The sequence below is a fragment of the Paraburkholderia phenoliruptrix genome, assembly GCF_019511605.1.
GTDB lineage: Bacteria > Pseudomonadota > Gammaproteobacteria > Burkholderiales > Burkholderiaceae > Paraburkholderia > Paraburkholderia phenoliruptrix_A.
Genome location: NZ_JAEUAV010000007.1, coordinates 1 through 228,773, shown reverse-complemented (window position 1 = coordinate 228,773; position 228,773 = coordinate 1). Strand labels below are relative to the sequence as shown.

Here is a 228,773-nt window from a genome sequence, read left to right as displayed (position 1 = left end):
ATGGGCGAACTCATTGCCGCGCGGGTGGCGTGGTGGGTGGCGTACTCGGCGGCGTGGTCGGCGGCGTGGTCGGCGGCGTGGTCGGCGGCGTGGTCGGCGGCGTGGTCGGCGGCGTGGTCGGCGGCGTGGTTCGGAGCGTCCTGGATGGCGCGGCTGCGGTTGTGCTGTCCGGCCCCGGTGCCGCCGTGGCCAACGGAGCGGACCGGCGGCCGCTGCCCTCCTCGAACTGGATCAGCAGGATAAGCAGCGCGAGCATGGGCAGGTTCTTCGAAAGCGGCCCATACGGATGCAGCCAGAATTCGGGCAAGCGCCAGCTGATGAGCGCCGTGTAAAGCACGATCAGCGCGATCTGCAAACCCCAGAGGCGCGCGCGCGACCCGAGGCGGCGCGGCCACGCGAGCGACAGCACGCCGAACACGAGGTCCACGAACGCCGCGCCATACAGCAGCAAGGGCCCGAGAGCCGCCGGAGCCCCCACCCGCGCCAGCAGATCCAGACTCGACGCGCGCGGATACAGCCCCGCGGACACAATCGCGGTCCAGATCCACACCGCGGCAATCGACGCGCGCAACAGCGGCAACAGCCACATCAGCTTCGCCCGCGTGCCGAAGCCTTCACTGTCGACAGGCATTTCCCGCAGCGCGCGCGGCGCCCTGCCGAGGAGCCGCTCGAAGCGATCGGTCGGCGCGACGTTGCCGCGTTCGAGCATCGCGAGCGCGTCGGCGCTCATCAGCGAGCCCGGCAGCAGCGCGCCGAGCCGGGTCGCGAGCCGCACGAGCGGCATAGGCACCGGCAGGAAGCCGCCGCGCGGAGCGCCGGCTACGCTCCGCAACACGGCCAGATATTCCTTGAGGGTCATCGGCTCCCTGCCGACGGCGGCGACGCGCCGCGGCAGCGCAGCCTCCGTGCCGGGCGCATCGTGGACCGGCGCAGCGAGCGCGCCTGCCACGATCAGCGCGACGACATCGTCGATATGAACCGGCTGAATGCGCTGTGCGCCCGCGCCCGGCAACGGCACCAGCGGCAACGTCGCCCACGCGGCGAAAAAGCGCGTGCTGCGGCCCTCGGGCGCAAACACGAGCGACGGCTGCACGATCAGCGACGAAACGGGCAGCGCGAGCAACGCCTCGTCGGCGGCCAGCTTGCTTCGGTGATAGGGGCTTTGCGCGGCGGCGTCCGCGCCGAGCGCGGAAATCTGCACGATGCGCCGCACGCCGGCGGCGACAGCGGCCTTGAACAGCGTGACCGGCGCATCGGTATGCAAGCGCCGGAATTCGTGGCCGGTCGCGTCGCTGAAAATGCCCACGGCATTGATCACGACGTCGACGCCCGCAAGCAGCGGCACCACGCTTGCTGCATCGCGAAGGCCCGCGAAGTCCAAGGCAACCAGCCGGCAGCCGGGCAAGCGCTTGCGGGCGGCGGCCGGATCGCGCACGCCGCACACCACCGAATGGCCGGCCGCCACCAGCGCGTCTGCCACTCGCGCTCCGATCATGCCGGTAGCACCTGCAAGGAAAATGACCATGGCTCTGGACGTTCGACCTTTAGAAGACATCGTGCTGCCCGGCCTCGTTGCCGGCGTGCTCTCCACGCTTGCGCTCGGCGCCTGCGCGCGGCTCGTCGGCAAGCGCGCGGCCGCGCCCGTGAGCGCCGTGAGCCACTGGGTGTGGCCGCAAGAAGTGAACCAGACTGCCCGTCCGCGCCCCCGCCACCTCGTCACCGGGTTGGCGATTCATCACCTGATGTCGGTCGGGTGGGCGGCCGTCAACGCCTATACGCTCGCGGCCATCGAGGAGTCCGTCGAGCCGTGCCGCGCCTCGCGCGCCGCACACGGCAGGCGCTTTGCACTCGCGAGCGCGTTGACGGCCGTCGCCGCCTTCAGCGACTACGTGATCGTGCCGAAGCGCTTCACGCCGGGCTTCGAGTTCCATCTGCGGGTGCCGCACATCGCGGCGGTCTATGTGGCATTCGGCGCCGGGCTGGTGGCGCCCTTCGTCGTGGAAGACCTGTGCGGGCCGCGCCGGCGATAGACGCGCGGCACGCTGCATGCTGACCTGTGTCGAACCGGCTTCGACGAACCAGCAAGCCGACGAACCAGCCGTGGAGGTGCAGCATGTCAGATTCCGATTCGAAGAACGGCGGGCATATCGAGCAGCAACCGGTGCCCGGCCATACCGAGAACATTCGCACCGACGGCTCGAACGAGCGCGCGAACGAGCGGCGCCTCGAAGACGCCGCGCCGACCGCCGGCCCGGACACGAAACCGGGCACACCGCCCGGCACGCAAAGCGAAGCCGACCGCACCCGCTCGCCGGACTGAGCCAGGGCTCGCAGCCTTCCGGCTTTTGTTCCATACACATCGACAAGGAGTTCACCATGACCAGCGAATCCGCCCGCCCGACGCCGCCGCGCCAGAACCCGAACGACCCGACCGCCGGCGACCGCACCCTTTCCGACGAACAGAAGCAGTCTGCGAAGAACGAGCCGGCGCCACCGGTACCTGGCCGCGGCGAAAGCCTGCCGGACCCGAAGGAAGTCGGCGAAGCCGGTTGATCCGCCACGACACCGCCTTGGACCCTATCTGATAAGGAGTACCGCGATGGCAAGCAAGCAACCGGCCGCATCCGCGGCGCTACGGGCCACTTTCAGGCTGTTCGCGAACGGCGAGCGCGTTCTTGCGCAAAACGTCGACGGCAAGCTGATCGACATCGGCGCGCTGGAAACGAAAGCCGGCCGTCACACGGTGCGGCTCGATGTCGATCCGCTCGAGCTGCAACCGTCGCATTCGGTGGAAGCCGCGCTGCGCGCCGTCTCTTCGCAACTCAGCTTCGATTACCTGGACGGGCTGTTCACGAGCGAAGGCCCGGTCGACTTTCACGGCGACCTGTTCGCTTTGCCGCATGTCGAATGGCAGCTCGACGAACCGTTGCCGCGCGAGCTCACCGACGGCAAGCCGCCGCACATCTTCTAGCACGCGTGCTTGACGCACCAGGTCGGGCCTCGTCGGGGGCCCGACGCCGCTCGGGCCAGGGCCCGCACCGTTGGCGCTATCATTGATGCTTTTCCGCCTTTCCGAGCGCATCGCGCCACCCGCATGGCCTCCCACGACTACCTGAAAAAAACCCTCACCGCGCGCGTCTACGACGTGGCGCGCGAGACCGAGCTCGAACGCGCGCCGCATCTGTCGGCGCGGCTGCGCAATCCGGTGTATCTGAAGCGCGAGGACAACCAGCCCGTGTTCTCGTTCAAGCTGCGCGGCGCGTACAACAAGATGGCGCACATGCCCGCCGACGCGCTCGCGCGCGGCGTGATTACCGCGTCGGCGGGCAATCATGCGCAGGGCGTGGCGCTCTCGGCGGCACGTATGGGCGTGAAGGCGATCATCGTGGTGCCGGTCACCACGCCGCAGGTGAAGGTCGACGCAGTACGCGCCCACGGCGGCCCGACCGTCGAGGTCGTGCAGTTCGGCGAGTCGTACAGCGACGCTTACGGCCACGCGGTGAAGCTGCAGGAAGAGCGCGGCCTGACTTTCGTGCATCCGTTCGACGACCCGTATGTAATCGCCGGCCAGGGCACCGTGGCCATGGAAATTCTCAGCCAGCATCAGGGCCCGATTCACGCGATCTTCGTGCCGATCGGCGGCGGCGGACTCGCGGCGGGCGTCGCGGCATATGTGAAAGCGGTGCGCCCCGAGATCAAGGTGATCGGCGTGCAGACCGACGATTCGTGTGCGATGGCCGCATCGCTGAAGGCGGGCGAGCGCGTCACGCTCAACGAGGTGGGCCTCTTCTCCGACGGCACCGCGGTAAAGCTCGTCGGCGAAGAAACCTTCCGGCTGTGCAGCGAATATCTCGACGACGTGCTGCTCGTGAATACCGACGCGCTATGCGCCGCGATCAAGGACGTCTTCCAGGACACGCGCAGCGTGCTGGAACCGGCGGGGTCGCTGGCGGTCGCCGGTGCAAAGCAGTACGCGGAGCGCGAAGGCATCGAGAACCAGACGCTGATTGCGGTTACGTCCGGCGCGAACATGAACTTCGACCGCATGCGCTTTGTCGCCGAACGCGCGGAAGTGGGCGAAGCGCGCGAAGCGGTGTTCGCAGTGACGATTCCCGAGGAGCGCGGCAGCTTCAAACGCTTTTGCGAGCTGGTCGGCACGCGCAGCGTGACCGAGTTCAACTACCGGATCGCGCAGGCCGAGTCCGCGCATATTTTCGTGGGCGTGCAGATCAGGAACCGCAGCGAGTCCGCGCAGATCGCAGGCGCATTCGAGGCGCATGGTTTTGCGACGGTCGACCTGACGTTCGACGAGCTCTCCAAGCAGCACATCCGCTACATGGTGGGCGGGCGCTCGCCGCTCGCGCACGACGAGCGCCTGTTCCGCTTCGAGTTTCCCGAGCGGCCGGGCGCGCTGATGAAGTTTCTGTCGTCGATGGCGCCCGACTGGAACATCAGTCTGTTCCATTACCGCAACCAGGGCGCGGATTACAGCTCGATTCTCGTCGGCATCCAGGTGCCGCAAACGGACAACGCGGAGTTCGACCGCTTCCTCGCGACGCTCGGCTATCCGCATTGGGAAGAGACGCAGAATCCGGTGTATCGGTTGTTCCTCGGCTAAAGCGGCCCCAACTACTGCAACTACTGTAACTACTGCAACGAAAACCCGACACCGCAGATGGCTCTTTCGCTTGTCGACAAACTGGTGGTAGCGATCTCGTCGCGCGCACTCTTCGACTTCGAAGAAGAGAACCGCGTGTACGAGGAAGGCGATCTTCAGGCTTACGAAGCATTGCAGCGCGCGCGGCTGAACGTGCCTGCGAAACCAGGCGTCGCCTTTCCGCTCATCCGCAAGCTGCTGGCCCTGAATGCGGGCGGGCATCGCGTGGAAGTGGTGATCCTGTCGCGCAGCGATCCGATCAGCGGATTGCGCGCGTTTCATTCGTGCCGCGAGCACGGACTCACGATCGAGCGCGGCGTGTTCACGCGCGGGCGTGCGCCGTTCGCCTATCTGAAGCCGTTGAACGCGTCGCTGTTTCTCTCCGCGAATCAGGACGACGTGCGCGACGCGCTTGCCGCCGGCTTTCCCGCCGCACGCGTGTTGCCGGAATCGGCGAAAATGGCGAGCAAGTACCCCGACGAAATCCGCATTGCTTTCGACGGCGACGCCGTGCTGTTTTCCGACGAAGCCGAGCGCGTGTTTCAGAAAGACGGCTTGCGGGCCTTCGTCGGCCACGAGATGCACAACAAGGATCTGCCGCTTGCCGACGGACCGCTGAAGCCTTTGCTCGAAGCGCTCCATCGGCTGCAAAAGCTCGCGGATCAAGCCGCGCCGATGCATATTCGTACGGCATTGGTGACGGCGCGTTCGGCGCCCGCGCACGAGCGCGCGATCCGAACCCTGATGGCCTGGAACATTGAAATCGACGAAGCGATGTTTCTGGGCGGCCTCGATAAAAGCGCATTCCTGCGCGAGTTCGAGCCGGACTTTTTCTTCGACGACCAAATTGGCCATTGCGAATCGGCCCGCGTCGTGACGGCGACCGGACACGTGCTGAGTGGCATCGTGAATGCATCATGACACCCGAACAATCTCCGCTGGGTAAGGCCTCCACTTACACCGAACAGTACGACGCGTCGCTGCTCTTTCCGATTGCACGCAGCAACGCGCGCGAGGCGATCGGCATTAGCGCGCAGTTGCCGTTCTTCGGCACCGACATCTGGAACGCGTATGAGCTGTCGTGGCTCAATGCGCGCGGCAAGCCGCAGATTGCGGTCGCTACGTTCTTCGTGCCCGCGGACTCGCCGAACATCGTCGAGTCAAAGTCGTTCAAGCTCTATCTCGGCTCGTTCGCGCAGACCGCGTTCGAGTCGATCGAAGCGGTGCGCGACACGATCAGGCGCGACGTGTCGGCATCGTGCGGCTCGACGGTCTCTGTTTATCTGACCGCCCCGCAGGACTTCGGCAAACTGCAGATGGAAGAATTCGAAGGCACGCCGCTCGACCGGCTGGATCTGGACGCCGACGTCTACACGCCCGACGCGTCGTTGCTGAAAGCTGCTCTGGACGAAGCACCCGTGGAAGAAACGGTGTTCTCGAATCTGCTGAAATCGAATTGCCCGGTGACGGGGCAGCCGGATTGGGGCAGCGTGCAGATTCACTATGTCGGCCCGCAGATCGATCACGCGGGGCTGTTGCGCTACATCATCTCGTATCGCAACCACACCGGTTTTCACGAGCAATGCGTCGAGAAGATTTTTATCGACGTGCTGAAGGCGTGCCGCCCGGTCAAGCTCGCAGTGTATGCGCGCTACACGCGGCGCGGCGGGCTCGACATCAACCCGTTCCGTACTAACTACAACCTGCCGATGCCCGACAACATGCGGCTTGCGCGACAGTAAGCGTTGCAGCTATCGCCGCGCACATCGGCTCATGTGCCGCGGCGAACCCTCCCCCTGGCGTCTCAGGCCGCGGGCTTTTTATAGGCCACGCAATCCACTTCGACCTTGCAGTCGATTACCATCGACGAAACGACGCACGCGCGCGCCGGCGGATTGTCGCCGAAGTATTCGCGGAACACCTTGTTGAACGACGCGAAGTCGCGTGGATCGTCGAGCCACACGCCGCAACGCACCACGTGCTCCGCGCCGTAGCCGGCTTCCTTCAGAATGGCGAACACGTTCTGAATGGCCTTATGCGATTGTTCGACGATGCCGCCGTTGATCACCTCGCCGTTTTCCATCGGCGTCTGTCCCGACACAAAAAGCCACCCGTCGGCTTCCACCGCACGCGCAAACGGCATGTGCTGACCGCCCGTTCCCTTTCCGCCTTCAACGCCATATCGCTTCATCGTTACACTCCTTGAAATTGAACGCGCGCGGACATCGCGCCGCGCGCCTTGATAGACCAGACTGCCAGGCCTCTCCGCCCGGTTAATCAGAATGCGCCGTGCACGTCGCCTTGCGACGCCGCACCGCGCGCCACGAAGCGTCCGGCGCGCTCGCCCGTCACTTCGCCGTTGCGGTAGGACAGCACGCCGTTCACCCATACCGCGTCAATGCCGTCGGCCGCCTGTTGCGGTTGTTCGAACGTCGCGGCGTCGCGCACTTTCGCCGGGTCGAACAGCAGGAGGTCGGCGTGATAGCCGACATGCACTTCGCCGCGCTGGGCAAGGCCGAAGCGTCGCGCGGACAGGCTCGTCATCTTGCGCACGGCTTCCTCGAGCGGCAGCAAGCCGGCATCGCGCGCATAGTGGCCAAGCACGCGCGGAAATGCGCCCCACAAACGCGGATGCGGCAACGGATCGTTCGGCAGGCCGTCGGAGCCGACCATCGTCGCCGGATGCGAGAGGATGCGCCGCACGTCTTCCTCTGACATGTTGTGATACACCGCGCCCGCCGGCTGCAGGCGCTTGCCCGCTTCCTGCTGCGTGACGCCCCATTCGGCGGCAATTTCCTTGACGAGCTTGCCTGCCATTTCCGGATGCGGCTCGGACCACGTGATCGTAATGTCGATGTCGCCCGTGACCTGCTTCAGGTCGAGCGTCGACGAACTGCGGTTGTACGGATAGCAGTCGCAACCTACAGGCTGCATGCGCCGCGCGCCCTCGAGCGACTTCAGCACTTCGGCGCTACGCCCCCAGTTCGACGGCCCCGCGCACTTGAGATGCGAGATGACGACCGGCACGCGTGCATGACGGCCCACACGATACGCTTCGTCCATGGCGTCGAGAATCGCGTCGAATTCGGTGCGCATGTGCGTGGTGTAGAGCGCGCCCGCGGCGGCGAGCGGTTCGGCGAGCGCCATCACCTCTTCGGTAGGCGCGGCGAAGGCCGAGCCGTAGGCGAGTCCCGAACTCAGCCCTAGCGCGCCGTTGGCGAGCGCCTCTTCGAGCTGCGCGCGCATGCCTTCTATTTCCTCGCGCGTGGCCGCGCGGTCGAGCCGATCCATCTGATTGTTGCGCAACGCCGTATGCCCGATCAACGCGCCGACGTTCACAGCCGGGCGCGCGGCGTTGACTGCTTTCACGTAGTCCGCGAAAGTCGGGTACTGGAACGCGTCGCGCTCGCCGAGCAGATTCATCGGATCGGGCGGATCGCCCTTTAGCGCAACCGGCGACGCGCTAATGCCGCAATTGCCGACAATCACCGTCGTCACGCCTTGCGTGATCTTCGGCAGCATTTGCGGCGAGCGGATCACGTGGGTGTCGTCGTGCGTGTGAACGTCGATGAAACCCGGCGCGAGCGCACGGCCCTCGGCCTCGATCACGTCCTCTGCGAGCCAGTTCGACAGGTTGCCGATGGCGACGATGCGTCCGTCGCGGATCGCCACATCGCGCTCGACAGGCGGCGCGCCGGTGCCGTCATACAGTTGCGCGCCGACGATCAGCGTGTCGGCGGCTTCGGGATGCGAGTGCATGAATCAGTCTCCTATCAGTCCCCTAAGGGTTGTCGGTCGCCGCCGCCACGGTGCGTGTCGAGCGCGTGCTTCATGCGGCGCAGCAGTTCGCGGCTCTCGTCACCCTGACTGACGGCAAGTTCGGTGACGAGCACGTCGAGCGCCATCATCATCGCGTATCGCGACGACGAGGGCTTGTAAATGAAGTCGGTCTCGAAGGCGACAATCGGGATCACCCAATCCGCGAGCCTCGCGAGCGGCGACGCGGGCGCGGTCAGCGCGATTACCGTCGCGCCGTAGCTGCGCGCAATCTTGCAGTTCTCGACCATCTCCGGCACGCGGCCCGTGGTGGACAGCGCGATCAGCACTGTGTCGCGCGACACCGTGCTTGCGACCATGCGTTGCAACAGGCCGTCCTGATACGTGGCGACGGGCCGGCCCAGGCGCACGAGGCGAAAACGCATTTCGTCAGCCAGTGCGGTTGAACCGCCGCCCATGCCGAACACATAGATCATGCGCGCGCCGCGCAGCGCCGCGGCCGCTTGCGCAAGCGGCGCCTGGCGCAGCAGTTGATGGTTGTGCGCAAGCGCCGTCTGCAATTCGTCGAAGACGCGCGTCGCAATGGGCTCAGGTGCGTCGCCTGGCGTGCCCGGCTGCAAGAACCGCTGGCCCACCGCCGCGGCCTGTGCGAGCCGCAGCTTCAATTCGCGCACGTCGCGGCAACCCACCGCTTTGGCAAATCGCGTGACCGTGGCGACGCTCACCTGCGCCTGCTCTGCCAGCGCGCCGATGCTGGCGCGCGAGGCGCCGGTCAGGTTTTCGAGAATCAGCGCGGCCACCTTGCGCTCGGCCGAGCGCAATTCCGGCGCACACTCTGCAATGCGTGCGACGATGTCGAAGGTGAGCGGTTCGGCGCTGGAATTCATGCTGCTCGTGCCCGGCGGGCTCCTGTCAAAGCTCTGGTACTAAATAACATTTCTTCGCTCATCGTACTTTCGGTAACATGGTAAAGTCAACTTCGCAGCAATTTAACTGGACGATGGAGCAGGAGACATGAAAGTTACAAACTATCAGGGCGCAACGATTGATCCTTATAGCAAGGGCTTGGGCATGGTTCCGGGCGCGAGCATCCAGCTCACCGACGCGGCGCGTCTGGAGTGGAATCTGTTGAATGAAGACGTGAGCCTGCCCGCCGCCGTCCTTTATGCGGATCGTGTGGAACACAACCTGAAGTGGATGCAGGCTTTCGTCGCCGAATACGGAGTCAAGCTCGCACCGCACGGCAAGACCACCATGGCGCCGCAGTTGTTCCGCCGTCAGTTGGAAACCGGCGCATGGGGCATTACGCTCGCGACCGCGCACCAGGTGCGCGCGGCCTATCACGGCGGCGTCTCGCGCGTGTTGATGGCCAATCAACTGGTGGGTCGCCGCAACATGATGATGATCGCCGAGTTGCTCAGCGATCCGGATTTCGAGTTCTTCTGCCTGGTTGATTCAGTCGAGGGCGTCGAGCAATTGGGGCGCTTTTTCACGTCGGTGAAAAAGCCGTTGCAGGTGCTGCTCGAACTGGGTGTGCCCGGCGGGCGGACCGGCGTGCGCGATGAAGCGCAACGCCATGCTGTACTCGAAGCGATTGGGCGCTATCCCGGCGTGCTGAAGCTCGCGGGCGTCGAGCTATATGAAGGCGTGCTCAAGGAAGAGCATGACGTGCGGGAGTTCCTGCAAAGCGCGGTGGCGGTCACGCGCACGCTCATCGACCAGGGGCGCTTCGAGCGCACACCGGCAATTCTGTCCGGCGCAGGCTCGGCATGGTACGACGTGGTCGCGGAGGAATTCGTAAAGGCGTCGGAAACCGGCAAGGTCGAGGTGGTACTGCGTCCCGGCTGCTATCTGACGCACGACGTAGGTATTTATCGCAAGGCGCAGACGGACATCTTCGCGCGCAATCCGGTCGCGAAGAAAATGGGCGAAGGGCTTTTGCCCGCGCTGCAATTGTGGGCCTATGTGCAGTCGATTCCCGAGCCTGATCGCGCGATCATCGGTCTCGGCAAGCGCGACTCTGCGTTCGACGCGGGACTGCCGGAGCCGGCGCGCCATTATCGACCGGGCCGGGACGGAGAAGGCCACGAGGCGCCGCGCGAGATTGCCGCGAGTGAAGGGTGGGAGATTTTCGGCTTGATGGATCAGCACGCGTATATGCGGATTCCGGCAGGCGCGGACCTGAAGGTAGGCGACATGATCGCGTTCGACATCTCGCACCCGTGCCTGACATTCGACAAATGGCGTCAGGTGCTGGTGGTCGATCCGGCTTATCGCGTGACCGAGGTGATCGAAACGTACTTCTGATTCTCGCCGCGCGCGCTCGAGCGCTTATGCCTTGGCCCGACCGCCATGCGTCGCCGTGCGGGCGCTCAGCGCCCGGCGCGTGAATCTTCAGCGGAAGTCCCAACAGGTGTGTCTTCGGCATTCGCCGCGGCCACCACTTCGCCGATTCTTGCCTCCAGCATTTTCAGCGCTGCCGACAACGCGCTCAGCGCGTCGTCCGGCAGCGCGGCCATCGTGTCGTGCAAAAAGGCATTGCGACGCGGCAGGCTCGCTTCGGTCGCGGACAAGCCTGCTTCGGTCAGGCGCACATTGGTCACGCGGTTATCACGCGAGTCCATGCTGCGCGCAATCCAGCCTAATCCTTCGAGGGCTTTCAACTGGCGCGTCAACGCGCCGGGGTCGACGCGCAGTTGCTCGACAAGCCGCTTCTGCGACGACTCGCCTGCCTGCTCGTGCAGCGCGAGCATGATGCGCCAGCGCGGCAGCGGGTGACCGACCTGGGCCTCGAATGCCGACATGAACGCCCGGTATGTGCGGCCGAATTGCTGCATGACTGCGACGCGGTCCTGTTCTTCCATGATGGTTCTGTGACGCTAAAAACGAAAATCAGTCCGCGTGGATCACGGGTTCGAGCTTGCGCTGAAGCTTGATCGGCGGAACACGGCGACTTTGCCATACCGACACGACAGCAATAATGGCCGCCATCGCAAGGCCGAAGTGGATCGCCGCGACAAGCGTCTCGCGCGCGGTCTCCAGAAGCATTGCGCCATTATGGCCGGCGTGAGCCAACTGGCCGAGCAGGCTGGCTTGTGCTTCATGGTTGATGAGAATCTGCGGATCGCTCAGATCGCCGAACCATTGCGAGGCGCCGTCTCCCTCCAGCGCGCTGCGCACGCCGCTCGCGTACATATGGCTGACCAGCGTTCCGGTGAGCGCCGTGCCGATCATGCCTCCGATCATCCGCAGCGACTGTAGCAGCGCCGTGGCAATGCCGAGATGCTCGCGGCCGGCCGTCTGCTGCGCGAAGATGGTGAGGTTCGGCATGACGAAGCCGAGGCCAAGACCGCCTAGCACCATGAACGACATGAGCAGCCAATGCGGCATGGAACGCGTGGCGATCACTGCCCCGACGCATGCGAGCGCGAGCAGCGTGAAGCCGACGTACAGCATCAGGTTAGGATTACGCACCCGCGAAACCACGCGGCCGTTCGCGATACTGCCGATCGTAATGAACACGACGAGCGGCGTAATGACCACGCCCGCTTCCTTCGGCGACATACCAAAGCCGCCCTGGAACAGCAACGGCGCATAAAAGAGCAGCGAGAACATCGTGAAGCCGCCGAGCACCGCCAGCGTGAACAGTGCGGCGAGGCTGCGGTTGCGGAACATGTCGACCGGAAGGATTGCCGTAGGGCAACGCTTTTCCCATTGCCACAGCGCATACGCCGATGCAACGCTCAGCACGAGCAACGCGCACGCGCCCCATGACAGCCCATGCTTGGGCAGCAATTCGACGAACAACTGCAGTGAGCCAAGCGCCACCGCGATCAGCGCGGCGCCAGGCCAGTCGAGCCTCATCTTGCCTTTGTGCTCGACATGGCGCAGATGCGGCAGGAAGCGCCACACAAAGAACAGCGACAGCATGCCGACCGGCAGATTCACATAGAAAACAGAACGCCAGCCGTAGTACTGGGTCAGAAACCCGCCCAGCGACGGCCCGACCGCGTTGGCAATGCCGAAGGCCGAACTCATCAGCACCTGCCAGCGCAGACGCACGACCGAGTCCGGGAAAAGGTCAGGAATGCACGCGAACGCAGTGCCGACCAGCATGCCGCCGCCAATGCCCTGCAGTCCGCGCGCGAGGACCAGAAACAGCATGTTGTCGGCAACGCCGCACAGCACGGAGGCGCCCGTGAACACGACGATAGACGCGATCACGAACGGCTTGCGGCCGTAGTAGTCGCCAAGACGCCCGAAGATCGGCACGGTAATCACCGAGGTCAGCAGATACGACGTGGCGACCCACGCGTACAACTCGAAGCCCTTCAGCTCGGCGACGATGGTGGGCAGCGCGGTGCCGACTACTGTCTGGTCCAGCGCGACCAGCATGGTGACGAAGGAGATGCCGAGCATCGCCAGCAGCGATTCCCGGAACGGCAAAACTTGCCCACTCGAATGATGGGCGGCGGTATGGACAGCCATTTTTGATGGAGCAACAGTTGACTCGTCAAACGATTGGGGAATCATACCACGGGCGGACGTTCTAAGCAGGAGTTCGGGTGGGCCCGCCAAGGGCCGGATCGAACGTGGAAAGCACGTCAGATAACGCCAGGGAGGCACATGGAGCCGGGTTCGCTTGCAACGCAATTGTTGTCGGAAGAAGATCTGGGCGCGCTGCGCCGCGCGAAACACGAACTGGAAAGCCCCGCGCTGGCTATGAAACTCGCGAGCATCGTCGGCGCGCCGTTGGAGAAACTGATTTCGCGCATGCCGGCGTTCGCAAACGAGAAGGTCACCGACGCGACGGAACTGGCGCTGCGCAAGTGCCTGTCGATTGCGCTGCGCACGCTGGGGCGGCGCGACGGCGTCGCGGCGTCGCTCACGCCCGACAAGCCGAGCAATCTTCTGCACAAGTTTGCAGTGGCTACCACCGGCGCGGCCGGCGGCGCGTTCGGCCTGTTTGCACTGCCCGTCGAGTTGCCGGTTACGACAACGCTCATGTTCCGCTCGATCTGCGACATTGCGCGCAGCGAGGGCGAGGATCTCAAGTCGATCGACACGCAACTGCAATGTCTGACGGTGCTGGGCATGGGCGGCACGTCGAGCGCAGACGACGACGCCGACTTCGGCTACTTCATTATGCGCGGCGCGCTGGCGCAGGCGGTGTCGAAAGCATCGTCAGAAGTCGCGACGAAGGGATTCACCACCCACGGCTCGGCCGCCTTGCTGCGCCTCGTCAATACGATTGCCGCACGCTTTTCGGTGCAGGTCAGCGAGCAGATCGCCGCCAAGTCCATCCCCGCGATTGGGGCGGTGCTCGGCGCGATGGTCAACACGGTGTTCATCGACCATTTCCAGCAGGTCGCGCACGGGCATTTCACCGTGCGGCGGCTTGAGCGGCAGTACGGCGAGCACGCGGTGAAGGCCGCGTATCAGACCATCGACGTCACGCTCGACGCCTGAGCGGCATGCGCGCCGCGACTCGTTGCGTGCCGGACGAACTCGGCCGCGCGGTCGAGCGCGCGATTCGCCTCGGGGATGAACGGCGCGAAGATCGGCCAGACGTGCGGCATCTTGCTCCACACCTCCAGTTCGCAATCCACGCCCGCCGCGCGCGCGTGAGCGGCCACGCGCCGTGAGTCGTCGAGTAGAACTTCGGTGCTGCCTGCCATCATGAAAAGCGGCGGCAAGCCGCGCAGATCCGCGTACACCGGCGACGCATACGGATGCGTCGCGGGCATGTCGCCGAGATAGACCTTGGCGGCTCTTGCGATTGCCGGGCCGCTGAACATGGGGTCGGCGCCGTCGTTATCGACAATGCTGGCTCCGCTTGCCGCGAGGTCCGTCCACGGCGAGAACAGCAGCCCGCCCGCCGGCAACGGGTCGCCTGCATCGCGCAGCGCGACGAGCGTCGAAAGCGCAAGGCCGCCGCCGGCCGAATCGCCCGCAATCACAATCGACAGGGGCGGCACGCCTTCAGCGATCAACTGACGATACGCGGCGGTTGCGTCGTCCAGGGCGGCGGGGAAGCGGTGCTCGGGCGCAAGGCGGTAGTCGAGCGAAAAGACGGGAGCGTTGGCGCGCGTGGCGAGGCCGAACACAATCGAGCGATGGGTGCGCGGCGAACAGAAGTAATAGCCGCCGCCATGGCAGTACAACACCAGGGCTGGCGTGCCGCTGGCCGGCTCGCCGCCTGTACGCTCGAGCCACTCGCCACGCAACGATTTGCCGCCGGCGCCGTCCAGTTCCCGCAGGCGCCAGCCGCGCGGCACCTCGGGCGACCAGACGCGCTTCTCCGTCAATGCGCGCGCATGGCTTACGTCGATGTGCGGCTTCAGGGTTTGAGGGCGAAACCGTCTACGCAAAAACCAGCACGCAAGTGCGCTTTGCCAGCTCATCGGGGCATGCTCCTTCGGAAACGTCCCCTCATGGTACTTGCGTTGGCCACTGCGCCAATCGACGGCGGCCTCTATTCTTCCCGGTACGCCCCGGCCGCCGACAATTCGTTTCTGGGACCATCAAGTGCCATTCGCGTCGCGCGCCGGCGTGACGGCTATTGCCGCTCGTTGCGCGTGACGGTTAGTTGGCCGGCAAGACTTGCCCGCGAATCTCGCCCATCGGATTTTGGGCGGTGTGAATATTGAAGTACCACTGCCCCGCCATCAGGTCGGTCACCTGCTGCTCGTTGAGAGCGGCCGAGCCTTTCATCGGACTCGCGAGCGCATTCTTCTCGATGGGAACCTGCACTTTCGCGTTTTGCCCCACTGGCGCTGGACCATGAAAATGCGCGGCCGTGACCGGACCGCTCAGCCCCTCGTAGCTCACCGTCCATTGCAGCGATTTCGTCGACGTGTCGAACGTCGCGCTCAGCGCGCCATGCCCGTGACTCACACGGGGCGGCACTTCGCTGGAAGGTTCGAGGTCGGCCTTCAGCGCCACAGTGTCAGCAAACGCGACACCTGACATTGCCGCCCACAGAGCCACAGCCAGATTGAGTTTTTTTAGCGTGATCATGGTCTTCTCCGACTAGTTGCGCCTCGGCGCCGACACGTCGGCCGGCCGCGAAGCCATCACATACTAGTGCAAATCCTCGCCGGATGTCGGTGCTGGGCGTCGCGCGGGTCCGCGGACTGTCGACGCGCGGGTCACTGTGCGCGATGCGCGTTGCATGGAGTTCGATGCTCACTCAATGCGCTGCTCGCGCGCTCACTGCAATTTTTTGAACAGTTATTTGCAGATTATGTAGTGAATCATCGGCGCGATCCCGAGTATGCTTTGGGCTCGCGAGAAGTGACTCCTTCATCGAGGGATGTCTCCAAATCTTTAACGCGGCTTCGGCCGCGTTTTTTTTCGCCTGCGTTTTTCGTCGTGTGGTCAACGAGTGTCAGCGCGAAATCGCAGGCGGCGCTTTTCCGCGAATGCGATCGCCCGCCAACACCAACGCGCGCTCAGGCGAGCAACGCGGCTTGTTGCTCGATGCCGTCGAGCATTGCACTGCATCGCTCGATCAATTCCAGTCCATCGCGGCGCGCGCGTTCCGGCGCCCTGAGTATGCCGCGGCGATACTCTTGGAGCGCGCTGATGAGAGGCGGGTATTGCAGCACGCTCGCGGCGCCCACCACTCGATGAAGCCATTCGCGCACGCGGACCATGTCCGCGTTTTCGAGCAACGGAGCGAGCGACTGAATGTCCTCGCGCACGGACGAAACGAACGAATCGAGCAAAGCCTTGACCGTCGATTCGCTGCCCCACAATTGCGTCATATGACCCAGGTCGACAGGGACAAACGGCTCCGCCGCCGTCGCCGATCCGGCAGTTTCCGACACATCGGAAATCTCCGCGGATGCAGACTGCCAGCCGCTGTCAGTGCCGAACCAGCGGCTCAGATACTCACGCAGCGTGGCGAGCCGGGTCGGTTTGACAAGGCTCTCGTCCATGCCGGCTTCGCGGCACTGGCGGAGGTCTTCCGGCGCAGTGTTGGCAGTAATGCCGAGAATCGGCAGACGATGCGACCCGCCCTGCTCACGCTCTCTTTCGCGAACGCGACGCGTCAATTCATAGCCGGACAGGTTCGGCATGTGGCAGTCGGTAATCAGGCATCCATAACTGGTGTGCTCGAGCGCGGCCAGCGCTTCTGCGCCATCGTTTGCGACGTCGCACGCGAAACCGAGCAGTGCCAGTTGATGGCGAATCAGCTCCTGATTCACCGGATGATCTTCCGCGACGAGAATCAGACGGCCGCTCGCCATGGCCCGCTCGCGGTCGGGCGGCGTGGTAATGCCTTCTGGCACGCGGGCCGCTCCACCCGAAGACGGCGGCGCCGACTGAAGGCCCGTCATGGCCGCCGCACATGCCGCGCTCAGGCCCCGCCACGAAATTGGGTTGACGCTCAGGCGCACGTTGTCTTTGAGAACGCGATAGCCGGTCGGCTTTGCCTTTTCCGTCAGCGATATCACGCGCAGCTTGCGCTTGACGTTCGCGGGCAACGCAACGTCCTCGCTGACAAACAGCAGATCGACTCCGCTCAGGGCAGCGGTGCAGCGCAATTGGGCTGCGTCGGCGGGAACACGGCGCAGATCCAGCCCGAGCGCCTGGCCGAAGTGCACCAGCGCCTGGCCGACTCGCGCGTCGTTAGTTGCAACGAGACCGCGCTTGTCGCGCAGACCGCTCACCGAATAACCTGGCGTCTCGACTGGCAAGCCAAGCCGCACTGTCATGCGGGTGCCGCGGCCCAATTCACTGTCCAGCGTCAGCGAGCCGTTCATCAATTCGATCAGCTTGCGGCAAATGGTTAAACCGAGCCCGGTACCGCCGAAGCGGCGGGTAGTGGACGACTCCGCCTGCACGAACGGCTCGAACAGCTTGGCCTGAACATCGGCCGCGATGCCAATACCGGTGTCTTCGACGACCATCTCGACGGTCTGCTGGGCGTCCGTCTGCTCGACGACCGATACGCTGACTTCCACCTTGCCTTCAGGCGTGAACTTGATCGCGTTGCCAAGCAGGTTAAACAGCACTTGGCGCAAGCGGACACTGTCTCCACGCAGCGTAGCGGCCACGTCAGGCGCAATGTCCACGCGAACTTTCAGACCCTTCTCGTGCGCGCGCCCGGCGAGCAGGCCGACGGCGTTGTCGACCAGTTCGCGCAGGTCGATAGGCTCGGCTTCAATGGTCAAGCGCCCCGCCTCGATCTTCGAGTAATCGAGCAGGTCGTCGAGGATTTGCAGAAGCGCGCCGGCCGACTCGTGAATCATGCCGAGCATTTCGCCCTGGTCCGCATTGAGCGGCGTGCGCTCCAGCACTTCGACGAGCCCGAGTACGCCGTTCATTGGCGTGCGGATTTCGTGGCTCATCATGGCAAAAAAGTCGTCTTTGGCGCGCGAAGCAGCCTCTGCCACGTCGCGCGCGCGAGCAAGCTCCTCGGCACGCGCATGTTCGATGCTCGCGTCTACCCAGTAGCCGCTCCACACGACGCTTCCGTCGGCTTCGCGGCGCGGGACCAGTTCCGCACGGGTCCACTTGAGCGCCTGCTCGGGACCCATGCGAAACTCGATCAGGAGCGGGGTTTCGAGACGCGCCGAACGCTCGAGTTCGGCAATCACGAACGAGCGGTCTTCACTGCAGATGCGCTCGAAGTCGGCGTGATCGCGGCAGGCCGGCCTTATCTGGCCCGCGCCGAGCAGCAACTGCGGCGCGCCGCCAATGTAGGGGAACGAGTAGACGCCCTCGGGCGTGCGGCGCAACTGGAACACCACGGCCGGCAACGAACGCGTGACGTCGAATAGTCGCCGTTCCGTGTCGCGCGCGCGCATCTCTGCGCGCCGGATGTCGGTGATGTCCACCATCGTGCCCAGCGAACAGACGGGCTGACCGTCATTGCCGCGGCAGATGCTCGTCCAGAACAGGCCGTGTCGCAAGTCCCCCGGGGCGCGCTCGAACTGAAGCTCGACCTGCGCCATGTCGCCGCCTTCCAGCAAGTCGCGCCGCATGTTGTCGAGCACCTTGCTGTTGGCCTCGCCCCACGTCTGCACTTCCATCGTGGTGCGTCCGAGCACTGCCTCGCGGCTATGTCCGCACGCTTGCTCATAGGCACCGTTGACGGCGATGTAGCGGCCTTGCAGATCTTGCGCGACGAGCGGATAGGGAACCATCTTCATCATGGTTTCCTGGAAGTTAAGTTGCAGCGCCAATTCGCGTTCGGTCTTCTTGCGACGCCTGACCTCGCGCTGCAGAAGCAGATACGCGCGCAACGTGACAAGCAGCGCCACGCCGACGCCGATGAGCACCGGCAGCAGCCGCACGGCGGAAACGCTCCACGTACCCGTTCCCACCGCATTGCCGGTCACCCAATTCAGCCGGATACGCTGCTTTTCGGCCGGCGGCATGGCGAGCAACGCACGGTCGATCAGCCCGGCGAGCGGAGCCAGGTCGGCACGCACGGCAAAGTCGAGCGCGTCCGATTCGCCCACGGTGCCGAGAATCTTGAGCACGCCTGCGTATTGCCGCTTGAGCACCACGTCCACCGCGGCGACGTTTTCCACCACCACGTCCGCTTCGCCGGAAGCGACCATGCGCAGCGCCTCGTCGAGGCTTGGGGCGACGGCCACGTGGTCCGCGGGGATGCGCTGGAACGCGAGCGGATCGACACCCGCAACATGCGACGACACCACGACGCGCCGCGCGGCGAAATCGCTGAGCGAACGTGCGGCAGGCTCATCGTCGCGGCCGACCATCACTAGAGGATAGCTTTCATAGGCACGCGTATGTTGGGCCTTCGCGAGGCGCGGGTCAGCGCTCGAGCCTGTGGTGAGAATCGCGAGCTGGCCGCGCTGGAATGCTTCGATCGTGCTCGGCCAGTCGGGTTGCCGCGCACGATGGAACACCACGCCAAGCGTGCGGCTCAGGTATGCGAGGTAGTCGGCGGTGATACCGGCAGGCTGCCCTGAACTGTCGATGTAGCTGAAAGGCGGCCAGCTACTGTCGAAGCCAACCTCCAACGGCGGCAGCGAACGTAGCCAGAGCTGTTCCTGTTCCGTCAACTCCAGACGCGGGGTAACTGGTTCGGGCTTTGCGCCGAAATTGCCGGAAAGCCAGCGAACGCGGATTGCCGTCTCGTCGGTCTGCGTCATGGATGCCAGCGCGCGATCCAGACTGTCGCGCAACGCTACCCGACTGCGCGGCACGCCGAAGCGCAGTTCCGCGCTTCGGCCCCTTTCCTCGAAAGCGACGCGCAGGCTACGGAACTCTTCAGTCGCGAGTGCATATTGGACGGCCGGCGTAAATCCCATGTAGACGTCCGAATCGCCGTGGGCCACGGCGGCGAGTGCGGCATGTGTCGACGTGAACGCACTGATCCGGGCACGCGGAAAGCGCTCGCGCAACGAGCGCTCGAGCGCAAAGCCTTTCTCGACGGATATGGATGCCGCCGCAACCTGCGCGGGGCCTTCGTACGATTCGCCGTCTCTGCGGACCACCGCCGAGGTCGACGCACGGAAATACGGCGCTGTGAAGCTAATGCAGCGCTCACGCTCCGGTGTGCGCGCGACGCTCAGCAGCAGGTCTATTTCCCCCGCGCAGGCGGCGGCGAGCAGTTGCGGCATGTCCGGAAACGCCTTGGCTTCGAGCACAACGTCCGGGCCGACGAGCGCGCGCAGATAGTCGACGCTCAGTCCTCTGAGCTGGCCGTCCTGTAGCGCGTCGAACGGCAGCCAGTTGTCCACGAGTACGCCGACAACGATCTTTTGCGGGAATGCCGTTGGGCTCCGCCACGATGCAGATCCACCGAACGGCTCGGCGACGGCCGTCAACTGCGCAGCGGCGAACAGCGCTAGCGCAACGAGCCACATCGACACGCGCCGAAACGCGCGCGCCGTCGCGGCGCTTTTGACGCGCATGCAGATGAGATGAAGCGCCATGGTGCGGGTCAGGCGGCTTCACTGCGCCCATCGGCAAGCGCGGCGGCGGACTGATCCGACGTGCCGCCGAGGAACGAAAACAGAAAGCCCGCGACCACTCCGCCGGACATGGGCGCCGCCCAGAATAGCCACAACTGGTCGAGTGCCCAATCGCCGACGAAGAGCGCCTGCGCCGTGGAACGCGCCGGATTGACGGAACCGTTGGTAACTGGAATAGACACCAGATAAATGAGCGTCAGACATCCGCCGACGACTATTGGCCCGCCCGGCTCCGCTCTCAATCGCGAGGCCGCCACAAGGCTCACCATAACGAACGCAAACGACAGAACGAATTCGATTACGAGCGCGGAGTGAAGTTTGTAGTCCGAAGGAGAATGATCGCCAAAACCGTTAGCTGCGAATTCGCTTGCGCCCAGCTCAAAGCCGGGGCGGCCGTTCGCCACATAGACGAGTAGTGCCGCGGCCGCGACGGCACCGAGAATCTGCGCGGCGATGTAGGGCAGAAGATCTTTGACAGGAAACCGGTGCGCGGCTGTGAAACCGACCGTGACGGCCGGGTTGAAATGCGCACCTGACGTTTCGCCGAACCAGTAGCTGGCCGTGGCGAGCGCAAGACCGAACGCAAGCGAGACCTCCAGTATGCCGTATCCCTGCTGGGCGGAACCGGTGTTCAACACGATGCTGCCGCAGCCGATAAACACAAGCCATGCGGTACCCACGCTTTCGACCAACAACCGCTTCCCTAGCACCGCCATGCCGCCCTCCTGTCGCTATGCGAGGCAAACGACACCGCGTGATTCCGCAGGACACCGCCTCAGGTTCCCGGCTTTGGACGGTTCGGCCTCCAGAAAAGACTGCATCTATGAGGTCAACCTTCGCAAAAGCCCAAGCTAATTCGCAACTATGGAGCGACAAGGCTTTTCAACCAATCAGAAGACTCCTAATTTCGGGACCGCAAGATGTCGGTATAAGGGGCGGCACGACCAGCGTCGCTATGTCAAACCGATCTGGCGCGCGTACTCAATGAGATCGTCGTCGGTATCGAGGCCCAGCTTCCGCATGGCGGAACGTTTCTGAGTGCTGATCGTTTTGCCGCTGCGCTGCAGCCGATCAGCGATTTCATGTACCGCCAGACCATGCGCGTATAGCTGGAAAATTTCCCATTCGCGCGCGCTCAGAATGCCGTCGCGCAATTGCGGCACTGCCTGCGCGCCTTTCATTGCGATGCGCACGTGCTCTGACAGATAGACGTCTGCCGCCATGGCCGCCTCGATCGCGTCGATCAGCGCTGCTGCCGTGTCGCGTTTGTCGACTATGGCGCTCACGCCTAGACGCAGCAGACCCGACAGCATGGGCGCCCGGCCGATCATGGTGAGTACGACGACAGGCGGATGTGCGCGGCCGCGCAACACGCGGCGCAGAAACGAAACTGCGTTGTCACCGCCGTCGAGCCCCGGCATGCCGATATCGGTGACGATCACATCGCACTCGCAGACCTCGAGCAATTGGGCAAGGCCGTGCGTGTCGCAGGCCTGCCCGACAACCTCGATGTCCGGTCGGGCGCGCAACAGTCTTGTCACGCCGACACGGACGCAGTCGTGGTCGTCCGCCACCATTACGCGGATTTTGTTTGCCATTGTTTTGTTGTGTTATCGATTGGCCTGCCCAGTACAGAAGTACTTCCCCGGACAATGCCAATGCATTTTTATCTTCGCCACGCGGCCCGCGGGCGACCTCTCTCACGTACCCGTACGCCAACGGCCTTCAGTGCGCGCCTCGGATACCACGCCGTGCTCCACGGCGAAACGGAACAGCTCGGCGTCGCTATTGAGCGCAAGCTTGCGCATGGCAGTGCACTTCTGAGCGCTGATCGTCTTTACGCTGCGCCCCAGCCGGCTCGCAATTTCGGTGACGCCAAGCCCTGACGCATATTGAGTGAACACTTCCAGCTCGCGCCGCGACAATACGGAGCGCACGAAGTCAAGCCGCTGCATAGCGGTCGCCTCCGCAATCACCGCGCGCACGGCCGGGCCGAGATAGCATTCGCCCGCGAGCGCCGTCACGACCGCCACGTGGATCAGATCGATGCGGTCGCGCTTGCTGATGAGCGCCTGCACGCCCAGGGAGATCACGCTTTGCAGCGCTGTGGCCTCGGTTTCCATGGTCAGAACGACGAGAGCCACGTTCGGATAACGCTGGCGGAACTGCCGCACCGCTTCGATTCCATTGCCATCCGCGCCGCCTGGCATGTATAGATCCATGACTACCAGGTCGCAACCGGTTCGCTCGACTTCGGCAAACAGTTCGGTCGCGTCGCCTGCGCGACCGACCACCTCGACGTTCGGGTAGCCGCTCATCAAATTTTCGATTGCCAACAGCACGAGCGGATGATCGTCTGCGATGATCGCCCGGACCGGCGTGCTTACTTCAGCGGTGTCGCCCATCGTCTGCCTCTTTTCCATATCCTGACTACCCTTCACCATCCCGCGGGCGACTGGCCCTGCTCGATCTTTGAACATTCCGGCGGGATTAAACATAAGAGCGATCCGAAACAGCCTGCGTCATCCATCCGATTATTGCTTAGATATCCGATACATATATGAGAATCGCAGTGAATCTAGACGGATGAGAATAAACCATGACCGTTAGTAAAGCCAAGCGTTTTGGACGCATCGTGAATTTGCCGAATAACAGTGCGGCGATGGCACCTTGAAGCAGCGGCAATTTCCGCAATGAATCCGTTTGCAGCAAACATTCTGACGATTGGCTACCGCAGGCTTGTCAGAAGCAGTGCAAGCGGTCGATCGAAGCAGACGCTCGCACGGCCTTGCGAGCGTCCGCGAAAGCACGCCGCCGACGCATCGGACGATGCCGGCAGCCTGGCCGATCAACTGCGGCAATTCGCACGTCGGCTCGGCCGTGCATGGCAAGTAGGCAGTGCGGCACGATGCGGGCGGATGAAGCGGTGCCGGTTTGCTTGGGACCGGCACCCCGGCGATAAGAGAGGATCACTCGAACCCTCGCTCGGAATACGCGCGCCCAATGTGAGAATATTTATTCCGGAAAATGAACAGATTGAGACATTCGACACACATTCCGTCGGCAACGATTTTCGATGCGAGCGAAGGGCGCGGCCAACAAATTACCGTCGGGCACATGGCAAAATCGAAACCGCTCGCCATCCTGAAGTACGGCCCGTCGACGATAAAAGAGCGGAATATCCAAATTGAATAATTCGGGAGAATTTCGCGCGATGAGATTAGCGCGGCGAACCGCCTGCCATTAATGCCGGCAGGCGTGGCATTCGCGACATACAGACAAGAGTCACGCAGGCCGGCGACACGTCGACGCAGTCAGCCCGGTTGACGCCCGTCAACCCGCATCGCAGGTGTGACTCACGCGCGGGCGTTCCGCACCTGGCGGTTGAGGGAAAACCGGCAGTGCGATGAGCGCGCTGACGCTGGCCACCGCCCACACCAATGGCCATGAGCCGAGCGATAGCAGCGGCGGGATGGCAAGCGGCGTCAAAAAAAGCGTGAGGAAAACACAGGTATTGCCGATTGCCAGCGCAGTGCCCGCGCGCTTCGTGCCCGCGAGCGTCGCGAGTTCGGTGAATGCCACGCCGTGCCATGCTGACGCGCTAACGCCGCCGAGCACGGTCATCGACGCGAGCAGCCACGTGATTGTCGTGACCGCGGCGTGCTGCATTCCGGAGACTGCGGTCGCAAGCGCGAGCGCGGCGAACAGCACCGCCGTCAGCAGGCTGCAGCCGCGCATGTAGGCGCGCCGATTGCCGCGCCGGTCGGTCCACCTGCCGCTCCATACCCGCGCAATGCCGGCGCCGATCTGCACTGCGGCCATTGCGATGCTGATCAGCAACACATTGGCGTGGCCGAAGTCATGCAGGAACACAGTGCCAAAGGTCACGACCGCAAGCTGCGGCACGCACAGCGCGCCGGCTGCAAGCGCGACGCGCCAGATTCCCATCTCGCGCAGCGGCGAGCGCGTGCGCGCGTGGCGTTCGCGTGCCGCATCAGGGACGCGCGCAGCATGCGCGCCGCTCACCACCTTCTCAGCACTCATCCTGCGCGGCGCGGGAGGCCCCTCGCCTTCAACGCCCACGCGCGTCTCGCGAGGCTCACTTTGCGTAGGCTCATGCAGCCATTGCCAGGCAAACGCCGCCGTAATCGCACAAGCCAGCGCCAGCACCGCATACACACTCACGAAGCCAAACCTGGCCGCCAGCACGGGCAACAGCAGCGCGCCAAGTCCGCCGCCCGCGGGCACCGCCGTTTGACGAATGCTCATCGCCAGCCCGCGCTCTCCTTCCTGAAACCATGCCATCACCGCGCGACCACTCGAGCCGTTGACACTGCCACCGAGCAGCCCGACGAGCAGCAAACCGAGCGCAAGCGTCGCGACGTGAGGCACATACGAGCAGAACGGCGCGGCAAAGGCTGCGAGGCCGGCGAGCGCTGCTGCCGTCGAAAGAAGCCCCAACAGCAACACGCGACGGTCTCCCCAACGGTCCGTCAGCAGCCCCCACGGCAGTTCGCTCACCGCAATGCCCAGACCGAGCATGCCGAGCACGAAGCCCAAGCCGTCGTTGCCAAGGTGATAGCCGGAGCGCAGATACACAGCGGTCATCGGAATGCCCGAGAACGCCGCTGAAAAGCTCGCGTTCGCCGCGAAGCCCACGCCCAGCACTTTCCACCTGTGGCTCGCCGGGCGGCTGCGTGCCATCAGGCGGCTTGCCGTTAATCCATTTTCCATGCTTTCCTCCGCGATGATTTCGGGGGTATGCTACGGCGGCCACTTTCATCGGAAAAGCCGGAAGTTTAGATAGCAGCCATCGGACTAACCGAAACATGAGCCAACGCGGATTCGACCTCGCGCAGTTGCGGACCTTTGTCGCCGTCGCCGATTCCGGCAGCGTTTCGGCAGGGGCGGAACGCGTGTTTCTATCGCAGTCGTCGGTGAGTGAGCAGTTGAAGAAGCTCGAAGAGCGCGCCGGCCAGCCGCTCTTCGTGCGCAGCAAGCAGGGCGTGAGCGCCACGCCCGCCGGCAGCCGTCTGCTCGAACACGCGCGACGCATCATCGCGATGAACGAAGCGGCGTTCGAAGACCTGCAAGGCCGCTTGCTCGACGGCGAGTTGCGCATTGCCGTCACGGACTACTACCGCCCCCACGACGTGGCCCGCATCCTCAAGACGTTTTCGGAGCAGCATCCGCGGCTCAAGCTGCATGTCACCGTATTGCCGAGTGCGGTGATCGACAGCCAGGCCGGCGACGACGCGTCGTTCGACATCGGCCTGTCGTTGCGGCTCGTTGCCGGTAAGCCGAATGCACCGGCCGCGCGCGGCAGCGTGCAGGGCACCGTGGTGCGGCGCGAGAAGCTCTTGTGGGTGAGCGCCGCCGACGCGAGCCCACGGCCGACCGCCCCCTATCAGCTTGTGCTGTTGCCCGCGAGTTGCCAGTTGCAGCGCTTTGTCGTCAAGCTGCTCGACGAAAACAAGGTGCCCTATGTGGTATCGCACTCCGCCTCGGGCGTGGCCGGGTTGCAACTTGCGCTGAAGGCCGGGCTAGGCATTTCGTGTCTGAATGAGTCGTCCATTGGTGCGGGCGTGGCGGCGTGCCCACCCGGCATCGGCTTGCCTTCGTTGCCGGCCGTCGAATTTCATCTATTGCCTGGCCGCATTGGCGAGAGCGAACAGGTGAGCAATGCGCGCACAGCGTTGACGCGCCTATTCAGTTGAGTACATCAAAAGATCACATTCGCAGGCCAATGCTTATTGGCATGCCTCGTTAATCGAGATGTTGAAAGCACGTTGAACCGCATCTATGATGGTCAGAGACGAATCAACGAACCCATGCAACCTGCCTCCGGACCATTATGCAATCCGGCATCGATCAGGCCGTGCAACTGCTGCCGCGCCGCAGCGCATTCACGAGCGCGCTTGATCTCGATCAAGCAATTGCTTTGCCATGGCGAATCAGCTTTTGCCATCCAGAATAAGCTTCCGTTTGCTATCCGACACTGTCAGTCTGAAGCTGCCGTCATAGAGAAAGTCGAGAAAGCGGTAAAGCAGCTTGTGCGTGGCATATCACGTCTGGAACACGATCCAGCCTGATATGCAGCTGAAGCAGAACCTATAAAAGAACGTTCCCCAGCGAGGCCCGACGTGCATCGTAGAGCTTTGGGATTTGCCGTTGTGTTCGTGCTTCACATATTGTGGAGCGGCACCGCGCTCGCGGCCGGTGCCGTGGCGGCAGCCATGCCTTCGGCCATGGACGAACGCGTGCGCGCCTGTACCTCGTGCCACGGCGTGCAAGGTCAAGGCTTGAACAACGATTATTTTCCACGCATCGCGGGCAAGCCCGCCGAGTATCTGTTCAATCAGCTAACCGCATTTCGCGACGGCGGCCGCACCTATCCGCCAATGGGTTATCTGGTCGCCTTTCTGCCGGACGAGTACCTGCGCAAGATCAGCCAGTATTTCGCTGACCTTCAGCCGCCCTATCCGAATGCCGATCAATCCGACGTCACGCCGGCCGTGCTTGCCGCGGGTCAGCGGCTCGTGCAGCAGGGCGACCCGGCGCGCAAGATTCCCGCGTGTATCGCGTGTCACGGCGAGCGCATGACCGGTCAGCAGCCGGGCATTCCTGGCCTGCTCGGTCTGCATGCCAGTTATATCGCCGGGCAGATGGGCACATGGCGCTCGGGCACCCGCCATGCGCTCGCGCCGGACTGCATGCGCTCGATTGCCGTGAAGCTCACCGACAAGGACATCACCGCCGTCTCCACGTGGCTTGCGCGGCAACCGCGTCCATCCGACCCGCGGCCCGCGCCGGAATCGGCGAAGCGCTTGCCTCTCGCATGCGGGAGCCAACCGCAATGAAATCGCTACTTCGTTCTACCCGCCTGCTGACGCGTCGCCGCTTGCCTTTGTTGGTCGCTGTCGCGCTCGTGACCGGTAGCGCACTGCTCGCCCGCATGCATGCCCCATCGCCGCTGCTGGTCGCCGAAGCACGTGCAGCCGAGAAAGTGCAGCCGGTTAAATCCAGCGCTTCCACCGACACCCGCCCGGACATCGTCAAACGCGGCGAGTATCTTGCGCGCGCGGGCGACTGCGTCGCATGTCACACTGCGCCGCGCGGCAAGCTGTTCGCGGGCGGCCTCGCGATGGAAACGCCGTTCGGCACGCTCTATTCGCCGAACATCACGCCGGACGCGCAATACGGCATCGGCACATGGAGCGAGGAGGCCTTCTTCCGCATGATGCGCACCGGCATCACGCCCGAGGACAACCTGCTCTATCCCGCAATGCCGATCGCGCAGTACACCAAGGTCACACGTGAGGACTCGGACGCGATCTTCGCCTACCTCAAATCCGTCGAACCGGTGCGGGAGGCGAATCGCAAGCACACGCTGCGTTTTCCGTACAACCAGCGCAAATTGCTGTACGGCTGGCGCACGCTGTATTTCCGCGAGGGCGAATTCAAGCCAGATCCGACCCGCTCGGTCGAATGGAACCGCGGGGCCTATCTCGTCGAAGGGCTCGGGCACTGCACGATGTGCCACACGAAGATCAACATGTTGGGCGGCTCGTCGCAAAGCGAGCAGTTTGCCGGCGGGCTGATTCCGGTGCAAAACTGGTACGCGCCCTCGCTCACGTCCGACAAGGACGGCGGCCTCGGCGACTGGAGCATCAAGGACATCGTCGATCTGCTGCAAGCGGGGATTTCGGACCGCGGCGCCGTCTATGGCCCGATGGCCGAGGTCACGTATCACAGCCTGCAATACATGACCGACGAAGACGTCAGGGCAATGGCCGAGTATCTGAAAACGCTGCCTGACAACAGCGGCCGCAAGACCGGCCCGAGTGCAGCCACCGACACCAACCTGTTCGCGCTCGGCGAAAAGATCTACGGCGACAAGTGCGCGCTGTGTCACGGCGCGAAGGGCGAGGGCCAGTTGCAGCACTATCCGCCGCTCGCAGGCAACCAGTCGATAGAAATGGACTCCGCGGTCAACCCGATCCGCATCGTGCTGAACGGCGGCTTCCCGCCCGGCACGAAGCGCAATCCGGAGCCCTATGGCATGCCGCCTTTTGCGCAGGAACTGAACGACACCGAGGCTGCCGCCGTCGTCACCTACATCCGCACCGCGTGGGGCAATCACGGCAAGCCCGTGACCGCGCACGAGGTCAACGAACTGCGTAACGCACCGCTGCATTAACGACACGGCGGCCGCTACCCCCGCTGCATCGGAACCTGGAGAAGCCTTGAAATGGAAGCGAACGAAACGCGCCGCGCGCGTCCGTCCACGGAAGAAGAGCTCGAGCGCGTGGTGGCCGCCGGTCCGCACGGCGCGGTTGCCGTGGCGGGCGTCGCCACGCTGATCGTCATGGCGATCTGGTTTGCCTTCTATTTCCTCGTGTTCCTGCCGCGCGGCGTCGTGCACTGATCATGTCCACTCATTCCCCCGAATCCCAACACCCGCCAGGCAGCGGCCACGCAGTCGCCGCCCGCGCCGAACGCCGCTGGGCGATCTTCGTGAGCGCGCTGATCCTGCTGATGCTCGCCGTGATCGTGTTCTCCGGATTGCACTGGGCGATGATGCCGCCGTCACGCGTGGAAACCATCGACCCGTCGCGGCTGCAACTCTCGGGCGAATTCGTCGAAGACAATCTCGGCAGCGCCGTCGAGCCGGACGGCTCGGTGGTGGTGCGTTTCATCGCGCAGCAGTATTCATTCACGCCACAGTGTCTGCTCGTACCGGCTGACACGCCCATCACGATTCGCGCGACGAGCGCGGACGTCGTGCACGGCCTGCTGATTACGGACACCAACATCAACACCATGGTCGTGCCCGGCTACGTCGCCACGCTCGACACGCGCTTCGACGCGCCCGGCGACCACACCATGCCCTGCCACGAGTTCTGCGGCTTCGGTCATCAGGCCATGTGGGCACACGTGAAGGTGATCGACAAGGCGGCCTTCTTCGAACAGGCACGACAATCACGGAGGCTGAGCTGTGTTTCACGCTAAGCGACTCGTTCTCGCACATTTCTGGCTCGCCTTTATCGCGTTCATCATCGCGCTCTTTCTCGGCGCGTGGCAGATGCTGGTGCGCAGCCCCCTCGCCCCGTGGATCGGCGACCCCGAGCTCTACTACCGCTCCGTGACCGCGCACGGCTCGGTCATGGCATACGTGCTGCCGACTCTGGTGTCGATGGGCTTTGGCTACGCAATCGTCGAGCTCGCACTCGGTCAGCGCCTTGCCGGACTGAAATGGGCGTGGGCCGCGTTCATCATGCTGACGGTCGGCGCGGTGATGGCAATGGTGCCCGTGGCGCTCGGCAAGGCCTCGGTGCTCTACACCTTCTATCCGCCGATGATCGGTAGTCCGTTCTATTATCTCGGCGTCGTGCTGGTCGTGGTCGGCTCGTGGATATGGGTCGCGCTGATGCACGTGAACCTGCGCATCTGGAGGCGCGCGAACCCGGGCAAGCCCGTGCCGCTCGCGATGTTCGCCAATGTCGCCGGCGCCTATCTGTGGGCGTGGACCGCCGTTGGCGCGGCGCTCGAAATCCTGTTGCAGATCCTGCCGGTCGCGTTCGGCCTGAAGAATACGATCGACGCCGGCCTGTCGCGCGTGCTGTTCTCGTGGACGCTGCACGCCATCGTCTACTTCTGGCTGATTCCCGCCTATATCGCTTACTACACGCTCGTGCCGCGCGCAATCGGCGGACGGCTTTACAGCGATTCGATGGCGCGCGTCTCGTTCATTCTGTTTCTCGTGTTCGCAATGCCGATCGGCATTCACCATCTGTTTGCAGACCCGCAAGTCGGCTCGGGCTTCAAATTCCTGCACGCGGTTTTCACCGGCATGGTTTCCGTGCCCACCCTGCTGACCGTGTTCACGATCTGCGCGTCGGTGGAGATTGCTGGACGGCTGCGCGGCGGCAAAGGGGCGTTCGGCTGGCTCACAGCCTTGCCCTGGCAAAACCCGATGATGCTCGTGGTTGCGTTCTCGTTCGTCATGCTCGGGCTCGGCGGCGCAGGCGGCCTGATCAACATGAGCTATCAGCTGAACACCACGGTGCACAACACGCAGTGGGTCACGGGGCACTTCCATCTGATCTTCGGCGGTGCGATCGTGATCATGTACTTCGCGATTGCCTATGAACTGTGGCCGCAACTGACGGGCCGCGCCATCGTTTCGCTGAAGCTCGTGCGCACCCAGTTGTGGCTGTGGTTCGTTGGCATGCTCGTGGTCACGCTGCCGTGGCATTACGTCGGCCTGCTCGGCGCGCCGCGTCGCATGGCCTACTACGACTACCAGATGCCGGGCCTCGAAGCGCAGGCGTTCTGGGTCGGCATGTCGGCGGTGGGCGGCCTCATACTCGTCGTTTCGGGCGCGCTCTTCATCTACATTCTGGCGAAGTCGCAATTCGGACCTGCGGTTGCGCAACAGGGTTTCCGGTTTGCGAGCCCCGTGCATCCGGTGGAACGCGTGCCGGCCGCACTCAACACCTTCGGCTTGTGGGTGGCGCTGATGATTGGCCTGACCGTCGTCAACTACAGCGTGCCGATCTTCCAATTGCTGAAACTGCCGCAGACTTCGGTGCCGGCGGTCGTCGTTGGAGCACAGCGATGAATCAGGAACGCGTCTTCAGCTTGCGCAACCCTTGGTTCACGGTGAGCGTGGGCGGCACGGTCGCCATTGCCGTCGTTTCCATCCTGATCGGCTTTGTCTGGCTGCCTTCCGCCAACAGCGCCTTCGCCAACCGCGGCTTGTGGGCAACCATCTGCGGCGCGGCGGGCGTGCCGTCGAGCTGGTATAGCGGCGCCAACATCAGCGGCCCGGCGCCGAGCGACGTGGTCGTGCTGCCGCCGCTGCGTCGCGTGCGAGCCGATGCGATTTCAATCGGCCGTGGCGCAACCATCGCCACGCAGAATTGCTCGATGTGCCACGGTGTGGTCGGCAACGTTCAGATTACCGCGCCGGCATTGGCCGGCCAATACGCGGACGTGGTCTACAAGGAGTTGCGCGATTACCAGCAAGGCGTGCGGCAGAACGCGATCATGCAGCCTATTGTCGCCGCGCGCAGCGACCAGGACCTGCACGATCTCGCGGCTTACTATGCGTCGCTGCCGCGAAGTCCGGCGGCGGAAGTTGCGCCTACCGGCAGCACGCCCGATGCGACCGCCGTGCGCCTCGCGATGCAGGGCGATCCGCAGCGCAATATCGCGCCGTGCGCCGCATGTCACGGACAACTCGACCGCAAGGGTTCTGCACCGTGGCTCGGCGGGCAGTCATCCGTCTATCTTGCGGCGCAAATGCGGGCGTTTGCTTCAGGTGCGCGTCACAACGACATCAATGAGCAGATGCGCAATGTCACGCGGAAGATGACGTCCGCAGAGATCGACAGCCTCGCGAAGTATTACGCAGCCATGCAGTAGAGAGCCGAGCGGCGCGGCTGGCCATAATGGCCGGTGCAGCGCGTTCGGCGCGCATTGGCTGATGAGGGCGCCTTCAAGCGATGGGGGCAGCGCGGCGACGTGTGACATGACAGGCGCTCACGGCACCACGCCTATGCGCCCGTCCCGCGCCGTGAGCTAGGCGCCGGTGGCTATCTACTGCGACCTTTGTGCCGTGACCTATATGCCGCGACTTCTGTGCAGCGACCTTTGTGCCGTGACCTCTGTGCGGGCACTTTTGTGCGGGGACCTACGAGCCACCACCTACGTGCCGTGACCTCCTTGCCGTACCTCTGTGCCGTCACCTTTGTGCCGTCACCTCTGTGCCGCGACCTTTGTGCGGGGACCCAATTGCGGGCACTTTTGTGCGCGGGCCTACGAGCCACGAGCCACGTGCCGCGACCGACCGGCCGTGACCTGGCGCCCCGGCCTACGCGCCGTGCCTTTTGCGCGACCGATCCTCGCAGCCAAAACACCCGGGACACCCAAACCTCAAGCCGCAGCCCACTCATCCGCCGGGTTCGTCACCGACGGCTCGCCAGCCCCCTGAACGCTGCGATCGCGCAAGCCCGCAAGACCATGCGGCGCCGACGAACCGCCGTCAGTCCTGAACACCGCCACCGCCGCGCTCAGCCTTCGCGCCTGCTCCTCCAGTGAGCTCGCGGCCGCCGCCGCTTGCTCGACGAGCGCGGCGTTCTGCTGCGTGACTTCATCCATTTGTGCGACAGCGAGATTCACCTGATCGATGCCGGTGCTCTGCTCGTTTGCCGCCGCTGCAATCTCGCCCATGATCGAACTGACGCGCGAAATGGCCTGCACGATCTCGGTCATCGTCGAGCCGGAGCGTTCGACCAGTTGCGAGCCGTTTTCCACCCGCGCGGTCGATGCCTCGATCAGCGCCTTGATTTCCTTCGCGGCCGCAGCGCTTCGCTGTGCCAACGAACGCACTTCGCTCGCGACGACCGCAAAACCGCGGCCCTGTTCTCCGGCGCGCGCCGCCTCGACCGCCGCGTTCAGCGCCAGAATGTTGGTCTGAAAAGCGATCCCCTCGATCACGCCGACAATGTCGGCGATGCGCCGCGAGTCGTCGACGATCTCGTGCATCGTCCCCACCACTTTCTCCGTCAGCTCGCCGCCCTGCGCGGCCAGTGTCGACGCGCCCTGCGCCAGCAAGCTCGCCTCTTTGGCGTTGTCCGCAGTCTGCTTGACTGTCGACGTGAGCTCCTCGATGCTCGCGGCCGTCTGTTCGAGCGACGCGGCCTGTTCCTCGGTACGCTGCGACAGATCCGTATTGCCGGCGGCGATCTCGCTCACGCCGCTATCGATAGATTCCGTGCCTTGACGCACCGAGCTGACTGTCGCGATCAGCGACTCCTGCATCTTGCGTAGCGCGGCGGCGAGACGTCCCATTTCGTTATTGCTCGTGACGACAATGCGGCCTGTCAGGTCGCCATTGGCGATGCGCTGGAACTGCGCGATGGTCGCATCGACAGGACTCACGATTGCGCGCACCAGCACGGCGCGGCCGATCAGCGAGCCGACCAGCGAAACGACGATGCCGATAGCGACCGTCACGCAGATCGCGTAAAACAGGTCTTGCGCGCTCTGATAGCGCTGCGCGCCGTGGTCGAGCTGCAGCTGTTCGAGCGCGAGCATCGCCTTTTCGTACGCGCTGTATAGCGAGGGCAGCTTGTGCGCCTGCAGTTGCTGGAACGTGGGACGGTCGCCCGCCTTCAGCGCGGCCAGCGCCGGCTCGACGCCCTCGTGCAGGAACGTGTCACGCTTCGTCTGCATGTCTTTGATGAGGCGCTGCTCGTCCTCGTCGGCACTCGCGCGGCTCACATAGTGGGCAAGCCGCTCGTCGGAGCCCTTCTGATATTGAGCGAAACGCTTGAGCACCGCATTGGCGCCGTCCTCATCGTTCAGGTCGACCAGCGACGCGTAAGTGGCCAGCGCGAGGCGCAGCCGCAACAACTGGCCGGCGCTGCCCTCGAGATCCGCGACGGCGGGAGTATCGACCGTGTACATCTGCTGCAGCGACGCGTTGCTCGAGCGCAGCGACAGCAGCCCGGCCGCAGCGCCTAGCAGCAGCGCAACGGCAAAGAACGCGATCATCAAGGTAAGGCAACTGCGAATCGACAGATTTTTCAGCATCGGGCTAGTCTCCATATGGGCTGCCTGACCGAATACTCAGTGAATGTGCCCCGGCCACGCATGCTGCGCCCAAGCCCCTTTCGGCATGGTTCGCAACTTTTTGTCAAAATTTAAGCGAATGCCACACATAGGGACTACGGCCGTTTATCTGAAAACTTTATGGTGGAGCCGCAAGCGTTTGCGTCACATCAAATGACGACGGCAGCGAACGGCGCCCCGAGCGTGGCGAAGGCGTAGTTGCCTCGTGCCCGCGCGAGCGCGGCGGCAAACGACGCGAGCATCAATAGGAGCATTTCTATGTCGGAAATAGGCTCGGCTCTAGTGGTCTTCGTTCTGCTGCTCGCGGCCACGGGTTTCGGCGTCTGGGTGCGGCCCTTGTTGCCAGAGGAACACAAGGCGCACGAAACGGTGCAGCTCGTGCAACTGGTAATCGGCATGCTGGTGACGTTCGCGGCGCTGGTGCTCGGTCTGATGACGGCGTCGGCAAAATCCAGCTTCGACACGGCGGCCAACGATCTGCGCACTTATGCAGCCGACATCATCGAACTGGATATGACGTTGCGGGAATACGGCGGCGATACGGACACGGCGCGCAAACTGTTGCGCGTCTACACGGCGGCGGCAATTGCCTCGACATGGCCGCAAGAGCCGGCTCCGGCCGGCGATTATCCGAGAAACATCGGCACGACCGTCAACTCGCAGAAGCTGGAAAACGTGCGGCTGGGTGAACTGCTGACGTCCGTGGGCCAGCAATTGCGGCAGTTGCGCGCGCATGACCCGCTGCAGCAGCGCGCGCTCGACGACGGTCTCACGCAGTTTCGCCGCGTGGTGGACGCGCGCTGGAAGATCATCGAGGAAGCGCACAGCTCGATTTCTCAGCCCTTCTTCAAGACACTGACGTTCTGGCTTTGCGTGATTTTTCTGAGCTTCGGGCTGATCGCGCCGCGCAATGCGCTGGCCCTGGTGACCATTTCGCTTGGCGCAGTGTCGATTGCGTCAGCGATTTACGTGATCGTGGATCTGGACACGCCACTCACCGGCCCGATCATGATTTCGAGTTCGCCGATGCGGGACGCGTTGGTGCATCTGGAGCGGTAGGGCGGCCAAGCCGGCATGAAAAAACCCCGCGGCATGCGCGGGGTTTTTCTGGGGGCTGTCGCGAGGGTGGGCTTAAAACGGAATATCGTCATCCATCTCATCAAACCCACCGCCTGCCGGCGCGCTGGGACGGCTGGAACCGCCACCGCCACCACTGCCGCCACGCGACCCACCGCCCGACATCGCGCGGCCGCCACCGCCGCCGGTACGCTCGGACGGCTCGCCGCGGCTGTAGCCGCCTTCGTCGCCGCCGCCCATCGAGCCGCCGCGGCCACCAAGCATTTGCATCTGTTCAGCGACGATTTCGGTCGAATAACGGTCCGTGCCGTCCTGCGCTTGCCACTTGCGAGTGCGGATGCGGCCTTCCAGATACACCGACGAGCCTTTCTTCAGATATTCGGACACGATTTCCGCGAGGCGGCCGAAGAACGACACGCGATGCCATTCTGTGGCCTCCTTCATCTCGCCGGACGCCTTGTCCTTGTACCGATCCGTCGTGGCAAGGCGAATGTTCGCCACTGCGTCGCCGCTCGGAAGATAACGGACTTCCGGATCGGCTCCGAGATTGCCGACGAGAATGACCTTGTTCACGGATGCCATGAGTTTCTCCTGTTGATTCCATTGCGGGCGGCACGGCGATTCGCGGTTCCCGTCTCGTGGCCTGCAAGCCCGGGACTGGAAGCGCGCCTCTGCCCGCCGCCGGGTGAGTTCTGGGTGATGCCGGGATATGCCCCGAGCGCGGTTCGCGATGCGGGTACGCCGGTCGCACCGCGAAAACCACGAAAAAGCCTGTTATGCCTTGCGCGGCGGCTGTTTCATCTTTGCGGCGATTATAAGCCAGCATAAGACGAGCCCCGAGCAGGTGAAAAATACCGCGCTTTGTCCGTCAACTTTCAGCAGCCAGCCGCCGATCATGCCGCCGAGCGCCAGACCGATGGACTGCGTGGTGTTGTACACGCCGGCCGCCGCGCCCTTGCGATTGCCCGGCGCCAGCTTCGAGACCAGCGAAGGCTGCGACGCCTCGAGAATATTGAAGCCGAGAAAGTACACAAAAAGGATGGCCGCCACACTCAGAATCGTATGCGGAGCGACGCCCAATAACAACTGTCCGAACAGGATAAGAGCAATGGCGGAAAGCAGCACCGTCTTCATCTGTCCGCGCTTTTCGGCGGCGATGATCGCGGGCACCATCATCACGAACGAAAGCCCCATGACGGGCAGATAGACCTTCCAGTGCGACGCCACCGGCAGGCCGCCCGCTTCCAGAATGCGCGGCACGACGAGGAAGAGCGCCGTTTGCGTGGCATGCAGCACGAGCACCCCGAAGTTCAGGCGCAGCAACTCCACGTTGTGCAGCACTTCGGCGAACGGCGCGCGCACGTGCACGGGCTTCGGCGCATCCGGCACGACCCACAGTACGACGCCCACCGCCAGAATCGAAAACACGCCGACGAGCGTGAACAGGCCGCTCATGCCGACCCAATGAAAAACGATCGGCGCGCCGACGATAGCAACCGCGAACGAAATGCCGATGCTGCCGCCGACCATCGCCATTGCCTTGGTGCGGTGCTCCTCGGCGGTCAGGTCGGCGATGAATGCGATGACCGCGGACGACACGGCGCCCATGCCCTGGATCACCCGGCCCACGATGATCCACGTCATGTCGTGCGCGCCCGCCGCGACAAAGCTGCCGAGCGCGAAAATCAGCAGCCCCGTCGCAATGACCGGCTTGCGGCCCACCTTGTCGGAAATCCAGCCGTAAAAAATGTAAAGCATCGACTGCGTGACACCGTATGCGCCGAGCGCAATGCCGACCAGCAGTACGTTTTCGCCGCCGGGAATCGTCTTCGCGTAGATGGAGAACACCGGCATGATCATGAAGAGACCGAGCATGCGCAGCGCGAAGATGGCGGCGAGCGACACGGTCGCGCGCAATTCAGGCGCGCTCATGCGTGAAGATGTGGCGGACGGATTGGACATCGGAAGCGTTCTTTGAATGAGCGGGTGGCGCAGCGCGCACGCCACGACCGGACGGCTTTGCACGTGAAGGCCGTGCGGCACGCGGCGCGGCCTTGCGGCTGCCGGACGACACCCCCGGCGCTGCCGTTCGTTAGTTGCTTGTGCCTCGCGGCGTGAGCAATTGCCCTTGCCTCGTGCGCCGCGCCTTGTACCGACGGAAAACGGCCCCAGTTAGGTCTTTTGCCGCAGCGCTGAACCGCGGACTTACAGCATGCCTGAGGTCCTCTTTGGGCCGTCAGGAAGCCGTAACGGCGGCCTTGAAAAGTCGTTATAGTAGCAGGTTTAGCCTCTTCCTCTTTCCGCAGTTCATGGAATAAATCCGTGGAACAAATCCGTATTCGTGGGGCTCGCACCCACAACCTGAAGAACGTCAATCTCGACCTACCACGTCATCAGCTCGTCGTTATTACCGGTCTTTCCGGCTCGGGGAAATCGTCGCTCGCGTTCGACACGCTGTATGCGGAAGGACAGCGGCGCTATGTAGAAAGCCTTTCGGCCTACGCGCGGCAATTCCTTCAGCTGATGGAAAAGCCCGACGTGGATCTGATCGAGGGCCTGTCGCCTGCCATCTCGATCGAGCAGAAGGCCACCTCGCACAATCCGCGCTCCACGGTGGGCACGGTCACCGAAATTCACGACTACCTGCGGCTATTGTTCGCACGCGTCGGCACGCCCTATTGCCCGGACCATGAAATCCCGCTGGAAGCGCAAAGTGTGTCGCAAATGGTCGACGCGGCGCTCGCGCTGCCGGAAGAAACCAAGCTGATGATCCTCGCGCCCGTGGTCGCGGACCGCAAGGGCGAGCACGTCGAGTTGTTCGAGGAAATGCAGGCGCAGGGCTTCATCCGTTTCCGGGTGCGCTCGGGCGGCGGCACGGCCAACGAAGGCGCCGCGAAGATCTATGAAGTGGACTCGCTGCCGAAGCTGAAGAAAAACGACAAGCACACCATCGACGTCGTGGTGGATCGCCTGAAGGTTCGGCCCGACATGAAACAGCGTCTCGCCGAGTCGTTCGAAACCGCGCTGCGTCTTGCAGACGGCCGGGCCATCGCGCTCGAAATGGACACCGACAAGGAGCATCTGTTCAGCTCGAAGTTCGCCTGCCCGATCTGTTCGTATTCGCTGCAGGAACTCGAGCCGCGGCTCTTCTCGTTCAACAATCCAATGGGCGCCTGCCCGGAATGCGACGGCCTTGGCCAGATCACCTTCTTCGATCCGAAGCGGGTGGTCGCGCATCCGTCGCTGTCGCTGGCGGCGGGCGCGGTGAAAGGCTGGGACCGGCGCAACCAGTTCTACTTCCAGATGCTGCAAAGCCTCGCGGCATTCTACGATTTCGACATCGACACGGCTGTAGAAGACCTGCAGGAGAAAGTCCGCAAGATCCTGCTGTTCGGCTCGGGCAAGCAGGAGATTCCGTTCTCGTACATCAACGAGCGCGGGCGCGCGTCGGTCCGCGAGCATGTGTTCGAAGGCATCATTCCCAACCTGGAGCGGCGTTACCGCGAGACGGATTCAGCCGCGGTGCGCGAGGAGCTCGCCAAGTACCAGAACAACCAGCCCTGCCCGGCTTGCGCGGGCACGCGGCTGCGCCGCGAGGCGCGCTTCGTGCGCATCGGCGCAGACGGCGACGCGCGCGGCATCTACGAAATCAGCGGCTGGCCGTTGCGCGACGCGCTCGGCTATTTCCAGACCCTGCGCCTGGAAGGCTCGAAGCGCGAAATCGCCGACAAGGTGGTGAAGGAAATCGTCGCGCGGCTGATGTTCCTGAACAACGTCGGGCTCGATTATCTGTCGCTCGAGCGCAGCGCCGAAACGCTGTCGGGCGGCGAGGCACAGCGCATCCGCCTCGCGTCGCAGATCGGCTCGGGCCTTACTGGCGTGATGTACGTGCTCGACGAGCCGTCCATCGGGCTGCATCAGCGCGACAACGACCGGCTGATCGCTACGCTCAAGCACCTGCGCGACCTCGGCAACTCGGTGATCGTCGTCGAACACGACGAAGACATGATCCGCATGGCCGACTACGTGGTCGACATGGGTCCGGGCGCCGGCGAGCACGGCGGCATGGTGATCGCAGAGGGCACGCCGAAAGAGGTGGAACGCAATGCGGCGTCCATGACGGGGCAGTACATGTCGGGCGCGCGCACCATCGAGTATCCGGACGAGCGCAGGGACCCGGACGAGCGACGGCTGCGCATCGTCGAGGCGCACGGCAACAATCTGCGCCATGTCACGCTCGATCTGCCGGTGGGCCTGCTTACCTGCGTGACCGGCGTGTCCGGTTCGGGCAAGTCCACGCTCATCAACGACACGCTTTACCAGGCGGTCGGGCATCATCTTTACGGGTCGTCCACGGAGCCGGCGCCTTACGAGTCGATCGAGGGGCTCGAGCATTTCGACAAGGTCATCAACGTCGACCAGTCGCCGATCGGCCGCACGCCGCGCTCGAATCCCGCCACCTACACAGGGCTCTTCACGCCGATCCGCGAGCTGTTCGCAGGCGTGCCCGCCGCCAAGGAGCGCGGTTACGACCCGGGTCGTTTCTCGTTCAACGTGAAGGGCGGACGCTGCGAGTCCTGCCAGGGCGACGGCGTGCTGAAGGTAGAGATGCACTTCCTGCCGGACGTGTACGTGCCGTGCGACGTCTGCCACGGCAAGCGCTACAACCGCGAAACGCTGGACGTGCAGTACAAAGGCAAGAACATCAGCGAAGTGCTCGACATGACGGTCGAGCATGCGTACGAGTTCTTCAAGCCGGTGCCGGTCGTCGCACGCAAGCTGAAAACCTTGCTCGACGTGGGCCTCGGCTATATCCGGCTCGGCCAGTCGGCGACCACCCTGTCGGGCGGCGAGGCGCAGCGCGTCAAACTATCTTTGGAACTGAGCAAGCGCGATACGGGTCGCACACTATACATTCTCGACGAGCCCACCACCGGGTTGCACTTTCATGACATTGCGCTGCTGCTCGAAGTTATTCATCGGTTACGCGACCAGGGTAATACCGTCGTGATCATCGAGCATAATCTCGATGTAATCAAAACCGCCGACTGGGTGATCGACATGGGTCCGGAAGGCGGCGCGGGCGGCGGCCAGATCATTGCCCAAGGCACGCCTGAGCAGATCGCGAAGTCCAAAGCAAGTTTTACCGGTAAATATCTGGCGCCTTTGCTGAAACGCGCGGCCAGCAAAAAGTAACGCTGCATAACACGGGTTGGAGACGGATAAGCCATGGCCAAGCGGAATCAGGCGAGCGAAAACGGGCAAGTGCAGGACTTGCGCCCACGCCCGGTCAGGCTGACCAGCAACATGAGCCTGCCGAAACTCTCGGCGGTCGAGATCGGCAGTTATGTGCTGATGCTGCTGGGCATGTGGGCGGTGATCCAGCTACGGTTGCTGGGTGCGCTGCTCGCCGGGCTGCTGGTGTTCCAGCTCGTGCATACCATCGCGCCGCGCATTGAGCGTCATATGTCGAGCGGGCGGGCACGCTGGCTGGCGGTGGTGTTTCTTGCCACGGTGATCGTGGGCGCCCTTACCGGCCTCACGCTCGGCATTATCGAGCACTTCGAGAACGACGTGCCGAGCGTGCAGAAGCTGCTCGACCAGGCCATGCAGCTGATCGACCAGGCGCGTGGCCGCATTCCGCAGTTCATCGCGAGCACTCTGCCGGTGGACACCGAGCAGATGAAAACCAAGGCCGCCGAACTGATGCAGACGCATGCGAACATGCTTCAGCAAAGCGGCAAGACGGCTGCGCGCGCGTTCACGCATATTCTGATCGGCATGATCATCGGCGCGATTATCGCGGTCAGCGCGCAAAAGCAGATGCAGCGGCTGCCGCTCTCCACGGCGTTCGTCACGCGTGTGACCCGTTTCGCCGACGCGTTCCGCCGCATCGTGTTTGCGCAGGTGAAAATCTCAGCGATCAACGCCGTGTTCACCGGCATCTTCCTGCTTGTCGTGCTGCCGATTTTCCACGACCAGTTGCCGCTCTCCAAAACGCTGGTGCTGATCACGTTCATCGTCGGCCTGCTGCCCGTCATCGGCAATCTGATCTCGAACACGATTATCGTGGCGGTGGCGCTTTCGGTGAGCTTCCCGGCCGCGGTCATGTCGCTCGCGTTCCTGATTCTGATTCACAAGCTCGAGTATTTCCTGAATGCGCGCATTGTCGGCGGGCAGATCGAGGCGCGCGCGTGGGAGTTGCTCGTGGCCATGCTGGTCATGGAAGCCGCATTCGGTTTGCCTGGTGTGATCGCCGCGCCCATCTTCTATGCGTATATCAAACGCGAGCTGATCTACCTTCGGCTGGTCTGAGTCTGCGATACACGCAGGCTTGCCCGGCAAATAAAAAACGGCACCGCGGTGCCGTTTTTTTTTGCTCAGAAGTCGATGCGAGCGTTCAGCGACAAAGTGCGCGGATCGCCCGGCGTCACGTAGTCCGCGTACTGGTATTCCCAGTAACGGCGGTTGAGCAGGTTGTCGATCGCAGCGCGGAAGGTCACGTCGTAGCCCGCAATACGCGTCGCGTAGCTCGCGCCCAGATTCACCAGCATATAGCCCGGCGCGTTCAGGTTCGCAGAAGGCCGCACGTTGGTATTGCCGGTGAACTTGGCGTCCGCGCCAATGCGCAGCCCCGGCACGTACGGCACAGAGTAAGTCGCATGGCCGGCCACCACGAACTGCGGCGCGCCCGCCACGCGATTGCCGTTATTGGCCGCGCCCCGTTCGTATTTCGTATTGATCCACATGAGGTCGCCGCCCACGTTCCAGTGGCTGCCGAGACGCACGTCGCCGCCCATTTCGATACCCTGGAAGATCGACTCGCCGTCCTGCGTATAAACGTTCGCACTGTTGGCGTAAGCCGCGCCGCGCTCGATCCGGAACAGCGCGGCCGTCGCGCTCCAGCGGGAATGCTCGGTCTTGATGCCCACTTCGTACTGCTTGCTGCGCAACGGCTTGAGCAGTTCGCCGCGATTCGCATAGGTGTCGCCGACCACCGTGCCTGCCTCCAGCGACTCCACGTAGCTCGTGTACAAGGTCGTGGTCGGCGCGAGCTTGAACATGACCGCGACGGTCGGCGTGACCACGCCGTTCTGGCTGTACGTCGACGTGGTCGCGCCGGTGGTCGAGTAGCCGTGCTGCTCGTAGTTCGTGTAGCGCACGCCGCCGAGCACCGACCAGCGCTGGGTCAACTGGATCGTGTCGCTCGCGAACAGCGCCTTTTGCGTGATGTCGCTGTCGCGGTACGTGTAGTAGTTCGACGCGCTGTAGAACGTATTGGTGTTGGGCTGGTAGATGTTGCCCGTGCCGATCTGACCGAAGAAGCTGTTCGCCCCGTAGTCGTTCGTCTGGCGCTGATAGGCGGCGCCCAGCACGAGTTGGTGCACCAGCGGCCCCGTCTTTACGCGCCCTTCCGCCGACACCTGCCACAAGCTCAGCTGATGCCCTTCCTTGCCGGCAAAACGGCTGTCGGTGTAATCTCCCGCGCCGTTCAGCAGGTAATAGGTGCTCTCGTTGCGATCGCGCGAGCTCTTGCTGTAGCTGTAGCTTGCGTTGAGCGTCCAGTCTTCGCCGAGGTTGTACTGAAGCCCCGCCGTGTAAAGCTGGAGGTTCGTGTTCAGGTGCTGGTCCGGGCCGGAAAGGTCGCCGGTTCCGCCGCTCAGGGTATGCGGCAAGCTGGTGCCGGTGTATTGCGCCGTCGAAATCGAGCCGGTAATGCCGGTGGAATGGCGCTCCTGGTATAACGCGCCGAACGTCGCTTTGAGGTCGCGTGTGAGGCGCGCGTCGAGCGCAACCGACACCGAATCGCGCCGCACGTTGCCGTCGTTATACGTCTTGCCTTCCTCATGCGTCGCATTCAGACGGTAGCCGAACATGCCGTTGGGCCCGACGCGGCCACCCAGGTCCGCGTGCTCGGTCCATACGCCGTCCGTGTAATAACCGACATCGACACTGCGCACAGGGGTCGTCGACACCGGCGGCTTTTTCGTGACGTAATTGACCACGCCGCCGGGCGCGCCGAAGCCGTACATGAAGCCAGTCAGCCCCTTGAGCAACTCGACCTTTTCGAGCTGCTCGTAGGGCATCGTCACGCCGTAGCTGTTAAACGGCATGCCGTCGATCTTGAACCCCGACTGCCAGTCGAGCTGCATGCCGCGCACGGTGAGATACGTGGCCCACGCGTTGTATGCGTTGCCGTTGTCGGACACCGAGGCGTCGGTGGCGAACACGTCGCCGAGTTTTGACGGCTGGCGATCCTGCAACTCCTCGCTCGTCACGACCGTGGTCGAGAACGGGGTATCGAGTTGCGAGCGGCTGCCGAGTGCGCCGCTGCCTACGTCCTCTTTCAGATGCTGCGCTGTGTCCTGCGCGGCGGTGACCTTAACTGTGGGCAGCGCCTTGTCGTCGCCGTCCGCCGGGGCCGAGGCCGCGGCTGGCGCCGCCGGCACCTGCTGCGCCAACGCGCCCTGAGTGGCGGTCAGCGCCAGACAGGCCGCCCAGTTCAATCGGCGCATCCTGCGTGTTTTACGTGGACGCGTTACCCCGCTGTGCTTGTTCATTGTTGTTCCATCTCGCTGATTCTTACCAAATGAGAATCATTCCCATTTCTACGGGACGCGATGATGCCAAAAAATTATGCGAATTGTAAGCTTGGACCTGCGACATTTTGTCGCACCAATCACGAGTCGCCCGGTGGATGCACGAGGAAGGGTGAGCCTTGAGGGGCCGCTGCCGCGGTCCCCGGTCCATAGCGCAAACCTTTCGAGGAACTTGCTGCCTGCAACGCGCTTCGCATAAGATGCGAACAATTCCTATTTCCATCCAAGCGCTCGCAGTGATACATCGTCCGCAGTCCAGTTTCCTCCCGCCGGCCCGCTCATGAGGGGTCAGCTCGTTCGCCTGCATCGCTGGTTCGGCGTGGCCACGGCACTGTTTCTGTTCGTCGCGGGACTCACCGGCGCGATCATCGCGTGGGATCACGAACTCGACGCCGCGCTCAACCCGTCGTTCTTCAAGGCGCGCACGGCCGGACCTGCGTTGTCGGGGCTCGAACTGGCCCGGCGTGTCGAAGCCGCCGATCCGCGCGTGCAAGTAACGTATTTGCCGCTCGCCGCGGAGCCCGGCCACACGCTCCAGATGATGGTGCTGCCGCGCACGAACCCGGCGACGCGCGAACCCTACAAGCTCGACTTCAACCAGATCGCGGTCGACCCGGCCACCGGCGAGGTGCAAGGACGCCGCGAATGGGGCGCCTTTTCCCTCTCGCGAATCAACCTTCTTCCGTTCGTCTACAAGCTGCACTACACGCTGCATTTGCCTTTTACGGGCGGCGTCGACCTGGGCGTATGGCTGATGGGCGTGGTCGGCATCATCTGGCTGTTCGATAGCGTGATTGCGTTGTGGCTGTCGTTTCCGAGCGTGAAGTCGTGGCGCAAGTCGTTCGCGTTCCGCTTCGGACGCGGCGGCTACGCGCTCACCTTCGACTTGCACCGCTCGGGCGGCGTATGGATCTGGGGTCTGCTGCTAATGGTGGCTCTCACTTCGGTGTCGATGAACCTCGCCGCGCCGGTCGTGCGTCCCATCGTCTCGATGTTTTCGACGCTCACGCCGGACCCGATCAACAACCCGCAGATCGCCCGTGCACCGCAACCGGGCGATGGTGTGCTCAGTCGCGAACGCATCGTGCAGATCGCCGAAGAAGCGGGCAAGGCGCAGCACATCGCCGCGCCGCCGGGTGGCATCTATTACGCAGAGTTCGTGCATGCGTACGGTGTCGGCTTCTTCCAGACCGGCAACGATCACGGCGACATGGGCCTCGGCAACCCGTGGATGTACTGGGACGCGGCCACGGGCAAGCTCCTCGGCAAACAGATTCCAGGCAGGGGCACGGCCGGCGACATCTTCATGCAGGTTCAGTATCCGCTGCACTCCGGACGCATTCTCGGTATCGGGGGGCGCATCCTGATCAGCGCGGTGGGCATTGCAGTCGCCGTGCTGAGCGCGACGGGACTGCTGATCTGGCTAAAGAAGCTGAACGCGCGGCGCCGCGCGGCGCACAAGGCAGACGAAGCGCAGAAGGCGCCGGTGACTCGTGAGCCCGGCAGAACGCCGGCGCGGCCACGGGAAGAGATAGCGGCGGAATGAGCCAATACGGCGGCAACCGGAGAGCTACGTCGGGATGAACTAACGCGTCGGCAGCGGGAGAAAACGCGCGGAATGAGCTAACGCGTCGGCAGCGGGCGAGATCGCGCGGAATTAGTCAACGCGGCGGCAGCAGAAAAGATCGCGGCTGAATGAACGTGCGCGGCGGCAGCGCCGCCGCGCAACCGCCGCAAAAACCGCCGCCGGCTTCTAGCGGAACACCACCGTCTTGCTGCCGTTCAATACCACGCGATGCTCGACGTGCCACTTCACCGCACGCGCGAGCGTCACACATTCGACGTCGCGGCCAATTGCCGTCAACTGCTCCGGCGTCATGCTGTGGTCCACCCGCTCCACTTCCTGCTCGATGATCGGACCTTCGTCCAGATCGGTCGTCACATAGTGCGCCGTTGCGCCGATCAGCTTCACACCGCGGTCGAACGCCTGGTAATACGGCTTCGCGCCCTTGAAGCTCGGCAGGAACGAGTGGTGAATATTGATTGCGCGGCCTGCAAGCGCTTCGCACAGCTTCGGCGACAGAATCTGCATATAGCGCGCGAGCACGACGAGATCGGCCTGATGTTCGTCGATCACTTCCAGCACGCGCGCTTCCTGCGCGGCCTTTGCTTCCGGCGTGCCGCCGAGTAGCGGGAAATGATGGAACGGAATGTCGTAGCTCGCGGCGAGCTGATAAAACTCTTTGTGGTTCGAGATGATCGCCGGAATCTCAATGTTCAGCTGACCCGTGCGGTAGCGAAACAGCAGGTCATTTAGACAATGGCCGATCTTCGAAACCATGATCACGACGCGCGGCTTTACCGATGCATCGTGCAACTCCCAGCTCATGCCGAACTGCTCGGCGAGCGTCGCGAAGGACGCACGCAGCGCCTCCAGCCCCGGATCGCCGCCCACCTGCTGGAAATGCACGCGCATGAAGAACTCGCCGGTGCGGCTGTCGCCGAACTGCGCGGAGTCGAGAATATTGCTGCCGCGCTCGAATAGAAAACCCGACACGGCGTGAACAATGCCGGGCCGGTCGGCGCACGACAGTTTGAGAATAAAGCTGTGATCGGTCGACATGACCTGGGTGACTCCCTTCTTCAATGCGTGGTTTGTTCGTGTTGCTGCATGGTGCGCGGCTTGGGCGTTACAGCGCGCGTACCGCCGGCAGCGGCGGCGCGAACAGGGTTTCTATGCCCGCGCACGCTTCTTCGTCTATCCAGCGGCGGCGCAGCAGGCAGTCGAGCGTAGCGAGACTCGCGTCGACGGTCATCGCCCCTTCTTCGATCCAGCGCGCCACTTCGTCAATGCGCGCAAGGCGATGCTCGCCCACTTCGCCGTCCTGATTGCGCGGCACGAAGTCGGCCGGCAACACGAGGTCGTAGATGAAAATCTGCTCGGCCTGGGTGCCCTCCGGCAACGATTGCAGCACATGCGCGGTGCGGCCCGCGACGGCGCGCACGGCGATCTCTTCGGGAATGCCGGCTTCTTCCCAGCACTCCTTGACGATCGTCGTCTCCACGCTGAAGCCCCAGCCGATCCCGCCCGCCACCACATTGTCGAGCATGCCCGGATCGGTCGCCTTGGTTTCGCTGCGGCGCGCGATCCATAAGCGCGGCGCTCCGCCGGGCGCGCCGCCATGTGCGTATTCTACGACGCCGTTCAGGTGCACCGCGTAGGTCATCGTGCCGAAGAAGCGCGACGCCGCGCGCTCGATGTACGCGAGCGGCCGCGCGTCGAACGCGTTGCGGATCGCGTAGGTCTCGTTGCGCCAGCCGGGAATGCGCCCCTGCCCCGCGAGCGCGCCGATCACGGAAGCGAGCGCCGCGCTGCGAAGATCGACGGTATTGAAGGCAGGCGCGAGCGTGACGCGCGTGCCGTTGATTTCGAACACGTCGGGCCAGCGCTCGAGCAGATGCACGTCGCCCGAGCGAATCCAGCCGACCTGTTCGGCGTCGATCCAGAACGGCAGATGCGCGCCAACGTCGAAGCGGCGCGCGGCAGTAAGGCAAGGCAAACTCATTCGATACTCCAGACTTTCGGCAAACGCGCGGCACTCAGCGCACGGAAAAACCACTCGCCGTTCAATCGCGCAACGCGACACGAATGCCGAGCGCGATGAAAGTGGCACCGGCAAGACGGTCGAGCCACACGCCCACGCGCGGGCGACGCCTCAACCATGCGCCGATCATCCCCGCACAGACGCCGAACAGCGAAAACACCACCAGCGTCTGCAACATGAAGAGCGCACCGAGCTCGAGCATCTGCACGGTGACGCTTTGCGCACCATCGGTCTGCACGAATTGCGGCAGAAACACGACGAAAAAAAGCGTCACTTTCGGATTGAGCAGATTGCCGAACACGCTTTGGCGAAACACGCTGAGCAACGGTTGGGGCGCGCGTTCGTGAGCGGTCGCGAGGCCCTGGCTGCGCAGCGCCTTGATGCCGATCCAGATCAGATAGGCGGCGCCGGCAAGCTTGATCGCGTGAAACGCCAGCGGCGATGAGCGCAGCAGCGCGGCCACGCCGAGCGCAGCGAGTGTCGTGTGAAACGTGATGCCCGCCGCAAAGCCAAGCGCCGCGACGAGGCCCGCCGCGCGGCCCTGCGAGATGCCGCGCGCCAGCACTTGCAGATTGTCTGGACCCGGCGCCATCGTGATGGCAATTGATGTAGCGAGAAACAACGCGAAGTTGGGCACGATTGCTATCTACCTTTCTTTATGCCGGAAGCTGCCGCCACGGTGGACCCGAAGCAGACCTCAAGTGCACGCGAGGCGCACTCCGAGCAAACCTCAGCGGATGAGCAGCCCGCCGCACCGGCCGCGACGCCCTGCGCTCAGTGGCCTGCGAAGCTCGTCACCGTGTACAGCGGCAAACCGCCGCCCGCGAGCAGCTTCGAGCCGCCGAGTTCGGGCAGGTCGATAATCGCCGCGCCCTCCACCACGACCGCGCCGAGCCGCTCCAGCAGAATCTTGCCGGCCATCATCGTGCCGCCGGTCGCGATCAGGTCGTCCATGATCACTACGCGGTCGCCCGGCTTGCACGCGTCCTCGTGAATCTCGACGGTGGCGGTGCCATACTCGAGTTCATACGACTGCGACGCGCGCTTGTACGGCAGTTTGCCCTGCTTGCGGATCGGAATGAAACCGAGGTTCAGTTCATAGGCGAGAATCGGCCCGATGATGAACCCGCGTGCGTCGAGCCCGGCAACGTAGTCGAGCTGCGCGTCGATATACCGCTGCACGAACAGGTCGATCAGCACACGCAGCGACTTCGGTTCGCGCAGAAGCGGCGTGATGTCGCGAAACTGCACGCCCGGCTGCGGCCAGTCGGCAACGGTGCGAATGTGACTCTTGATGTAGTCGGCCGCGTCGAGCGGCGCGCTCGCCAGCGCGTTTGACATGATGTCTCCGGATGGACCCCGCGAGGTCCCATGAAAAGCTGAATCAGCGGCGCCCGGGCAAACCGTGCCGCACCTTGACTAGGCCGCGGCGGCACCCGCGCGACGATGTTTCGAAAGCCTCTCCTCGGCTTGCGCCAGTTGCTCGGGCAAGCCGCGCAGCACGACGATGTCGCTCGCGCGGAGCTTGGTCGACGGGTCGGGCTCCACGCCGCGAATGCCGTGCCGGCGAATCGCCGTCACTTCCACGCCGAGTTCGTAAAGGCCCAGATCGGCGAGCGTGCGGCCGACCGCGTCGGCACTCTCGTCGACCGGAACCGATTGTAGCCGCACCTGTTCGTGGCCGTCGTCGTCGTCCATGTCGTCCGCGCCGTGGAAATAGCCGCGCAGCAGCGCATAGCGCTCGTCGCGCATTTCCTCCACCCGGCGCACCACGCGGCGCATCGGCACGCCCATCACCACGAGCGTGTGGGACGCGAGCATCAGGCTGCCTTCGACGATTTCCGGAATCACCTCGGTCGCGCCCGCGGCAAGCAGTTTCTCGAGATCGGCGTCGTCGACGGTACGAACGATGACCGGCAAAGTAGGCTCGAGTTCGTGAATGTTGTGCAACACGCGCAGCGCCGACGGCGTATTCGCATAGGTGATGGCGATCGCCGCTGCGCGGTGAATGCCGGCTGCGAGCAGCGACTCGCGCCGCCCCGCGTCGCCGAACACCACGGACTCGCCCGCGGCCGCTGCCGCCTGTACACGGTCCGGGTCGAGGTCGAGCGCGACATACGACAGGCCTTCGTTCTCCAGCATGCGCGCAAGATTCTGACCCGAGCGGCCATAGCCGCAAATGATCACGTGGCCGCTTTGTTTCAGGCTCTGGGTCGCGATGCGCGTCATCTGCAGGGACTGCATCATCCATTCGGTCGACGACAGGCGCAGCACGATGCGATCGGCGTTCTGGATCAGGAACGGCGCGGCGAGCATCGACAGCAGCATCGCCGCGAGAATCGCCTGCAACAGCGTGGCATCGACAAGATGCTTGTCGAGAATCAGATTCAGCAGCACGAAACCGAACTCGCCGGCTTGCGCGAGGCCAATGCCGGTGCGCATCGCGACGCCCGGCGACGCGCCGAACAGGCGCGAGAGCCCGGTGATCATCACCACCTTCAGCAAGGTCGGCCCGATCAGGAAGCCAAGCACGACGAACGGATGCTGCCAGATCACGAGCGGGTTCAGCAGCATGCCCGTGGTGATGAAGAAGAGCCCGAGCAGCACGTCGCGAAACGGCTTGATGTCTTCTTCCACCTGATGGCGATACGGCGTCTCCGCGATCAGCATGCCGGCGATGAACGCGCCCAGTGCGAGCGAAAGTCCGAACTTGTCCGTGATGAAGGCTGCGCCGAGCGTGACGAGCAGCAGATTGAGAATGAACAGTTCCTGCGAACGGCGCCGCGCGACCACGTTGAACCAGCGCGTCATGAAACGCTGCCCGACGATCAGCAGCAGCGACAGCGCGACGACGATCTTGATCGCCGCGACGCCGAGCGAGCTCACGAGGTCCTTCGAATCTCCGCCCAGCGCCGAAATGATGATCAGAAGCGGCACGACTGCGAGGTCCTGGAACAGCAGCACGCCGAAGATATTGCGGCCGTGCTCGGTCTCGATCTCGAGGCGCTCCGCAAGCATCTTGCTGACAATCGCCGTGGACGACATGGCCAGCGCGCCGCCCAGCGCGATGCTCGCCTGCCACTTGATATGCACCCAGCGCTCGAACATGAAGCCGAGCGACACCGCGACCACTATGGTGCCTAGCACTTGCAGAAGGCCGAGCCCGAACACGAGGCGGCGCATGGAGCGCAGCTTCGCGAGCGAAAACTCGAGGCCGATGGAAAACATCAGAAACACGACGCCGAATTCCGCGAGGTTCTGCGCGCCAACGGAATCGGGCACGAGGCCGAGCGCATTCGGGCCGACAACAATGCCGACGCTCAGATAACCGAGCATCGGCGGAAGATTCAGAAAGCGAAAAATCACCACGCCCGCTACTGATGCCAGCAGCAGGAAGAGCGTCATTTCCAGCGGGGAAATCATCGGCAAAAACGCATGGGTGAAGCGTCCTCGTTCGTCAGCGGAACCGTGCACGCGAGAGGCCGTGCGACAAGGTTGAGGGGCCGTTACAGGGGGCGATAAAGAAGGCGATGAAGGCAGCCGCGATGCACAGCAGGCCCGGCGCGGCGAACAGGCGCCTTTGCTATACTTCGCGAATGATAGCGAAAATCAATGGCGACCGGGCACTTGCGCTCGCTCGCGACGTGCTCGACATTGAAGCGGACGCCGTGCGCGCGCTTCGCGACCAGCTCGACGGCGCCTTCGTCGGGGCGGTGGACTTCATCCTGGGTTGCCGTGGGCGCGTGGTCGTTTCCGGCATCGGCAAATCGGGGCATGTGGCGCGCAAGCTCGCGGCCACGCTCGCGAGTACGGGCACACCGGCCTTTTTCGTGCATCCCGCAGAAGCAAGCCACGGCGACCTCGGCATGGTGACCGCCGACGACGTCTTCCTCGCGCTATCCAATTCCGGTGAGACCGAGGAACTCGTGGCCATCCTGCCGCTCATCAAACGGCTTGGCGCGAAGCTGATTGCAATGACCGGACGCCCGTCGTCGAGTCTCGCGAAACTCGCGGACGTCCATCTGAATTCGGGCGTCGCCAAAGAAGCTTGCCCGATGAATCTTGCGCCCACCGCGAGCACCACTGCGGCACTCGCGCTCGGCGACGCGCTTGCGGTCGCGGTGCTCGACGCGCGCGGTTTTGGCCGCGACGATTTCGCGCGCTCGCATCCGGGCGGCGCGCTCGGCCGGCGTCTGCTCACCTATGTCAGCGACGTCATGCGCACCGGCGACCAGGTGCCTAAGGTCATGCCCGAGGCCACCGTGCGTGACGCGCTCTTCCAGTTGACGGCCAAGCGCATGGGCATGACCGCGATTGTCGATAGCGAAGACCGCGTGAAAGGCATTTTCACCGACGGCGACTTGCGCCGCGTGCTGGAGCGCGACGGCGATTTTCGCGCGCTGTCCATCGCCGCCGTGATGACCGCCGACCCGCGCACCATCGGTCCGGACCATCTCGCGGTCGAAGCAGTGGAACTGATGGAGCGCCACCGCATCAATCAGATGCTGGTCGTCGACGAAGCGGGCAAGCTGATCGGCGCGCTCAACATGCACGACCTGTTTTCAAAGAAGGTGATCTGATGGCCGTCGCGCCCCCTACCGCTACCGAACGCGCAAGCCGCGTGAAGCTGATGATTTTCGACGTCGACGGCGTGCTCACCGACGGCGGCCTGCTCTTCACGGCGGAAGGCGACACGATGAAAGGCTTCAATTCAATGGACGGCCACGGCATGAAGCTGTTGCGCCAGGCCGGCATTGAAACCGCCATCATCACCGGCCGCAAATCGGGCATCGTCGCGGCGCGCGCGAAGGAAATGCACATTACGCACGTGTATCAGGGCATTGAGAACAAGCCGCAAGCGTTTGCGGAACTGCTCGAAGCCACCGGCATGAGCGCCGAACAATGCGGTTATATGGGCGACGACTGGGTCGACCTCGGCGTGATGCTGAAGGTGGGCTTTGCGGCCGCTCCGGCCAATTCGCATCCTGAAGTGATCGCGCGCGCGCACTGGGTGAGCGAGGCGCGCGGCGGCCACGGCGCAGCGCGCGAACTGTGCGACATCCTGCTGCGCGCCCAGCACAAGTACGAGGCGCTGCTCGCGGCCGCCTGTAGCGGCGAACAGCGGGGCCTCGTCGGATGAATAACCAGTTTCGCTTCACATCGCTGATTCCGCTCGTCGCTATGGCGGCCCTCGCGGGCATCACATGGTGGCTGCTGCAAGCCACGCTGCCGCGCCAGGGCGACCGCCCGCTGCGTCCCAAAGAGCACACGCCGGACTACTTCGCCGACAAGTTCTCGGTTTCGGAACTCGATCAGTCGGGCGCAACGCAGTATCGCCTGACCGCGCAGTCGCTGATTCATTATGAAGACGACGAACTCAGCGACCTCGTGAAACCCGCGATGCGCGCGTTCCAGCCAGGCAAGCCGATAGTCACCGCGACCGGCGACACCGGCCGGGTGAATGGCGACGCGTCCATCGTCGACCTGTACGGCAACGCCCGTATCGTGCGCTCGGCCGGCAACGGCGACCCGCAGATGCAGGCCGACTCCGAGCATTTCCGCGTGCTCGTGAACGACGATGTGATCGAGACGGAAAAGCCGGTTAAACTTCAGCGCGGCGTGTCCGTGATGACAGCCAGCGGCATGAATTACAACAACGTCACCCGGGTCATGCAGCTCTTCGGCAACGTGAAAGGCGCGATCGCCGCGTCCGACGGCGGCGGCAGCTCGCCCAGACAACCCGGGTAATCCCATTCCAGGCGTGACTGCATGAACGAATCGTTCCCCCGTTTTGATACCGGCCGCTCGCGCACCCTGTCCGCGTGCCGCGCCGCACTCGCTGCGCTGCTGGTCGCGTTGCCGCTTGCCGGCTTCGCGCCGCTCGCGCACGCGGACCGCGCCGACAAGGACAAGCCGCTCAATATCGAAGCGGACAACATGACTTACGACGACCTCAAACAGGTCAACATTTTCACCGGCCATGTGGTCGCCACCAAGGGCACGATCATGATCAAGGCCGACCGTGTCGAAGTCACCCAGGACCCGCAGGGCTATCAGTACGCGACCGGCACCTCGAGCGGCGGCAACCTGTCGTATTTCCGCCAGAAGCGCGAAGGTCTCGACGAATACATCGAAGGCACGGCCGTTCGTATCGACTACGACGGCAAGCAGGACCTGACCACGCTCACCACGAATGCTACGGTCAAGCGCCTGCAGGGCCTTTCTACGGTGATGGATCAGGTGCACGGCAGCGTCATCACCTATGACGGCCAGAAAGACTTCTACACCGCGAAGGCAGGCAAGGACGTCGCCGGCCCGGGCAATCCCACCGGTCGCGTGCGCGCCATGCTGTCGCCGCGCAACGGCGGCGCCGCGCCGCTGAACGGCGCGTCGGCCACGCTCGCGCCGTCCACCTCTATTCAGGGAGCGCCGAATCAGTGAGTACCTCAGCGTCCCTTCCCAATCGCAAGCCGGCGGGCACGAGCAGTTCGCTGGTCGTACGTAATCTGAAGAAGCGCTACGGGTCGCGCACGGTCGTCAAAGACGTTTCTCTCGATGTGAAAAGCGGCGAGGTGGTGGGTCTGCTCGGCCCGAACGGCGCGGGCAAGACCACGTCGTTCTACATGATCGTCGGACTCGTGCCGCTCGACGCCGGCGACATCGACCTGGACGGCAAGTCCATCAGCCTGTTGCCCATCCACAAGCGCGCTTCGCTCGGGCTTTCATATCTGCCGCAGGAAGCGTCGGTGTTCCGCAAGCTTTCCGTCGAGGAAAACATTCGCGCCGTGCTGCAACTACAGCACGAGGAAAACGGCAAGCGCCTGTCCAAAGACGCCATCACGAGCCGTACGGAAGCGCTGCTCGACGAACTGCAAATCGCGCATTTGCGTGAAAATCCGGCGCTTTCGCTGTCGGGCGGCGAGCGTCGCCGGGTGGAAATCGCGCGGGCGCTCGCCACCAACCCGAGCTTCATTCTGCTCGACGAACCGTTCGCGGGCGTCGACCCGATCGCGGTGCTCGAGATCCAGAAAATCGTCAAATTTCTGAAGCAGCGCAATATTGGCGTGCTAATCACCGATCACAACGTGCGAGAAACGCTCGGCATCTGCGATCACGCATACATCATCAGCGACGGCAGCGTGCTCGCGGCCGGCGCGCCGAGCGAAATCATCGAAAACGAAAGCGTGCGGCGCGTCTATCTGGGCGAGCATTTCCGCATGTAAGCGCAGTCGGGAAACGGCGGCGCCGCACGCGCTGCCGCCGTTTTGCACTCGTTGTCCTCGGCGTTGTTCCAGGCGTTCTGCTGGGCGTTCTGCTGGGCGTTCTCGCGCCGGGCGGGCTCGCGCCCTGGCGCCATCAAAAGCGGACGCATGTGTAATTGCGAATTCGCAAGGTATCGCGGTCGTGGCAAACTCTCTACAATGAATCTGAACTTGCCATGAAAGCCAGCCTCCAACTCCGCCTATCGCAGCATCTTGCGTTGACCCCGCAACTGCAGCAGTCCATCCGGCTGCTTCAGCTGTCCACGCTCGAACTGCAGCAGGAAGTGGCAACGGCGATCTCGCAGAATCCGCTGCTCGAAAACGAGGACGACTGGATTGCGAGCCCGCTTCGCGTGGCCGCCGACGGCTCGCTGATCGCGCAGGCACCCGGCTCGGCCACGCCGCCCGATCAGATGGGCGGCAACGGCTCGTCGTCGTCCTCTAGCAGCAGCGAGCGCTCGGAGAGCGGCGAGCCGCAAAGCGTGGACGAGTACAACGGCCTCGCGGGCGACGGCAACGGCGACGCGTCACAGTGGAACCTCGACGACTACGGCCGCTCCGGCAACGCCTCCGACGACGACGACCTGCCGCCGCTGCAAATTCACGAATCGAGTACTTCGCTGCGCGATCACCTGATGGCGCAATTGCGCGTGACTCAGGCCGGTCAGCGCGACCGCGCGCTGGTCACCTTTCTGATCGAATCGCTCGACGACGACGGCTACCTTGCCGCCACGCTCGAAGAAGTGCTTGCCGACCTGCCGCAAGAGCTAGAAGTGGATCTCGACGAACTGAACGCGGCACTCGCGCTGCTGCACAGCTTCGACCCGGCGGGCGTCGGCGCGCGCTCGGCGTCCGAATGCCTGAAGCTGCAATTGCTGCGGCTCGAGCCAACGCCCACGCGGGCATTGGCGCTCGACATCGTTGCCCATTATCTGGAACTGCTGGCCGCGCGCGATTTCACGCGGCTGCGCAAGCATTTGAAAGCCAGCGACGACGACCTGCGCGCCGCGCACGCACTGATCCGCTCACTGGAGCCGTTTCCGGGCGCCGCATACGGCAAGGCCGAGGCGGACTACGTGGTGCCGGACATCATGGTGCGCAAAACCGCCCAGGGCTGGCAGGCCGAACTGAATCCCGAGGTCGTGCCGAAGCTGCGCATCAACCACCTGTACGCCAACATTCTGCGCAATAACCGGGGCGATCCGGGCAGCGGTTCGTTGCGCCAGCAACTGCAAGAGGCGCGCTGGCTGATCAAGAATATCCAGCAGCGTTTCGAAACAATCCTGCGGGTCGCGCAGGCCATTGTCGAGCGTCAAAAGAGCTTTTTTGTGCACGGCGAAATTGCCATGCGCCCCTTGGTTTTGCGGGAAATTGCTGATACGCTGGGCCTACACGAGTCAACTGTCTCGCGTGTGACAACCGGTAAGTACATGCTCACCCCGTTCGGGACGCTTGAGTTCAAATACTTCTTCGGTTCGCATGTTTCGACGGATACGGGCGGCGCGGCGTCTTCAACGGCCATTCGCGCGCTCATCAAGCAACTGATAGGAGCGGAAAACGCAAAAACGCCTCTCTCAGACAGCCGCATAGCCGAACTGCTGGCGGAACAGGGCTTCGTGGTCGCACGGCGCACCGTGGCGAAATATCGCGAAGCGCTCAGAATCCCGGCAGTCAACCTGCGCAAGTCTCTGTAGCCCGTCGCCTTCCGTGGCGGGCATTTACCGGCCGCTCCGCAAGTTGGCGGACAGGCCGGCCGATGCGACCTGCCAGAAGTCAGTCACCGGGGGGCGACTCAGGCAAGCCGACAGATCGACCGGACCTTCGTCATCGTGCGGACCAAGCGGCCACTAGCTTGGAGAAGCACTATGAATCTGCAGATCAGTGGACACCACCTCGAAGTTACGCCTGCGTTGCGCGAATACGTGATCTCCAAATTGGATAGGGTGCTAAGACATTTCGATCAGGTCATCGACGGCAGTGTGGTCCTCTCGGTCGACAACCACAAGGAAAAGGAAAAGCGGCAAAAGGTTGAAATCAACCTGCATCTGAAGGGCAAGGACATTTTTGTCGAGAGCTGCGACAGCGACCTCTACGCTGCGATCGATCTGATGATCGACAAGCTCGACCGGCAAGTGATACGCCACAAGGATCGCCTGCAAGGCCATCAGCACGAAGCGATCAAGTATCAACCGGCGCCGCAACTGGACGTGCCGCCGCAGTAAGCGAATTCAGAAGCACTGCTTCAATCCGCTCGCCCAAAACCGCCCTGACCGGGCGGTTTTTCGTTGCGGCTTCGAGTGCCGATCCACGTTTGCGAAACCTGAAGAAAGAACCTATTGCGCATTGATGGCGCGCCGCACCATACGCCGTCGCCCTGTTCTATAATGTTCCGGTTACCATCGGGGTCTAGCTCGCACAAAGGCAGTCTGCCGGAGTCCTGTGCTTTCGGACTCCGACGTACGTCGCCGCGAGCATCAAACGAATGGAACGCCAATCAAACGCCCCAGCGAGGAGAACCCAGGCCACGTTTTCGCCTGTCAACATGAATCGTTTAGCCAAATTTCTTCCCCTCGAGAACGTCGTCGTCGGACTATCGGTCACCAGCAAAAAGCGCGTGTTCGAGCAAGCGGGCCTCATCTTCGAGAACCAGAACGGCATCGCCCGCAGCACGGTCACAGACAATCTGTTTGCGCGCGAGCGCCTCGGATCCACGGGGCTGGGCGAAGGCGTCGCGATTCCGCACGGCCGGATCAAAGGCCTCAAGCAACCGCTCGCCGCGTTTGTCCGCCTCGCCGAACCCATTCCCTTCGAATCGCCCGACGGTCAGCCGGTCTCGCTGCTCATCTTCCTGCTCGTGCCGGAACAGGCCACGCAGCAGCACCTCGAAATTCTTTCGGAAATCGCGCAACTGCTGTCCGATCGTGAGGCACGCGAGCGCCTGCATACGGAAGAAGACCGCGAATCATTGCATCGCCTGCTCACTCAGTGGCAACCTTGATGCAGCGGCGGTTATCCGCACGCCGCCTGCCTGCACGGCCAACCGGGCGCGTGCGGGTATAGCCAGGCCCGGCTCACGGCCCGCATCAGCGCGGCCGGCGCTGTGTCCGGCAAGCGGCCAACACTGGAGTCACTGACTCATGGATACGTCCAGCATCAACGCCCAGAGCATTTTCGACGATAACGCCGCCACGCTGAAACTAAGCTGGCTGACAGGGCATGAAGGCTGGGAACGCGGCTTTTCTTCGGAATCGGTCGCCAATGCCACGTCGAGCGCCGACCTCGTCGGCCACTTGAACCTGATCCACCCCAACCGGATCCAGGTGCTCGGCGACGCCGAAATCGACTACTACAAACGCCAGACCGACGAAGACCGCTCGCGCCACATGGCCGAACTGATCGCGTTGGAACCGCCGTTCCTGGTGGTGGCGGGCGGCGTTGCCGCGCCGCCGGAACTGGTACTGCGCTGCACGCGCTCGTCCACACCGCTCTTCACGACGCCTATGTCGGCGGCCGCGGTGATCGACAGCCTGCGCCTTTACATGTCGCGCATTCTCGCGCCGCGCGCCACGCTGCACGGCGTGTTCATGGACATCCTCGGCATGGGCGTACTGCTCACCGGCGACTCGGGCCTCGGCAAAAGCGAGCTCGGCCTCGAACTGATCAGCCGCGGCCACGGCCTCGTGGCCGACGACGCCGTGGACTTCGTGCGCCTCGGCCCCGACTTCGTCGAAGGGCGCTGCCCGCCGCTTCTGCAAAATCTGCTGGAAGTACGCGGCCTCGGCCTGCTCGACATCAAGACGATTTTCGGTGAAACCGCCGTGCGCCGAAAAATGAAGCTGAAGCTGATCGTGCAACTGGTGCGCCGCCCCGACGGCGAGTTCCAGCGGCTGCCGCTGGAGAGCCAGACCGTCGACGTTCTGGGGCTGCCCATCAGCAAGGTAACAATTCAGGTGGCGGCGGGCCGCAACCTCGCCGTGCTGGTCGAAGCGGCTGTGCGCAACACGATCCTGCAATTGCGCGGCATCGACACGCTGCGCGATTTCATGGATCGCCAGCGTCTTGCCATGCAAGATCCGGATAGCCAGTTTCCCGGCAAACTGATCTGAGCCGAGCGCGGCGTTCATGCGCTTTCATGCGGCACTCGCAGCCCTCGCCCGCGGCCTGCCGCGGGTACGCGCGAGAGGCTCAGATGCTATGATGAAACGGACCGATTTCACGACTCCATGCGCATAATCCTCATCACTGGCATATCCGGCTCAGGCAAGTCCGTCGCGTTGAACGCGCTCGAGGACGCGGGCTATTACTGCGTCGACAATTTACCGCCGCGCTTCTTGCCCGAGCTTGCGTCATATCTTGCCGAAGACGGGCACGACCGCCTCGCGGTGGCAATCGACGCCCGTTCGAGCGCGTCGCTCGACGACATGCCGGCCATGATCCGCGACCTGTCGCGCGCGCACGACGTGCGTGTGCTGTTCCTTAACGCGAGCACGCAGTCGCTGATTCAGCGCTTTTCCGAAACGCGCCGCCGCCATCCGCTGTCAGGCTCCACTGCTCACGATGCCGATGTCGGCCTGCTCACGTCGCTTGCCGAGGCGATTGAACGGGAACGCGAGCTCGTTGCGGGCCTGGCCGAGTTCGGCCATCAGATCGACACGAGCAATCTGCGCGCAAACGTGCTGCGTCAATGGGTCAAGCGCTTTATCGAGCAGGAGCATGCAGGGCTCGTGCTGATGTTCGAGTCGTTCGGCTTCAAACGCGGCGTGCCGCTCGACGCCGATTTTGTGTTCGACGTCCGCACGCTGCCGAACCCATACTACGATCATGAATTGCGCCCGCTTACGGGCCTCGACAAACCGGTAATCGATTTTCTCGACGCCCTGCCGGTCGTGCATGAAATGATCGACGACATTCAGAAGTTTCTCGCTAAATGGCTGCCGCATTTCCGCGACGACAATCGTAGTTACCTGACGGTCGCGATTGGTTGCACGGGTGGTCAGCACCGCTCGGTGTTTATTGCGGAGACGCTCGCCGCGCGTCTCGCCAATGCAGCGAATATAATCGTGCGGCACCGCGACGCACCGGTCGAGGCCGGCGCGTCATCGAAGTTAGTGGCTTAACCGGCCGCATCGCGCGGCCTCAACTCGAAGCGTTGCGCCATGTCCTCTACTTCTACTGTGCTCGCCGATGTGCCGCTGTTCCCACTGCACACGGTTCTGTTTCCCGACGGAATCCTGCCGCTGAAGATTTTCGAAGCGCGCTATCTGGACATGGCGCGCGACTGTCTGCGCGAAAAGACGCCGTTTGGCGTGTGCCTGCTGAAAAGCGGCGCAGAAGTCGCGCGGGAGAACGAACCTTCGGTGCCCGAATCGATCGGCTGCCTGGCGGAAATCGACCAATGCGACGTTGAGACTTTCGGCATGTTGCTGATTCGCGCCCGCGGCACGCGGCGCTTCCGCTTGCTGTCGCATCGTGTGGAAAGCAGCGGCTTGCTGGTCGGCATGGCCGAGCCGCTCGGAGAAGACCGGCCGCTCGAGGACAATCAGCAGTTGGCCAAGTTTGGCGCATGCGCGGAAGTGCTCGAGCGGATCATTGCGACAATCCGCGAGCGCGACCCGGAGAGCCTGCCGTTTGCCGAGCCATTCAGACTCGAAGATCCTTCGTGGGTGTCGAACCGTCTTGCTGAAGTGCTACCCATTGCACTACGCGCGCGTCAGAAACTGATGGAAATGCAAGACGCCGGCGCGCGCATTGAAGTGGTTCATCGCTATATGCAACAGCATCAGCTGCTTTAGGCCGTAGCGACGCAGCACAAACGTCGGCACGCTCGCAGTTTCTCAGATCAGCGAACCTTGCAGGCTGTCCAGCAGTTTGCGCACGGGCGCCGGCACCCCGAATGAGTCGAGGTCGCTGAGCGCGACCCACGCAGTCTGCCCATCGCCGAGCGCGGCGAGCGCACCGACGCCCCGATCGAGTTCCGCGAGCCGCGGCTCGATGTCCAATCTGAAATGCGTGAACACGTGCGTGAGCGGCGCCAGTCTGCACACACCGCCGGCGCTGCCGAACTCCTCAGCGCGGGCCGCCAACGCGGCTTCGTCGGCGGCTTCGGGCAAGCTCCACAGACCGCCCCAGATACCCGAAGGCGGTCGCTTCTCGAGCATGACCGCGTCGCCGTCGCGCAGCACCAGCATCCATGTGCGGCGGGTCGGCACCGTTTTCTTCGGGCGGGCCGCGGGCAGTTCGCGCTGACGGCCCGTGACGTTAGCCACGCAGTCGGCGGCAAACGGACAGCGCGCGCAGTCGGGCTTGCCGCGCACGCACAAGGTCGCGCCCAGGTCCATCAAGCCTTGCGTGTATGCGCTGACTTCGTCGTCCGATGCATTCGAGGGCAACAGCGATTCAGCCAGTGTCCACATCGCGTTCTCGACCTTCTTCTCGCCTGGAAAACCTTCCACGCCAAACACTCGCGCGAGAACGCGCTTCACATTGCCGTCGAGAATCGTCGCGCGCGCGCCGAACGCGAACGAGGCGATCGCGGCTGCCGTCGACCGGCCAATTCCCGGCAGTTCGGCAAGCTCTTCCACCGAAGCCGGAAACGCGCCGCCGTGCTGCTCGACGACCGTCTGCGCGCAGCGATGCAGGTTGCGCGCGCGCGTGTAGTAGCCGAGGCCGGCCCACAGCGCCATTACATCGTCGACGGGTGCGGCGGCCAGCGCGGCGACATCCGGAAAACGTGCGAGAAACTTCGCGTAGTACGGAATAACCGTCGACACTTGGGTCTGTTGCAGCATGATTTCCGACAGCCAGATCCGATACGGATCACGCGTGTTCTGCCACGGCAGGTCATGGCGGCCGTGCTCGCGCTGCCAGGCGATCAGCCGTGGAGCGAAATGCGGCGCGAGCGGCGACATATGCGGCGACCTATGCGGAGACATAAGCGGCGACACGGGCGAAGCAGGCGCGGTGGCCGGCGACAACTGCTGCGCGGAGCGCGGAGTCAGGCGGGAAGGCATCGGAGAATTAGCGCTGGCAGGTGGGACAAAAGTAAGTGGAGCGCTGACCTTGCACGATCTGTCTGATCGGTGTGGCGCACACACGGCACGGCTGGCCCGCGCGATCATAGACGAAATAATCCAACTGGAAGTAACCGCTCTCGCCATTGCTGCCGACGAAATCGCGCAGCGTGCTGCCGCCCTTTTCGATTGCTGCGGCCAGCGTCACGCGCACGGCGTCGGCCAGCAGCCCATAGCGCACGAGCGAGACGCGGCCCGCCGCGGTAGTCGGCCGGATGCCCGCGCGAAAGAGGCTTTCTGACGCATAGATATTTCCCACCCCGACTACGATTTCTCCGGCGAGCAGTGCCTGCTTCACCGACACCTTGCGCCCGCGCGTAAGCCGATGCATCAGCGCGCCGGAGAACGCCGGTGAAAACGGCTCGACGCCCAGACTGGCAAGCAACGGATGCCCGAGCACGTCGCCCGCCTCGCGCGGATGCCAGAGCACGGCGCCAAAGCGCCGCGGGTCGCGAAAGCGCAAAATGAAGTCGTCGAAAATCCAGTCGACGTGGTCGTGTTTGGCAGCGGCCGGCGCATGCGGCACATGGCGCAACACGCGCAGCGTCCCTGTCATGCCAAGATGCACGATGAACCAACCGGAGTCGGTTTCGAACAGCAGATACTTGCCGCGCCGCTCGACGTTGCGTACCACGTGGCCGCGCAAGGTCTTCGCAAGGTCCGCCGGAATCGGCCAGCGCAGCGCAGGCGTGCGCACCTCGACGCGCTCGACCTTGCGGCCGGCCACATACGGTTCGATTCCCCGTCGGGTAACCTCAACTTCTGGCAACTCTGGCATGTCTAACTGGTCTGCAACTTGCGTGAGTGGTTGTGCGCGTATTGTAGCGAGCGCGTTACAATCGTCCGAAACATTGAACGGATTTCCATGAACTTGTCCTTCGTGAAGCTGTTTTTGAAGCGCCCGGCCAGCGCATTCCGCGTACCGCACGCAGTGTCCGCGCGGCGCTCGCTCGGTGCTGCCGCGCTCGCCCTGTGGGCGTTCGCCGCGGTGCCCGCGCACGCGCAGGACCCCTCGCCGGACGCGGACGACACCTCGGTCACGCTGAGCGATCCGCTGGGCCCGCCGTCGGCGGACGAACAAAAGGCGCTGCCCAACGTGCAGCTGACGAGCCAGATCGTATTCCAGGTGCTCGCCGCCGAAGTGGCGCTGCAACGCAACCAGCCTGCGCCCGCTTACCAGACGTATCTTGCGCTCGCGCGCGACACGCACGATCCGCGCATGGCGCAGCGCGCCACCGAAATTGCGCTGGCCGCGCAAAGCCCGTCGGACGCACTGGCCGCTGCGCAACTGTGGCAGCAGTATGCGCCGAATTCCGAGCGCGCCGCCCAGCTGGACGCGTCGCTGCTGGTGCTGTCGGGCAAGCCTGACGACGCTGAGCCGCTGCTCGCGCGCGAGCTTGCCCGCGTCCCGGCCGACAATCGCGGTAACGCCATTCTCGCGCTGCAACTGCTGCTGTCGCGCGGGCCGAACCGGGTCGGCGGCCTGCACGTGTTGCAGGACATGCTGAAGAACGACATGAACCGGCCCGAAGCGCAACTGGCCATCGCGCGTCAGCAACTGGTTGCTGACGACGCGCCGGGCGCGCACAAGTCGCTTCAGCAGGCACTCGCGCTCAAGCCCGACTATCTGCCGGCAGCGCTGATGCTGTCGCAAATGGGCCCGGAGGAGCGCAAGGAAGGCATTGCGTCGCTCGAAAAATATGTGCAGCAGAATCCGAAATCGCATGATGCGCGACTCGCTCTCGCGCAAATGTATCTGGCGAGCGACCGTCTGGACGACGCGCAAAAGCAGTTCGAGGTAATGCACAAGGCGAACGCAAGCGACCTCACGCCGCTCATGGCGCTCGCGCTCATCAAGATCCAGCAGAAGAATTTCACCGACGCGCAGGGCTATCTGACGCAGTACGCGCAGCAGGCCGAGAAGACGCCCGGCGCCGACCCCGGCCAGGCGTATATCTATCTCGCGCAGGTGTCGCTGGAACAGAAGAACGAGGCGGCTGCCGCCGACTGGCTCAGCAAGATCTCGCCGTCGAGCCAGCAGTATCTCTCGGCGCAGATCACGCGTGCACAGCTGCTCGCCAAGCAGGGCAAGCCGGACGACGCGCGCCGCCAGCTCGCCAGCCTGCGCCCCGCCGATCCGCGCGACCAGGCGCTCGTCGCGCGCACCGACGCGGCGATCCTGTTCGACGCGAAGCGCTACCCGGAAGCCGAAACGCGCCTGCAACAAGCCACGGCCGCGTTTCCGGACGACCCCGACCTGACCTACGACTACGCAATGGCCGCCGAAAAGAACGGTCATTTCGACACCATGGAAGCGCAATTGCGCAAGCTGATCCAGACGCAGCCGGACAATCCACAGGCGTACAACGCGCTCGGCTATTCGCTTGCCGATCGCAATCAGCGTCTTGCGGAAGCCGACAAGCTGGTCGAAAAGGCCTCGTCGCTTGCGCCGAACGACGCATTCATCATGGACAGCGTCGGCTGGGTCAAGTACCGCATGGGCGATACGACGGACGCCATCCGGCTGCTGCGCAAGGCTTACACCATTCAGCCGAACGCCGAAATCGGCGCGCACCTCGGCGAAGTACTGTGGAAAGCCGGCGATCAGGACCAGGCTCGCGCCGCCTTTCGCGAGGCGCGCAAGCTCGAACCGGACAACGAAACGCTCGTCAAAACGCTGCAACGTCTTCAGGTGAACGATCTTTAATGCGTCTTTCCAGTCTTGATATTTCTTTGCGGGCGCCGCGTCGTGCGGCGCTCGGTCTCGCCGCAGCCGCCGTCCTCGCACTGTCCGGCTGTGCGTCGGTAAAACCGCAAGGGCCGTCCACGTCGAATGCCGCCACCGCGGTAACCGCGCAAACAAGCCGCGCTTACCAGGGCCGTTTTGCCGTTCAGTACAACGACCAGAACGGCCAGCAGCGCAATGCATACGGCAATTTCTCGTGGCAGGAAACCGGCGACACCGTCACGCTGCAGTTGCGCAATCCGCTTGGGCAGACGCTCGCCATCGTGACCTCGTCGCCAGCTTCGGCCACGCTCGAGTTGCCCAACCGTCAGCCGCTCACCGCGGACAACGTGTCCACGCTGATGCAGAACGCGCTGGGCTTCGCGCTGCCTGTCGAAGGCTTGCGCTATTGGCTGCAGCCTTCGCCGGCGCCTACTTCGCGCGCGAAAACGGAAAAGGACCCGGAGCAGCCGTCGCGCCTGAAGGAGATCAGCCAGGACGGCTGGACGATCGACTATCTCGCCTACGCCGAGGCGCCCGCCACCGGCGTGAAGCGCGTGAACCTGACGCGTGACGAGCCGCCGCTCGACATCAAGCTCGTGCTGGACCAGTAATCGCGTGCTCTCGCGCGCTCTTGCCGCTTATTCGGCGCCTTGTCGGCGCATGTAGCCTCGACTCATGATCGAAACAACCAACTCGCTGCGCGATTGCCTCGCGCCAGCGAAACTCAACCTCTTCCTGCACATCACCGGGCGCCGGCCGGATGGCTATCACACGCTGCAAACGGTCTTCCAGCTACTCGACTGGGGCGACACGCTGCACTTCACGCGGCGCGACGATGGGCTGATCACGCGCAGCACCGAGATCGCCGACGTGCCGCCCGAACACGACCTCACAGTACGCGCTGCCAATCTGCTCAAAGCACATACTGGCTCGCCGCAAGGCGTCGATATAGAGATCGAGAAGCGCCTGCCGATGGGCGCGGGGCTCGGCGGCGGCAGTTCCGACGCGGCCACCACGCTGCTCGCGTTGAACCGGCTTTGGAACCTTCACTTGCCGCGCCTGGAATTGCAGGAGCTGGCACTGAAGCTCGGCGCCGACGTGCCGTTTTTCGTTTTTGGAAAAAATGCGTTCGCGCAGGGTGTCGGAGAAGCATTAGACGTTGTACAATTGCCGCCGCGTCATTTCCTGGTAGTGACGCCGAGGGTTCATGTTCCGACTGCAGCGATTTTTTCTGAAAAAGCGTTGACAAGAGATTCAAAAGCCCTCACAATTACGGACTTTCCTGCAGAACTTAGCTGCAACACTGAATGGCCTGAAAGTTTTGGCCGCAATGACATGCAGCAGGTTGTCGTAGGAAAGTACGCGGAAGTAGCGCAAGTGCTGCGATGGTTTGAAAATATCGCGCCGGCGCGGATGTCCGGATCTGGTGCAAGTGTCTTTGCAGCGTTCCGTAGCAAAGCTGAAGCAGAAGCGGCGCAAGCCAAACTGCCAGCCGAATGGAACAGCGCAGTGGCCGCCAGTCTGGAAGTACATCCACTCTTTGCTTTCGCGTCATAGGTTTTGCATCGTCGAACGAAACTCCACGTTCGGCGAAGCTCAAAGTTAGTGTAGGGGAGTCGCCAAGCTGGTTAAGGCACCGGATTTTGATTCCGGCATGCAAAGGTTCGAATCCTTTCTCCCCTGCCAAAATTTCTCGCATTTCCCCTCGCCCCCAGCCTGAAGCAGGTGCACGATGAGCAGCCATGACGGCCTGATGGTTTTTACTGGCAACGCAAATCCGGCGCTTGCACAGGAAGTCGTCAAAATCCTCGGTATTCCCCTCGGCAAAGCAATGGTGAGCCGTTTCTCGGACGGTGAAATCCAGGTCGAGATTCAGGAAAACGTGCGCGGCAAAGACGTGTTTGTTCTGCAGTCCACGTGCGCACCGGCGAACGACAACCTGATGGAACTGATGATCATGGTCGACGCGCTCAAGCGCGCATCTGCCGGCCGGATCACCGCAGCCATCCCCTACTTCGGTTATGCCCGCCAGGATCGCCGCCCCCGTTCGGCGCGCGTTGCCATCTCGGCAAAGATCGTGGCGAACATGCTGGAAATCGCGGGCGTCGAGCGGATCATTACGATGGATCTGCACGCCGACCAGATTCAAGGCTTCTTCGACATCCCGGTCGACAACATCTACGCTACGCCCGTGCTGCTCGGCGATCTGCGCAAGCAGAACTATGAGAATCTGCTGGTCGTGTCGCCTGACGTCGGCGGTGTGGTGCGTGCCCGTGCATTGGCAAAGCAGCTGAACTGCGACCTCGCGATCATCGACAAACGCCGCCCGAAGGCGAACGTTGCCGAAGTGATGAACATCATCGGCGAGGTTGAAGGCCGTACCTGCGTGATCATGGACGACATGGTCGACACCGCCGGCACGCTTTGCAAGGCAGCACAGGTTTTGAAGGAACGTGGCGCGAAACAGGTTTTCGCTTACGCCACTCACCCGGTTCTGTCGGGCGGCGCCGGCGAGCGCATCGCTGCATCCGCTCTGGACGAACTGGTCGTCACGGACACGATCCCGCTCGGCGAAGAAGCCCGCTCGTGCGCAAAGATCCGTTCGCTGACCAGCGCCGGCCTGCTGGCCGAAACGTTCTCGCGCATTCGCCGGGGCGACTCGGTCATGTCGCTGTTCGCTGAAAGTTAAGTATTTGTGAAAGCGCAGGTGCCGCTTCGTGCGGCATCGTGCGCTTTTGCACAATCGGCATGAACGAACGAAGGTTCGTGCCGCAGCTCTGGGGCCTCAGCCATACCGGCTTGCGGGCCCCGTTTTTACTGCCTGGTCGCGGGCAGTGCATTGGAGATTCAAAATGAAAGTTGTCGCTTTCGAGCGTTCTTTGCAAGGTACGGGTGCGAGCCGCCGCCTGCGTAACTCGGGCAAGACCCCGGGCATCGTATATGGCGCTGGTGCTGAAACGCAATTGGTCGAACTGGACCACAACGCGCTGTGGCACGCGCTGAAGAAAGAAGTTTTCCATTCGTCGATTCTCGATCTGGAAATCGGCGGCAAGTCGCAACAGGTTCTGCTGCGCGACGTGCAATACCATCCGTTCCGTCAGCTCGTGCTGCACGTGGACTTCCAGCGCGTCGACGCAACGAAGAAGCTGCACACCAAGGTGCCGCTGCACTTCATGAACCAGGAAACCAACCCGGCAGTGAAGCTGTCGAGCGCGGTGATCTCGCACGTCGTGAATGAACTGGAAATCGAGTGCCTGCCGTCGGCACTGCCGGAATTCATCGAAGTCGACCTGGCCAAGATCGAAGCCGGTCAATCGGTTCACGCCAAGGACATCCCGCTGCCCGCAGGCGTGTCGCTGGTTGCTCACGTGGAAGCTGAAAACCCGGTCGTCGCTTCGGCAACGATCCCGGCTGGCGCCGTGTCGGAAAGCGACGCTGCTGCCGCTGAAGGCGAAACGCCGGCTGCTTGAGCGCCCTTCGCGCACTGAGCAAGCAATTCTCTCGATCCGTTTCGTATGAGACGGTCGACGTGACCCGCCGAGGTTCGCCCCGGCGGGTTTTTTTTCGGTTTTTTTCGGCTCGGCCGTCGCCGGTTTCCGGGCCAGATGGACCCACGCAATCATGATCAAGCTGATCGTCGGACTCGGCAATCCGGGCGCCGAATACACCGCGACGCGCCACAACGCCGGCTTCTGGCTGGTCGACCAACTGGCGCGCGAAGCAGGCACGACGCTGCGCGACGAGCGGCGCTTCCACGGCTTTTACGCGAAGGCACGACTGCACGGAGAGGAAGTGCATCTGCTCGAGCCGCAGACTTATATGAACCGCTCAGGTCAGTCGGTTGTCGCGCTTGCACAGTTCTTCAAGATTCTGCCCGACGAAATTCTCGTCGCGCACGACGAACTCGACATGCCGCCCGGCAGTGTGAAGCTCAAGCTCGGCGGCGGCAGCGGCGGTCATAATGGCTTGAAGGACATTACCGCGCATCTGTCGTCGCAACAGTATTGGCGGGTGCGCATCGGCATCGGGCATCCGCGCGACCTGATCCCGGAGAGCGCACGCGCGGGCGCGAAGCCCGACGTCGCCAACTACGTGCTCAAGCCGCCCCGCCGCGAAGAGCAGGACGTCATCGACGCCTCCATCGAGCGGGCGCTCGCCGTCATGCCGCAGATCATCAAAGGCGAGCTGGAACGCGCGATGATGCAACTGCATCGCAATTCGTAACGGACATTAGCAACGTTAGCGACGTTAGCGGGCGAAGTCCGGCCGCATCGCGTGAAGGCGGCGCCGGCCGCCCCCAAATGCGCCGCGGCAGCATCTAAGCAAATTGATTCGCGACGAGGCGTCAAGATAACCGCCTCGCATGGAGAAGCCTTTGAGCCGATATTGGAGCGACATCGTTCACCGTCTGACACCGTATGTTCCGGGCGAGCAGCCCGCGCTCGCGCATCCGGTGAAGCTGAACACCAACGAGAATCCGTACCCCCCATCGCCGCGCGTACTGGCGGCGATTCGCGAAGAGCTGGGCCCGGCCGGCGAATCGTTGCGTCGTTACCCCGATCCGACCGCACAGAAACTGCGCGAAACCGTGGCCGCGTACCACGCCATCCGCGCCGACCAGGTTTTCGCCGGCAACGGCTCTGACGAGGTCCTTGCGCTCACCTTCCAGGCCTTGCTGAAGCACGACAAGCCCTTGTTGTTCCCCGACATCACGTACAGCTTCTACCCTACTTACGCGCGACTTTTCGACGTCGAGTATCAGACCATTCCGCTCGACGACGCCTTCGCGATCAATGTCGACGACTACGCCGTGGCCAACAGCGGCATCCTGTTTCCAAACCCGAACGCTCCGACCGGACGCCCGTTGCCGCTTGCGGATATCGAGCGCCTGCTGCAGAAAAACCCCGATTCGGCCGTTGTGATCGACGAGGCGTACGTGGATTTCGGCGCGCAGTCGGCCGTCACGCTGATTGACCGCTACCCGAACCTGCTCGTCGTGCAGACAGTGTCCAAGTCACGCTCGCTCGCGGGCATGCGCGTCGGCTTCGCGTTCGGCAATGTGGAATTGATCGACGCGCTCAATCGGGTAAAAGACAGCTTCAATTCGTATCCGCTGGACCGCCTCGCGCAAGTTGCCGCGTGTGCAGCGTACGAAGACGATGAGTGGTTTCGCGACACGTGCGCGAAAGTGATTGCGAGCCGCGAACGGCTGGCTGCGGGTCTGACTGAACTGGGCTTCGATGTCGTGCCGTCGGCGGCGAATCTATTGTTTGCACGCCACAACGGGCACGACGCAGCGACGCTGCTGTCGCGACTGCGTGAAAGAGAGATTATTGTGCGCCACTTCAACGCGCCGAGAATCGACCAGCACTTGCGCATCTCGGTGGGAACCGACGCAGAGTGCGATGTTCTTCTCGACGCGTTGCGCGCCATTCTGAACGCCTAGCCGGTTGATCGCCTGCTTAACCCGCCAAAAAAAACGGCGAGGCCCGCGCCTCGCCGTCTTCCTTTTCCGTCTTCCACTGGGCGTCGAGCCCAAGCTCACGCGCTCTTTGCCGCCTGCAGTGCGTGATACTTCGCCATCAAGCCCTCCGGCGTTTCCAGATGCTCGGGATCACGCGGAATGCATTCGACCGGGCACACCTGGATGCACTGCGGTTCGTCGAAATGCCCGACGCACTCGGTGCACTTTTTCGGGTCGATCACATAAATTTCCGGGCCCATCGAAATGGCGTCGTTCGGGCACTCAGGCTCGCACACGTCGCAATTGATGCACTCGTCGGTAATCATCAAAGCCATACTTCTCTCACTTCGCACCGGCTGCAGCCGGCTTCGTTCCGTCAAACCGACAGTTTACGCCGGTTACGGCTGCCCCGCCGGAGCGCCGTTATTCGGGTCCAATGCGGCGACCTTTTCCTTCAGCCATTTTTCGACTGACGGAAACACGAACTTGCTCACGTCGCCGCCCAATTGCGCGATCTCGCGGACAATCGTGCCCGAGATGAACTGGTACTGGTCGGACGGCGTCATGAACATGGTTTCCACGTCCGGCAGCAAATAGCGGTTCATCCCGGCCATCTGGAACTCATACTCGAAGTCGGACACCGCGCGCAGGCCGCGCACGATCACGCGCGCGTTATTGGTGCGCACGAAATCCTTCAGCAGCCCCTTGAAACTCATGACCTGCACGTTCGGGTAATGGCCCAGCACTTCATGGGCGATATCCAGACGCTCTTTCAGCGTGAAGAACGGCTTCTTGTTGCGGCTGTCGGCAACGCCGACTACCAGCGTGTCGAAGATGCTCGACGCGCGCCGAACGAGGTCTTCGTGACCGCGTGTCAGCGGATCGAACGTGCCCGGGTACACGGCGACTACCATGAGATTTCTCCTCTCTTCAGACAGATGGGCACGTCAAAGCGTCCACGCGACGCATTTGGCACCGGCCGCGCGCGTGACGTCAAACCGTCCGGCGCTTGTTATGGAAGGCGCATTATTCCTCATTTTCGCGTTGCAGCAAATGGAAGTGGACAGCGCCGGCTTTCCCTTCCTGCACGATTTTCCACCCGGCGAGCGCTTCGTTGCCGTCGAGTTCCAGGGCCGCGCCGGCCTCCACGTAAAGAAAGCCGTCTTCACTGACGAGCGGCGCGGCGAGCGCAAGCGCCTTGTCGAGCAGGTCGTCGCCGAAAGGCGGATCGAGGAACACCACGTCGAATGAAGCGGGGGGCAGGCTCGCCGCGAGCCGCAGAGCGTCGGCCTCGGCAATTTCAATCACGCGCGCGGAGAGCCGTTGCTGGTTCGCCCGCAATTGGGCGGCCGCGCGCGCGTTGCGCTCGACCATCAGCACGCGCGCGGCGCCACGCGAGGCCGCCTCGAAACCCAGCGCGCCGCTGCCGGCAAACAGATCGAGGCAACGCTCGCCGTCCAGACGCTGCCCGAGCCAGTTGAACAGCGTTTCGCGGACCCTGTCCGGCGTGGGACGCAGCCCCTCCAGGTCGAGCACGGGCAAGGGCGTGCGTTTCCAGTCGCCGCCGATAATGCGGATGGCGTGCGGTTTGCCGCCTTTGGGCGAAGCGCCGTGGGCGCGTGAAGGTGCGGAACGGGGCATGCAGAATCGATTACGTTGGTGGAGGTGCCGGCCCGCATTCAAACAAAGGCAAAGCGGGCACACTGGAGCGCCAACGTTACCACAGGGGCGCCGTGCGTCCAGCCTGGCCGTTTGGCCGATACGACGCGCGACGGCGCGCCTGATAAAATGTGCGGCTTCCAGCGTCCCGCATTCCCCATTGCAACGCTGCCTGCCGCTCCCGCCGGCACCGTGCCGGCTGCGCGCATTCGCGCGCACTCTCACCACGCCAGATCATGTTCAGCTTTTTCAAACGATTCAAGGGTTCGAAAGAGGCCGAAAACGCGCCAGACGAATCGCAAGACGCGCCCGACGCTCCCGACGCGCTAGTAGACGACCTCACGCGGCAAGCCTTGGCCGCGCCCCCGGCTGACGCTGCACCGCCGTTTACAACCCCGTTTGCGCCAGAAACGCAGCCCGACAGCCCGCTGGGAACGCAGGCCCAGGGCCCCGCACGAACCGAACCGCCAGCGCAGCCTGCTTCGCAGCCCGAAGCGGTTTTCGACGATTCGTCGCTCGAGACTGTAGAAATCGTGCCGCCGCCGGTTCAGGACGCAAGCGCTAAGCGCTCGTGGCTGACTCGCCTGAAAACCGGCTTGTCGAAGACCAGTTCAAGCCTCACCGGCATTTTCGTCGGCACCAAGATCGACGAAGATCTGTATGAAGAGCTCGAAACCGCGCTGCTCATGTCGGACGCGGGCGTGGACGCCACCGAGTTCCTGCTCGAGGCACTGCGCGAGAAAGTGCGCACCGAGCGTCTCACCGAGCCGCAACAGGTCAAGGCCGCGCTGCGGGCCCTGCTGGTCGATCTGCTGAAACCGCTGGAAAAATCGCTGATGCTCGGACGCGCGAAGCCGCTCGTCATGATGATCGCGGGCGTCAACGGCGCAGGCAAGACCACCAGCATCGGCAAGCTCGCCAAGCATTTGCAGAGTTTCAACCAGTCCGTGCTGCTGGCCGCCGGCGACACGTTCCGCGCAGCCGCGCGCGAGCAACTGGCTATCTGGGGTCAGCGCAACAACGTGACCGTGGTGGCGCAGGAAAGCGGCGACCCGGCCGCGGTAATTTTCGACGCGGTCGGCGCCGCGCGCGCGCGCAAGATCGACGTAATGATGGCGGATACTGCCGGCCGTCTGCCCACCCAGTTGCATCTGATGGAAGAGTTGCGCAAGGTCAAGCGTGTGATCGGCAAAGCGCAGGACGGCGCGCCGCACGAAGTGCTGCTCGTGATCGACGCCAATACCGGGCAGAACGCGCTCGCGCAGGTCAAGGCGTTCGACGACGCGCTGGGACTCACCGGCCTCATCGTCACCAAGCTCGACGGCACGGCGAAGGGCGGCATTCTCGCGGCTATCGCGCGACAACGGCCGATTCCGGTGTACTTCATCGGCGTCGGCGAAAAAGTAGAAGATTTGCAGCCCTTCAGCGCCGAAGAGTTTTCGGACGCGTTGCTCGGCGGCTGAGCGCTCGTTCAACGGACACGCAAGACAGCGCCGCCCTCGCGGCGAGCATTCAGGCGAGCAAAAGGGCACCTGCGGAGTGCCCTTTTTTCCTTCACCGCAACCACCGCAGTGGCTTCATTCCGCGTCCGGCTGCACACCCGGCGCCGCACGCGCGAACGCGTCGATCTGCATGGCGTGGTCGTAGATGCGCTGAATCGTCGGAAACCGCGCGGTGTCGACCTTGAAGCGCTGCGCGTTGAACACCTGCGGAATCAGGCACGCGTCGGCGAGCGTGGGCGTGTCGCCGAAACACAGCTTGCCGGTTCGCGGCTCGCCTGCGAGGTGCGCCTCCAGCGTCGCGAATCCGGCTTCCACCCAATGCCGATACCATGCGTCTTTCGCATCGTCGTCCACGCGCAGCGTGTGTTTCAGATACTTCAGCACGCGCAGATTGTTCAGCGGATGAATCTCGCACGCCACCTGTAAGGCCACCGAGCGCACATAAGCGCGGTCAGCCGGCGCCTTGGGCAAAAGCGGCGGCTCAGGGTGCGTTTCCTCCAGATACTCGATGATGGCAAGCGACTGCGGCACCAGATCGTGGCCGTCAACCAGAGTCGGCACCACGCCGTCCGGATTGATCTTCCGGTATTCCGGCTTCAGTTGCTCGCCGCCGTCGCGCACGAGGTGCACAGGTACGTACTCATACGGCAGCCCCTTCACATTCAGCGCGATGCGCACCCGATACGACGCCGAGCTGCGGAAATAGCTGTAGAGCTTCATTTGTTTGTCTCCTCCCCAAGGGCGCGTCACACGACGCGCACGCTCAACTCGCCGAGCCCGTCCACGCCGCCCTTCATCAGATCGCCCTGCACTACCGCGCCCACGCCATCCGGCGTGCCGGTGAAAATCAGGTCACCGGGTTGCAACTCGAAGAGCGTCGACAGGTAGGCGATGGTCTCGGCCACCGACCAGATGAGCTGCGACACGTCCGAGCGCTGCTTGTCCTCACCATTGACGGACAACCAGATCGCGCCTTGTCCCACGTGGCCGACTGTCGAAACCGGATGAATCGGCCCGAGCGGCGCCGAGTGATCGAAGCCCTTCGCGGTATCCCACGGACGCCCGAGTTTCTTCGCCTCCGCCTGCAGGTCGCGGCGCGTCATATCGAGGCCCAGTGCGTAGCCATAGACGTGCTCGAGCGCGCGCTCAGCCGCAATGTCCTTGCCGCCCTTGCCGATCGCCGCGACCAGCTCCATTTCGAAGTGGACGTTTTTCGACAGTGACGGATACGGGAATTCGCCGGTCTCGCCCGGTGCCACGTACAGAACGGCATCGGCTGGCTTGCTGAAGAAAAACGGCGGCTCGCGGTCCGGATCGTGTCCCATCTCACGGGCGTGCGCCTCGTAATTGCGGCCGACGCAATAAATGCGGCGTACAGGAAATTGTTCGCTCGACCCCACCACCGGCACCGCAACGACTGGTGCGGGCGCAAATACGTAACTCATCCGGTTCTCCGTTCTTAGTTGGAAATGAGCCGCGGCGCGGCGCTAAATCGCGAGTGTAACGCGCGGCGCAAGGCGGCGCGCGCCAGCCCAGCGGGGCTTCGTGACAGCGGCGCGGCGCCGCCGCCGTCTCGCCCGACGCCCATAGATGCGATACTTCCACCAGAGAACGTTCCTTGAATACCGTGGCGGCCGGCCCCACAGCGGCACGCCAGCACGTCAATTGCACTCATGACAGACTCCGCCGACACCGCCAACCCGTTCCCGTGCGCCCGCTTCATCAAGGAAATCGGCCGTGGCCCCAACGGTGCACGCGCGCTCACCGCCGAAGACACGCGCGCGCTTTACACCGCCATGCTCGACGGCCGCGTCGGCGACCTCGAACTGGGGGCGATCCTGCTCGCCTACCGCGTTAAAGGTGAAACCGCCGACGAGCTTGCCGCGATGCTGGCGGGCGCTCACGCGTCGTTCGAACCGGTTCATCAGCCTCCGGGCGAGTTCCGGCCCGTGTCGATTCCGAGCTATAACGGCGCGCGCAAGCAGCCGAACCTGGTGCCGCTGCTCGCGCTGCTGCTCGCGCGCGAGGGCGTGCCGGTTCTCGTGCATGGCGTGACGGAAGATCCCGGCCGCGTGACGAGCGCGGAAATTTTCACGCATCTGCGCATTCCGCACGCGGGCTCACATGACGATATCGAAGACGGGCTTGCCGAGCGCCGCGTGGCGTTCGCGTCTATCGAGGTGCTTGCGCCCAAGCTCGCTCGCCTGCTCGCGCTGCGCCGGCGCATGGGCGTGCGCAATTCGACGCATACGCTCGTGAAGATTCTCCAGCCGTTCGCGCCGGCTGGACTGCGGCTTGTCAACTACACGCACCCACCGTATCGGGACAGCCTCACGCAGCTCTTCAGCACGCATCCGGATGCCGCGGTGGGCGGCGCCCTGCTCGCACGCGGCACGGAAGGCGAAGCCGTGGCGGACACGCGGCGCCAGGTGCAGATTGACTGGCTGCACGACGGCATTTGCGAGACGCGCGTGCCGCATGAGCGTTCTTCACGCGACGCCCCCGAAGTCGAGTTGCCCGAAGCGCGCGACGCCGCGACCACCGCGGCCTGGATAGGCGCAGTGCTGCGCGGCGAGGCGCCCGTGCCGGGCGCTATTGCGCGGCAGGTCGAGGTGATCGTGGATGTGGCCAGAGCGTCGGCGTAGGCTCACTCGATGGCGCAACGCGTCGCCTGCCACGCAATGAGGCGCCACTGGCCGTCTTCCTGCGTGTGGATCGCGGTGTAGGCAATGGGGAAAAGCAGCGCGCCGTTGTTCGCTTCCATCTCGATCAGCGCGCGGCCGGTCACCACGCAGGTTTCCCGCCCAACCGGCAGCACGTCTTGCGACTGCACTTCGATCTGCCGGTAGCGGCGGCGCCCCGCGGTAATGCCGTCGATGAACTGCCGCTTCGTTTCGCGCTTGCCGTTCGTATGCACGTAGCTCACGTTGTCTGCGAGCAGCGCGTCGAGCGACTGCCCGTCGCCGTCGACCATCGCGCGGAAGCGCTCCCTCTCCAGCCCGCGAATCGCCTCGATTGTCTTTGCCGCCATTGCTCAGCCCCTTGTACCGGTGAGCCGATGGCGGCCACGGTCAGAAGTTATATTGCAGATATAGCTGGTGGAAATTTATACCAGGATTCGGCTCTTTGATACCGGCATTCGACACATGCTGAAAGCGGTAGCCCGCCTGATACTGCTGATGGCCACCGAACTGCAAGCCGACGCCCGCCATATCGGCAAACTGGAACGCCGTGGACAGTGTAAAGGTCGAAGAAATTCTGGGGCTCGACAGAAGGCGCACGCCGGCGCCGGCCTCGACGAACGGCCTGATCGATCCCGAGCCTTTGATGAAACGAATGATAGGCGTCACACCGATCTCGCCGATGTTCTCGTGCACATTGCCTTCGTTCGTATGCCACCAGGCGAAGTGGGCCTCGCCGATCAGCGCGAAGTGCCAGTCGCCGATCTGCCACCAGGTGAGATTCGGATCCCACACGAGGCCAAGATCCAGCTTCTTGACATGGTGATCGCCGAGGCCGCCGGCCACCTGAATTCCGAACTGGTCAGCCGCGGCAGCGGCAGACAGGCCAAGCAGCAAGGCCGCGCAGCCGCTTTTTAGAGCCAGACCACGCAAGCGTTTCTTTTTGTTCTTCATCTGACACCCGAGCTCAGCAAAGGTTGAACATTCTGTAACACTCTTGCTTATTCTAAAGACAATCTGAACTCGGTGGATCATCTTAAGAAACTTAAATTTTTGCAATTACTCACGCCAAAAACTGAAAAAATCGGTCGAAAGTGAGATTGAAGGCGCTTTGTCAGGTAATTTGTACGGCGTCTGCAAGGCACAACGGAGCGGCGTATGATTACTATTGAAATGCGCAGTTTGATAGGAATTTATGGAACTTTGATGTCCCTACGGCCTCTAAGTATTAGCACTCGGAAAACGAGAGTGCTAACATCCAACGCTGGAGTCGTTACCTGAACAAGCTTTTGCCTGATTCCAAAGGAGTTTTCCACGTGAGCCATGCATTGACCCTTCCGAGTACTCTGAGCCCGTCGTCGGCTAAGGCCGCTCCGGCAGGTGCGCTGGCGCTCTCGCATTCCTCCCTGCTGCCCGGTCAACTGGGCAATATCGACGCCTACATCCAGGCCGTAAACCGGATTCCGATGCTGACGCCCGCGGAAGAACGCCAGTTCGCCACCGAATTCCGCGAGCACGACAACCTCGAGGCGGCGCGCCGCCTGGTGCTGTCGCACCTGCGGCTGGTCGTTTCGATCGCACGCAACTACCTGGGCTATGGTCTGCCGCACGCCGACCTGATCCAGGAAGGCAACATTGGCCTGATGAAGGCCGTGAAGCGTTTCGATCCCGAACAGAACGTGCGCCTCGTCTCGTACGCCATGCACTGGATCAAGGCTGAGATTCACGAATACATTCTGCGCAACTGGCGCATGGTGAAGGTCGCCACGACCAAGGCGCAGCGCAAGCTGTTCTTCAACCTGCGCAGCCACAAGCAAGGTTTGGGCGCCTTCACGCCGGACGAGATCGACGGTCTGGCCAAAGAACTGAACGTCAAGCGTGAAGAAGTCGCGGAGATGGAAACGCGCCTGTCGGGCGGCGATGTTGCGCTCGAAGGCCAGGTCGAAGACGGTGAAGAGTCGTATGCGCCGATCGCGTATCTTGCGGATTCGCATAGTGAGCCGACCGCCGTGCTGGCTTCGCGCCAGCGCGACAAACTGCAGAGCGACGGTATCGCGACGGCACTGGAGGCGTTGGACGCCCGCAGCCGCCGCATCATCGAAGCTCGCTGGCTGAAGGTGCAGGACGACGGTTCGGGCGGCTCGACGCTGCACGAGTTGGCCGACGAGTTCGGAGTGTCGGCCGAACGTATCCGCCAGATCGAAGCCAGCGCCATGAAGAAGATGCGCGGCGCGCTGAGCGAGTACGCGTAACGCTCGCCGGCGGTTTTATCGGCTGTGCCGTAGGGAGGCTCCCGCGGCTTGGCCCGAAATGAGCGCCGGAAGTAGCAAAGCCCTGCCGTCTTGCGACGGCAGGGCTTTTTTGTTTGCCGCGGCTGTGCGCGGCGGGCTTTCCTGCGCTGCAGTCACAGCCGGAGCTGGAGGCCCAGCCGGAGCCGGAGGCCGAGGCCGGGCCTTAGCCTTAGCCTTAGCGGGGGCCGGAGCTGAAACCCGCAGCCTCAGCCCCCGGCAGCGCAGCCGCAGAGCGCAAATCAGCCGGCGCTCCGCCGCTCCGTCAGAAGCTCACGCCGGCACGGGCGCCGCCCCGCCGCCAGGCGACATGCGCGTTGCCAGCGTCTCGGCGTAACGCCGCGCGGCATCGCCGACGACGATATGGAACGTGTCTGCCGAGACCCATGCGGTGTCGAGCGCGGCGAGTCGCTGCCGATCCACCGCCGACGGATCGCGCACGACAATACGCAGGCGCGTAGCCGCGACGGCGTCGAGCGACAACACGTTGCCCGCGCCGCCAAACACGGCGAGCCAGCGCAACGGATCCGGGTCGAGCGGGCCATTGGCCACGCTGGCCACGCTGGCCGCGTTGGCTGCAAGCGTCGGCGCGCCCGCGCCTGCCGCTGCTGAAGCCGCCGGTACCGAAGCAGCCGCTGCCGTACCAGCCAGAGCCGCGCCGCTGCCGCCCTGCCCAATCGCCGAGCGAATCTCGTCGGCGATGATGTCCGCCTCCGGTCCAATGATCACCTGCACGTTGGTCGCCCCGCGCTTGAGTACGCCGCGCGCGCCAATCGTCTTGAGCTCGTTCTCCGAAACCCTGTTCGAATCGACGACCGACAGACGCAGACGCGTCGTGCACGCATCCACCACGGAGAGATTCGATGCACCGCCCAGCGCCGCGATATAGCGCTGCGCACGCGGCACCGCGGCACCGGCGGTCGGCGAAACGAAGCCGCCCGCGCTAAACGACTCGGCCTGCTCGTCGGCAGCCGCCGGTTCGCGGCCCGGCGTCGCCATGTTGAACTTGCGGATGAAGAAGCGGAACAGCCCGTAGTACACCACCGAATACGCGAGGCCGAGCGGAATCGCCAGCCAGCCCTTCGTCGACAGACCGTAGTTCAGCACGTAGTCGATTGCGCCTGCGGAGAACGTAAAGCCGAGGTGAATGCCGAGCGCGGAGCAGATCGCGAGTGAAAGCCCGGTCAACAGCGCGTGAATTGCGTACAGCACCGGCGCGAGAAACATGAAGCTGAACTCGATAGGCTCCGTCACGCCCGTCAGGAACGACGTGAGCGCCATCGAGAACAGCAGGCCGCCCACCACTGCGCGGCGCTCCTTCGGTGCTTCATGAAACATCGCGAGACATGCTGCGGGCAGGCCGAACATCATGATCGGGAAGAAGCCGGTCATGAAGGTTCCGGCAGTCGGATCGCCCGCAAAGAAGCGATGCAGGTCGCCCGTCACCGGTGCGCCGCCCGGCGGCGTAAAGGTGCCGAACACGAACCACGTGAGCGAGTTAAGAATGTGATGCAGCCCGGTCACGAGCAGCAGCCGGTTCAGTACGCCGAACACAAACGCACCGAATGCGCCCGCCGTGGTCAGCCAATGGCCGGCCGTATCGATCACGGCCTGCACCGGCTGCCACACATAGCCAAACACAATGCCGAGCACGAGACACACCACCCCCGTGACAATCGGCACGAAACGCTTGCCGCCGAAGAACGCGAGGTAATCCGGCAGCTTGATGTCCTTGTAGCGGTTGTACAGCAAGCCCGCGACAATGCCCGCCACGATGCCGGACAGCACACCCATGTTGAGCTTGTCGTTGATGTCCTTCATCACCGCGACTTCGATCAGATAGCCGATCGCACCGGCAAGACCCGCGACGCCGTTGTTGTCCTTCGCAAAGCCGACCGCCACGCCAATCGCAAACAGCAGCGGCAGGTTGTCGAAGATCGCGCCGCCAGCATCGGCGATCATCTTGATGTTGAACACATCGGGTTGCCCGAGCCGCAGCAGCAGACCGGCAACCGGCAGCACCGCGATAGGCAGCATCAGCGCGCGTCCTAGCCGCTGTATTTTCAGAAACGGATTCCCATCCATTGATTACCTCCAATCCTTGTCTCGTTGTCGACGGACGTCGTTGAGTTATGTGGCCGGCCCGACCGGACCGAGGGGTTCAGTCCAACGGCCAGGTTTGCCGGCTGACTGCTCTTACCGCCTGTGCCGATTCCAGCGCCAGCGCGTCCTCGGCACGTTGGCGGCACAGTTGATAATCGAGGTTGCGCACGCGCGCCTTGATGCCCGGCACGGACACCGGATCGACCGAAAGCTCCGTTACGCCGAGGCCGACGAGAAGCGGCATGGCGAGCGGATCGCCCGCCAGCGCGCCACACACGCCGACCCATTTGCCGTGCCGGTTCGCACCTTGCACGGTCGTCGCGATCAGCCGCAGCACGGCCGGATGCAGACCGTCGGCCTGCGCGGCGAGATCGGCCTGACAGCGGTCCATGGCGAGCGTGTATTGCGTGAGGTCGTTCGTGCCGATGGAGAGGAAGTCCGCGTGTTGCGCCAGTTGATCGGCCAGCAACGCCGCCGACGGCACCTCGATCATCACGCCCACTTCGATCGGCTCCGCACGCCCCAGCTCGCGAGCGAATTCGTCGATGCGCTTGCGGATGCGGATCAGCTCGCCTACGTCGGTCACCATCGGCAGCAGAATGCGCACGGCGCCGAAGGGCTTGACGGCAAGCAGACCGCGCAGCTGATCGTCGAGCAGATCCGGACGGACCTGCGCGAGACGAATGCCGCGCAAGCCGAGCGCGGGGTTGGGCTCCGGCGGCAGCGTCAGGTAATCCACTTCCTTGTCCGCACCCACGTCCAGCGTGCGGATGATCGCGGTGCGTCCGCTCAACGCGTCGACAATGGCCTGATAGCTTTGCTGATGCTCTTGCGCGCTCGGCGCAGCCGCGCGATGAATGAACAGCAACTCCGTGCGCAACAGGCCGACGGAATCGGCGCCGTTTTCCACGGCCGTGTTGGCGTCCTCCAGCGTCGCGATGTTGGCGGCCACTTCGATCGCGCGGCCATCGGCGGTAACGGCCGCTTGCTGCGACATGCGGCGGTTCGCCTCGCGCACGCCGGCAAGGCGGCTGCGCTCGAGCCGCGCACGCTCGACGTCCAGTTCGGTGGGCGCAAACTCCAGGCGGCCAGTGGTCGCGTTCACGACCACCTGGGTGCCCTCGGGAATCGCATGCAGCGCGTCGCCTACCGCGACCAGCGCCGGAATGCCCGCCTGGCGCGCGAGGATCGCCGCATGCGAGGTCGCGCCGCCGCGCGCCATGACAAGCGCGGTGACGCGCGAACGGTCGAGCGTCGACAGATCGGACGGCGTGAATTCGTCCGCGGCGAGCACCGCCTCGTCCGGCAGCGTGCGCCCGGCGGCGTTGGTATAACCCAACGCGCGCAGCACACGCTTTTCGATGTCGCGTAGATCGGCGGCACGTTCGGCGAGCAACGCGTCTTCCATCTTGCTTAGGATGCCTGTCTGTGCGCGGATCGCTTCGCGCCACGCGAAGCCCGCGCTCTTGCCGAGGCTGATCAGGTCGCGCGCCGCGTCGAGCAGCGTAGGATCTTCGAGCAACACGCGATGCACGGCGAAAATGCCCGCCTCGCCGACCGCGCCGCGTTGCGACGCGTCGCGCACCGTGGTGCCGAGATCGGCGTCCACGCTGGCAATCGCGTTGTCGAGCAAGCGGCTTTCCGCCGCCGAGGTGCCGTTCGCCTGTTCGGGCGGATCGAGGTCCGCGTCGTCCCAGCGCACCAGCTTGCCCACCGCGACGCCAGGCGCTGCGCACACACCCGCGAGCGTGTGCGACGCAAGCGCCGCGCCGCCGTCGGCGGCCGGGGCAGTGGTTTGCGGCGCGGGAGAACTCTGCCGCGCCGGCTTTTCTTCGACTTCGCCGAGCGCTTCGCGCGTCAGTTCGTGCGCGATCGCGTCGACCGCTGCTTTGGCTTGAGGACCGACGCCGAGCAACTCGACCGTCGCCCCTTGGCCCGCGCCAAGCCCAAGCAGGCCGACCACGCTTTCGATGGGCGCCTTGCGTCCGTCATAACGCACTTCGACACGTGCGTTGAAGCCCCGCGCCGCTTCGCGCGCGCGCGCCGCCGGCCGCGCATGCAGGCCGCCTGCGTGCACCAGGGTGACCTGGGCGCGCGCTTCTTCGGTGACGCTCGTCGCGCTCAACTCGCGCGATGCCGCGGCCGCCGCGCCGTCGCGGGCACGCAGCCGCAACAACAGCGTTTCGCCCGCTTTCACCATGCCGCCCTGCGCGCGCTCGACAATCTCGAATGCCTCGGAATTGGCAATCGCGATCACCGAAACGAGGCTCGGCGCACGCAGCGCCACCTGATCCTGGTCGAACTCGATCAGCACGTCGCCGGCACGCACCTGCGCGCCCTGCTCGACCATCGGCGCAAAGCCCTTGCCGTTCAGCTCCACCGTGTCGATACCGATGTGCAGCAGAATCTCCGCGCCTTCAGCGGTGGCGAGCGTCACCGCATGGCCGGTGCGCGCGAGATGGGTGACGGTTGCGTCGCACGGTGCGACGAGCCGTCCCTCCAGCGGATCGACGCCGATGCCGTCGCCGAACATGCCGCCCGAAAACACCGGATCGGGCACGTTCGCAAGCGGCACGACCGGACCGGTCAGCGGCGCGAGCAAAACAATATGGCCTTGAGAATGGCTCATCAAGCGGGACTCCTCGACACGTCGCATCTGATTTCTCGTCAGTGAGTTTCGGTGACTTTGTTGAGATGGCGCGGCGCGTCGGGATTGCGCCCGCGCGCGGCCGCGAGGCCCGCGGCCATCACGTAAAAGGACTGGATGGCGGCGATCGGGTCGAGCGCCGCATGAGCTGTGGTGGCCAGCGGCAGCGTGGCCTCGCCGATATCCGCCGGAGCCGCGAGCAGCACGCGGGCGCCGCGCGCCTGCATGTCGCGCGCGAGTTGCAGCAGGCCCGCCTGCTCGGGTCCGCGCGGCGCGAAAACAAAGAGCGGATAGTCGCGATCGATCAGTTCCATCGGACCGTGGCGCACTTCCGCGCTCGAAAACGCTTCGGCCTGAATGCCGGAGGTTTCCTTCAGCTTCAACGCAGCTTCCTGCGCAATGGCAAGACCGAGACCGCGCCCGATCACGATCATGCGTTCGACGCCGCGCAGTTGCTCCACGGCCTGCGACCAGTCGAGCGCGCCCGCTGCCTGCAGCGCGTCTGGCAGCGTGTTCAACGCGCCGAGCAGCGCCGCGTCGTGCTGCCAGTGCGCGACCAGTTGCGCGGAAATGGAAAGCATCGCGATATAGCTTTTGGTCGCCGCGACGCTCAGTTCCGGACCGGCGACGAGCGGCAGATGCCATTCGCAGGCGTCCGCGAGGGGCGAGACCCGTGCATTGACCGCGGCCACGGTCAGCGCGCCCGCCGCGCGCAGCGCCTGCATCGTGCCGACCAGGTCGGGACTCTTGCCCGACTGCGAGAAAGCCAGCGCGAGTTGGTCGCGCACCTGGAGCGGCGCCTGCTGCAACGTCGCGACCGACATCGGCAAAGAGGCGACGGGCACGCCGATGCGGCTCATCGTCAGGGATGCGAAGTAACTCGCCGCGTGGTCCGAGCTGCCGCGCGCGACTGTCAGCGCGACGTGGCGCGGCTTCTCGGCAAGCCGGGCGGCCAGCGCCTCGACGCGTGAGGTGTCCTTGAGTTGCGCGGCGACCGTTTCAGCGGACGCGAGCGCCTCTTTAAGCATGTTCGACAATTGCTTCTCCTTCGACGTAGGTCGCGCAAAGCGCCAGCTCACGATCGAACACGACGACGTCGGCCCACGCGCCACGCGCAATACGGCCACGGTCTTCGATGCCGAGGTAGTCGGCGGCATAGCGCGACAAACGGTTTGATACATCGGCGATCGGCAGACCGATCGACACCAGATTGCGCAGCGCCTGATCCATCGTCAGGGTGCTGCCGGCGAGCGTGCCGTCGGCTAGACGCACGCCGCCGAGACACTTCGTCACGTGTTGGCTGCCGAGGCGGTATTCGCCGTCGGGCATGCCGGTCGCCGACGTGCTGTCCGTCACCACATACAGGCGCGGAATCGCGCGCAACGCGGCGCGGATCGCGCCCGGATGGACGTGCAGCAGATCGGGAATGATTTCGGCGAACTCCGCGTGCGCAAGCGCAGCGCCCACGAGGCCGGGATTGCGGTGATGCAGCGGCGACATCGCGTTGAACAGATGCGTAAAGCCGCACGCGCCGTGCTTGAGCGCGGCGACGGCGTCGTCGTACGTGCCGAGCGAGTGGCCGAGCTGCACGCGCACGCCGCGCGCCGCCATTTCCGAAATGATGTCCATGTGACCCGCGATCTCCGGCGCGAGCGTCACCACACGAATCGGCGCGATGGACAGATACTTGAGCACCTCGTCCATCACCGCGGAGACCGCCGCGTCGGGCTGCGCGCCGAGCTTGCCGGGGTTGATGTACGGTCCTTCCAGATGCACGCCGAGCACGCGCGAGCCGCCCGGCGTGCGCCTGCGCGCGACGTCGCCGAGACCGGCCACCACGCTCATCAGTTCGTCGCGCGGTGCGGTCATGGTGGTTGCGAGCAGGCTCGTCGTGCCGTAGCGTGCGTGCGTGCGGGTGATGGTCTCGATTGCGTCGCCCGCCTCCATTACGTCGGAGCCGCCGCCGCCGTGCACGTGCAGGTCGATGAAGCCCGGCAGGATGTACGGCGCGTCGTTCGTCGCGGGATCGAGGCGCTCGCCGGTGAGCGCCGTAATGCGGCCGTTTTCGAATTCGAGCGTGCCGTGAATCCACCCGTCGGTGGTGAGTATGTTTCCGGTCAGCATGAGTCTCTCTTGCAAGGCGTGATACAGGGCGAGGCTGAATTGCGCTCGACAGGGCCCGCGGGGTCAGCGCAACCCGCGCGTCTCGCGCGGCGCACCGGGACGCGGCTCAGGTGCGCAATTCAGCGACGAAGTCGTAGTAGTCGTCGCGGCAATAGGTGTCCGTCAACTCGATGGCGCGCTGATCGGCGCTATAGCCGATACGAGTGATGACCAGTAGCGCTGAACGGGGTTCGATATCCATTAGTGAAGCGATCTCGCTCGAGGCGTTGACCGCGCGAAAGTGCTGCAATGCGCGCACGACGGCCGCGCCGCGCTGTTCCAGATAGCTGTAGAGCGACACGCCGATGGCAAGCGGATCGGGAACAACGGCGACCGGCAACGCCGAATGTTCGACCGCCATCACGATGCCGTCCGCGCGACGCAGCCTGCGCAGGCTTGCCACCGCGGCGCCCGGCGACAGGCCGAGATGCACGAGTTCGTCGCGCCTCGCTGCGCGGATGTCGCGCTCGAGCCACACCGAGTCCGGCCGGAAGCCGCGTTGCTGCATCTTCTTGGTGAAGCCGGTAAGCCGCGACAGCGGGTCTTCAACGCGCGGCGTGATGAAGCTGCCAGCGCCGCGCGCACGCCTGATCAAGCCTTGCTCGACCAGCAGTTCGATCGCCTTGCGCGCGGTGATGCGCGACACGCCGATCGCATCGGACAGCGTGCGCTCCGAAGGCAGCGCCTCGCCCGCCGACCACACGCCGCAATGAATTGCCGTCGCCAGATTGCGCGCAAGCTGCAGATACAGCGGCGTGACGTTGCGAGCGTCAGGCATGAGTGCGGACCAGCGAGTTTCCATGGCGCTCCGGGCGACGCCGAAAGGATTCGGCCTTCGAAAATGAGAGCCCATTATATAACCACAATAATACCAGTCAACAAACTGGTCATATGCTGTCCCGGCGAGCTCAAAGCCTTGCCGCGTATACGTTTCGAGGCGGTGAGGGGCAGCGGCGACGGCACGTGCAAAGCCCAGGATTTACCCGTATTCGAGACCGCATGTGGAACGCATGTCGCCAATTGCAGACCAGTTCCACGCGTCTGCCGGGTCTGTGTGCTGACAACTCCTTCAGCGGTGAACGCGGCCCAACGGCGGCGCGTCTTTTGTTTCTAAGTGCGCGTTCCAATATAGTGATAGGCGCATACATAAAAACACCGGAGATCAGCCTTTGACCGATTCCGAGGCGCTGCAGCGGGCACAGGCAGTCCGCCGCTTCAATCGCTTTTACACGCGGCTTATCGGCGCGCTGCACGAGCACCTGGCACAGAGTTCGTTCTCGTTGACCGAGGTGCGTGTGCTGCACGAGCTCTCGCGCGGCCGCGCGCAGACAGCGTCGGTGCTCGGCCGTGCACTGGGATTGGACAGCGGCTATCTGAGCCGCTTGCTGACCAATTTCGAGCGACGCGATCTGATCACGCGCCGGCCCTCCGAGACGGACGCGCGCCAATCGCTGATCGCACTCACGGATAACGGCCACGCAGCCTACGCGCCGCTAGACGCCGCCGCGAATCAGGAAGTGCTGGCGTTGCTCGGCAAACTCAGCGAAGCATCGCAGGAGCAGCTGATTGGCGCGATGAACCTCGTCGAAAGGCTGCTCGGCGACAAACCGCGAGCGGACGCCGTGGAACTGCGCGCGCCGCGCCCGGGCGAATGCGCCTGGCTTGTGCATCGGCAGGCGCAGTGGTTTGCCGCCCAGTATGGGTGGGACAAGTCGTTCGAGGGGCTGCTCGCGCGCGTGATCGCCGACTACACGCAGCGCAACGATACGGTGCGCGAATTCTGCGTGATCGCGGATCAGCACGGCACGGTGGCTGGAGCGGTGTGCGTCGTCGCGGTATCGACGACAGTGGCAGGCTTGCGGCTCCTGTGGGTCGAGCCGGATGTGCAGCGCCGCGGCATCGGCACGCGGATAATGGCGGAAGCAACGCGCTTTGCGCAGCGCGCGGGCTATAAGAAGTTGACTCTGACCACGGCCAGCACTTTGGTAGAAGCGCGGCGCCTGTGCAAGCGCGCCGGTTTCAAGCTCGTCAGCGCGGCGCCTGAGCGCCGCTTCGGCAAGGACCTGATGATCGAGCGCTGGGAGCTGGCCTTGTAGGCCGCGGCCTCAGAACGACGGCACCACCGAACCCTTGAACTGCGTCTTGATGAACTGGCGCACGTCCTCCGACTGATACGCGGCAACCAGCTTCTTCACCCACGGCTTGTCCTTGTCCTGCGCGCGCACCGCAATCAGGTTCGCGTAAGGGCTGTGAATGTCCTCGAGTGCGATCGCATCTTTGGTCGGCTGCAGGCCGGCAGCCAGCGCGAAGTTGGTGTTGATTGCGGCTGCGTCCACATCAGCGAGCGAGCGCGGCAACTGTGCTGCGTCCAGTTCGACCAGCTTGATCTTCTTCGAATTCTCGGCCACGTCGAGCGCCGTTGCGTTATTGCCGTTCGTGCCCGCACCGGCCTTCAGCTTGATGACGCCCTGCGCTTGCAGAAGCAGCAGCGCGCGATTCTCGTTCGACGGGTCGTTCGGCACCGCCACCTTCGCGCCTTGCGGCAAGTCCTTCACCGACTTCAGCTTCTTCGAATAGATGCCGAGCGGCGAAATGTACGTGAGCCCCGCGCTGACAATCTTGTAGCCGCGCTGCTTGATCTGGCTGTCGAGATACGGCTGATGCTGGAAGCTGTTGGCGTCGAGATCGCCTGCGTCGAGCGCGGCGTTCGGCTGCACGTAGTCGTTGAATTCCACCACCTTCACGTTCAAGCCTTCGCGCTTTGCCACTTTCGTGACCACTTCCCAGATCTGCGCATCCGGGCCGCTGATCGTGCCGACCTTGATGGCTTTCTCGTCGGCATGAGCGCCGAAGCTGGTGACGATCGCCGCGCCGGCGATCACTGCGGAGAGGGCTTTGAGGATGTTTCTGCGCTGCATGTAATTCTCGCTGTTTCTAAACGGATCCATCGGAAGACGGATGCGGGTGATAGCCGAACGCCGCTGCTCACGACACCGATGTGCCGCACAAATGAAGGCGCGCCGCCGGCTGGACCGTAAATCGTCTCATATGCTGCGCAAGATGGGAAATACCGCGATCTCATATGTGTATGCAATGCGCGCTGGCGAAAGCGCCGCGCAGTGGCCGATAATTGCAGAGGTTGCCGCGAGTTCCGCGGCATGTTCATTTGCGTGCGAGGACGCCCATTCATGTATGTCATCAATCTGATCTACACCGCGCCGCTCGAGCGGATCGACGACGCGCTCGAAGCGCATCGCGCGTTCGTCGCAAAGCAGTTCGAGGACGGTGTGTTCGTTGCCGCCGGCCCGAAAGTGCCGCGCGACGGCGGCATCATTCTCGCCGTGCGCATCGAGCGCGACAGACTCGACGCGATTCTCGCGACCGATCCGTTCGCCGTGCAGAAGCTCGCGCGCTATGAAGTGACGGAGTTCAAGACCACGCGGCTCGCGCCGGGCTTGAATCTGCCGATACCGGCTTGAGGTCCTGAGCGGGCGTGTGATTCAGAAGCGACTGAGGGGCAACTGAGGGGCGACTGAGGGCCGACTCAGGCGCGACTGAGGACCCACTGAGGACCCACTGAGGGCCCACTGACGGCCGACTCCCACGCGACCGCGTGCGGTTTTCGCACCGTTTTTATGGCACGCCAATGCAGGCGTTGTGCCGTAGGAACGCAGCCCTGCCGGCTGCGATTGAACGCGCGTCAGTCGAGCAGCAGCTTGATGTCGTGCACCCAGGGCGCGGCGCCCTGGCCGTCGCGCGCGAAGAGGCGCAGCTTGCCGTCGGTGTCGAACACATAGCTCGCTGCGGTGTGGTCCATCGTGTAGCTGTCAGGCGTCTTGCCCGGCACCTTCGCGTAGTAGATGCGGAAGTCTTTCGTCACCTTCTTGACCTGTGCATCGTCTGCGGGCCGCAGGCCGACGAAGGTCGGATTGAACGCCGGCACATATTGCGCAAGCAGTGCGGCGGTATCGCGTTCGGGATCGACGGTGACGAACAGCACCTGCACGCGCTTGGCATCTTCAGGGCCCAGTTGCTGCAGCGCTTGCGAGAGTTCTGCCATGGTGGTCGGACACACGTCCGGGCAATGCGTATAGCCGAAGAACAGCACGACTACCTTGCCCTTGTAGTCCGCCATTGAGCGAATCTTGCCCGACGTATCCGGCAGCGAGAAATTGCTGCCGAACTGCGTGTTGCCGGTAATGTCGAGGTTCTGGAACGCCGGCTGCTGTTTTCCGCAACCGGCGATGAACAACGCGCCGCCGAGCGCGCAGGCAATCACGGCAGCACGCGCCGCGCGCGCGAAGCGGGTATGGAGCATAGCGATTACGTGCCGATCAGAACGCGCACATAGTGGTCGACCAGCAGCGCCGCAAACAGCAGCGACAGATACACGATCGAATAACGGAAGGTGCGGCGCGCCAGATCGTCCGAATACTCGAGGTAGATCTTCCACGCATAGGCGAGAAACACCGCGCCCAGCAGGACAGCCGCAGCAAGGTACACCACCCCGCTCATGCCGGAGATGAACGGCATCATCGTGACGGCGAAGAGAATCACCGTGTAAAGCAGGATATGCAGACGCGTGTACTTCTCGCCGTGCGTGTTCGGCAGCATGGGCAGGCCGGCGTCTTCATAGTCTTTGCGACGATACAGCGCGAGCGCCCAGAAGTGCGGCGGCGTCCACACGAAAATGATCAGCACGAGAATCCACGCGTCGCCCGGCACGTGGCCGGTCACGGCGGCCCAGCCAAGCGCCGGAGGCATGGCGCCCGACGCACCGCCGATCACGATGTTCTGCGGCGTGGCGGGCTTGAGCAGCAGAGTGTAGATGACCGCATAGCCGACGAAGGTGGCAAGCGTGAGCCACATGGTGAGCGGATTTGCGAACGTGTAGAGCGTCCACATGCCGAGGCCGCCGAGCACGGCCGAAAACAGCAGAATCTGCGCAGTGGTGATTTCGCCGCGCGCCGACGGACGCCACGACGTGCGCCGCATCTTCGCGTCGATCTTCTGTTCGACAAGGCAGTTGATGGCAAACGCGGCGCCGGCCAGCAGCCAGATGCCGACGGTGCCGCCGATCAGAACGGTCCACGGCACCATGCCGGGCGTCGACAGAAACATGCCGATCACCGCGCAGAACACCGCGAGTTGCGTGACGCGCGGCTTGGTCAGTGCGATGTACTGGGACATCCGGCTGCCGGGCGTTTGGGAGAGTGTTGTGCTGTCCATGTGGAGTCACGCTGGCGCGGCATCGCGCGCGGGTAACACGGCGCGGCCGGGACGGCTATAAGCGATTCGAAAGTTTAACATAACGAGTAGCAGCAACAGGACCGCTGCGCCGCCGTTATGAGCTACCGCAATAGGCAACGGCCATTGCAGGACGATGTTCGACAAACCGGTGACGAACTGAAGCAGCACCACCAGCAAGACGCCGTCCGCCGGACGACGCAGCGACTCGAAACGACGCAGTTTCAAGGCGAACCACACGAGATAAGCAATCACCACGAACGCGAACGTACGATGCGTCCAGTGGATCGCGACCAACGCGTCCTGCGTGATGATGTCGCCGTCGCCGGTCATGCCGAGTGCGCGCCACAGGTGGAAGCCGTGCGCAAAGTCCATGGGCGGGACCCATTGGCCGTTGCAGGTCGGGAAGTCCGTACACGCGAGTACCGCATAGTTCGTGCTGACCCAGCCGCCCAGCGCGATTTGCGCGATCAGCAGCACGAGACCCGCAAGCGCCGCGGCGCGCCACCGGCCTGCCTCCGGCTCGTAGGCGGGCAGCGGCGTTTGCCGCGCCGCGAGCCAGCCGAGCGTGCCAAGCAGCGCGAGACCGAGCAGCAAGTGCGTGGTCACGATGATTGGCTGCAGCTTCATGGTCACTGTCCACGCGCCGAATGCGCCTTGCACGAGAATAAGCAGCAGCAACGAAGTCGGCCACCAGGGCGACACGTGCAACGGGCGACGCTTGATGCGCGCGACCCACGCAATGATTGTCTGCGCGATGATCAGCACCCCGATTGCCATCGCGAAGTAGCGGTGGATCATTTCGATCCAGGCCTTCGTCATGCTGACAGGGCCGGTGGGCATGGCCTGATGCGCGGCGGTGATCGCAGCATGCGCAATGAACGGCGACGACGTGCCGTAGCAACCGGGCCAGTCCGGGCAGCCAAGCCCGGAATCCGTGAGACGCGTGAAGCCGCCGAACATCACGAGGTCGAGCGTGAGGAAAGTGGTGAGCCAGACAAGCTTGCGGAATTTGTTGTCGTCCGCCTTCACCCATACGTAGGACAGCGGCAGCAACGCGATACACAAGCCAATCAGGCCCAATTGCAGTACGAACATCTTGATTACCCTTGTTGCGGCATCAGCCGATGCGCGACCACTTCAGCAGCTTGGTCACGTCGCCTTTGATCTTGCTCGGGTTCGGATCTTTCGGGAAACGCATCATCAGATTGCCGTTCGGATCGACCATATAGATATGGTCCGAGACTTTGGTGCCCTTGTCGACCGGCAGCCACGCCGATACCTGCGCCAGATCAGCAATCAGCATATTGGTGTCGGGGTAGGCCCTTTGTATCACGTCCGCCACGTTGCCCGCGTCCGTGCGCAGCCACACTTCCACGACGCGCTCGCGTTCCGGGCCCTGGGCCGCGCGGATTTGCCGCATGAAGTAGAGCTTCGTGGCGCACGCTTTGTCGCAGGCGCTGTTGTCGACGGAGATCAGCAGCCAGCGGCCGCGCAGCGACGCGAGCTTCGCCGGCTTGCCGTCTTCACCGGTGACGACGAGCGATTCGGGAATCGGCCGTTGCGGTTCGACGAGCGTGCCGTAGCTCGTGGTGCCGCCCGTCGGCTTGACCACGTAGTACATGAAGTACGAGATGGCGATCGGCGCGCCGCAGACAATCGCAACCAGCAGCAGCATCCACCGCCCCCGCTGCCACGAGCCGCCGCCGTTCGGTTGGCCTGGCATCGGCCTCGCCGCCGCGGGCGCGGCGGATGTCGTGGCGGCGGGCTTGCCGGATTGCGGCGAACGGGGAGATTGCGTAGACACTACATGACCTCTTTCAATGATTGTGCGGTTGGCGTCCACCCGCGTGGGGCCGCCTGGGGCCGCGCAGCGCGCGCTGCATCAGACACCGGGCGCGTGCTCTTTGCGGGCCGCGCGGCGCGCGGCGTACAGACCGAATACCAGCGCTGCAGCCGCCATGCCCCACCACTGGAACATGTAGCCGTAATTGCGCTCCACGCCGCTTGCAGGAGCGGGCCAGTCGCGCACGAGCCTGTCGCCGTCGTCGCTCAATTGCTGGATAACGAACGGCTGCAGCGGCAGCCCGGTCTCAGCGGCGTAAGCGGCAACGTCGAGATTCTGCCGGATCAACTGATGTGCGGCCGATCCGCCCTGCCCGAGTTCGTAAGCGCGCGAAGCATCCGCGCGCGCGATGCCCTCTATTTCGATCTCGCCCGAAGGCGTCGCGTACGGGGCGATCGTCTCGCGATTGTTCATGTTGCGCGGCAGCCAGCCGCGATTGACGAGCACGTACCCGCCATCGGCGAGTTTAAACGGCATGACGACGTAAAAGCCCGGCTGATCGTTATACGGACGATTGTCGAGATAGACGACCTTGTCCGCGACGAAAGTACCGCGCGCCTTCACACGGTGAAATTCGATGTCTTTCAGCGCCACCGGGGCACCGGTCACGGCTTGAGCGGGCGCGTTCTCGAACTGTGTGATGCGCGCCTCGAGCGCTTCTTTCTGCTGCGCGCGCTCGCGCTGCCAGAAACCGAGCCGCACGGTCAGCGCGACCACGAGCAGAATCAACAATGCGGGAATGAGCCGGAATTTCATCGATCACGCTCCAGGCCCGCGCGCAGCGTCGCGACGAACGCCGGGCAAACGCCTGCGCGCGGTGAGATAATGACTATCTTGCCTACGCGCTTTTCCGTTCCAGCAGCTTCCATGCACATTCTCGTTCCCATTGCCTTTGCACTGATCATCGCCAGCATGGTGTCGGCGTTGTACTTCATGATGCATGACAAGGGCAAAACCAAGCGGATGGTCTGGTCGCTCGCCACGCGAGTCGGACTGTCGATCTCGCTGTTCCTCTTCATCCTGTTCGCCTACTGGATGGGCTGGATTCACTCGACCGGTATTCCGTACGGGCGCTGAGCCTGGGGCAATGCTCCGCTGCCCTGAGTCGCTGCCTTGAACCGCAGATTTAAAGCCCGGCTTTAAACAAAAAGCCGCCCTGACAGGGTCGAGGGCGGCGCTGCATTCATTCTTCTCACCTGCTGTGGGCGCGTTTCGCGCACTAGTCGCTGTGCCTGGCAGCGGCGGCGTTTCCCGGATAGGCCGCATTCGCGGTGCAGCCCGAGACATACTACGCCACAGGCCGCGCACGGTGGTCCGCGTGAGCGGGCCCGGCCCTGCGCGGGCCAGCCAGTCCTACAGCAAGTCTCACAGCCAGTACACGACGACGTACAGTCCGAGCCACACCACGTCCACGAAGTGCCAGTACCAAGCTGCGCCTTCGAACGCGAAGTGGTGGTCCGCCGTGAAGTGACCGCGGATCATTCGCACCAGCACCACCGCCAGCATCGTGCCGCCGAGGAACACGTGGAAACCGTGGAAACCGGTCAGCAGGAAGAACGTCGAGCCGTACACGCCCGAAGCCAGCGTCAGGTTCAGTTCGTTGTACGCGTGGAAATATTCGAACCCTTGCAGGAACAGGAAGCAAACGCCAAGCACGAGCGTAGCGGCCAGCCAGATGATCGCCTTCCTGCGATGATTTTCACGCAGCGCGTGGTGCGACACCGTCAGCGTGGCGCCCGACGACAGCAGCAACGCCGTGTTGATGGTCGGCACGGGCCAAGGCGTCATGGACTTGAAGGTGGACACGAGCGACGCCGGTCCGTTGTTCGGCCACACTGCCGAGAAATCCGGCCAGATCAGCTTGTAATCGAGGCTTGCAAGTTCATGCAGCGCGATGGCGCGTGCGTAGAACAGCGCGCCAAAGAAAGCGCCGAAGAACATGACTTCGGAGAAGATGAACCAGCTCATGCTCCAGCGGTACGACTTGTCGACGTTCTTGCCGTACATGCCGCCTTCGGACTCGGCAATTGCGTCGCCGAACCAGTGCCACAACGTAAAGAGCAGCCACAACAGACCGACCACAACGCCGATCGGCGCCAGTTCATGTTCGTTGATCCAGGCCGCCAGCGATCCGAGCATGATCAGCAAGCCGACGGCGGCGCTGATCGGATGCCGCGACGGATGCGGTACGAAATAGTACGGGCTCTCGTTTTGACCGCTCATTCTTGATTCTCCACTTCAGTCCAGTTGTTCCGGAAGCTCCGGCTGCTTCTTCGACGGCGCGTCTGTACCGCACCGCTTCACTCTAATTCGTGGGCGCGCTGCGCCCGGTCCTGCATTGCCGTGTGGCTGCACCCCGTCAGCCGCCGTGGCCGACCACCGCACGCACCACCAGAATCAGCACGCCGATGAAAATGGCCGTGCTGATCAGCGCGGCGACAATCACATGCAGCGGGTTCAGCTGCGTGGCGTCGCTTTCGAGGTCGCGCCGCTTGCGCACTCCGAAGAACGACCAGAACACCGCCCGCATCGACTGGCCAAAGCTGCTCTTGCGCGGGCCACCGCTGTTATCACTCATTGTTGTCTTCCTTCGCCGGGGCTTTGGCCCTCAGGCGGGATTCGCGGTCGTTGCCGCCGTCCTGGCCGGAAGCGCCGCGCTGCCGACCTTTGCCGTTGCCGGCGTGTTCAACTCGAAGAACGTGTACGACAGCGTGATCGTCTGGACGTCCTTCGGCAGCTTCGGATCGACGACGAACACAACCGGCATACGCCTCGTCTCATTCGCCTTCAACGTCTGCTGCGTAAAGCAGAAACACTCAATTTTCTTGAAGTACTCGGTCGCCTGCTTCGGCGCGTAGCTCGGAATGGCTTGCGCCTGAATCGTGCGCGCCTGTTCGTTGCTCACCTCGTACATCACCGTCGTCACTTCGCCCGGATGCACGTCCAGACTGTGCTGCTCCGGCTTGAAACCCAGCGGGCCGCGCGCGTTCGCATCGAGTTCGATCGAAATCGTGCGGCTCATGTCGACCTGCGTATTCTTCGCCTCACGCGCAGTCGCGTCGCGCTGCACGAGGTTGTTGATACCGGTGATCTGACAGATCGCGCGGTACATGGGCACCAACGCGAATCCGAAACCGAACATCATCAACGCGACCACGAACAGCTTGATCAGCATGGAACGGTTAAAAGAGCGATCGGCCTGAGCCGGCGGCTGCGTCGACATCTCAATCCTCAACAAACCTGCAAACGAGGCTTACCCGCTTTGGTCAGGAAAACCAGCCTTGATTGACGATGACAGCGGCGAAAAAGACCGCCGCGATGGCAAGCAGCACAAGACCTAACCGCCTGTTGCCCGCGCGAATCTGCTCCGGGGTACGTCTTTCCTGTGGATTGCGCGTCATGCTCACGTTTCTGAATACCGTTTTACTACGCTTGTTCCGGCGACCGGTGCTGTACTGATTACCGCGACGATCAATGCGGCGCTTGCTGCTTGCTGCTTGCTGCTTGCTGCTTGCTGCTTGCTGCTGCGTTTACTGTTGCCGTTGCTGCATAATCGCTGCGCTTACCGCTGCCGCCATCGCGGCTATCCGGCTCGGAGCGGCACGACCGCCGCTCCGCAACCAGGCGCCTCGCCGACGCCGATTACTCGACGGTCGGCGGGTTTTCAAACGTGTGGAACGGAGCCGGGCTCGGGACGGTCCATTCGAGGCCCGTTGCGCCATCCCACGGCTTGTCGCCAGCCTTTTCGTGATCGCCACCGCCGCGATAGGCGGGCAGTGCGACCGCGAACAGGAAGTAAACCTGCGCGAGACCGAAGCCAAACGCGCCGATCGTGATCACCTGGTTCCAGTCCGTGAACTGGGCCGGGTAATCGGCATAGCGACGCGGCATGCCTGCCAGACCGACGAAGTGCATCGGCAGGAACGCCAGGTTGAAGAAGAACAGCGACGCCCAGAAGTGGATCTTGCCGCGCGTTTCGTTGTACATCCAGCCGGTCCACTTCGGCGCCCAGTAATACCAGCCGGCGAACAGTGCGAACAGCGACCCGGCCACCAGCACGTAGTGGAAGTGCGCCACCACGAAGTAAGTACCGTGATACTGGATGTCGAGCGGCGCCATGGCGAGCATCAGACCCGACAGGCCGCCGAACGTGAACACAATCAGGAAGCCCACCGCGAACAGCATCGGCGTTTCGAACGAGAGCGAACCGCGCCACATCGTAGCGACCCAGTTGAACACCTTAACGCCCGTCGGCACGGCGATCAGCATGGTTGCGTACATGAAGAACAGTTGGCCCGTGACCGGCATGCCGGTGGCGAACATGTGGTGCGCCCAGACCATGAACGACAGAATCGCGATCGACGACGTTGCGTACACCATCGAGCTATAGCCGAAAAGCGGCTTGCGCGAGAACGCCGGAATCACCTGCGAAACGATTCCGAACGCCGGCAAGATCATGATGTACACCTCAGGGTGCCCGAAGAACCAGAAGATGTGCTGGTACATGACCGGGTCGCCGCCGCCCGCCGCGTTGAAGAACGACGTGCCGAAGTGGCGATCGAACAGCACCATGGTGATCGCGCCCGCCAGAACCGGCATCACGGCGATCAGCAGGTACGCGGTGATCAGCCACGTCCAGACGAACATCGGCATCTTCATGAGCGTGAGGCCCGGCGCGCGCATGTTCAGGATCGTCACGACGATGTTGATCCCGCCCATGATCGACGAGGCACCCATCAGGTGGACTGCGAAAATCGCGAAGTCCATGCCCGGGCCCATTTGCGTGGAGAGCGGCGCGTACAACGTCCAGCCTGCGGCGGTCGCGCCGCCCGGCGAGAAGAACGAGCCGACCAGCAGAACAGCCGCCACCGGCAGAAGCCAGAAGCTGAAGTTGTTCATACGGGCAAATGCCATGTCCGATGCGCCGATCTGCAGCGGCACCATCCAGTTCGCGAAGCCGACGAAGGCCGGCATGATCGCGCCGAACACCATGATGAGGCCATGCATGGTGGTCAACTGGTTGAAGAACTCGGGACGCATGATCTGCAGCCCCGGCTCGAACAGTTCGGCACGGATCATCAGCGCCATCACGCCTCCGGAGAGGAACATGGTGAACGAGAAGATCAGATACAGCGTACCGATGTCCTTGTGATTGGTTGCGAACAGCCAACGACGCCAGCCATGCGGCGTTTCGTGGGCATGGTCGCCGTGCACGTGCTCGTGGCCCGCGACTACATCGTGTCCGATGCTAGACATGACAATCTCCTAAAGCGAATACTGCGGTGCTGACCATGACACGTCAGGCAGCCGGGCTGGCAGCCGCGTTGATCTGCACACGGCGAGCTTCTTTTGCGTCGCTGCCGCCCGTGATCGTTTCCGGCTTTTTCAAAATGATATGGTCTTCGGCGATGCCGGCTGCTTTCAACGCGTCGCGCACGGCTTCCGCGCGGCTCTTCGCGAGTTTCGCGTTGGTGTCGGCGGAACCGGTGGCGTCGGTGAAGCCCGACAGCGTGAACTTCGCGTCCGGATGCGCTTTCGCGTACGCCGCAGCCGCTTCGACCGCCGCTTTCGCATCTGCCGGCAGCGTGCTCTTGCCGGTGTCGAAGTAGACGCTTGCCGGCAGCGCCGCTTGCGTTGCGCCCGCGCTCTCCGAGCCTGCCGCGGCCGCTTGCGCACCCGCCGCTTCAGAACCCGCCGCACCCGCTGACGCACCCGACGCAGCTTCGGCGCCGCTTGCCGCCGCACCCGCGTCTGCCAGATGGTTGCCGCCTTCAGGCAGCTTGCCGTTTCGTGCGTCGGCGACCTGCTTCGGCTGGAGAATATCGCCCGTGTGGTTGCCCCACGAATTGCGCTCGAACGTGACGACCGAAGCAATTTCGACGTCGTTCAACGTAGGCGCCCAGGAAGGCATCGCATTCTTGCCCTTCAGCACGATGCTGACGTGCTCGGCGATCGCACCGTTGGCGACCTTGCTGCCGTCCAGTGCGGGAAACGCGCCGGCGCCCTTACCCGTGGGCTGGTGGCAGACCGCGCAGTTCGCCGCGTAGACCTTGCCCCCGCGCTCCATCAGCTCGGCCATCGTATAGGTCTTGTTCGGATCGTCCTGGCCCGCGGCCATTTTCTTCTTCTGCGCGTCGACCCACTTCGCGTAGTCGTCCGTGGAAAGCACTTCGACCACGACCGGCATGAACGCGTGTTCCTTGCCGCACAGTTCGGTACAGAAGCCGCGGAACGTGCCCACCTTTTCGGCCTTGAACCACGTGTCGCGCACGAAGCCCGGAATCGCGTCCTGCTTCACGCCGAAGGCCGGCACGTACCAGGAGTGGACCACGTCGTTCGCAGTGGTGATGATGCGGATTTTCTTGCCGACCGGCACGACGAGCGGATTGTCGACTTCCTGCAGATACGTAGTGGAAATCGGCTGACGGCCGTCGGTTTCGGCACGCGGCGTGGCCAGCGTGGAGAGGAAGCTGATGCCCTCGCCCGGCCCCTTCACGTAGTCGTAGCCCCACTTCCACTGGTAGCCGGTGACCTTGATGGTGACGTCGGCGTTGGTCGTGTCCTTCATTGCGACGACCGTCTTGGTGGCGGGCAGCGCCATCAACACGACGATGATGAACGGCACGATCGTCCAGATGATTTCGACGGTGGTGCTTTCGTGGAAATTCGAAGCCTTGTGACCTTTCGATTTGCGGTGAGCAAAGATCGAATAGAACATCACAGCGAACACGCCGACGAAAATCACCGTGCACAGGATCAGCATCAACGTGTGGAGGCTGTAGAGCTCCTCAGCGATTTTCGTCGCGGGCGGCTGGAGATTGATCTCGTTGACGGCGGGGCCGCCCGGAACATCGCCCACTGCCAGGGCGGCACCGGCGAAAAGCAGTCCGCTCATCGCCAGCACGCCCATGAGCGCTCGCTTGATTGTTTTCATAGCTTCCTTACCCAAAATTTCCATTCAAACCCTCGACCCCGCTGGCCCGCCGCTGACCTGCCAACCCCGTTAACCTGCTGACGTGAACCGTGCATGCCGGCGCGCGTCTAGCAGCGTGCGAGCCACATGCGCAATTCGCCGGCGAACTGCGCGCGCCGGTGCTGCGCGAGGTGCTGCCCGATCATGATCGTCTCGCCGCGCGAAACCAGCCTGATCTGATCGCGCGGTGTTGCGCCAGCCTCGATCCGCACCCAGCGCGGATTGAACTCGAACTGCGTGACCTGCTCCGCGCTCACCTGTTCGACTACGAGCCGGTTGGGAAACAGCCGGATGCGTTCGTAATCGACAGCATGGCGCGCGTAAATGGCGAACGCGACGCCCACCGCCAGCAATTCGATTCCGGTGAACGGCAACACCAGCCAGGCGCCGACCAGAACCAGCATGAAAGCAATTGCCAACGAGAACAACGCAAGCGACACGTAGAAACATATGAACTGCCGCGGCGACATGGAACAGTTGCGCTTCATCGTCCAGTCCTTGAGGACCGGTTCTGAATCCGCCAGCAGATCAGATGCTTCCATCGCTGCCTCCCGCCGATCGCCCCAAAGGCCGCCTGCGATTGCCCGAACGCAGCCTCGTATTGCTGCCGCCTGAGCCGTACCTGACCCACTCGTCTTGCGGCGCTTTGCCTCGGGCCTGCCGCCCCAAATGTGGGAACTCCGGGCGACAAACTGACGCATTATAGGCGCGATCCATAGCATCCACAAGCAAGCCCCGACTGCCTCACAAGCCAGGCCCGACAAGCCTCCGCGCCGTTTTGCCGCACCTTTTGCAGGTGTCCGGAAACGGTAATTCCAGACATAACAGTTGCCCTCTTTACCGTTTCAGCGATTCCTCGACGACCCTCGTCCAATGTCCTCGATGCGCACGATGCCATGCCCCTCCGCCGTCGTGCGCGGCACGGCCTTCCATGCATGCCCGTAGATCACCTCGAAAGTCAGCGCGATCGTGCCGTCGGGGCGGCGGCGCGCTTCGAGCGCCGCCAGCAACGCCTCGTGCAACCGGCGTGCCGCCGTGCCCGCGAGAGCTTCGCGCTCGAACGGATACGCGCCCCAACGGCGCACGTCCGCAAGCAGCGACTCGGGCGACTTATAGGTGATTGTGATGGTTTCCTGGTCCATCACCGGAATTTCAAACCCGCTTTCAACCAGCATGTCGCCAAGATCATGCATGTCGACGAAGTCGATCACGTGCTTGCGCGAGCTCACGCCGTGCGCCGCTTCGACTTCCGCGTAGGCGCCGCGCAACTCCTTCAGCGTGTCCGGGCCGAGCGTGCTGAACATCAGCAGCCCGTTTACCTTCAGCACGCGCTGCCACTCCGGAAATACGAGGTCGGGCCGGGAATGCCAGTGAAGCGCGAGATTGGACCAGATGAAGTCGAACGCGCCGGGTGCGAAAGGCAGCGCGGCAAAGTCGGCTTGTGCGAAGCGCGGACCGCGCGCGCCCAGCGCTTTGCCGAGCGTGGCGGGCAGGAAGCGCCGCCAGCTGGTGTCGCCGGAATCGTGATGACGCGCGCGCTCGAGCATGCCGCGCGACAGATCCGTGCCGAATACCGGCGCCTCTGGAAAACGCTCGCGCAGTGCAGGTATGTCTTCGCCTGCGCCGCAACCGGCGTCGAGCACGCTCGCCGGCGCAACCTTGATGTACTCGAGCCGCTCGCGCATGCGCTGCGCGATTTCGCGCGGCAGGAACGCGACGTCGTCGAAATTCGCTGCACGGCGGTCGAAAATCTGCCGCAGGCGCCGGGAGTCGTAGGCCGGACGGCCAGATTGAGGGGGCGTTGGGGACATGGGTGTCGTACTGGCGTAGAGCCCGAAGTATACTCGTTCGCTTCCGCCGATTCAGCGCAACAGGCCTTTGCCGCCGTCAACGCATGCCATTCCGAGACTCTTCCTGGTCTTTTCGAAGCCGCTTCGCACGATTCGCCAACGGCTTCGCGCTGGCGTGGCCGCATGCGATGCAGGCGCTGCTGCCTAACGCCTGCGCGTTATGCGGCAATTTGTCGCATAGGCCACTGTGCGCCTTTTGCGACGAATCCTATTGGAATGACGGCGCCCTGCGTTGCCGCGTGTGCGCGGTTCCACTGCCTGTCACGTTTCGAGGACGCCGAACGTCTTATCGTTGTGGAGACTGCAGCAGCGAGATGCCGCCGTTCGACGCAACCTTCGCGCTGGCCGACTACCGTGCGCCGCTCGACGCGCTCGCGGTCGGCCTGAAGTTTCGCGCGCAGCTCATGCTTGCGGGGGAGTTCGCGCGGCGCCTCGCGCGTCTTGCGCAAGACGCCTGGCAAGATCCGTCCGACTGTCCGGACGTGATCGCGCCGGTGCCGCTCGCGAGACAGCGCCTGATCGAGCGCGGCTACAACCAGGCATGGCAGATCGCCAGACCGCTGGCGCGCGCGTTGCGCGTGCCCGCCAACGCAACGTTGCTGCGCCGGGTAATCGAGACGGCGCCGCAGTCGTGGCTCGACCTGGACGCGCGCCGAATGAACGTGGGGCGCGCGTTCCAGCTGACGAGAAATGTCGAGAGGCTGCACGTCGGCATTGTCGACGACGTCATGACGACCGGCGCCACGCTCGAAGCGCTCGCTCGTACGTTGAAGGCGGCCGGCGCGCGGCGGGTCACGAACTTCGTCGCGCTGCGTACACCGAAAAACTAGCCTTTACCTGGTCACCTTATGTTCAATGTCGTTCTTGTCGAACCGGAAATTCCGCCGAATACCGGCAACGTTATCCGCCTGTGCGCCAACACGGGTGCGCGCCTGCATCTGATCGAGCCGCTCGGTTTTCCGCTCGAGGACGCCAAGCTGCGCCGCGCGGGCCTCGACTATCACGAGTATGCGCAAATGAATGTGCACGCCAACTGGGCCGCGTTTATCGCGAAGGAATCGCCGGATGCGTCGCGCATGTTTGCGTTCACCACACGCGGCTCCGGCCGCTTTCACGAGCATGCCTTCAAGCCGGGTGACTGGTTCGTTTTCGGCGCGGAAACGCGCGGCCTGCCCGACGCGGTGCTGGACCAGTTCACAGGCGAGCAGCGTGTGCGCCTGCCCATGCGTCCTGGCAACCGAAGCCTCAATCTGTCCAACACGGTTGCCATCGTGGTGTTCGAAGCATGGCGTCAGACCGGCTTCGAAGGCGGCGCCTGACGGCCTTTCAACTCAGCCGCGTAGCGCTCGAACATCGCATGGTCGAAACAGGCGAAGATCACGTTTTCGAGCTGCGTCATGCGCGGCAGATTTTCAAGCACCGTTTCCACCGCAATGCGAACCGCCTGATCCGCAGGAAAGCGGTAGATGCCGCAACTAATGGCGGGGAACGCAATGCTCGCGCAATTCGCCTCGCGCGCCACTTCGAGCGAGCGCTGGTAGCACGAGGCCAGCAGATCCGGCTCGCCATGCGTACCGCCTCGCCACACAGGACCGACCGCGTGAATCACATAGCGCGCGGGTAAGCCGTGGCCGCGCGTAAGCTTGGCGTCGCCGGTCGCACAACCGCCGAGCGTTTCGCATTCGCGCAGCAACTCTTTGCCGGCGGCGCGATGAATCGCGCCGTCCACGCCGCCGCCGCCCAGCAGCGAGCTATTGGCCGCGTTGACGATGGCATCCACATCAAGCGTCGTGATGTCGGCAACGCGTGCTTCCAGCGTGCAACGATCGATACTGAGCATGGGAACCTCGCTGGTCCGAAGCATCAATATGCAATGGACAGCGAGCGCACGCAGCCGTTCAGCGTTTTACGCGCTGAACGGCTGATTGGCAGAACTCGAGCAGCAGGTGCGGCCGGATCATTCAGCCTTGGAATCGCGCCGCAGCAGGGCGCTGACGGCGTCGCGAGGCGCCACGCCGTCGAACAGCACGGCACACACGGCCTGGGTGATCGGCATTTCGATCGAATGTGCGCGCGCAATAGCCAGCACCGCCTGCGCGCAACGCACGCCCTCGGCCACGTGCCCCAGACCACCTAGAATATCGGCGAGCGAACGGCCTGCGGCAAGCTGCAAGCCAACCGTGCGATTGCGCGACAGGTCGCCCGTCGCGGTCAGAATCAGGTCGCCGAGCCCGGTCAAACCCGTGAACGTCTCCGCGCGTCCGCCCAACGTTACGCCAAGGCGCGACATTTCAGCGAGGCCACGCGTAATCAACGCGGCGCGGGCGTTCAGCCCGAGACCGAGGCCGTCCGCAATACCCGTGGCAATGGCCAGCACGTTCTTTACCGCGCCGCCCACTTCCACGCCGATCACGTCGTCGCCTGTGTAGATGCGCATCGCGCCGTGATGGAATGCGGCCACCGTGCGCTCGCGGCAGGCTGCCGAAGCACTGGCGATAGTCAACGCAACCGGCAAGCCCTGCCCCACTTCGCGCGCAAAACTCGGCCCCGACAGCACGCCATTGCTGCCGTGCTGCGGCAGTTCCGCCGCGACCACCTGATGCGGCAATAGCTGCGAGTCCGCTTCGAAGCCTTTGCAAAGCCACACGACATGCGCCGGCACTTTGCCGGCGGCGCGCATGGACTGGATGAGACTGCGCAGTCCGGCCACCGGCGTAGCGACGACGCACAACGCATCGTCGGCGAGCGCGTGGTCTAGCGCCGCGCCCAGGTCCGCTTCATAGCGAAGCGTGGCCGGCAAAGCAACGCCCGCCAGGTAGCGGGCGTTTTCGTGCGAAGCGGACAGCTCGGCAACCAGCGCGGGCTCACGAGCCCACAACACCGTGTCATGCCGAACGGCCAGATGGCCGGCGAGGGCCGTGCCCCATGCGCCGGCTCCGAGAACAGCAACCTTCATAGCCGGCACTGCCTGGGACACTTAATGCGTGACACCGTTTTGCGCCGCGCCGTCCTGGCCGCTCATCTGCGCGAGGCGTTGCTCGTAGAGCGCCTGGAAGTTGATCTCGGCGAGGTGGATCGGCGGGAAGCCGGCGCGCGTGATGGCGTCTGCGATATTCGAGCGCAGGTACGGAAACAGGATGGTCGGGCACGCAATGCCGACGAGCGGATCTATCTGCTCAGCAGGAATGTTACGAATGTCAAAAATGCCGGCCTGTTTTGCTTCGATCAGGAACGCAACCTTGTCCGACACCTTGGCCGTCACCGTGCCGGTCACGAGGATCTCGAACACGCTTTCTGCGAGGCGCTCTGCCTTCACGTCGACTTCCACTTCGACCGACGGCATGTCCTGCTCGAGGAAAATTGCCGGCGAATTGGGCTGCTCGAGCGACATGTCCTTTAAGTAGATGCGCTGGATGTTGAAGAACGGCTGGTTATTCTCGTCGGACATGATTGTGTGGTTCCCTGATAGATGTGCGTAGCGGCAGCCCACGCGTTACCGTGGCCGCCGGATCGTTGCGGCGCGCCGCCCGCCCTGTTGAAGAGCGGCGTTGCGCCGGCTTGTGTTTCACCCGCCCGTACACGCGCGCAAAGGCGCGTGCGTTCAGGCGGTTTCGAGCAGAGGCGTCAGACCGCCCGCGCGGTCGAGCGCGGACAGATCGTCATAACCGCCAACATGCTTCTCGCCGATGAACACCTGCGGCACCGTGCGACGACCGGTCCTGGTCATCATTTCCTCACGACGGGCCGGGTCCTTGTCGATCAGTACTTTTTCGATATTCTCGACGCCGCGCGACTTTAAAAGACGTTCGGCCATCTGGCAATACGGGCACACCTGCGTGCTGTACATGATCACTTTGTTCACTTGGCTACTCCTTGTTTCACAACCGGCATGCCGGCTTTCTGCCAGGCGTCTACGCCGCCTTCCAGAACGTGGACTTCCGCATATCCCGCGTCCTGCACGATACGCGCTGCCTTGTTCGACTGCTGGCCGGTTTGGCACACCAGCAGCACAGGGTTGTTCTTATTCTTCACCAGTTGCGCAACCTTTGCTTGCAACTCGGCGAATTCAAGGTGCCGCGCCGCGGGCAAATGCCCCTTGGCGAAGTCGGCCGACGGACGCAGGTCGATGACGGCCGCGTTGCGCCGGTTGATCAGCTGCGTGGCTTCGGCCGCCGACAGGCCGCCGCGGCCGCGCCGGCTGATGCTCGGCCACAGCAGCAATCCACCGGAGATGAGGACGATCGCGATCAGGACAAGGTTTGTGTAATCAGTGAAAAACTTCACGGAAAATCCGCCGAAAAAGAGAGAAATCGGAAAGGGCAATCCGCCCATTATAAAATAACCGTCTGACGCGATGGCGGCGCTCCCCGACGGGCGCTTCGCAGCGCTTTACCGCTTCCTCACTACCGACCGGCAATCTTATGTACAAACTCGTTCTCATCCGCCACGGCGAATCGACGTGGAACAAGGAAAACCGCTTCACGGGCTGGGTCGACGTCGACCTCACGGAGCAGGGCAATCGCGAAGCGCAGCAGGCGGGCGTGCTGCTGAAGGAGTCCGGCTACACGTTCGACATCGCGTACACGTCGGTGCTCAGGCGCGCGATCCGCACGCTGTGGCACGTGCAGGACCAGATGGACCAGATGTATATCCCCGTCGTCCATTCGTGGCGTCTGAACGAGCGCCATTACGGCGCGCTGTCGGGCCTGAACAAGGCGGAAACGGCGGCGAAGTTCGGCGACGAACAGGTGCTGGTCTGGCGCCGCAGCTACGACACGCCGCCGCCCGCGCTGGAGCCCACCGACGAGCGCGCGCCTTACGACGACCCGCGCTACGCCAAGGTGCCGCGCGAACAGTTGCCGCTTACCGAGTGCCTGAAAGACACCGTTGCGCGCGTGCTGCCGCTGTGGAACGAGTCCATCGCGCCGGCCATCAAGTCGGGCCGCAAGGTGGTGATCGCCGCGCACGGCAACTCGATTCGCGCGCTGGTGAAGTACCTGGACAACATTTCGGACGCCGACATCGTCGGGCTGAACATTCCTAACGGTGTGCCGCTCGTCTATGAACTCGACGAGGATCTGAAGCCCATCAAGCATTACTATCTGGGCGACCAGGAAGCCATTGCGAAGGCGCAGGCAGCTGTCGCCAAGCAGGGCAAGGCGGGCTGATTCTGGCCGGCGCCTCGCGTTCGCGGCTGGCGCGCCACGGGTTCGGGCGCCTTCGCGGCTGTAGCGGCGCGTGCGGGACGGCGTTTCTGAACGCCCCTCGGGACCCCTTCGGGACACGTCCACACGCGCTCGACGGCGGCGTTGGACAGGCGCTCGATGACAACGCTCGAAACGCGGCTCACCGCGCCGTTGAAAACGCGGTTGCGGCCGCGTGAGCAGCGCCGCCCGGCAACACCTACCGGTCGGCACCGCCTGCTTCCCCGAAATGCGCCATTCTCCCCGCCGCGCGCCGTTACCGCAGATTACTTCGCCGCCGCACGCGCGTTGCGCCGAACCCGGCAGCCGCCGCGCTGTCGAACCACGATTGCCTGCGCCCCGCCCTCGATTGGCGGGTGTGCAGTTATACTTGTCCGTCCCCATCTCTTGACGCTGCCACGCGCTTCCGACCGCAACAGACTCTATGCGAAAGAACCTGAAAAATATCGGCCTGATCGCCGCGGGCCTTGCTACCGGTGTATTTGCCACCCTGCAACTTTCGGCCTCGGCGCAGCAACCCGCCAGTGCGGCCACGCCGTTGCCGCTGGACCAGCTCAGGCTCTTTGCCGAAGTGTTCGGGCAGATCAAGCACGAGTACGTCGAACCCGTCGACGATAAAAAGCTCCTCACCGCCGCCATCAAGGGCATGGTGTCGAGCCTCGATCCGCATTCGTCCTACCTGGACAAGACGGATTACGAAGAACTGCAGGAGCAGACCAAGGGCCGCTTTGCGGGCTTGGGCATTGAAATTTCGTCCGAAGACGGCCTGATAAAGGTGATCTCGCCGATCGAAGACACGCCTGCATTCCGCGCCGGCATCCGTCCGGGCGACCTGATTACGCGCATCAACGACAAGCCCGTGCGAGGCATGACGCTCGACCAGGCCGTCAAGCAGATGCGTGGCGAGCCGGGCACCAAGGTCACGCTCACCATTTTCCGCAAGACGGACGACCGCACGTTCCCGCTCACCGTCACGCGCGCCGTCATCAAGGTGCAGTCGGTGAAGATGAAGATTCTTGCGCCGGGCTACGCCTACGTGCGGATCACGAGCTTCCAGGAACGCACCACGCCTGACCTCGCCGCGAAGCTGCAGGAGATCGCGCGTCAGCAACCCAATCTGAAGGGCCTCGTGCTCGACCTGCGCAACAACGGCGGCGGTCTGCTGCAAAGCGCGGTCGGCGTGGCCGGCGCGTTCCTGCCGCCCAATTCGGTTGTCGTCTCCACCAACGGGCAGATTCCGGACTCCAAGCAGGTTTATCGCGACACTTACGACAACTACCGTCTGCAATCTTTCGACTCCGACCCGCTGAAAGACGAAGCGCCGATCTTCAAGACCGTGCCGATGGTCGTGCTCACCAACGCCTATTCGGCGTCGGCATCGGAAATCGTCGCGGGCGCGCTGCAGGATCAGCACCGTGCGCTGATCGTCGGCAAGACCACGTTCGGCAAAGGCTCCGTGCAAACGGTGCGCCCCATGACCGCCGACACCGCGCTGCGCCTGACCACGGCGTACTACTACACGCCGAGCGGCCGCTCCATCCAGAACAAGGGCATTCGTCCTGACATCGCGGTGGACCAGTACGCGGAAGGCGATCCGGACGACGCACTCGTCACGCGCGAAGTCGACTACTCGAATCACCTTGCCAACACGCAAGATCCGAACGAGAAGAAGGAAGCCGAGAAGCGCGAGCAGGATCGCATGGATCAGTTGCGTCAGCTCGAAGAGCAGAACGACAAAAAAACGCCGGAGCAGCGTCAGAAAGACCGCGAACGCAAGCCGGTCGAATTCGGTTCTGCCGACGACTTCATGCTGGCGCAAGCGTTGAATAAACTGGAAGGCAAGCCGGTGCAGGAATCGAAGTCGATCACCGAGCGCCGTCTCGCGCAGAACAAGCCGGCCACGTCGGCGTCCGCGCCGGTTGCCGTGAAGCCCACGCAACCGGTGCCGGGCGCGTCGAATACGGCGCCAGCCTCCGCTCCCGCAACGCAAAGCAAGTAAGCAGCGCAAGCAGTACCACCTCGCGTGTCTTCGCGGTGTAATACCGCGAAGACACGCCGGCTCCCGCCATGAACGACGACCAACTCCTTCGCTATTCCCGCCACATTCTCGTCGACGAAATCGGTATCGAGGCGCAGCAGCGTTTTATCGACGCGCACGCCATCATCGTCGGCGCAGGCGGACTGGGTTCGCCCGCAGCGATGTACCTGGCGGCGGCGGGAGTCGGACGCTTGACGCTGGTCGATGCCGATACGGTGGACCTCACCAATCTGCAACGGCAGATCCTGCATGTGAGCGCGTCTGTCGGACGCAAGAAGGTTGAGTCGGGCCGCGACACGCTTGCACAAATCAATCCCGAAGTGAGCGTGAACGCAGTAGCCGAACGCGTCGACGACGCATGGCTCGATCGCGAAGTGCCCGGCGCGACAGTTGTGCTCGACTGCACCGACAATTTCGCGACGCGTCACGCAATCAATCGCGCCTGCGTGAAGCACGGCGTGCCGCTCGTGTCAGGCGCGGCTTTGCGCTTCGACGGCCAGATCAGTACGTTTGATTTCCGCGACGAAGCATCGCCATGCTATGCATGCGTGTTTCCGGAAGACCAGCCGTTCGAGGAAGTAGCGTGTTCGACTATGGGCGTATTCGCGCCCACTGTTGGCATTATCGGGTCGATGCAGGCGGCCGAAGCCCTGAAGGTCATCGGCAGGATCGGCACGCCGCTCAGCGGCCGCCTGACCATGCTCGATTCGTTGCGAATGGAGTGGACCACCATGCGCATTAGCCGGCAGACGGATTGCCCGGTCTGCAAGGAACGCCACCGCGCCTGATCAGAAGCAAGCGACCGGAAGGCCGAACGGATCAAACCAATCAAACGAATCAAACGAGTCAAACGACCAAACGCCGGGCCACCAACGACAAACGCCGCACAAGTGCGGCGTTTGTCGTTCAAGCGGCCAGGTCGATCGGAATCAGGCTTGCGCGACACGCTTGAGCGCCGCTTGCACTTCTTCGGGCTCGAACGATGCGAGCACGTCGGCCACCGGCTTTTCCAGCGTCTTCAGATGCGAGCGCAACACTTCCTGTTTGACCTCGAGTAGCTGACTCGGGTGCATCGAAAACTCGGTGAGGCCCATGCCGAGCAACAGGCGCGTCAACGCGGGATCGCCGGCCATCTCGCCGCATACGGACACGGGCACGCCCGCGCGCTTCGCCTCGCGCAGCGTGAACGCGATCAGATGCAGCACGGCCGGATGCAGCGGGTCGTACAGATGCGCGACGGAATTGTCCGCGCGGTCGATAGCGAGCGTGTACTGAATCAGATCGTTCGTGCCGATCGACAGAAAATCGAGCCGTTTCAGAAACAGCGGCAAAGCAATCGCGGCCGCCGGAATCTCGATCATCGCGCCGACCTGCACGTTCGGGTTGTACGCAATCCCGGCGTCGTCCAGTTGCCGTTTCGCTTCGCGGATCAGGTCGAGCGTCTGGTCGATTTCCTGCGCGTGCGCGAGCATCGGCACCAGAATCTTCACTGAACCGAACGCGGACGCGCGCAGAATCGCCCGCAGTTGCGTGAGGAACATCTGCGGTTCGGAAAGGCTCCAGCGAATCGCCCTGAGCCCGAGCGCCGGGTTCGGCGCTGTCTCGTAGCCGTCGCCGCCGCTCATCGAATCGAGCGGCTTGTCGGCGCCCACGTCGATCGTGCGGATCGTGACGGGCAGGCCGTTCATCAACTCGACCGCGCGCCGGTAGGCTTCGAACTGCTCCTCCTCTTCCGGCATCCGGTCCTTGTGATTCATGAACAGGAACTCCGTGCGGAACAGGCCGACGCCGGTTGCGCCGGCGTCAAGCGCGGCGCGCGCGTCTTCCGGCAACTCGATATTCGCGCACAACTCGATGCGCGTGCCGCACAGCGTTTGCGTAGGCGAGAACTTGAGGCGCTGCAACTTGCGCTGTTCGAGAGCCTTTTCGCTTTGCCGGTACGAATACTCTTCGAGGACAATCGGCGCGGGATCGACAATCACAATGCCATGATCGCCGTCGACAATGATCAGGTCGTCCTGGCGAATCAACGCGCTCGCGTGCTGCACGCCGACTGCGGCGGGAATGCCCAGGCTTCGCGCAACAATAGCCGTATGCGAAGTACGGCCGCCGAGATCCGTGACGAAGCCCTGGAACGTTTGCGTCTTGAATTGCATCATGTCGGCCGGTGCGATGTCGTGAGCCACCACGATCATTTCGTCACAGGCGCCGTGCACGCCGTCCACGAGCGTTGCGGACGCCCCCGCGAGCGCCTTCAGCACGCGCTCCACCACTTGCTCGATGTCGGCCTTGCGTTCGCGCAGATACTCGTCTTCGATATCGTCGAAATGGCGCGACAGCCGTTCCAGCTGTTCCGTGAGCGCCCACTCGACGTTGTAGCGACGCGTGCGGATCAGGTCGATGGTTTCCTGAACGAGCATCGCATCGTTCAGGATCATTGAATGTACGTTGATAAACGCGCCCATTTCGCTGGGCGCGTCTGCGGCGAGGTCTGCCCGCAACGCGTCGAGTTCCTCATGAACGCGTTGCTGCGCCGTGCGAAAGCGCTCGACCTCGCCTTCGATTTGCGCGGGTTCGATCAGATAGTGGTCTACGTCAAGTGCAGCCGGGGCGATAAGATAAGCCCGCCCGATGGCAATACCGCGTGACACGGGAATTCCATGCAGCGTGAACGACACGCGCACCTCCTCTAGTTGTGTGATGCCGCGGCAAACCGCTGCAGTGCTCTCAGACTCTCGTCGTCATTATAAATTCCGCAAGCTGCTGTTCGCGCGCGAATGCTGTGTGCAGCGCAGCACGAAAGCGCGTAGGCAAGTTGCCGCATGGAATACCGCGCGACGCACGCACTGCCTGCTTTGACGTCGGCGATTCGCTCGCCCGCTGCACATTGTCGCGCGCTAAAAAAACGCCGCGGATGGCCGCGGCGTCTTCATTCATCGTCATGCCGATTGCAAGCTCACTGACCTTCACCGAACTTATCAGCGATCAGTTTCAGCAATGCGTCCATGGCTTCTTTTTCGTCGGCGCCTTCGACTTCGATCAGCACCGTGCTGCCGATGCCCGCAGCCAGCATCATCACACCCATGATGCTCTTCGCATTGATGCGGCGGCCGTTGCGGCTCATCCAGATTTCGGACTGGTAACTGCCCGCAAGTTGCGTCAATTTGGCCGACGCACGCGCGTGCAGCCCCAGCTTGTTCACGATAGTCGTTTCCTGTTGCAGCATGTGATGGTCCGAAGCGCGGGTAAATGTTGTTGTGGAAAAAGAAACTGCCAGTCAGGCGCAAAGCGTTGAAGATACAAGCTTCAACGCGCGTGCCGCGACGGCTAGCCGGACGACCGGCTACAAACCGGCCGGCCCGCTCTTTTGCGTGAGCTCCGCGTCGGCCGGCAGCGCCGGCAGACAGTCGCCGGCTACAGCCACCGCCTCGGCGGGCGCGGGCGTGGCCGGGCCGATTGCATGGATACCCTTCGTGGCGCCGGCGAGCGCCTTGTCCACCAGCGTGTCGAGCGGCGTCGCGCGATAGCAGACCGCGCGCACCAGCATCGGCAAATTGACGCCGCAGAGCACGCGCACGTCCGGCACCGCAGCAAGCCGCCCTGCGATATTCGCGGGTGTCGCACCGAACATGTCGGTGAGCACCAGCGCGCCGTTCTCTTCCTTCAGACGCGCAATCTCCGACTCCGCAAAAGAAACCATTTGTGCGGGATCGCAGTCGGGCGATACGTCGATCACCCCGATGCGAGCCGGCAAACCGCCGTAAATATGCGAAATACAGTCGCGCAACGCGGTGGCGAACGGAGCGTGCGCAATGATCAGAATGCCTGCCATGTCAGCCTACTGCAAAAAGACGGCCCCAAACGTGGATCGGAACCTTGTCCGGAATGCTCGCGCCCTCGGCCGGCCGTGGGCCATGAGGACCGGAACTGCATCAGTTCACACGCGAGAGGTCGACCGCGAGGTTGCACCAGCGCCCGTCAAACCTGCCCGCTCAACGCTCCGCTGTTCATGCCGGCGGCTCCGCCCGGAGCACGCTTATACGAATACATGCGGAGAGCAGGCATTGTAGCAGGCCCGTTTTCGAGCCCACGCCGACGTCCCGCCCGCAGCGGACATCGTGCAGATCCTGTTACCCAGTTTGGGAGCCGCGGCCCGCTTTCAAGCGCGGCGGCTCCTTTCGTCACGCAATCAGCCCGCCGCGCGCTCCAGCGCGTCGACGAACATGGCCGCCACGTCGAAGCCCGTCTGATCCATGATCTCGCGAAAGCACGTGGGGCTCGTCACGTTCACCTCGGTGAGCCAGTCGCCGATCGCGTCGAGCCCGACCAGCAGCAGGCCGCGCGCCGCCAGCACGGGCGCGAGCGTGTCCGCGATCTTGCGGTCATGCTCGGTAAGCGGACGCGCGACGCCCAGCCCGCCGGCCGCCAGGTTGCCGCGCACCTCGTTGCCTTGCGGAATGCGGGCGAGCGAATACGGCACCGCCTCGCCGCCTATCAGCAGAATCCGCTTGTCGCCGTCCTTGATCTCGGGAATAAATTTTTGCGCCATCACCGTGCGCGCGCCGTCGTGGCTCAGCATTTCGATGATCGAACCCAGGTTCATGCCGTCCGCCTTCACGCGGAATACGCCCATGCCGCCCATGCCGTCCAGCGGCTTGAGGATCACGTCGCCGTGCTGCTCGTGGAACGCCCTCAGGCGCGCCGGATCGCGCGTCACGAGCGTGGGCGCGACGAACTGCGCGAATTCGCCGATCGCGAGTTTTTCGGAATGATCGCGAATCGCCTGCGGCTTGTTGAAGATGCGTGCGCCGGCGCGCTCCGCCAATTCGAGCAGCCACGTGGAGGTCACGTATTCCATGTCGAACGGCGGGTCTTTACGCATCACCACGGCGCTGAAGCTTTTCAGTGCGCGCGGCGCGGCGCTTTCCGCCGCATACCATTCGTCGCGATGCAGATCGGTCACGTCGCCCGTGATCGCAAAGCGCCGCACGTTGGCTTCGACGTCGCCGCCAGTCCACGCCAGATGCTTCGGCTCGCACGCGTAGAGCGTATGACCGCGGCGCGCGGCCTCGGCCATCATCGCGTAGGTCGAGTCTTTGTAGATCTTGAACTGCGTAAGCGGATCGGCGATGAAAAGAATGTCCATGAAGGTCCCGTTGCGCCCTGCTGGGCCTGGCGTTGATCGTGAGTTACCGCGAAGGTGGCGAGAGCAACGGCGCGGGCGTTAGCCGCGCCGCCGCGCTCACACCTGGATGGCTTCCGGATCGGTCTTTTCGAGTTCGACCGATGCGGCCAGCAAGCCGAGGCGCGCCACCACGCCATACATATAGAAGCGGTTAGGCGGCGCCGCGCCGGGCTTCGCGTGGGCGTCCGGCAAAGCCGTATGCTCGAAGCCGAGCGGCACGAAGTGCATGCCCGGCGCGTTGAGGTTCTGATCGCGTTCGCGGCTGCCGTGCACGCGGTAGAAACCGCCCACTACGTAGCGGTCGATCATATAGACGACCGGCTCGGCCACTTCCTCGCCGATGCGCTCAAAGGTGTAGACGCCTTCCTGCACGATCACGTCGTGCACTTCGAGACCGTCTTTGGTGGCCGCCATCTTCGCGCGCTCGCGCTTGGTGAGCGCGGCGACTTCCGACGCGTCGTGCACCGTCATGACGCCCATGCCGTAGGTGCCCGCGTCCGATTTGATGACCACATACGGTTTCTCGGATATGCCGTACTCGCGATACTTTTTCGCGATTTTCTTCAGCACGCCGTCGATCGCTTCTGCCAGCGCCTCTTCGCCAGTGCGCTCCTGGAAATCCACGCCTTCCACGTGTGCGAAGTACGGGTTGATCATCCACGGGTCGATTTCGACCATCTTCGCAAACTTCTTGGCGACGTCGTCATAACACGAGAAGTGCGTCGATTTGCGGCGAACCGCCCACCCCGCGTGCAGCGGCGGCAGCAGATACTGTTCGTGCAGATTCTCCAACACGGGCGGAATGCCGCCCGACAGATCGTTGTTCAGCAGAATCGAGCAAGGGTCGAAATTCTTCAGGCCGAGACGCCGCTGCGAACGCTCGAGCGGTTCGAGCACCAGTTTCTGCCCGTCTGACAGCGCAATGGTGACGGGTCCGTTGATGCTTTCGTCGAGCGTGCCGAAACGCACGTTCAGCCCTGCCTGCCGCATGATGGCCGCCAGCCGGGCGACGTTCTCCAGATAAAACGCGTTGCGCGTGTGGCGCTCGGGAATGACGAGCAGATTCTTCGCGTCCGGGCAGATCTTTTCGATGGACGCCATCGCGGCCTGCACGGCAAGCGGCAGCACTTCCTGCGGCAGATTATTGAAGGCGCCGGGAAACAGATTGGTGTCGACGGGCGCCAGCTTGAACCCCGCGTTCCGCAGGTCGACGGAACAGTAGAAAGGCGGCGTGTGCTCCTGCCACTCGAGCCGGAACCAGCGTTCGATTGCAGGAGTGGCGTCGAGGATCTTCCGCTCGAGATCGAGCAGCGGGCCGTTTAACGCCGTAACTAGGTGCGGAACCATTGATCACTCGCAGACTGGAGAAAAAAGATTGTAGAGCAAATGCTTTTCCCATTTGGGGATGGTTTCTCCATTCGCAACCTAGCCGGAATGCATTCTCACTATCGCCATGATAGGCAGCACAAAGTGCTGTTAACAAGATGGCGAGCAAGAAAAAAGCCCGCCATAAAGGCGGGCCGAATCGTTGCGCTTGTGTTGCTGTTGCCTGTTGCCTGTTACCTGTTGCCTGTTACCTATTACCTTGTTGCGGCTTGCGGTGCCCTTGCCCGTCGCGCCGGGCGGCGCGGCAGGCTGGGCCGATGGCGGAGCCCGGGAGCACGGGCCCGCGCGACATCGTGCTTATTCGACGTGTTCGCCGTGCAGGCTCACGTCCAGGCCTTCGCGCTCTTCTTCTTCCGTCACGCGGATGCCCATTACCATGTCGATGATCTTCAGCAGGATGAAGCTCACCACGCCGCTGTAGATGAGCGTCGTCAGCACGCCCTTGGCTTGCAGCACGACGCTGCCGTCGAAGCCGCCAATGTCCTTGACCGCGAACACGCCGGTCAGCAACGCGCCGACGATACCGCCGATGCAGTGCACGCCGAAGGCGTCGAGCGAATCGTCGTAACCGAGCTTGTGCTTGAGCCACGTTGCCGACCAGAAGCAGACCACGCCCGCGACGATGCCGATCACGAGCGAGCCCGTCATGCCGACGAAGCCCGAAGCCGGCGTGATCGCCACCAGACCTGCCACCGCGCCCGACACGATGCCGAGCACCGAAGGCTTACCCTTGGCCGCCCATTCGGCGAACATCCACGCGAGCGCTGCCGCTGCGGTTGCCACTTGCGTTGCGAACATCGCGAAGCCGGCACGGCCGTCTGCCGCGACTGCCGAACCCGCGTTGAAGCCGAACCAGCCCACCCACAGCATCGCGCCGCCGATCAGCGTGAGCGTGAGGTTGTGCGGAGCCATGGCTTCCTTGCCGTAGCCGACGCGCTTGCCCAGCACGAGGCAGCAGACCAGACCCGCGATACCGGCGTTGATGTGCACCACCGTGCCGCCCGCGAAGTCCAGCACGCCCGCGCTAGCCAGCCAGCCGGTCGGTTCCCACACCATGTGCGCGACCGGCGAGTAGACGATGATCGACCACAGCGTCATGAAAACCAGCATGGCCGAGAACTTCATGCGGTCGGCGAATGCGCCGGTGATGAGCGCCGGGGTGATGATCGCGAACGTCATCTGATAGACGAAGTAGACCGATTCCGGGATGGTCGGCGCCAGATGGCTGACCGTCAGCGTGGTCGTGTCGCCCTTGATGTAGTTCATGCCCGACATGAAGAAGCGCGAGAAGCCGCCGATGAACGAGCCGCCCGGCGTGAACGCGAGCGTGTAGCCCACCACGGCCCAGATGATCGTCACGAGACAGGTGATGGCGAAGCTTTGCATGAGCGTGGCGAGCACGTTCTTCTTGCGGACCATGCCGCCGTAGAAGAGCGCGAGGCCGGGAATCGTCATGAACAGCACCAGTGCCGTGGAGGTCAGCATCCAGGCAGTGTCGCCCGAGTTGATTTTCGACGAGTCGACCGAGAACGGCGCGGTCGGGGCAGCCGGCGCCGCGGCTGCCGCAGCGCTTGCTGCCGGCGCGGCCGCGGCGGGGGCGGAAGCCGCCGGTGCAGCCGAAGCGTCGGCTGCGGGCGCGCTTGCTGCTGCGTCGGAAGCAGCGGCCGAGGCGGCTACGGGGGCGGAAGCGTCGTCCGCGAGGGCGGCGCCGATACCGCCCGCGAGCAGCGAACCGGCCATCAGCAAGGACATCAATAATTTGCGCATCTTTCGTTTCCTCTTGTCGCTATCTGTGTCGCTATCTTTTGGTATTACAGAGCGTCCGCGCCGGTCTCGCCGGTGCGGATCCGGATCACCTGTTCGATCGGCGTGACGAAAATCTTGCCGTCGCCGATCTTGCCCGTGCGCGCGGCGCGCTCGAGCGCCTCGATCGCCTGATCGACGATGTCGTCCGAGACAGCCGCCTCGATCTTCACCTTCGGCAGGAAATCGACGACGTACTCCGCGCCGCGATACAGCTCCGTATGGCCCTTCTGACGGCCGAACCCCTTGACCTCGGTAACCGTGATGCCCGAGACGCCGATGGCCGACAAGGCTTCGCGCGCCTCATCGAGCTTGAACGGCTTGATGATTGCGGTGATGAGTTTCATGAAATCCCCTCGCTTAGTTGCGTAACCCTTTTGCGTAACCCGCTTGCGTAACCCGTTTGTGTGCCTGTTTGCGTACCTGCCTGCTGCCTGCTTGCGAATTGCGCTGCTTCGCACATTCCGCGGCTCGATCCGCCTGCTTGATCGCTGCTCGAGCGGCTTACGCGTCCGCTGCTCAAGGCCGCCTCCGTAACCGTTGCGTAAGCCGCCAGAAACCCGCTCGCGCAAGCCAGGCGGCGATCACAGCCGGTCAACGTGGTCTCGTTGCTCCGCCGGAATCCGTACCGGCGGAGCGCGCGGGGCAGTAAGAGCAACTCGTATGCCATGTTGTGTCAGACTGCCGCCATACGTAGCGGGAAAAGGCGCAGCCGCCCTTGTCCAGATGGCCAACGCGCGCCCCGTCCGGTGGCGCAGCGCGGGGATCATTGCTAGAGTGTCCTCACACTCCGCAAGCAAAGCTGCGCACCAAACGGGCTCATGCCGACTAGCACGCCTGGACCGCACGCACCAAGTGGGCGCATCGCGAGGAGCGAGGCACAGACGTAACGAAACGCTGCACATTTTTTGTGCATCAAAGGGAACACCATGAAACAACCGAACGATGTTTTTAACGACATTCAGGCGCGCATGAGCGAGCTCTTCAAGAACTCGCCGGCCAAAGACGTCGAACGCAACGTAAAGGCCATGCTGTCGCAAGGCTTCTCGAAGCTCGATCTGGTCACGCGCGAGGAATTCGATACGCAGACCCAGGTACTGGTGCGTACCCGTGCGCGCCTTGAAGAGCTGGAGCGCCGCGTCGCCGAGCTCGAGCAGAAGCTGCCGGTCACCTCGCAAGCCGTCTGACGGTTTCGCAAGCGGCGCTTTCAGCTGCATCGGGCTGCACATCACAGGCAAGCGAGCCGTGACGTCATCAGCGTATTAAGGGGATAGAGCGCGCCGCTCGCGCGCCGTCCGACGGGAGAAAACATGTCGCTTGCCGTGGTGCGCAGTCGCGCGCCGGCCGCCGGCCGCGCGCCCGAAGTAACCGTCGAGGTTCACCTCGCCAACGGGCTACCCTCTTTTTCGATCGTCGGACTTCCTGATCTGGAAGTCCGCGAAAGCCGCGAGCGCGTACGCGCGGCGCTGCAAAACTGCAACTTCGATTTTCCCGTGCGACGCATCACGGTCAATCTCGCTCCGGCGGATTTGCCCAAGGAATCCGGCCGCTTCGACCTGCCGATCGCCTTGGGCATCCTCGCCGCGAGCGGGCAAATACCGGCGGAGTCGCTGCTCGACCGCGAGTTCGCGGGCGAGTTGTCGCTGACCGGTGCGCTGCGTCCCATGCGAGGGGCGTTTGCAATGGCTTGCGGTACGGCGCGCGCGGCGGCGACGGGAACGGGTGCCGGCGGTGCGAGTGTTGCTGGCGGGGTGAGCGCTGCTGGCAACGCTGCGGTGCGTGCTGGGGCTGGAAGTCCGGCGTCCGTTGCCTGCGTTACGTCCGGAGCGTCTGCCATCCTTGCCACTACTGCCGCCGACACGACGGCCGGCCAGGCCTCGCACAAGCGCACCCCGCAGTTGTATCTACCCGCCGCGAGCGCGGCCGAAGCCGCGCTGGTCCCCGGCGTCGATGTTTACGGAGCGACGGATCTGCCGTCGCTGTGCGCCCACCTCGCCAATGCACCCGACGCACGCCTTTACCCGGTCGCCGCGCCCGATCTGGCGCTCAGCACGCCTGCCGTCATGCCGGACATGGGCGACGTGATCGGCCAACGGGGCGCGCGCCGCGCGCTCGAAGTGGCCGCTGCCGGTGGCCATCATGTGTTGCTGATCGGCCCGCCGGGCGCGGGCAAGTCGATGCTCGCTGCTCGCCTGCCGGGTCTGCTGCCCCCGATGACCGACGACGAAGCGCTCTGCTCTGCCGCCCTGCTTTCAGCAAGCCGTGCGGGCTTCACGCCCGCGCAATGGCGCCAGCGGCCGTTCCGGGCACCGCATCATTCGTCGAGCGCGGCCGCGCTGGTCGGCGGGCGCAACCCGCCGCAGCCGGGCGAGATCACACTCGCGCACCTGGGCGTGCTCTTTCTCGACGAATTGCCCGAGTTCGACCGCGACGTGCTGGAAACGCTGCGCGAACCGCTGGAGGCTGGCCGCATCACGATCTCGCGCGCGGCGCTGCAAGCCGACTTTCCGGCGGCGTGCCAACTCATCGCCGCGATGAACCCCTGTCCGTGCGGATGGCGCGGCGATCCGAACGGGCGCTGCCGCTGCACGCCGGAGGTGGCAGCGCGCTATCTGCGCAAGCTTTCAGGCCCGCTGCTCGACCGCATCGACATTCAACTGGAGGTGCCGGCGCTCACTTCTGCAGAGTTGTCGGCGCGAGCCAACACTGCCGGTGAAACGAGCGAGGTGATCGCAAGGCGTGTGCTCGCCGCGCGCGCGCGGCAATTGGCGCGGCAAGGCAAGACCAACCGCGAGCTGAACGGCCGGGAAGTCGACGAAGTCTGCCGTCTCGACATCGCCGGCGAGGCGCTGCTGCGGGAGGCCGGCGAACGTTTCGGCTGGTCGGCGCGGGCCTATTACCGCGTCCTCAAGGTTGCACGGACGATCGCCGACCTTGCCGGGGCGCATATGCCGAGCGCCGCGCAGGTCGGCGAGGCGGTTCAGTACCGCAGGGCTTTTGGCTCTGGATAAGGAGAAAAAGATGCTGTCAAGACTTGACTTATGCACACGCCCGCGTTCCAGATAAATTTAGAAACATCTGAAAGCTTTCTTCAAGGTGTCCGAAGCAGGTGATTGATTTTTAAAGAGTTTTTATTTTTGCCAGCGAACGCAGACGCTGGTGGAATGCCCGCCCGGCGGGCATCTGCGGCAAAAAACCGGGACTTCTCAACAGAGTTATCCACAGGATGCGTCGGGACGTGGAAAACCTCAACGTAAACCGCGAATTAGCGCGAAAAGCTGCGAAGGAACTTTCAGTGCGCAACTGCGTCGCTCAACAGGACAATCGGCCAAATCTACCGCTTTCAATAGAGCTTGAACGACGAGAAAAACTGCTCGACCTGTTCCGGCGCAAGCGGCTTTGAAGCGATGATCGCGGCTTGATAAGCATGCCGTCCACGCGCGACGAGCCGCGCATAGACGGTCCGGGTCTCATGCGCGGAGCCGGCCTCGCCCGTCAGCTTCATTTCCAGTCCCAGAACCTTGCCGCCCGCGGCGAGCGGAATCTGCACCGCGTGCGCGTCAGGCGCCACGCCCACGTTCCGCGCGAGGCCGGTGCGCAGAAATTCGAGGGCCTTGCGCTGCGTCGCTTCGCTTTCGTCCGGCAGCATCAGGGTGCCCACCGCGAACACGGCGTCACCGGCTTCGGCGGTCTGCATGGCCATCTGCATCGGCGTGCCGTCCACCTGCACGGCGCGCTGATCGTTGCCCGGTTTGGCCGGCAAGTCGATGGTGTAGCCGTTGTCGTTGTTCATGATGGTGCGCCAGTCGAAGGTGGGCGAACAGGCGCCCAACGCTACGCCGACGGCTAGCGCGCAAGCCGCCATCCGCACGGGCGAGCGCAGGCGCGCCCGGTTGGGCAGCGCGCGATTTCCAGCATTGCGGCTGGCGGCGAAAGGGAAAAAGAAGCGCGAGGCAGATTCGGAGAAAAGCGGAAAAACGCGAAAAAATGTCTGGAGCATGGGACAGTGGTGCCGGTGAAGCGGATCGGAAGACATCAGCATAAAGCGTGATTATCCGTTGCAAGCGCTTGGCGTGCGTGGAAGCGGCCTGAGCGCGGGCGGCCGTTTGGTCCACCGGAAGCTGGGTGCGGCTTTTTGTCGCCGGCCTGCGCGGGCTCGCGACCCGCGCTCCTTAAAGTGCCGCTCATCCGTCGTCCTTCACACGCGGCCCGGCACACGGCACCGTTTCCATCACCGCCTGCACCACCGCCTGCCCTGCTGCCCGCACCACCGCCCGCACTGCTGCGTCGCCGGAATCGGACTACAATAGCGAAGCCATTTCGCAGGGCGCCCGTAGCCTTGGCCTAAGCCCTGCCCCGCGCCCCGGCGCGACTTCCGAGGTCCCTTTCATGAGCTCTATTACGTCGACCAGCGCGGTCACCCGCACGAATCCGCTTCGCTATTTGATCATCGCCGCTGTTGCGGTCGCCATCGGCGTGGCGGGTTATTTTGCGTTTGCCGGCCAGCAGCGCGTGCCCGACGCGACTTTCACGCTGCTCTCCGGGCAGAAAGTCACCACGGCCGACCTGAAGGGCAAGGTTTATCTCGTCAACTTCTGGGCGACTAGCTGCGACACCTGCATGAAGGAAATGCCGCAGATGGTGCAAACCTACAACCGCTTCAAAGGCAAAGGGCTCGAGTTCGTCGCGGTGGCCATGAGCTACGACGCGCCCATGTACGTGACCAACTACACGCAAACGCGCCAGTTGCCGTTCAAGGTCGCGATGGACGACGGTTCGGCCGCGAAGCAGTTCGGCAACGTGCAACTTACGCCGACCACGTTCCTGGTCGATAAGGACGGCAAGATTCTGAAGCGCTATGTCGGTGAACCGCAATTCGCGGAACTCGACCAGTTGCTGGAGAAAGCGCTGAACGCAGCCTGAGCGCATCGGCGTCGCGGCGGCTTGCTGACCTTCGCAGCGCAACGGTCGCAAAGCCCGCCGCATCACCTGCAATACGTTTGAGCTCAATAAAAAACGCCGGCATGACTGCCGGCGTTTTCATTTTCACCTTTCCGCATCCCCTTTGGCCGCCAGCCCATACCGCTTGATCTTCTCGTAAAGCGTGGCCTTGCCTAGTTGCAGCCGGTCTGCGGCAAGCGCCACCGCGCCTCCGCACTGCTCCAGCGCCTCGGCGATCACCGCGCGCTCGAATTGCTCGACGCGCTCTTTGAGCGGCTGTGGCTCGCTGCCTTCGTCGCCGAAAGAGGTAACCGGATCGTCGACGACCCCAAGCACGAAGCGGTCGGCGGCATTGCGCAGTTCGCGCACGTTGCCGGGCCAGTCGCGCTGCATCAGGCTCGCGCGCTGGCGGTCGGTCAGCATCGGCGCCGGCCGCTGATAACGCACGGCTGCGTCGAGCAGAAAGTGTTCGAAAAGCGGCACGATGTCCTCGCGCCGCTCGCCAAGCGGCGGCAACGCGATGGTCACGACGTTCAGGCGGTACAGCAGGTCACGGCGGAACGAGCCGTCCGCGACGCGCTCCGCCATATCGCCCTTAGCCGCCGCGACCACACGGCAATTCACGCGAATCGGCTGATTGGAGCCGAGGCGTTCGAGCACGCCGTCCTGCAACACACGCAACAGCTTGACCTGCAGCGCGAGCGGCATGCTTTCTATTTCGTCCAGAAACAGCGTGCCGCCGGAGGCGTGCTCGAGCTTGCCGATGCGGCGCCGCGCGGCGCCAGTGAAGGCGCCGGGCTCATAGCCGAACATCTCGGATTCGAACATCGGCTCGGGCAGCGCGCCGCAATTGACAGCAATAAACGGCTTGTCGCGCCGTGGCGACAACTCGTGCAGACTGCGTGCGATCAGTTCCTTGCCCGCGCCGGTGTCGCCGTTGATCAGCACCGACGCATCGGTCGGCGCGATGTTGGCGATGAGCCGCCGCACCTGCTCGATAGCCGGACTGCGGCCGATAATGCGTGGCGCCACCGTATTCTGTCCCGCGAGCTCCCGGCGCAGCGCGTGATTTTCGAGCACGAGCTTGCGCCGCTCCAGCGCGCGCCGCACGGTTTCAATCAGGCGTTCGGACGCAAACGGCTTTTCGATGAAATCATAGGCGCCGTCGCGCATCGCCTGCACCGCCATCGAAATATCGCCGTGACCGGTGACCAGAATCACCGGCACGTCAGGCGCGCGTTCATGGCACTGCGCAAGCAACTCGAGCCCGCTTGCGCCGGGCAAGCGTATGTCGCTGACAATCACGCCGCAGAAGTCCGCGCTGATCGACTTCGCCGCCGACTCCGCCGACGCATGGCCCACCACGTCGAAGCCCGCCAGTTGCAAACTCTGCACGCTGGCGCGCCGCACGAGTTCGTCGTCTTCGATATACAGCACTTGCAAGCCGTCGTTCAGCATGTCTTTCTCATCGGATTCAGGAGCCCGTGGTAAGCGGGTCTGCGGTATGGCTCGTCTGCACGCGCGGCCGGCGCAGCGTCAGTACAAATAATGCACCGCCTTGCGGCGCATTGCGCGCCACCAGCGTGCCGCCGCAATCGCGCGCGATCGACGACGAAATCGCCAGGCCGAGCCCAAGGCCCTGCCCCATTTCCTTGGTGGTGAAGAACGGTTCGAACAGCCGCGGCAGCACGTCCTCAGGAATGCCGGGACCGTTGTCGCCGACCGCGAACGAGAGGCTGCCGGCAGTCACTTCAATGTGCACCGAGATGCGCGGCGCGGCCATGCCCGCGGTGGCGTCGAGCGCATTGCCGAGCAGATTGATCAGCACCTGCTCGAGGCGCAGATCGTCGCAATGCGCGATCAGGTCGGGATGGTCGCCGGCAAGATCGAGCGGCGAGCGCGTGCCGCTTTCCACGTCGAATAGCGCAAGCTCCAGCTCCACACCCTGCAAGCGCTTCTGCAACAGCGCGACCGCATTGCGCAGCGCCCGCACGGCCGGCGCCCGGGCGCTGCGCGGCCGCGCCCGTCCGACAAAGAGCTTCAACTGATTGGTGATCTTGCCCATGCGTTCGGTGAGCGCCGCGATTGCCTCCAGATTTTCGCGCGCCGACGCCTGGTCGCCGCGCTCGAGCAACACTCGCGTGTTATCGGAAAAGCCGCGCAGTGCGGCGAGCGGCTGATTCAGTTCATGCGTGATGCCGGCCGCCATCTGGCCCAGCGCGGCCAGCTTGCTTGCCTGGATCAGTTCGTCGTGCGCGGCGCGCAGTTCCTGCTCGGCGCGCGTGCGCTCGGAGACTTCCTTCTGCAATTGCTCGTTCGCTTGCGAGAGATCCGCGGTGCGTTCGGCGACGCGCTGGTTCAATTCGGCATACGCCTTCTGCAGCAGCGCGCGGCTGCGCATGACCTCGCGCACGCGCGCGCGGCGCATTCTCCAGTAAAACGCGAGCAGCACCAGCGACACGTAGCCAAAGCCGGTGACGATGGTCGCGTTGCGCGCGTCGGCGTCGACGGGGCTCACCGGCGCCATGGTAATCAGATGCCAGTCCGGTTCGCCCATGCCGCGCCGCGACGCCAGATAACGCGGCGCGTAGCGGCCGCCGCCGACGCGCACGATCTGCGCGTCGCCTTCCAGCTTGCGCTCGATTGTCACCGGCAGCGGCTCGATGGGCTGCTGCGCGTACTGGCGCGCCTGGTAGATGGAATCCGCAACCTGCCCGGAGAGCGGCCGGATCGTGTGGTATTTCCACGCCGGCACGGACGACAGAAAGATCACGCCATGATCGTCGGTGACCACGAGCGGCTCGAACGCGTCCGCGCCCTGAAACCACTCGAGGTCGAGTTTGACGACCGCCACGCCGACTATTTTGCCGTCGCGCCTCACCGGCTGCGAGATGTAATAGCCCGGCGCCTGCGAAATCGTACCGATGCCGAAGAAGCGGCCCACACCGCCCTTGATCGCATCGACGAAATACGGCCGGAAGTGATAGCCCGCGCCGATGAAGCTGCCCGGCCCCTGCCAGTTGCTCGCGGCCACGCAGTAGCCGTTCAGCGGAATGATGTAGGTCACCGTCGCGCGTGCGTGACGGTTCAGGTCTTCGAGATAGAGATTCGCACGCTTCACGTTGGCAGGCGACGGATCGACGAGCACGTCCTGCACGATCGGATGCTCGGCGAGCAGATACGGCAGCGACTCGTAGCGCTCGAGCGTGCTTTTCAGCGAACTGGTGGTGCGGTCGACGCGCCCGGCGGCATTTAACCGCAAACTGTCGATGCCGCTTTGCCACGCGACGCTGTAGGTGAGCCCGCACGCCGCAACGAGCCCGGCGACGAGCGCGAAGAGGATCAGCAGGCGGCGGGTCACGTTGGCAATATCCGGTCGGGTGTGATCGGATATTGTGGCATAAGGCGAAGCGCCCTCGGCGCGAGCTTCGTCGGCCGAGGGCACTGGGGCTGGGCGCGCGGTCACCGGTTGCATGTTCGGGTGTCCGCGGCCGCCAGGGTCATGCTTTTTCAGGCACTGCCGGCCACGGTCCGGCTCAGACGCCGGCCGGTTCCTTGAGCGGCACGTCGCCGCGCAGCGCGGCGTTCAGCTTGCTGCGGTCCAGCTCCTTTTCCCATGCCGACACGACCACCGTCGCCACACCGTTGCCGACGATGTTGGTCAGCGCACGGCATTCGCTCATGAAGCGGTCAATGCCGAGAATCAGCACCATGCCCGACAGCGGAATGGTCGGCACCACGGCGAGCGTCGCGGCCAGCGTGATGAAGCCCGCGCCGGTCACGCCGCTCGCGCCCTTAGAAGTCAGCATCGTGACCGCGAGCAGCGTGAGCTGCTGCGTCCACGTGAGGTCGGTGTTGGTTGCCTGGGCGATGAACAGCACGGCCATCGTCATGTAGATGTTGGTGCCGTCGAGGTTGAACGAGTAACCGGTCGGCACCACGAGACCCACGACCGAGCGCGAGCAGCCGAGCTTCTCGAGCTTCAGCATCAGTTGCGGCAGCGCGGCTTCCGACGAGCTCGTGCCGAGCACGATCAGCATCTCTTCCTTGATGTACGCGATGAAGCGCAGCACGTTGAAGCCCACCGCGCGCGCGATGAGGCCGAGCACCACGACCACGAAGACGATCGACGTCAGATAGAACGTGCCGATCAGCTTGAGCATGGGCAGCAGCGAGCCGATGCCGTACTTGCCGATGGTGAAGGCCATCGCGCCGAACGCACCGATCGGCGCCAGCTTCGTGATGATTCCGACCATGCCGAAGAGGATGCTCGACAGGCTTTCGATGAAGCTCGTCACCGGCCTGCCGCGCTCGCCGACATGGGCGAGCACCGCGCCGAACAGCAGCGCGATCAGCAGGATCTGCAGGATCTCACCTTGCGAGAACGCCGACACCAGGGTGTCCGGAATGATGTGCATCAGGAAGTCGACGGTGGTCTGCCCGTGCGCCTTCGCGGCGTACGACGCGACCTCCTTGCCGTTCAGCGTGGCGGGATCGACATTGAAGCCGACGCCCGGACGCAGCAGGTGCGTCGCGGCGAGGCCCAGAAGCAGCGCGAACGTGGAGACGACCTCGAAGTACAAGAGCGCCTTGCCGCCGACACGCCCCACCTTCTTCATGTCTTCCATGCCGGCGATACCCGTCACCACCGTACAGAAGATGATCGGTCCGATCACCATCTTGATGAGCTTGATGAACGCGTCGCCGAGCGGCTTCATGTCGACGGCGAGAGTCGGATAGTAATGTCCGAGCGCGATCCCGATGATGATCGCCACGATCACCTGGACGTACAGCACTTTGTGGATAGGTTTCTTCACGATGTTTCCTGCGATGTGGGTGAGCTCATGGCCTGCCACGCTGCGCATCATGCGAACGAATGATCGTCGCCTGTGCACGGCATTAGGCCGCGACAAGACGACGAATTCAGAAATACCAGGAAGGGAAATCAGACATCGTTGTCTCCTTGCTTTAGTTGTCGGACCGTTGCGGCCGCGCTATCTATTTTGCAAGGTCGATGCCAGCTTGATGCCTAAGACATACCCTTGATTCGTAACGTTTTTTCCAAAGGGTACGGCGCAAGGCTTCCGGGATTCCGGAAATCCGGATTCGACGCGTCGGGAAACCCGGAATGGCTGACCGCACAGCCTCCGGGAAAACCCCGAGCCTTTGCTGGCGGGCCTCGCCCGGATTTCAGGCGTTGCCTTCCTCGAGCACGAGCAGGTTCTCGTGCGAGAAACCGAGCGAGACAGGCTGCCCTCGTTCGGGTAAACCGCGATTCGGGTCGTTGAACACGTCGAGCGAAATGACGGCGTCTTTCACGCGCGTCCTGATACGCACCACCGCGCCGAGGAAATTCACTTCCTCCACGGTCGCATTCAGCGTGTTGCGGCCGGGCGCCGCCGGCTCCAGCACGATCGCTTCCGGGCGCAGCGCGAGCAGGCGCTTTTTGCCTGCATCGCCGGCCGGCAGTTCCTGCGTCGTGATGAGCTCCTGGCCGTCCACCGCCATCCTGCCGGTTGCCGGGTCGACGACATGGCCGGCCAGAATGTTCAGCGTGCCGACGAACGACGCGACAAAGCGCGTGCGCGGATAGTTGTAGATTTCGGAAGGCGAGCCGATCTGCTCGACGCGCCCTTCGTTCATCACGACGATGCGGTCGGAAATGGACAGCGCCTCTTCCTGGTCGTGCGTGACGAAAATCGACGTGATGCCGAGCTCGCGCTGCAACGCGCGAATGTCCTGACGCAACGAGATGCGGATCTTTGCGTCGAGCGCGGAAAGCGGCTCGTCGAGCAGCAGCACCTGCGGCTTGCCCGCGAGGGCGCGCGCCAGCGCGACGCGCTGCTGCTGGCCGCCCGACAGTTGCCACGGATAACGGCCGCCCATCTGCGGCAATTTGATCAGATGCAGCATTTCCTCGACGCGCTGATTGATCTCCGCCTGCGGCCGGTGCGTAATCTTCAACCCGAAGCCAATGTTCTCCGCCACCGTCATGTTCGGAAAGAGCGCATACGACTGGAACACCATGCCGACCTTGCGCTGGCGTGTGCGCAAATGCGTGACGTCCTTGTTGTCGAGCCGGATCGCGCCGCGCGTGGGCGTTTCGAAGCCGGCGATCATGCGTAGCACGGTCGTCTTGCCGCAGCCCGACGGCCCCAGAAACGTGATGAACTCGCCGCGCTCGATCTTCATGTCGAAGTGATGCAGCGCGATGTTCGCCCCAAACGACTTGTGCAGATTTTCGATCTCGAGAAATGCCATGATTCGCCGCCTCAGTGAGTCAAACGCAGTGTGCGAAGCTTGCGCCTCAAAGTTTCTGGCCGGCTGCCGCGCGGGCTGAGCCGAACACCTGGATCAGCCCCATCGACGCCCACGTGATCATGAACGCGATGATCGCAAGCGCCGACGGCTCGTATGCGCGGTTCGCGCCGATCAACTGCAGGTACGGGCCGAACGCGGGCCGGTCGAGCAGGCTCGCGAGCGTGAATTCGCCGATCACAACCGCAAACGTGAGAAACGCGCCGGACAGAATGCCCGAGCGGATATTTGGAAATATCACCTTGAACAGAATGGTCGGCCAGTTCGCGCCGAGACACTCGGCGGCTTCCGTGAGCGAGCGCACGTCCACCGCACGCAAGCCCGCATCCACCGCGCGATACATGTAGGGCAGCGCGAGCGTCACGTAGCCGAATACGAGCAGCAGGTCCGTCGCGCGCTCGTTGCTCGTAAGCGGCAGGATCGAACTGCTGTTGTAGATGCGCAGATAGCCGAACACGATCACGATGGCCGGCACCACCAGCGGCAGCAGCGTTATGAATTCGACCACCGGCCGCAGCTTCGGCAAACGCAATTGCACCCAGTACGCCGTCGGCACCACGAGCAGAATGCCGACCACGATCGTCAGCAAGGCCATCAAAATCGAATAGCCAAACGACGCCTGAAAGCGCGGATCGCTCAGCACCACGCTGTACGCTTCGAAGCTGTAAGTGCCGCGCTTCATCCGCAAGCTGAATTCGAACGTGGCGATGAGCGGAATCAGGAAGTACAGCGAACCGATCACCGTTGCGGTCCATGCGCCTACGCGCGACTGGCTTTTCATCGGCGCCCCCTTTCGGCGCGCGAGCGCAGCCAGATGTAGCCGCCGTTCGACAGGCCCGTGACGAGCACCATGCCCAACGCGAGCGCGTAGCCGAGATTCTGGTTATGCATGACGTCCCCGCGAATTTGCGCAAAGAGCAGGATCGGCACGATGTTCAGCGAGCTGCCGGTCAGCGCGTAGGCTGTCGCCACCGCGCCGAATGCATTGGCGAACAGCAGCAGCGTCGCGCCGAGCACGCTCGGCCACAGCACCGGCAGCGCGACATAGCGCCAGTATTGGAAGGCGGTGCCGCCAAGACAATCGCAGGCTTCGCGCCACTCGCGTTTGAGGCCGTCTAGCGCGGGGGTGACGATGAGCACCATCAACGGAATCTGGAAATACAGGTAGGTGAGCGTGAGGCCCGAAAAACTGAGGATGCTGAAGCCCGTCGAATAAAGATTGAAGCCGAGGTACTTCTTCAGCAGGACCGTGACGAGCCCAACGCGCCCCAGCGTGCAGATGAACGCGAACGCGAGCGGCACCCCGGCGAAATTCGACGCGACGCCGGAGAAGGTCATCAACGTAGGACGAATCCAGCGCGGCAGCTTGCCCTGCACCGCGGCCCACGCCAGCAGCGAGCCGATCAGCGCGCCTCCCGCCGCGGACGCCGCGCTCACCTTGAAGCTGATCCAGTAGGCGTCGAGCACCGAGGGCTGCAACAGATCGCGCAGATTGGCGAGCGTGAAGTGGCCTTGCGCGTCCTGGAACGCACCGACCATCAGAAAGCCGGTGGGCAGAATCAGGAACAACAGTGCGAACGTGAAGAACGGCACGACGCCGATCCATGCCAGCATCTGCGACGCGCGGCCCGGCCCGTCGACGCGCGGCGCCGGCGTGGGCACAGGCAACGGCAAATCCGGCTGCACCGATCCAGCATCCGATGAAGCGCTCATAGCTCACCCTCTGGGCTTGAAAACCAATGCCGCGGATTGCCGTCCGTTGTGAACGGCACCGCGGCGCACTTCGATCACGCGACCTCAGTCAAGCTGCAATCACTTGACGTTCGCGCCCACCACTTCGTCCCAATGCTTGGTGATGGTTTCCTTGTACGCGTCCTGCTGCTGCAGTGTCGGGAACACCACGTTCTTGTACGAGCTCGGCGGCGGCAGTTTGTCGAGCAGCGCCTGCGGCACTTTCTTTGCCGCCACCAGTTCGTTGTAGCGCATCGGATGGCAATAGCCGGTCAGCCAGCCGATCTGGCCTTCGTCCGAGTACAGGTATTCCATCCACAGTTTGGCAGCGTTCGGGTGCGGCGCGTAGGCGCTGATCGCCTGAACATAGACGCCCGCCAGCACGCCCGTTTTCGGAATCACCACCTGAACCTTCGGGTTGCCCTTGAGCGTGTCGCGGTCGGCGAGCGCGTTGTAGTCCCAACGCACGACGATTGGCGTCGTGCCCTGCGCAAGCGAGGCCGCCTTGCCGATCACCGGCACGAAGTTGCCGCTCTTGTTCAGGTCGGCGAAAAACTTGAGGCCGGCTTTGTCGGCCTTGGACGCGTCGCCTTTGCTTTGCGAAAGGCCCGCCGCATAAACCGCCTGGATTGCCTGGTTCGCGGAACGCGGGTCGCCGGCAAGCGACACAGCATTCTTGTAGTCGGACTTGAGCAGGTCGCTCCAGTCGGCGGGCGCCTTGTCGATCATGTCGGCGTTCACTTCGAATGCGAGCACGCCGTAGTAGTCGCCATACCAGTAGCCGTCCGGATCCTTCGACTCCTTCGGAATCGAATTCCACGTCGACACCTTATACGGTTGCAGGAGCCCTTCGGCCTTCGCAGTCGGACCGAACGACAGACCCACGTCGATGACATCCGGCGCTTGCGGGCCCTTGTTGCCCTTGTTCGCCTTGATGGCCTCCACTTCGTCGCCGGAGCCCGCATCCGGATTGAGTTCGTTGATCTTGATGCCGTACTTCTTCTGGAAGCCTGCGACGAGTTGCCCGTAGTTGCACCAGTCGTGCGGCAATGCAATCACGGTGAGCTGGCCTTCCTGCTTCGCGGCGGCGATCAGTGCGTCGAGCGGCGCGGCACTGGCGCCGCTCGCGCCAGCGGCGGCCACGCCCGCGGCGGCCGACATCGAAAGTACCCGAGCTAACACGGTGCGGTTCATAGTTTTCCCCATCCTCTGCCGAAATTGTTGCGTTTGGAAAGTTTCTGATTCGACTTCAAGGGCGCGAGGCGTCCGCCTCCGCGTGCCCGTGTCTGCGCTCGCGCGCGCTCGTGTGCGCCTGCGTGCAGTGGTCCGTGCGTCCTCGCGAGCCCATGCCATGCCCGCGCCGGTTGCGGCGTTTAAAGCATGTCGTGCTGCAGCTTATCGATGCGATCTGTACAAATCATGTCGACGCCCCATTTCGCAAGCAATTGCGCACGCGCCGGGTCGTTCACCGTATAGGCAAGTACGTGCAGGCCGGCCGCACGGATTTCGGCGACGAGCGGTTCGGTCAGGTAACGGTGGCTTGCGTGCAAGGACACGCAGTCCAGTTCGCGCACGATGCGCAGCCAGTCCGCAGGCACCTCCTCGAACAGCATGCCGCGCCGCAATGAAGGCGCCGCGTCGCGCGCGGCCGCTAACGCCTCGAACGAGAACGACGACAGGAGCGGCGGCGTCTGGCCTTGCCACAACTCGAGCGCGGTGCTTGCGACCAGCCGGCCGGTGATCTCGTCGCGGCCCGGGCACGGCTTGATTTCAATGTTTGCCGCAATGCCTTCGCGCGCGCAACGCGCGGCTGCGTCGGCAAGCGTGGGCAGACGTGTGCCCGCGAATTGCGGCCCGTACCACGCGCCTGCGTCCAGCAACGCGAGCTGCGCCCAGCTGTACACCGCCGCTGCACCGTACCCGTTGGTGGTGCGCTCCAGCGTATCGTCGTGCAGCAGGAACAGTTGATTGTCTGAGGAGAGCTTGGCGTCGAACTCGACCATGCGGTAGCCGTAGCGCACGCAGGCGTCAAAGCCGGCAAGCGTGTTCTCCGGCGCGAGCGTGCCGCCGCAGCGGTGCGCAACGAGCCGCGGATAGGGCCAGTCTGCAGGCGTTGCGCGATCGATCCCGTTTGCCACGTGCCGTCACCTTTCACTCAGATAAAGCGCATTCGTGATGCGCCGATGCCTGCGGTCTTGTCAAAAAGCGCCATCAAAATGCGCGAAAGCACAGATCGACTTTGCGTTCGAACATTCGATGTTCGAATCAGGCGCCACTTCGATTTGCGAAGGCTAAATTCAAATACACAAACTTGCAAGCTACCAAAAAAATACAACACAATCCGGCTGAAGTAGTACGCTTGACATCGTCCCGACACACATTCGTGGCCACGATGTCACTGGTTAACACACGTCGTGCGAGCGCCTTCGCCTACAAGGAAAATGCATGTGGCAGGAAGACCGTCATCAGAGAATACGCGCGTTATTGTCGACGCTGCATCGGGTATCCACCGAGCGCATCATGGCGGACCTCGGCGTGTCGCGCGAAACGGTGCGGCGCGACCTGCTCGATCTCGAAGCGCTCGGTGAATTGCGCCGCGTGCATGGCGGCGCTATCCGGCCGGCCGACGAAGCGCCAATTGCCGAGCGCGCGCAGATGCGCGTCAAATCCAAAACGGCGATTGCGAAGGCGGCAACCGGACTGATTGCGAGCGGGCAGACGCTGTTCATCGACGCAGGCACCACCACCGCCGCGCTCGCCGAAGAACTGGCCAAGCTCGCTAACCTGACCATTGTCACGAATTCAATCGACGTCGCGTTGAAACTGCGCGGTGCAACGGAGCAGACAGAAGCCGCCAACGAAGTGATTCTGCTAGGCGGCACGATCAGCGACCGCGCGATGGCGACCACCGGCGCCACTACGGTGCTCGACATTCAGCGCTATCGGGCCGACCTTGCGCTGCTGTCGCCGGTGGGCGTCGATCACCGGCATGGCGCGACCAATTACGATCACGCGGAGACCGAGGTAGCGCGCGCAATGGTCGCGAATGCGGACCGTGTGGCGATTCTCGCCGACTACAGCAAGATTGGTCAGCGCAGCCGGATTTCGTATTGCCCGGTAGAGCGCATCGACGTGCTCGTCACCAACAAGAGAGCCGCCGACGCAGCGGATTTCACCGCACTGAAAAAGAAGCTGGATGAAGTGGTGCTGGCCTAGCGTAAAGCGCAAGGCGTTGCGCAATGGCGCGCCACCTGCCGACTTAGCGGCAGTCATTCCTTCACATGCATGGTGTCGAGCGCGCGCTTGCGCAAGCGGGTGTCATGCAACGCGCCCGCGGCATCCAGCACGGGGTAAGCGGTCGAGCAGAAAAGCGAATTGAGCCGCTTCATGTCGCTGATCAGATCGAGATGCAGCGCGCTCGTTTCGATGCTGCGCAGCGTCTGGCCGGCGAGGCGATCCAGATGCCGGTACGAATACGCGCGCTCCAGGTCGCGAAAGCGCTCTTTCTCCGCGAGCAGCCGCTCGGCGCAACGCAGGTCGTTGTTCAGGAATACGGACAGACCGAGTTGCAGATTGCTCACGAGCCGCGCCTGCAGGTCGTCCAGCTCGCCCAGGCCTTCTTCGGAAAACGACAGGCGGTGCGCAATCTTCTTTTCCTCGATATTGCCGACAATGCGCTCGATGATGTCGCCCGCATGCTCCAGGTTGATGGTGAGCGAAATGATGTCGGTCCAGCGGCGGCTGTCTGCTTCGTCCAGTTGCTCGCGCGAAATCAATGTGAGGTAGTTCTTGACCGCGGCGTAGAGTTCGTCAACGTCGTCGTCCATGCGTACGGTTTCGCGCGCCTTGTCCAGATGGTTGTGATGGATCAGCTCGGCAACGTTATCGAGCATGGTGCGCACAATGTCGCCGATTCGCAGCACCTCGCGCGCGGCATTGGCGAGTGCGAGCGTGGGCGTGGAGAGCGCGGCGGAGTCCAGATGCAGCGGCCGAAGCTCGCCGTTCGGCATCGGCCGGTCCCGCAACACGCGTTCGCAGATGCGCGCCATCGGATCGATCAACGACAGGCATACGCCGCAACGCAGCGTGTTGTAGATCAGGTGAAAGCCCACCGTGGCTTCGCGCGGATTGGCAATCAGCACCGGCAGCCAGCTCGCGAGCAGCGACGCGAACGGCAGGATCAGCAATGCGCCCGCCAGCTTGAACGTAAAGCTGCCGAGTGCGAGCCGCCGCGCCGCCGCATTCTGCGCGGCCGCGCCGAGCAATGCGACCAGTCCGCTGCCGAGATTCGCGCCGATCACGAGACACAGCGCCACCTTCAACGAAATCACGCCCGACGATGCAAGCGTGGCCGCAAGCAGCACGGCCGCGAGACTCGAATACGAGAGGATCGCGAAGGCTGCGCCCACCAGCGCGTCGAGCATCGTGTCGCCGGTCAATGCGCCGAACATGACGCGCACGCCGGCGCCTTGCATCATCGGCTGGGCGGCTTCGACAATCAGATGCAGCGCGAGGAGGATCAGCCCGAGACCGATCAGCGTACGGCCGGCCTGGCCGACGCGCGTTTGCTTGCGCGACAGGAAGAGCGGCACGCCGAACAGAATGAGCAGGGGCGAAAGCCATGACAGGTCGAGCGTGAGGACGCGCGCCATGAGCGCCGTGCCGACGTCCGCACCGAGCATGATGGCAAGCCCGCTGGTGAGCGGCAGGAGTCCTTGCGCGGCGAACGACGTGAGAATCACCGCCGTGGCGTTGCTGCTTTGCACGAGACTCGTGACGCCGACGCCCGAGACAAACGCCCGCCAACGGTTGCGCGTGCTGCGCCCCAGCACGCTGCGCAAATCGGCACCGAGTACGCGAAGAATGCCCGTGCGCACGATATGCGAGCCCCACACGAGCAGTGCCACACTGGCCAGAAGGTTAAGGAGAATCAACATAAGGCACTGCGCATTCGTTCTTTGCTGGCGTAAAACCGCATGCCGCGCAGGGCACCCGGGGCGTATGACAGTAGTGTTGCATATTTTTGCCTTATTGTAATTTTGTGCATTTAAATATACGCTCGCCAACGAACATTGAGTGTGGCGCGACTCTGCGTCTGTGCAGGCGTGATGCTTTCTACAAGCACGCAGCGCGCCTGTTGCTCGTCTGTTGCTCGCCCCAATGGCCATATGCCGCTTGCAGGGCGCTCATGCAGCGATTAGCTAACCCCTTGGCATTCGATCACGAGGACAACTGGATGAGCCGCAATCTCGCGCTGTTCGACCTAGACCACACGTTGCTGCCGCTCGACAGCGACCAGGCATGGGCTCATTTTGTCGCGGGCCTCGGAATTGAAGGTGCTGCGCGGCATGCACAGGACATTGACGAGTATTACCGGCAATACGTGGCGGGCACGCTGGACATGGCCGCCTATCTGGACCGCACACTGGCGCCGCTCGCGCGCCATACCCGCGAACAGCTCGACGAATGGCACGCGCGCTTCATGCGGGAAGTGATTGCGCCCGCCATCCTGCCGGCCGCACGCGAGCTGGTGCGGCGTCACATGGACGCGGGCGACTTGTGCTGCATCGTGACCGCAACGAATGTGTTCGTGACCGCGCCGATCGGCAAGGCGCTCGGCTTCGAGCATCTTCTTGGCATCGAACTGGATACCGAGGGCGGCGATCCGCTTGCGCGCTACACGGGCGCCGCGGTTGGCGTGCCGACTTTCCGCGAAGGCAAAATCACCCGCACCGAGAGCTGGCTGGCTTCGCTAGGTCACCGGTTGGAGGACTTTCCGCAAAGCTGGTTCTATAGCGATTCGATCAACGACGTCCCCTTGCTCGAACGCGTCACGCATCCAGTCGCGACCAACCCGGATGCACGTCTGCGTGCGCTTGCCAACGAGCGGGGCTGGCCGGTCATCGAACTTTTTTGCGAGGCGCGCGGGGGCCTGTAGGTATGCGGGCGTCTACACGGCCGCGGCGGCGGACCGGCTCACTGCTCAAAGCCCGCGCTGAATGGTCTGCATGCCATTTTGCAGCAGCGCATGATGTTGCGGCGACACGCCACGGCAACTAGCGGCTGCTGATTTCCTCCATCGAAAAAAAGCCCGCACACTGTGCGGGCTTTTTTCTGTCGCCAAGGAAGCGAAGCCTCGTGCTCAGACCACGCCGGCTCCATGTGCCTGCAGGTCAGCGTGGTAGCTCGAGCGCACCATCGCGCCCACCGCTGCGTGGGTAAAGCCCATCTTGTAGGCTTCTTCCTCATACATCTTGAAGGTGTCCGGGTGCACGTACGAGCGCACCGGCAGATGGTGCTCCGAAGGCTGCAAATACTGGCCGATGGTAAGCATGTCCACATCGTGCTCGCGCAGATCGCGCATGACCTGGAGAATCTCTTCTTCCGTTTCGCCGAGGCCCACCATCAGGCCCGACTTGGTGGCCACGTCCGGATGCAGCGCCTTGAAGTCCTTCAACAGCTTCAGCGAATGCGCGTAGTCCGAACCCGGCCGTGCTTCCTTGTACAGACGCGGCACGGTTTCGAGATTGTGGTTCATCACGTCGGGCGGGGCGGCATTCAGAATGCCGAGCGCGCGATCCAGGCGGCCACGAAAATCCGGCGTGAGAATTTCAATGCGCGTATCAGGCGAGAGCTCGCGCGTCTGACGGATGCATTCCACGAAGTGCGCCGCGCCGCCGTCGCGCAGATCGTCGCGGTCCACGCTCGTGATCACCACGTACTTGAGCTTCAGCGCGGCAATGGTGCGGGCGAGGTTCGCCGGTTCTTCCGGATCCAGCGGATCGGGACGGCCATGCCCGACGTCGCAGAACGGGCAGCGCCGCGTGCACTTGTCGCCCATGATCATGAAGGTCGCCGTGCCCTTGCCGAAACATTCGCCGATATTCGGGCAGCTCGCTTCCTCGCACACGGTATGCAGGTTGTGCTCGCGCAGAATCTGCTTGATTTCGTAGAAGCGCGAGTTGCCGGTTGCCGCCTTGACGCGAATCCAATCCGGCTTCTTCAGCTTTTCGATCGGAACGATCTTGATGGGAATGCGGGCGGTTTTGGCTTGCGCCTTCTGCTTCGCGGTGGCGTCGTAGGCCGCAGCGGATGCCGGCACGCCTTCGGGCGCGGGAGAAGCTGCGAGGTTCGCGGTAACGTCAGTCATTCGTTCGATCCAGTCAGGCGGTGAGCGCACCGGCCTGCGGTTGGGCGACGGCCGCGGGACTGCCGTCGAGGTTTGCGGTGAGGCATTCGGCAAGGGTGCGGGCCACGTCGTCCCAGCCGGCCGCAACGCCGAGCGTTGCCATGTCGACTGTTTCGAGACCCGCGTAGCCGCAAGGGTTGATGGCCAGAAACGGCCGCAAGTCCATGTTCACGTTCAGGCTCACGCCGTGATAGCTGCAGCCGTTGCGAATCTTCAGACCGAGCGCGGCGATTTTCGCACCGGCGTGCAGGCCGGCCTGCGGTCCCGCCGAAACGTAAATGCCGGGCGCGCCCGCCTTGCGTTCTCCGGCGAGATTATACGCCGCCAGGGTGTCGATCACGGCCTGCTCGATCCGCGTGACCATCTCGCGGACCATCAGTTTGCGGCGCCGCAAATCCAGCAGCAGATAGGCCACCACCTGGCCGGGGCCGTGATACGTGATCTGGCCGCCACGGTCCACTTTCACGAGAGGGATGCCGCTGTCCGCGGCCAGCAGGTGGGCCGGATCGCCGGCCTGGCCAAGCGTGAAGACGGGCGGATGCTCGACCAGCCAGATTTCGTCGGGCGTTGCGGCGGTGCGCGCGTCCGTGAACGCTCGCATCGCTTCGAAACTGGCTTCGTAGGGTTCGCTGCCGCGCCAGCGCAGCTCGAGTGGCGCCGCAGCGGGCAATGGAGAGGGTGAGACGGCAGAGGCGGACATGATCCCGGCAGTTTACCCAAATCCGGCAATCCTCGCCGGAAGTCGCCGCGCAGCAAAGACCTGGAGCGCGGCGCGCCGAAAGCGCGGCCCGACACCCGGCGCCGCGCCCGGCGGTCGTCACACTGTGCGCCAGCCTCCGCGCAGCCACGCCCCGAACCGCTCGCCCATGCGCGCGAACCAGTTGAGCGCGCGCTCGTCGCAACGAGTCGGCACTGAAAACGCCACCGTCGCGCGGGGCGTGCCTTCGGCGCTCAGCCACAGGCGCTCGCCGCGCCGCAGCCGCATGGTTTGTCCCGGTTGCAGCCAGTAGTCTTCGGTGTCGTCGCTGCGGGTCACCCACACCGCGCCGCCACGCACGACCAGCTTCGTGCTGCGCGCCACTTTCAGGGGCAGCGTTTCGCCGCTGTGAATTTCGTACGCAATGCTAGAGGAAACTTCTCGCATGATGCCCTCGCCAAAAGTCGTTTCATGGCTACAATCGTAGGCGCAGCAAGGGTTCGTGCAAAACGATCAATTTTCACCTCTATGTGAGAAAAATTGCGATGGAGCTTCGCCACCTTCCGCCCTTGAATGCGATCAAGGCCTTCGAAGCGGCCGCCCGCCACGAGAGCTTTTCGCGCGCCGCGGACGAGCTTTTCGTCACTCACGGCGCGGTCAGTCATCAGATTCGTGCGCTGGAGGCCGAGCTTGGGGTCGCGTTGTTCGCGCGCGACGGCAAACGCGTGCGTCTTACCGAAACAGGCCGGCGCTATGCAAACCAGGTGCGCGCCGCGCTCGCCGCGCTGTGCGACGCCACGCGCGAATTGCGCGCGGGCGACCGCGAGCGGCGGCTGGTGGTGTCGATGCTGTCGTCGTTTGCGGCGCGTTGGGTCACGCCGCGCGTCGGCAGCTTTATCGAGGCGCATCCGCAATGGGACCTCGAATTACTGTCCACCAACGCGCTGACGGACTTCGCGCGTGACGACGTGGACGTGGCGATCCGCTTCGGCTACGGGAAATATGCGGGGCTGCACTCTGAACTGCTGCTGGAGGAAATCTTCTTCCCCGCGTGCGCACCGACCTTCAACGGCGGCAAGCTGCCCGCCACGCCGGCCGAGCTCGCCCACCTGCCGCTGCTGCGCTCGGACGACGAACTGTGGCGCCCGTGGTTCGACGCGGCGGGGCTCACCGACTGGACGGAGCCCAAGCGCGGCGTGCTGTATCAGGATTCGTCGAATCTGCTGCAGGCGGCAATCGACGGTCAGGGAATCGCGCTCACGCGCCGCTCGCTCGCCATGCACGAGATTGCGGCGGGGCGGCTAGTACGGCTTTTCAACGTGGATGGGCCGAGCCCGTGGCAGTACTACTTCATCTGCCCGCCGCACATGCTGGAAACCGCCAAAGTGAAAGCATTTCGCGACTGGGTGTTTGCGGAGGTGGGGCGGTTCAAGCAGCTTTTCGAGCGGGCCTGCGAGGCGGGACCGGCGGCCGGTTCGGCCGGTTCGGCGGGTTCGGCGGGTTCGGCGGGTTCGGCGGGTTCGGCGGGTTCGGCGGGTTCGGCGGCGGGTTCGACCAGCTCGTCGACTTCGCCCGCCAAGGTGGACGCGGCTGGCGCAGCCAGCCCCGGCAGCACGGCGCACGCGTTGCGCGCCGCGCCGTAACGTGACCGACTCGGTGCGCTACAGCACCACCTTGACCATCGGATGCCCGGTGAGCGCGCGGTAAATATCGTCGAGCTGCGCGCGGCTGATGGCGCGCACCGTCACGGTCAGACCGGTGTAATTGCCGCCGCTGGACGGACGCGATTCGACGCGCGAGGCGTCGACTTCGCTGTCGAATTGCCGGACCACCGTGACGATTGTCTCGGCAAACTCCGGGTGCGATTTACCCATGATCTTGATCGGAAAATCGCAGGGGTACTCAATTAGTGATTCGTCTGCCGGATTCATTTGTTGCTCCTTGCCGCGCCTCTCACGCCTGGTTTGCCGCCTGGGCTTCTCTTGCCTTGGCTCGCTGATACGCCGCGTAAAGCGCCGCAAACACCGCGCCCGGCTTGCCGTCGCCGACCGGCTGGTCGTCGAGCCGGGTGACGGGCAGCACTTCCTTGGTGGCCGAGCTGATCACGATTTCGTCCGCCGCGCGCACCTCGGCCTCGGCAATTTCGCGCACTTCAAAGCGAATGCCGCATTCGGCAGCGAGCTCCTCGATCAGCCCGTAGCGAATGCCTTCCAGAATCTTGTGGCTGCGCGGCGGCGCGGCCAGCACGCCGTCCTTCACCACCCACACATTCGACGACGACCCTTCGGTCAACAAGCCATCGCGGAACTGGATGGTCTCGAAGGCGTCGTTTTCAGCCGCGTATTGCGCCATCAGCACATTGCCGAGCAGCGAGACCGACTTGATGTCGCAGTGAAGCCAGCGGCGATCTTCCGCGCTCATACACCGCACGCCTTGCGCGCGCTGCGCGGCGTTCGGCAGATTGAGCGGCGTGACCATCACGAACACCGTAGGCTGAACGCCTGCGGGAAACGCGTGAGCGCGCTTTGCAACGCCGCGCGTGACCTGAATGTAAGCGATCGCGTCCTGGTCGGCGGCCAGGCCGGCCTCGGCTTCGTTCGCCGCGCATACGCGCTCGATCAGCGCACGCCAGCCGGCATTGTCGAGCGGATTCGCAATGCCGATCTTGTCGAGCGAACGCGCGAGGCGCGCGAGGTGCTGTTCAAAGCGGAAAGCCGTGCGGCCGCCCGCATGCGCGTACAGCGGCGCGACTTCGTAAATGCCGTCGCCGAAAATAAAGCCGCGGTCGAGCACCGGCACGCGCGCTTCGGACAACGGCACCACTTCGCCGTTCAGATAAACGATGGGTTCGAGCGAAACATCGGAAAGAGCGGTCATCGAAATGGGTGCTTATTTTTTCTTGTTGAACATGAGCATCAGCGAATCCCACACGCGGCCGACAATGCCGGCTTGCGGCACCGCCTGCAAAGCGACCACCGGGAACTGCGCGAGCACCTTGCCGTCGGCCACGAGCTTCGACGTGCCGACCTGCTGGCCGTTGGCGATTGGCGCGATGAGCGGATCGATCTGCTCGATCTGCGGCTTCACCTTGTCGGCCATGCCCTTCGGCACGGTAATGTACTGATCGCTCTTCACGCCGATCTGCACGGTGTCCTGCGAGCCCTTATAGACGCGCGGCGTGCCGACCACCTGGCTCGCCTTGTACAGGCGCACCGTGTCGTACGCGGAGTAGCCGTAGTTCAGCATCTTCAGGCTGTCCTGCACGCGGTCGTGCTCCTTCGTCTCGCCCATCATCACGGAGACGAGGCGGCGCGACGCGTCCGGCGTGCCCGGCAGCGAACGCTTCGCGCTCGCGATCAGGCAGTAGCCGGCAGCTTGCGTATGGCCGGTCTTCAGGCCATCCACCGTCGGGTCGATCCACAACAGACGGTTGCGATTCGGCTGCTTGATCTTGTTGTACGTGAATTCCTTGACCGAGAAGATGTTGTAGTAGTCAGGGAAGTCGCGAATCAGGCGCGCCGACAACACGGCCAGGTCGCCCGCGGTCGTGTAGTGCTGCGGGTCGGGCATGCCGTTCACGTCGGCGAAATGCGTATGCGTCATGCCGAGGCGCTGGGCCTCCGTGTTCATCATGTTGACGAACTGCGCCTCGCTGCCGCCCACCAGTTCGGCGAGCGCAATGGCGGCGTCGTTGCCCGACTGGACGATCATGCCGTACACCAGATCGTGCACGGTGACAGGCTTGTTCGCCTCGATGAACATGCGCGATTCGTCGGTACGCACGCGGCGCACCGCTTCGCCCGGCGTCACCGTCTGGTCCATCGTGATTTTCTTCGTCTGGAGCGCTTCGAAGACGAGATACGCGGTCATCAGCTTGGTGAGCGATGCCGGTTCCACGCGCTCGTCCGGATTGCCCGATGCAAGAACCTGATTGCTGGTCGCGTCGACCAGCACCCACGAACGCGCATTCACCGCCGGCGGCGGCACTTGCGCGAACGCGGCGCTGCTCACGAGCGTGGCGGGCAGCACGACGCCAAGCGCAATTGCGCGGCTTAACGTGGAGGGAACGAGAGATGCAACAGAAGGAAAAGACAGGCGGCCGGAGGTGGAAAAACGCATAGGGTCGGTTCGTGCAGAAAAATACCACGCGCGAGAGCGCAGAGTTGGGAGAGCCGGTCGGCGAACGTCTGGCCGCCACGATATGAGGCGTAACGGCTCGGGCGCCCGTTGGACTTCCGGCCACGCGATCGGTTCACGCAGCACGCCTGCAACCGGCACCGCTGCGCGCGTGAAAAGAGGCTACGCGTCGCGCGAACTGCCGGCATGGCCGTGCTGCGCCCAAAAAAGAGCGCCCATTATACGCGCGCTACTCTCGCAACTTCGCGTAACGGCGGGCAATTAATGGTGAGTTTTTGCCTACCTGTCCCGCGCAAATCGAGATTCGGCCCATCCGGTCAACGCCATGCGTCGACGATGATCCGCTTCAGGACGTGCAGCTTGCGATGCAGGAAATGCTCGGCGCCCGGAATCACCACGACAGGCAATTCCTGCGGCCGCGCCCAGTCGTAAACCGATTGAATGGGAACCGTGTCGTCCGTCTCGCCGTGAATCACCAGCGTGTTTTCGGGCACCGGCGCGACTTCCCAGCGGCTCGCGGCCGTGCCGACGAACACCATGCGCTCTATCTGCCCGCCTTCGTCGCGCAGCTTCGCTGCCACGTGCGACAGCACGAAGGTGCCGAACGAAAAGCCCGCCAGCACGAGCGGCAGATCGCCCTGGCCCGGCTGTGCGCGCATATGGTCGAGCACCGCGCGCAAATCGTCGCGCTCGCCGATGCCCGCATCGTGCTCGCCTTGCGTTTGCCCTACGCCGCGAAAGTTCGAGCGGTACGTTATGTAGTTCAACTGCACGAGCGTGCGCGCGAGCGTCTGCGCGACCTTGTTGTCCATCGTGCCGCCAAAGAGCGGATGCGGATGCGCGACGAGTGCAATGCCGCGCGGCGCGGCGCCGTTTTCGCGCGCCTCGTCCGGCAGGTCGAGCGCGACCTCGATCTTGCCGACCGAGCCGTCAATCAGGTACTTCTTCGTATGTACGTTCATGGTGGCGCTTATTGATCGATTTTCAGACGCTCGACGATCTTGCCGTTCGCGAGATGCGAGTCGACGATCTCGTCGATATCGCTTTCATCCACATACGTGTACCAGACGCCTTCGGGATAGACCACCAGCGCCGGGCCAAGCTCGCAGCGGTCGAGACAACCCGCCTTGTTGATGCGCACCTGGCCGGGGCCCGCCAGACCGAGTTTCTTTACGCGCTTTTTCGCGTGCTCCTGCATGGCCTGCGCGTTGCAGTTCGCGCAGCTTGGGCGCTCCGCGCCAGGCTCGCGCTGATTCAGGCAAAAGAAGACGTGATATTTGTAGAACGAGTCCATGATCTAAGGGGGAAGGCTGTCAGAAGGGCAATAGTGCAGCAGAACGCGGTTTGGCGCAGCAGCGCGATGTTTTCGCGGATGCGCGCGCGAGCGATGGGGCTGCGGCTCGCCGGCTCACGCGCGCCGCGTGCGCCGCCCGAGCCACACCCGCTCGACGACAAACGCGAGCCACACGAGCGCCGCATACGGCCACACCCACGCAAGCCAGCGCGCGAGTCCGTTGAAGTGCAGATAGCGCCCTTGCCGCCAGTCGGCCAGCACCACATCGAAATAAGGATTCACCGGCAGCAGGTTCACGAGCACCAGCGTGACGACCAGTGCAGCGGCCGCGAGCGCCGCCCGCGCGCTGCGCCGCAAACGCAGCGCGGCGAGCCCGAGCAGCGCGCCGCAGCCGAGGCCCGCCAGACCGCCCGGCGTCGCCCAGTCGAACGCGAGGCCCGATTGCGATTGCAGAAACGTCGCGCCCGCCTTCACGCCCAGCGTCGCGACGCTAAAGAGCAGCAACAGCCGCACGCGCGGCGCATGGCGGCGCACCGACAAGGACGCGAGCGCAAGTGCGGCGAACAGATTGAGCGTCGTGATGAGCGCTTCCCACGCGTCCTCCGGCAACCACGCGGCGACCCAGGCCGGCCAGGCGCCGACGTGCCAGGCCGCCGGCGCCCATGAAAACAGCGCGTCCTGTGTGGTGGAGTCGAAGCGCGCCCACAGCGCGCGCGGCCAGTTGCCGAGTCCGAGCAGGCGCGGCGACGGATACATCGTCGCAAACGGCCACGCGGCCACGAGACACGCCAGCGCCGCGCTGTCGCGCTCGAACCACATGAGCCGCAAGCGCCGCAACAAGCCGCGGTCGAGCAGCGCGCCCGTGGCAGGCGACATGATTGCCGCGCCGAGCAGCGCGCCGAGCGCATTGGCGGCCAGATCGAGGTTGGAGGCGACGCGCGTCGGCAGATAGGTTTGCACGGCTTCCATCAGGCCCGACAGCAGCCCGCCCAGCACGAACGCCAGCGCGACCGCGAGCGGCCCGCGCCAGCGCGGGTAGAGCGCGAGCACCATGAGCGCGCCGAACGGCATATAGCCGAGCACATTGGTGACGACGTCGAACGCCGTCAGGTACTGCGGCATCGGATCGGAAAGGAACGCGAGGGGCCCGAGGCCGAGCGAGCGCCAGCCCATGAACGGATACCACGATCCGTAGACGATCAGCGCGGTGTACAACAGCAGCGCCTGGCGCGAAAGCACCGAAGGACGGCGCAACCACGATCGTTCGCTCATGCAGCGCCCCGTTGCGTGCGCTGCGCGCCCGTCATTGCGCGGCGACCAGCGCCTGCACGCCGAGCCAGGCGCCGATTTGCGCGACGAGGTCGTCGCTGGCCGCGGCAAGTGCCTGGGCGCCGCCGGCTGCGTCGGCGGAACGGGACGGCGCACGCGAGATGAACGTGCGCTGGCCGATCAGCTTGCCGTTCTGCATCAGCGTGGCGCGCGCGGTGACCGCCGCATGGCTTTGCGACTGACTGTCGAAAACCTGCTCGAACTCGCTCAATTCGATTTTCAGCACGGGCGCGGCCACGCCGTCTGCACCCGTCAGCACGGTGCCGCGCGAACTCAACGCGCCGCGCAGACGCTGCGTGAGCAGCACCGAGGGCGGCATTGTCCAGTGGCTGTTCGCGTACGCGGCGACCTGCTGCGAGTCCGCATAGCCGAGCCGGTAGACGAGCTTGTCGGACTGCAGGGCTTCGGGGGCGCTCACGTCCAGCACCTTCACGGTCGGCTGCATTCCCGCCGGGGTTGCGGGCTTCGGCGGGCCGAAGTCATAACGGATGTCCGACAGGGCGGCCGGTGTGCTCGTGCAGCCGGCAACCAGTAGACCGACGGCGGCGAGCGCCGCGCACGCCGCGCTCGCACGTGTGACGCGCGAGGACAACAACCGGCGAATGGAGCGTGACATGACAATCTTCCTTTCTTCAATCCTTCTGATTCACTTGTTCGGATTCACTTCGCAGCGTGCGGCGCGGGCCACGTGAAACCGGCCTCGCCCGGCCCGGGTGCCGCCGCCGGCGCGCCGAACAGCACGCTGCGCGGGCTGGTGCTGAACGTATCGGCGGCGCGGTCCACCGAGCGCGCGGCCGAGCGCACGTCTTCGGCAAGCGAATTGACGCGCGGCAACGTGTCGTAACCGACTCGCGCCGACAGCTCCTGCAACGAGCCGTTCATCGCCGTGAGCGCGTCGCCCGCCTGCTGCGCGGCCGTGCCGACCTTGTTCAGGTTGCTCTCGAACGGCCCGTCCGGACGGTTCAGGCTCGTGATCAACTGGTTGGTCGAGGCGAGCGTGCTGTCCAGCTTGTCGATCGTGGCGGGCAGCTTGCCGGCCGCGGGCGCCATCTGCTGCGTGAGCGTGGCCACGCCGTCAGCGGCCTTCTGGATGCTCGCCGCCGTGCCGTGCAACTGATCGACCATGTCCTTCGACAGCAGATTGTCGACGTCGTCCGTGACCCTTTCGAGTTTCTTCAGCAGCACGTCGCCGCGTTGCTGCAACTGATCGAGCAGACCCGGGCGCATCGGCAACTGCGCGACCTGCTTCGCCGACGAAGGCAGCGGCGACGGATCGTGCCCCGTATCGTCAAGCTGGATGAACGCAATGCCCGTGACGCCCTGGAAGCCAAGGCTGCCGTAGGTGGAATGCGTGATCGGCGCGTGCGTGTCGACCAGAATGCGGATCACGATCTGACCCGGATGGTCGCGATCGAACTTGATGGACTGCACCTTGCCGACGTCGAGCCCGCGATAGCGCACCGCCGCGTCGCTAAAAAGGCCCGTTACGTTGGTGCGCGCAATCAGATCGTACGGCACGCGCACGGCGCGGTCGACATTGAACAAAAATGCCGCCGTGGCAATCGCCGCGAGCAGGACGATCGTGAAGAGCCCTGCCCAGAACGCATGTGATTTGTTTTCCATTACCGGGTTCCCTGATTGACGGCCGTGAGCTACAGCGACAATGCCGACGACGCCGGCTCGAGCGCCGCGTGCGGCAGCTTCGCGCGCCGTTCGGGCGGCAGCGCCTGCAGTGCGCGCCGCCCGCGCAAGCCGAGAAAATATTCGCGAATGAAAGGATGATCGACGCCCGCGGCCTCCTCCACCGGTGCGGCGACCAGCACCTTGCGATCCGCCAGCACCGCCACGCGCGTGGACAACGCCACCATCGTGTCGAGATCGTGCGTGACCATCACGACTGTCAGACCGAGCGCGCGATGCAGTGCCGAGATCAGCTCGACGAACTCGTCGGACGCCTGAGGATCGAGGCCGGCGGTCGGTTCGTCGAGAAACAGCAGTTCCGGTTCGAGCGCAATGGCGCGCGCAATGCCGACGCGTTTGATCATGCCGCCCGATAACGCCGAGGGCATTTTCGACGCGTGCTTGCACGGCAGGCCGACCATCTCCAGCTTCAGCATGACGATGTCGCGCAGCAGATCCTCCGGCACCTTGCCGAGCTCGCGCACCGGCTGCGCGACGTTGTCGAAGACCGACAGCGACGAGAACAGCGCCCCGCGCTGAAACAGCATGCCCGAGCGGCTGCGCATAAGCAGCGCGGTTTCGGGCGAGATGGTCGCGAGGTCCTCGCCGAACAGCTTGATGGTTCCCGACGAGGGCCGCTCGAGCCCGAGAATCTGCCTCACGAGCGTGGTCTTTCCGGCGCCCGAACCGCCGACGATCGACACGATTTCGCCGCGCCGCACGTCGAGGTTCAGATGCTGATGCACGATGTGGCGGCCATAGCGCTTGGTGACGTCGATCACCTCGATCACCGGTTCGGCGATAGAAGGCATCGGCTGGCCGCGCACGGCCTGTGTGAGCGGCGCGATCATCCGAGTCCCACGTCCTGAAAGAGGATTGCGAACACGGCGTCCGCGAGAATCACGATCGTAATCGACGTGACGACCGAGGTCGTCGTGCCTTCGCCGAGGCTCTGGGAATTGGCCTTGATGCGAAAGCCGAAGTGGCAGCCGACAATCGCGATCAGCATGCCGAAGGCGACGCCCTTGCCGAGCCCGATCCACAGATTCGCGACAGGCACCACACCCGGCAGCGCGCGTGCGAAGTAGCTCATGTCGATGCCAAGCACGATCTTCGCGGCGACCGCGCCGCCCGTCAACGCAATGATGTTGGTCCACATGACGAGCAGCGGCATGGCCACGCCGAGCGCGACCACGCGCGGCAAAATGAGCCGCAGGCCGTGCGGAATGCCCATCACGCGCATGGCGTCGAGCTCCTCGGTCACGCGCATCACGCCGATCTGCGCGGTGATTGCCGAGCCCGAGCGGCCCGCCACGAGAATCGCCGAAAGCACCGGCCCGAGTTCGCGGATCACCGAAAGCCCGAGAATATTCACGATGTACTGATTCGCGCCAAAGAGCCGCAATTGCTGCGCGGACAGGTAGCTCAGCACGATGCCGATCAGGAATGCGACGAGCGCGGTGATCGGCAGCGCTCTCGTGCCGGCGTTGTAGATGTTGGCCGAGATTTCGGTCCACGGCGTGATGGCCGGCTTGCGCGCGATTGCGAGCAGGTCGAGCACCACGCGCCCAAGCATCGCCACGCCGCCATACAGATGCTCGAAAAACGAAAAGATGCCGAGCCCGAGCCGCGTGAGCGGATCGAACCTGACCACGGGTTCAGCGGTTTCGCGCACCGTGTCGAGCAACGCGATGCGCTCGAAAATGTCGCGCTGCGTGGCGGTGAGCTCTGTGTCGGGCGGCATTCTGTGGCCCCACACGCGCCACAGCGCCTGGCCTCCCACGTGGTCCATCCGGTCGATACGCGACAGGTCCCATTGGCCGATGCCTTCGGCGCCCTCGAGCGAGCGCAACTGCGGGATCACGTGCCCGGTTGCGCGGTCGCGCGCGAGCGCGAGCGCCGTCCACTGGCCCGAGAGCCGGACGATCTTGCCTTGGCTGCCGGCCGCGACTTCGAGGCCGGGCGGAGTGTCGTAGTTCAAGGATCGTTGCAATCTGGTTATCGGATTAGCGGCCATTGTAACGAAGGCGCAGTGAATCGACCGTGCAGGCGGCCTCGCGCGGTGGGCTGTCGCTACAATACGGAGCATGAACGCTTCCCGCACTCCGCCCCAAGCTCCGGCCACTGGCGCCCAAGCAGCCGACTGGCGCATCGACCGTGAACGCGCCGTCACGCTGTTCGGCGCGCACGCGCATGACTGGCCGATTGAAATCGTCGAGGAAACCGGCTCGACCAATGCCGACCTGATGGCCCGCGTGAAAGCGCTGCCGCGCCGCGCCGGCGCGCTGCCCCGCCCTATCGTGCGGGTCGCTTACCTGCAAACCGCCGGGCGTGGCCGGCGCGGCCGTCCGTGGTATGCGGAGCCGGGCAATGCGCTGCTCTTCTCGGTCGCCTGCGTGCTGCCGCGTCCGCTCGAAGGGCTTGCGGGACTGAGCCTCGCGGTGGGCGTCGCGCTCGTTGACGGACTGCGCTCGCTGCCTGTCGCCGGCCCTGGCCAGATCGCGCTGAAGTGGCCGAACGACGTGCTGCTCGAAGGCGACAAGCTCGCCGGCATTCTGATCGAAACCGCGTGGAGCACGGAGCACGCGAGCGCAGTGGTGATCGGCATCGGCACCAATGTGAAAGGCGCCGACGAGCTTGCGGCGAAAATCGGCGCGCTCACCGCCGACGCGCCGCCGCAGGCGCGCGGCACGGCGCCGACCGCGCTGCAGCGCGCGCTGCCGAATGCCAATCTCACCGATACCCTCGCCGCCGAACTGAACGCGCTCGAGCCCGCCTTGCAGCGTTTTGGCGCGGAAGGTTTCGCGCCTTTCCAGGCGCGCTGGAACGCGATGCATGCCTACGCGGGCCGCGAGGTGGTGCTGCTCGAACAAGGTGAGGAAGTTACGCGCGGAGTGGCTGCGGGCGTCGACGAGCGTGGCCAGTTGCTGCTCGATACCGCCGCCGGCCGGCAAAGCGTTGCGACCGGCGACGTCTCGCTGCGTCTTGCCGACGGTGCCGCATGACGAGCGGCGCGCCTCGTCTTCTGATCGACGCGGGCAATAGCCGCGTTAAATGGGCGATGGTGGCGGCGAACGGCACGCATCTCGCGGCCGGGGCGCTCGCGCATGGCGAAAGCGATTCGGGTGAGTGGGCCGCTGAGACAACCGCTCAGTGGGCGAGTTTGCCGGCGCCTTGCAGCGCGTGGTTGTCCAATGTTGCCGGCGACGCGGCGGCTGCGCGAATCGCGGCCCTTGTCCACGCACAGTGGCCCGGTGTGCCGCTGACCACGATCCGCGCGCGCGAGCGGCAATGCGGCGTGACCAACAGCTACACGACACCGCATGCGCTCGGCAGCGACCGCTGGGCCGGCATGATCGGCGCACACGCAGCGTTTCCCGGCGAGCATCTGCTGATCGCCACCTTCGGCACTGCGACCACGCTCGAGGCGTTGCGCGCGGACGGCTGCTTCGTCGGCGGACTCATTGCGCCGGGCTGGAGTCTGATGATGCGGTCGCTCGGCGAGCACACGGCGCAATTGCCGACGCTCGACGCCAATGCTGCGCGCGGACTTCTTGGCAGGAGTGGAAGCGGTGGCCATGCCGGGAATGGCGGCGGCGTTGGCGCTGCGGGTGTGACTGAGACTGGCGGCAACGGTACATCCGGTGCGACTGACGGCACGGAAAGCGCCAGCGTTAGTGCCGCCCCGTTTGACATGCGCCGCGCGCCTGGCACGGGTAACCCGACAGAACCCGCGCCGCGCGGTCCCTTCTTCGCGACCGATACGCGGCGTTCGCTATCCGCGGGTTGCACGCTTGCGCAAGCGGGGTTCGTCGAGCGGACATGGCGCGATCTGCAGGATGAATGGCAGGTGCCGGTGCGCCTCGTGGTCGGCGGCGGCGCGGCAGACGAAGTGGCGGGCGCGCTGAAAGTGCCCCATACTCGCCACGATTCACTGGTCTTGTCCGGGCTCGCGCTGATCGCCTCGGAGCAGGCAGCGGATCAAGGCGCCTGAGGCGCCGCTGCATCTTGTCGTCGCGGTCGATTATCATGCCGGCGCCAGACGAAGCACGCGATCGAACGGATGGCGACGGATCAACTTATGGATGGGAAAACAAAACAATGCTGCGCTGGCTGATTGCCATCTTGTTTCTGGCCAACCTTCTGGCATTCGTCGCGGTACGCGGCGTGTTCGGTCCGACACCCACGGCGAGCGGACGTGAGCCGAATCACCTGAGCCGCGAAGTCCACGCCGACTGGCTCAAGGTGCGCCCCATCACCGCCGCCGAGGCGGGAGATCAGGCGGTGGTCGGCGCGCCCGCACCGGCGGCGCCGATTGCTGCGTCGGCATTGCCGCAATAAAGCGGCGCTAGCCCGCGCGCCCGGCATTCAGCCGTGCGTGCGAACCTTCCTGAGCAGCGCGGTAGTCGAGCGGTCGTGCTCGAACGGAATCGCTAACGCCTTGCCGCCCCAGCCGCGCACGATGGCCGACTCCGGCAGTGCATCCATATCGTAGTCGCCGCCCTTAACGAGCACGTCCGGGCGCAGCGCCGAAATGAGGTCCACCGGCGTTTTCTCACCGAAGCAAACCACATAATCGACGCTTTCGAGCGCTGCGAGCAGCGCCATGCGGTCGGCTTCGTTGTTGATCGGCCGGTCGTCGCCCTTGCCCAGCATGCGCACCGAAGCGTCGCTATTCACGCCGACGATGAGACAGGCGCCTTCGGCTTTGGCATCGGCGAGATAGGTCACGTGTCCGCGATGCAGAATGTCGAATACACCGTTTGTAAACACAACGGGCGCCTTCAGCGAGGGGCGCAGCGCGACAAGTGCGTCGCGCGTGAGAATCTTGCGTTCGAAAATGGCAGCCATGAGGGACTTGAAGAAAACCGGAGAAGCGTAGTCGCAAGACTGCGCGAGCTGTATCAACAGAAAGGCCCGTCAAGCTTACACTTGCCGGGCCGTTTCGAAGCATTCAACGAATGGCGGCGCGGGGTTTGCAACATGCCCGCAACCGCGAACCGCAATTTACGAGACCTCAGTCAAGCCGGCTGCCCGGCTGAATTCTGCTCGGCCTGCAGCCGCGCCACCACTTCCTTGCGATAGCGGTTCAGTTCCTGCGCCGTGGTGAACGTGCGCTCGAACAGCAGCGACAGGTTGTGCAGAATCCGCTCGACCACCTTCTTTTCCCAACCGTCGTCGAAGCGGATCTGCTCGTCGAGCCAACGCTCGAGCCATTCCGGATCGGGCAGACGCGACTGGATCGTGTCGCGCGGAAAGAGCGCCTGATTCACGTGCAGATTGGTGGGATGCAGCGGCTTTTCGGTACGGCGCGCCGACGCCATCAGCACGCCGATCTTCGCAAACGCCGCGCGCGCGATGTCGCCGGTTTGCACCATCGCTTTCTTCATGTAGCGCAGATAGGCGCCGCCATGCCGCGCTTCGTCGCGCGAAATGGTTTCGTAGATGTGCTTGATGACCGGCTCGGTGTGCCATTCGGCAGCACGGCGATACCAGTGATTCAGGCGGATCTCGCCGCAGAAATGCAGCATCAGCGTTTCGAGCGGGGGCGCCGGGTCGAACTCGAAGCGCACAGCGTGCAGCTCTTCTTCAGTGGGGCACATTTCGGGCTTGAAGCGGCGCAGGTATTCCATGAGCACCAGCGAATGCTTCTGCTCTTCGAAGAACCACACGCTCATGAACGCGGAAAAATCGCTGTCGTGATGGTTGTCGCGGAGAAACATTTCGGTGGCGGGCAATGCCGACCATTCGGTGATCGCGTTCATCTTGATGGTCGCGGCCTGCTCGTCGGTCAGGAGCGACGGATCGAACTTGTCCCAGGGAATGTCTTTCTCCATGTCCCATCGAACGGATTCGAGCGATTTATAAAGTTCCGGATAAAGCATGGTGTTCATAGTCCCACCCCTGTTCTGCACATACTGTGTGTCTGTCACTACAACGTGTAGCACTCTTGCTGACGACAAACTGAACGCACCCGCACTCGTGCCCAAGTGCCGCGCCGTTCGCCGGCCAAGCCTTCAATTTTACGCGGTAACCGGCCGCCTGGATGCACGGGCAGCGAAGAAGTCCGGCAGCGTGCGTAAAGAGCGGCCACATGGAATTCCACGCTCGAATGACGCGCCGCGCGGCCAAACCGTGGGTGAGGAATATCCTATGCCTGAGGTCGAGCCAGTTTGCGATGAAAACCGCACCGTCCAGCCCTGCGCCGGTCGTGCCGGCGGCGAATGGAGCAAGGGCGGCTGGATTGGTTGTTTTCAGCGCGCGCCCAAAAGTCAAACAAAGTCCTTGCAATGATAGCACGCTGGCTTCTCCAAACCCGCGTGGAGACTGTCGCAATTCGGGTGCCTGATTGACCTGTCTCAATGAAATTCGCAATCCCGCGAGTGTGACGCGCGACCGGGGTCAAAACCGTGACAATCGGCGATTTCGGTCGTTGTGTGCCGCCGACGATCGACGCGCGCGCCCACCTGGCGCACCTTCTTACAAAGACTTCTTCGGCGGTTTCGGCGCAGTGCTGCCGGTGCCCGCCGCCGTGCGCTTCGCGGCAGCCGGCGCGCGTTTGGCCGCAGGTCGCTTCGCGGCGGATTCAGCTGGTTCACGCGACGCGGCGGCGGCCGCCGCGTCCGCCGGCGAGGGGCGCGGCACGTCTGTGGCCCCGCCTACCGCCTCGCTGGCCAGGTCGGCCGCGTCGTCCGCGGAGTTGCCGGCTGAACCTGCCTGTGCGCCGCCTGTCGCGGCGTCCGCAGCGCCGGCCATCGGCTGCGTCATCGCGAATTGGGCGATCTGGTTGAACTGCGATTGCAGCAGGTTCCACCATGCCGTCGGGTCGAATGCCGGTGCGGCGCTGGCGGGTTGTTCGTCGCTCTCGCTTTCCGGCGCGTTCGCGCTCTCTGCGGCAGCCGGACCGGAAGCGGCAGCCGACGCGCTCGCCTCGGCATGCGGCCAACCGCTCGCTGGCGACGGGCCTGGCGCCGGTGCGGGCGATGGCGTTGGCGCCTGACCCGTGGCGCCCGGCTGCGTCATCGACTGCTGCGCGAATGCGCCGAACGCGCGCAGCGTCGCGAGCGTCGCGCGCTGCACCTCGAGCGCCTGAATCGCGGATTGCAGCATGCTCAGGTTCAGTTTGAGCCATTGCTCGACGGCGCGCATGTCGGTAATGCGCTTGTCGAGTTCTTCCACGTTGGTGAGCGGCGCCATCATGTCGGACATCATCGACAGCGACGGTGCGAGCCCCGCGCCCGGCTGCGCGCCGCCAAACGCGGAGCCGAACGGCGACAGGCGCATCATGCTCCACATGCGGTCGAGCATCTCAGCAGGCGGAAAACCGGGGAAACCGGAAAACGGCGGAGGTGAATCGGATGTGTCGGTCATGCTTGTCGCCTCGCTGCATTAACGGAAAAGCACGGGAAAAAAGTGCAAAGGTTGTGAGAGCCGCGCATACGCAACCGATCATACCGCGCGACGATCGCGCCGCTGCCCTCACCGTGCGCGCCACGGATCGGCGCCGCCAAAGTCCGGCGCGCGCCGCTCGCGCAAAGAATTCACGCCTTCACGCACGTCGGGTCCGGCAAAGCCCATGAATTCCAGCGCCAGCGACGTATCGAAAGCCGGGCCGGCTGAGCGCAGCCAGTTGTTCAGCGCGTACTTGGTCCAGCGAATCGCCGTTTGTGAGCCGTGCGCCAGCTTTTGCGCGACCTCGAATGCCTTCGGCAGCAGATCGCTTTCGTCGACGGCAAGCGACACGAGCCCGATGCGCTCAGCCTCCGCACCGCTCACCGGTTCGCACAGCATGAGGTAGTACTTGGCTTTCGCCATGCCGCACAGAAGCGGCCACACGATTGCCGCATGGTCGCCCGCCGCGACGCCGAGCCGCGTATGACCGTCGATGATGCGCGCCGTCTTCGCTGCGATCGAAATGTCCGCGAGCAGCCCCGCGACGAGCCCGGCGCCCACAGCGGGACCGTGCATCGCCGAGACGATCGGCTTGCTGCAGTTGATCACGTTGTAGACCAGATCGCGAGCCTCGCGCCATACGCGGGCGCGCACGTCGAAATCGGTCGCCATGTCTTCGACCAGTTGCAGATCGCCGCCGGCAGAAAAACCCTTGCCCTCGCCGCGAATGATCGCGACGCGCGTCTCGGGATCGCGGTCGATGTCGCGCCAGATTTCGGCGAGTTCGTAATGCATGCGCGCATCCGCGGTGGCGAGGGCGCTTTTGTTCGCGCCTTCGCCGCTCATTACCACTTCGAGTACGCCGTGTGGCCGACGATGCAACTGAAGCGAGCGGTAATGTGCGTAAAAGGCGTCGTTACTGTGAGGTTGCTGAGACATGGCGATGTGTCCGGGATGCATACGTAAGTGCGCGGGTGGCTGGGGCGGCGGATCGCCGAGCCCCGGCCTCGCTCAACGCGGCTGATAGATCCATTTGCCGTTTCTTATTTCGACCATCACGCGCGCGCGCTGGTCGAGGCCCAAGTGGTCCGCGGCGCTCATGTTCACGACGCCGTTGGTGTCCGCGAGACCGCGCGTGGCTTCGAGCGCGTCGCGCAACGCGCGGCGAAATTCCGGCGTGCCTGGCGACGCGGCCTTCAGCGCGACAGGCACGGCATGCTCGAGCAGCATGCCCGCGTCCCATGTGTACGAGCCGAACGCCGACACCGTGCCCGGCCCTCGCAGCGCCTCGAAGCGCGCGATGTAGTCGAGCGCAAGGCGTTTGGCCGGATGGTCCGCCGGCAATTGCGCGGCGACCAGCACCGGGCTCGCAGGCAGGAAAGTGCCGCTGCAGTCCGCGCCGCACACGCGCAGGAAGTCGTTATTGCCGACGCCGTGATTGTGATAGATCAGCCCTTTGTAGCCGCGTTCCCTGAGCGTCTTCGGCGGCAGTGCGGCGGGCGTGCCGGCCGCGCCGACCACCACGGCGTCCGGACGCGTCGCGAGAATTTTCAGCACCTGACCGGTCACACTCGGGTCCGTGCGATTGAAGCGCTCGCTCGCGACCATCTCCATGTGATGCAGTTGCGCGAACTTCGCGACTTCGGCGTAGAAAGTTTCGCCGAGGGCGTCTGCCTGGCCGATGAACGCAACGGTCTTCACGCCGCGCGTGCTCGCATGCTCGGCTATCGCCGAAGCCATCATTGCGTCGGTTTGCGGAGTCTTGAAGACCCACCGGCGCTTGGCGTCCACGGGCTCGATAATCTTCGCCGACGACGCGAGCGAGATCATCGGCGTGGTGCCGTCTGAGACTACGTCGATCATTGCCAGCGAGTTCGGCGTTATGGACGATCCGATGATCGCGTCGACGTGATTTTCGGAGATCAGCTTCTTGGTGTCCTGCACAGCCTGGGTCGTGTCGGACGCATCGTCGAGCACGATGTATTCGACGCTCTGGCCGCCGACCTGCTTGGGCAGCATGGTGGCGGTATCACGCGCAGGAATGCCGAGCGAGGCGGCAGGGCCCGTCAGCGAAAGCACGAGGCCAATCTTCACCTGGGCAAGCGCAATAGCCGGCGACAAGCTTGCCAGCGTCGCGCACACCGTGGCAACACGACGCGCCGCCTGCGCAAGCCGGGTGAACCGCGGCGCGGGCCCCGACGTGAACTGCGACCTTATCTGCGGCTTGAACTGCGGCTTTAACTGCGGCCTGGACTGCTGCGGCCCAAACTGCGGCAGCCTCTCGCGCCATGCGCGCGCATCCGCCCTGCTCACCCTTTCCGATCCAACAGATTCAGCTCGCCGCATGGTGTCTCCTCACATGTGTTTTTCGTTCTGATTGGCCGTCGATGCCGCGCCAGTCAGTGTAGCGGCGCGCGCTCACAGCGGCATCGGGCGAAACCCTTTCGGCAGGGCTGGCGCGTCAGTCGAGCGGTGCGATGCTCTGCTCGATGGCACCAAAGATCGACTTGCCCGCTTCGTCGAACATTTCGATCTTCACCGTGTCGCCGTACTTCATGAACTCGGTCTGCGGCGCGCCGTGCTCAATGGTCTCGAGGCAACGCTTTTCGGCGATACAGCAGTAGCCGCGCTTTGCGTCCTTGTTCGACACGGTGCCCGAACCGACAATCGCGCCCGCGCGCAGATTGCGCGTTTTCGCCGCGTGCGCGATCAGTTGGCCGAAGTGAAACACCATGTCGGTGCCGGCGTCCGGTTGACCGACCTTCCTGCCGTTCCAATGGACGATCATCGGCCGGTGCACACGCCCTTCGCGCCAATGTTCGCCCAGTTCGTCGGGCGTCACGGCGACGGGCGCGAAGGACGATGCTGGCTTGCTCTGGAAGAAGCCGAAGCCCTTCGCCAGTTCGGCCGGAATCAGGTTGCGCAGCGAAACGTCGTTGACGAGCGTGATCAGTCGCACGCTTCTGAGCGCCTGGTCGGGCGTCGCGCCCATCGGCACGTCGCCGGTGATAACTGCAACTTCTGCCTCGAAGTCGATGCCGAACGCTTCGGATGCGCACACCACGTCGTCTTTCGGACCAATGAAATCGTCGCTGCCGCCCTGGTACATCAGCGGATCGGTCCAGAATTCCGGCGGCATTTCCGCACCGCGTGCGCGCCGCACGAGTTCGACATGATTCACATACGACGATCCGTCGGCCCACTGGAATGCACGCGGCAGCGGCGCCATGCAGTCGCTCGCGTCGAACGGGAACGTGTTGCGCGCGCGGCCCTGGTTCAGCGCGTCGTACAGGTCGTGCAGTTGCGGCGCGTAGAAGGCCCAGTCGTCGAGCACGCGCTGCAACGTGGGCGCGATGGCATCGGCAATGGCAGCGGTATGCAGGTCGCGGGACACGACGATCAGTTGACCGTCGCGCGTGCCGTCCTTCAGCGTGGCAAGTTTCATGGAGGAATGAACCGTGTTAGTGACGATAGAGGGAATCTATTCTACGATGGTGAATCCGCACCGCCCAACCCCAGCCTGCCGCTTGCAGCTTGCGGCTCGAGTGCAGCCTGCGTGCGGACGGTTTTCACGTTGACTCTCACCGCGCTTCGCGCGCTTTTGCTCATGCCGCACACTGCCCGCTCCGGTGCAAGCCGTAACGATGCCAAAGCCGATGCTCTTGCCGACACCAAAGCAGCCGGACCGTTCGACACAGCCGAGGCCGATGACGATTCCGCCGATTCGGGCGAAGAAAAACTGCGCTCGGGCATTCAGTCGATTGAAGTCGGCTTCAGACTGCTCGAGGTGCTGACCCACGAGCCGCGCGCCATGATGCTGCGCGACCTCGCGCAGCGCGCCGGCATGAGCCCGGCGAAAGCGCACCGTTATCTGGTGAGCTTTCTGCGGCTAGGCGTCGTCGCGCAAGACGCGTTGTCGGGGCGCTATGAGCTCGGCGGCTTCGCGCTGCAACTGGGACTTGCGCGGCTTGCCCGCGTCGACGGCGTGAAGCTCGCGCGCATCGCGCTTGCCGAATTGCGCGACCGTCTGGACCTGACGGTCGGCATTGCCGTGTGGGGCAACCAGGGGCCGACCATGGTGCACTGGATGGAGTCGAGCCACCCGGCCAAGGCGTCGCTCAAGCTCGGCGACGTCATGCCTCTGCTCAGCTCCGCCACCGGCCTGCTGTTCGCCGCGTACCTGCCGCCCGGCAAAACCGCTGCGATGATCGAACGCGAGCTGGCCGACACGCGGCGCTCGTCGCATGGCGTCGTGCCGCGCACGCGCGAGGAAGTCGAGCGCGTGCTCGCGCAAGTGCGTGAGCACGAAGCGGCGCGCGTGGAAGGCATGTTGCTGCCCACCATTCACGCGTTCTCCATGCCGGTGTTCGACTCCACCGGCGAGCTGGCGCTCGGCCTCGTCGCGCTCGGTCACGAAGGCGTGTTCGACATTAGCTGGGGCGGCGAAATCGACACCGCGCTGCGCGAGTGCGCGCGCAAGCTCTCGTACGAACTCGGCTATAGTCCGACGCCGCGTTGAACGCGCACGCCAGCTTCCCACCTCGCACACACTTTTTCGCCGATGGCCTTACCTTCCACCGCACGCGCCGCCAGTCTCACGCCACCCGACGAGCCGCGCCTTGCCCGGCGCGCGTGGCGATGGCTCGCCGTGCTGGTCGTGGTCGGCGCGCTTCACTGGATCGCCGCGCAGTGGGTCGAGCGTCACCGCGCAACACTGAATCCTTCGGATGACGAACATGTGCCCGTGCAGGTCGCGCTGCTCCAGCCGGAGCGCATTGAGCGCGATCCGGCGGCTGTAGCTGCGGCGCCCGCGCAGCCTGAGCGGCAACGCCCGCGCAGGCCCGTCGCCAGCAAACCTCGCGAACATGTGCTGAGCGCATTGCGGCCGGCAGAGCAGGCGGCGGCGGCGTCGAATGCGGCATCGCAGGCCGCGGCAAGCGTGCCCGCCGCAAACGCGGTGCCCGCCAGTGCCGCAAGCGGCGCATCGGCCAATGCCACGGGCAGCGCAACTGGTAACGCGACCGCCAACGCACCGCAAGCCGCCTCCGGCGTCAAATTCTCAGTCCCGCCGTCCGGCGACCTGCAGTACGACACCTTTTACAACGGCGTACGCAACCAGCCCGGCACGATTCATTGGACCAGCAGCGCCGAGAGCTACGAAATGGTGGTTTCGGTGCCCTTACCTTTCGTGGGCACCTTTGTCTATTCGAGCCACGGCCGTATCGACGCATTTGGCCTCGCGCCAGAGCAATACGTGGAAAAACGCGGCCGTCGCGCGGAAGACCTGTCCATCTTCAACCGCGCCGACCACAAGATCGCCTTCACGCGCACGCCCAACACGCTGCCGCTGCCCGACGGCGCGCAGGACCGCTTCAGCATGGTGATGCAACTGGCAAGCCTCGTGCGCGGCGATCCCGACGCGTACAAGCCGGGCGTCACCCGGCAGTTCTTTGTCGTGGATAGCGACAGCGGCGAAAACTGGCCCGTCGAGACCATTGGCGACGAAACCATCCGCACTGCGCAGGGCTACGTCCAGACGCGCCATTTCAAACGGCTGCCGCGCCGCGAGGGCGACTTGCGCCGCATCGACGTATGGCTTGCGCCTTCGCTCGGCTGGCTGCCCGCGCGCCTCGTGCAGACGGAGCCCAACGGCACGCAGTTCGAGCTCGTCTGGCGCGGCAAGCTGAATACCGCAAACGGTGCAAGCGCCGCTGCGCCGGCCGCTTCGCCGGACGGCCCGGCAAATGCTCCTGCCAGTACTGCGCCGGTCGAAGAGGCGAGTCCAGGCGATACTCCTGGCGATACTCCGGGCGACACCTCGGGCAACATCAAGCCGTAATGCGGGCCGAGCCCGTCAAAGCGAAGCCACAAAAGCAAGGCTTTGCACCCGAATGGTGCCTCGCATGTTCGACGAAACTTCCTACCGTGTGCCGACTCTGCATCATCTGATGCAACCGTTGCGTGAGCCGCGCTGCGCATGAACGGCAGGCGGCGGCCTGCGCCAACGGCTTCCTCCCTGCGTCCCCTTGAAGGAGCTTGCATGCAAGTGAACATCAACGGTATCGAAACGCGCTACGTGCTGAGCAACGAAGGCGGCGGCCCCTGGCTCACGTTCATTCATCAGTTGGGCGGCGACCTGTCGGTGTGGGACCAGCTCGCCGGCTATTTCCGCGACGACTACACGGTGCTGCGCTACGACGTGCGCGGCCATGGCGAGACAGCCGCGTCGACCGCGCCGTTCACGATTGCCGATCTGGCCGGCGACCTTGCCGCATTGCTCGATGCGCTGGGCGCCACGGCCACGCACCTCGTGGGCATGTCGATGGGCGGCATGATCGCGCAGCAGTTCGCGCTGGCTCACCCTTCGCGCGTGAACACGCTCACCATTGCCGACAGCACCGCCGCCAGCCTGCCGGAGGCCCGCGCGACGTGGGACCAACGCGCCGCGGCCGCGCGCCGGGACGGCATGGAGCCGCTCGTGCCAGCCACGCTCGAGCGCTGGCTGACGCCCGAGTTCCGCGCCGCGCACCCCGAGGCCGTCGAGCCGATACGCGAGGCGCTCAGCCGAACGTTGCCCGAAGGCTACGCCAAGGCGTGCGAAGCGCTGCGCGATTTCGACGTACGCAGTAAGCTGGCGGACATTCGCTGCGCAACTCTGGTGGTAGGGGGGCGCCATGACACGGGCACGCCGCCTGCTGCTAGTCAGGCAATAGCAGATGCCATTCAAGGCGCGCAGTTCGAATTGCTCGACGCCGCTCATCTTGCGCCTGTCGAGCAGTCCCAACGGTTTGCCGCACGGCTTGAAACGTTTCTTGAAAGGCCGGTCTAACCGGTAGGTTCGGAACTTTTACAAGCGTCACCCCGGACCCACCCCTTGAATTCCAAACCATAAGCTCCAAGTAAGGCGCAGGAACGGCCAGGAGCCAACGGAAATAAGGAGTGTCGCCATGCAAATGATCTACAACAGCCCCAACTATTGTGTCGTCGAGTTTCCGCCGCAGGAAGGTCCGCTGGCCATGAAATCGGGTGGCTATGAGATCGTCGACAAGAACATGCAGCGTGAAATTTACATCGACGGTGCAATGGCGGCACGCTTTCGCGAGAACGTGCAGAAGCTGATCGAAGAAGAACCGTCGCTCGACGAAGTAGATGAATTCCTCGGCCAGTTCGACAGTCTCATGCATCAACCGGTCATTCTTCACTGAACGCCTCGCGCGTCGTTTTTCGACGTTTGGAGCTTTTTAACGTTTTTGGCGACATCTACCGACCGCGCCGTCCGGTTTTACCGGCGGTCTTTGTCAGGCGGTCGACCTGAGTGGAAACGGTTCAGCGGGCCCCGGCGCGTTGGACCGTTTTCTTTTTCCAGGCTGCGGTTAGCCTTTAGCGGCGGATACCGGCAGCATACCGGCCTGTACGATTCACCTACGACTCGCGCTCTTTTTGCCTCCCGCCGCCGCGTCCGGCGCAACAAGCCGGCTGCGGCTACAATGACAGGTTCCCGAAAAAGCCGGCCCAAGCCCTCGTCCGCCATGAACCAGCCTGCCCAAACCGTCAAGTCAGTCCGTCCCGAACCCGAGTACACGCGCGGCAAGGAACTGCCTGCGCTGCTCAAGTCGCGCATCCTGATTCTGGACGGCGCAATGGGCACGATGATCCAGCGCTACAAGCTCGACGAAGCGCGCTATCGCGGCGAGCGTTTCAAGGACTACGGGCGCGACATCAAGGGCAATAACGAACTGCTGTCCATCACGCAGCCGCAGATCATCAGCGAGATTCATGAGCAGTATCTCGCCGCGGGTGCGGACATCATCGAAACGAATACGTTCGGCGCGACCACGGTCGCGCAGGCGGACTACGGCATGGAAGCGCTGGCCGTGGAAATGAACCTCGAGTCGGCGAAACTCGCGCGCGCCGCGTGCGACAAGTTCTCGACACCGGACAAGCCGCGCTTCGTCGCCGGCGCGATCGGACCGACGCCGAAAACCGCGAGCATTTCGCCTGACGTGAACGACCCGGGCGCGCGCAATGTGACGTTCGACGAGTTGCACGCCGCTTACTACGAGCAGGCGAAGGCGCTGCTCGACGGCGGCGCGGACCTGTTCCTCGTCGAAACCATTTTCGACACGCTGAACGCAAAAGCCGCGCTGTTTGCGCTCGACGAACTGTTCGAGAACACCGGCGAGCGCCTGCCGATCATGATCTCGGGCACCGTCACGGACGCCTCCGGGCGCATTCTGTCGGGGCAAACTGTCGAGGCTTTCTGGAACTCGCTGCGGCACGCGAAGCCGCTTACGTTCGGTTTGAACTGCGCGCTCGGCGCGGCGCTGATGCGCCCGTACATCGCCGAGTTGGCCAAGCTCTGCGACACTTATGTGTCGTGCTATCCGAACGCAGGCTTGCCGAATCCGATGAGCGACACCGGCTTTGACGAACTGCCGGCGGACACCTCCGGCCTGCTGAAGGAATTCGCCGAGGCGGGTCTCGTGAACATTGCCGGCGGCTGCTGCGGCACGACGCCTGAGCACATTGCGGCGATAGCCAAAGCGCTTGCCGAAGTGAAGCCGCGCAAGTGGCCGACGCAGTATCGCGACGCCGCTTAACGCGCCGTCGACACGAGACGCCGGTTCACGCACATCCGTCGCGACCCGGCCGCACCTAACGCACGCCATCGACTCGCACATACGCCATGACCGATCACACCATGCGCCTTGCCGGCCTCGAGCCGTTTAACGTCACGTCCGGGACGCTTTTCATCAACGTCGGCGAACGCACCAACGTGACCGGCTCGAAAGCGTTCGCGCGAATGATCCTGAACGACCAGTTCGACGAGGCGATCGCGGTTGCGCGTCAGCAGGTCGAAAACGGCGCGCAGGTGATCGACGTGAACATGGACGAAGCGATGCTCGACTCGAAAGCGGCGATGGTGCGCTTTCTGAACCTGATCGCGTCTGAGCCCGACATTGCGCGCGTGCCGATCATGATCGACTCGTCGAAATGGGAAGTGATCGAAGCGGGCCTGAAATGCGTGCAGGGCAAGGCAATCGTCAATTCGATCTCGCTGAAGGAAGGCGAAGAAGCATTCCGCCACCACGCCAAAATGATTCGCCGCTACGGCGCGGCCGCCGTGGTAATGGCCTTCGACGAGCAGGGCCAGGCCGACACGTTCGAGCGCAAGACGCAGATCTGCAAACGCTCATACGACGTTCTCGTGAATGAAGTCGGCTTTGCGCCGGAAGACATCATTTTCGATCCGAACATCTTTGCGATCGCCACCGGCATCGAGGAACACAACAACTACGCGGTCGACTTCATCAACGCAACCCGCTGGATCAAGGAAAACCTGCCGTATGCGAAGGTGAGCGGCGGCGTGTCGAACGTGTCGTTCTCGTTCCGCGGCAACGACCCGGTGCGCGAGGCGATCCATACCGTGTTCCTGTATCACGCCATTCAGGCCGGCATGGACATGGGCATCGTCAACGCGGGCCAGCTCGGCGTATACGCCGACCTTGACCCGGAGCTGCGCGAACTGGTTGAAGACGTGGTGCTGAACCGGCGCCCGGACGGCACCGACCGTCTGCTGGAAGTGGCCGACAAATTCAAAACCGGCGCGGCGAAGAAAGAAGAGAACCTCGAGTGGCGCAATCAGCCGGTCGAGAAACGTCTGTCGCATGCGCTCGTGCACGGCATTACGAACTTCATCGTCGAAGATACCGAGGAAGTGCGCGCAAAAATCGCCGCGCAAGGCGGGCGCCCGATCAACGTGATCGAGGGCCCGCTGATGGACGGCATGAACATCGTCGGCGACCTGTTCGGCCAGGGCAAGATGTTCCTGCCGCAAGTCGTGAAATCCGCGCGCGTGATGAAGCAGGCGGTCGCGCATCTGATTCCGTTCATCGAAGAAGAAAAGAAGCAGCTCGCGGCGGCGGGCGGCGACGTGCGCGCGAAGGGCAAGATCGTCATTGCGACCGTGAAGGGCGACGTGCACGACATCGGCAAGAACATCGTTTCGGTCGTGCTTCAGTGCAATAACTTCGAAGTGGTCAACATGGGCGTGATGGTCCCGTGCAACGACATTCTTGCGAAGGCAAAAGTGGAAGGCGCGGACATCATCGGGCTTTCGGGGCTCATCACGCCGAGCCTCGAGGAAATGGCCTACGTGGCCTCGGAAATGCAACGCGACGACTACTTCCGCGTGAAGAAGATTCCGCTGCTGATCGGCGGCGCGACCACCTCGCGTGTGCATACGGCCGTGAAGATCGCGCCGCATTACGAAGGGCCGGTGGTGTATGTGCCGGATGCGTCGCGCTCGGTGTCGGTCGCCTCCAGCCTGCTCTCAGACGAAGGCGCAACGAAGTACCTGGACGAGCTCAAGGCCGACTACGACCGCATTCGCGCGCAGCACGCCAACAAGAAAGCGTTGCCGATGGTCACGCTCGCCGAAGCCCGCGCGAACAAAACGCCGATCGACTGGAAGACCTATCAGCCGGTCAAGCCGAAGTTCATCGGCCGCCGCGTGTTCAAGAACTTCGACCTCAACGAGCTTGCGAACTACATCGACTGGGGGCCGTTTTTCCAGACCTGGGATCTGGCCGGCCCGTATCCCGCCATTCTGAACGACGAGATCGTCGGCGAATCGGCGCGGCGTGTGTTCTCGGACGGCAAGTCGATGCTGGCCCGCCTGATTCAGGGCCGCTGGCTGCAGGCCAACGGCGTGCTCGCGCTGCTGCCGGCCAACAGTGTCAACGACGACGACATCGAAATCTATACCGACGAAACGCGCAGCGAAGTGGCGCTCACGTGGCGCAACCTGCGTCAGCAAAGCGTGCGTCCGGTGGTGGACGGTGTAATGCGGCCGAACCGCTCGCTCGCCGACTTCATTGCGCCGAAGGAGTCGGGAGTGGCGGACTACATCGGCATGTTCGCGGTCACGGCGGGCCTTGGCGTCGACGTGAAGGAAAAGCAGTTCGAAAAGGATCACGACGACTACAGCGCGATCATGCTGAAGGCGCTCGCAGACCGTTTCGCCGAAGCCTTCGCCGAAGCGCTGCACGCGCGCGTGCGACGCGACCTGTGGGGCTACGCGAGCGCGGAGAACCTGAGCAACGACGAACTGATCGCCGAAAAGTATCGCGGCATTCGACCGGCGCCGGGCTATCCGGCGTGTCCGGATCACCTCGTGAAGCGCGACATGTTCGAGGTGCTGCAAGCGGGCGAGATCGGCATGAGCGTGACGGAGTCGCTCGCCATGCTGCCGGCCGCAAGCGTGTCCGGCTTCTATCTGGCGCATCCGGACAGCACGTATTTCTCGGTGGGCAAGATCGGCGAGGACCAGTTGGAAGACTACGCGCAGCGTATGTCGCTCTCGAAGGCGGACGCCGAACGCGCGCTCGCGCCATTGCTGTAACCACACGATGCAAGCCGGCGTCAGCGTGCGCCGATGAACCGCGTGGCGGGGAACGCACTATATCGGGCGAGAAAGACTGAATATTTGCGGCAACGTAAATTTCGGCTTTGTAGACTGACACCGCCTGACCCGCCAGACGCAACCAGAACGCGTCGGCTCATCGACTTGCAACCGTCAACGGAGAAAATCATATGAAGAAGCTGACGCTGGTATTGACTGCTGTTTCGCTTGCCCTGGGCGCCTCGGCGACGCTCGCACAGACTGCCGCCCCGGCCGGCTCGAGTTCGGTCAGTTCGTACTCGCCGCCCACCACGAAACACGTCAAGAAACCCAAGAAGCAGAAAATGAAGAAGGGTGCATCAGCTCCCGCAGTCGCTCCGGAAGCCGCCAGCCAGTAAGCGGCAAAGGCGCGCAAGCCGTTTTCCGGCTGGTGAAAAGAAAGAGCCCGCTTCGAGCGGGCTCTTTCTTTGGTGGTTCGTTTTCAACGCGCCGCTCGGCTTGGGGCCGCGGCCAGTGCTCTGCGCGCGCTGGGCGCGCTGGGCGCGTTGGTCCGGTTCGGCGGGTTTGAGGCGTCGCGCAGGTTAGGCGCTTTCGTCGCCCCACTCGCTCCGTTCATTTCCGGCGCGACCGTTGCGCTGCGCCCCTCGCTGCTGAGCCCCCGCCTACAGCCCCCAGACGATATCCGCGTTCTCTTTTTGCGCGGCGCGCAGCATATCGAGGAACGGATAGGCCCGCTGCGCAAGTCCCGGCGGAATCTCGTGAGGCTCGTGGCCCTCTTCGCCCTCGTGGAAATGGCCGTCGTGTTCGGCGCGCTCCTGCTTGTCGACGGTGATGGCCGCTTCGAGTTTGGCGATGGCGTCCGCGAGTTCGTCGTGCGTAATCACGCCGCGTTCACCCAGGCGCTTGCCGACAATGCCCACCAGATACTGCGCGAGGTTCTCCAGCATCATCACGTCCGGGCAGGCGCGGCATTTGAAAGTAATCAGCATGACTATTTCCCTTTTTTGGTTATGTTGGCTTCACGTGCGGGGGGCGCAGAAGGCCGCCCGCGCGCGCTCCCATGCACTCGTGCCGGCCGCGCGGGCAAGCGCAGCGGCCACGGCCCTTGCCGGGCATCTCATTGAACATATTAGCACCTGCTAAAATCCGGCTGAACGGAAAAGCGCGCCGAATTGCATCGCGCGCGGCAAGGCGCAACGAGGCGCGGCCGGCCCGGCCGGTCGCGCGTGCATGCCCCGGCGGGCTTGAGTTTGCAGGTGGCCGAGGCGCACGCTGGCTGCGTTGCAGAGAACGTGCCCGTCAGCGCGCCCGTCATGCCGATGCATCGCCATGCGTCGTCAAGAGCGCGCCAATGGTCGGACCGCCGCTTTCCACGCTTCTGCCGAATCGGCCGCCAACCAGGCGGCCGGCGCTTCCTCCGTCTCACCGGATTGCCTCACTGGACTCGCAACAAGCATGCTGCCCGCACATAAACATACTCTCGAAACACTGCTCGCCGACACGGTGAAGCAGGTCGCGCTCGCCACGCAAGGCGCGACCGAAGCCGCGTTCGTGTCGCCCACCATCGCGCTGGAGCGCCCCAAGGTCGCGGCACACGGCGACGTCGCCTGCAATGTGGCAATGCAACTCGCCAAGCCGCTGCGCGCGAATCCGCGCCAGTTGGCCCAGCAGATCGTCGATACGCTGCTCGCGCAGCCGCAGGCGCGAGGTCTGATCGAGTCCGCCGAAGTCGCGGGCCCCGGCTTCATCAACCTGCGCCTCGCCGCGGCGGCCAAGCAGGCGGTGGTCGCAGCCGTACTCGCGGAGAAAGACGCGTATGGCCGCTCGCAACGCGACGCGGGCAAGCATGTTCTGATCGAATTCGTGTCGGCCAACCCCACCGGGCCGCTGCATGTTGGCCACGGCCGCCAGGCCGCGCTCGGCGACGCGCTCTCGAACGTGCTCGCTTCACAAGGCTGGGACGTACATCGCGAGTTCTATTACAACGACGCGGGCGTGCAGATCGGCACTCTCGCGCTGTCCACTCAGGCGCGCGCGCGCGGCCTCGCGCCGGGCGACGCGGGCTGGCCGGCTTCCGCGTACAACGGCGAGTACATTGCGGACATCGCGAAAGACTATCTGAACGGCGTCACGGTCTGCGCCAGCGACGGCGAGCCCGTCACTGGCGCGCGCGACGTCGAGAACCTCGACGCGATCCGCCGTTTCGCGGTCGCCTATCTGCGCCGCGAACAGGACATGGACCTGCAGGCGTTCGGCGTGAAGTTCGACCAGTACTACCTGGAGTCGTCGCTTTATACCGAAGGCCGCGTCGAGAAGACGGTAGAGGCGCTCATCGCCGCCGGCAAGACCTACGAGCAGGAAGGCGCGCTCTGGCTGCGCACGACCGATGACGGGGACGACAAAGACCGCGTGATGCGCAAGAGCGACGGCACTTACACGTACTTCGTGCCGGACGTCGCGTATCACGTCGCCAAATGGGAGCGCGGCTTCACCAAGGTCATCAACATTCAGGGCTCCGACCACCACGGCACGATCGCGCGCGTGCGCGCCGGCCTGCAAGGGCTCGGCATCGGCATTCCGAAGGGCTACCCCGACTACATTCTGCACAAGATGGTCACGGTCATGCGCAACGGCGAAGAGGTGAAAATCTCCAAGCGCGCCGGCAGCTACGTGACGGTGCGCGATCTGATCGAATGGTCGGGCGGCGCGACGCCGGGCTCGGAAGCCGCCGTCGACCTGATCGACGAAGAGACGATCCGCCGCGGCCGCGACGCGGTGCGCTTCTTCCTGATCTCGCGCAAGGCCGACACCGAGTTCGTGTTCGATATTGACCTGGCGCTAAAGCAGAACGACGAGAACCCGGTGCACTACGTGCAATATGCGCACGCCCGCATCTGCTCGGTCATCGCCGAATGCAAGTCACGGTATGGAGCTGACTACGGCGCGGACGAAAGCGCGCTTGCCAACGTCGACCTCGCGCCGCTCTCGAGCGAGCGCGCAATGGCTCTGCTGAACAAGCTCGCGGAATTTCCGGACATGCTGCAACACGCCGCCGACGAACTGGCACCGCACGCGGTCGCGTTCTATCTACGCGACCTCGCCGGGGAATTCCACTCGTTCTACAATGACAAAGCCGAGCGCGTGCTCGTCGACGATGCGGCCGAGCGCAATGCACGCGTCGCGCTGCTCGCGGCCACGCGCCAGGTGCTCGCCAACGGCCTCGCGGTCATCGGCGTCTCCGCTCCCGTCAAGATGTAAGTCCTCCGGCGCAGCATGCATGCGGCCGTCGTTATAATCGACGGCCCTTTCAGGATTCTTTTTGCAGGTGATTCATACGATGGCAAAACCACGCCGCACAACAAAGCAATCGAAACAAACCGGGGGCACTTTTCTCGGCATCGTGCTGGGCCTTATCGTCGGCCTTGCGATCGCGGTAGTGGTGGCGCTGTATATCACCCGTGCGCCTACGCCGTTCGTCTCGAAGGTCGCGCCGCCCGCGGCGTCGGATTCGAGCGCGAGCCAGGCGCAATATGATCCGAACCGTCCGCTGCAAGGCAAGTCGCCGGGTCAGCCGGTGCCGCAGGCCGCGCAACCCGCGCCGCCGAACACCGCGCCGGGCCAGACCAACTCGCAAACGCAGTCGGGCATGCTGGAGCAGCCGCAAATCATTGAAGTGCCGCCCACGGTCGGCAATGCCAACAACAACGCCAACGGCACGGCGGTCGCGCCGAAGCCCGCGCAAGACAACGGCAGTAGCAGCACGGCCGCGGTGAAGAAGCCGCAAGGCGCAAGCGCGCCGGCCGCCACCGCGGCGGGTTCCGCACCGAAGAGCACCTCGTCGGCGGCAGTGGCCAACGCCAAGCCGGGCTCGGGCGCGGCGCCCGCACCGGGCGACGCGAATACCGGCTACTTCCTGCAAGTGGGCGCCTACAAGACCGCCGCGGACGCCGAACAGCAACGCGCGCGTCTCGCGTTCCAGGGCTTCGAGTCGAAGGTCACGCAGCGCGATGCGGGCGGTGTCACGTACTATCGCGTACGTATCGGGCCGTTCTCGAAGTTCGAGGACATGAACGCGAGCCGCCAGCGTCTGTCGGACGCGGGCGTGGACACCGCCGTTATCCGCTTTACGAAACAATAACTAGCGCGCGATCCGCCGCCATGCGCCGCCGCCGGGTCATCGGCGCGGCGTCTGTCACAGGAATCGCACGCACGCTGAGCATGATTGACCACGGCGGGAGCTATAACCGTCGAACGCCGAATCTGAAAACGGTGACGGGCATTTGCGTGGCGCCACTGTTTAGCCTACTGGACCAACACAACATGAAAAAACTGCTGAGCATTCTGTTCCTGTCGCTGGGTCTTGTCGCAGCCTCGGCGCACGCATCGCCGGCCGCGCCGGTTGCGGGCAAAGACTACACCACTCTCGCCAGCGCGCAGCCTGTCGACGTGCCCGCCGGCAAGATAGAGGTCACCGAATTCTTCTGGTACGGCTGCCCGCATTGCAACGAATTCGAGCCGTACCTGGAATCGTGGCTGAAGAAGCAAGGGCCGGACGTCGTCTTCAAGCGTGTGCCGGTCGCCTTCCGCGACGACTTCATTCCGCATTCGAAGATGTATCACGCGCTCGACGCACTCGGCGTGGCGCCGCAACTCACGCCGAAGGTCTTCAACGAAATTCACGTCAACAAGAACTACCTGCTGACGCCGGAAGACCAGGCCAAATTCCTCGCGAAGAACGGCGTCGATCCGAAAAAGTACATGGACGCGTACAACTCGTTCTCGACGCAAAGCGCGCTGCAAAAGGACAAGAAGCTGCTGGACGACTACAAGATCGACGGCGTGCCGACCATCGCCGTGCAGGGCAAGTATGAGACCGGCCCGGCCGCGACCGGCAGCCTGCCCGGCACGCTACAGGTGCTCGACTTCCTGGTCCAGCAGGTTCGCGCGAAGAAGATGTAAAGACGAGGCGCCGGAATGAGTTCACCGTTGAAAGTTTTCATTACCGGCGCTTCGAGTGGAATCGGCCTCGCGCTTGCCTCCGAATATGTCCGGCGCGGCGCGATTCTCGGTCTGGTTGCCCGCCGCGGCGAAGCGCTCGCCGCCTTCCAGCGGGCTCATCCGCAAAGCTCCATCTCCTGCTATTGCGTCGACGTGCGCGACGCCGAGGCGCTCGCCGAAGCCGCCGCGCAGTTCATCGCGCAGCACGGCCAGCCGGACATCGTGATTGCCAATGCCGGCGTGAGCCGTGGCGCGGTAACTGGCGAAGGCGACCTGCGCACCTTCCGCGAAGTGATGGACATCAACTACTTCGGCATGGTCGCTACCTTCGAGCCGTTCGCGACTGCGATGGCCGCCGCGCGACGCGGCACGCTCGTCGGCATTGCGAGCGTCGCGGGTGTGCGCGGCCTGCCGGGCTCGGGCGCGTACAGCGCGTCCAAGTCGGCGGCGTTCAAGTATCTCGAAGCGTTGCGCGTCGAAATGCGCCCGCACGGCGTCAGCGTCGTGACGATTGCGCCCGGCTATATCCGCACGCCGATGACCGCGCACAACCCCTACACCATGCCCTTCCTGATGGACGCGCAGCAGTTCGCCGTGAAAGCCGCGCACGCTATCGAGCGCCGCGTCGCTTTCGCGGTCTTTCCGTGGCAGATGCGGCTCGTGGCCATGCTGCTGCACGCCGCCCCGCGCTGGCTTTACGACCGCGTGTTCGAACGCGCGCCGCGCAAGCCGCGCGCCGTCGTCGAGTAAATCATGTGTGCCCGTGCGGTCGATGCAAGCGGCGTCGCGCACGAACCAGCGGGCGTCGGCGCCCGTATCGTCTCGTTGGTGCCGAGCATCACCGAACTGCTGTTTGCGCTCGGGCTCGAGCGGCAGATTGTCGGGCGTACCGGCTTTTGCGTGCATCCGCGCGACAAGGTCGGCAGCGTACCCAGAGTGGGCGGCACGAAAGCGGTGCGTATCGACGCGGTGCGCGCACTGCAACCCACGCATCTGATCGTCAATATCGACGAAAACGAACGCGACACCGTCGAGCAACTGCGCGCCTTCGTGTCGCATGTCGTCGTGACGCATCCGCAAACGCCGCAAGACAATCTTTCGCTGTACGCACTGCTGGGTGCGATTTTCGATCGCGAAGATGAAGCGCGGCATCTCGCCGACGCGTTGCAAACGCGCCTGAACGAAGCCGCATCGCAGTCATTCGCCGCTCAAAACGTGCTGTATCTGATCTGGCGCGAACCGTGGATGACGGTTGCGCGCGACACTTACATTTCCGCGATGCTGCGCCTCGTGAACTGGCACACGCTGCCCGACGTGCAAGGCGGTGCCGCTGGCGCAAGCCGCTATCCGACGTTCGATCTGGACGGCGGCGGGCGCGCGCCGTGGCTTGACGGCGTCGAGCGCATTCTGCTTTCGAGCGAACCGTATCGCTTCACGCAGGCACACTGCGATGCGCTCAAGCGCGATCCGCGTTTTGCCGGCACGCGCATCGAGCTGATCGACGGTGAAATGGTTTCCTGGTATGGCGTGCGCGCGATCGAAGGGGTCGCCTACCTGAGGCGCCGTGCCGCAGCGGGGTGAATACGCTGCGCCGCAGCCGGCCCCGGGCGTCCCCATATGAATATGCGGATTATGTCGTTGTCGCCGGAACGTGCCTTCGATAAGCTTTCGCCAAGGCCGGCGCGCACATGAGCCTGGTTTATGGTGACATGCGCGAGCGCCCGAAACGTATCAGAATGAACGCGACGGCTGCGCCACCGGCTGTTCGTCGCCCGTCAACGCAACATAACCACAACCAGACGCACTGCCTGACTGCGCTCGTTACCGGAGATCTTATGCGCTTCAAACTGCTCGCAGCCGCCGTACTCGTCACGGCGAGCGCGCACGTGCTCGCCAAACCGCTGACCGTCTGCACCGAGTCGAGCCCCGACGGCTTCGACGTCGTGCAGTTCAACTCGCTCGTCACGACCAATGCGTCGGCTGATGTGATCTTCAATTCGCTCGTCTCATACGACGAGGCCGCAAAGAAAGTGGTGCCGTCGCTCGCCGACAAATGGGAAGTGAGCGCGGACGGCCTCACGTACACGTTCCATCTGCGCCCGAACGTGCAGTTCCAGACTACCGACTACTTCAAGCCGACCCGGCCGCTGAATGCCGACGACGTGGTCTTCACGTTCGACCGCATGCTCAACGACAGCAACCCGTGGCACAAGGTGGCGGGCGCAAGCGGCTTCCCGCATGCGCAGTCGATGGGCTTGCCCAAGCTCATCAAGTCGATCAGCAAGGTCGACGACAATACCGTCAAGTTCGAGTTGAACGCGCCGGATGCGACGTTCGTGTCGATCCTGACGATGGGCTTCGCTTCAATCTATTCCGCGGAATACGCCGATCAACTGCTGAAGGCCGGCAAGCAGACCGACCTGAACGCGAAGCCGATCGGCACAGGCCCGTTCGAGCTCAAGAGCTACACGAAAGACGCGGTGATCCGCTATGACGTGAATCCGACCTACTGGGGCCCGAAACCGAAGATCGACCGCCTGATCTACGCGATCACGCCCGACGCCACCGTGCGCGCGCAGAAGGTGAAGGCCGGCGAATGCCAGATCGCGCTGTCGCCGAAGCCGCAGGATCTCGCCGATGCGAAGAACGACAAGTCGCTCGCCATCGTGCAGACACCGGCATTCATGACCGCGTTCGTCGCACTGAACACGCAGAAAAAGCCGCTCGACAATCAGAAGGTGCGCGCCGCACTGAACATGGCGTTCGACCGCGGCACCTATCTGAAGACGGTGTTCGACAACACCGCGACGCCTGCTGTGAATCCCTATCCGCCGAACACCTGGAGCTACGACAAGGCCGTGAAGGCGTGGCCGTATGACCCGGTAAAGGCAAAGAAACTGCTCGCGGATGCCGGTTACCCGAACGGCTTTGAAACCACCATCTGGGTGCGTCCGAACGGCAGCGTGCTGAACCCGAATCCGAAGGCGGGCGCCGAATTGCTGCAAGCGGACTTCGCGAAGATCGGCGTGAAGGCCGACGTCAAGGTGATCGAGTGGGGCGAGCTGATCAAGCAGGCCAAACAAGGCCAGCACGACTCGCTGTTCATGGGCTGGGCCGGCGACAACGGCGACCCGGACAATTACCTGTCGCCGCTCTTTAGCTGCAATGCGGTGAAGTCGGGCATCAATTTCGCGCGCTATTGCGACCAGGACCTCGACAAGCTGATCGCGGACGGCAAGTCCACACCGGACCAGAGCAAGCGCGCAAAAGCGTACGAGGCCGCGCAGCAGATCATTCACGATCAGGCGCTGTGGATTCCGCTCGGCTACCCGACCGCGGCGGCAATCACCCGCACCAATGTCAGCGGTTATCACGTGAGTCCGTTTGGACGGCAGAACTTTGGCGCGGTGGCGGTGCAGTAATCGTCTTCTACGCTCAGGCAAAAAAAGCCCGGTCGCGAAAGCACCGGGCTTTTTTCATCGCATCAGGCGAGACGCCAGGCGTCGCCGTTACCGCATGATTCACGCCGAAAACCGCACCACCCCATCCGCATCCTGCGTGCGCTTTAACGCCCCGGCCAGCCACAGCAGATGCAAGTGCGCGAGCGCCTCGCCCATTGCAAAGGTCAACTGGTGAATGTCGAGCTCGCGCCTGAACATGAGCGGCACGATGTCCGCCGCGCTGTGCGGCTTTGCCGCGCACGCCTCGCGCACTTCGGCAAGACGCGCGTCGTGATGCTCGCGCAATTGCGCGATGCGCGTGCGCACGCCGCGAAACGGCTTGCCATGCGAGGGCAGCACGAGCGTGTCTTCCGGCATCGCCTCATAGCGCGCCAGCGACTCCAGATAGAGCGCCAACGGCGAGCCCTCCGGCTCCATCGCGAACACCGACACGTTGGTCGAGATGCGCGGCAACACCATGTCACCGGAAATCAGCACGCCGAGTTCTTCGCAATGGAGCGCGCAGTGTTCAGGCGAATGGCCGTAGCCCGTTACCACGCGCCACGTCCTTTTGCCGATCCTCACGCCGTCCGCTTCGCGCAAACGGCGGTATTGGCCGGGCACCGCCGGTACCAGATTCGCGTAGTAGCTCTGCCGGTTGCGCAGTTTCTCCAGCGACGCCGCGTCCGTCACGCCGTGCAGCGCGAAGTGCCGGGCCGCGGCCTCGCCGCCCGCGTTGGAGCCGTCGCCGGCCGCCATCACGCGGGCCTGCATGTATTCGCCGAGCGTCATCCACAAGCGTGCGTCCCAGCGCTTCTTGTCGCCCCCGCTGCAAACCCAGTGTGCAAGACCCACGTGGTCGGGATGGCAATGCGTGACGATCACGCGCAGCACCGGCAAACCGTCGAGCACCGTGTCGAACACCTTTTCCCAGTTCTGCCTGATCGCGTCGGACGCAATTCCGCAATCGACCACGGTCCAGCCGTCCTGACCGTCGATCCGGTCACGCAGCAGCCACAGGTTGATATGGTCGAGCGCGAACGGCAACGGCATGCGCAGCCAGAACACGCCAGGCGCCACTTCGTGCGCCTCGCCCGGCTCGGGCAGCAAGTCCTTGAACGGATAGTCGAGTTGATGTTCCAGTGCATTCATTCGAGTGTCTTCCTCCACGCCTTGCGCGTACTTTGCCGCCGGTTGCATTCAACCCAGGTTGACGATAACGTAAACGTCGATTCTATCGTCCAATCCGGTTTTGTGCCCGACTCCTGAATGTCCCGATGACCACCCAATACACGATCACCGAGCTCGCGCGCGAATTCGACGTCACGCCGCGCGCCATCCGCTTCTACGAAGACCAGGGTTTACTCTCGCCGAGCCGCGAGGGATCGAGTGGCCTGCGGCGCGTCTATTCGGGTCGCGACCGCACGCGGCTGAAGCTGACGCTGCGCGGCAAGCGGCTCGGCTTCACGCTCTCTGAAATTCGCGATCTGCTCGACGTGTACGAATCGCCGACGGATACCGTCCCGCAGCTGCACGCATTTCTGGACACGGTCGCGCGTCATCGTGAGGTGCTCGAGCGGCAACTGGAAGACCTGAACGCGACGCTCGAAGACCTCGCGCAATATGAAGCTCAGGCGCGCGCGCTGCTCGAGAGCGGCACGCATGCGGCAGCCGGAGCAAAAGAAGTCCGGCAAGCGCGCGAGTCCAAGTCTGCCTGAACGGGTCGCAGAACGAGTCACCCGCACAAAGCGGACGAATTTTTTTGCTGCAAGTTGAGTCGTTTAGCGATGCCGAACCGGCGCATTAGACGCAGTTGCCCGGAAAAGTCGGCACATGTCCGGCCACGCCCCGCGCCGAGCAAGGGCGCGAGCCGGTTGACGCAATGCGTCGCAGGCCACCCGAACGATACAATCATGGGTGTCTTCACGACATGAGACGAATGCACGGTCGACATGAATCACTTTCCCAAACTGTTGTCGTCGCAAATCGGCTTTGACGTCGCCCAAACCATGCTGGAAGGATTCGACCGGCACTACCGGATCTTTCGCGACGCGGCGATCCACGCCAAGACGCTGTTCGAGCGCGGCGACTGGCATGGTCTGCAAAAGCTCGCGCGCGAGCGCATTACTTCATACGACGACCGCGTGCAGGAATGCGTCGAACTGCTCGAAGACGAGTACGACGCGGAAAATATCGACAGTGAAGTGTGGCAGCAGATCAAGCTCCACTACATTGGCCTCTTGACCACGCACCGCCAGCCGGAGTGCGCGGAGACGTTTTTCAATTCGGTGTGCTGCAAGATCCTGCACCGCTCGTATTTCAACAACGACTTCATTTTCGTGCGCCCGGCGATCTCGACGGAATACCTCGAGAACGACGAGCCGGCCGCCAAGCCGACGTATCGCGCGTATTACCCTGGCAAAGACGGGCTCGCCGCGACACTCGAGCGCATTGTCACGAATTTCCAGCTCGAGCCGCCGTTCGAAGATCTCACGCGCGACGTGGGCTGCGTGATGCAGGCGATTCACGACGCGTTCGGCACTTTCGACGAAGCGCCGAACTTCCAGATTCATGTGCTTTCGTCGCTGTTTTTTCGCAACAAATCGGCGTATATCATCGGGCGCATCATCAACGGCGACATGCTGCTGCCGTTCGCCGTGCCGCTGCGTCACGTAAAGCCCGGCGTGCTTGCGCTCGACACGGTGCTGCTCAAGCGCGAACAGTTGCTGATCATTTTCAGCTTCTCGCATTCGTACTTTCTGGTCGACATGGAAGTGCCGTCCGCTTATGTAGAGTTTCTCGGCATGATCATGCCGGGCAAGCCGAAGGCAGAAATCTACACGTCGGTCGGCTTGCAGAAGCAGGGCAAGAATCTGTTCTATCGCGATCTGCTGCATCACCTTTCGCATTCGAGCGATCAGTTCATCATCGCGCCCGGCATCAAAGGGCTCGTCATGCTGGTGTTCACGCTGCCTTCGTTTCCGTACGTCTTCAAGCTCATCAAGGACAACTTCCCGCCGCCCAAAGAAACCACGCGCGCGAAGATCCAGGAGAAGTATCAGCTCGTGAAGCGCCACGATCGGCTGGGGCGCATGGCCGACACGCTGGAATATTCGAGCGTGGCGCTGCCCATTTCGCGCCTCGACGAAACGCTGTTGCGCGAGCTCGAAAAGGAAGTGCCGTCGCTGCTCGAATACGACGGCGAGAACGTGGTGATTCGCCATATGTATATCGAGCGCCGCATGGTGCCGTTGAACCTGTTCCTGCAAAACGGCAGCGACGCCGATGTCGATCACGGCATCAAGGAATACGGCAACGCCGTGAAGGAATTGATGCAGGCGAACATTTTCCCCGGCGACATGCTGTACAAGAACTTCGGCGTGACGCGCCACGGCCGCGTGGTGTTCTACGACTACGACGAAATCGAATATCTGACTGACTGCAACGTGCGCGCGGTGCCGGCCCCGCGCAACGAAGAAGACGAAATGTCGGGCGAGGCGTGGTACTCAGTCGCTCCGCACGACATTTTCCCGGAGACGTATGGCACTTTCCTGCTCGGCGACCCGCGCGTGCGCCGCTCGTTCATGCAGCATCACGCGGACTTCTTCGACCCCGCGCTATGGCAAAAGCACAAGGATCATCTACTCAAAGGCGAATTGCCCGATTTCTTTCCGTATGACAGCAGCGTGCGGTTTTGCATCCGCTATCCGGAGCGCTTTGAGCCTGCGGCATCCGGCGCACAGAAGGCAGATGATGCCGACGGGTCACAAGCCGGCCTGCAAGCCGACCGGCCAGCCGACCCAACCGCCGACCCACCCGCCGACGAACGCAGCATGAGAGTCGCCTGACCCGCTCGCGCGGCATGTGCCACATGTGGTCCGCCAATCGCATCGACTAACCCGAATTCAACGTAACGTAACGAAACGGCCGCACTAACGGCCGCATAACTGCCAAAACGCATCATGAACATGAACGCTTCCAACTCTGCCCATCCGCTCGCCCATCTGTTCGAGAACAACGACGCGTGGGTCGCCCGCAAGCTTGCCGAAGACCCGGAGTACTTCTCGCGCCTCGCGCATCAGCAGACGCCGGAGTATCTGTGGATCGGCTGCTCCGACTCGCGCGTGCCGGCTAACCAGATCATCGGTCTGCCGCCGGGCGAAGTGTTCGTGCACAGAAACATCGCGAACGTGGTCGTGCATACGGACCTGAACTGTCTGTCGGTGATCCAGTTCGCCGTCGACCTGCTCAAGGTCAAGCACATCATGGTGGTGGGCCACTATGGCTGCTCGGGCGTGGGCGCCGCGTTGCACGGCCGCCGCGTGGGTCTCGCGGATAACTGGCTGCATCACGTGCAGGACGTGCGTGCGAAGCATGCCGCGCTGCTCGACGAATGGCCGCTTGGCGAGGCACGTCACCGCCGCCTCGTCGAACTGAACACGATCGAACAGGTGGTGAACGTGTGCCGCACCACCATCGTCAACGATGCCTGGGCGCGCGGCCAGGAACTGACCGTGCACGGCTGGGCGTATGGCGTGCACGACGGCAAGGTGCGCGACCTCGGCATGACGGTGAACAACGCGGCCGCGCTCGAACAGACCTATGAGCGTTGCGTGGCCGGAGTCTCGGCAAGCGGCGCCCATGCGACGGAGAACGACGTGGTGGCCGCCGACGCGGCCCGGCTCGGCGACGTGCCGGCCATCGTCGAAGGTGTAATCAAGGAGCTAAAACATGAGTGAGACGAATATGAGCGGTACGGGCGCCGATCCCGTGGTGATCGTGAGCGCGGCGCGCACGCCGATGGCTGCGTTTCAGGGCGATTTCGCGTCGCTGAGCGCGCCGCAACTCGGCTCGATTGCGATCGAAGCCGCGGTGCAACGCGCCGGCCTCAGGCCCGATCAGATCGACGAAGTGGTGATGGGCTGCGTGCTGCCCGCGGGCCTCGGACAGGCGCCCGCGCGACAAGCCGCGCTCGGTGCCGGCCTGCCGCTTTCCACCGGCAGCACGACGGTCAACAAGATGTGCGGCTCCGGCATGCGCGCCGCAATGTTCGCACACGACATGCTGGCCGCCGGCTCGGTCGACGTGATCGTCGCGGGCGGCATGGAGAGCATGACGAACGCGCCGTACCTGCTGCCCAAAGCGCGAGCCGGCATGCGTATGGGCCACGGTCAGGTGATCGATCACATGTTCTACGACGGCCTTGAAGACGCCTACGAAAAAGGCCGCCTGATGGGCACCTTCGCGGAAGAATGCGCGGCGTCGTTCGACTTCACGCGCGAAGCCCAGGACGCGTTCGCTGTCGAGTCGCTGAACCGCGCGAAGCGCGCAAACGAAGACGGTTCGTTCACGTGGGAAATCGCGCCGGTGAAAGTGCAAAGCCGCAAAGGCGAAGTGAGCGTCGAGCACGACGAGCAGCCCTACAAGGCGAACCTCGACAAGATCCCCGCGCTCAAGCCCGCGTTCAGCAAAACCGGCACGGTGACGGCCGCGAACTCGTCGTCCATTTCGGACGGCGCCGCGGCGCTCGTCATGATGCGCGAATCGACGGCAAAGCGCCTCGGCGTCAAGCCGCTTGCGCGCGTGGTCGGACACTCCACTTTCGCGCAGGAACCGGCGAAATTCACCACCGCGCCCGTCGGCGCGATTCGCAAGCTGTTCGACAAGAACGGCTGGCGCGCGGACGAAGTCGATCTGTTCGAAATCAACGAGGCTTTCGCCGTGGTGACCATGGCAGCCATGAAAGAGCACAAGCTCCCGCACGACAAGGTCAACGTGCACGGCGGCGCATGCGCGCTCGGCCATCCGATTGGCGCGTCCGGCGCGCGCATCATCGTGACGCTGATCGGCGCGCTGAAAAAGCGCGGCGGCAAGCGCGGCGTCGCAACGTTGTGCATCGGCGGGGGCGAAGCGACTGCCATGGGTATCGAACTGGTTTGACACGTCGCCCGCAGGTTCAGGCGCTTTGCATAGTTGGAGGTGATTCCATGAAAACAGTGTTGATCGTCGGTGCGTCGCGCGGCATCGGTCAGGAGTTTGTCCGGCAGTACAAGGAAAGCGGCTGGCGCGTGCTCGCCACCGCGCGCGACGGCGCCGCGCTCGACGCGCTGTCCCAGCTCGGTGCACAGCCCTATTCCGTCGACGTTACAGAGCCTGCGGATATTGCAGCACTCGGCTGGAAGCTCGACGGTGAACATGTCGATCTCGCGATCGTCGTGTCGGGCGTTTATGGTCCGCGCAGCGAAGGTATTGAAACCATCACCGCCGAAGACTTCGACCATGTGATGCACACCAACGTGCGCGGCCCGATGCAACTCATGCCGATCCTGCTGCCGCTCGTCGAGGAAACAGGCGGCGTACTCGCGGTTATTTCGAGCAGGATGGGCAGCATCGCCGATCCCAGCGGCACGAGCGGCTGGCTGTATCGCGTGAGCAAGGCGGCGCTGAACGACGCGCTCAAGCTCGCGTCGCTCGAAGCACAGCGTGCGACCTGCGTGTCGCTGCATCCGGGCTGGGTGCAGACCGACATGGGCGGCGCACAGGCCGCCGTCCATCCCACGCGCAGCGTGAGCGGCATGCGCGAAGTGCTCGCGCAGGCTGCGGCCTCGCGCGAGGCCTTCAACGGCCGCTTCTATCAATACGACAGCACGCAGCTCGACTGGTGAGGAGGCTGGCTCATGGTGCTTGATCAGGATCACCTGATGGTGCGCGACGCGCTGCGCACCTTCGTGCGCGAAGCTATCACGCCGTACGCGGCGGCATGGGACCGCGAGCGCACTTTTCCGAATGACGTGCACCGTCAGCTTGCCGGGCTCGGCGCCTACGGCGTGCTTGTGCCCGAAACCTACGGCGGCGCCGGCATGGACGCGCTCGCACTCGCGCTGATTCTCGAGGAAATCGCAGCCGGCGACGGCGGCACGTCCACAGCGATCTCGGTAAACAACTGCCCCGTGTGCAGCATTCTGCTGAGCTACGGCAACGACGCGCAGAAGCGCGACTGGCTCACGCCCCTCGCGCGCGGCGAGATGCTCGGCGCGTTTTGCCTGACCGAACCGCAGGCGGGCTCCGACGCGTCGGCGCTGCGCACCACCGCAATACGCGAAGGCGACACGTACGTGCTCAACGGCGTGAAGCAGTTCATCACGAGCGGCAAGAACGCCAACGTTGCGATCGTAATGGCTGTCACCGACAAGGCCGCGGGCAAGCGCGGCATCAGCGCGTTCATCGTGCCGACCGACAGCCAAGGCTACGTGGTGGCGCGGCTCGAAGACAAGCTCGGACAGCATTCGTCGGACACCGCGCAGATCGTGTTCGAAGATTGCCGCGTGCCGGCCGCCAATCTGATCGGCGCGGAGGGCGAGGGTTATCGCATTGCGCTATCGGGGCTCGAAGGCGGGCGCATCGGCATCGCGGCGCAGAGCGTCGGCATGGCGCGCGCGGCGTTCGAAGCGGCATTGAGCTATGCGAAAGAGCGCGAGAGCTTCGGCGCGCCGCTCTTCTCGCATCAGGCCGTGCAATTCCGTCTCGCGGAGATGGCCACGCAACTCGAAGCCGCGCGTCAGTTGATCTGGCACGCAGCCGCGTTGAAAGACGCGGGCCAGCCCTGTCTCACGGAAGCCGCCATGGCGAAGCTGTTTGCCTCCGAGGCGGCCGAGCGCATCTGTTCCGCGGCGCTGCAGATTCACGGCGGTTATGGGTATCTGAGCGACTTTCCCGTCGAACGGATTTATCGCGACGTGCGCGTCTGCCAGATCTACGAAGGCACGAGCGACATCCAGAAGATACTGATCGCACGCGGTCTTGGTTAGATTTCGATGAGCAAGCACAAATCGTCCGCGCAACGCCCCGTTGATTGTCCTTGCGGGGGCGCTGCGCCACACCCGTCCGGCGCTGCAAAACCACCGCGTTTTGCGCAGTGCTGCGGCCGTTACATAGACGGCGGCGAACTGGCGCCGCGCGCGCTCGAGCTAATGCGCTCGCGCTACAGCGCCTATGTTGTGGGCGCAACGGATTATCTGCGCGCCACATGGGCGCCAGCCACCTGCCCCGCCGATCTCGATGCAGACACCGCGGCGCCCGACGCCCCGCGTTGGCTCGGACTGCAAATCAAGGCGTTTGCGCAGACAGACCCGGCACACGCAACCGTCGAATTCGTCGCGCGATACAAGGTGGCTGGCCGCGCGCATCGGTTGCATGAATTGAGCCGCTTCATTCGCGACGACAACGGCCGCTGGCTTTACGTCGACGGCGACGTGCGCGAATAGTTCTTCAGCAGCTTTCCGAGCCTTACACAGCGCGACTGCGGACAAGCCGCCGATATTGCATATGGCCCTATAGGTGCGCCATTGCCCTGCTGTTGGCTCGGCGCGACAGCCCGGCTGCCGCGCCATTGCCCGGTAGACCTAGGCAGCGGGCGATTGAATTTCTGCTTTATACGTCGATTTAAAGCCCGTTTGCGCCTCTGTTCGCGCCTGAGGGCGCCTTCCTTCGCGCACCTCTTGCCGTCGGCCCCAGCGCCTGCGGCCTCGCGCCCGACACGGCAATTTTTTCGTCGCGGGTTCTCCTTGATTGCACAAAACAAAATTGTCGTGCCAGGATGAGGCCGTTGCTTCATGACGTCACGCTGCGAGGGCCAGTTGGTAAGGGTTCCGCAAGTTGCGCCGGCGCCTGCCGATAACCAGATAGTAGGGGTTGCGGCAACGGCTCTGGCAGCAGATGTGGCGTTCATCATCGGCGCGTGGGGTCGCGTCGGCCGTTGGGTTTATCCCGTGCGATCTCGAGTTGGCGTGCGTGCGCTCCGCGCAATGCGTACGTGAGCATGTTTTTGTTTGTCGCGAACGCGCGCGAAAGGCAAACGTCAGCCGCGTGTTCCGATAAATGCAAAGCAGGCGTTGAGGCTTTTTTCAGGCAGGTACGTGAATGGTATTGAGCAAGGTTCTGGTCAGGTGGGCGGCGATCTGTGCAGCGGCTACGTGCGCTGTCGCAGCCGCGCACGCGAACCCGCTCGCAGACGGCCAGCCAGGACCCCTCGCTCGCGCGCAGGTGCCGCGCATCGCGCTGCCGGACGACGTATATCTGCCGAGCGCGCGCCTGAACCAGCAGATCATCCGCATTCCCGTCGACGCCGACGGCGAGATCACGCTTCAAACGACGATTTACAAGCCGGACGGCGCAGGCCCGTTTCCGATGATCGTCTTCAATCACGGCAAGATTCCCGGCGATCCGCGCATGCAGGAGCGCAGCGACCCGCTGCCGCTCGCGCGCGAATTCGTGCGCCGCGGTTATGTGGTGGTGGCGCCCAACCGCCAGGGCTTCGGCCAGTCGGGCGGCGTTTATCATCAGGACGGCTGCGATGTCGAACGCAACGGCATGTCGCAGGCCGCTGACGTGGCGGCCACGGTCGACTACATGTCGAAGCAGCCTTACGTCGACGCGTCGCATATCGTGGTAGCAGGCACGTCGCACGGCGGCCTCGCGACGATGGCCTACGGCACCGAAGCCGCGCGAGGCGTGCGGGCGCTGATCAACTTCTCGGGCGGCTTGCGGCAGGACGCGTGCGGCGACTGGCAGGGCAACCTGACGCGTGCTTTCGGCACATACGGCGACAAGACCAAAGTGCCCTCGCTGTGGATGTACGGCGACAACGATTCGGTGTGGAATGCGCCGCTCATCGCCAGCATGTATGCGGCGTACGTCGCGCACGGCGCGAGCGCCAAGATGGTCGACTACGGCACCTACAAGAACGACGCACACCGGCTGGTTGGCGATCGCGACGGCGTGCATGTCTGGTGGCCGGCTGTGGAGGCGTTCCTCGCGCGCGTGGGCATGCCCACAGGGGTGCAGTATCGCGTCGAAGACCCATCCGCCCCGAAGGCGAGCGGCTTTGCTTCGGTGGATGCCGTCGACGCCGTGCCTTACGTCGACGAAGCCGGCCGCAATGGGTATCGCAACTTCCTGCGCCAGTACCCGAGCCGCGCGTTTGCCGTCTCCGATACGGGTGCGTGGTCGTGGGCCGAGGGCGGCGACGATCCCATGTCGGTCGCCATTGCCAACTGCCAGAAACAGAGCTCGGCGCCTTGCCGGTTGTACGCGGTTGATAACTCCGTGGTGTGGGGAGATCAGAATTCGCGCACGGCTGATAGCGGCGCGGGCTCGTCCGACCGGTCGACGCTCTCTTCCGCTGACGAAGGGCGGCATGCGCTTGCCAGTCGGGAATAAGACCCCGCAAACTCCCCGGTATCTCCCCGATTCGCGTACGTCCCAACGACAGTTGGGCGCTGCCCTATCCCCGAATTCAGTTAGCCATACTAACGTGCTTCGTGCAGCTCGACGATCGGTCGCGGCTGCGCGAACGACATGAGCAGACAGTTCGCCGTCCGCGTCCAACTGGTGAAAAACCGCCAGACGCCCTCTTTTCCGTCCGACCCCACCCAATACTTTTCCGTCGCCAACTCCGCCCATCTGCGACCTTCGATTCCGAACGCAAACCAGCTGCGCCGATCTGCGCCGAACCCCGCACCGCAAGGCGGAAAACGAGCCGCGAGCCCTAGTGCAAAGGCGGAAATAAACCGCTAATCTCGACCCCGCACGCTGACCTTCGGGCTGCGGCGCAGCGCAAAAATCCACCCGCGCCACGCCCGAAAACCATAACAAGACCAACAGCAGCGGCACTCAAGCACCGGAGTACTCCTTGGAAAATTCAGCAACCTCACCGAAATCGACAGAAGACTGGATCGCCCGCAGCCTGCGCGCGGTCTGGCATCCGTGCACGCAGATGAAGCATCACGAGCGGTTGCCGCTCGTACCCGTTGCGCGCGGTCAAGGCGCGTGGCTCTACGACCGAGCAGGCCATCGCTATCTCGACGCGATCAGTTCGTGGTGGGTCAATCTGTTCGGCCACGCGAATCCGCGCATCAACGCAGCGCTCAAAGACCAGCTCGATACGCTCGAACACGCGATGCTCGCCGGCTGCACGCACGAGCCGGCCGTCGAACTTGCCGAGCGCCTCAGCGCGCTCACCAGCAACACGTTGGGCCATGCGTTCTTCGCATCGGACGGCGCCTCGGCCGTGGAAATCGCGCTCAAAATGAGCTTCCATTCCTGGCGCAATCGCGGTTTCGCCGACAAGCAGGAATTCGTCTGCATTGCCAACAGCTATCACGGCGAGACCATCGGCGCGTTGGGCGTGACGGACGTCGCACTGTTCAAGGACGCGTACGATCCGCTCATTCGCAACGCTCACGTGGTGGCCTCGCCGGACGCGCGGCTCGCTGAAGCGGGCGAATCAGCCGCAGACGTCGCACGTCGCGCGCTGCAACACGTGCGCGCGCTATTCGAAGCGCGCGCCGAGAAAATCGCCGCGCTGATCGTGGAGCCGCTGGTGCAATGCGCAGCAGGCATGGCCATGCACGACGCGTCCTACATTGCCGGCTTGGGTGCGCTATGCGATCAGTACGGCGTGCATCTGATCGCGGATGAAATTGCCGTCGGCTGCGGCCGCACGGGCACTTTTTTCGCCTGTGAACAGGCCGGCATCTGGCCGGATTTCCTGTGTCTGTCCAAAGGCATTAGCGGCGGTTATCTGCCGCTTTCCATCGTGCTTTCGCGCGACGAAATCTTCGCCGCCTTCTATCACGACGACACCGCGCGCGGTTTCCTGCACTCCCATTCGTACACCGGCAATCCGCTCGCATGCCGCGCGGCGCTCGCCACGCTCGACCTGTTCGCGAGCGACAACGTGCTCGCCGTCAACCGGCAAAAATCGGCTACGTTGAAGGCCGCGCTTGCGCCACTCGCGCAGCACCCGAACGTGCGCAACCTGCGTCAATGCGGAACCATCTTCGCGTTCGACGCGGTGATCGACAACGATCAGGATGCCCGAACATTTTCGCGCCGCTTCTTCGAAAATGCGTTGCAGCGCGAGTTGCTGCTGCGCCCCATCTCGACCACCGTGTACCTGATGCCCCCGTACATTCTCAACGACGAAGAACTCGCGCTGCTCGCCTCGCGCACGCGCGAAACTTTCGACGCCACTCTGGCGGAGGTGCGCTAATGCATCTTCTCGACACGCTCGCTCAAGGACTGCGGGAGATCGACGAGCGCGGCCTGCGCCGGCGCCGCCGCACGGCCGACACGCCTTGCGCGGCTCACATGAGCGTCGACGGCCGCGAAATAATCGGCTTCGCTAGCAATGACTACCTCGGGCTTGCCGCGCATCCGCAACTGATCGCGGCCATTGCCGAAGGCGCACAACGCTTTGGCGCGGGCAGCGGCGGTTCGCACCTGCTAGGCGGCCACTCGCGCGCGCATGCGCAGCTCGAAGACGACCTCGCGGAGTTCGTCGGCGGCTTTGTCGACGCGCCGCGCGCGCTTTACTTCAGCACCGGGTACATGGCGAACCTCGCGACGCTCACCGCGCTCGTGGGCCGCGGCACGACGCTCTTTTCGGATGCGCTGAATCACGCATCGCTGATCGACGGCGCGCGCTTGTCGCGAGCCGACGTGCAGATCTATCCGCACTGCGATATGGACGCGTTGAGCGCAATGCTCGACGCGTCGGACGCAGACGTGAAAGTCATCGTCTCTGACACCGTGTTCAGCATGGACGGCGACATCGCGCCGCTGCCGCGCTTGCTCGAACTCGCGGAACGGCATGGCGCATGGCTGATCGTCGACGACGCACACGGTTTCGGCGTGCTCGGCCCACAAGGACGCGGCGCGGTTGCCGAAGCGGCGCTGCGCTCGCCGAACCTCATTTCCATCGGCACGCTCGGCAAAGCGGCCGGCGTGTCGGGCGCATTCGTCGCGGCGCACGAGACGGTGATCGAATGGCTCGTGCAGCGGGCGCGTCCTTACATCTTCACCACGGCCTCGGTGCCGGCCGCCGCGCACGCGGTGTCGGCAAGCCTGCGCATTATCGGTGGCACGGAAGGCGATGAGCGGCGCGCGCATCTTCGGCAACTGATCGAACGCACGCGCGCGATGCTCAAGACCACGCCGTGGCTTCCGGTCGATTCGCATACTGCCGTGCAACCGCTCATCATCGGCGCGAACGAGGCCACGTTAGAAATCGCCGCCTCGCTCGATCGCGCGGGCCTATGGGTTCCCGCGATCCGCCCGCCTACCGTGCCGACAGGCACCTCACGCTTGCGCATTTCGCTGTCGGCGGCGCATTCGCATGAGGACCTCGACCGTCTCGAAGCAGGCTTGCAACAGACAGGAGCGCGAACAGCATGACCTCGCTACCCTCTGCTCATCAGGCGCCGCCGCACGCGATGTCGCTATTTGTTACCGGCACGGATACGGAAATCGGCAAGACCTTCGTTTCGTCCGCATTGCTGCGCGGTTTCGCTCGCGAGGGACTGCGAGCCGCAGCGATGAAGCCGATTGCCGCGGGTGCATTCGAGCTAAACGGCGAATTGCACAACGAAGACGCGGATCAGCTCGACGCAGCGTCGAACGTATTGCTGCCGCCCGAAATGCGCACGCCGTATCTGCTAAAGGAACCGGCCGCGCCGCATATCGCGGCGGCGCTGGAAAACGTCGCATTCGACATCGACCACATCGTGGCCTGCCACCGGCAAGCGCTCACGCACGCGGACGTCGTGGTCGTGGAAGGCGTAGGCGGTTTTCGCGTGCCCATGACCGCGACGCAGGACACCGCCGATCTCGCCGTCGCGTTGAACCTGCCGGTCGTGCTGGTGGTGGGCATGCGGCTTGGCTGCATCAATCACGCGCTGCTGACCGCCGACTCCATTGCCGCGCGCGGTCTCACGCTTGCCGGCTGGGTCGCGAATCGCGTCGATCCGGACATGACCTTTCCCGACGAAAACATCGCGTCGATCCGTGAGCACCTCGCGCGTGAGCATCACGCGCCGTTGCTTGGCATCGTGCCGCGTATGAGTCCGGCATCGCCGGAACTTGCCGCCGAAAGGCTCGACATTGAACAGCTATTGCAGACACTGCGTCACTCGCAGCGCTGAATCGAACATCTCATCCATTCATGAGGATTGACCACATGACCCAACTGAACACCGCCGCGTCGCCTGCGGCCACGGCCGCCGCCGGCAACGTCAATGCCAATGCCAATGCCAATGCCAACGCGAACGCAAACGCCGCCCTCGCGGGCAAACAACTCGCGCGCTGGCGTGTCGCCGACATCGTCGCGTTGTACGAACTGCCGTTCAACGACCTCATGTTCCGCGCACAGCAAACGCACCGCGAGCATTTCGACGCGAACACGGTGCAACTGTCCACATTGCTGTCGATCAAGACCGGCGGTTGCGAAGAAGATTGCGCGTATTGTCCGCAGTCGGTACACCACGACACGGGCCTGCAAGCGGACAAGCTGATGCCGGTGGACGAAGTGCTCGCCGCAGCGAAAGCCGCCAAGGAAAACGGCGCGACGCGCTTCTGCATGGGGGCCGCGTGGCGCAATCCGAAAGACCGGCATCTCGAGCCGATCAAGGACATGATTCGCGGCGTAAAGGCAATGGGATTGGAAACCTGCGTGACGCTCGGCATGCTGGAAACGCACCAGGCGCAAGCCTTGCGCGAGGCAGGGCTCGACTACTACAACCACAATCTCGACACCTCGCCGGAGTTCTACGGCCAGATCATTTCCACGCGCACGTACCAGGATCGTCTGGACACGCTCGAGCGCGTGCGCGACGCGGGCATCAACGTGTGCTGCGGCGGGATAGTGGGCTTGGGCGAGTCGCGCCGCGAACGCGCGGGCCTGATTGCGCAACTGGCGAACATGGACCCGTATCCGGAGTCCGTGCCGATCAACAACCTGGTGCAGGTGGAAGGCACCCCGCTAACCGGCACGGAAGCAATCGATCCGTTCGAGTTCGTACGGACAATCGCGATTGCCCGCATCACGATGCCGCGTGCAATGGTGCGTCTGTCGGCAGGCCGCGAGCAGATGGACGAGGCGCTGCAGGCCATGTGCTTTCTCGCGGGCGCGAATTCGATCTTCTACGGCGATCAGTTGCTGACGACCAGCAACCCGCAAGCGGAAGCGGACCGCAAACTGCTTTCGCGTCTGGGCATTCGTGCCGAGGCAGCCCAGCAAATGCCGCTCGACAAGAGCGGCTGCGAACACGGTTGCGCTCCCGCGTAAGACGCGTTACTTCCTGTCGACCACGATCTGGTCGAAAGTCCCGCCGTCGGAGAAATGGGTTTGCTGCGCTTTTTGCCAGCTGCCGAACATTTCTTCGACGGTGAAGGTCTTGATCGGCTTGAATTCGGCAGCGTGTTTCGCCAGCACGTTGCTGTCGCGCGGACGCAGATGATGTTGCGCGATGATCTCCTGTGCAGCGGGCGACCACAGGTAGTCGAGGTACGCCTGCGCCTCCTTGCGCGTGCCGCGCTTGTCGACCACCTTGTCGACAAGCGACACAGGCGGCGCGGCAAGCAGGCTCACCGACGGGTACACCGCCTCGAAGTTTCCCGCGCCCACGCCGCTGTTCATTAGCGCGACTTCGTTTTCAAACGTGACCAGCACGTCGCCGATGCCGCGTTGCGTGAACGTGGTAGTCGCGCCGCGGCCGCCCGTATCGAGCACCGGCACGTTTTTGAAAATGGCCTTTTCGAAGTTGAGCGCGTCTGCGTCCGTACCGCCATGCTGCTTGCGATAACCCCACGCGGCGAGGTACGTATAGCGTCCGTTGCCGGAGGTTTTCGGATTCGCGATCACCACCTGCACGCCCGGTTTGGCGAGGTCGTCCCAGTCCTTGATGTGCTTCGGATTGCCCTTGCGCACGAGGAACACCATCGTGGTGGTGTACGGCGCGCTGTCGTTCGGCAGACGGGCACGCCAGTTCGCGGGCAGCAGTTGGCCTTTTTCCGCAAGCAGGTCGATGTCGTTCGGCTGGTTCATTGTCACGACGTCGGCCTGCAAGCCCTGCAATACCGACAACGCCTGTGCGCTCGACGCGCCATGCGACTGGCGAATCGACACGGTCTCGCCGCTTTTCTGCTTGTACGCGGCGATAAAGCCCGCATTGATGTCCTTATACAACTCGCGCGTCACGTCGTATGACACATTCATCAGCGACACGTCCGCATACGCGACCGATGTACCGCCGAGCCCGAAGCCGAGCGCGATTGCCGCGACGCCGGCCGCCAGCCAGCGCAATGTCCCCGTCCTGCCTGCCATGTTGTCCCCGCTGTCGATGATAAAAAGCCGTGGCCGCGCCATCGCGCGGCCTGTAGCGGGATTCTAGCGGATCGTGTTCAGACGCCGCGTGGCCACGCCTAAACGGCGCGGTGCGCGAGTACCCGATGCACGGTGTTCATACGCATCGGCGCACACATCGATACGCCGCCTATTTCGACCCACCGTCAAACCAGCGCATGCTGCGCGACTTCGAGCGGCTCGTCGCGGAAACGCAGCGGCGCGGCGCAGTGCACCAGCGTGTCGATGAAGTACCTCGCCCGCGGCCACGGTCCGAATCCCGCCGCGGTGTTGATATGCCCCGCATCGCCGAGATTGACGAAAGCGCTGCCCAAACGCTGCGCGAGTTCGCGCGAGCCGGCAAGCGACATCCACGGGTCCGTTTCGCTGCCGATCAGGATTGACGGCACGCCGAGGCGCCGCGCCTCGAACGTCCCCGCGAACGCGAACTTTTGCGGGCTGGCCGGCGCGACGAACAGCACGCCGACCACCTCGTTCGCATACGATGCCTGCTGCAACGCGTGAGCCGTGGCGAGGCAGCCGAAGCTATGCGCGGCGAGCACGAACGGGCCGCGCTCGCGCGCGAGCAACTCGCACAGCGAGTTGGCCCAGCCGGCGATGTCGGGCGAGTCCCAATCGGCCTGCTCGACGCGCAGCGAGCGCGCGAACTGACGCTCGAGCCACGTCTGCCAGTGGGCGCCCTCGCTGCCATGCAGCCCCGGAACGGTGACGAGCCGCGGCGGCCACGGCGATCTTGCGCATGAATGCATGTCTGTCCCTCGAAAGAGAAACCGGGTAGCCATTGTCCCGCCGCGTGGCATGCGGACGAACCAAGTTTTTGTGCTTTGTTTATGGGCCGGTGTGAGCGCAGGACAAAGGCCGCAGGGCAAAGGCCGCGGCGCACGGTCGTGCGCAATCGCGCGGAATCGTCGACGAAAAAGTAGAATGAAGCCTACCCATAAAAGGAGGAGCCCTCATGCCTTGTGCGTCGCGCGCCGCGCCTCAGCCGTCGCCAGCTTCGCAGCCGCGTTGCCGCGTGCGTTTCGCATGCGGCGCGAACGCGAGCCGGTCCTCACACAACGGAGCCGCCGCATGAAGATTCTCTTCTATATGCCGAATAATGAAGCCGCACTCTGGCTGCGCGACTTCGCCCGCGTGCTGCCCCAAGCCGAACTGCGCGAGTGGCGGCCCGGCGACACGGCGCCCGCCGATTTCGCTGTGGTGTGGCGTCCGCCGCGCGAGTTGCTGGCCGGGCGCGCCAATTTGCGTGCGATCTTCAATCTCGGTGCGGGCGTCGACGCGATCCTCGCGCTGGAGCGCGAGCATCCCGGCAGCCTGCCGCGCAACGCACAGTTGATTCGCCTCGAAGACACCGGCATGGCGCCGCAAATGGCCGAGTACGTGATGCACGCCGTGCTGCGTTATCTGCGCCGCTTCGACGAATATCAGACCTTGCAGCGCGAGCGCCGCTGGCAGGTACTCGACCCGCATCCGCGTGAGACCTTCACCGTCGGCGTGCTAGGCCTCGGCGTGCTCGGCGCACATGTCGCGCAATCGGTCGCGGCACTCGGCATGCCGGTGCGCGGTTATAGCCGCAGCGTGAAGCAGGTGGAAGGCATCGCCACCTTTGCCGGGCAAGCCGGGTTCGACGCGTTTCTCGACGGCCTGAAAGTACTCGTCAACCTGCTGCCGCATACGCCGGATACCGCGAACGTGCTGAACGCCCGCACCTTTTCGAAGCTCGCGCGCGGCGCGTATCTGATTAACGTGGCGCGCGGCGCGCATCTCGTGGAAGCCGATCTGCTCGACGCGCTCGCGAGCGGTCAAATCGCCGCCGCCACGCTCGACGTATTCCAGCACGAGCCGCTGCCACCAGATCATCCGTTCTGGCAGGAGCCGCGCATCGCGATCACGCCGCACGTGTCGGCGCTCACGTTGCGTGAAGAAAGCGTCGCACAGATCGCGCAGAAGCTGCTCGCGCTCGAACGCGGCGAAGCCGTCAGCGGTGTCGTGAGTATCGAGCGCGGATATTGACCGGCGTTGACCCTATTTTCAGGCGCACCGCTGCCGCAGGTTGGTTGCGTGGATCACCTAGAGGAGACACAACATGAACGTACCGCAGCAAGTGAAGATCGTCGAAGTCGGCCCGCGTGACGGCCTGCAAAACGAAAAGGATTTCGTCCCTACCGCAACCAAGGTGGAGTTGATCAACCAGCTCTCCGCAGCGGGTTTTCGCAACGTCGAGGCCGCGTCGTTCGTGTCGCCGAAGTGGGTGCCGCAAATGGCCGACGGCGCCGACGTGATGGCCGGCATCGAGCGCCGCCCCGGCACGCTCTATTCGGTGCTGACGCCGAATCTGCGCGGCTTCGAAGCCGCGCTGGCCGCACGCGCCGACGAAATCGTGATCTTCGGCGCGGCGAGCGAAGCGTTCTCGCAGAAGAACATCAATTGCAGCATCGCGGAAAGCATCGAACGGTTCACGCCGGTCGCACAGGCGGCCAAACAGCATGGTCTGCGCATGCGCGGCAGCGTTTCGTGCGCGCTCGGCTGCCCGTATCAGGGCGAGGTGCCGGTTGCGTCGGTGGTCGACGTGGTGCAGCGCTTCGCGGCGCTCGGCTGCGACGAGATCGACATCGCGGATACGATCGGCGTGGGCACGCCCAAACGCACGCGCGAAATATTCGAGGCAGTGACCCGCGTGTTTCCGCGTGAGCGGCTCTCCGGGCACTTTCACGACACCTACGGCCAGGCGCTCGCGAACATTTATGCCGCTTTGCAGGAAGGCATCGAGATCTATCACGCGTCGGTGGCGGGGCTCGGCGGCTGTCCGTACGCGAAGGGCGCAACCGGCAATGTCGCGACCGAAGACGTGCTGTACCTGATGAACGGCCTCGGCATTCAAACCGGTATCGACCTCGCGCAGGTCGTCGCCATCGGCGATTTCATCTCGACGGCGATAGGCCGGCCGAACGTGTCGCGCGCGGGCAAGGCGTTGCTTGCAAAGGCGCGCAGCGAGGCGGCCAACTGCGTGTGAACACTCCGAACCAGGCTGACCAACCAACAGGACTTGAAACGATGACGGACCATGCTTTTCTCGACTCCGACGACCTCACCGCGTTGCCCGATTCCGCTCGACGCGTCGCACTGCTGCTGCGCGAACGCGGTCACGCGGGCCGCATCGTGATGCTGCCGGAAACCGGCAAGACTTCCGCCGAAGCCGCCGCCGGCCTCGGCTGCTCCGTCGCGCAGATCGCCAAGTCGATCCTGTTTCGCCGCCGCGAAGACGACGCGCCGGTGCTGGTGGTCGCGAGCGGGGCCAATCGCGTGGATGAAAAAAAGGTCGCCGCACAGGTGGGCGAAATTGGCCGCGCGGACGCGAAGTTCGTCCGCGAGAAAACCGGCTATGCGATTGGCGGCGTGTGTCCGGTCGGCCATGCGGTCGAACCGGTCACGCTGATCGACGAGGATCTGCTCGCGCTCGACAGCCTGTGGGCCGCGGCCGGCCATCCGCACGCGGTGTTCAATCTGACCGCGCAGGAATTGATCGCGCTGACGGGTGCGCCGGTGGTCGACGTGGCGCTGCGCGAAACGGCCTGACGCGATGACAGCAGAGAACCACCACGCGACCAGAAGCGGCAGTGTGCCTTCGCCGTGCATCAACGTGTGCCGGATGGACGCGTCGACCGGCTGGTGCGAAGGGTGCCTGCGCACCATCGACGAAATAGCCGGCTGGTCGCTCTACGACGACGACGAAAAACGCGCGGTATGGGACGCGCTCGACTCGCGCCATGCACAGTTCGTTGCAAGCCAGGCGAAGGTGCAGCGATGAACGCGCCGCCGCGTATCGTCACGATTGGGGAGACCTTTAGCGCGACCCTCGCGTTGTCTGTCGATTCCGTGAAATCATTCGCCACGCTCGTCAACGACCTGAACCCGCTGCATCACGACGAAGCGTATGCCGCGCAAAGCCGCTTTGGCGGTCTTATCGCATCCGGCACGCAGCCTACCGCGCACTTCATGGCGCTGCTCGCCACGCATTTTTCAACCTATGCGCAACCGCTCGGACTCGAGTTCGACATCAAGCTGAAAAAGGCCGCGCACGCGGGCGACACGCTCGTCATGAGCTGGCGTGTGCGCGATGCTTACTGGAAGCCGAGCCTGAACGGCGACCTCACGCATCTCGAGGGCACGGTCACGAATCAGCGCGGCGAAGTTGCCGTAGTCGGCGCGTCGACCATTCTGGTCATGCCGAAGGCGGGGACGCCTGTCGACGCCGGCGTCAATATCAGCTGCGGCAGCGGCGCCGCCACGTCATGAACGCTTTGCCCGCGTCCGTGCGCGTGTTCGAGCGCGGCTGGCTCTCCTCGAACAATGTTCTGCTCGTCGACGACACGGGCGCTGCACTCGTCGATACCGGCTATGCAACGCACGCTGATCAAACGCGTGCGCTCGTGCAGCAGGCGCTTGGCGCGCGGCCGCTCGATCTGATCGTCAACACGCACCTGCACTCGGACCACTGCGGCGGCAATGCGCTGTTGCAGGCAAAGTGGCCATGCCGCACGCTGATTCCTGCGTCGGAGGCCGAGGCCGTGCGCGACTGGGACGAAGCGCGCCTCACGTTTCGGGCCACCGGGCAGACCTGCGAGCGCTTCGCCTTCACTGGCACCCTCACGCCGGGCGCGACCCTGCGCCTCGGCGCACTCGACTGGCAGGTGCTCGGCGCGCCTGGTCACGATCCGCATTCGCTGATGCTGTACTGCGCGGCGGAACGTTTGCTGATCAGCGCCGACGCGTTGTGGGAAAACGGCTTTGGCGTGATCTTCCCGGAGCTGGAGGGCGAGAGCGGCTTTGCGGAACAGCAGGCGGTGCTCGAAACGATTGCGGCGCTCGACGTGCGCCTCGCGATTCCCGGTCACGGCGCGCCGTTCGCAAACGTCGAAGAGGCGCTGCAACGCGCTTCCTCGCGGCTCGCGTGGCTGCGCGCCGACCCCGCTCGCAATGCAAAGAACGCGCTGAAGGTGCTGATCGTCTTCAAGTTGCTCGAGGTGCGCGCAATGAGCTTTGCGGCGCTGCTGCACATGCTCGACAACGCAACGGCCATGCGTGCGGCGGCCTCCATGCTGAAACCGCGAAGCGAGTGGCCCACGCTTATGAAAGCACTTGTTGAAGAACTGGCCGCAGGAAATGGGCCTCTCAAGGTGGAGGGCGAGCAGATCGTTGCCCGAGCAACCGTACACGCGTCTGAGCAATAGCAGCCTGAACGGGCGTACAGCGCAGGAGGCAAGGGAAAAAAGCCGCGAAAGCGCTACTGCAAAAAGAAAGCCGCTCAACCCGTTAAGGCGAGCGGCGCAATTGCTGTCGGACGTGATCAGCGTCTTGTTGAATGATACGCGCGCGCGATTTTCGACCGCATTGGTGATTTCCCTACAGATGCTTGACGGCAGCTGTAAGCCCGCCTACACGCGAGGCGACCAAACCCCGGTTGGCGCAACACCGCCGCGGGTTCATTGCTCCGCTGATATGAACATACGCGGTTTGCTTTGCAATCCGTAGCATTGCGTCGGTAAGATTCTGCTGAGTGCTTTCAGAGCGTCGGCACGCGCCTTTGCGGCACGATTCGCCAGCCGAGATTGACGCCAGCGGCAGCGAGCAGAATCAGCACTGCGCCCAGCACCTGGATCCACGCGAGCGTCTGTCCAAACGCGATCCGGTCGACAATGATCGCGACCACCGGATAGATGAAAGACAGGGCGCCGGTCATTGAAGTCGGCAGTTTCTGAATCGCACCGTACAGCAGCACATACATAAGGCCGGTATTCACGACGCCCAGCACGATCAGTTCGAGCCATTGCACGCCGGTGGCCGGCAGCGCATCGAAACGCACTAGCGGTGCGAGCATTACCACGCCGAGCGACACCTGAATCAGCGCAATCAGATGCGGCGGCGTGCCCTTAAGACGCTTGGTGATGATGGACGACACCGCATACATGGCCGCCGCGCCGACCGCATAGCCAATGCCGACCAGATACTGCCCCGGCACTGCCAGTACCGCGGGCTCGACTTTCACGACGAACACCAGGCCGACGAACGCAAGCAGCAGCCACGCCACCGTGGATGCGCTGATCCGCTCGCGAAACACGAGCGCGCCGAGCGCCACCAGCATGAAGGGCTGCGTGTTGTAGACGGCAGTCGCCATCGAGATGGACGCACGCGAATACGCGGCGAACAGCAAGACCCAGTTCGCGACGATTGCCGCGCCGCCGAGAAGGGCGAGGCCGAGCATCTTCCACGAAAAGAGCTGGCGTCTGAAAAGGCCGAGCACCGCGCACACGAGCGCAAGCGTCGCGCCACCGAAAATGCAGCGAAAGAAGACCACATTGAACGCGCTTTGCTGCGACGACACGACCAGCCAGCCGATCGTGCCGGACATCAGCATCGCCATGGTCATCTCCGCGGCACCGCGGCGAATTTCGTTTGAAGCCATGATCCGATCCTCGAATTGATTACTGCATGGCAAGCAGTGTAGTTAATCCGAAGCCGCGAAAACATGGATAAGATTAAGTCATCGCCCCACATCACCTCAGATTCGAAGGCTGACATGTCAAAACGCCTTACTTCACTCGCACCCGTCGCGCTCGACGAAACCGACCGCGCGCTGATCGTTGCACTCGCCGAAGACGCGCGCCGCCCGGTCAGCGAACTGGCGCGGCTCGTCGGACTCTCCGCGCCGAGCACGGCCGAGCGCATCCGCAGGCTGGAGGCGCAAAGCGTGATCGAGCGCTTCACGGTGCAGCTCGACCCACGCGCGCTCGGCTTCACGCTGCAAGCCATCGTGCGCGTGAAGCCGCTGCCCGGGCAGTTGCACCTGGTGGAGGAAGTGATACGGCGAATTCCGGAATTTGTCGAATGCGACAAGGTCACCGGCGACGATTGCTTCATCTGCCGGCTCTACCTGCATTCGATCGAGCAGCTCGACGAAATTCTCTCGAAGGTTACAGAGCGCGCGGAGACCAGCACCGCAATCGTCAAATCGACACCCGTGGCGCGGCGCCTGCCGCCGCTCGCCTAGGCGCTCGTCCAGGCGCTCGTCCAGCGCTCGTCCTGTGAGCGAGCGCGCTTACCGTTCGATCGCCTGGAAGAACGACAGCATTTCGGCGACCAGCTCCTCGGGCGCCTCCTCCGGTATGTAGTGGCCGCAAGGCAGCGAACGGCCGCTTACGTCGCGCGCCACGAGGCGCCATTCGGCGAGTGCGTCGAAACACTTTTCGATCACACCTTTGTCGCCCCACAACACGCGCAACGGACAGGCAATCTTGTGCCCGCGTTCGATGTCCGCGCGGTCGTGCTCGAGGTCGATGCTCGCCGACGCGCGATAGTCCTCGCACATTGCGTGGACCGCGCCGGGCTGCGCCAATGCCGCGCGATACGCCGCGAGCGAAGCCGGCTCGAACGGCGCAAGGCCCGCATGGCGGCTGCCCATTACCGCATCCACATATGCGGCCGGATTCGCACCGATCAGCGTTTCGGGCAGCGGCTCCGGCTGGATCAGGAAGAACCAGTGGAAGTAATGCGTGGCGAATGCGCGGTCCGTGGCTTCGTACATGGCGAGCGTCGGCGCAATGTCGAGCAGCATCAGACGCTCGACGGCGTCGGCGTGATCGAGCGCCATGCGATGCGCGACGCGCGCGCCGCGGTCGTGCGCGCAGACGAGAAAGCGCTCGAAGCCGAAGTGGCGCATCACCGCGACCTGGTCGGCTGCCATTGCGCGTTTCGAATAGGGCGCATGCGCGCTGTCGCTGGCTGGTTTGCCCGATGCGCCATAGCCGCGCAGATCGGTGGCAATGACCGTGAAATGCTCAGCCAGTTGCGCCGCACAGCGCGCCCAGATCAGATGCGACTGCGGATGACCGTGCAGCAGCAGGAGCGGCGGCCCTGCTCCGCCCTTTACTCCGAAGATATCCGTATCGCCCGCGACGACGTGAAAGGGCGTGAAATTCTCGAAGGCCATGAGCGGGTCTCTCGTCGTTTGGAGTTCGTGCATTGTAAGAGGCCAATGTGTCCGCGCGCGGTGGGATAGCCCACCCAGGCGTAGAACCTTCCCTCCAACCGTTCTAAACGTTACGGCGAACGCAGCGCACACGCCTCGCCTATAATCGAACGATCGTTCTTAAAGATTCGCGCGGCGATGCTGCCTTTGGAGAGCGCTGTTGCGGCTTCGCCCAGTGATACATGTGCCAGTGCTGGATTGGGCCGCTGATTTGCGTGCTGCCGGCTTCTGCGCGGCGCAAATCGCACTGCTGCCGCGCAGCGCACGCCATCTGCCGCGCGCCGCTACACTCATCGAATAACCGTGGGCATCAGCGCACGGCTCATCAATCAGGAGACTCGCACTATGGCTTTGCCCGCCGTTCTGCAAAATCTGGCGCTGCCTGTCGTCGCCTCGCCAATGTTCATTGTCAGCTATCCCGAGCTGGTGTTGGCGCAGTGCAAGGCCGGCATCGTCGGTTCGTTCCCCGCGCTGAACGCGCGTCCCGCCGAACTGCTCGACGAATGGCTCACGCAGATCCAGGCGCAGCTCGCCGAGCATAAGGCCGCGAACCCCGGCGCGCGGGTCGGGCCCATCGCCGTGAACCAGATCGTTCATCAATCGAACACACGGCTGGAACACGACGTGCGCGTGTGCGTCGAGCACAAGGTGCCGATTTTCATCACGAGCCTGCGTGCGCCGGCGCGTGAGATCGTGGATGCAGTGCACAGCTACGGTGGCATCGTGCTGCATGACGTGATCAATCTGCGTCACGCGCAGAAGGCGCTCGAAGCAGGCGTCGACGGCTTGATCCTCGTGGCCTCGGGCGCCGGCGGTCACGCGGGCACGACTTCGCCGTTTGCGCTGGTGGGCGAAGTGCGGCGCATCTTCGACGGCCCCATTGTGCTATCCGGCGCGATTGCCAACGGCGGCTCGATTCTCGCCGCACAGGCAATGGGCGCCGATCTGGCGTACATGGGCACGCGCTTTATCGCGACCAAGGAGGCGCACGCGGTGGAGAGCTACAAGCAGGCCATCGTCAATTCGAGCGCGGCGGACATCATCTACACGAACCTGTTTACCGGCGTGCACGGCAACTATATTCGCGAGAGCATCGTCAACGCCGGGCTCGATCCGGACGCGCTGCCGGAATCGGACAAGAGCAAGATGAACTTTGCCAACGAGAAGGCCAAAGCGTGGAAAGACATCTGGGGCGCGGGCCAAGGCGTGGGCCTGATGGACGACGTGCCGAGCGTGAGCGAACTCGTCGCGCGTTTGAAGAAGGAGTACGACGACGCGAAGGCGCGGCTGGGCATCGGGCGTTGAAAGGCGGCGAAGGGTGGATGGGCAGGCTGGATGTGAAGGCCGGACGCGAAGGCCTTATGTGAAGGCCTTATGCGAAGGCCCGACGTGAAGGCCCGACGCAAAGGCCCGATCCGAAGGCGACAGTGCGAACCAGCAGCAACGCAGAAACCCGAGGCGAATCGCCACTCCGCCAACCAGCACTGCCGCCAGCCTCCCGCGTCACCCGCCTACATATTCCGCCGATACTGCCCGCCCACTTCGAACAGCGCATGCGTGATCTGCCCGAGCGAGCACACGCGCACCACATCCATCAGCACGGCGAACACGTTTTCGTCGTCCATCACGGCGCGCTTCAAACGCTCGAGCGCCGCAGGCGCCGCCTCGCGATGCCGCGCCTGAAAATCGCGCAGGCGCGCTAGCTGACTCTGCTTTTCTTCATCCGTGGAACGGGCAAGCGCGATCGGCTGCGGCGCTTCGTGCGGATGCGCGCTCAGGAACGTGTTCACGCCCACAATCGGATATGAGCCGTCATGCTTGCGATGTTCGTACAACATCGACTCATCCTGAATGCGCCCGCGCTGATAACCGGTCTCCATCGCGCCGAGCACGCCGCCGCGCTCGGTCAGCCGGTCGAACTCGGCAAGCACCGCTTCTTCGACAAGATCGGTCAGCTCGTCTATCACGAAGCTGCCCTGATTCGGATTCTGATTTTTCGCGAGCCCCCATTCGCGATTGATGATCAACTGGATCGCGACCGCGCGGCGCACCGACTCCTCGGTGGGCGTCGTGATCGCCTCGTCGAACGCGTTCGTGTGCAGCGAGTTGCAGTTGTCGTAAATGGCAATCAACGCTTGCAGCGTGGTGCGAATATCGTTGAAGTCGATCTCCTGCGCATGCAGGCTGCGGCCTGACGTCTGCACGTGATACTTGAGCTTCTGGCTGCGCTCGTTCGCGCCGTAGCGCTCCCGCATTGCGATCGCCCAGATGCGCCGCGCCACACGGCCAAGCACCGTGTATTCCGGGTCCATGCCGTTTGAGAAAAAGAACGACAGGTTCGGCGCAAAGTCGTCGATCGACATGCCGCGCGCCAGATAGGCCTCCACATATGTGAAGCCGTTGGCAAGCGTATAGGCGAGTTGCGAGATCGGGTTCGCGCCGGCCTCCGCAATGTGATAGCCGGAAATCGACACCGAATAGAAATTGCGCACCCCGTGTTCGACGAAATAGGCCTGGATATCGCCCATCACTTTCAGGCTGAACTCCGTCGAAAAGATGCAGGTGTTCTGGCCTTGGTCTTCTTTGAGAATGTCGGCCTGCACGGTGCCGCGCACGTTTTCCAATGCGCTGCGGCGCGTGGCGGCACGCTCGTCGTCGCTCAGTTCACGGCCGAGTTGCTGCGCCCTGCGCGCGATCTGCTGGTCGATCGCAACGTTGAAGAACATTGCGAGAATGGTCGGCGCCGGGCCGTTGATCGTCATTGAAACCGAGGTTTCCGGCGCGCACAGGTCGAAGCCGTCGTAAAGCGCGTGCATGTCGTCGAGCGTCGCCACCGACACGCCCGAGTTACCCACCTTGCCGTAGATGTCCGGCCTCTCGTGCGGCTCCTCGCCGTACAGCGTGACCGAATCGAAGGCGGTGGAAAGACGCTTGGCTGGCATTCCTTCGGACAGCAACTTGAAACGCCGGTTGGTGCGCGACGGATCGCCCTCACCCGCGAACATGCGCGTCGGGTCTTCGTTCTCGCGACGAAACGGGAATACGCCGGCCGTAAACGGAAAATAGCCCGGCAGATTCTCCAGCATGAGCCAGCGCAGAATTTCGCCGTGGTCGCTGAACTTCGGCAGTGCGACTTTGCGTATCTGCGTACCGGACAAAGTTGTGACGGCAAGCGCCGTGCGAATTTCACGCTCGCGAATGCGGACCACGTGTTCGTCGCCGGAATAGGCCGCTACGGTTTGCGGCCAGGCGTCGAGCAGTTTGCGTTCGCGCTCGCCCAACGCAGCGGTGCGCTGCTCGATCAGCGCGTCGAGCCGGGTTGAGGATGCGTCGCTAGCGGTCTCGGGTTGTGTGGCGCCCGCTTCGCCAAGCATTCGTCGCGCCTCGGCGAGTTGCCAACGTTCGCGCGCAATCCGCGCCTGTGCCTCGGCGCGCTCGCGATACGCATGGACCGTCTGCGCAATCTCCGCGAGGTAGCGCACGCGCGGCGGCGGCACGATTGCGTGGCTGCCGCTCGAAAACCGCACGTCTGCGGGCACGGACAGCCGACCGCCGCCCTCACGCAAGCCGTGCCTGCGCAGTGCGTTGGCGAGATGCCGGTAGAGCGCGCTCACGCCGTCGTCGTTGAAACGCGAGGCGATCGTGCCGAACACCGGCATTGCGTCGGGCGACGTCGAGAAATCGCCGCGATTGCGCTGAACCTGCTTCGCGACGTCGCGCAGCGCGTCGGCGGCGCCCTTGCGATCGAACTTGTTGATCGCGACGAAGTCGGCGAAGTCGAGCATGTCGATCTTCTCCAACTGACTCGCGGCGCCGAACTCGGGCGTCATTACGTAGAGCGACTCGTTGACGAACGGCACGATTGCCGCGTCGCCCTGGCCAATGCCGGACGTTTCGACGACGATCAGATCGAAGCCCGCCGCCTTGCACAACATCAGCGCGTCGGGCAGCGCGTTGGATATCTCGCTCGACGCCTCGCGCGTCGCCATGGAGCGCATGTAGACACGCGCGCCGCCGCCCCAATCGCCGATTGCGTTCATGCGGATGCGATCGCCCAGCAGCGCGCCGCCGGACTTGCGGCGCGACGGGTCGACGGCGAGCACGGCAATGGTGAGCGCGTCGCCGTAGTCGAGCCGGAAGCGGCGGATCAGTTCGTCGGTTAGCGACGACTTGCCGGCGCCTCCGGTGCCGGTAATGCCGAGCACGGGAATCCGCGCGGCCTGCGCCCGAGCCGCGAGCTTGTCGCGCTTCGCCGCGCCGATGCCGCCGGTTTCGAATGCGCTGATGAGTTGCGCGAGGCGGCGGAATGTTGCCTGGTTCTTGTCTTCCGTGCGCGCTTGTGTGGAGGAAAGGCCGTGCGATACCGAGCCCGCGATCAAGTCGTCGATCCATTCGGCGATCGGGTCGGGAGTGTGGACAGTGGGCGTTACGCCGGACGTGAGGGGCGCGTTGACCGCGTGAGGCTCGCTGACGGTGTGAGGGTTAGCGTCCGTGGGAGGCGAACCGGCCGCGTGAGGCCCTCCGCCCTCGCCCAGCGAGCCCGCTCGCGCCGCCGCGCTTTCGCGCGCGAGCGCGGCGCATCGACCGATCATGTCGTCGATCATGCCCTGCAGGCCCAGCCGCTGGCCGTCGTGCGGCGAGTAGATCTTTTCGACGCCGTACTTTTCGAGCGCGACGATTTCCTCGGGGACGATCACGCCACCGCCGCCGCCGAACACCTTGATGCGCTCGCCGCCGCGCGCCCGCAGCAAATCGACCAGATAGCGGAAGTATTCGTTATGGCCGCCCTGGTAGCTGGAGACGGCGACGCCGTCGGCGTCTTCCTGAAGCGCGGCGGTCGCGACTTCATCCACGGAACGGTTGTGGCCCAGGTGAATGACCTCCACCCCGCTTGCCTGGAGGATGCGCCGCATGATGTTGATGGACGCGTCATGGCCGTCGAACAAGGCTGCGGCAGTGACGAAACGCAGGCGCCGGCCGGCGGGCAGCTCGTGGCTGGCGGCGCGCTGCGGCGTGGACAGATCGGTCATGTCTCCCCCAGATCGTTACGCTGTTGGCGTGTGCGGGTGCTGGCAACCAGTATAGCGAAACGGGGTGCGAGCGCCTGAGGGCTGGCGCGTGAATCGGGGAACCGCTGAGTCAGATGCCTGGTGAGCCGCTTGGTGAGCCGCTTAGGGAATCAATTAGCGAGCCCACCAACGAGCCGCCTCGCCCGAGTCAGCGAGCCAACGGCGCGCCGGCGAGCGCCCTGATCTGTTCGAGCGACGGCCACAGCGATTCATTCGCGAAGCGCTCGGCCAGAAAATCCACGAACGAGCGAACCTTCGCGGACAGATGGCGGCGGCTCGCGTAGACGACATGAATCGGCAGCTCGCGCGGTGGCATTTCGTCCACGAGCAGCGGCACGAGACGCCCTTCGGCCAGGTCCGCGCCGATCACCTCCGTGCCCAGCAGCGCGATGCCCGCGCCGTGCAGCACCATCACGCGCTGCGCCTCCAGGTGGTTGACGATCAGATTGCCGGACAGCCGCACGCGCGCAGCCTCCCCAGTGCTCTGCATGACGTCGAGCGCCGACACGCCCGCGTACTGCAGAAAGTTGTGACGCGCGAGGTCGGCGGCGGTCTTGGGTATGCCGCGCCGGCGCAGATAAGCGGGCGACGCGCAGAGAACCAGATGCGCCATCGCAATGGGCCGCGCGATCAGCGACGACGACTTCAAGCCGCTCGGCGAAGCGCGGATCGCGACATCGAAGCCTTCGTCGATCAGCTCGACCACACGGTCCGACAAGGTAATGTCGACGGTGACCTGCGGATACTGCGCGGCGTAATCGGCGACGGCCGCCATCACGTGGCTCAGGCCAAATGCCGAGAGCGACGAGACTCGCAAGCGCCCTTGCGGCACCACGCTCGCCGCACCGACCACCTGCTCCGCTTCCTCGAGTTCGGTGAGCACCTGACTCAGGCGCTCGTAGTATTCGCGGCCCGCCTCGGTGGGCGCCACGCGGCGCGTCGTGCGATTGAGCAAACGGGCGCCTAGCTGCTGCTCGAGATGCATCACATGCTTGCTTGCCATTGCCGCGGACATTTCCATGCGCTCTGCCGCGCCGACGAAGCTGCCCACTTCGACCACCTGCCGGAACACTTTCATGCTGACGAGGGTGTCCATCTGAATCGCTCGCTCAAGGAATCAATCGGCGCCATTTTGCCCGCTTTATCAAGAGTGAGTGAGTAAAGGACCACGTGGCGCGAGCCGGAAAAACAAAAGCCCGCGTTCCAAAGGAAGCGGGCTTTTGTGACGCCTGGGGCCCGACACAGCGCACGGCAGGGGCCGCGCGCTGTGTTCGCCGGGGCGGAGAGAACGACGGCGCCTAGAACTTCGCGCGCAGGCCCACGCCGTATGTGTTGCCGCTCGACTGATTGCTGATGTGGTCGTACAGGTAGGCCGCGTAGATGTCCGTGCGCTTGGAGAGCGGATAGTCGTAGCCGACGGCGGCGGTCTGCCGTGTCTGGTCGAAACCGCCGCCGTCGCGCGAGTACGCATACGAGGCCATGACCGTGCCGGGGCCGAACGGCACCGAGACGCCGCCTTGCGCGGTGTTCACGTGCCAGCTCGTCAGCGTCTGGTCGTTGTGCGTGTACATGTACTGGCCGAACAGCTTCACGTACTTGAGGTCGTAGGAAACGCCGAGTTGCGCGACGCTTTGCGCCTTCAGGCCCGGCACGCCCGACGAATCGAAGCTGCCGAGGTCGCCCGGCGTATTGTTGAAATTCACATACTGGTAGACCGCGGTCGCCGCGAATGGGCCGTGGAAATACAGCACCTGGCCGCTCCACTTCTTCGCGCCGTTCTGCGTGGTGTTGCCAAGCGCGTACATGGCGCTCGCCGACAGGCCGTTGAAGTTCGGCGACTGATACTGCACCGCGTTGTTCCAGCCGGAGTCGCCGGTCACGCCCTGATCGGTCGAATACGTGGGGAAGGTGCCGAGGCCGAGATACACGTGGTAGACCATCGGCGAAAAGACGTACGAGTCGATGAACGGATTGAACAGAATCGTCGACACGAACAGGTGCGTGGTCAGGCGTCCTGCCGTGACCGTGCCGTATGGCGATTCAATGCCGACGTACGCATTGCGCGAGAACGTCGTGTCGCCGGTGAAGCGGCCGTACTGGCCGTTCTGCGCGCGGAAAAAGCCTTCCAGAGTAAAGATCGCCTTGTAGCCGTTGCCGAGGTCCTCAGCGCCCTTCAAGCCCCAGTACGACGTGGACATCCCGCCGCCTGACACCTGCACGGCGGTCTTGCCGCCCGGGAATTTCTGCGCGCCGACCCATTCGTCGACCTGGCCGTACAACTGCACGCTCGATTGCGCAAACGCAGACGATGCGCCGGCCAGCAACGCCGCGCATGCGGTGACCTTGAGGGTTGTGTTCAGCACACGGCTGATGTTTGTTCTCATGAATTCTCCAGTCTTTGTCAAAAGGTGTGGCTGTGCGAAAGGGCGAGCTCGCGCCGACCAATGTTGTTATCCGCCTGATCGTCGAGCCAATCTGGGCGGGACCATCTTTGCGGACCATTTTTATAAACAAAAATATGGCTGGTTATTGCGGGTATATCGGTCTGATTAGTTTTGTCGTTTATCGGCCTGCTAACGCAGCTTCAGATGCGGCACTCACGGTTGCCGGCGGCCCGCTCCGGCCCGCGCGCAGCGGCGCGCGCGCTGCGCCAGCCGCTGATAACGCTTCAGATGACATGCCGATGACGCGCCGCCACATAAACGCCAAGATTTGACGACGGGAGGCGGCTTGCTGCCGAGTGTTTTCAAAAATGTGTGGCGTCGATACGTCAATTCGAGGACGGGATTTTCGACGCTTTGCTTCGGAGAACCTGGGCGTAAAGCTGGAGTGAAGCAAATTGAAAGGCTACGCGGCGAAACGCGTGATAAGCAGACTCAGGTCTGTAGCCTCGGCCGGCACGGGCCGACGCCCTGCGCGGCAAGACGCGAAAGGAAGGCGGCGAGGTGCGCCTAGTTGCGGTAAGGGGAACCTTCGGGTGGGCGGCCGTCGTCGGCCTGGCGCTGAATGGCGCGGATCGAACTGCGCTCTTCGTTGTAGCGCGCGACATCGGCCCGGATCGAGCCGGAGCGAACCGGCGCATTGGATTGCGGCCGTTGCCCGGGCCGCGACTCTGCGCTGACCGGCGTGATTACGCCTGGATACGGTATGCCGCCACGGCCTTCGCCGGGATAGGCACCCGGCCCTGCAACGCGGCGAATGTTGGACGGTGCCGCGTTGGGCTGAGCGAAGCCGCGGCCCACATCGCGGTTCACGTAGTTGCCGTGGCCGTAGCCGTCCACACGGAAGCTGGCGCCGCCGTGTGGCGTGCCGGGCCCCTTCGCATAGGCGAACGAGCACAACGCGATAATCAGCGCGCTCCACGGCCAATGCTTCGTTCTCGACAACCCGTCCACCAGTGACTCACATGCCCGAAGACTTGCCTGAAGCGCGCCGTTCGAGCTGCGGCGGGCTTGTTGAGGGACTGGCGCGAACGCTGCGAACATGCCGCGGCGCGGGCATTCCCGACGGCCTTTGAACGGCTAATTTATGGTTGCCGGCAAAGGGTGTCGAGCCAAAAAGTGTTAGACCTCAGCCGCTCTTGTAACACCTTGTTACTGCGACGTTTTTCTACGACATAACCCTTGCACAAACGGACTGATGGCGTTGTGTGCGGGCTCGCGTCAATTCGCATAACGCGTGCAAAAAATGGATTTCGCTAGGGCATGACCTCCTTTGCGGCGAATCATCCACGCTGCACCTTGGAATCACGAGAAGGACCACCGGCAGAGCCAGCCATGCCAGACCCAACTTCTCCTAACCTTCAGGCGCAATGCGAATGACTCATCAATCGAGTCATCAAATGAATTTGCCTCTTCAATCGCTTTCGCACGACAATGCTGGTTTTCCCTGACCCGGACACGCCACGCTTCGCGCACGCGCCTTGCGTACAGTCCCGCATCACCGATTTCGAGAATTCGACATGGCCCGCCCGAAACTGCTTCCCGACAACTTCACTCTGTGCCTGGTCGGCACCGTGATACTCGCCAGCCTGTTGCCGGTGCGCGGGCAGGCCGCCGTCGGGTTCGACTGGGTGACGAACGTGGCGGTCGGCCTGCTGTTTTTCCTACACGGCGCGAAGCTTTCGCGGGAAGCGATCATTGCGGGCGCGACGCACTGGCGTCTGCATATAGTCGTACTGCTCAGCACGTTCGCGCTGTTTCCGCTGCTCGGCCTCGCGCTTAAACCGCTCCTTTCGCCACTTGTCACGCCGGCGCTCTACGGCGGGATCCTCTTCCTCTGCACGCTGCCTTCTACGGTTCAGTCCTCTATCGCGTTCACCTCCATTGCCAAAGGCAACGTGCCGGCTGCCGTTTGCAGCGCGTCGGCGTCCAGCCTGCTCGGCATTTTCGTCACGCCGGCGCTCGTCAGCGTGCTCGTCACAAACCAGGCCGCGGGCGGCAGCTCGCCCTGGCACACCGTGGGCAATATCGTGCTGCAACTGCTGGTGCCGTTCGTGGCCGGGCAACTGTTGCGCCCGCTGATCGGCAAATGGATCGAGCGGCACCGCGGCGTGCTGAAGTTCGTCGACCAGGGCTCGATCCTGCTGGTGGTGTACGGCGCCTTCAGCGAATCGGTTACCGAAGGCCTGTGGCATCAGATTCCGCTCTCCGCGCTGGGCGGCGTGCTGCTCATCAGCGTGGTGCTGCTCGCGCTGGCGCTGACCGTCACCATATTCGTGAGCAAGCGGCTCGGTTTTTCCCGCGCGGACCAGATCACCATCATCTTCTGTGGCTCGAAGAAAAGTCTGGCTGCCGGCGTGCCCATGGCCAAGGTGATCTTCGCCTCGCAGGCGGTGGGCGCGGTCGTGCTGCCGCTCATGCTGTTCCACCAGATCCAGTTGATGGTGTGCGCCGCGCTCGCGCAGCGCTGGGGCGCTCGCGACCTGAGCGGGGAGACCCGCGCCGCTTCGCGCGAGCGGGCGGCCGCGGCCGTCGCCCGCCGTTGAGTACGCGTGCAATGCAAATAGGACATTCATAAGCGCCCTCCCTGAGCGTCGTTTTTCGAAAAGCCGCCATGCGCGGCTTTTTGTTATTTCACGCGCAAACGCCGTGGTTGTCGCCTCAGCCGGATGGCATAGGCGAGTTCCCGGAAAGTCCTGGATGCGCCTTGCACGCACCGCGCCAGTGCAACGCTTCACCAAAAGTTCACTTAATTGTCCGCAGGGCAGGTCGTTAAGCCGAAGGTCCATCGCTACGCCTATCTGCCATGCAACTTAGCTCGCCCTCCCGGTCCGCCGCGCCGCGCATCCAGGAGTTGATTGCCCGGCGTGAGCTGTCCGCCGTGTTCCAGCCCATCGTCGACTTCGACGGCGGCGCGATTCTCGGCTACGAAGGTCTGATCCGCGGTCCCGCCGGCACGTCGCTCGAGGCGCCGTTCGCGCTCTTTTCGCAGGCGCTCGCCGAAGGCTGCACGATCGAGCTCGAGCAGGCCGCTGCGCGCGCCTGCATTGAAGCGTTCGCACGGCTCGGCTACGACGGCAAGCTATTTCTCAACTTCAGCGCGGGCGCGCTTCGGCGGCTGGCCGAGGCGCCCGAGGGCACGCTCGCGCTGTTGCGCCAGCGCGGCCTCGATCCGGAGCGCCTCGTGATCGAGCTGACGGAGCAAAGCACGATTCCCGACGTGGGCGGATTCCTGCCTGTCATCGCCTGTCTGCGCACCGCAGGCGCGCAGTTCGCGCTCGACGACTACGGCACCGCGAACGCCAGCATGAATCTGTGGGTGCGGCTGCAACCGGACGTCGTCAAGATCGACCGCTTCTTCATTCACGACATTGCCTGCGACCCGCTCAAGTTCGAAGCCGTACGCGCGATGCAGCACTTTGCGAGCGCGAGCGGCGCGCGGCTGGTCGCCGAAGGCATCGAAAACGAAGCGGATCTGATCGTCGTGCGCGACATGGGAATCGGCTGCGGGCAAGGCTTTTTCTTCGGACGCCCGCATGCGCAGCCCGCGCGCAAGGTCACCGACGACGCCCGCGACGCGCTGCGCGCCGGCCACATCGCCGTGTTTCCCGAGGCGACGCGCACGCTCGGCGCGGCCTCGCCGTCGGGCGGCATGGCGTCGGAAAAGATGCTCGTGCACGCGCCCGCGCTGCCGCGCCACGCGACCAATAACGACGTGCTCGAACTCTTCAACCGTCTGCCCGATCTGCACGCGGTGGCGGTGGTCGAGCACGACGAGCCCATCGCGCTCATCAACCGCCGCAGCTTCATGGACCGCTACGCGCTGCCGTATCACCGCGAGCTGTTCGGCAAACGGCCGTGCCTGCTGTTTGCGAACGCGTCGCCGGTGGTGATCGAAAAATCCATGACCGTGGAGCAGATGGCCAAGCTCCTCGCCAGCGACGATCAGCGTTATCTCGCCGACGGCTTCGTGATCACCGAAAACGGCAAGTACGCCGGGCTCGGCACCGGCGAAAACCTGGTGCGCGCAGTGACGGAAGTGCGGATCGAAGCGGCGCGCTACGCGAACCCGCTCACCTTCCTGCCCGGCAACATTCCGATCAGTTCTCACATTGCGCGGCTGGTCAGCAATCACGCCGGTTTTTACGCGTGCTACGTGGACCTGAACCACTTCAAGCCCTTCAACGACCAGTACGGCTACTGGCAAGGCGACGAAGTGCTGAAGTTCGCCGCCGCCGTGCTCGCCGACGTGTGCGACCCGATGCGCGATTTTCTCGGTCACGTGGGCGGCGACGACTTTCTGATCCTGTTTCAGAGCGACGACTGGCGCGAGCGCGTGCTGCGCGCGATCCACGTGTTCAACGAAGGCGCGCAGCGCTTCTACGCGCCGGCCGACCGTCTGGCGGGCGGCATCCACGGCGAGGACCGGCGCGGCAATCCGACCTTCTTCGGCTTCGTGACAATGGCAATCGGCTGCGTGCGCGTCGAACCGAATTCCGCCGACGGCGCGCCGCTCTACAACAGCGAGGAGGTGGCTACGGTCGCGGCGCTCGCCAAGCGGCGAGCAAAGCTGGAGCCGAGCGGCTTCGTGCTGATCGACGCGCAGGAAAGCGCGGCTTTGCTGCGCGGACAGCCCGAAAGAGCGGTGACCGCCGACTGAAAAACCGCGGGAAAGACTTCGGCAAGCGCCCGTGGCAACACATGTTTAGTGAATTTTACTAAACAAAGGCAAGGCGGAAATATCCTATTCATACGGGTATTTACCGAAGCACGGCGCGCTTTTTTCGAGCAGTTTTCGCACCGTTTTACTATACAATCGCCGGACTCAAACATCGCGCGGTCGCGCTTCCCGGCCGCCTGCTTCGATGGCGATTACCATCCGCGACGTTGCGCGCGCGGCGAGCGTGTCGATCGGCACTGTCTCCCGCGCCCTCAAGAACCAGCCCGGCCTTTCGGAGGCAACCCGCGTGCGCGTGGTCGAGGCCGCGCGCGAACTCGGCTACGACGCCGCGCAATTGCGTCCGCGCATCCGCCGGCTGACCTTCCTGCTGCACCGGCAGCACAACAATTTCGCCGTTAGCCCGTTCTTCTCGCATGTGCTGCATGGCGTGGAAGACGCGTGCCGGGAGCGCGGCATCGTGCCTTCCGTGCTGACCGCCGGCCCGACTGAAGACGTGATTCAGCAGATGCGTCTGCACGCGCCCGACGCGGTTGCGATTGCCGGCTTCGTCGAGCCGGAAACGCTGGCCACGCTCGTCGAGATGCAGCGCCCGCTCGTGCTGATCGACCTGTGGGCGCCCGGCCTGCGCTCGGTGAATCTGGACAACGCCGCGGGCGCCGCGCTGGCCATGCGGCATCTGTTCGAGCAGGGACGCAAGCGGGTCGCGTTCATTGGCGGATCGCTGGCGCATTTCAGCATCGCGCAGCGCGCGCTCGGCTACCGGCGCGCGTTTTTCGAAGCGGGGCTGCTGTTCGATCCGTCGCTCGAAGTGACCATCGACGCCGGTCTCGACCCCGACACGGGCGCCGCCCGCGCAATGCAGCAGTTGCTCGACGCGCCCGGCCCGCGCCCGGACGCGGTGTTCGCCTACAACGACGCCGCCGCGCTCGCGGCGCTGCGCGCCTGCTTCGCGCGCGGCGTGCGCGTGCCCGAGGAGATCGCCATCATCGGCTTCGACGACATTCCGGCCGCCGCGCATGCCACGCCGCCGCTGTCCACCATTTCTGTCGACAAGGAAGCGCTCGGCCGGCGCGGCGTCGAATTGCTGCTCGAAGAGGCGCCCGCCGAAACGGAAGTCCGCTTGCCCGTTCATCTCATTGCCCGTGCCAGTACTTTGGTGAAAACGCCATGACGCAATCCGCCACGTCTCACTCCGCCAACGGCGCGCCTGCCGTGCCACCCGTCGCCAGTTTTCGCAGCCGCGAATTTCTGCTCTCGCATATCGAGGACACGCTGCGCTTTTACGCGCCCAACGTGCTCGATCCGAGCGGCGGCTTCTTCCACTTTTTCCGCGACGACGGCTCCGTCTACAACCGCACCACCCGGCACCTGGTGAGCAGTTGCCGCTACGTGTTCAACTACGCGATGGCGTATCGCCAGTTCGGCGACCCAATGCATCTGGAGTACGCGCGCCACGGTCTGCGCTTTTTGCGCGACGCCCATTGGGACGCGCAGCACGAGGGCTACGACTGGGAAATCGAATGGCGCGACGGCAGAAAGCGCACGCTCGACGGCACGCGCCACTGTTACGGCCTCGCCTTCGTGCTGCTCGCGTATTCGCATGCGGCGATGGCCGGCATCGAGGAAGCAAAGCCGATGATCGGCGCGACCTTCGAATTGATGGAGCACCGCTTCTGGGACGCCGCCGCCGGCCTCTATGCCGACGAAGCGTCGCCCGAATGGCGCGTGAGTTCGTACCGCGGGCAGAACGCCAACATGCACACCACCGAGGCGCTCCTTGCTGCGCACGAGGCGACGGGCCACCTCGTCTATCTTGATCGTGCCGAGCGCGTCGCGTCGAACATCACGCTGCGTCAGGCGAAGCTGTCGCAAGGACTCGTGTGGGAGCACTTTCACGCGGACTGGTCGGTGGATTGGCACTACAACGAGGAAGACAGCTCGAATATTTTCCGTCCGTGGGGCTTTCAGCCAGGGCATCAAACGGAATGGGCAAAGCTGCTGCTGATTCTCGAGCGCTACCGTCCGCTGCCGTGGCTCTTGCCGCGTGCGATCGAACTGTTCGACGCCGCGATGGCCCACGCGTGGGACGAAGACCACGGCGGCCTTTACTACGGCTTCGGCCCGGACGGCACCGTGTGCGATCACGACAAATACTTCTGGGTGCAGGCCGAGACGTTCGCGACCGCCGCGCTGCTCGGCAAGCGCACCGGCAACGAACGTTTCTGGGACTGGTACGACGAGATCTGGCGCTATAGCTGGGCACATTTCGTCGATCACAAATACGGCGCGTGGTATCGCATTCTCACCTGCGACAACCGCAAATACAGCGACGAAAAAAGCCCGGCCGGCAAGACCGACTATCACACCATGGGCGCATGCTACGAGGTGCTCGCGCATGCGCTGCCCGACGGCGCGACCGCCGCTGCCGTTTCCGCGGAGCACGCAAAATGACCACCATGAGCGCAAACAACGAACTGCCCGTCTTCGTTTCGGCTGGCGACATACTCACCGATCTCGTGCGCACCGGCGCTTCGCAATGGCTGTCGCGGCCGGGCGGCGCCGGCTGGAACGTCGCGCGCTGCGTGGCGCGGCTTGGCCTGCCGACCGCGTGCGCGGGCTCGCTGGGCGTCGACAATTTCTCCGACGAGCTGTGGGACGCAAGCGTCGCGGCCGGGCTCGACATGCGCTTCATGCAGCGCGTCGAGCGCCCGCCTTTGCTGGCAATCGTTCATCGCACGCATCCGCCGGCTTACTTTTTCATGGGCGAGAACGGCGCGGATCTCGCGTTCGATCCGGCGCGTCTGCCGGCCGGCTGGATGGAGCAGGTGAAGTGGGCGCACTTCGGCTGCATCAGCCTCGTGCGTCAACCGCTTGGCGACACCCTCGCCGCGTTGGCCGCCAAGCTGCGTTCGCAGGGCGTGAAGATCAGTTTCGATCCGAACTACCGCAACCTGATGGAGCACGGCTACGAACCCACATTGCGCAAGATGGCCGCGCTCGCTGACCTCATCAAGGTATCGGACGAGGACCTGCGCCTGCTCTTCAAGACGGACGACGAAGCAAGCGCACTGGCGCAACTGCGCTCGATGAACCCCGCCGCGACGATTCTGGTCACGCGCGGGCCGCAAACGGCTTCCCTGATCGACGGTGCGACGACGACCGAGGCGCAGCCGCCGCGCGTCGAGGTGGTCGACACGGTGGGCGCGGGCGACGCGTCCATCGGCGGCCTGCTGTTCAGTTTGATGAGCGCGCCGCAGCGCACCTGGCCGGAGCATCTGGCATTCGCGCTGGCGGCCGGCGCGGCGGCCTGCCGGCATGCGGGCGCGCATGCGCCGTCGCTCGACGAGGTCGTCGCGCTGTTGTAACCCTGGCGGTGGCCCTTCTGCCGGCGCTCGATCGCCGTGCTAGCATGAAAACACCGTAACCTTTGGAACAAGGAGCGACGCCATGGAGGACATCACCTACACCAAAGGCATCTACACGGCCACCGCGTCAGTGCGGGAACTCGATCGCGACACGTGGCAAGGCGTGGTCACGCTAACGCGCGACGAAGGCGAGGCGAGCGAGGATCAGGAGACCACCGTCTACGAAGTCGAGGCGACCTCGTCCACGCCAGCCGAGGCACTGGAAGAAGCAAAGGCGCTCGCTCATCGCATACTCGGGGAAATCGAACTGTAGGCAGACTGGCGCCGCGCACGTGCCGCATGTGCCGCACATGGGTTTCGCGCCGCGCCGCCTGAACGCAATGGTTGGAGGCGATCATGGCTGAAGAGCTGTTCCTCTACGGCGTGTACTCGATTCACGTCCGCCCCATCGAACTGAGCGGCCCGCGCTGGGACGCCGAATACGAAATCCGTCATCGCGAGAAGGCGGTCAAGGCATGGACCACCGTCGGCGGCGACAACGGTTACGGCGACGCGGCGCAGGCGATCGCCGCGGCGCATCAGCAGGCGGTCGAAGACATTGAACACGGCGCGGGCATTCCAAAGCCGCGCGCCTTCCCTTAAAGCACGCCCGCAGGTTCCATCGCACGAGCCGCAGCGGCGTTCGGCGACGAGGCCGCCGTGCTACGCTCTCGCCGTTTCCATTCGATGAGCACGCGATGGCTACCGAACCGACCGACCGTTTTCCCGGTATCGGCGACGCTGAAAGCAGCGCGCAAAAGCGCCGCTCGCGCGGCAGCCGCGAACTGCATCCCGACGATCAGGTGGTAGTCGCGCACGGCATGCCGATGCGCTTCTGGCAGGACCTGTATCACCGCGCACTGACCGTGCGCTGGCCGACGTTTTTTGTTTCGCTCGCCGTGCTGTTCGTGTTGCTCAACACGAGCTTCGCCGCGCTTTACATGCTCGGCGACGCACCTATTGCGAATCAGTATCCGCCCGGTTTCGGCGGCGCCTTTTTCTTCAGTGTCGAGACGCTCGCCACCGTCGGTTATGGCGACATGCATCCGCAGACGGTCTACGCGCATTGGATTGCGACGCTCGAAATCTTCGTGGGGATGTCGGGCATTGCGCTCGCAACCGGCCTCATTTTCGCGCGCTTCTCGCGTCCGCACGCCAAGATCATGTTTGCGCGCCACGCGGTGATCCGGCCGCTCGACGGCCATATGACGCTGATGGTGCGCGCGGCCAACGGCCGCCAGAACGTCATCGCCGAAGCGCACGCGCGCCTGCGCATGCTGCGCCGTGAAACCACCGCCGAAGGCTACACGTTGCGCCGTCTTCATGACCTGACACTCGTGCGCGATCAGCATCCGGTGTTCAAGCTGGGCTGGACTGTCATGCACGTGATAGACGAAGACAGTCCGCTCTTCGGCGAAACCGCGCAGACGCTGAAAGCGCACGACACTTCGCTCCTGCTCACGCTGGAAGGCGTCGACGAATCCACCTCGCAAACCATGCAGGCTCGCCACATGTGGCCGTGCGACCAGATTTTCTGGCACCACCGCTTCGTCGACATCATGAGCGAGCGGGACGGCGTGAGCCACATCGACTACGCCCACTTCCACGAGATCGTGCCGCTCGACGAAGCGCCGCTGACAACAGCGGTTCGCCCATGAAGGTTGCATAGGCGGTAAGCGGCGAGCGGTCCGCACAGGCGCGCTCGACAGCGTCTGCCGGACACCAGGGCATACCCGTAAACAGCGTGGCCGTGGCATATCTATCTCAAAAGGACGTGAAAACGCGTCGCTCTTCGCGTCCATTCGTCCACGCCGGAGCAAACTAGAAAAAATCCACTCCAATCGGCGCTAAAAAATAGAGTCTCTTTCGCTGCGCGACCTTGGCCGTTCCTTCCCGCGCGCGAATGCAAAATCACGGAGACTCACCCATGACCGCTCGCCTGCCCATCGACGGCACGCCCGCTCTCGCCGACTACAAGCTGTCCGACAACCTTACCGCGACCCGGGGCCGCATCTTTCTGACCGGCACGCAGGCGCTGGTCCGCCTTGCACTCATGCAGCGCGCGCTCGACAAGGCGCGCGGCATGAATACCGCCGGTTTCATCAGCGGCTATCGCGGCTCGCCGCTCGGCATGGTCGATCAGCAGTTGTGGAAGGCGAAGACGCTGCTTTCCGCAAGCGACATTCGCTTTTTGCCCGCAATCAACGAAGAGCTCGGCGGTACGGCGGTGCTCGGCACGCAACGCGTGGAAGCAGACCCGGAGCGCACCGTCGAAGGCGTATTCGCGATGTGGTACGGCAAGGGCCCGGGCGTCGACCGCGCGGGCGACGCGCTCAAGCACGGCAATGCGTACGGCTCGTCGCCGCATGGCGGGGTACTGGTGGTGGCCGGCGACGATCATGGCTGCGTGTCGTCGTCGATGCCGCATCAGAGCGACTTCGCGATGATGGCCTGGCACATGCCGGTCGTGAATCCGTCGAATATCGCCGACATGCTCGAATTCGGGCTGTACGGCTGGGCGCTGTCGCGCTTCTCGGGCGCGTGGGTGGGTTACAAGGCGATCTCCGAAACGGTGGAGTCCGGTTCGACCGTGGACCTCGACGCGCTGCACACCGAATGGACCGCGCCGCACGATTTCACCGCGCCGGCGGGCGGGTTGCACAACCGCTGGCCCGACCTGCCGAGCCTCACCATCGAATCGCGGATGCACGCAAAGCTCGACGCAGTGCGCCACTTCGCGAAGACCAACAGCATCGACAAATGGATCGCGCCGAGTCCGCAGGCGAACGTGGGCATCGTCACCTGCGGCAAGGCGCATCTCGATCTGATGGAAACGCTGCGCCGCCTCGATTTGACGGTCGAGGATCTCGATGCAGCCGGCGTGCGCATCTACAAGGTCGGCTTGTCGTTTCCACTCGAAATGACGCGCATCGACACGTTTGTCGAGGGTCTGTCGGAAGTGCTCGTGATCGAGGAGAAAGGTCCGGTGATCGAGCAGCAGATCAAGGACTATCTCTACAACCGCCCGCAAGGCGCGCGGCCCGCGGTGATCGGCAAGCATGCGCAAGACGGCAGCATGCTGCTCTCGTCGCTCGGAGAGCTGCGGCCTTCGCGCATTCTGCCCGTGTTCGCCGAATGGCTCGCGAAGCATAAGCCCGCGCTCGATCGCCGCGAACGCGTGGTCGATCTCGTCGCGCCGCAAATTCTCTCGAATGCCGCCGACAGCGTGAAGCGCACGCCGTACTTCTGCTCCGGTTGCCCGCACAACACCTCGACGAAAGTGCCTGAAGGGTCGATTGCGCAGGCGGGCATTGGCTGTCACTTCATGGCTTCGTGGATGGAGCGCGACACGACCGGCCTCATCCAGATGGGCGGTGAAGGCGTGGACTGGGCTTCGCATTCGATGTTCACGAAAACGCGCCACGTGTTCCAGAATCTCGGCGACGGCACGTACTTCCATTCAGGCATTCTCGCGATCCGCCAGGCGGTGGCCGCGAAAGCCACGATCACCTACAAGATTCTCTATAACGATGCCGTCGCGATGACCGGCGGACAGCCGGTGGACGGCAGCATCTCCGTGCCGCAGATCGCGCGTCAGGTCGAAGCGGAAGGCGTCTCGCGCTTTGTCGTGGTCAGCGACGAGCCGGAAAAATACGACGGTCATCACGGTCTCTTTCCGAAAGGCACCACGTTCCATCACCGCAGCGAACTGGACACCGTGCAGCGCGAGTTGCGCGACACCGACGGCGTCACTGTGCTCATCTACGACCAGACCTGTGCAGCCGAAAAGCGGCGGCGCCGCAAGAAAGGCGAATTCCCCGACCCGGACAAGCGCCTCTTCATCAACGAGGAAGTGTGCGAAGGCTGCGGCGATTGCGGCGTGCAATCCAACTGCTTGTCGGTGGAGCCTGTTGAAACCGTGCTGGGAAGAAAGCGCCGCATCGACCAGTCGTCGTGCAACAAGGACTACTCGTGCGTGAACGGCTTCTGCCCGAGCTTCGTGACGGTGGAAGGCGGCAAGCTGAAGAAAGCCGCGGGCGTCGCTTTCGACCCGCAGGCGTTGACTGAGCGCGTCAACGCATTGCGGTTGCCTGCGACGCACCTGGACGCCGCGCCGTACGACATTCTGGTGACGGGCGTAGGCGGCACCGGCGTGGTGACGGTGGGCGCGTTGATCAGCATGGCCGCGCATCTGGAAGGCAAGAGCGCCTCGGTGCTCGACTTCATGGGCTTCGCGCAAAAGGGCGGCTCGGTGCTGTCGTTCGTGCGCTTCGCCGCGCGCGACGAGTGGCTCAACCAGGTGCGGATCGACACACAACAGGCCGACGTGCTGCTCGCCTGCGACATGGTGGTCGGCGCGAGCGCCGATGCGTTGCAGACGGTCCGTCATGGCCGCACGCGCATCGTGGTCAACACACATGCGATTCCGAACGCCACCTTCGTGACGAACCCGGACGCGACGCTGCACGCCGACGCGCTGATCGACAAGATGCGGCACGCCGCGGGCGCCGAGCGTCTGTCGACCTGCGACGCCCAGGCGCTCGCCACACGTTTTCTCGGCGACACGATCGGCGCCAACATTCTGATGCTGGGCTTCGCGTGGCAGCTCGGTCTCGTGCCGGTGTCGTTCGGCGCGCTGATGCGAGCAATCGAACTGAACAACGTCGCAGTACAGATGAATCAACTGGCGTTCTCGATTGGCCGCCTTGCCGCCGCAGATCCCGCGGCCCTCGAATCGTTGTGGCAGGCGCGGCATGCGGTGACAGAAAGCGTGCGTGTCGATACGCTCGATGAGTTGATCGCACATCGCGAAGGCCGTTTGCAAACCTACGGCGGCGCGCGCTATATGAAGCGCTATCGCGCGCTGGTCGAGGCGGCGCACCGCGCCGAACACGCCGTCGATGCGCGCAGCGAGCGCGTGACGCGTGCGGTGGCCACGACGTTCTATCGTCTGCTCGCGGTAAAGGACGAATACGAAGTGGCGCGCCTGCACACGGATGCGGCGTTCCGCCAGGCACTCGAGGCGCAGTTCGAAGGCGTGGCCGGCAAGGACTTCGGCATCAAATTCAACCTCGCGCCGCCGACGCTTGCGCGCGCGCATGACGGTGCGCGTCCGGCCAAGAAAACCTTCGGTCAGTGGATGTGGCCGGTGCTCGGCGGACTCGCCAAAGTGCGCGGGCTGCGCGGCACCCTGCTCGATCCGTTCGGCCGCACGCTGGAGCGCAAGATGGAGCGCGAACTCGCCGACGACTACGAAGCCACGTTGCACCGCGCGCTCGCGAAGCTGGACGCCGGCAACCTGGAAGACGTCGCGAAGCTCGCCGATCTGCATGCCCGCGTGCGCGGCTATGGTCATGTGAAGCTCGCGAATCTCGCGGCTGTGAAGCGCAGCGAGCGCGATCTCGCCGCACGTCTGGGAATCGAAGCGGCAACGGGTGCATCGGTGAAGAAGTCGCTGGAAGAAGTGAAAGGCGCGGGGCAGTTGCGCGGTATTCCGGTGGTGGTGGCAAAGTAAGCGAGGGTTGTGGGTGGGATGCGGCGCGACGCGTGCGGCATGCGTCATGCGGCGTGCGTCTCGCCTGTCCCGGAGGCGTGCTGAGTGCTGAGTGCTGCGCGGCGCGCGACCGCGGCCCTAACAAAGCCGCTTCGTGTGTCGACACGAGGCGGCTTGTTGTTCCCCCGAGCCTCAGCGTCTATTACGCCCGCGGGCTTCCGGCCTGTTCGTCCAGCAACGCCCTCACGCGTGCGACCTTGTCCGTGTCGATGGGCGCGAGGCCGTTGCCGCCCACCCGCACGCCCGATCCAAAATGCACGGCCTCGACCTGGGTCCGGCTCACGAAGCCTGCCACCGCATCGACCGTCAGACCCGCGCCCGCCAGCACTGTGCAATGCGAGCCCGACGCGTGGCGCACCAGTTCGCGAATCGTCGCTTCTGCATCCAGCACCGATGCCCTCGCACCCGAGGTCAGCACGTTCGTCACTTCATCGAAATGGAGCAGCACGTCCAGTGCTTTGCGCTGATCGCGCACCTCGTCGAACGCGCGATGGAAGGTGAACGCAAGACCATCTGCCGCGTCGATCGCGCGCGCGAGCTGATCGCGGTCTATCGTGCCGTCGGGGTTCAGCATGCCGATCACCACGCCGTTCGCTCCCGCGGCTTTGACGGCCCGCACGTCGCGCACCATCACGGCGTGATCGTCGGTATCGTAGACGAACGAACGGCTGTGAGGCCGCACGATCACGTTCACAGGAATGCTGACCGCTTCGACCACGGCTTCGATCAGGCCGATGCTCGGCGTGAGCCCGCCCTCGCCCATCGCGGTGACGAGTTCAAGACGGTCGGCGCCAGCTTGCGCGGCGAGCCGCGCGTCAGCAACAGTAGTGGCAATGACTTCGAGCAGAACGGACATAAGCGCAACGGGGCGTCGTTAAAAACGACATGATCTCAGATGCCCTCGTCGTCCACCCAGTCGATATCGCCGCATAGCACGCAGGTCTTCTCGCCGACGCGCGTGGCGACCGACAACGTCACGCACGGCAGCGCCTCGTTGATCGACAGATACGGGCGCGTCACGTGCACGCGCTCGGGCGCGCTGATTGCATCGCGAAAGTACGGGCGGCGCAGCCAGTTCGCGCCTTGTGCGTCCGCCAGCGGCAAGAAGCGCGTTTCGTGCGCCGCGCGGTCGGCGCGCAGCACGACGTTGCGGCCGGCTTGCCGCCCTTTCGAATCGAGCAGAAAGCAGCGCGCGGCGTGATCGAGCGCGAGAAAATTCCAGCAGACTTCGTCGAGCGGTTCGCCAGCGGCAAGCCGCTCGGCCGCGCGTTCGAACGCACGCAGATACGGCGCGAGGCGGCTTGCGTTGCGACGCTCGCGCGCTTCGGTCTGGTCGCGATACCGCTCGGTGAGTTCACCGATGCAGGTGGCCGCATGAGTCGCGTCCGCCGCGCCCGGACTCGGGCGGCCAAAGAAAAAGCCCTGCACGAAGTCGGCGTTGCAGGCGAGCGCCATCTGCGCTTCATGCTCGGTTTCCACGCCTTCTATCAGCACCAGCTTGCCAGCCTCGTGCAGCAACGCGACGAGGCCTGGGAGAATCGTCGCCATGTCGGCGCGATGCGCGGCGTGCGACAGCATGATGCGGTCGAGCTTGACGATATCCGGATTCAGTTGCCAGATGCGCTCGACGTTCGAGTGTCCGGCGCCGAAGTCGTCGAGCGCGATCAGAAAGCCCCGCTCGCGGAATTGGCGCACGGCATCCGCGAGACGCTCGAGGTCTTCCGCGCGGTGCTCGAGCACCTCCAGCACGATGCGCCGCGGCGGCAAGCCGAGGCGCTTGAGCGTGGCGAGCAACGCGGCGGACAGATACGGATCGGTCAGCGCGCCCGGATGCACGTTGAGAAACAGCCACTCGCGCTCGGCGCCGAGCACCTTGAAGTTTTCCAGATGCAGCGTCTGCGCGAGCCGGTCCAGGTGCAGGACGTCGCCCACGCGCGCCGCCTCGCCGAATACGTCGAGCGGCGACACCGGCCGGTCGAGCATGTCGTGCGCGCGCAGCAGTCCTTCATAACCGACAGCCCGCATGTGCGACAGGCTGAAGATAGGTTGAAATACGCTCGTCAGCGTCAGCTCGCCGTGCTGCACCGAAAAACGTTCGAGACCCGACGTCATTTCGACCTCGAAGCCGTGAGGCGCGGTGGCCGTTCTTTCCTGTTGCGCAATCGTCATGCAATCCTCTCACGCGAGAGCCGGGCCGGTCCGTACGCGGATGCGAACGGCCCACGGCGCCAATGCTCCAAAATGTGCGTCATCGGTATGGCTTAAGCAAGCTCCATGCGCACGCTTGCGCACATAGCGATGTAGCTCGCGTGAAAGAGTGCACCGGGGATACGGCGCGTGCGCCACCGGTGGGCGTGCGCGCACCGCGAGGGTGCAGTGGGCGCCTCGGCTTCCGGCGCTCCGCTCTCATGCGACTCGCGCGGCGGCTTCACTGCACGCCGCGCGTTTCCCAAGCTAAACTCGCGGTCTGCACTGTGGGCGTCAGTTGCATCAGTTGCCTGCGCGCTTTAGTTGCAGCTTCGCTGCCCGGCTTCGTCTTCGTTATTCATGTTTCGGGCTACTCACGCCGGAGCGCGTCACACCCCGCTCCGTTCTGCCCGGCGCAATCCTGGGCGGATCGTCGCCATCCGCAACAAGTCCTGTACCGATGGAAATCGTCTTTACCGTATTGATCCTCATGCTTGCCGTGGCGGCCTCGGGGGTCGTGACGCGCTTGCTGCCCTTGCCCTTGCCGCTGGTGCAGATCGCCATGGGCGCGATGCTCGCATGGCCGAAGCTCGGCCTGCACGTCACGTTCGATCCGGAAATCTTCATGTTGCTGTTCATTCCGCCGCTGCTCTTTGCCGACGGATGGCGCATCCCGAAACGCGAATTTTTCATGGCGCGGCGCTCGATCCTGATGCTCGCGCTCGGCCTCGTGTTCATGACGGTGCTCGCGGTTGGGTACTTCGTGCACGCGCTCGTGCCCACCATGCCGCTACCGGTCGCGTTCGCCCTCGCCGCCGTGTTGTCGCCAACCGATGCGGTGGCGCTCTCCGGCATCGCCGGCAAGGGCAAGGTGCCGGGCAGGCTAATGCACATTCTGGAAGGCGAAGCGTTGATGAACGACGCCTCGGGCCTCGTCGCGCTCAAGTTCGCAATTGCCGCCGCGTTGACCGGCGTGTTTTCGCTGCGCGACGCGTCGATCAGCTTCGTGATCATCGCGGCCGGCGGGCTGGCAACGGGCGCGGCGGTGAGCTGGCTGTTCAGCTTCGTGTCGGTGCGCTTTCTCAATCTTGCTGAAGAAGGCGACCCTGCGCCCGGCGTCGTCATGACATTGCTGATTCCGTTCGCCGCCTATCTGATTGCCGAGCGCTTCGAACTCTCGGGAATTCTCGCGGCAGTCGCGGCCGGCATGATGATGAACTACACCACACTCGCGACATCCGGACCTGTCGCTTCGCGCCTGCGGGCAAGCAATACGTGGATGATGATCGAGTTCGTTTTCAACGGCATGGTGTTCATTCTGCTGGGCTTGCAGTTTCCGCACATTCTTGGCCGCGCGCTGCTCGAAGCGCATCACACCAGCGACGCGCAAGTGTGGCGGCTGATCGGCTACATCGCGGCCGTTGGGGCGGCGCTGTATGCGCTGCGCTTCGTGTGGGTCTGGTTGCTGCGCTGGTTCGCAAGCCGCGGCGCGGTGCGGCATGGCGTCGTGAACGCCGTGCCCGGCCTGCGCACGGTGGCGGTGACTACTGTTGCCGGCGTGCGCGGCGCGGTGACGCTCGCGGGCGTGTTGTCCCTGCCCGAAACCTTGCCCGGCGGCGCCGAATTGCCTGGACGCGATCTCGCGATCTTCATTGCGTCCGGCGTGATTCTGCTCTCGCTCGTGATAGGCGTTATAGCGCTGCCGTTGCTGTTGCGCGGATGGCGCCGCGGCAAGGACCCGCACGCGGCGGAAGAAGTGCTGGCGCGTACCATGGCGGCCCAGGCGGCGATCCGCGCTGTGGACGACGTGCACGACAAGGCGTGCGCGAATCTGGATGAATCCGCCTCTGCGTACGCCGCCGACGTCACCGCCCGGGTCATGGATATTTATCGCCGCCGGCTAACCGCGCTTGGCGAAGATCAGGAGCCGCGCGAGATGGCGCGGCGCGCCGACGCGCTGGAATTTCGCATGAAAATTTCCGCGATGCGCGCCGAGCGTCAGGTGCTGCTTAGACTGCGCAGCAGTGGAGCCATCAACGACGAGACGTTCAACAAGCTCATGAACGAAGTGGATCTGGCGGAGTCGGCGCTGACCGCGCGCAAAAAGTAACGCCGGTTCAAACGCGCTGGCGGTGACGGCGCTCATTCCAAACGCGCGCCGTCGCGGCGCGAAGAATCAGGCCACCGGCCCTTGCGCCGGCTTTCTTCGCAAAAGCGCGTAAAGAATGATCGCACCGAAAGTCGCGGTGCCGATGCCGCCAAGACCGAAGCCGCCGAGTTTCAGCGAGAAGTCGCCGGCGCCCAGCACGAGCGTGACCGCGGCCACGATCAGATTGCGGTTGTCCGAGAAATCCACTTTGTTGACGACCCAGATGCGCGCGCCCGTAACCGCGATCAGCCCGAAGACGACGATTGAAACGCCGCCCAGCACCGGCCCCGGAATAGTCTGGATCACCGCGCCGAACTTCGGCGAAAAGCCCAGCACGAGCGCGATCAATGCGGCGATCACGAACACCAGTGTCGAATAGATTTTGGTGACCGCCATCACGCCGATGTTCTCCGCGTAGGTCGTCACGCCCGTGCCGCCCGCGAAGCCGGACACCACTGTCGCGAGTCCGTCGCCGAGAAATGCGCGGCCGATGTAGCGGTCGAGGTTCTGCCCCGTCATCGCACTCACTGCCTTGATATGCCCAAGGTTTTCGGCGACGAGAATCACCGCGATCGGCGCGAGCAGCGTCATGGCCTGCGCGTTGAACACCGGCGCGGTGAAGTGCGGCATGCCGAACCACGCGGCATTTGCCACGATCGAAAAGTCGATCGGCTTGCCCATGCCGAGGCCGTTGGTCACGATTGCATAGATCGCATACGCCATCAGCAGGCCGACCAGAATCAACAGACGCTGTAACATACCGTGCGCGAACACCGCGACTGCGCCGACACACAGCACGGTGACGAGCGCCATCCATGAATCGAAGTTGCTGCCGCTCACGCCGCGCACCGCAATGGGCGCGAGGTTCAGACCGATCACGCAGACAATCGCGCCGGTCACGACCGGCGGCATCAGCGTTTCGATCCAGCGCGTGCCGACCGCCGACACGATCACCCCGATGATCGCGTACACCACGCCGCACGCGATGATGCCGCCCAACGCAACCGGAATGTTCATATTCGGGCCGTGGCCGCCGTAGCCGGTGACCGCGATCACAAGACCGATGAACGCGAAGCTCGAGCCCAGATAGCTCGGCACCCGGCCGCCCACCAGCACGAAGAACAACAGCGTGCCGATGCCCGACATGAAGATGCACAGATTGGGATCGAAGCCCATCAGCAACGGCGCGAGCACCGTCGAGCCGAACATCGCGACGACGTGCTGAATGCCCATCGCGAACATCTGCGGCCAGGCGAGGCGTTCGTCGGTACCGACGATGCGCCCCTCGACGGCGTCTGGCTGCACGCGCCAGCGCGGGAAATATGAATCGGCCATCGCGGGGGTTCTCCTCTATTCGGCGTTTTTCCTGGACGACGGCGCGCAAAAGCAGCGCCCGACGCAATCACGCGCGAGTGTACGGAGTGCGATTGGAGGTGGCAAGCGCGAGCAGAATCGCGTGAGTGCTGGCTGGAGCGCGGCGGGAGGCGCCGCGCGCCGGCCTGATTGTGGGTGCGTTCCGGCGTCTGACGGTCGAGCTCGCTTCGCGGTTAACGTCGTCGCGCGGCCCGCCTCGTGACCCAGCTTTGAGATTCGTCCGATAGGAGACCAGAGATTCGCCTCTTAGACTTCTCCCGCTGCGCTGACCTCAGGCAGCGCATGCGATGTTGTTGTAACTCTCCGACTTCCCGCTCACGCTCGCCGAGTGTGAGCGGTTTTTTTTCGCCCTCGCGCTGGGTGCCGCGGTGCTCGGGCCTAACATCTTGGGCCGGCCGCGCCGCGATTCAGTTGTGCGCGGTGAACGCGTTTGCTGCGAGCCGTGCCGTGTAGGCGCGCACGTCTTCCGGCCATTGCGCGATCTTCTCTTCGAAGCGCGGCCTGTCTCCTGCATACAGCGCGCGGGTCGCTTCCTCGTAATCGGGCAGATTGCCGGCCAGCGCCGTCATGAAGCGATACACGGCCTCCTGCGCCGCGCGTTTGCGGTCGTGATGCTCGCCCGCCGCGCGCGCCGTCTCAACGAGCTTGCGCAGCGCCACCGACGCGCCGCCTGGCTGTGCGTTCAACCAGTCCCAATGACGCGGCAGCAGCGTCACCTCGCGCGCGACCACCCCGAGCTTCGGCCGTCCGCGACCGCGTGGCGCGACGGCGGCGTCGGATGCATCGGCGGCTTGCGCTTCGTTGCTTGTGTCACGGCTTGATTCGGTTTGCGCGGAATTCAGGCGCGCAAGGATCTCCTGCGCGGTGCCACGCAGATCGAATTCGACAGGAGCCGCGGTGGTGTCGTCGAAAACGAGGACGGGTGCCTGCTCGCCGCGTTCGAGCACTTGCTTCACGGCGAGAGCCACTGGCGCAAGCTCGCCGGACGCGATCAGACGATGACCTTCAAAGGCACTGCAGGTGCGGGGATGCGTAGTCACGACAAACTCCGGTTCAAGAAGTTGTCGAATTATACCCGGATTAAATTGATGCGCAAGATATTATCCGGGTGAAATTAGCGGGAGTTACCTGCTCACGACGACCATGCCGCTGTCACGCCCCGCAGGCGTGCTGGCGCCGGAGGTGAACACGCGGTTACGGCCGGCATCTTTCGCGGCATAGAGGGCCTGGTCGGCCGCGTCGACCAGCCGGCGGCTAGGCGTGAGCGCCTCGCCGCGCATGGTCGCCACGCCGATACTCACGGTCAATACATGGTGTGAGCTGGCCACGTGGCTGAGCGCGAGCGCTTCCACGGATGCGCGAATCGTCTCGGCCAGCGCGCGTGCGCCGTCCTGGTCGGTGTCGGGCAGCAGGACGGCAAACTCCTCGCCACCGTAGCGCGCCATCGTGTCGCCCGAGCGCTGCACGTTGCGCACGATACATCGCGCCACCGTGATCAACGCGTCGTCGCCGGCCGAGTGGCCGTACAGGTCGTTAAAGCCCTTGAAATTGTCCACGTCGATCAGCAACAGGGAGAGCGGCCCGCCGTGGCGCTGCACGCGCCGACATTCGCTCTCCAATGCGTGCTCAAAGGTGCGGCGATTGTCCACGCCCGTCAGGCCGTCCGTGCGCGCGAGCACGCGCAACTCTTCTTCCGCGAGCAGACGGCCCCGCATCTGTTGGGCGAACAGCACGGCCAGCGCGATCAGCGTGAGGTCGAGCGCGCCGATCAGCGGGCCGATGATCCACGCCCGCCGCCGCCAGCCCACATAGATGTCGCGCGTGGAAAGCGCCACGTCGAGAATCAGCGGATACATGTCGATATGGCGGAACGCATACCAGCGCTCGACGCCGTCGATTGCCGCCGTGCCGAAGAAGTCGCCGCTCGGCTGCTCGACGAAGCGCGAATAGTTGGCCGTGCCCGTCAGGTTGATGCCGATGGTCTTCGGATCGTACGGACGGCGCATCAACATCGTGCCGTCGCTCAACATCAGCGCCATCGATCCGCCCGCGCCGAGGTTCATCCCCTCAAACAGACGCCGGAAATATTTCAGGCGCAGGGTGCCCACCACCACGCCGCCGAAACTGCCGTCCGCCTTGGTAATGCGCCGGCTCAGGCCAATGCTCATGTCGGCACCGGTCGTGCGCGGCATGAACGGGTGACTGACGTAGAGCCCGACATTGGGCGAATCGCGATGAACCTTGAAATAGTCGCGATCGCCGAGATAGACGTGGCGCGGCGGCACGGACTGCGAATCGAACTTGATATAGCCGGTCTCGTCGATCACGAGGATCGAACCCATGTCTTTCGCGGTCGCCGAGCCGTCGAACAGCACCATCTGCCGCAGCGCGGGGTCCAGTTGCGCCACGCCCGGCTGCTTCAAGCCCTGGATCACCGTACGGATCGACAGATCGTAGATCTCGAGATTGCGCGACACGTCGCGCTCTATCAGTAGCGAAACATTGAAGACGGAGTCTTGCGCGCGGCGCAGTGCGTCGTCGTGCATTTGCGCGAGGACCCAGACTGCGATGGCGAGAATTGCGCTGGCCAGCACGCCACTGATCGCAATAATGAAGTTCGGACGACGCGTGACCATTTATGTCGGGTTCGGGCAGGCGCGGCCTTGACGCGCGGAAGGGAGAAAGCGCCTCCAAAGCGGCGCGTCAATTCAAGCCGTAGGGTACCAGAGCCGGCGCCCGCCCAAATCGTGGAACAGACGGGTCTTTGCTGCTTTGCGCGCCGGCTGGAAACGTTGACAACGCAACCATGATGACTCGTCATGCTGCGGCGCTATCGAGTCACCACCTCATGGCCTGAGCGGACGCGTGCGGCTTGCCGCGGCAAACGCAAATCGTGGCGGTAGAACCGCGATTCGCCTGTACAGCCTTCACCTCATGCAAGCTTTTTAGTGGATTACCCGGTTTTGCTCAAGTCCCGCTCGCGTTTGCCCGATAACCCATAGATGGGATGCCGCTTTTCGTGCCCGTACCGAGCTGTGCATAGCGGCAACACCGCGCGGGGCCGACCCGCTGTTGGGCAGCCACATAGACGCTCCCATTCCCGGACCTGAGAGTCCATCGCGAAGCATCCGCTTCGTTCCTGGAGAAAAAAATAGATATGGCCGCCCTGAACCGATTCTCTATCAAAGCCAGGCTGATAGCCGGCTTTGGCATGCTGTCCGTGATCGTCGTTGCAGTTGCGGGACTCTCGCTGAAGTCGCTCGCCGATTCCACCGACGGCTTCTCCAACTTCGTGCGCGGCATCAACGCGCGCGCTGACATGGCGGTGCAGGTGCGGACCGCCGTGGATCGCCGCGCGATAGCGGCGCGCAACCTCGTACTCGTGGTGAAACCAGAGGACTTCGAGATCGAAAAGGCGCAGGTCATGCGCGCCCATGAAGATGTCGCAACGAATCTCAAGAAGCTGAACGAGATGATCAAGGACCCTGGCGCGACCGACCAGGCCCGCAGCCTGGTGGCCGAGATTGATCGCGTGGAGGCCGCTTATGGACTTGTCGCGACCGATATCGTGAATCTCGCGCTCGCCAACAAGCGCGACGAGGCAATCGTCAAAATGGACGATCAGTGCCGCCCTTTACTCGCGGCACTGATTCGCGCGACGGACGCGTATGCGAACTACGCGCATGCGCGGCAGGAAGAGACCATCGCCGAATACGCGGCGCATTACGAGAACCGGCGCAATCTGCTAATTGCGATTTCGCTGTTCGCGGTCGCGCTTGCGGTGGCTGCGTGTGTTGTGATCACGCGCGCGGTGAGCGGACCGTTGAGCGTTGCGATAGACGTTGCGCGGACCGTGTCGGAAGGCGACTTGCGCACGCGCATCACCATCGACGGCAAGGATGAAACCAGCAAACTGCTTGGCGCGCTGCGCGAGATGAATGAGCGTCTGACGACCATTGTCGGGCGCGTGCGCGACGCGAGCACCAGCATTGCCGGCGCGGCTCGCGAGATCGCAGCGGGCAATATGGACCTGAGCCAGCGCACGGAGCAACAGGCGGCCTCGCTGCAGGAAACGGCGTCGAGCATGGAGCAGCTCACGTCGACGGTGAAGCAGAACGCCGACAACGCACAGCAAGGCAGCATGCTGGCCGCGAACGCTTCGTCCGTTGCGCAAAAAGGCAGCGCGGTGGTGGGCCAAGTGGTGAGCACCATGCAGGAGATCAGCGACAGTTCGACGAAGATCGCGGATATCACTGGGATCATCGAAGGAATCGCATTTCAGACCAACATTCTTGCGCTGAACGCAGCCGTGGAAGCCGCGCGCGCCGGCGAACAGGGACGCGGCTTCGCGGTGGTCGCAAGCGAAGTGCGCAGCCTCGCGCAGCGCTCGTCGAGCGCGGCGAAGGAGATCAAGGAGCTGATCGCCAGCTCGGTGGACAGAATCCGCGACGGCTCGTCGCTCGCGGGCGAAGCGGGCAAGACGATGACCGAAGTCACGCACGCGGTGGCGCGGGTCACGGACATCATGTCGGAGATCGCGGCGGCCTCAAGCGAGCAGAGCCGCGGCATCGAGCAGGTGAACCTCGCCATCACGCAGATGGACAACGTTACGCAGCAGAACGCTGCGCTGGTGGAACAGGCGGCGGCGGCTTCGCGCTCGATGGAGGAGCAGGGGCAGCAGTTGAATGAGACGGTGGGGTTTTTTCGGGTGGTGGAGGGGG

At 63.9% G+C, this 228,773-nt stretch carries 212 protein-coding genes, 1 tRNA gene and 1 pseudogene (1 of these 214 running past the window's edge); 105 read left to right on the top strand and 109 right to left on the bottom strand.

The window, feature by feature from the left end; translation table 11 throughout:
- A protein-coding gene (locus tag JNB89_RS12765) for a DUF2269 family protein (RefSeq protein WP_220362399.1) crosses the window boundary here: on the bottom strand, positions 1-2 show a 2-nt sliver of it. Its footprint begins 463 nt before the window's first position; a 2-nt sliver of its 465-nt coding sequence is all that appears in the window; only part of the start codon is in view: it crosses the left edge, with 2 bases visible at positions 1-2; its stop codon lies off the left edge, out of view.
- 8 nt (positions 3-10) lie between these two features.
- Positions 11-1,525 carry an SDR family oxidoreductase gene (locus JNB89_RS12760; RefSeq protein WP_220362398.1) on the bottom strand — a complete coding sequence of 505 codons (1,515 nt, stop codon included), beginning with the start codon at positions 1,523-1,525 and terminating at the stop codon, positions 11-13.
- Between JNB89_RS12760 and JNB89_RS12755 the strand changes: the two genes are divergently transcribed.
- The 7 genes from JNB89_RS12755 to queF all read left to right on the top strand — a co-directional run bounded on the left by JNB89_RS12755 (position 1,524) and on the right by queF (position 6,399).
- Complete coding sequence (locus JNB89_RS12755) at positions 1,524-2,030, top strand: hypothetical protein (protein WP_013338005.1); 507 nt, start codon at positions 1,524-1,526, stop codon at positions 2,028-2,030. The genes JNB89_RS12760 and JNB89_RS12755 overlap by 2 nt on opposite strands.
- Before the next feature lie 83 nt (positions 2,031-2,113).
- Complete coding sequence (locus JNB89_RS12750; RefSeq protein ID WP_220362397.1) at positions 2,114-2,320, top strand: MARCKS-like protein; 207 nt, start codon at positions 2,114-2,116, stop codon at positions 2,318-2,320.
- 56 nt (positions 2,321-2,376) lie between these two features.
- Positions 2,377-2,553, top strand: coding sequence for a hypothetical protein (locus JNB89_RS12745; RefSeq protein WP_220362396.1), 177 nt, complete (start codon positions 2,377-2,379; stop codon positions 2,551-2,553).
- A 46-nt stretch (positions 2,554-2,599) separates the two neighbouring features.
- On the top strand, positions 2,600-2,971 hold the full coding sequence (locus JNB89_RS12740; RefSeq protein WP_013338002.1) for a hypothetical protein: 372 nt from the start codon (positions 2,600-2,602) through the stop codon (positions 2,969-2,971).
- Positions 2,972-3,052: 81 nt separating this feature from the next.
- On the top strand, positions 3,053-4,618 hold the full coding sequence (ilvA, locus tag JNB89_RS12735; RefSeq protein WP_346656201.1) for a threonine ammonia-lyase, biosynthetic: 1,566 nt from the start codon (positions 3,053-3,055) through the stop codon (positions 4,616-4,618).
- A gap of 57 nt (positions 4,619-4,675) precedes the next feature.
- Positions 4,676-5,578 (top strand): 5'-nucleotidase, encoded by a 903-nt coding sequence (locus JNB89_RS12730; protein WP_027214462.1) that lies wholly within the window; start codon positions 4,676-4,678, stop codon positions 5,576-5,578.
- Positions 5,575-6,399 carry an NADPH-dependent 7-cyano-7-deazaguanine reductase QueF gene (queF, locus tag JNB89_RS12725; protein WP_013337999.1) on the top strand — a complete coding sequence of 275 codons (825 nt, stop codon included), beginning with the start codon at positions 5,575-5,577 and terminating at the stop codon, positions 6,397-6,399. The genes JNB89_RS12730 and queF overlap by 4 nt, the downstream gene beginning before the upstream one ends.
- A 62-nt stretch (positions 6,400-6,461) precedes the next feature.
- Here queF and JNB89_RS12720 read toward each other — a convergent pair whose 3' ends face one another.
- The 3 genes from JNB89_RS12720 to JNB89_RS12710 all read right to left on the bottom strand — a co-directional run bounded on the left by JNB89_RS12720 (position 6,462) and on the right by JNB89_RS12710 (position 9,321).
- On the bottom strand, positions 6,462-6,848 hold the full coding sequence (locus JNB89_RS12720) for a RidA family protein (protein WP_013337998.1): 387 nt from the start codon (positions 6,846-6,848) through the stop codon (positions 6,462-6,464).
- Positions 6,849-6,934: 86 nt separating this feature from the next.
- Entirely contained in the window at positions 6,935-8,416 is a 1,482-nt protein-coding gene (locus JNB89_RS12715; RefSeq protein WP_220362394.1) for an N-acyl-D-amino-acid deacylase family protein, read from the bottom strand.
- Between the two features lie 14 nt (positions 8,417-8,430).
- The gene (locus JNB89_RS12710; protein ID WP_220362393.1) at positions 8,431-9,321 is read right to left on the bottom strand and encodes a MurR/RpiR family transcriptional regulator; all 891 of its coding nucleotides are present in this window, start codon (positions 9,319-9,321) and stop codon (positions 8,431-8,433) included.
- A gap of 127 nt (positions 9,322-9,448) precedes the next feature.
- Between JNB89_RS12710 and JNB89_RS12705 the strand changes: the two genes are divergently transcribed.
- Positions 9,449-10,741 (top strand): amino acid deaminase, encoded by a 1,293-nt coding sequence (locus JNB89_RS12705; RefSeq protein WP_218741858.1) that lies wholly within the window; start codon positions 9,449-9,451, stop codon positions 10,739-10,741.
- 65 nt (positions 10,742-10,806) lie between these two features.
- Here JNB89_RS12705 and JNB89_RS12700 read toward each other — a convergent pair whose 3' ends face one another.
- On the bottom strand, positions 10,807-11,298 hold the full coding sequence (locus tag JNB89_RS12700; RefSeq protein WP_218741857.1) for a MarR family winged helix-turn-helix transcriptional regulator: 492 nt from the start codon (positions 11,296-11,298) through the stop codon (positions 10,807-10,809).
- Between the two features lie 28 nt (positions 11,299-11,326).
- Complete coding sequence (locus JNB89_RS12695; RefSeq protein ID WP_220362392.1) at positions 11,327-12,922, bottom strand: MDR family MFS transporter; 1,596 nt, start codon at positions 12,920-12,922, stop codon at positions 11,327-11,329.
- Positions 12,923-13,060: 138 nt separating this feature from the next.
- Between JNB89_RS12695 and JNB89_RS12690 the strand changes: the two genes are divergently transcribed.
- A complete protein-coding gene (locus tag JNB89_RS12690) occupies positions 13,061-13,903 on the top strand; it encodes an EcsC family protein (protein WP_218741855.1) in 843 nt (280 codons plus the stop codon).
- On the opposite strand, the gene JNB89_RS12685 is transcribed toward JNB89_RS12690, so the two are convergent.
- From JNB89_RS12685 to JNB89_RS12655, 7 genes are all read right to left on the bottom strand, one after another.
- Entirely contained in the window at positions 13,873-14,838 is a 966-nt protein-coding gene (locus JNB89_RS12685; RefSeq protein ID WP_220362391.1) for an alpha/beta hydrolase, read from the bottom strand. The genes JNB89_RS12690 and JNB89_RS12685 overlap by 31 nt on opposite strands.
- A gap of 181 nt (positions 14,839-15,019) precedes the next feature.
- Positions 15,020-15,454 carry a CHRD domain-containing protein gene (locus tag JNB89_RS12680; RefSeq protein ID WP_218741853.1) on the bottom strand — a complete coding sequence of 145 codons (435 nt, stop codon included), beginning with the start codon at positions 15,452-15,454 and terminating at the stop codon, positions 15,020-15,022.
- Between the two features lie 434 nt (positions 15,455-15,888).
- Complete coding sequence (locus JNB89_RS12675; RefSeq protein WP_220362390.1) at positions 15,889-20,355, bottom strand: ATP-binding protein; 4,467 nt, start codon at positions 20,353-20,355, stop codon at positions 15,889-15,891.
- 8 nt (positions 20,356-20,363) lie between these two features.
- Positions 20,364-21,110 carry an aquaporin Z gene (gene aqpZ / locus JNB89_RS12670; protein ID WP_220362389.1) on the bottom strand — a complete coding sequence of 249 codons (747 nt, stop codon included), beginning with the start codon at positions 21,108-21,110 and terminating at the stop codon, positions 20,364-20,366.
- A gap of 237 nt (positions 21,111-21,347) precedes the next feature.
- Complete coding sequence (locus tag JNB89_RS12665) at positions 21,348-21,992, bottom strand: response regulator transcription factor (RefSeq protein ID WP_220362388.1); 645 nt, start codon at positions 21,990-21,992, stop codon at positions 21,348-21,350.
- A gap of 102 nt (positions 21,993-22,094) precedes the next feature.
- Positions 22,095-22,799 (bottom strand): response regulator transcription factor, encoded by a 705-nt coding sequence (locus tag JNB89_RS12660; RefSeq protein WP_218741849.1) that lies wholly within the window; start codon positions 22,797-22,799, stop codon positions 22,095-22,097.
- Between the two features lie 928 nt (positions 22,800-23,727).
- A complete protein-coding gene (locus JNB89_RS12655) occupies positions 23,728-25,128 on the bottom strand; it encodes an MFS transporter (RefSeq protein ID WP_220362387.1) in 1,401 nt (466 codons plus the stop codon).
- A 95-nt stretch (positions 25,129-25,223) separates the two neighbouring features.
- Between JNB89_RS12655 and JNB89_RS12650 the strand changes: the two genes are divergently transcribed.
- A complete protein-coding gene (locus JNB89_RS12650; RefSeq protein ID WP_220362386.1) occupies positions 25,224-26,111 on the top strand; it encodes a LysR family transcriptional regulator in 888 nt (295 codons plus the stop codon).
- Between the two features lie 92 nt (positions 26,112-26,203).
- Here the strand turns inward: JNB89_RS12650 and JNB89_RS12645 are convergent, their stop codons facing one another.
- Positions 26,204-26,362, bottom strand: a complete 159-nt coding sequence (locus JNB89_RS12645) for a hypothetical protein (RefSeq protein ID WP_167507834.1) — start codon at positions 26,360-26,362, stop codon at positions 26,204-26,206.
- A 175-nt stretch (positions 26,363-26,537) separates the two neighbouring features.
- On the opposite strand from JNB89_RS12645, the gene JNB89_RS12640 reads away from it, so the two are divergent.
- The 6 genes from JNB89_RS12640 to JNB89_RS12615 are packed head-to-tail and all read left to right on the top strand — an operon-like array spanning position 26,538 to position 31,824.
- Positions 26,538-27,254: a c-type cytochrome gene (locus tag JNB89_RS12640; RefSeq protein WP_218741846.1), complete on the top strand. Its 717-nt coding sequence runs from the start codon at positions 26,538-26,540 to the stop codon at positions 27,252-27,254.
- Positions 27,251-28,594: a c-type cytochrome gene (locus tag JNB89_RS12635; RefSeq protein ID WP_220362385.1), complete on the top strand. Its 1,344-nt coding sequence runs from the start codon at positions 27,251-27,253 to the stop codon at positions 28,592-28,594. The genes JNB89_RS12640 and JNB89_RS12635 overlap by 4 nt, the downstream gene beginning before the upstream one ends.
- A 51-nt stretch (positions 28,595-28,645) precedes the next feature.
- Complete coding sequence (locus tag JNB89_RS12630; RefSeq protein WP_220362384.1) at positions 28,646-28,822, top strand: hypothetical protein; 177 nt, start codon at positions 28,646-28,648, stop codon at positions 28,820-28,822.
- A 2-nt stretch (positions 28,823-28,824) separates the two neighbouring features.
- Complete coding sequence (locus JNB89_RS12625) at positions 28,825-29,406, top strand: cytochrome C oxidase subunit II (protein ID WP_220362383.1); 582 nt, start codon at positions 28,825-28,827, stop codon at positions 29,404-29,406.
- Positions 29,393-31,018, top strand: a complete 1,626-nt coding sequence (locus JNB89_RS12620; RefSeq protein ID WP_220362382.1) for a b(o/a)3-type cytochrome-c oxidase subunit 1 — start codon at positions 29,393-29,395, stop codon at positions 31,016-31,018. The genes JNB89_RS12625 and JNB89_RS12620 overlap by 14 nt, the downstream gene beginning before the upstream one ends.
- Positions 31,015-31,824, top strand: a complete 810-nt coding sequence (locus JNB89_RS12615) for a c-type cytochrome (protein ID WP_220362381.1) — start codon at positions 31,015-31,017, stop codon at positions 31,822-31,824. Before JNB89_RS12620 ends, JNB89_RS12615 begins: the two co-directional genes overlap by 4 nt.
- A 510-nt stretch (positions 31,825-32,334) precedes the next feature.
- Here JNB89_RS12615 and JNB89_RS12610 read toward each other — a convergent pair.
- A complete protein-coding gene (locus tag JNB89_RS12610) occupies positions 32,335-33,996 on the bottom strand; it encodes a methyl-accepting chemotaxis protein (RefSeq protein ID WP_220362411.1) in 1,662 nt (553 codons plus the stop codon).
- A gap of 297 nt (positions 33,997-34,293) precedes the next feature.
- On the opposite strand from JNB89_RS12610, the gene JNB89_RS12605 reads away from it, so the two are divergent.
- Entirely contained in the window at positions 34,294-35,094 is an 801-nt protein-coding gene (locus JNB89_RS12605; protein ID WP_013337976.1) for a DUF4239 domain-containing protein, read from the top strand.
- A 72-nt stretch (positions 35,095-35,166) separates the two neighbouring features.
- Here JNB89_RS12605 and JNB89_RS12600 read toward each other — a convergent pair whose 3' ends face one another.
- Together JNB89_RS12600 and JNB89_RS12595 are read right to left on the bottom strand one after the other, a co-directional pair.
- On the bottom strand, positions 35,167-35,694 hold the full coding sequence (locus JNB89_RS12600; RefSeq protein ID WP_220362380.1) for a single-stranded DNA-binding protein: 528 nt from the start codon (positions 35,692-35,694) through the stop codon (positions 35,167-35,169).
- Positions 35,695-35,886: 192 nt separating this feature from the next.
- Positions 35,887-37,074, bottom strand: a complete 1,188-nt coding sequence (locus tag JNB89_RS12595; RefSeq protein ID WP_085955098.1) for an MFS transporter — start codon at positions 37,072-37,074, stop codon at positions 35,887-35,889.
- Between the two features lie 360 nt (positions 37,075-37,434).
- Between JNB89_RS12595 and uvrA the strand changes: the two genes are divergently transcribed.
- Entirely contained in the window at positions 37,435-40,308 is a 2,874-nt protein-coding gene (gene uvrA, locus JNB89_RS12590; RefSeq protein ID WP_220362379.1) for an excinuclease ABC subunit UvrA, read from the top strand.
- Positions 40,309-40,341: 33 nt separating this feature from the next.
- Positions 40,342-41,427 (top strand): AI-2E family transporter, encoded by a 1,086-nt coding sequence (locus JNB89_RS12585; protein WP_013337972.1) that lies wholly within the window; start codon positions 40,342-40,344, stop codon positions 41,425-41,427.
- A 65-nt stretch (positions 41,428-41,492) separates the two neighbouring features.
- Here JNB89_RS12585 and JNB89_RS12580 read toward each other — a convergent pair whose 3' ends face one another.
- Positions 41,493-43,673, bottom strand: a complete 2,181-nt coding sequence (locus JNB89_RS12580; RefSeq protein ID WP_218741841.1) for a TonB-dependent siderophore receptor — start codon at positions 43,671-43,673, stop codon at positions 41,493-41,495.
- A gap of 319 nt (positions 43,674-43,992) precedes the next feature.
- Between JNB89_RS12580 and JNB89_RS12575 the strand changes: the two genes are divergently transcribed.
- Positions 43,993-45,258 carry a PepSY-associated TM helix domain-containing protein gene (locus tag JNB89_RS12575; protein ID WP_220362378.1) on the top strand — a complete coding sequence of 422 codons (1,266 nt, stop codon included), beginning with the start codon at positions 43,993-43,995 and terminating at the stop codon, positions 45,256-45,258.
- Positions 45,259-45,465: 207 nt separating this feature from the next.
- Here the strand turns inward: JNB89_RS12575 and purU are convergent, their stop codons facing one another.
- From purU to JNB89_RS12550, 5 genes are all read right to left on the bottom strand, one after another.
- A complete protein-coding gene (gene purU, locus JNB89_RS12570; protein WP_013337969.1) occupies positions 45,466-46,335 on the bottom strand; it encodes a formyltetrahydrofolate deformylase in 870 nt (289 codons plus the stop codon).
- 67 nt (positions 46,336-46,402) lie between these two features.
- Complete coding sequence (locus JNB89_RS12565) at positions 46,403-47,278, bottom strand: NUDIX hydrolase (RefSeq protein WP_220362377.1); 876 nt, start codon at positions 47,276-47,278, stop codon at positions 46,403-46,405.
- 61 nt (positions 47,279-47,339) lie between these two features.
- A complete protein-coding gene (locus JNB89_RS12560) occupies positions 47,340-47,954 on the bottom strand; it encodes a LysE family translocator (RefSeq protein ID WP_218741838.1) in 615 nt (204 codons plus the stop codon).
- A 137-nt stretch (positions 47,955-48,091) separates the two neighbouring features.
- Positions 48,092-48,658 (bottom strand): adenine phosphoribosyltransferase, encoded by a 567-nt coding sequence (locus tag JNB89_RS12555; RefSeq protein WP_013337966.1) that lies wholly within the window; start codon positions 48,656-48,658, stop codon positions 48,092-48,094.
- A gap of 78 nt (positions 48,659-48,736) precedes the next feature.
- Entirely contained in the window at positions 48,737-50,740 is a 2,004-nt protein-coding gene (locus tag JNB89_RS12550; RefSeq protein ID WP_013337965.1) for a monovalent cation:proton antiporter family protein, read from the bottom strand.
- A gap of 173 nt (positions 50,741-50,913) precedes the next feature.
- On the opposite strand from JNB89_RS12550, the gene kdsD reads away from it, so the two are divergent.
- The 11 genes from kdsD to JNB89_RS12495 all read left to right on the top strand — a co-directional run bounded on the left by kdsD (position 50,914) and on the right by JNB89_RS12495 (position 60,371).
- Positions 50,914-51,897 carry an arabinose 5-phosphate isomerase KdsD gene (kdsD, locus tag JNB89_RS12545; protein ID WP_041727770.1) on the top strand — a complete coding sequence of 328 codons (984 nt, stop codon included), beginning with the start codon at positions 50,914-50,916 and terminating at the stop codon, positions 51,895-51,897.
- Entirely contained in the window at positions 51,897-52,457 is a 561-nt protein-coding gene (locus tag JNB89_RS12540; RefSeq protein WP_135892313.1) for a KdsC family phosphatase, read from the top strand. The genes kdsD and JNB89_RS12540 overlap by 1 nt, the downstream gene beginning before the upstream one ends.
- The gene (lptC, locus tag JNB89_RS12535) at positions 52,454-53,065 is read left to right on the top strand and encodes an LPS export ABC transporter periplasmic protein LptC (protein WP_220362376.1); all 612 of its coding nucleotides are present in this window, start codon (positions 52,454-52,456) and stop codon (positions 53,063-53,065) included. The genes JNB89_RS12540 and lptC overlap by 4 nt, the downstream gene beginning before the upstream one ends.
- Before the next feature lie 21 nt (positions 53,066-53,086).
- Positions 53,087-53,758, top strand: a complete 672-nt coding sequence (lptA, locus tag JNB89_RS12530; RefSeq protein WP_013337961.1) for a lipopolysaccharide transport periplasmic protein LptA — start codon at positions 53,087-53,089, stop codon at positions 53,756-53,758.
- Positions 53,755-54,540, top strand: a complete 786-nt coding sequence (gene lptB, locus JNB89_RS12525) for an LPS export ABC transporter ATP-binding protein (RefSeq protein ID WP_013337960.1) — start codon at positions 53,755-53,757, stop codon at positions 54,538-54,540. Before lptA ends, lptB begins: the two co-directional genes overlap by 4 nt.
- 215 nt (positions 54,541-54,755) lie before the next feature.
- On the top strand, positions 54,756-56,273 hold the full coding sequence (locus JNB89_RS12520) for an RNA polymerase factor sigma-54 (RefSeq protein WP_220362375.1): 1,518 nt from the start codon (positions 54,756-54,758) through the stop codon (positions 56,271-56,273).
- A 171-nt stretch (positions 56,274-56,444) separates the two neighbouring features.
- On the top strand, positions 56,445-56,801 hold the full coding sequence (hpf, locus tag JNB89_RS12515; RefSeq protein ID WP_006048027.1) for a ribosome hibernation-promoting factor, HPF/YfiA family: 357 nt from the start codon (positions 56,445-56,447) through the stop codon (positions 56,799-56,801).
- Between the two features lie 260 nt (positions 56,802-57,061).
- A complete protein-coding gene (locus tag JNB89_RS12510) occupies positions 57,062-57,577 on the top strand; it encodes a PTS sugar transporter subunit IIA (RefSeq protein ID WP_013337958.1) in 516 nt (171 codons plus the stop codon).
- A gap of 139 nt (positions 57,578-57,716) precedes the next feature.
- Positions 57,717-58,685 (top strand): HPr(Ser) kinase/phosphatase, encoded by a 969-nt coding sequence (hprK, locus tag JNB89_RS12505; RefSeq protein WP_006048029.1) that lies wholly within the window; start codon positions 57,717-57,719, stop codon positions 58,683-58,685.
- A 117-nt stretch (positions 58,686-58,802) separates the two neighbouring features.
- Positions 58,803-59,696 carry an RNase adapter RapZ gene (rapZ, locus tag JNB89_RS12500; RefSeq protein WP_220362374.1) on the top strand — a complete coding sequence of 298 codons (894 nt, stop codon included), beginning with the start codon at positions 58,803-58,805 and terminating at the stop codon, positions 59,694-59,696.
- Between the two features lie 39 nt (positions 59,697-59,735).
- A complete protein-coding gene (locus tag JNB89_RS12495; RefSeq protein ID WP_013337956.1) occupies positions 59,736-60,371 on the top strand; it encodes an LON peptidase substrate-binding domain-containing protein in 636 nt (211 codons plus the stop codon).
- A 42-nt stretch (positions 60,372-60,413) separates the two neighbouring features.
- Here JNB89_RS12495 and mutY read toward each other — a convergent pair whose 3' ends face one another.
- The gene (gene mutY, locus JNB89_RS12490) at positions 60,414-61,589 is read right to left on the bottom strand and encodes an A/G-specific adenine glycosylase (protein ID WP_431026587.1); all 1,176 of its coding nucleotides are present in this window, start codon (positions 61,587-61,589) and stop codon (positions 60,414-60,416) included.
- Between the two features lie 7 nt (positions 61,590-61,596).
- Positions 61,597-62,427 carry a bifunctional DNA-formamidopyrimidine glycosylase/DNA-(apurinic or apyrimidinic site) lyase gene (gene mutM / locus JNB89_RS12485; protein WP_027211503.1) on the bottom strand — a complete coding sequence of 277 codons (831 nt, stop codon included), beginning with the start codon at positions 62,425-62,427 and terminating at the stop codon, positions 61,597-61,599.
- Positions 62,428-62,514: 87 nt separating this feature from the next.
- Between mutM and JNB89_RS12480 the strand changes: the two genes are divergently transcribed.
- From JNB89_RS12480 to hisC, 8 genes are all read left to right on the top strand, one after another.
- The gene (locus JNB89_RS12480) at positions 62,515-64,356 is read left to right on the top strand and encodes a tetratricopeptide repeat protein (protein ID WP_013337953.1); all 1,842 of its coding nucleotides are present in this window, start codon (positions 62,515-62,517) and stop codon (positions 64,354-64,356) included.
- Positions 64,356-64,988, top strand: coding sequence for a lipoprotein insertase outer membrane protein LolB (gene lolB, locus JNB89_RS12475; protein ID WP_220362372.1), 633 nt, complete (start codon positions 64,356-64,358; stop codon positions 64,986-64,988). Before JNB89_RS12480 ends, lolB begins: the two co-directional genes overlap by 1 nt.
- Before the next feature lie 64 nt (positions 64,989-65,052).
- Entirely contained in the window at positions 65,053-65,934 is an 882-nt protein-coding gene (ispE, locus tag JNB89_RS12470) for a 4-(cytidine 5'-diphospho)-2-C-methyl-D-erythritol kinase (protein WP_013337951.1), read from the top strand.
- Between the two features lie 52 nt (positions 65,935-65,986).
- Positions 65,987-66,063: transfer RNA gene (locus tag JNB89_RS12465), tRNA-Gln, on the top strand.
- A gap of 46 nt (positions 66,064-66,109) precedes the next feature.
- Positions 66,110-67,066 carry a ribose-phosphate pyrophosphokinase gene (locus JNB89_RS12460; RefSeq protein WP_006048037.1) on the top strand — a complete coding sequence of 319 codons (957 nt, stop codon included), beginning with the start codon at positions 66,110-66,112 and terminating at the stop codon, positions 67,064-67,066.
- Positions 67,067-67,229: 163 nt separating this feature from the next.
- The gene (locus JNB89_RS12455; protein ID WP_013337950.1) at positions 67,230-67,847 is read left to right on the top strand and encodes a 50S ribosomal protein L25/general stress protein Ctc; all 618 of its coding nucleotides are present in this window, start codon (positions 67,230-67,232) and stop codon (positions 67,845-67,847) included.
- Positions 67,848-67,998: 151 nt separating this feature from the next.
- Positions 67,999-68,601, top strand: coding sequence for an aminoacyl-tRNA hydrolase (pth, locus tag JNB89_RS12450; RefSeq protein WP_220362371.1), 603 nt, complete (start codon positions 67,999-68,001; stop codon positions 68,599-68,601).
- Between the two features lie 151 nt (positions 68,602-68,752).
- Positions 68,753-69,823: a histidinol-phosphate transaminase gene (hisC, locus tag JNB89_RS12445; protein WP_220362370.1), complete on the top strand. Its 1,071-nt coding sequence runs from the start codon at positions 68,753-68,755 to the stop codon at positions 69,821-69,823.
- A 95-nt stretch (positions 69,824-69,918) separates the two neighbouring features.
- On the opposite strand, the gene JNB89_RS12440 is transcribed toward hisC, so the two are convergent.
- The 3 genes from JNB89_RS12440 to rsmD form a co-directional block, all read right to left on the bottom strand.
- Positions 69,919-70,176, bottom strand: coding sequence for a YfhL family 4Fe-4S dicluster ferredoxin (locus JNB89_RS12440; protein ID WP_013337947.1), 258 nt, complete (start codon positions 70,174-70,176; stop codon positions 69,919-69,921).
- A gap of 63 nt (positions 70,177-70,239) precedes the next feature.
- Positions 70,240-70,755, bottom strand: coding sequence for a pantetheine-phosphate adenylyltransferase (coaD, locus tag JNB89_RS12435; RefSeq protein ID WP_013337946.1), 516 nt, complete (start codon positions 70,753-70,755; stop codon positions 70,240-70,242).
- Between the two features lie 112 nt (positions 70,756-70,867).
- Positions 70,868-71,482: a 16S rRNA (guanine(966)-N(2))-methyltransferase RsmD gene (gene rsmD / locus JNB89_RS12430; RefSeq protein WP_220362369.1), complete on the bottom strand. Its 615-nt coding sequence runs from the start codon at positions 71,480-71,482 to the stop codon at positions 70,868-70,870.
- A gap of 254 nt (positions 71,483-71,736) precedes the next feature.
- Here rsmD and ftsY point away from each other — a divergent pair, with 254 nt between their 5' ends.
- Entirely contained in the window at positions 71,737-72,963 is a 1,227-nt protein-coding gene (ftsY, locus tag JNB89_RS12425; RefSeq protein ID WP_220362368.1) for a signal recognition particle-docking protein FtsY, read from the top strand.
- Between the two features lie 114 nt (positions 72,964-73,077).
- On the opposite strand, the gene maiA is transcribed toward ftsY, so the two are convergent.
- Both maiA and JNB89_RS12415 read right to left on the bottom strand, forming a co-directional pair.
- Positions 73,078-73,722 (bottom strand): maleylacetoacetate isomerase, encoded by a 645-nt coding sequence (maiA, locus tag JNB89_RS12420; RefSeq protein WP_135892320.1) that lies wholly within the window; start codon positions 73,720-73,722, stop codon positions 73,078-73,080.
- A gap of 26 nt (positions 73,723-73,748) precedes the next feature.
- A complete protein-coding gene (locus tag JNB89_RS12415) occupies positions 73,749-74,447 on the bottom strand; it encodes a fumarylacetoacetate hydrolase family protein (RefSeq protein ID WP_013337942.1) in 699 nt (232 codons plus the stop codon).
- A gap of 228 nt (positions 74,448-74,675) precedes the next feature.
- Here JNB89_RS12415 and ybiB point away from each other — a divergent pair, with 228 nt between their 5' ends.
- A complete protein-coding gene (gene ybiB / locus JNB89_RS12410; protein WP_220362367.1) occupies positions 74,676-75,647 on the top strand; it encodes a DNA-binding protein YbiB in 972 nt (323 codons plus the stop codon).
- A 2-nt stretch (positions 75,648-75,649) separates the two neighbouring features.
- Here ybiB and JNB89_RS12405 read toward each other — a convergent pair whose 3' ends face one another.
- A complete protein-coding gene (locus JNB89_RS12405; RefSeq protein ID WP_013337940.1) occupies positions 75,650-76,033 on the bottom strand; it encodes a nuclear transport factor 2 family protein in 384 nt (127 codons plus the stop codon).
- Positions 76,034-76,073: 40 nt separating this feature from the next.
- Entirely contained in the window at positions 76,074-76,637 is a 564-nt protein-coding gene (locus JNB89_RS12400; protein ID WP_135892685.1) for an acyloxyacyl hydrolase, read from the bottom strand.
- A gap of 362 nt (positions 76,638-76,999) precedes the next feature.
- Here JNB89_RS12400 and rpoH point away from each other — a divergent pair, with 362 nt between their 5' ends.
- Complete coding sequence (gene rpoH / locus JNB89_RS12395; protein WP_013337938.1) at positions 77,000-77,935, top strand: RNA polymerase sigma factor RpoH; 936 nt, start codon at positions 77,000-77,002, stop codon at positions 77,933-77,935.
- Positions 77,936-78,244: 309 nt separating this feature from the next.
- Here the strand turns inward: rpoH and nagE are convergent, their stop codons facing one another.
- The 5 genes from nagE to JNB89_RS12370 all read right to left on the bottom strand — a co-directional run bounded on the left by nagE (position 78,245) and on the right by JNB89_RS12370 (position 85,686).
- Positions 78,245-80,056, bottom strand: a complete 1,812-nt coding sequence (gene nagE / locus JNB89_RS12390; RefSeq protein ID WP_220362366.1) for an N-acetylglucosamine-specific PTS transporter subunit IIBC — start codon at positions 80,054-80,056, stop codon at positions 78,245-78,247.
- A 76-nt stretch (positions 80,057-80,132) separates the two neighbouring features.
- Positions 80,133-82,703: a phosphoenolpyruvate--protein phosphotransferase gene (gene ptsP, locus JNB89_RS12385; RefSeq protein WP_220362365.1), complete on the bottom strand. Its 2,571-nt coding sequence runs from the start codon at positions 82,701-82,703 to the stop codon at positions 80,133-80,135.
- Positions 82,704-82,741: 38 nt separating this feature from the next.
- Positions 82,742-83,749, bottom strand: a complete 1,008-nt coding sequence (locus tag JNB89_RS12380; protein ID WP_220362410.1) for an SIS domain-containing protein — start codon at positions 83,747-83,749, stop codon at positions 82,742-82,744.
- The gene (gene nagA, locus JNB89_RS12375; protein ID WP_220362364.1) at positions 83,742-84,845 is read right to left on the bottom strand and encodes an N-acetylglucosamine-6-phosphate deacetylase; all 1,104 of its coding nucleotides are present in this window, start codon (positions 84,843-84,845) and stop codon (positions 83,742-83,744) included. The genes JNB89_RS12380 and nagA overlap by 8 nt, the downstream gene beginning before the upstream one ends.
- Positions 84,846-84,951: 106 nt before the next feature.
- On the bottom strand, positions 84,952-85,686 hold the full coding sequence (locus JNB89_RS12370) for a GntR family transcriptional regulator (RefSeq protein WP_013337933.1): 735 nt from the start codon (positions 85,684-85,686) through the stop codon (positions 84,952-84,954).
- Positions 85,687-86,053: 367 nt separating this feature from the next.
- Here JNB89_RS12370 and JNB89_RS12365 point away from each other — a divergent pair, with 367 nt between their 5' ends.
- Positions 86,054-86,980: a helix-turn-helix domain-containing GNAT family N-acetyltransferase gene (locus JNB89_RS12365; RefSeq protein WP_220362363.1), complete on the top strand. Its 927-nt coding sequence runs from the start codon at positions 86,054-86,056 to the stop codon at positions 86,978-86,980.
- A gap of 9 nt (positions 86,981-86,989) precedes the next feature.
- On the opposite strand, the gene JNB89_RS12360 is transcribed toward JNB89_RS12365, so the two are convergent.
- Positions 86,990-87,802 carry a MetQ/NlpA family ABC transporter substrate-binding protein gene (locus tag JNB89_RS12360; protein ID WP_220362362.1) on the bottom strand — a complete coding sequence of 271 codons (813 nt, stop codon included), beginning with the start codon at positions 87,800-87,802 and terminating at the stop codon, positions 86,990-86,992.
- 270 nt (positions 87,803-88,072) lie between these two features.
- Here JNB89_RS12360 and JNB89_RS12355 point away from each other — a divergent pair, with 270 nt between their 5' ends.
- Positions 88,073-88,363 (top strand): YciI family protein, encoded by a 291-nt coding sequence (locus tag JNB89_RS12355; protein WP_013337930.1) that lies wholly within the window; start codon positions 88,073-88,075, stop codon positions 88,361-88,363.
- Positions 88,364-88,584: 221 nt separating this feature from the next.
- On the opposite strand, the gene JNB89_RS12350 is transcribed toward JNB89_RS12355, so the two are convergent.
- From JNB89_RS12350 to JNB89_RS12330, 5 genes are all read right to left on the bottom strand, one after another.
- A complete protein-coding gene (locus JNB89_RS12350) occupies positions 88,585-89,202 on the bottom strand; it encodes an SCO family protein (RefSeq protein WP_220362361.1) in 618 nt (205 codons plus the stop codon).
- 5 nt (positions 89,203-89,207) lie between these two features.
- Positions 89,208-90,113, bottom strand: a complete 906-nt coding sequence (gene cyoE / locus JNB89_RS12345) for a heme o synthase (RefSeq protein ID WP_220362360.1) — start codon at positions 90,111-90,113, stop codon at positions 89,208-89,210.
- Positions 90,114-90,119: 6 nt separating this feature from the next.
- Positions 90,120-91,229 (bottom strand): COX15/CtaA family protein, encoded by a 1,110-nt coding sequence (locus tag JNB89_RS12340; RefSeq protein ID WP_220362359.1) that lies wholly within the window; start codon positions 91,227-91,229, stop codon positions 90,120-90,122.
- A 22-nt stretch (positions 91,230-91,251) separates the two neighbouring features.
- The gene (locus JNB89_RS12335; RefSeq protein ID WP_220362358.1) at positions 91,252-91,938 is read right to left on the bottom strand and encodes an SCO family protein; all 687 of its coding nucleotides are present in this window, start codon (positions 91,936-91,938) and stop codon (positions 91,252-91,254) included.
- A gap of 78 nt (positions 91,939-92,016) precedes the next feature.
- Positions 92,017-92,733 (bottom strand): SURF1 family protein, encoded by a 717-nt coding sequence (locus tag JNB89_RS12330; RefSeq protein ID WP_013337925.1) that lies wholly within the window; start codon positions 92,731-92,733, stop codon positions 92,017-92,019.
- A 111-nt stretch (positions 92,734-92,844) separates the two neighbouring features.
- On the opposite strand from JNB89_RS12330, the gene JNB89_RS12325 reads away from it, so the two are divergent.
- Positions 92,845-93,054 (top strand): twin transmembrane helix small protein, encoded by a 210-nt coding sequence (locus tag JNB89_RS12325; RefSeq protein ID WP_006048064.1) that lies wholly within the window; start codon positions 92,845-92,847, stop codon positions 93,052-93,054.
- 288 nt (positions 93,055-93,342) lie between these two features.
- On the opposite strand, the gene JNB89_RS12320 is transcribed toward JNB89_RS12325, so the two are convergent.
- The 8 genes from JNB89_RS12320 to JNB89_RS12285 all read right to left on the bottom strand — a co-directional run bounded on the left by JNB89_RS12320 (position 93,343) and on the right by JNB89_RS12285 (position 100,761).
- A complete protein-coding gene (locus tag JNB89_RS12320; RefSeq protein WP_013337924.1) occupies positions 93,343-94,200 on the bottom strand; it encodes a cytochrome c oxidase subunit 3 in 858 nt (285 codons plus the stop codon).
- Between the two features lie 136 nt (positions 94,201-94,336).
- Positions 94,337-94,555, bottom strand: a complete 219-nt coding sequence (locus JNB89_RS12315) for a DUF2970 domain-containing protein (protein WP_013337923.1) — start codon at positions 94,553-94,555, stop codon at positions 94,337-94,339.
- 30 nt (positions 94,556-94,585) lie between these two features.
- Positions 94,586-95,200 carry a cytochrome c oxidase assembly protein gene (locus JNB89_RS12310; protein ID WP_220362357.1) on the bottom strand — a complete coding sequence of 205 codons (615 nt, stop codon included), beginning with the start codon at positions 95,198-95,200 and terminating at the stop codon, positions 94,586-94,588.
- Between the two features lie 43 nt (positions 95,201-95,243).
- Entirely contained in the window at positions 95,244-95,378 is a 135-nt protein-coding gene (locus JNB89_RS12305; protein WP_027211530.1) for a cytochrome oxidase small assembly protein, read from the bottom strand.
- 241 nt (positions 95,379-95,619) lie between these two features.
- A complete protein-coding gene (ctaD, locus tag JNB89_RS12300) occupies positions 95,620-97,233 on the bottom strand; it encodes a cytochrome c oxidase subunit I (RefSeq protein ID WP_013337920.1) in 1,614 nt (537 codons plus the stop codon).
- Between the two features lie 43 nt (positions 97,234-97,276).
- A complete protein-coding gene (gene coxB / locus JNB89_RS12295) occupies positions 97,277-98,935 on the bottom strand; it encodes a cytochrome c oxidase subunit II (RefSeq protein ID WP_220362356.1) in 1,659 nt (552 codons plus the stop codon).
- Positions 98,936-99,018: 83 nt separating this feature from the next.
- Positions 99,019-99,492, bottom strand: coding sequence for a DUF2244 domain-containing protein (locus tag JNB89_RS12290; protein WP_013337918.1), 474 nt, complete (start codon positions 99,490-99,492; stop codon positions 99,019-99,021).
- Between the two features lie 303 nt (positions 99,493-99,795).
- Positions 99,796-100,761 carry a methyltransferase domain-containing protein gene (locus JNB89_RS12285; protein ID WP_220362355.1) on the bottom strand — a complete coding sequence of 322 codons (966 nt, stop codon included), beginning with the start codon at positions 100,759-100,761 and terminating at the stop codon, positions 99,796-99,798.
- Between the two features lie 83 nt (positions 100,762-100,844).
- Between JNB89_RS12285 and JNB89_RS12280 the strand changes: the two genes are divergently transcribed.
- Positions 100,845-101,630, top strand: coding sequence for a ComF family protein (locus JNB89_RS12280; RefSeq protein ID WP_220362354.1), 786 nt, complete (start codon positions 100,845-100,847; stop codon positions 101,628-101,630).
- A gap of 18 nt (positions 101,631-101,648) precedes the next feature.
- Positions 101,649-102,119, top strand: coding sequence for a tRNA (uridine(34)/cytosine(34)/5-carboxymethylaminomethyluridine(34)-2'-O)-methyltransferase TrmL (gene trmL, locus JNB89_RS12275; protein ID WP_013337915.1), 471 nt, complete (start codon positions 101,649-101,651; stop codon positions 102,117-102,119).
- Here the strand turns inward: trmL and JNB89_RS12270 are convergent.
- From JNB89_RS12270 to JNB89_RS12250, 5 genes are all read right to left on the bottom strand, one after another.
- A complete protein-coding gene (locus tag JNB89_RS12270; RefSeq protein WP_013337914.1) occupies positions 102,092-102,640 on the bottom strand; it encodes an O-acetyl-ADP-ribose deacetylase in 549 nt (182 codons plus the stop codon). The genes trmL and JNB89_RS12270 overlap by 28 nt on opposite strands.
- Before the next feature lie 117 nt (positions 102,641-102,757).
- On the bottom strand, positions 102,758-103,756 hold the full coding sequence (locus JNB89_RS12265) for an NAD(P)H-dependent glycerol-3-phosphate dehydrogenase (RefSeq protein ID WP_220362353.1): 999 nt from the start codon (positions 103,754-103,756) through the stop codon (positions 102,758-102,760).
- 21 nt (positions 103,757-103,777) lie between these two features.
- Positions 103,778-104,248 (bottom strand): protein-export chaperone SecB, encoded by a 471-nt coding sequence (secB, locus tag JNB89_RS12260; protein WP_013337912.1) that lies wholly within the window; start codon positions 104,246-104,248, stop codon positions 103,778-103,780.
- 153 nt (positions 104,249-104,401) lie between these two features.
- A complete protein-coding gene (gene grxC, locus JNB89_RS12255; protein WP_013337911.1) occupies positions 104,402-104,662 on the bottom strand; it encodes a glutaredoxin 3 in 261 nt (86 codons plus the stop codon).
- A complete protein-coding gene (locus JNB89_RS12250; RefSeq protein ID WP_041728564.1) occupies positions 104,659-105,084 on the bottom strand; it encodes a rhodanese-like domain-containing protein in 426 nt (141 codons plus the stop codon). The genes grxC and JNB89_RS12250 overlap by 4 nt, the downstream gene beginning before the upstream one ends.
- A gap of 137 nt (positions 105,085-105,221) precedes the next feature.
- Here JNB89_RS12250 and gpmA point away from each other — a divergent pair, with 137 nt between their 5' ends.
- The 3 genes from gpmA to JNB89_RS12235 all read left to right on the top strand — a co-directional run bounded on the left by gpmA (position 105,222) and on the right by JNB89_RS12235 (position 108,830).
- Positions 105,222-105,968, top strand: a complete 747-nt coding sequence (gene gpmA, locus JNB89_RS12245) for a 2,3-diphosphoglycerate-dependent phosphoglycerate mutase (RefSeq protein ID WP_013337909.1) — start codon at positions 105,222-105,224, stop codon at positions 105,966-105,968.
- A gap of 460 nt (positions 105,969-106,428) precedes the next feature.
- Entirely contained in the window at positions 106,429-108,003 is a 1,575-nt protein-coding gene (locus JNB89_RS12240) for a S41 family peptidase (protein ID WP_013337908.1), read from the top strand.
- Between the two features lie 68 nt (positions 108,004-108,071).
- Complete coding sequence (locus JNB89_RS12235; protein ID WP_013337907.1) at positions 108,072-108,830, top strand: HesA/MoeB/ThiF family protein; 759 nt, start codon at positions 108,072-108,074, stop codon at positions 108,828-108,830.
- A 141-nt stretch (positions 108,831-108,971) separates the two neighbouring features.
- Here JNB89_RS12235 and ptsP (JNB89_RS12230) read toward each other — a convergent pair whose 3' ends face one another.
- From ptsP (JNB89_RS12230) to JNB89_RS12195, 8 genes are all read right to left on the bottom strand, one after another.
- Positions 108,972-110,720, bottom strand: coding sequence for a phosphoenolpyruvate--protein phosphotransferase (ptsP, locus tag JNB89_RS12230; RefSeq protein WP_220362352.1), 1,749 nt, complete (start codon positions 110,718-110,720; stop codon positions 108,972-108,974).
- Between the two features lie 49 nt (positions 110,721-110,769).
- Complete coding sequence (locus JNB89_RS12225; RefSeq protein ID WP_220362351.1) at positions 110,770-110,979, bottom strand: hypothetical protein; 210 nt, start codon at positions 110,977-110,979, stop codon at positions 110,770-110,772.
- A 19-nt stretch (positions 110,980-110,998) separates the two neighbouring features.
- The gene (locus JNB89_RS12220) at positions 110,999-111,268 is read right to left on the bottom strand and encodes an HPr family phosphocarrier protein (RefSeq protein WP_013337905.1); all 270 of its coding nucleotides are present in this window, start codon (positions 111,266-111,268) and stop codon (positions 110,999-111,001) included.
- 117 nt (positions 111,269-111,385) lie between these two features.
- Entirely contained in the window at positions 111,386-111,874 is a 489-nt protein-coding gene (locus tag JNB89_RS12215; RefSeq protein WP_013337904.1) for a PTS sugar transporter subunit IIA, read from the bottom strand.
- 357 nt (positions 111,875-112,231) lie between these two features.
- Complete coding sequence (gene gshB, locus JNB89_RS12210; RefSeq protein WP_220362350.1) at positions 112,232-113,188, bottom strand: glutathione synthase; 957 nt, start codon at positions 113,186-113,188, stop codon at positions 112,232-112,234.
- A gap of 96 nt (positions 113,189-113,284) precedes the next feature.
- Positions 113,285-114,574, bottom strand: a complete 1,290-nt coding sequence (gene gshA, locus JNB89_RS12205; protein WP_013337902.1) for a glutamate--cysteine ligase — start codon at positions 114,572-114,574, stop codon at positions 113,285-113,287.
- Between the two features lie 336 nt (positions 114,575-114,910).
- Entirely contained in the window at positions 114,911-116,380 is a 1,470-nt protein-coding gene (locus JNB89_RS12200) for an ammonium transporter (RefSeq protein ID WP_013337901.1), read from the bottom strand.
- Between the two features lie 44 nt (positions 116,381-116,424).
- Positions 116,425-116,763 carry a P-II family nitrogen regulator gene (locus JNB89_RS12195; protein ID WP_006048089.1) on the bottom strand — a complete coding sequence of 113 codons (339 nt, stop codon included), beginning with the start codon at positions 116,761-116,763 and terminating at the stop codon, positions 116,425-116,427.
- A 582-nt stretch (positions 116,764-117,345) separates the two neighbouring features.
- Between JNB89_RS12195 and JNB89_RS12190 the strand changes: the two genes are divergently transcribed.
- A complete protein-coding gene (locus JNB89_RS12190) occupies positions 117,346-117,603 on the top strand; it encodes an accessory factor UbiK family protein (protein ID WP_013337900.1) in 258 nt (85 codons plus the stop codon).
- 123 nt (positions 117,604-117,726) lie between these two features.
- Positions 117,727-119,427: a YifB family Mg chelatase-like AAA ATPase gene (locus JNB89_RS12185; protein ID WP_220362349.1), complete on the top strand. Its 1,701-nt coding sequence runs from the start codon at positions 117,727-117,729 to the stop codon at positions 119,425-119,427.
- A 332-nt stretch (positions 119,428-119,759) separates the two neighbouring features.
- Here JNB89_RS12185 and JNB89_RS12180 read toward each other — a convergent pair whose 3' ends face one another.
- The gene (locus JNB89_RS12180; protein WP_223216738.1) at positions 119,760-120,281 is read right to left on the bottom strand and encodes a hypothetical protein; all 522 of its coding nucleotides are present in this window, start codon (positions 120,279-120,281) and stop codon (positions 119,760-119,762) included.
- On the opposite strand from JNB89_RS12180, the gene JNB89_RS31030 reads away from it, so the two are divergent.
- Positions 120,196-120,435: a hypothetical protein gene (locus JNB89_RS31030; RefSeq protein ID WP_223216739.1), complete on the top strand. Its 240-nt coding sequence runs from the start codon at positions 120,196-120,198 to the stop codon at positions 120,433-120,435. The two genes, JNB89_RS12180 and JNB89_RS31030, sit on opposite strands and share 86 nt — an antisense overlap.
- Before the next feature lie 370 nt (positions 120,436-120,805).
- Entirely contained in the window at positions 120,806-121,339 is a 534-nt protein-coding gene (locus JNB89_RS12175) for a TlpA disulfide reductase family protein (protein WP_013337897.1), read from the top strand.
- A 123-nt stretch (positions 121,340-121,462) separates the two neighbouring features.
- Here the strand turns inward: JNB89_RS12175 and JNB89_RS12170 are convergent, their stop codons facing one another.
- From JNB89_RS12170 to ugpQ, 8 genes are all read right to left on the bottom strand, one after another.
- Positions 121,463-122,815 carry a sigma-54-dependent transcriptional regulator gene (locus tag JNB89_RS12170; protein ID WP_013337896.1) on the bottom strand — a complete coding sequence of 451 codons (1,353 nt, stop codon included), beginning with the start codon at positions 122,813-122,815 and terminating at the stop codon, positions 121,463-121,465.
- A 16-nt stretch (positions 122,816-122,831) separates the two neighbouring features.
- A complete protein-coding gene (locus tag JNB89_RS12165; RefSeq protein WP_220362347.1) occupies positions 122,832-124,832 on the bottom strand; it encodes a sensor histidine kinase in 2,001 nt (666 codons plus the stop codon).
- Between the two features lie 61 nt (positions 124,833-124,893).
- Complete coding sequence (locus JNB89_RS12160; protein WP_220362346.1) at positions 124,894-126,174, bottom strand: dicarboxylate/amino acid:cation symporter; 1,281 nt, start codon at positions 126,172-126,174, stop codon at positions 124,894-124,896.
- Positions 126,175-126,547: 373 nt separating this feature from the next.
- On the bottom strand, positions 126,548-127,618 hold the full coding sequence (locus tag JNB89_RS12155; RefSeq protein WP_013337893.1) for an ABC transporter ATP-binding protein: 1,071 nt from the start codon (positions 127,616-127,618) through the stop codon (positions 126,548-126,550).
- Positions 127,619-127,664: 46 nt separating this feature from the next.
- Entirely contained in the window at positions 127,665-128,456 is a 792-nt protein-coding gene (locus JNB89_RS12150) for an ABC transporter permease (protein ID WP_027211557.1), read from the bottom strand.
- Positions 128,453-129,388 carry an ABC transporter permease gene (locus JNB89_RS12145; protein WP_220362345.1) on the bottom strand — a complete coding sequence of 312 codons (936 nt, stop codon included), beginning with the start codon at positions 129,386-129,388 and terminating at the stop codon, positions 128,453-128,455. Before JNB89_RS12145 ends, JNB89_RS12150 begins: the two co-directional genes overlap by 4 nt.
- A 99-nt stretch (positions 129,389-129,487) precedes the next feature.
- Positions 129,488-130,600 (bottom strand): ABC transporter substrate-binding protein, encoded by a 1,113-nt coding sequence (locus JNB89_RS12140; protein ID WP_013337890.1) that lies wholly within the window; start codon positions 130,598-130,600, stop codon positions 129,488-129,490.
- A gap of 179 nt (positions 130,601-130,779) precedes the next feature.
- The gene (gene ugpQ / locus JNB89_RS12135; RefSeq protein ID WP_220362344.1) at positions 130,780-131,544 is read right to left on the bottom strand and encodes a glycerophosphodiester phosphodiesterase; all 765 of its coding nucleotides are present in this window, start codon (positions 131,542-131,544) and stop codon (positions 130,780-130,782) included.
- A 307-nt stretch (positions 131,545-131,851) separates the two neighbouring features.
- Here ugpQ and JNB89_RS12130 point away from each other — a divergent pair, with 307 nt between their 5' ends.
- Positions 131,852-132,622, top strand: a complete 771-nt coding sequence (locus JNB89_RS12130) for a DeoR/GlpR family DNA-binding transcription regulator (protein WP_013337888.1) — start codon at positions 131,852-131,854, stop codon at positions 132,620-132,622.
- 53 nt (positions 132,623-132,675) lie between these two features.
- Here the strand turns inward: JNB89_RS12130 and JNB89_RS12125 are convergent, their stop codons facing one another.
- Complete coding sequence (locus tag JNB89_RS12125; RefSeq protein WP_013337887.1) at positions 132,676-134,343, bottom strand: Na/Pi cotransporter family protein; 1,668 nt, start codon at positions 134,341-134,343, stop codon at positions 132,676-132,678.
- Between the two features lie 299 nt (positions 134,344-134,642).
- Here JNB89_RS12125 and JNB89_RS12120 point away from each other — a divergent pair, with 299 nt between their 5' ends.
- On the top strand, positions 134,643-135,344 hold the full coding sequence (locus JNB89_RS12120) for an HAD family hydrolase (protein ID WP_220362409.1): 702 nt from the start codon (positions 134,643-134,645) through the stop codon (positions 135,342-135,344).
- Positions 135,345-135,548: 204 nt separating this feature from the next.
- Here the strand turns inward: JNB89_RS12120 and lipA are convergent, their stop codons facing one another.
- The 3 genes from lipA to JNB89_RS12105 form a co-directional block, all read right to left on the bottom strand.
- Positions 135,549-136,556: a lipoyl synthase gene (gene lipA, locus JNB89_RS12115; RefSeq protein WP_013337885.1), complete on the bottom strand. Its 1,008-nt coding sequence runs from the start codon at positions 136,554-136,556 to the stop codon at positions 135,549-135,551.
- A gap of 13 nt (positions 136,557-136,569) precedes the next feature.
- Entirely contained in the window at positions 136,570-137,295 is a 726-nt protein-coding gene (gene lipB / locus JNB89_RS12110) for a lipoyl(octanoyl) transferase LipB (RefSeq protein ID WP_013337884.1), read from the bottom strand.
- A 117-nt stretch (positions 137,296-137,412) separates the two neighbouring features.
- Positions 137,413-137,739: a DUF2917 domain-containing protein gene (locus tag JNB89_RS12105; RefSeq protein ID WP_220362343.1), complete on the bottom strand. Its 327-nt coding sequence runs from the start codon at positions 137,737-137,739 to the stop codon at positions 137,413-137,415.
- 98 nt (positions 137,740-137,837) lie between these two features.
- Here JNB89_RS12105 and JNB89_RS12100 point away from each other — a divergent pair, with 98 nt between their 5' ends.
- Positions 137,838-138,935, top strand: a complete 1,098-nt coding sequence (locus JNB89_RS12100; RefSeq protein ID WP_220362342.1) for a transcriptional regulator GcvA — start codon at positions 137,838-137,840, stop codon at positions 138,933-138,935.
- Between the two features lie 18 nt (positions 138,936-138,953).
- On the opposite strand, the gene JNB89_RS12095 is transcribed toward JNB89_RS12100, so the two are convergent.
- From JNB89_RS12095 to JNB89_RS12050, 10 genes are all read right to left on the bottom strand, one after another.
- Positions 138,954-139,223 carry an HP0495 family protein gene (locus JNB89_RS12095; protein WP_220362341.1) on the bottom strand — a complete coding sequence of 90 codons (270 nt, stop codon included), beginning with the start codon at positions 139,221-139,223 and terminating at the stop codon, positions 138,954-138,956.
- Positions 139,224-139,245: 22 nt separating this feature from the next.
- Complete coding sequence (locus JNB89_RS12090; protein WP_220362340.1) at positions 139,246-140,169, bottom strand: D-amino acid aminotransferase; 924 nt, start codon at positions 140,167-140,169, stop codon at positions 139,246-139,248.
- A 12-nt stretch (positions 140,170-140,181) separates the two neighbouring features.
- The gene (locus tag JNB89_RS12085; RefSeq protein WP_220362339.1) at positions 140,182-141,411 is read right to left on the bottom strand and encodes a D-alanyl-D-alanine carboxypeptidase family protein; all 1,230 of its coding nucleotides are present in this window, start codon (positions 141,409-141,411) and stop codon (positions 140,182-140,184) included.
- A 335-nt stretch (positions 141,412-141,746) separates the two neighbouring features.
- Entirely contained in the window at positions 141,747-142,391 is a 645-nt protein-coding gene (locus JNB89_RS12080; protein WP_220362338.1) for an alpha/beta hydrolase, read from the bottom strand.
- A gap of 8 nt (positions 142,392-142,399) precedes the next feature.
- The gene (locus tag JNB89_RS12075; protein ID WP_013337877.1) at positions 142,400-142,723 is read right to left on the bottom strand and encodes a (2Fe-2S) ferredoxin domain-containing protein; all 324 of its coding nucleotides are present in this window, start codon (positions 142,721-142,723) and stop codon (positions 142,400-142,402) included.
- A 114-nt stretch (positions 142,724-142,837) separates the two neighbouring features.
- Positions 142,838-143,995: a VanZ family protein gene (locus JNB89_RS12070; RefSeq protein ID WP_220362337.1), complete on the bottom strand. Its 1,158-nt coding sequence runs from the start codon at positions 143,993-143,995 to the stop codon at positions 142,838-142,840.
- A 31-nt stretch (positions 143,996-144,026) separates the two neighbouring features.
- Positions 144,027-144,668 carry an ABC-type transport auxiliary lipoprotein family protein gene (locus JNB89_RS12065; protein WP_218742021.1) on the bottom strand — a complete coding sequence of 214 codons (642 nt, stop codon included), beginning with the start codon at positions 144,666-144,668 and terminating at the stop codon, positions 144,027-144,029.
- A gap of 44 nt (positions 144,669-144,712) precedes the next feature.
- The gene (locus tag JNB89_RS12060; protein WP_013337874.1) at positions 144,713-145,675 is read right to left on the bottom strand and encodes an MlaD family protein; all 963 of its coding nucleotides are present in this window, start codon (positions 145,673-145,675) and stop codon (positions 144,713-144,715) included.
- Positions 145,676-145,704: 29 nt separating this feature from the next.
- Positions 145,705-146,583: an ABC transporter ATP-binding protein gene (locus JNB89_RS12055; protein WP_135892357.1), complete on the bottom strand. Its 879-nt coding sequence runs from the start codon at positions 146,581-146,583 to the stop codon at positions 145,705-145,707.
- Positions 146,580-147,713 (bottom strand): MlaE family ABC transporter permease, encoded by a 1,134-nt coding sequence (locus JNB89_RS12050; RefSeq protein ID WP_220362336.1) that lies wholly within the window; start codon positions 147,711-147,713, stop codon positions 146,580-146,582. Before JNB89_RS12050 ends, JNB89_RS12055 begins: the two co-directional genes overlap by 4 nt.
- Positions 147,714-147,819: 106 nt before the next feature.
- On the opposite strand from JNB89_RS12050, the gene JNB89_RS12045 reads away from it, so the two are divergent.
- From JNB89_RS12045 to JNB89_RS12030, 3 genes are all read left to right on the top strand, one after another.
- Positions 147,820-148,737 carry a biotin--[acetyl-CoA-carboxylase] ligase gene (locus tag JNB89_RS12045; RefSeq protein ID WP_013337871.1) on the top strand — a complete coding sequence of 306 codons (918 nt, stop codon included), beginning with the start codon at positions 147,820-147,822 and terminating at the stop codon, positions 148,735-148,737.
- A complete protein-coding gene (locus JNB89_RS31025) occupies positions 148,734-149,726 on the top strand; it encodes a type III pantothenate kinase (protein WP_223216736.1) in 993 nt (330 codons plus the stop codon). Before JNB89_RS12045 ends, JNB89_RS31025 begins: the two co-directional genes overlap by 4 nt.
- Before the next feature lie 107 nt (positions 149,727-149,833).
- Complete coding sequence (locus JNB89_RS12030) at positions 149,834-150,073, top strand: hypothetical protein (protein ID WP_013337869.1); 240 nt, start codon at positions 149,834-149,836, stop codon at positions 150,071-150,073.
- 27 nt (positions 150,074-150,100) lie between these two features.
- On the opposite strand, the gene rfaE2 is transcribed toward JNB89_RS12030, so the two are convergent.
- The 6 genes from rfaE2 to JNB89_RS12000 form a co-directional block, all read right to left on the bottom strand.
- Entirely contained in the window at positions 150,101-150,583 is a 483-nt protein-coding gene (rfaE2, locus tag JNB89_RS12025) for a D-glycero-beta-D-manno-heptose 1-phosphate adenylyltransferase (RefSeq protein ID WP_218742022.1), read from the bottom strand.
- Between the two features lie 170 nt (positions 150,584-150,753).
- Positions 150,754-151,626: a ferritin gene (locus JNB89_RS12020; protein WP_013337867.1), complete on the bottom strand. Its 873-nt coding sequence runs from the start codon at positions 151,624-151,626 to the stop codon at positions 150,754-150,756.
- Positions 151,627-152,212: 586 nt separating this feature from the next.
- Complete coding sequence (locus tag JNB89_RS12015; RefSeq protein ID WP_220362335.1) at positions 152,213-153,103, bottom strand: PhaM family polyhydroxyalkanoate granule multifunctional regulatory protein; 891 nt, start codon at positions 153,101-153,103, stop codon at positions 152,213-152,215.
- 108 nt (positions 153,104-153,211) lie between these two features.
- Positions 153,212-154,063, bottom strand: a complete 852-nt coding sequence (locus JNB89_RS12010) for an enoyl-CoA hydratase/isomerase family protein (protein WP_218742024.1) — start codon at positions 154,061-154,063, stop codon at positions 153,212-153,214.
- A gap of 72 nt (positions 154,064-154,135) precedes the next feature.
- Positions 154,136-155,470 carry an ABC transporter substrate-binding protein gene (locus JNB89_RS12005; RefSeq protein ID WP_220362334.1) on the bottom strand — a complete coding sequence of 445 codons (1,335 nt, stop codon included), beginning with the start codon at positions 155,468-155,470 and terminating at the stop codon, positions 154,136-154,138.
- Between the two features lie 115 nt (positions 155,471-155,585).
- Entirely contained in the window at positions 155,586-156,569 is a 984-nt protein-coding gene (locus JNB89_RS12000; protein WP_220362333.1) for a fumarylacetoacetate hydrolase family protein, read from the bottom strand.
- A 162-nt stretch (positions 156,570-156,731) separates the two neighbouring features.
- Between JNB89_RS12000 and JNB89_RS11995 the strand changes: the two genes are divergently transcribed.
- The 7 genes and pseudogenes from JNB89_RS11995 to JNB89_RS11965 all read left to right on the top strand — a co-directional run bounded on the left by JNB89_RS11995 (position 156,732) and on the right by JNB89_RS11965 (position 164,926).
- The gene (locus tag JNB89_RS11995) at positions 156,732-157,643 is read left to right on the top strand and encodes an IclR family transcriptional regulator (protein ID WP_220362332.1); all 912 of its coding nucleotides are present in this window, start codon (positions 156,732-156,734) and stop codon (positions 157,641-157,643) included.
- A 42-nt stretch (positions 157,644-157,685) separates the two neighbouring features.
- Complete coding sequence (locus JNB89_RS11990; RefSeq protein ID WP_220362331.1) at positions 157,686-158,963, top strand: DUF3108 domain-containing protein; 1,278 nt, start codon at positions 157,686-157,688, stop codon at positions 158,961-158,963.
- A gap of 201 nt (positions 158,964-159,164) precedes the next feature.
- The gene (locus JNB89_RS11985) at positions 159,165-159,953 is read left to right on the top strand and encodes an alpha/beta fold hydrolase (RefSeq protein WP_220362330.1); all 789 of its coding nucleotides are present in this window, start codon (positions 159,165-159,167) and stop codon (positions 159,951-159,953) included.
- Positions 159,954-160,071: 118 nt separating this feature from the next.
- Positions 160,072-160,329: a BTH_I0359 family protein gene (locus tag JNB89_RS11980; protein ID WP_013337859.1), complete on the top strand. Its 258-nt coding sequence runs from the start codon at positions 160,072-160,074 to the stop codon at positions 160,327-160,329.
- 324 nt (positions 160,330-160,653) lie between these two features.
- Complete coding sequence (locus tag JNB89_RS11975) at positions 160,654-161,724, top strand: homocysteine S-methyltransferase family protein (protein ID WP_013337858.1); 1,071 nt, start codon at positions 160,654-160,656, stop codon at positions 161,722-161,724.
- An 83-nt stretch (positions 161,725-161,807) separates the two neighbouring features.
- Positions 161,808-164,528 (top strand): annotated as a pseudogene (gene metH / locus JNB89_RS11970) (methionine synthase); the annotation flags it as partial.
- 191 nt (positions 164,529-164,719) lie between these two features.
- Complete coding sequence (locus JNB89_RS11965; RefSeq protein ID WP_013337856.1) at positions 164,720-164,926, top strand: hypothetical protein; 207 nt, start codon at positions 164,720-164,722, stop codon at positions 164,924-164,926.
- A gap of 264 nt (positions 164,927-165,190) precedes the next feature.
- Here JNB89_RS11965 and JNB89_RS11960 read toward each other — a convergent pair whose 3' ends face one another.
- Positions 165,191-165,517 (bottom strand): DUF1840 domain-containing protein, encoded by a 327-nt coding sequence (locus tag JNB89_RS11960; protein WP_013337855.1) that lies wholly within the window; start codon positions 165,515-165,517, stop codon positions 165,191-165,193.
- A 466-nt stretch (positions 165,518-165,983) separates the two neighbouring features.
- Here JNB89_RS11960 and argS point away from each other — a divergent pair, with 466 nt between their 5' ends.
- The 6 genes from argS to JNB89_RS11930 all read left to right on the top strand — a co-directional run bounded on the left by argS (position 165,984) and on the right by JNB89_RS11930 (position 172,948).
- Complete coding sequence (argS, locus tag JNB89_RS11955) at positions 165,984-167,786, top strand: arginine--tRNA ligase (RefSeq protein ID WP_220362328.1); 1,803 nt, start codon at positions 165,984-165,986, stop codon at positions 167,784-167,786.
- Positions 167,787-167,847: 61 nt separating this feature from the next.
- Entirely contained in the window at positions 167,848-168,666 is an 819-nt protein-coding gene (locus tag JNB89_RS11950) for an SPOR domain-containing protein (protein ID WP_013337853.1), read from the top strand.
- A gap of 182 nt (positions 168,667-168,848) precedes the next feature.
- Positions 168,849-169,487 (top strand): thiol:disulfide interchange protein DsbA/DsbL, encoded by a 639-nt coding sequence (locus JNB89_RS11945; protein ID WP_220362327.1) that lies wholly within the window; start codon positions 168,849-168,851, stop codon positions 169,485-169,487.
- Between the two features lie 15 nt (positions 169,488-169,502).
- Positions 169,503-170,276, top strand: a complete 774-nt coding sequence (locus tag JNB89_RS11940; protein ID WP_220362326.1) for an SDR family oxidoreductase — start codon at positions 169,503-169,505, stop codon at positions 170,274-170,276.
- Positions 170,277-170,279: 3 nt separating this feature from the next.
- Positions 170,280-171,107: a helical backbone metal receptor gene (locus JNB89_RS11935; RefSeq protein WP_220362325.1), complete on the top strand. Its 828-nt coding sequence runs from the start codon at positions 170,280-170,282 to the stop codon at positions 171,105-171,107.
- A gap of 254 nt (positions 171,108-171,361) precedes the next feature.
- Entirely contained in the window at positions 171,362-172,948 is a 1,587-nt protein-coding gene (locus JNB89_RS11930) for an ABC transporter substrate-binding protein (protein WP_135892371.1), read from the top strand.
- A gap of 99 nt (positions 172,949-173,047) precedes the next feature.
- On the opposite strand, the gene JNB89_RS11925 is transcribed toward JNB89_RS11930, so the two are convergent.
- A complete protein-coding gene (locus JNB89_RS11925) occupies positions 173,048-174,118 on the bottom strand; it encodes an MBL fold metallo-hydrolase (protein ID WP_220362324.1) in 1,071 nt (356 codons plus the stop codon).
- 125 nt (positions 174,119-174,243) lie between these two features.
- Between JNB89_RS11925 and JNB89_RS11920 the strand changes: the two genes are divergently transcribed.
- From JNB89_RS11920 to bioB, 12 genes are all read left to right on the top strand, one after another.
- Positions 174,244-174,684: a MerR family transcriptional regulator gene (locus JNB89_RS11920; protein WP_135892373.1), complete on the top strand. Its 441-nt coding sequence runs from the start codon at positions 174,244-174,246 to the stop codon at positions 174,682-174,684.
- Positions 174,685-174,918: 234 nt separating this feature from the next.
- Complete coding sequence (aceK, locus tag JNB89_RS11915; protein WP_220362323.1) at positions 174,919-176,814, top strand: bifunctional isocitrate dehydrogenase kinase/phosphatase; 1,896 nt, start codon at positions 174,919-174,921, stop codon at positions 176,812-176,814.
- A 114-nt stretch (positions 176,815-176,928) separates the two neighbouring features.
- The gene (gene can, locus JNB89_RS11910) at positions 176,929-177,705 is read left to right on the top strand and encodes a carbonate dehydratase (protein ID WP_013337845.1); all 777 of its coding nucleotides are present in this window, start codon (positions 176,929-176,931) and stop codon (positions 177,703-177,705) included.
- A complete protein-coding gene (locus JNB89_RS11905; RefSeq protein WP_220362322.1) occupies positions 177,698-178,906 on the top strand; it encodes an acetyl-CoA C-acetyltransferase in 1,209 nt (402 codons plus the stop codon). Before can ends, JNB89_RS11905 begins: the two co-directional genes overlap by 8 nt.
- A 47-nt stretch (positions 178,907-178,953) precedes the next feature.
- On the top strand, positions 178,954-179,631 hold the full coding sequence (locus JNB89_RS11900) for an SDR family oxidoreductase (protein WP_220362321.1): 678 nt from the start codon (positions 178,954-178,956) through the stop codon (positions 179,629-179,631).
- Positions 179,632-179,643: 12 nt separating this feature from the next.
- Complete coding sequence (locus JNB89_RS11895; protein ID WP_013337842.1) at positions 179,644-180,774, top strand: acyl-CoA dehydrogenase family protein; 1,131 nt, start codon at positions 179,644-179,646, stop codon at positions 180,772-180,774.
- Positions 180,775-180,780: 6 nt separating this feature from the next.
- Positions 180,781-181,230 carry a YchJ family protein gene (locus JNB89_RS11890; RefSeq protein ID WP_135892378.1) on the top strand — a complete coding sequence of 150 codons (450 nt, stop codon included), beginning with the start codon at positions 180,781-180,783 and terminating at the stop codon, positions 181,228-181,230.
- Positions 181,231-181,885: 655 nt separating this feature from the next.
- Positions 181,886-183,184, top strand: a complete 1,299-nt coding sequence (locus tag JNB89_RS11885; protein WP_220362320.1) for a dienelactone hydrolase family protein — start codon at positions 181,886-181,888, stop codon at positions 183,182-183,184.
- 472 nt (positions 183,185-183,656) lie between these two features.
- Positions 183,657-185,018, top strand: a complete 1,362-nt coding sequence (bioA, locus tag JNB89_RS11880; protein WP_220362319.1) for an adenosylmethionine--8-amino-7-oxononanoate transaminase — start codon at positions 183,657-183,659, stop codon at positions 185,016-185,018.
- Positions 185,018-186,202, top strand: coding sequence for an 8-amino-7-oxononanoate synthase (gene bioF, locus JNB89_RS11875; protein ID WP_220362318.1), 1,185 nt, complete (start codon positions 185,018-185,020; stop codon positions 186,200-186,202). Before bioA ends, bioF begins: the two co-directional genes overlap by 1 nt.
- Positions 186,199-186,948, top strand: a complete 750-nt coding sequence (gene bioD / locus JNB89_RS11870) for a dethiobiotin synthase (RefSeq protein ID WP_220362317.1) — start codon at positions 186,199-186,201, stop codon at positions 186,946-186,948. Before bioF ends, bioD begins: the two co-directional genes overlap by 4 nt.
- Positions 186,949-186,983: 35 nt before the next feature.
- On the top strand, positions 186,984-188,090 hold the full coding sequence (gene bioB, locus JNB89_RS11865) for a biotin synthase BioB (protein WP_220362316.1): 1,107 nt from the start codon (positions 186,984-186,986) through the stop codon (positions 188,088-188,090).
- 6 nt (positions 188,091-188,096) lie between these two features.
- On the opposite strand, the gene JNB89_RS11860 is transcribed toward bioB, so the two are convergent.
- On the bottom strand, positions 188,097-189,128 hold the full coding sequence (locus JNB89_RS11860; RefSeq protein WP_135892385.1) for a sulfate ABC transporter substrate-binding protein: 1,032 nt from the start codon (positions 189,126-189,128) through the stop codon (positions 188,097-188,099).
- A gap of 185 nt (positions 189,129-189,313) precedes the next feature.
- Positions 189,314-189,916 (bottom strand): RBBP9/YdeN family alpha/beta hydrolase, encoded by a 603-nt coding sequence (locus JNB89_RS11855; protein ID WP_135892386.1) that lies wholly within the window; start codon positions 189,914-189,916, stop codon positions 189,314-189,316.
- Positions 189,917-190,238: 322 nt separating this feature from the next.
- Between JNB89_RS11855 and JNB89_RS11850 the strand changes: the two genes are divergently transcribed.
- From JNB89_RS11850 to JNB89_RS11825, 6 genes are all read left to right on the top strand, one after another.
- Positions 190,239-191,180 (top strand): 2-hydroxyacid dehydrogenase, encoded by a 942-nt coding sequence (locus JNB89_RS11850; protein ID WP_220362315.1) that lies wholly within the window; start codon positions 190,239-190,241, stop codon positions 191,178-191,180.
- Positions 191,181-191,253: 73 nt separating this feature from the next.
- Positions 191,254-192,180: a hydroxymethylglutaryl-CoA lyase gene (locus tag JNB89_RS11845; RefSeq protein ID WP_220362314.1), complete on the top strand. Its 927-nt coding sequence runs from the start codon at positions 191,254-191,256 to the stop codon at positions 192,178-192,180.
- Positions 192,181-192,221: 41 nt separating this feature from the next.
- Complete coding sequence (locus tag JNB89_RS11840) at positions 192,222-192,743, top strand: YbaK/EbsC family protein (protein WP_027211614.1); 522 nt, start codon at positions 192,222-192,224, stop codon at positions 192,741-192,743.
- A gap of 4 nt (positions 192,744-192,747) precedes the next feature.
- Positions 192,748-192,975 carry a DUF1289 domain-containing protein gene (locus JNB89_RS11835; protein ID WP_220362313.1) on the top strand — a complete coding sequence of 76 codons (228 nt, stop codon included), beginning with the start codon at positions 192,748-192,750 and terminating at the stop codon, positions 192,973-192,975.
- Positions 192,972-193,463 (top strand): MaoC family dehydratase, encoded by a 492-nt coding sequence (locus JNB89_RS11830; RefSeq protein ID WP_220362312.1) that lies wholly within the window; start codon positions 192,972-192,974, stop codon positions 193,461-193,463. Before JNB89_RS11835 ends, JNB89_RS11830 begins: the two co-directional genes overlap by 4 nt.
- Positions 193,460-194,398, top strand: a complete 939-nt coding sequence (locus JNB89_RS11825; protein ID WP_220362311.1) for an MBL fold metallo-hydrolase — start codon at positions 193,460-193,462, stop codon at positions 194,396-194,398. Before JNB89_RS11830 ends, JNB89_RS11825 begins: the two co-directional genes overlap by 4 nt.
- 332 nt (positions 194,399-194,730) lie before the next feature.
- On the opposite strand, the gene JNB89_RS11820 is transcribed toward JNB89_RS11825, so the two are convergent.
- Complete coding sequence (locus tag JNB89_RS11820; RefSeq protein WP_220362310.1) at positions 194,731-195,630, bottom strand: DMT family transporter; 900 nt, start codon at positions 195,628-195,630, stop codon at positions 194,731-194,733.
- Between the two features lie 114 nt (positions 195,631-195,744).
- Between JNB89_RS11820 and JNB89_RS11815 the strand changes: the two genes are divergently transcribed.
- Positions 195,745-196,215, top strand: coding sequence for an Lrp/AsnC family transcriptional regulator (locus JNB89_RS11815; protein ID WP_220362309.1), 471 nt, complete (start codon positions 195,745-195,747; stop codon positions 196,213-196,215).
- Positions 196,216-196,263: 48 nt separating this feature from the next.
- On the opposite strand, the gene JNB89_RS11810 is transcribed toward JNB89_RS11815, so the two are convergent.
- Positions 196,264-197,154 (bottom strand): alpha/beta fold hydrolase, encoded by an 891-nt coding sequence (locus JNB89_RS11810; protein WP_220362308.1) that lies wholly within the window; start codon positions 197,152-197,154, stop codon positions 196,264-196,266.
- A 384-nt stretch (positions 197,155-197,538) separates the two neighbouring features.
- On the opposite strand from JNB89_RS11810, the gene JNB89_RS11805 reads away from it, so the two are divergent.
- Entirely contained in the window at positions 197,539-198,498 is a 960-nt protein-coding gene (locus JNB89_RS11805) for an NAD(P)H-dependent flavin oxidoreductase (protein ID WP_135892395.1), read from the top strand.
- A 206-nt stretch (positions 198,499-198,704) separates the two neighbouring features.
- On the opposite strand, the gene icmF is transcribed toward JNB89_RS11805, so the two are convergent.
- The 3 genes from icmF to JNB89_RS11790 all read right to left on the bottom strand — a co-directional run bounded on the left by icmF (position 198,705) and on the right by JNB89_RS11790 (position 204,646).
- Positions 198,705-202,223, bottom strand: a complete 3,519-nt coding sequence (icmF, locus tag JNB89_RS11800; RefSeq protein ID WP_220362307.1) for a fused isobutyryl-CoA mutase/GTPase IcmF — start codon at positions 202,221-202,223, stop codon at positions 198,705-198,707.
- A gap of 187 nt (positions 202,224-202,410) precedes the next feature.
- Positions 202,411-203,358 (bottom strand): LysR family transcriptional regulator, encoded by a 948-nt coding sequence (locus JNB89_RS11795; RefSeq protein WP_220362306.1) that lies wholly within the window; start codon positions 203,356-203,358, stop codon positions 202,411-202,413.
- 202 nt (positions 203,359-203,560) lie between these two features.
- Entirely contained in the window at positions 203,561-204,646 is a 1,086-nt protein-coding gene (locus tag JNB89_RS11790) for a porin (RefSeq protein ID WP_220362305.1), read from the bottom strand.
- A 32-nt stretch (positions 204,647-204,678) separates the two neighbouring features.
- Between JNB89_RS11790 and JNB89_RS11785 the strand changes: the two genes are divergently transcribed.
- Complete coding sequence (locus JNB89_RS11785) at positions 204,679-204,978, top strand: hypothetical protein (RefSeq protein WP_220362304.1); 300 nt, start codon at positions 204,679-204,681, stop codon at positions 204,976-204,978.
- Between the two features lie 235 nt (positions 204,979-205,213).
- Here JNB89_RS11785 and JNB89_RS11780 read toward each other — a convergent pair whose 3' ends face one another.
- Complete coding sequence (locus tag JNB89_RS11780; RefSeq protein WP_041727732.1) at positions 205,214-205,657, bottom strand: hypothetical protein; 444 nt, start codon at positions 205,655-205,657, stop codon at positions 205,214-205,216.
- A 566-nt stretch (positions 205,658-206,223) separates the two neighbouring features.
- On the opposite strand from JNB89_RS11780, the gene JNB89_RS11775 reads away from it, so the two are divergent.
- The 9 genes from JNB89_RS11775 to JNB89_RS11735 all read left to right on the top strand — a co-directional run bounded on the left by JNB89_RS11775 (position 206,224) and on the right by JNB89_RS11735 (position 218,303).
- A complete protein-coding gene (locus JNB89_RS11775) occupies positions 206,224-207,249 on the top strand; it encodes a bile acid:sodium symporter family protein (protein WP_013337819.1) in 1,026 nt (341 codons plus the stop codon).
- A gap of 260 nt (positions 207,250-207,509) precedes the next feature.
- On the top strand, positions 207,510-209,363 hold the full coding sequence (locus JNB89_RS11770; protein WP_220362303.1) for an EAL domain-containing protein: 1,854 nt from the start codon (positions 207,510-207,512) through the stop codon (positions 209,361-209,363).
- A 205-nt stretch (positions 209,364-209,568) separates the two neighbouring features.
- The gene (locus JNB89_RS11765; RefSeq protein WP_027211628.1) at positions 209,569-210,555 is read left to right on the top strand and encodes a LacI family DNA-binding transcriptional regulator; all 987 of its coding nucleotides are present in this window, start codon (positions 209,569-209,571) and stop codon (positions 210,553-210,555) included.
- Positions 210,552-211,835 carry an AGE family epimerase/isomerase gene (locus JNB89_RS11760; protein WP_220362302.1) on the top strand — a complete coding sequence of 428 codons (1,284 nt, stop codon included), beginning with the start codon at positions 210,552-210,554 and terminating at the stop codon, positions 211,833-211,835. Before JNB89_RS11765 ends, JNB89_RS11760 begins: the two co-directional genes overlap by 4 nt.
- Positions 211,832-212,749 (top strand): carbohydrate kinase family protein, encoded by a 918-nt coding sequence (locus JNB89_RS11755; protein WP_013337815.1) that lies wholly within the window; start codon positions 211,832-211,834, stop codon positions 212,747-212,749. The genes JNB89_RS11760 and JNB89_RS11755 overlap by 4 nt, the downstream gene beginning before the upstream one ends.
- An 82-nt stretch (positions 212,750-212,831) precedes the next feature.
- Positions 212,832-213,062, top strand: coding sequence for a hypothetical protein (locus tag JNB89_RS11750; RefSeq protein WP_013337814.1), 231 nt, complete (start codon positions 212,832-212,834; stop codon positions 213,060-213,062).
- An 83-nt stretch (positions 213,063-213,145) separates the two neighbouring features.
- The gene (locus tag JNB89_RS11745; protein ID WP_135892401.1) at positions 213,146-213,391 is read left to right on the top strand and encodes a hypothetical protein; all 246 of its coding nucleotides are present in this window, start codon (positions 213,146-213,148) and stop codon (positions 213,389-213,391) included.
- Between the two features lie 95 nt (positions 213,392-213,486).
- Entirely contained in the window at positions 213,487-214,446 is a 960-nt protein-coding gene (locus JNB89_RS11740; protein WP_013337812.1) for an ion channel, read from the top strand.
- Positions 214,447-214,715: 269 nt separating this feature from the next.
- Complete coding sequence (locus JNB89_RS11735) at positions 214,716-218,303, top strand: indolepyruvate ferredoxin oxidoreductase family protein (protein ID WP_220362301.1); 3,588 nt, start codon at positions 214,716-214,718, stop codon at positions 218,301-218,303.
- A gap of 181 nt (positions 218,304-218,484) precedes the next feature.
- Here the strand turns inward: JNB89_RS11735 and JNB89_RS11730 are convergent, their stop codons facing one another.
- Together JNB89_RS11730 and JNB89_RS11725 are read right to left on the bottom strand one after the other, a co-directional pair.
- On the bottom strand, positions 218,485-219,198 hold the full coding sequence (locus JNB89_RS11730; protein WP_220362300.1) for a copper homeostasis protein CutC: 714 nt from the start codon (positions 219,196-219,198) through the stop codon (positions 218,485-218,487).
- Between the two features lie 35 nt (positions 219,199-219,233).
- Positions 219,234-220,511: an EAL domain-containing protein gene (locus JNB89_RS11725; RefSeq protein WP_013337809.1), complete on the bottom strand. Its 1,278-nt coding sequence runs from the start codon at positions 220,509-220,511 to the stop codon at positions 219,234-219,236.
- Between the two features lie 478 nt (positions 220,512-220,989).
- Between JNB89_RS11725 and JNB89_RS11720 the strand changes: the two genes are divergently transcribed.
- A complete protein-coding gene (locus JNB89_RS11720) occupies positions 220,990-222,639 on the top strand; it encodes a Na+/H+ antiporter (protein ID WP_013337808.1) in 1,650 nt (549 codons plus the stop codon).
- A gap of 66 nt (positions 222,640-222,705) precedes the next feature.
- On the opposite strand, the gene JNB89_RS11715 is transcribed toward JNB89_RS11720, so the two are convergent.
- The 3 genes from JNB89_RS11715 to JNB89_RS11705 all read right to left on the bottom strand — a co-directional run bounded on the left by JNB89_RS11715 (position 222,706) and on the right by JNB89_RS11705 (position 226,688).
- Positions 222,706-224,013: a solute carrier family 23 protein gene (locus JNB89_RS11715; protein WP_220362299.1), complete on the bottom strand. Its 1,308-nt coding sequence runs from the start codon at positions 224,011-224,013 to the stop codon at positions 222,706-222,708.
- A 446-nt stretch (positions 224,014-224,459) separates the two neighbouring features.
- Positions 224,460-225,092, bottom strand: a complete 633-nt coding sequence (locus JNB89_RS11710) for a DUF2239 family protein (protein ID WP_220362298.1) — start codon at positions 225,090-225,092, stop codon at positions 224,460-224,462.
- Positions 225,093-225,176: 84 nt separating this feature from the next.
- Positions 225,177-226,688, bottom strand: coding sequence for a sensor domain-containing diguanylate cyclase (locus JNB89_RS11705; RefSeq protein ID WP_220362297.1), 1,512 nt, complete (start codon positions 226,686-226,688; stop codon positions 225,177-225,179).
- A gap of 521 nt (positions 226,689-227,209) precedes the next feature.
- Here JNB89_RS11705 and JNB89_RS11700 point away from each other — a divergent pair.
- On the top strand, positions 227,210-228,773 hold a 1,564-nt coding region (locus JNB89_RS11700), incomplete at its 3' end, for a methyl-accepting chemotaxis protein (RefSeq protein ID WP_220362296.1).

Bases quoted from the DNA above. Each gene is read 5' to 3' on its own strand.
- JNB89_RS12580 (WP_218741841.1), bottom strand. From the start codon at position 43,673: ATGAACAAGCACAGCGGGGTAACGCGTCCACGTAAAACACGCAGGATG.
- JNB89_RS12325 (WP_006048064.1), top strand. From the start codon at position 92,845: ATGCACATTCTCGTTCCCATTGCCTTTGCACTGATCATCGCCAGCATG.
- JNB89_RS12140 (WP_013337890.1), bottom strand. From the start codon at position 130,600: ATGAACCGCACCGTGTTAGCTCGGGTACTTTCGATGTCGGCCGCCGCG.
- JNB89_RS11775 (WP_013337819.1), top strand. From the start codon at position 206,224: ATGGCCCGCCCGAAACTGCTTCCCGACAACTTCACTCTGTGCCTGGTC.
- JNB89_RS12170 (WP_013337896.1), bottom strand. From the start codon at position 122,815: ATGCTGAACGACGGCTTGCAAGTGCTGTATATCGAAGACGACGAACTC.
- JNB89_RS12225 (WP_220362351.1), bottom strand. From the start codon at position 110,979: ATGAATGAAGACGCCGCGGCCATCCGCGGCGTTTTTTTAGCGCGCGAC.
- JNB89_RS11720 (WP_013337808.1), top strand. From the start codon at position 220,990: ATGGAAATCGTCTTTACCGTATTGATCCTCATGCTTGCCGTGGCGGCC.
- JNB89_RS11755 (WP_013337815.1), top strand. From the start codon at position 211,832: ATGACCACCATGAGCGCAAACAACGAACTGCCCGTCTTCGTTTCGGCT.
- JNB89_RS12075 (WP_013337877.1), bottom strand. From the start codon at position 142,723: ATGGACTCGTTCTACAAATATCACGTCTTCTTTTGCCTGAATCAGCGC.
- JNB89_RS11745 (WP_135892401.1), top strand. From the start codon at position 213,146: ATGGCTGAAGAGCTGTTCCTCTACGGCGTGTACTCGATTCACGTCCGC.
- JNB89_RS12285 (WP_220362355.1), bottom strand. From the start codon at position 100,761: ATGTCCCCAACGCCCCCTCAATCTGGCCGTCCGGCCTACGACTCCCGG.
- JNB89_RS12730 (WP_027214462.1), top strand. From the start codon at position 4,676: ATGGCTCTTTCGCTTGTCGACAAACTGGTGGTAGCGATCTCGTCGCGC.
- JNB89_RS11895 (WP_013337842.1), top strand. From the start codon at position 179,644: ATGGTGCTTGATCAGGATCACCTGATGGTGCGCGACGCGCTGCGCACC.
- JNB89_RS12340 (WP_220362359.1), bottom strand. From the start codon at position 91,229: ATGTTCGTACTGCAATTGGGCCTGATTGGCTTGTGTATCGCGTTGCTG.
- JNB89_RS12070 (WP_220362337.1), bottom strand. From the start codon at position 143,995: ATGAGCGAACGATCGTGGTTGCGCCGTCCTTCGGTGCTTTCGCGCCAG.
- JNB89_RS11765 (WP_027211628.1), top strand. From the start codon at position 209,569: ATGGCGATTACCATCCGCGACGTTGCGCGCGCGGCGAGCGTGTCGATC.
- JNB89_RS12000 (WP_220362333.1), bottom strand. From the start codon at position 156,569: ATGAAACTTGCCACGCTGAAGGACGGCACGCGCGACGGTCAACTGATC.
- coaD (WP_013337946.1), bottom strand. From the start codon at position 70,755: ATGGTAGTCGCCGTGTACCCGGGCACGTTCGATCCGCTGACACGCGGT.
- lipA (WP_013337885.1), bottom strand. From the start codon at position 136,556: ATGACTGACGTTACCGCGAACCTCGCAGCTTCTCCCGCGCCCGAAGGC.
- JNB89_RS12240 (WP_013337908.1), top strand. From the start codon at position 106,429: ATGCGAAAGAACCTGAAAAATATCGGCCTGATCGCCGCGGGCCTTGCT.
- JNB89_RS12455 (WP_013337950.1), top strand. From the start codon at position 67,230: ATGAAAGTTGTCGCTTTCGAGCGTTCTTTGCAAGGTACGGGTGCGAGC.
- JNB89_RS11815 (WP_220362309.1), top strand. From the start codon at position 195,745: ATGTCAAAACGCCTTACTTCACTCGCACCCGTCGCGCTCGACGAAACC.
- JNB89_RS11920 (WP_135892373.1), top strand. From the start codon at position 174,244: ATGACCACCCAATACACGATCACCGAGCTCGCGCGCGAATTCGACGTC.
- rsmD (WP_220362369.1), bottom strand. From the start codon at position 71,482: ATGCCCCGTTCCGCACCTTCACGCGCCCACGGCGCTTCGCCCAAAGGC.
- JNB89_RS12550 (WP_013337965.1), bottom strand. From the start codon at position 50,740: ATGATTTCCCCGCTGGAAATGACGCTCTTCCTGCTGCTGGCATCAGTA.
- lptA (WP_013337961.1), top strand. From the start codon at position 53,087: ATGAACGAATCGTTCCCCCGTTTTGATACCGGCCGCTCGCGCACCCTG.
- JNB89_RS11850 (WP_220362315.1), top strand. From the start codon at position 190,239: ATGAAGATTCTCTTCTATATGCCGAATAATGAAGCCGCACTCTGGCTG.
- JNB89_RS11900 (WP_220362321.1), top strand. From the start codon at position 178,954: ATGAAAACAGTGTTGATCGTCGGTGCGTCGCGCGGCATCGGTCAGGAG.
- JNB89_RS12720 (WP_013337998.1), bottom strand. From the start codon at position 6,848: ATGAAGCGATATGGCGTTGAAGGCGGAAAGGGAACGGGCGGTCAGCAC.
- JNB89_RS12350 (WP_220362361.1), bottom strand. From the start codon at position 89,202: ATGCTCCATACCCGCTTCGCGCGCGCGGCGCGTGCTGCCGTGATTGCC.
- ybiB (WP_220362367.1), top strand. From the start codon at position 74,676: ATGACAGACTCCGCCGACACCGCCAACCCGTTCCCGTGCGCCCGCTTC.
- JNB89_RS11770 (WP_220362303.1), top strand. From the start codon at position 207,510: ATGCAACTTAGCTCGCCCTCCCGGTCCGCCGCGCCGCGCATCCAGGAG.
- JNB89_RS12360 (WP_220362362.1), bottom strand. From the start codon at position 87,802: ATGCAGCGCAGAAACATCCTCAAAGCCCTCTCCGCAGTGATCGCCGGC.
- JNB89_RS12635 (WP_220362385.1), top strand. From the start codon at position 27,251: ATGAAATCGCTACTTCGTTCTACCCGCCTGCTGACGCGTCGCCGCTTG.
- JNB89_RS11830 (WP_220362312.1), top strand. From the start codon at position 192,972: ATGAACGCGCCGCCGCGTATCGTCACGATTGGGGAGACCTTTAGCGCG.
- JNB89_RS11820 (WP_220362310.1), bottom strand. From the start codon at position 195,630: ATGGCTTCAAACGAAATTCGCCGCGGTGCCGCGGAGATGACCATGGCG.
- JNB89_RS12320 (WP_013337924.1), bottom strand. From the start codon at position 94,200: ATGAGCGGTCAAAACGAGAGCCCGTACTATTTCGTACCGCATCCGTCG.
- JNB89_RS12150 (WP_027211557.1), bottom strand. From the start codon at position 128,456: ATGAAAAGCCAGTCGCGCGTAGGCGCATGGACCGCAACGGTGATCGGT.
- JNB89_RS11860 (WP_135892385.1), bottom strand. From the start codon at position 189,128: ATGGCAGGCAGGACGGGGACATTGCGCTGGCTGGCGGCCGGCGTCGCG.
- aceK (WP_220362323.1), top strand. From the start codon at position 174,919: ATGAATCACTTTCCCAAACTGTTGTCGTCGCAAATCGGCTTTGACGTC.
- JNB89_RS12105 (WP_220362343.1), bottom strand. From the start codon at position 137,739: ATGCGAGAAGTTTCCTCTAGCATTGCGTACGAAATTCACAGCGGCGAA.
- JNB89_RS12630 (WP_220362384.1), top strand. From the start codon at position 28,646: ATGGAAGCGAACGAAACGCGCCGCGCGCGTCCGTCCACGGAAGAAGAG.
- gshB (WP_220362350.1), bottom strand. From the start codon at position 113,188: ATGGACATTCTTTTCATCGCCGATCCGCTTACGCAGTTCAAGATCTAC.
- JNB89_RS11730 (WP_220362300.1), bottom strand. From the start codon at position 219,198: ATGTCCGTTCTGCTCGAAGTCATTGCCACTACTGTTGCTGACGCGCGG.
- JNB89_RS12540 (WP_135892313.1), top strand. From the start codon at position 51,897: ATGGCCGTCGCGCCCCCTACCGCTACCGAACGCGCAAGCCGCGTGAAG.
- JNB89_RS12680 (WP_218741853.1), bottom strand. From the start codon at position 15,454: ATGATCACGCTAAAAAAACTCAATCTGGCTGTGGCTCTGTGGGCGGCA.
- JNB89_RS11705 (WP_220362297.1), bottom strand. From the start codon at position 226,688: ATGGTCACGCGTCGTCCGAACTTCATTATTGCGATCAGTGGCGTGCTG.
- JNB89_RS12740 (WP_013338002.1), top strand. From the start codon at position 2,600: ATGGCAAGCAAGCAACCGGCCGCATCCGCGGCGCTACGGGCCACTTTC.
- JNB89_RS11935 (WP_220362325.1), top strand. From the start codon at position 170,280: ATGTGTGCCCGTGCGGTCGATGCAAGCGGCGTCGCGCACGAACCAGCG.
- JNB89_RS11940 (WP_220362326.1), top strand. From the start codon at position 169,503: ATGAGTTCACCGTTGAAAGTTTTCATTACCGGCGCTTCGAGTGGAATC.
- JNB89_RS12695 (WP_220362392.1), bottom strand. From the start codon at position 12,922: ATGGCTGTCCATACCGCCGCCCATCATTCGAGTGGGCAAGTTTTGCCG.
- queF (WP_013337999.1), top strand. From the start codon at position 5,575: ATGACACCCGAACAATCTCCGCTGGGTAAGGCCTCCACTTACACCGAA.
- JNB89_RS12605 (WP_013337976.1), top strand. From the start codon at position 34,294: ATGTCGGAAATAGGCTCGGCTCTAGTGGTCTTCGTTCTGCTGCTCGCG.
- JNB89_RS12665 (WP_220362388.1), bottom strand. From the start codon at position 21,992: ATGGCAAACAAAATCCGCGTAATGGTGGCGGACGACCACGACTGCGTC.
- bioF (WP_220362318.1), top strand. From the start codon at position 185,018: ATGCATCTTCTCGACACGCTCGCTCAAGGACTGCGGGAGATCGACGAG.
- pth (WP_220362371.1), top strand. From the start codon at position 67,999: ATGATCAAGCTGATCGTCGGACTCGGCAATCCGGGCGCCGAATACACC.
- JNB89_RS12565 (WP_220362377.1), bottom strand. From the start codon at position 47,278: ATGAGTTTGCCTTGCCTTACTGCCGCGCGCCGCTTCGACGTTGGCGCG.
- JNB89_RS12645 (WP_167507834.1), bottom strand. From the start codon at position 26,362: ATGGCAAAAGCTGATTCGCCATGGCAAAGCAATTGCTTGATCGAGATC.
- JNB89_RS11740 (WP_013337812.1), top strand. From the start codon at position 213,487: ATGGCTACCGAACCGACCGACCGTTTTCCCGGTATCGGCGACGCTGAA.
- JNB89_RS12600 (WP_220362380.1), bottom strand. From the start codon at position 35,694: ATGGCATCCGTGAACAAGGTCATTCTCGTCGGCAATCTCGGAGCCGAT.
- hpf (WP_006048027.1), top strand. From the start codon at position 56,445: ATGAATCTGCAGATCAGTGGACACCACCTCGAAGTTACGCCTGCGTTG.
- JNB89_RS11805 (WP_135892395.1), top strand. From the start codon at position 197,539: ATGGCTTTGCCCGCCGTTCTGCAAAATCTGGCGCTGCCTGTCGTCGCC.
- JNB89_RS12595 (WP_085955098.1), bottom strand. From the start codon at position 37,074: ATGTCCAATCCGTCCGCCACATCTTCACGCATGAGCGCGCCTGAATTG.
- JNB89_RS12370 (WP_013337933.1), bottom strand. From the start codon at position 85,686: ATGGAAACTCGCTGGTCCGCACTCATGCCTGACGCTCGCAACGTCACG.
- JNB89_RS12290 (WP_013337918.1), bottom strand. From the start codon at position 99,492: ATGGAAGCATCTGATCTGCTGGCGGATTCAGAACCGGTCCTCAAGGAC.
- ftsY (WP_220362368.1), top strand. From the start codon at position 71,737: ATGTTCAGCTTTTTCAAACGATTCAAGGGTTCGAAAGAGGCCGAAAAC.
- JNB89_RS12415 (WP_013337942.1), bottom strand. From the start codon at position 74,447: ATGAGTTACGTATTTGCGCCCGCACCAGTCGTTGCGGTGCCGGTGGTG.
- JNB89_RS12715 (WP_220362394.1), bottom strand. From the start codon at position 8,416: ATGCACTCGCATCCCGAAGCCGCCGACACGCTGATCGTCGGCGCGCAA.
- JNB89_RS12660 (WP_218741849.1), bottom strand. From the start codon at position 22,799: ATGGGCGACACCGCTGAAGTAAGCACGCCGGTCCGGGCGATCATCGCA.
- JNB89_RS12745 (WP_220362396.1), top strand. From the start codon at position 2,377: ATGACCAGCGAATCCGCCCGCCCGACGCCGCCGCGCCAGAACCCGAAC.
- lptC (WP_220362376.1), top strand. From the start codon at position 52,454: ATGAATAACCAGTTTCGCTTCACATCGCTGATTCCGCTCGTCGCTATG.
- JNB89_RS12685 (WP_220362391.1), bottom strand. From the start codon at position 14,838: ATGAGCTGGCAAAGCGCACTTGCGTGCTGGTTTTTGCGTAGACGGTTT.
- JNB89_RS11930 (WP_135892371.1), top strand. From the start codon at position 171,362: ATGCGCTTCAAACTGCTCGCAGCCGCCGTACTCGTCACGGCGAGCGCG.
- JNB89_RS12055 (WP_135892357.1), bottom strand. From the start codon at position 146,583: ATGATCGCGCCGCTCACACAGGCCGTGCGCGGCCAGCCGATGCCTTCT.
- JNB89_RS11975 (WP_013337858.1), top strand. From the start codon at position 160,654: ATGAACCAGCCTGCCCAAACCGTCAAGTCAGTCCGTCCCGAACCCGAG.
- JNB89_RS11885 (WP_220362320.1), top strand. From the start codon at position 181,886: ATGGTATTGAGCAAGGTTCTGGTCAGGTGGGCGGCGATCTGTGCAGCG.
- JNB89_RS11810 (WP_220362308.1), bottom strand. From the start codon at position 197,154: ATGGCCTTCGAGAATTTCACGCCCTTTCACGTCGTCGCGGGCGATACG.
- JNB89_RS12305 (WP_027211530.1), bottom strand. From the start codon at position 95,378: ATGACGCGCAATCCACAGGAAAGACGTACCCCGGAGCAGATTCGCGCG.
- JNB89_RS11715 (WP_220362299.1), bottom strand. From the start codon at position 224,013: ATGGCCGATTCATATTTCCCGCGCTGGCGCGTGCAGCCAGACGCCGTC.
- JNB89_RS31025 (WP_223216736.1), top strand. From the start codon at position 148,734: ATGACGAGCGGCGCGCCTCGTCTTCTGATCGACGCGGGCAATAGCCGC.
- JNB89_RS12005 (WP_220362334.1), bottom strand. From the start codon at position 155,470: ATGCGGCGAGCTGAATCTGTTGGATCGGAAAGGGTGAGCAGGGCGGAT.
- JNB89_RS12145 (WP_220362345.1), bottom strand. From the start codon at position 129,388: ATGAGCGCTTCATCGGATGCTGGATCGGTGCAGCCGGATTTGCCGTTG.
- maiA (WP_135892320.1), bottom strand. From the start codon at position 73,722: ATGAAGCTCTACAGCTATTTCCGCAGCTCGGCGTCGTATCGGGTGCGC.
- JNB89_RS11990 (WP_220362331.1), top strand. From the start codon at position 157,686: ATGGCCTTACCTTCCACCGCACGCGCCGCCAGTCTCACGCCACCCGAC.
- JNB89_RS12405 (WP_013337940.1), bottom strand. From the start codon at position 76,033: ATGGCGGCAAAGACAATCGAGGCGATTCGCGGGCTGGAGAGGGAGCGC.
- gshA (WP_013337902.1), bottom strand. From the start codon at position 114,574: ATGGTTCCGCACCTAGTTACGGCGTTAAACGGCCCGCTGCTCGATCTC.
- JNB89_RS12480 (WP_013337953.1), top strand. From the start codon at position 62,515: ATGAACTTGTCCTTCGTGAAGCTGTTTTTGAAGCGCCCGGCCAGCGCA.
- JNB89_RS12355 (WP_013337930.1), top strand. From the start codon at position 88,073: ATGTATGTCATCAATCTGATCTACACCGCGCCGCTCGAGCGGATCGAC.
- JNB89_RS11845 (WP_220362314.1), top strand. From the start codon at position 191,254: ATGAACGTACCGCAGCAAGTGAAGATCGTCGAAGTCGGCCCGCGTGAC.
- JNB89_RS12080 (WP_220362338.1), bottom strand. From the start codon at position 142,391: ATGAACGTACATACGAAGAAGTACCTGATTGACGGCTCGGTCGGCAAG.
- trmL (WP_013337915.1), top strand. From the start codon at position 101,649: ATGTTCAATGTCGTTCTTGTCGAACCGGAAATTCCGCCGAATACCGGC.
- JNB89_RS12760 (WP_220362398.1), bottom strand. From the start codon at position 1,525: ATGGTCATTTTCCTTGCAGGTGCTACCGGCATGATCGGAGCGCGAGTG.
- JNB89_RS11760 (WP_220362302.1), top strand. From the start codon at position 210,552: ATGACGCAATCCGCCACGTCTCACTCCGCCAACGGCGCGCCTGCCGTG.
- JNB89_RS11890 (WP_135892378.1), top strand. From the start codon at position 180,781: ATGAGCAAGCACAAATCGTCCGCGCAACGCCCCGTTGATTGTCCTTGC.
- JNB89_RS12130 (WP_013337888.1), top strand. From the start codon at position 131,852: ATGTGGCAGGAAGACCGTCATCAGAGAATACGCGCGTTATTGTCGACG.
- hprK (WP_006048029.1), top strand. From the start codon at position 57,717: ATGGATACGTCCAGCATCAACGCCCAGAGCATTTTCGACGATAACGCC.
- JNB89_RS11995 (WP_220362332.1), top strand. From the start codon at position 156,732: ATGCCGCACACTGCCCGCTCCGGTGCAAGCCGTAACGATGCCAAAGCC.
- JNB89_RS12235 (WP_013337907.1), top strand. From the start codon at position 108,072: ATGAACGACGACCAACTCCTTCGCTATTCCCGCCACATTCTCGTCGAC.
- JNB89_RS12575 (WP_220362378.1), top strand. From the start codon at position 43,993: ATGAGGGGTCAGCTCGTTCGCCTGCATCGCTGGTTCGGCGTGGCCACG.
- JNB89_RS12510 (WP_013337958.1), top strand. From the start codon at position 57,062: ATGGAACGCCAATCAAACGCCCCAGCGAGGAGAACCCAGGCCACGTTT.
- JNB89_RS12310 (WP_220362357.1), bottom strand. From the start codon at position 95,200: ATGTCGACGCAGCCGCCGGCTCAGGCCGATCGCTCTTTTAACCGTTCC.
- JNB89_RS12165 (WP_220362347.1), bottom strand. From the start codon at position 124,832: ATGCAACCGGTGACCGCGCGCCCAGCCCCAGTGCCCTCGGCCGACGAA.
- JNB89_RS12060 (WP_013337874.1), bottom strand. From the start codon at position 145,675: ATGGAAAACAAATCACATGCGTTCTGGGCAGGGCTCTTCACGATCGTC.
- JNB89_RS12460 (WP_006048037.1), top strand. From the start codon at position 66,110: ATGAGCAGCCATGACGGCCTGATGGTTTTTACTGGCAACGCAAATCCG.
- JNB89_RS11790 (WP_220362305.1), bottom strand. From the start codon at position 204,646: ATGAGAACAAACATCAGCCGTGTGCTGAACACAACCCTCAAGGTCACC.
- JNB89_RS12520 (WP_220362375.1), top strand. From the start codon at position 54,756: ATGAAAGCCAGCCTCCAACTCCGCCTATCGCAGCATCTTGCGTTGACC.
- JNB89_RS12065 (WP_218742021.1), bottom strand. From the start codon at position 144,668: ATGTCACGCTCCATTCGCCGGTTGTTGTCCTCGCGCGTCACACGTGCG.
- JNB89_RS12085 (WP_220362339.1), bottom strand. From the start codon at position 141,411: ATGCGTTTTTCCACCTCCGGCCGCCTGTCTTTTCCTTCTGTTGCATCT.
- JNB89_RS12700 (WP_218741857.1), bottom strand. From the start codon at position 11,298: ATGGAAGAACAGGACCGCGTCGCAGTCATGCAGCAATTCGGCCGCACA.
- mutY (WP_431026587.1), bottom strand. From the start codon at position 61,589: ATGCCTTCCCGCCTGACTCCGCGCTCCGCGCAGCAGTTGTCGCCGGCC.
- JNB89_RS11855 (WP_135892386.1), bottom strand. From the start codon at position 189,916: ATGCATTCATGCGCAAGATCGCCGTGGCCGCCGCGGCTCGTCACCGTT.
- argS (WP_220362328.1), top strand. From the start codon at position 165,984: ATGCTGCCCGCACATAAACATACTCTCGAAACACTGCTCGCCGACACG.
- JNB89_RS12175 (WP_013337897.1), top strand. From the start codon at position 120,806: ATGAGCTCTATTACGTCGACCAGCGCGGTCACCCGCACGAATCCGCTT.
- JNB89_RS12615 (WP_220362381.1), top strand. From the start codon at position 31,015: ATGAATCAGGAACGCGTCTTCAGCTTGCGCAACCCTTGGTTCACGGTG.
- JNB89_RS12265 (WP_220362353.1), bottom strand. From the start codon at position 103,756: ATGAAGGTTGCTGTTCTCGGAGCCGGCGCATGGGGCACGGCCCTCGCC.
- JNB89_RS12650 (WP_220362386.1), top strand. From the start codon at position 25,224: ATGAGCCAACGCGGATTCGACCTCGCGCAGTTGCGGACCTTTGTCGCC.
- JNB89_RS11905 (WP_220362322.1), top strand. From the start codon at position 177,698: ATGAGTGAGACGAATATGAGCGGTACGGGCGCCGATCCCGTGGTGATC.
- JNB89_RS12330 (WP_013337925.1), bottom strand. From the start codon at position 92,733: ATGAAATTCCGGCTCATTCCCGCATTGTTGATTCTGCTCGTGGTCGCG.
- JNB89_RS11835 (WP_220362313.1), top strand. From the start codon at position 192,748: ATGACAGCAGAGAACCACCACGCGACCAGAAGCGGCAGTGTGCCTTCG.
- JNB89_RS12015 (WP_220362335.1), bottom strand. From the start codon at position 153,103: ATGACCGACACATCCGATTCACCTCCGCCGTTTTCCGGTTTCCCCGGT.
- JNB89_RS12215 (WP_013337904.1), bottom strand. From the start codon at position 111,874: ATGGCAGGCATTCTGATCATTGCGCACGCTCCGTTCGCCACCGCGTTG.
- cyoE (WP_220362360.1), bottom strand. From the start codon at position 90,113: ATGGACAGCACAACACTCTCCCAAACGCCCGGCAGCCGGATGTCCCAG.
- JNB89_RS12095 (WP_220362341.1), bottom strand. From the start codon at position 139,223: ATGAATCCGGCAGACGAATCACTAATTGAGTACCCCTGCGATTTTCCG.
- JNB89_RS12440 (WP_013337947.1), bottom strand. From the start codon at position 70,176: ATGGCTTTGATGATTACCGACGAGTGCATCAATTGCGACGTGTGCGAG.
- ptsP (WP_220362365.1), bottom strand. From the start codon at position 82,703: ATGAGCCATTCTCAAGGCCATATTGTTTTGCTCGCGCCGCTGACCGGT.
- coxB (WP_220362356.1), bottom strand. From the start codon at position 98,935: ATGGAAATTTTGGGTAAGGAAGCTATGAAAACAATCAAGCGAGCGCTC.
- lipB (WP_013337884.1), bottom strand. From the start codon at position 137,295: ATGTCCGCCTCTGCCGTCTCACCCTCTCCATTGCCCGCTGCGGCGCCA.
- ctaD (WP_013337920.1), bottom strand. From the start codon at position 97,233: ATGTCTAGCATCGGACACGATGTAGTCGCGGGCCACGAGCACGTGCAC.
- JNB89_RS12155 (WP_013337893.1), bottom strand. From the start codon at position 127,618: ATGGCATTTCTCGAGATCGAAAATCTGCACAAGTCGTTTGGGGCGAAC.
- JNB89_RS12125 (WP_013337887.1), bottom strand. From the start codon at position 134,343: ATGTTGATTCTCCTTAACCTTCTGGCCAGTGTGGCACTGCTCGTGTGG.
- purU (WP_013337969.1), bottom strand. From the start codon at position 46,335: ATGTCGACCGATCACAGCTTTATTCTCAAACTGTCGTGCGCCGACCGG.
- JNB89_RS11825 (WP_220362311.1), top strand. From the start codon at position 193,460: ATGAACGCTTTGCCCGCGTCCGTGCGCGTGTTCGAGCGCGGCTGGCTC.
- kdsD (WP_041727770.1), top strand. From the start codon at position 50,914: ATGATAGCGAAAATCAATGGCGACCGGGCACTTGCGCTCGCTCGCGAC.
- nagA (WP_220362364.1), bottom strand. From the start codon at position 84,845: ATGCTGACCGGAAACATACTCACCACCGACGGGTGGATTCACGGCACG.
- JNB89_RS12315 (WP_013337923.1), bottom strand. From the start codon at position 94,555: ATGAGTGATAACAGCGGTGGCCCGCGCAAGAGCAGCTTTGGCCAGTCG.
- JNB89_RS12030 (WP_013337869.1), top strand. From the start codon at position 149,834: ATGCTGCGCTGGCTGATTGCCATCTTGTTTCTGGCCAACCTTCTGGCA.
- JNB89_RS12190 (WP_013337900.1), top strand. From the start codon at position 117,346: ATGAAACAACCGAACGATGTTTTTAACGACATTCAGGCGCGCATGAGC.
- JNB89_RS11925 (WP_220362324.1), bottom strand. From the start codon at position 174,118: ATGAATGCACTGGAACATCAACTCGACTATCCGTTCAAGGACTTGCTG.
- JNB89_RS12010 (WP_218742024.1), bottom strand. From the start codon at position 154,063: ATGTCTCAGCAACCTCACAGTAACGACGCCTTTTACGCACATTACCGC.
- JNB89_RS11965 (WP_013337856.1), top strand. From the start codon at position 164,720: ATGAAGAAGCTGACGCTGGTATTGACTGCTGTTTCGCTTGCCCTGGGC.
- rfaE2 (WP_218742022.1), bottom strand. From the start codon at position 150,583: ATGGCTGCCATTTTCGAACGCAAGATTCTCACGCGCGACGCACTTGTC.
- JNB89_RS12755 (WP_013338005.1), top strand. From the start codon at position 1,524: ATGGCTCTGGACGTTCGACCTTTAGAAGACATCGTGCTGCCCGGCCTC.
- JNB89_RS12100 (WP_220362342.1), top strand. From the start codon at position 137,838: ATGGAGCTTCGCCACCTTCCGCCCTTGAATGCGATCAAGGCCTTCGAA.
- JNB89_RS11840 (WP_027211614.1), top strand. From the start codon at position 192,222: ATGACGGACCATGCTTTTCTCGACTCCGACGACCTCACCGCGTTGCCC.
- JNB89_RS12120 (WP_220362409.1), top strand. From the start codon at position 134,643: ATGAGCCGCAATCTCGCGCTGTTCGACCTAGACCACACGTTGCTGCCG.
- JNB89_RS11945 (WP_220362327.1), top strand. From the start codon at position 168,849: ATGAAAAAACTGCTGAGCATTCTGTTCCTGTCGCTGGGTCTTGTCGCA.
- JNB89_RS12090 (WP_220362340.1), bottom strand. From the start codon at position 140,169: ATGACCGCTCTTTCCGATGTTTCGCTCGAACCCATCGTTTATCTGAAC.
- JNB89_RS12180 (WP_223216738.1), bottom strand. From the start codon at position 120,281: ATGGCGGCTTGCGCGCTAGCCGTCGGCGTAGCGTTGGGCGCCTGTTCG.
- JNB89_RS12270 (WP_013337914.1), bottom strand. From the start codon at position 102,640: ATGCTCAGTATCGATCGTTGCACGCTGGAAGCACGCGTTGCCGACATC.
- JNB89_RS12705 (WP_218741858.1), top strand. From the start codon at position 9,449: ATGAAAGTTACAAACTATCAGGGCGCAACGATTGATCCTTATAGCAAG.
- JNB89_RS12675 (WP_220362390.1), bottom strand. From the start codon at position 20,355: ATGGCGCTTCATCTCATCTGCATGCGCGTCAAAAGCGCCGCGACGGCG.
- JNB89_RS12280 (WP_220362354.1), top strand. From the start codon at position 100,845: ATGCCATTCCGAGACTCTTCCTGGTCTTTTCGAAGCCGCTTCGCACGA.
- aqpZ (WP_220362389.1), bottom strand. From the start codon at position 21,110: ATGGCGGTGCTAGGGAAGCGGTTGTTGGTCGAAAGCGTGGGTACCGCA.
- JNB89_RS11980 (WP_013337859.1), top strand. From the start codon at position 160,072: ATGCAAATGATCTACAACAGCCCCAACTATTGTGTCGTCGAGTTTCCG.
- JNB89_RS12555 (WP_013337966.1), bottom strand. From the start codon at position 48,658: ATGTCAAACGCGCTGGCGAGCGCGCCGCTCGACGCGGCCGACTACATC.
- JNB89_RS11795 (WP_220362306.1), bottom strand. From the start codon at position 203,358: ATGGACACCCTCGTCAGCATGAAAGTGTTCCGGCAGGTGGTCGAAGTG.
- JNB89_RS12045 (WP_013337871.1), top strand. From the start codon at position 147,820: ATGAACGCTTCCCGCACTCCGCCCCAAGCTCCGGCCACTGGCGCCCAA.
- JNB89_RS12185 (WP_220362349.1), top strand. From the start codon at position 117,727: ATGTCGCTTGCCGTGGTGCGCAGTCGCGCGCCGGCCGCCGGCCGCGCG.
- JNB89_RS12750 (WP_220362397.1), top strand. From the start codon at position 2,114: ATGTCAGATTCCGATTCGAAGAACGGCGGGCATATCGAGCAGCAACCG.
- JNB89_RS11735 (WP_220362301.1), top strand. From the start codon at position 214,716: ATGACCGCTCGCCTGCCCATCGACGGCACGCCCGCTCTCGCCGACTAC.
- JNB89_RS12020 (WP_013337867.1), bottom strand. From the start codon at position 151,626: ATGAACACCATGCTTTATCCGGAACTTTATAAATCGCTCGAATCCGTT.
- JNB89_RS12400 (WP_135892685.1), bottom strand. From the start codon at position 76,637: ATGAAGAACAAAAAGAAACGCTTGCGTGGTCTGGCTCTAAAAAGCGGC.
- JNB89_RS11985 (WP_220362330.1), top strand. From the start codon at position 159,165: ATGCAAGTGAACATCAACGGTATCGAAACGCGCTACGTGCTGAGCAAC.
- rapZ (WP_220362374.1), top strand. From the start codon at position 58,803: ATGCGCATAATCCTCATCACTGGCATATCCGGCTCAGGCAAGTCCGTC.
- JNB89_RS12625 (WP_220362383.1), top strand. From the start codon at position 28,825: ATGTCCACTCATTCCCCCGAATCCCAACACCCGCCAGGCAGCGGCCAC.
- JNB89_RS12195 (WP_006048089.1), bottom strand. From the start codon at position 116,763: ATGAAACTCATCACCGCAATCATCAAGCCGTTCAAGCTCGATGAGGCG.
- gpmA (WP_013337909.1), top strand. From the start codon at position 105,222: ATGTACAAACTCGTTCTCATCCGCCACGGCGAATCGACGTGGAACAAG.
- JNB89_RS11750 (WP_013337814.1), top strand. From the start codon at position 212,832: ATGGAGGACATCACCTACACCAAAGGCATCTACACGGCCACCGCGTCA.
- JNB89_RS12220 (WP_013337905.1), bottom strand. From the start codon at position 111,268: ATGCTGCAACAGGAAACGACTATCGTGAACAAGCTGGGGCTGCACGCG.
- JNB89_RS12585 (WP_013337972.1), top strand. From the start codon at position 40,342: ATGGCCAAGCGGAATCAGGCGAGCGAAAACGGGCAAGTGCAGGACTTG.
- nagE (WP_220362366.1), bottom strand. From the start codon at position 80,056: ATGGATGGGAATCCGTTTCTGAAAATACAGCGGCTAGGACGCGCGCTG.
- ispE (WP_013337951.1), top strand. From the start codon at position 65,053: ATGATCGAAACAACCAACTCGCTGCGCGATTGCCTCGCGCCAGCGAAA.
- mutM (WP_027211503.1), bottom strand. From the start codon at position 62,427: ATGCCAGAGTTGCCAGAAGTTGAGGTTACCCGACGGGGAATCGAACCG.
- bioD (WP_220362317.1), top strand. From the start codon at position 186,199: ATGACCTCGCTACCCTCTGCTCATCAGGCGCCGCCGCACGCGATGTCG.
- secB (WP_013337912.1), bottom strand. From the start codon at position 104,248: ATGTCCGACGAGAATAACCAGCCGTTCTTCAACATCCAGCGCATCTAC.
- JNB89_RS12495 (WP_013337956.1), top strand. From the start codon at position 59,736: ATGTCCTCTACTTCTACTGTGCTCGCCGATGTGCCGCTGTTCCCACTG.
- JNB89_RS12690 (WP_218741855.1), top strand. From the start codon at position 13,061: ATGGAGCCGGGTTCGCTTGCAACGCAATTGTTGTCGGAAGAAGATCTG.
- icmF (WP_220362307.1), bottom strand. From the start codon at position 202,223: ATGACCGATCTGTCCACGCCGCAGCGCGCCGCCAGCCACGAGCTGCCC.
- bioB (WP_220362316.1), top strand. From the start codon at position 186,984: ATGACCCAACTGAACACCGCCGCGTCGCCTGCGGCCACGGCCGCCGCC.
- JNB89_RS11960 (WP_013337855.1), bottom strand. From the start codon at position 165,517: ATGCTGATTACTTTCAAATGCCGCGCCTGCCCGGACGTGATGATGCTG.
- can (WP_013337845.1), top strand. From the start codon at position 176,929: ATGAACATGAACGCTTCCAACTCTGCCCATCCGCTCGCCCATCTGTTC.
- lolB (WP_220362372.1), top strand. From the start codon at position 64,356: ATGCGTCTTTCCAGTCTTGATATTTCTTTGCGGGCGCCGCGTCGTGCG.
- JNB89_RS12200 (WP_013337901.1), bottom strand. From the start codon at position 116,380: ATGCGCAAATTATTGATGTCCTTGCTGATGGCCGGTTCGCTGCTCGCG.
- JNB89_RS12710 (WP_220362393.1), bottom strand. From the start codon at position 9,321: ATGAATTCCAGCGCCGAACCGCTCACCTTCGACATCGTCGCACGCATT.
- JNB89_RS11725 (WP_013337809.1), bottom strand. From the start codon at position 220,511: ATGACGATTGCGCAACAGGAAAGAACGGCCACCGCGCCTCACGGCTTC.
- JNB89_RS12610 (WP_220362411.1), bottom strand. From the start codon at position 33,996: ATGCTGAAAAATCTGTCGATTCGCAGTTGCCTTACCTTGATGATCGCG.
- JNB89_RS12380 (WP_220362410.1), bottom strand. From the start codon at position 83,749: ATGCTTAAAGAGGCGCTCGCGTCCGCTGAAACGGTCGCCGCGCAACTC.
- JNB89_RS12655 (WP_220362387.1), bottom strand. From the start codon at position 25,128: ATGGAAAATGGATTAACGGCAAGCCGCCTGATGGCACGCAGCCGCCCG.